We start from the raw sequence: 228,421 nt of genomic DNA on the forward strand, positions 1-228,421 counted from the left end.
CTGCCGCAGACGGAGCAGTGGTCCGCAGCCTGGTCGCCGCGCGCCTGAGCAAGGTCAGCGACGGGGGTGGTGCAACGCGGGCAACACGTCGGGGCGAGAGCCCCGAAGTGGCGCTTGGCTGCCATGTTCTCCTTCATGTCGCGTAGCCGCTTCCGGTCTTCCACGAGTGTCTGGTGCAGCTCGGTGTAGTTCTGCTGGACGGTTAGCTGCACCTGTACAGCAGTGGCATGGCGTCCCGCGCAGGATGCAACGTGGGCCGCGGCTTGCTCGATGGCCAAGGCTTGGTCTTCCAGGGCGGGAGCGGCGCCAGTGTTGGCGAGGGCCGCCTCGGCAACAGTGATCTCATCCTTGAGCTGTTGCAGGGAGCTCGCACGGGCCTGGGTGTCTTCGGTGGCCCGACGCTTCTCGCCCCGCTGCTGCTGCCGGACAGTTTTCAGGGCGGTCTCAGCGTCCCGGCGTGTGCTGGTCCAGGGAAGGCCGATGAACATCTGCAGCAGGCTGACGACGGATCCGTTCTCGCTGGTCTCTCCGAGTAGGACTTCAGCGTTGCGGTTGCGGCAGATCAGTGCGTGGCTGAACAGCGCCCAGTCGGTGACGGTGGCCTTGCCATCTTCTTCGCCTTTGACGTCGGAGTGCCACCCTCGGAGGATCTCCAGGTTGAGACGGTCCATCATGAACTGGCTCATCACGGAGGCGAACTCGGCTTCGCCGGCGAAGCCGATACTGGGGGTGGTCTTTCCGGTCTCCAGGCGTCCGGTCGGTACGCCGTCCTTGTGCTGGAACTCCACGCTGAAGGGCTCACCGTCGATGTGGCCTTCGAGCCGAACGTGGGAGATCCATCTGCGTGCGGTGTCCTGCAGCCGTTTGTTCTTGCCTCGCAGGCACCACCAGATCACTTCCAGGACTGTGCTTTTGCCTTTGAGGTTGTCGCCGGCCAGGCACCACAACCCGTCGCTAAGCCGCCAACTGAAGCGGAAGTCGTCAGTGAACTTGCCTGCCTTGGTTCCTGAGAACTCGATCGAGGTCAATGCAAGGCGGTGCGGTCGCGGCAGCACGCCGCTCTCCCGTACCCGGTGATGCTGGAGCACTGCTACGGCCTCCGCGACGTCCACACCGGCACGGCGGGCAACGGCCTCGGTGAAGTTACTCATGCGATCCCCTCGCTCACCTTGCTCTGCAGCGCTGCCAAACGGGCCCGGACGTGCGGGAGGATGCCAGCGATGTCAGCGCCCATGTGGGTTCGTTCGTACTCACCCTGCGCGTACTGGAGCTCCTTCAAGGCACTGCCGCTGCGGTCCCCGGCCAGTACCAGCACCAGTGCGGCGCGTTCGTCGTACCAAGACAGATCCGGCTCCTGCGAGCGCATCTCCTGTGCGTCCCGTCGGCCCGCCGGCAGCAAGCAGTAATCCCAGCGGTCGATGTCGGGCGCTGTCCCGATGGCGTCGATACCGATCAGTCCATGCGCGACCAGCAAGGCCAGAGCGTCATCGAGGGACTCGTAGGCGCCATAGCGCCAGCGGATCATGGGATAGGACTCGAGATCCGGCTCATCGCCTTCCAGCAATGCAGCCGCCCTGTCGACCGGGCTGACTCCCGGAACGCTCCGGCCGACCTCCGCGGCGTTCAACAGTTCATCGGCAAGGTAATCGGGGTTGCGGAGCCAGAAGTCGAGCGCCTGGAGCTTCTTCTGCCCGCGTAGCACCGCCACTGCGTCCGGATGGGCCGGGCACCCGCTATCCGGGTGCGGACAGTGATCCAACAGGAAGAGGATGCGCACAGCATCCTGAACGCGGCTCGCCCTCCGTGTGCGTACCTCCACGCCGTCCGATGTCATACGCCCCCGCCGATCTCGCTTCCATCGCCCCGTAGACGAGTAGCACGAATCATCACTCCTGCGTAAGTGATCCAGCACAATCCGCAGTCGTAGCCGCGTTGACGGCGGCGAGGCGCGGCGGCCTCGGCCGACGCGCAACCGGCTGAGCGCGCAACCGATCCCCGACCGCGGCCGCGCCGCCCATCCCGCCCGCCCCTTCCTCCTTCACTCCAGCCAAGGGACATGGGCAGAGCAGCCACAACGGGGATGTCAGCCATCCGACCACGGCAAAACGACGTGGTGACCTGCGCGGACACGGAGATGGTCCTGGGGGCCGCGCAACACCTAGCGCAACCCTTGGCGCAACCTTCAGCGCAACGAATAGGCGCAATCTCCAGCGCAACCTCGTGCTCCTGGTCGACCGGGGCGGCCGGTCATGCGGCCCGGGCGGCTCCGTGGGCGCGGGCGAGGTGGCGCAGCTCGGACCGGGCCGCCGGCACTGAGGGCGGTCTCCCAGTAGGGGTGCCACCACCGCCGTACGGACAGGAGCAGCAGGCGGCGGCGCAGGGCGGTGGTGTCGCGGGGGCGGGGTGCGGCCAGTGCTTGGTAGGTGGCGTTCCAAGCGGCTTGCGTCTGCGCCAGGTCGTCGGGGCTCTGGCGCAAACGAAGTCGCAGCCGGGGTACGTCGGTGAATCCGGTTGACCGCCCTGCGGCTCGACGCAGATCCTCACAGAAGTAGCCAGGACGACGGAGGCCCCCCAGTGCGCGACGACGGCAAGGACTTTCACTTCCCGCCCCTTACCAACGGGCTCGACTTCCTCGTCAGTGCTGTCACCTTCCTCGCGGCTGAAGGCAGCCCCGTCCCCCGCGAGCTGAAGTACGCCACCCTTCATCTCCAGTGCGCAGCCGAGACCCTGTTCAAGGCGCGCCTCGAGATGTACAAGCCTGACCTCGTGTGGACCAAGCCCACGGAGTACGACGAGGGCAAGCACCAGAGCGGCGATTTCAACAGCTGCGGCATCAAAGAGGCGATCAAGCGTCTCAACGCTCTCGCCCAGGACGGAACCATCACGCTCAGCACCACCCTCGACCCCGCCAGCCGCGACTTGAAGGAGCTCGGCGATCTCCGGAACCGGCTCATGCACTTCGGCTGGCGCGACACCACCGTAGCCGTGAAGACCCGTACCCTCCCCGTCCTGACCCTGCTCTTCGACTTCGTGAACCACGACGTCCTGCCGTACACCGCAGACTGGGAGGCAGCACGGCAGATGGACGAAGTCCGCGGCCAGTTGAAACACCTCACCGACTTCGTCACCCAGCGACAGAAGTCCATATCCGGCCAGCTCGCCGGCCATGAACACTCCACCACCGCCTGCCGCTCCTGCGGGCAGTACGCCGTGGTCCTCGACGGCGGCGCCCGCGACCTGAAGTGCTTCTTCTGCGACAAGGCGTACGGCACCGGAGATGAAGCAGCCTGGGAGTTCACCGGCGAGAACCGGCACATCACCATCAAGCAGGGTGGCAACGACCTGGCCACCTGCCCGGCCTGCGCCGCCTCGGCCATTGTTCCGGTGCGCACCCTGGGCTATCCCGCCGCAGACTCGTACATCTGCTTCGGGTGCGGCAGCGACTGGGAAGGGATCTGCGAGTGGTGTGGGAACGACCGGTTGAGTCCAGCCATAGTCCCGGAATCGGACATGTGCGATGAATGCTACGACATACGCCTCGCCAACTTTTGAGGTCCAGGCCCGGCCTGCTCGACGGGTACCAGGCATCGCCCGCGATGCGGTCTCTTGGTGCTCAGGCCGTCAGTGGTCTGGATACGGCCGGTCATCGCCCATTCATGCGGCAGGCACGGGCGCTGTCTTGGGCGGGGGTGAGCTCCTCACGGATGGCTTCGTCCCCATCGTGGGGCCGGTCTGTTTCAGGGCGCCGAGCCTTCGTCGGCGCGCGGACGATCCGCTACGCCTCGCGTACGGCGGTCTGCGGCGGCCGCGGCTTCGGCGGCGAGCTCGGCCTGGGCAACGCTGTCGGTGGTCGTGATAGCTGTGGTGCAAGCATTTTCCGGACGTTGTCTGCAGGCCCCGGCGGATCACCGCCCTGTTGGGCAGACTGGTGAGCCGGTGCACGCCAGCTGGAACTGGGGGGAACACGTGATCGTCAGGCACTTCCTGGGCAAGGACGACGAACTGGCCCAGCACCTTGTTCAGGAACTCAACACCCCACTGGACTGGCCGGAAGAGGGACTGAGTACTGGGCACGTTGCGAGGATCGCGTCTGCCGCGGCCTGCGACGTCTCTTACGATCAAGCGGCCAACGGACATCTGGCCGACCTCTTTGCCGCGCTTCCCTTGCCAGGCACGCCCGATGGTGCTGAGTTCTGGCGTTCCTTGGGGCAGGCGGGAGGTGACGCCGCTCTCTACATCGATCCCGGCAACGCGGGTGGTCCGTTCTTCGAGCGCATTCTTGAAAGCAACGAGGGAGGCATCGCAGACCGCGTACTCAGCTTTCTGGGAGAACTCTCCGACCAACAGCGCGACGCTGTAGCCGACGTGCTCGGTGACGCATTGGCGCGTGACACGTTCACCGGCGGAAGTCGGTACCTGGGGCGGCTGTGGCTGCGCGACGCTGAGACCAGTGCCTGGCACGTTCTACTCGCCAGCCGGCGGACGGACGACCGCACACGCTTCCTCGAAGCCTGGGGCAACGCCTGAGCAGACTGGGCGATGAGTGGGCGCGGGCCGCGCCGAACACGTCGTCGAGTCGTAGACGGTGCCCGGGACGGCGTCGGCGAGCAGCTGGTGGACACAACTCCCAGTCCGCGAGCTCCGCCGGGCCCCGGACGTCGTCGGCCGGGTCCTCGTGCCGGGACGCCTGCCGGGCATCGAGCCGCGCTTCCTCGAGGGCCGCCGCAACAGCGCCGGCGTCCATGACCCGGTGACGGCGGGGCAGGGTGAGCGGTCTGCGGGTACCGCCGTCGGGCAGCCATATCCTGGTCGTCTTCGACCTCGCATTCGTGGTGAGAAATCAGAGCGGACCGCCGCCAGAACGCTTCTGAGGCTACCCGCCGGATTTCTTTATAGCAGGCTGGGATTCGACTGCGTCAGAACAGGAAATCCACAGCTTGAACGTGCGTAAAAATCCGCACGCAGACCATGGGCGCGAGTGCCCCACTCAGTGAAATACGACTCGGTGATGGCCTCCACGACGAGGGGATGCAGGTCTTCCTCCGTCGCTCCGGCCTCCTGGAGGTCCAGGATCTGCTGCACGGAGGTGGGCGAGATCGGTGGTCGAGCCCTGCGCCCGCGTGAGGAGGAATTTCATCTGGGCTGTTGCGGATTTCGGCGCGGGACGGGTAAAAGCTCTCATGTTCTCAGATCCCGTGTCATTTTCTCAGTCGCGGTGTCATGTGACTGGCCGAACTGGCACGGGATTGAGAATCGCTGGCCACTGCCGTCACTCGTTTGAGGACTCCGTTGCCAGCGGGATACCGCACCGCGGGCAGCCGTTTGCGTGGTCGTCCGGGCAGACGTAGCCGATGGCACCGTCCACGCACCATTCGGCGGCCTCCTCGGACAGCAGGTCGGGCCCGGCATGGAGCAGCCGACGAAATTCCGTGGTGTCCGCAATGTCGGCCGGGCGGTTGGTGAACCAATCGTCGAACCAAGGCTTGTCCCGGTGCATGCGCCAGTGCGCATTCTTCCGGTCGTCGACAGCCGTAAGGAACCGATCGACGATGCGCCCCCAACTCGGAGCTCCGAACCAGCCGTTGTCGGACGCGCAGAAGGATTCGATCAGGGTTCGCAGGCCGAACTCCTTCTCGTAAAGGCAGTACCTTCGCCCCCATGAGATCGCGACCTGTGCCATCTCCGCGAGTTCTTCTCGCGGATCAACCTCGTGCGCCGGGTCGTCAGGGTTGTGGCAGGACAGCCCAAGCTCGAGCACAGACTGCGCGGTCGGTAGAACCCGAGACGGGTTGACGATCGCGAGACCGACAGCGATCCAGTCGACATGGTCGAACGACAGCATCGAGCGCACGAGTCGGGTGGTTGCCGTGTTGATCCGCATCATTGTGCCGTCGTGCAGCGGACTCTTCCCGGCATGCCAGTTCTCGACGGGTGTGTTGCGCCACACCGCGAGCGTGATGCGGGTGGCGGCCAGCCACAGCAGGGCGTCGTCGTCGAGGTGCCCGAACCGCTTGGCACACTCCTGGGCGCCGTAGGTGATCAACTCTTCCGGTTTCGGCCACCTGTGGCTGTCAGGCCCTTCAGGCCCTTCAGGCGCGTACTCGTAGTCGTCGGCGTACTCGTCGAGGATCGCGCTCAACTCGGCTGCGCTGTAAGCCTCGCTGTACTCGGAGCTCTCCGGCTCCTCGACGGTGTACATGTCGTGGTCCCAGGAGACATATACGTCGCCCCAGAGCACGACGTCTTCGCACTCGCTGGCGTTGTCCGTCACAACCGGCCTGATGGTGATCGGCGCAGTACGTCCGTCGGTTCGCTCGCCGTCCTTCTCGGCGGCCCATGCAGTGATGACCCCGAGCGGCTTCGGAAGGAGAGGACCGACCTCGGTGATGCTGAACGGCTCGTCGTCATCGGTGTCGAACCGGCTGTTGACGAACACGACCGCCTCGGAGGGCGTGCTGACGATGGACTGGCTACCACTCTCGTTGTCAACCACTCGCCACAACGCGCTGTTCTTCACGATGCTCTCCGATCGCGGTGAGCGCACCCGGGGCGGGTGCGATGTGCCGGGTCGCTCGGCACTGAATCCGATTATGGGCTGATCAACTGTCCGTAGTCCCGCAGGCACTTGTCGGCGACGACGCTCGGGACGTTCGTGTGCAACCTGCATCCCCGATCTCTACACGCGCCCCTGGAAGGCATTTGTCATGCATAGATCAGGATTAGGTACTCACCTCGGGCGGTGGCTGGTGGAGGCCGCGGTCGTTGGACACGGCACGTGTGCATGAACATCCGAGCCCCCACGGATACGCAAGCGAGCCCGGACCAACTGGGCCGGGCTCGCGGCCTGTTCGGGGCGGGCTGCTACAGGTCGAACTCGAGGTGTTCGACGTCGGTGAACCGGACCTCTTCCAGGCTGCCGGCGCGGCGGCCGCCGTCCTGGAAGTAGACCTCCTTGAGGGCTTCGGCCGCGATCTCCTGGAGTTCGGTGTCGCTTGCGCCAGCCGCTTGGGCGTCGAAGAGGCGGGCAGCGTAGCGGGGCGGCAGGGCGACGGTCAGGTGCCGGATGCGGTCCTGGTCGGTCGAGCCGATCGGCGCGGTGTAGCCCATGCGGGCGCGGGCGTCGATGATGATGCCGCCGGTCGTCGTGGCCTTCTTGCGGGCCTTAGCCCGGATCTGCGGCTGCCAGCGCTTGATTACCTCGCGCTCCAGGCGGGCGGCGAGGTCGGGGCGCGGCTTCTTGGCTGTGCCCGCTACGTACCGCTCCACCTGCCGCTGGGACACGCCGAGCAGTTCGGCGACCGCTTTCGTGCCGCCGAGCTGCTTGACCATGTACCGCATCTGCGGGCCCGCGGACTTGGGTGCGGGGCGGGTGAACGCCTTTTGCACCGCGGCGTCCAGGCCGTCCCCGAACATGCTCATCGCCTGCCCACTCCCCTATTCGCCATTGTCGGCGTCGGTGACGGTGCCGTCCTTGATGTACCGGGCGAGATTAAGTTCCGGTGCGTTGAACCGCTCGCGGACCTCCTCACCCCACAGCACGCTCTGGGTGCCCTCGTGCTTGACCAGGCCCGGGTTGATGCCGAGCTTGAAGCCGCCCGGGAGCGGCTTTCCATCCCGGTAGGGCAGGAAGTCCAGCGGGGAGGGCCCGCCTGCCGCGTAGACGACGCAGTCGGACAGGACCGCCACCGGGTACTGGCCGGTGAACGCCGCGTGCTTGACGATCTTGCGGTGCAGGTTGATCCGGGTGCGGGAGATGACCGCCGCGCGGATGTCCGGCCTCCACGTCGGACGGGACAGGGCCCGCCACGGCTCGCCCGGCCGCCAGCCCTCCCCACGCGGACGCTCGCGCAGCTTGCCCAGGCCGCCCTTCACCGTCGCCTTGATGGCCGAGACGACGATCGCCAACTCCGGGTCACGCTGCTTGTAGCCGTCCATCGCCGCCAGGAAATCCTCCGGCGACAGGTCGGCGTAGACGCCGAGGTCGGCCATCGTGGCGAGGTACGCGTCACGCAGCCGGTTGTACCAGCCGTCCAGATAACGGCCATTCTCATGCCGCACCCAGGCCTCGACCGGCGTGACGTCGTAGCCGAGCTCCTGCGCGTAGGCGATGGTGGGTGTTGCGTACCAGGCCGGCCCTTCGGGCCGGTCGCCCTTCGGCGTGAACGGGCTGGGCAGCAGACTCGCGTCCAGGTCTGCCCACTTGTCCTTGCCGACCTTCACCCTCGACAGGTCCACGTGGGAGAGGTCGACCAGCCAGGAGCCGGGCAGCTTCGCGTCGAACACGGGCGCCTGTACGTGCGTGGGCACGCCGAGGCCGACGGTCAGGCCGTTGGCGCCGGCGGCGAAGGCCATGTTGACGTCGATGCCGACCAGATGTCGCAGGGTGCACTCGGCATCCGTCATCGGCCGCGCCCAGTCGTAGGCCTCCTCGAACAGCTTCTCCCCGGGGCCGCGGACGTGGAAGCGCGGCAGGTCCTTGAGGAGGGGGTGGCCGTCGGGGGCCTCGCACGGCGCCGGGTCGACCGGGTCCCGGCCCAGACTGCCGGGATTGTGCTCGGAGTGCCGCTTGCCGTCGACATCCGGATCGGAGGCCCGAGTCGGCGGGTGCAGCGCGGTCATCAGCTCCAGGCCGGTCACCGCCGTCGATCCGCGGGGCGTCATCACCTGAGAGGCGAACACGCCCAGGACGCGGGCAAGTTCCGCCGGCGCCAGCTGCCCCACCTCGCCCCAATGCCGGGTGCCCAGCGCATGCCACGACGGAATACACAGCTGCACGCACTGACGGTCCGAACCCTGCGCAGGGCGGTAGATCCTCGCCCACGGCCCCAACCCGCGCTTGGTCAGCTTCCACTCCGCACGTACGAGCTGCCTGACGACCTTGTGACTCTCCGGGATCCGCCCGGCGAGACGCTCCTCGTCGCCGAGGGCGACGGGCAGACCGTAGCGCTCCAGGGCGGCCTCAGTGAGGACGAGCAGCGGATCGCCGTCCTTGCCGGGGCCGGACAGCCTCGGCTGGCCGAGCTTCGCCTCCTTCAGCGTCCAGTCCACCAGGGACGGCAGAGACTTGGCGGGCACGTCCAGGACCAGGCCGCCGGTGCAGTACGCCACCACCTGACCGTCCTCGACGTCGACGACCGCCAGCGGCCCGTTCACAAACCGAGGGTCGGTGTCCGCGGCCGGGGTGCCGGCCGGGGCTGCCTTCCGTGCGGGCGGACGACGCGGCGTCGACGACGGACTGGCAGTGGGCGACGGACGCGGCACGGCCTCCGGAGCAGCGGGGGCAGCAGTGACGGGGGCAACAGGGGCCTGGGGGTCTTTAGTTGCGGTCCTGGCCGCAGCTTCGGGTGCCGGACTGGTGGACACAGGACGCGCCTGCGCCGAAGTCGCCGGGGCGCGCGCAGCAGTGACGGGGGTGGGTGCCGGGGCGGCCGGCTCTTCCGGGGTGGGGTAGAGCTCCGCGAGCTGCCGCAGCATCCGCGCATACGCCTCACGCTCCGGACCACGCGGCTCGGTAGGCTTCGTCAGCGACTCCCAGCCGGACACCGTGGCCCGACGCACCTGCAAGGCCGCAGCAACCTCATCCAACGTCAGGCCATGCGCGGTACGCAGCCGCTTACGCTCCACCGCAGGCGGCAACGACGAGCGGGACGCCACCAGCGCATCCACCGCATCGAACAACTCAGACATGCAGCACCTCCAGACCACCACCCTACCCTCGACAACCGTACAAAGTGCGTACATACGTCGTACGAGTTGCGTACGAAGAGCGTCCGAAGGGCAACCCGTGAAGCTAAGGACGGGTGTCCTGTCTCGCCGAAGCTTGACCAGTCGACGTCTGTCTCACCGAAGTCTGTCCGCAGTTCAATGCGGGTGGTCCTGGGCAGTGAGGTTTTGGAAGCGTCCGGAGCAGATTCACGGCCTGACCAGCGGCCGCTCCGGCACAATCCCAGGATGATCGGCAACCGGATCACCTATCGCACGGCGGACGGCGTCCGCATACCCGGCACCTGGCGGCACGTCTTCATCCGCAACGGCGGCCACTATTTCCTCACCGACCTCTTCATCTACGCTGACGGGCTCATCGACTGCTGGGGCTTGGTCACCGTCGTGGAGTTCGAGGAGAAGCTGCGCACCGGCTGGGTGGCGACCAGCTTCCCGGAAGGCGGCGAGGCCTCCGCACACGAGCTGGCGGACTGGAAGTTCTGCGAACCGAAGAGCTGGCTCACGCCCGAGCTGTTGGTCGCTCGTCGAAGGTGATGATCTCGACGTCCTGGATCGATGTCCGGTACAGCTCGAAGGAGTTGATCTTCTCCGGGTTCACGGCGCCGTTATGGGTGAACTCGCGCAGGCTCCCGATCACCACGACCTGCCGGGGCCGGGTGGTGGACAGTTCGATGCCGGTCGGGGTGCCGTCGTCGTCGTGGATGCGGGTGAGGAACTCGTGGGAGATGAGCTGCTGGGCCTTGCTGACGGTCTTCTGCACCTGCGCCACGCCGCCGCCCAGTTCTTTCGATGCCTGGTAGACGCCCGCGCGGTATGGGGTCTTGGCGAGCAGCTCCGTGTCGTGGGTCTTGATTTCGCAGAAGAGCATGCTGCTGATCAGGCCTTTGGAACGCATGATGGCGTCGATGCGTTTCCCGGCTCCGCTGAAGATGTTGGCGCCGGTGGTGATGCGTTCCAGTTTGCCGTCGTCGATGGATTCGCAGGCGATGAGGTTGAGCCCGTAGCCGAAGATCCACTGGTTCGTCTCGAAGAAGGCCTGCCAGACGGCCTCTACCCCGCGTGTCGTTGCCAGGCTCTCTTCCTTCCGGAAGTAGTCGTGGTCGGTCAGCAGCCGTTCGAACCTGCGGAGCTGTTCCTTGCGGTTGCTGATCAGCCGGATGTCCTCCTCGGTGAGTCCGCCGCCGATGGCTGTCCTGACCGCGCCGAGCACCGTCGTCCGGTCCTGGCCGGTCAGCAGCTGAGCCAGGTGGGCCTCGTCGCCGACCATGAGCTGGAGGGAGTCGCCGGGTGTGCTCAGGCCGGTGCAGCCCTGGAGGAAGTTGATGACTTTCCAGAAGTTCTCGTGGACGTCCCCGGTGTCGACGAGCGCCTTGACGGCCCGGGTGGTCCCGCTATCGGGCACTGTCTGCGTCGCGGAGACTTCCTCGGCTTTCCTCTTGTCCTTCTTCCAGAGCTTGATCCTCGGCGTGAAGGTGTCGCCCTTCTTGATGACGGTGACGCTGCACAAGGTCGCTACCTGCGGCCGGTCGTCGAGGACGAAGTCGGTGATCATCCGGCGTGCGCGGGTGTCGTAGAGGTAGTGGAACCCGCTGCCGTCCTGTGAACCACGGATCTCCAGGTCGGTGAAGTCCCTGGCGGTGACGTCGAACTCGGTGCCGGAGAAGGGCAGTCGCAAGCCTCGGACTATGGGGGTCGCGGGCGTGGCGGCTTGGGTGCGCCAGTCCGGTGGGATGCTGGGCAGCGGACGGGAGTCGCCTTCGACCACGAGGTCCTGGACGTCGATGCGCCCGAGCTGGGTGAGCACGGACTGCAAGGTTCGCCAGAGCGCCTCCTTCGCCCCCGGGGTGCAGGTGGGCAGGAGTTCGCGTTCCACCGTCAGGACCGCCTCGTAGGTGGCCTCCGTCCAACGGTCACCCGGGGTGGGGTGGTAGATGCCGCCGTCGTGGCGCAGGGTCAGGACCGCTGTGCGCAGCAGGTCGCGTGCGGTCTCCTCGCCGGCGCAGTCCAGGAGGCTGTAGGCTTGCCCGAGGACCAGCTCGAGCTTGCCCGTGTCGTCGTCGTTCAGCGGCAGCGCGATCAATGGACCCGTGGGCGGAACCCGGACCGGCGTGTAGATGGGGCGGCCGGAGAGGAAGTCGTAGGAACGCAGGCCCCATCCGTCCGGTGCCAGCAGCCGGTTCAGCTCCTCGACCTGCTTCATCGCCTCCTCGACGCCGGCCGCGACTGCAGATCCAGCGGCACCTGCAATAGCTCCACAACCAGCTGCCAGCCCGAAGCCAACTCCCCCGCTTACAGTGCCGAGTCCAGCAGCCATGAGCGAGATCGCGGTACGCCCAAAGGGCGTGGACGTGCGTCGTGCCGAACTGCCGATACCCGTTGTGCGCCCTGGCAGCGGCAGGGCGCACACCCAGCGCCCCCACAAGCCCCGACGCCACCCCTACAGAAGCCGTTTGTAAGCCCGTCATCCCTGGCCAGAGCCATCCCGAAACGGGACCTTCGGGCCATGACCCCCTTCCCCCTCCGCTTCAGCGCCACCCCGCGCGGCGCCCGCCGCCTCGCCTCCCACCAGATGGACCTCTGGGGCTGGGGCTATGGCAGTTCGGTGCACGACACCGTGGAGCTGATCGTCGCCGAGCTGGCCGCGAACGCCGTCACCCACGGCCGATGCCCGGCCGGGACGCCGAGCTGCGGCTGAGCCTGGAGGCCGGGCAGGTGCGGGTGGAGGTGAGTGACACGCGCGGCGACCGGCTTCCCGTGGCGCGCGAAGCGGGTGACTGCGAGGACGGCGGCCGTGGAATCGTCCTCGTCGCCTCGCTGGCCGAGAAGTGGGGCACGACCCCGCGCCCCGGCGCCCCCGGCAAGACCGTCTGAGCGATCGTGACCAGCGGCGCGGCGATGTCGAGTTCCTGCCCATTCATCTCTGATGATTCGTCACCAATCCTCAGGAAAAGCTCAGTTGACGGTCAAGGCCAAGCCAGACAAAGCCCACGGGAAAGCAAAGTCCCCTACCCGGAAACGTGATCGAAAGTGGACAGAGTTGAATTGATCATGCCATTCACTCCCCTTCATGGCTGCTAGGTTCACGACGGCTCCGGACCTGACCATCCGGAGTCATGCATGAACAACGGGAGGAAAACATGCGCAAGTTGGCAGTCGGCGCAATAGCCGCAGGCCTGTTCGCCGTCAGCGCGGGGACGGCGGCCGCCGTCTCGTGGCACACCATTCCGACGCTGTCCACCGGTGGCGGTTCGTTCACCAGCGGCCAGTACACCTTCTGGCCCTCGAACCAGAACCACGGCGCCTTCGAGTGGGCGGGCAACCTGAACGACACCGACAACGGTGACGGTCACAACGTCTACATTCAGGTCCGTGTCGAGGGCTACGACTGGAGCCGCTACAACGGCACGCAGAAGCACAGCGTCCCGCTCGACAAGCTGAACTGGGACGGCGCCGCTCTGCACACCGACGACGCCTACATCCGCGTCTGCCGTGACAAGGGCTCGCTCAACCCTGACAACTGCTCGTCGACGAAGCACTACCAGAGGTAGTCGGCACTTCGGCACGGCCGCGGGCCCAGGGGCACATCCCCCTGGGCCCGCACGCTTCTTTGGGGAAGCCATCAGCACGTCAGACATCATCTCGGCCGTCGGAGTCGACCTCTCCTACGGCAGCCAACAGGCCGTCCGCGACGCCCACCTCTCGGTCACCCCGGGTGAGGTCGTGGCCATCACGGGGCAGAGCGGCTCCGGCAAGTCCTCACTTCTCTACTGCCTGGCCGGGGTGCTGCCCACCACCCGCGGCCAGGTGCGCTTCGAGGGGCGCTCGCTCGGTGACCTCTCCGACGAAGAGATCAGCGCCCTGCGCCGGGAACGTTTCGGGTTCGTCTTCCAGTACGGCGAACTGCTGCCGGAACTGACCATCGAGGAGAACACCGCGCTGCCACTGCGCCTGACCGGACAGCGCAAGCAGCCCGCCCTCGCCAGAGCGGGTGAAGTGCTGGGGCGGCTCGGCCTCGGCGAGCTGCGTCACCGTCGGCCCTCACAGGTCTCGGGCGGACAGAGCCAGCGCGTCGCGGTGGCGCGCGCCCTGGTCCACCGGCCCGCGGTCGTGTTCGCGGACGAGCCGACGGGCTCCCTGGACAGCGCCAACGCCTCCGCCGTGCTGAAGGAGTTCCTCGGGCTGGCCCGCTCCCAGGGAACCGCCGTCATTCTGGTGACGCACGACCACGGGGTGGCCGCACAGGCCGACACCCGTTACACGATGGCGGACGGAATACTCACGCCGCGAGGTGCGGCGTGACCGAATTCCTGCTCGGCCTGCGGCTGCTCCTCGGCGCAGGCCGCGGCAACCGCACACGTTTCTTCCTGATGGCGGCCGGCGGCTCCATCGGTGTCTGCTGCCTCGCCCTCGTCCTCACCGTTCCGGCGATCCTGCACGCCCACGACGGCCGGGCCGCGGCACGGCAGCCCGTCACCTCCTCCAAAGGGCCTGCGGACGGCACGCTCGTCGTCGAGCGCTCCGACGCGTACGGATCCAGGCCGTTCACCCGCGTGTTCATCGCCCGGGGCACCGAGGGAACGCGGTCGGCCCCACCCGGTCTGCCCCGGCTCCCCGGCCCCGGTGAGGTGTTCGTCTCGCCGCGGGTCCACGACCTCCTGCGCGAGGCACCCGCCGTCAAGGGGCTGCTGCCGGGACGGGAGCAGGGAACCATCGCCGGGGCGGGGCTCGCGCACCCGGACGAGCTGTACGCGTACATCGGCACCACGCGCGGCCGTATCGCCCACGAGGGCCGGACCCTGAAGGGGTTCGGGTACGACTACGCCCCGTCCCCCGCCGTGGAACCGTCCACGTTGACGGACGTGCGCTTCGCTCTGGCCACCTTGGTTCTGCTGCCCCTGGGAATCTTCCTCACCGTCTGCGCGCGTCTCTCCGCCGCCAGCCGTATGCGGCGCCTGGCGGCGCTGCGCCTGCTGGGCCTCAGCGTCAAGGGCACCCAGCGGGTGAACGCGGCGGAGACCGTGATGGCCGCACTGCTCGGCGCGGTGCTCGGCCTCGGGGAGTACTGGGTCCTCAACCAGGTGATGTCCAGGACGGGACTGCCCGCGCTGCGGTGGTATCCGGACGACGGTGCCCTGTCCGCGACCACGGTCGCCGTGTGTCTGATCGGCTGCCCGGCGCTGGCCTGGTTCGTCGGCCGCAAGAGTGCGCGGGAAGCCGCCGCCAACCCACTGGCGGTACGCCGCACCGCGCTCCCGCGACCGCCGTCCAAGTGGGGCGCTCTCCTCCTTGTCGCCGGTATGGGCATCGTGTCCGGCTTCTGCGTCAGCGGTGTGCTCGGACACCCGGCGTCGAGTGTGGGCGTGAACGCGCTGCTCGTGGTCGGCGGCGTCGTACTGACCGGAGTCGGGCTCGTGCTCACGCTCCCGTTGATCTCGTACGTTCTCGCCCGACGGGTGGCGGCCTCCACCCAGTCCCTCACGCTCAACCTGGCGATGCGACGCAATGAGGCCGAGCCCGGAAGCACGATGAGGGTCGTCACCGGTCTCGTGCTCCTCGTCTACGCCGCCTCGCTCGCCCAGGGTGTTCTCATCCAGCTGGAACAGGTCAGTCGGCCGTCCGGACCCGTGCAGGACTACTCCCTCTCCCTTTCCGCTCTGACCCCGGACCGGCAGAGGGAACTCGGCGGCCTCGCCGGTGTGCGCGCCCACGCCGTCACGATGAACTCCTGGGTCGATCTCGAGAGGAAGAGCCCCGAGGACGCGTTCGCGTCGTCGGCCACCGCCCTGATCGCCACCTGCGCGCAGCTGGACCGCATGGTCCAGCGTTCCCAGGGCTGCGTGGACGGCAAGGTGATGAGGCTCGTCGACCCCAACTCCAGCGTCGGATCCGACGTGAAGCCGGGCACGCCCTTCCGGTTCCGCCTCTCGGGGAGCGGGACCGGGCACCTGGACATCGGCTTTCCCGCCGACGGGATCGTCTACAGCGGGTACTCCGCGTCCGCCGTGGGCAACGCCGTGCTCCTCGTCCCGCCGACGGCACTGCCCCCACACGCCCGGCCCCGTGACGCCGAGCTCGTACTGACCAGCAGCTCGGAGCCCGGCCAGGTCCGCAAGGTCCTCGACGGCATCGGTGCGATCGCCCCGGTCGCCGAGGTGGAGCTGGTCGGACTGAACGTCCAGGGACTCGAACAGATATCGGTCGTCGAAACCCTGCTGGCCCTAGGCATGATCATGGGGTTGGTCATCGGTGTGGCTGCGTTCCTGGTGTCCGTGACCGACCGCGCGGTCGAGCGCCGTGCGCAGGTCACCGCCGTCACCCTGATCGGTGCCCGGGCACGGACCATGCGGGCCGTGCAGTGCCTCCAGGTGGTGCTGCCGCTCAGTCTCGGTCTCGCCCTGGCGGTCGTCACCGGGAAGCTCGCCGAGTCCAGCTACCTGATCACCGGTGGCGGAGCGATCCGCTGGGATGTCGCCGGCATCCCCCTGCTGTCCTTGGCGGTGGCGGGAGTGGTGGCGGCCGCGGCAGCGGGCTCACTGCCGCTGGCCGGCCGCCGGATCGATCCGGAGCTGATCCGCCGCGACTGACGAACCGGTTCGACACGGCCGAGGGGCTGTCCGAAGCCGGGTCCTGGCTTCGGACAGCCCCTCGGTGTCGAGCGAGGAGTCCGGCCGACGCGGACCCGGCGAGCCGCTCGCCGCCCGTCCGGATCCGCCGTCCTCTCCGCCCCCCGTGCGCGACCTGGCAGGATGAGGAGGAGTTGCGAGGGACACCAAGGGGAGCGGAAGCAGTCGATGGTCAGGGGTGACGACACGGTCGTACTGAGGGACGTTCTCGACATCAAGAAGGACACGTTCGGTCAGCCGATCCATCTGGAGCTGTGCAAAATCTGCGATGCGAACCAGCCTGCGGCCGCGGCACTCATCCGCTTTTTCACCGAGGGCGGGGGTGTGTCAATTTAACGGCCCTGTCTCGCTTTCGGTGGTGACGGAGAGTCGTGAGGGTCGTTGGCATTCACGTGAAGGATGTCAACGAGCTTGTGCAGACGGTGTTTTCGGGTCTTTCCCCGCTGGTCATCGAGGATGTGGTCGACGAAGGTCAGCGGATCGTGGTGCGGGCACGGACTCCGCGGGACACTGCGGTCTGCCCGGTGTGCGAGGCCCCGTCGGAACGCGTGCACGGCTATCACTGGCGGACAGTCGCGGACGTGCCGGTCGATGAACGACGGGTGATGGTCCGTGTGCGGGTGCGGCGTCTGGTGTGTCCCACGCGCGGCTGCCGCCACACCTTCCGCGAACAGGTGCCCGGCGTCCTGGACCGGTACCAGCGGCGTACGACCCGCCTGACCAGGCAAGTAAAGGCCGTGGTCAAGGAGTTAGCGGGCCGGGCCGGGGCACGTCTGCTGGCGATATTGGCGGTGAGCCTGTCGCGTCACACGGCCCTGCGCGCCCTGCTGCGGATCCCGTTGCCCACCGGGCGGGTGCCCCGCGTGATCGGCGTCGACGACTTCGCACTGGGTCGGAGGCACCGCTACGCCACCGTGATCATCGATGCCGAGACTCACGAGCGGATCGACGTGCTGCCCGGCCGCACGGCCGACACCCTGGAGGCGTGGCTGCGCGAGCATCCAGGCATCGAGATCGTGTGCCGTGACGGCTCGGCGACCTACGCTGAGGCGATCCGGCGCGCCCTGCCTGACGCAGTGCAGGTCGCGGACCGGTGGCATGTGTGGCACAACCTGTGCGAAGCCGCTCTGAGCGAGGTCAAGGCGCACAGCGCCTGCTGGGCCACCGTGCTGGACGCGCCGATCTACGACGGGCCCCGCGCCCAGACCACCCTGGAACGCTGGCACCAGGTCCACGGGCTGCTCGCCCAAGGCGTCGGCTTGCTCGAATGCGCCCGCCGTCTCCAACTGGCCCTGAACACCGTCAAACGCTACGCCCGCACTGATCGGCCCGAGCGCCTGCTCCGCGTCCCCAAGTACCGCGCCAGCCTCGTCGATCCCTACCGCGAGCACCTGCGCAAACGCCGAGCCGATGACCCCGGTGCCCCCGTCAAGCACCTCTTCGAAGAGATCAAAGCCCTCGGCTTCACGGGCTGCCTGAACCTCCTGCACAAGTACATCAACCAGGGCCGCGCGGACGCCGACCGCAGCCATATCTCCCCGCGCAGGCTCGCCCGGATGCTGCTGACCAGGCCCGACAATCTCAAGGCCGAGCAGCACGAGCTCCTGGCCAAGCTCACCACCGCCTGCCCCGAGATGACTCAACTGGCTACGGATATCAGGGACTTCGCCCCACTCCTTACGCCGCGCGCCGGCAACGCCGACGCGCTCACGCGCTGGATCGCCCAAGTCCGAGCAGCCGACCTGCCCCATCTACATTCCTTCACCCGGGGCCTGGACCGGGATGTCGACGCCGTGATCGCCGGGCTCACGCTTCCGTACAGCAACGGCCCCACCGAGGGCGTCAACACCAAGACCAAACGGATCGCACGCCAGATGCACGGACGAGCAGGCTTCACCCTGCTTCGGCACCGCATCCTCCTCGGATAGCAGCACGCCCCGTCACCACCGAAAGCGAGACAGGGCCGTTAGATTTACACTCCCGTGTCCGGGGGGCGCGGGCCCGGACACCGTCCGGCGGGGCGCACCCTGCGCCTCCGCCCCTGCTCCTCACGGCAGCCAACCTAAGCACTTCCGACACACGCCCCAGTTGGCGTCGTTCGCCAGACGGAGCGCTCAGCCTCGAGGCAACCCGACCAGCCACGAAAAGGGCTTCACGGGCTACATCTGGTCTGGGCATGATTCCCACCGTGCATGTGGACGGGGAACATCGCGGGCAGGGACGGTACACGCTGACGGACACGGAAAGCGGCCGGGTCTGGGGCGTCTGCGCCGAGGTGGAGGGACTGTTCAGGGAACCCCGGCGCGGGACGTACGAACTGTTCGGCTGGGTGCCGGACGAGGCCGAGGTGCGCGGCTGGGTCGGCAGCCGGGTGTGGCCGGTGCCGGAGGACAGGACGCTCGATGCCTGGCTGCTGGAGGATGCGGAGAGCCTTGGACGGTCCCCGGGGACGGACGGTCTCGTGCTCACGGGTGTGGACGACTGCCTGGGGCCGCCCGAGGGGCACCGGGCTCCTGTCCGGCTGCACGACGGGTACCGGTGGCTGGGCTCCTGCCGGGAGTTCGCCCGCCTCCTGGCGCCCGAGGACGCATCGCCCCCGCTCGTCCTGCGGGGGCTCGCCCCGGGGGATCGGCTACGGCGGGCACTGGCGACGGGCACCCGTCGCGCGCTGGATCTGGAGGAGGCGTGGCTGGAGATACGGGACGACAGCGGCGAGCCGCTCACCGACCGGTTGCTGCGGCCCAAGGTCCGCACGTGGCGCCCGTCCTCCTGCGGGACGGACCTCATCGATCTGGAACTCGGCACAGAGCTCGCACCCGTACCGGGACACGCCCGGCCCGTCTGGGAACGCTGGTTCGCCGGCCCGCCGGAGGCCCCTGGCGCCTGGGCCGAGCTCGAGACCCGGCAGCGCGGGGCCTGGCTCGATCTCGTCCGGGAGCGGGGCTGCCGGATCAAGCACCAGGACCGGCCCGCCAGATACACGTACGAGCTGGACGGCCGCCACATCACCGACGAACCGAGCCTCTACCTGGCACTCGGCGAGGCCGTCAACGGGCCGGGCGGCTACTTCGGCGGCTGCCTGGACGCCCTCGTGGACTGCCTGCGCGGCAACTTCGCCTACACCGCCCCCGCAACCCTGCTCTGGCGGGACGCCGCGACCGCCCGCGAGCACCTGTCCCGCCTCCTGACGCCGGAGGGCGAGCAGTACGACCTGGTCGCCCTGGTACTCGAAGTCCTGACCGAGGGCGGGATGCACGTGACCTGCACGTGAGTTGTGGTTGAGCCTGTGCTGGTATGCCAGAAACGTCGAGCCGGTACACGACGCTGAGAGGCGGGCTGCACCGCCGCCTTCTTCTAGGGCGTGTTTCGAAAGTAGCGTCGTCCGCCCGGAGGGCGGGGCTCGCGGCGTCTGGTGCGGTGCATCGCAAGGCGGAGGGTCGTCCGCGTACTGGGCGTACTCGGGCGATCCCGACAACGCGGCGTGGGGGTCCCCCCTGCTCGAAGAGCTTGGGGGAGTGCCGTGCCAGGCGTCGCGAGCCAGACGGGACTTTCGAAACACGCCCTAGCAGCCGCTCTCCCCAGGCGATCTTCACCGCGTAGAGCGCCGTGTCCGGGCAGCTCGCAGATCGTTGGACCAGAGGTCGCGTACGTGGGAGTGGACCTGATGCGCGAACGTTAAAGGCTCTGGATGCCGCTGCCCGGTCTAGGGTTCTCAGCCGTGGCCCGGCCCGTGTCCGCGCTCTGGCAGGGCCGGGCTGCACCCCCTTCTCGTCGGCCTGCCTCGCTCACGGCCTACTGCCCGATGTGCGTGTCATGCCCGCCCGCGGTCGCCGACCGCTGCCCCGCCTTGGAGAGCTGGCATGAGCGATGGATCCCTGCGCGATGCCTCTGTCGTCGTAGCGCGCGACGAGAACGATCTCGTCGCGCTGTTGAGCACCGACTTCCCCGCCCACGGAGGCGCGTACTTGGCTCGCCTGTCAACGGCCATGGAAGCAGCTATTCGCGCGTTCCGGTCATGTGCCTTCCCCTGACCCTCCCTTACGCTCACGGCGACCAGCACAGCTGTTGCCGAACCGTGCGGGCGGCGGTGCTGGCCGGGACCGGACCTGCTCCTCCGTCAGCAACTCGGGCGCGCGGCCGGGGGCACAGGTCTCGGCCTGACCCGTCCCGAGTCCGGGCGCCGACGCGTGCCTTTCGTCGTGCCGCCGGTTCCGGGCGGCTACGCCGTCGTCTGGCGTCCGGCAGCGTTCGGCGCCGGGATCGCCGTCCTCTCGCTCGGGTCCGCGTGCTGCCGTGCCTTCCCGGTCCGCGGGAGACGGTCGAAACCGTACTGCCCGACGGGCCGCGCGCGGCAAAGTCTGATCGTTTCGTGGACGCCGAGGCCCTCCGGAACAGCTCAGCGCACGGGCGAAGGGGCGTCACAGGCCGGGCCCGAGAGACAGGCACCCCGAGTGGAGGACTCGTAAATGCGTTCACCAGCGACCTTCGCGCTGGCCAGGGCCGCGCAAATGACGAGAACCATCACGAGCTGGGTAATGGCAACCACACGTACCCGACGGACTCCGGCCACAACGGCTGCAATCAGGGCGGCTGCCGCCACGAACATAGCCTTCTGCACGTAGGGACCCGGCGGCGCCCCGGGGGTCTGCGGATTGATCGCCAACCAGTAGGTCAAGATCCAGGACAGCCAGATCAGGGCAAGGGCTAACAGCTCGAAGGCAGCCAAGGCCGCAGACACGGCCACGGCTCGACCAGTACGTTCGGGATCTGTACTCACTCGACCATAGTCACCCCGGCAGGTGCGCAGTGTCATGAGTACCTGTACTCACATCCAGCTCATGACGTCGACGCGCCAGAGCCAGCGTCCGTGAAAAAATCTTCTCTCCGGTCGTGACGGTCGGGGCCTGAGCACGCGTACTCAGGCCCCGACCTGGAGACGGGCCTGTAACTCGGCTTCTTTACGGCAGATACTGCTGCAGCAAGTCGGCGTACAGGCGGACTCCGGCGATCTTCGGGTGGAACGACGCCATGGCGGGCTTGGGTGATGAGGTGTCCACCTGGGAGCGTCCGTTTTCTACGATGCCGTTCACATACTCCGGATCACCGCATACCGCTTTGGTGTCGAACTTGTCGCGCGGGTCGGCGAACACGACGTTGATCCCGTCCTGGGACTTGGCGTCCGAAGCGGCGCCGTTCATCTCCTGGTCCAGCATGTCCGCGACCGAGTTCAGCCAGGGAGCCTCCTCCTCCTTGCCGATTCCCGCCACGCAGTCCTTGGCCCCCGACAGCAGCCTCGGGTAGCCCATGAGAACGATCTTCGCGTTCGGTGCCACATCATGAATCCGCATCAGCACCGCCTCGATGCGTGGCCGGACCTTGTCGTGCAGCCACGTGGGAGCCCAGGTCTTCAGAGGTCCGGTGTCTCCGGCAACATCCTCGCCGGTGATCGGGTCCTTGTTTCCTATCGCTGTGTCCGGGCACTGGTCCGTACCGGCGCCAAGCGCGCATTGGGCGAACACGTCCGAGAACCTGGCGTCGTTGCCGCCGACCGACAGGGTGACCAGGGTGGTGTTCTGGTCGAGATAGCCAGCGTAGAGCTGGGGCACTTCGTGGGACTGCCCGCTGGTGAGGATGTTGTAGGTGCGGGCACCTGAGCAGGCGATGAAGTGGTAGTCCGTCTGGGTGTCGAGGCTGTCGGCCATGGCTCCGATGGACATGCTGGCGCCGGGTAGCGTCGCCTGCCGTGACCAGGCGAGCTTGGATCGGTGGCACTTGTCGATCAGCTCACTGTCCGCATTGTCCATGTGGTCGGTCTCCGGGAAGAAGTCCGTGCCGCCGGACCCGCTTGCGCCCTCGCCCGAAGAGTAGGAGTCGCCCATGGCCACGATAGAGTTCGCGGGCTTGCTGGTGAGGGGCTGGAAGGCCACCGCGTCCCACGCGATGTCCTCGTCCCCCGTTCCGTCCACGGTCGAATTCGACAGGGACACGGTCGGCGTCCCGGTGAAGTGGAACGCCCCGATGCTCACCCAGCCGCCGGCGCGCTGCAGTACGACCCGATCCGGGCTGGTGCTGTCCGAGCCTCCGACGCTGTAGGTGGCTTGGCGGGTCTTGGCACCGGTGTCGGGCAGGTACACCAGGACGCGGGCCCAGTTGAGGTTCTGGTTGAGCGTCCAGGTGCCCTTGATGGTCATGGCACCGCTATCGCCGCCGAGATGGTCCGTGTTGCGGGTGTGCGTGTACCAGTAGTGGCCTTGGTAGCCGCCGCCGACCTGGTGGAGGTCGGCCTTGGCCTCGAACGGGCCGAGGCCCGGACCGGTCGCGACCGGGTCCGCGTTGAAGGCGAACCTGAAGGTTCCGCTTGAGTAGGACTTCCCGCAGCTGCTCCAGGTGTCAGTGGCGTCGGGTACGGAGTCGACCATCCAGGAGCCGTTGGGCCGGTTGTCGTTGGTCGCACCCGAGCAGAGCGGGGTTCCGTACTGCAGGCGGGTGCCGCGGCCGGGCTCACTGACCAGGGTCGCGTACTTGATGTTCTCGAAGCCGCAGGTGGTGGAGCAGTCGGACTTCCAGGTTGTATTGGACTGATGCCACCAGTACTGCTTGTAGCAGTTCACGTCGGGGCAGTTGGGCGGGCTGAACACGCTGCAGTTGTTCTTGGTGTTGCAGAACGTGTCGAGCGGCGGGTTGGCGTGTGCCCGGTTGTATTTCGCGCTGCCCTGATCGACGACCGTCTGGTTGGTGCCGTTCCAGTAGGCGGGGCGGAAGCCGGCGGAGGCGAAGCCGGACTCGCCCGGCCAGTCCTGGCGGCCGGAGGTGGCGTAGGAGTGGCCGGTGTCGATGGACCAGGAGGCCCAGCCCAGCACCTTCTCCTCGTACGGCCAGTCCTGGGGATGCGCGGCGTCCTTGACGGCCGCGGCGTCGAGGTCGGTGTTCATGAAGACTTTGCGGGTGGGCGGGTAGTTGGGGTTGGCGGGGTTGTTGAACCAGCCCAGGCCCCAGTTGGTGTCCGCTCCGGGTTTGTTGAAGCCGAGGTTGTAGTTCCACACGGCGGTGAACCAGTTCTCCGGCTTGGAGGGGTCGTCGTTGTTGGCGGTGACCAGCTGGCCGCTGGTGTGGACCTCGTTCCATTTGTCGGCGAGGATCTTCAGTGAGGCGGCGATGTTGGTGGCGTAGTCGAGCGCCACGGCCTTCTGCAGGGTTGGAGACAGAGCGGTTTCTTTGTGCCCGTTGTCGTCGACCTTCTCGTAGCCCGCCAGGCGCATGCCGTCGGTGACCTGGCCGACTCCGTAGCCGCAGTCGGACTTGTTCCAGTTGATTCTCCAGTGGCCGGCCGACGTGGTTGCTTTGCCGTCATGGCCGTAGAAGCCGTCCACCGCGGCGAGCGGGTTGCCCATCTGCCCGGGGATGGAGCCTTGTTCCGCCTGCCACAGGTTGGACTCCTGAGCCAGGATGCCGAGTTCGACCTGGGCGGGGATGCGGCCGCTGCCGTTGCCGCCGGTCAGGGTCGGGATGGGGAACAGGCCCTGCGGGTCGATCGTGCCGATGCCGGTCTGGGAGCGCCATCCGCCCTGAGTGAGGTAGTTGGAGCGCAGATTGCCCTTGACCGCCATGTCCACAGCCCATTCCACCTGGTTGGGGGTGGGCTGCAGGGCCAGCTGACTGACGTCGTTGCGCGGGACCGAGCACCAGCGGTCGGTGTCCACCGGGTTGTTCTCGATGCCGAGAGATGCCCTCGGCGTCTTGGCGCTGGGGGTGCCAGCCAGTGCCGGGGACAGTTTGGCGCCTCCTGTCGCCGTGCCGGGCTCTGCGGCGATCTGCATGGTGGGTTTCCCGGTCGCCGTCGCGACACCCGTGACGGTGAGGGCATGGCCGATCTCGCCGGGAGCGGGCTCACCCCCCTTGGTGAAGCCCTTGCCCGCGTTTTTGATGTTGTCCAGACCCCTCTGGACGGCATCGGAGAGAACAGGGTTGACGGCGAGTCTGCCCAGGCTGGACACGTCGGCCTCCGCCGGTGCGTCCAGCCGGCTCACCCCACTGCCGGAAAGGTGTGTCCTGCCGGACGGCTCGCCGGTGAGGAACACCCGATCGGCGCCGGCCTGCTTCAGGGCGAGCTGATCCAGCTTGCCGGTGGCCACCGTGGCGACCTTGCCGGCCGTGTACGTCTTGGCGTGCGCCGTGATGTCGCCCGAGCGGTCGAGGAAAGCGATCTTCCCGCCCGGAAGCGAGTGGATGTCGTACGGGACCCGGCTGGTCCTGGCGAGAGTCTTCGCCTTGCCCTTGCGGTCGATGTGCACGAGCCGGTTGCCGAGCGCCGCGATCACACCGTCGCTCACGGGGACCGGAGTGGTGACCTGCCCCTGCGCGACGGTGTCGGCCACGGTACGGCCGTGCGTGTCCACGGTCACCAGTCGTGACTCGTTGTCCCGCTGCGCGGTGAACGCTGCCGTGTGGGTGTCCGGGTTGCAGGTGGGGTCGAAGTAGGCGAGGGATGCGGTGAACGGAAGCTTTTTCACCACTCCCTTGTCGAGATCGACGATCGCTGTGAAGGCTCCGCCGAGCATCATGTCGGGGTGGTTGGTGAACGTGCGTGGGGCGTAGACGACGGCCGCGTAGTCGTGATCGATGACGCACGCGTTGCCGATCCAGGTGTCACCGGGCATACCCGGTTCGCTGAGGACGGCTGCGGTCTTCCAGGCGTACGCAGCCGAGCTGTCGGCGACCAGCAGATGGAGGCCGTCGCTGTCCGCAGCCGCGGTGACGGCCCGGTCGGAAGACGTCTTCCAGTCCGAACCGAGCGTTTCGGCCGGTTTGGTGATTCTGGCGGGGGGTTTGATGCCAGAATCACGCGCCGGGTGTGAGCTTGCCCCAGGGGCGTCTGCGGATTGCCGCTCGAGGCCCGACGCGCTGGACTGGAGAAGTCCGACCAGGAGTCCCCCGGCCGTTAATGCAGTCAGAGATATTCGGGCCTTTTTGCTGTATTTCATAAAATATATCGATTCCCTGTCGAGAGTGGGGCTGATTAGGCGCGGCACCGCCCCGCAGCGCCGGTGACAGCTCGGTCCTTGGAGGTGTTCCAGTTCTTGCCGAGCTTGCTGCCGGGATTGGTGACCTGGGCAGGCGGTCCGGGTGCCGGCTTGGTAGGTGGTGCGGTTGCCGGTTTCGGTTTCGCCTCGGCGGCGAGGCCGGTGTGGCCGTCTGTACGAGTCCGGCGAGGATCGCCATGGCTGCCAAGCCGGCAAAAGCGACATGTGCCTGATGAGCCGATCTGAGTGCCTTCAAGGCTTTGCCCCTTCTTATGCATGCTTTTCGTGCATGACAGGGCAAGCCGCCGCACCACGGGGGCGTCTTCATACGTTGAGACGAACTGCGGGGTGCGGCGGCCGGCTGGAGAAAAGGGCAAGCGATCTACTTTCGGGCGCTCAGAACAGCCCGTGTCCGCTCGATCAACCTTCTGTTGCGGGCCCTCTCCGCCTCCAGTTCACCCCTGTGGGAGGCGATCTGCTTGTGTTGGTAGGCGGTTTCCGCCCTGTACCAGGTGCCGACGAGGTTGCTGGTCTGCTTGCAATCGACATCGTCGGTTGCCATCGACACCTCCGCTTTGCCCGGCTTCAGGCCGGGCAGCTTCGGTGTGGCGAACCGGCCCTCGGCGTCGTCCAGGGTCTTCACCCGGTGACCGTTGCCGGCCATGCACGAGGACCACGTGGCGATGGCGTTCCTGACGGGTGTCTGTTTGATGGTGGCGCCGTAGGACTGTGAGGCGAGGTCTCCCGCCAGGTCGGTCTCGAACAGGACGCCGACCTTCGCGTTCGCCTCGGGGATGCACGTGTCGTTCATCGCCTTGTCCCAGCCCGGAACCGAGGACTCGCTGTCCTCCCTGGCGAGTTCGGCATCCTCCGCAGAGGTGCTGTCGTCATCGGTGCCCGCCTGGGCCGGGGCGAAGCCGTAGATGGTGGCCTCGGTGCGGTCGGTGATGCCGTAGCGGCGCTTCATGTTCATCGCGTCGTACGCGGGACCCGGGTGCAGGCCTGACGGTTCGGGCGCGAACTGGAAACTGAGGCGCCGCATGCATTCCTGCTTCACCAGGTCCCTGGCGTTCTCCCCATCCACAACGTCGGCATAGCCGAGCATGTAGTCCTGGAGCGGGAGCCTCATTCCTTTGGCCAGGCCCCGTTCCACCTGCCGCTTCGGCCAGGTTGCGCGAACTTCAGCATCCGGCAGCGGCATGGCCTGCGCAACCACGTGCCGGCCCTTCCCGCTGCCTGAAACGTGATGCGGAGCGCCGCATGAAGAGACGGACACAGTGGCGGCCGTGACAGCGGCGAAGACGAACGCAGCGGCCCGGACTCTGGGTGTCGACATCGCCGATCAACTCCTCTTGTGCGAGCCGTTGTGGTTCTTCAAGCCACTGCCCAGATTGCGGGCATAGCCGTCAGCCTTCGGGTAGTACTTGCTCGTGCCGCTGTAGCCGGTATTGGCATAGATGGTGTACCCGGCGTATGAGTCCTGGTTCCACGCGGAAGCGGCGTTGTGGTACACGGCTCCTCCGGATCCCGTGGGGTCACAGGGCGTCTGCATGCCGCCGTAAACCTCGGAGGGAAAGCCGCCGAACACGAAGTTGATGAACGTCGCGCCGTTGGGCGAATAGCCGTCTTCGTTGGACCGGGAATGGCGGGTGGCAAGGCAGGCGCTCTGGGACATCTCCGTAGTCTCGGAACGCGAGTTGAAGTGGATACGGAAACAGTGGGTCGGGTGGCTGGTGTCGCTCGCCGTGCAGTCGTTGTGAACGTAGGAAGCAGCCGATGCCGGTGGCGCCACCGTAACGGTGGCCGCCACAGCGACTGCTGCCATGGCGGTAGTGACGGCGGCTCGTGTGAGACGCAAGGTTTTCCTCCCCGTAATAGCTGTGCGGGCAGGCCAGGGGAGAGCACGTGGTCGGATGTGTCCCCGTTTGCCTGCTCCACCTGCGTGCGGGCGGACTGGTCTGGTCCATTCGCCGCAGGCAGGGCACTGTATGCACACGTACACCAGGAGTCGCAAGAACGATTCATTCGCATGACGAGAATCCGGCGACCCAAGTGGAACCCGCCCCCGCGTGCCTCTGCCTGTGTGTTTCCCAGAAATACGGAATGTATGGAACTTCTGGCGAGCGGGTCAGGAATGGCGAAAATCTGCATCTCGCTCCCGACCTGCAGTCGGCAGCTCACTACAGAGAAGTGTCATCATCCGGGCAAGTTGATGAAAATCCTTGCCCGCCAGTAATAACGCCTCTAGCCTTCCGGCGTCATGCGCACACGAACCGCTGCCTCCGTTGCAGCCCTCCTCGCCACCCTCGCCGCCTGCACCGGCCACTCCCCCACTCCCACTCCCGCCAAGCCGGTCGAAGTGACCCAGTACGGAACCGAAATGAGCCACGGTCACCTCGTCTTCGCCGCTCAGTACACGATCCGCAACCTCGACCGTTCACCGGTCGAATACAAGATTGCGTTCAAATTCGACGGCGACGGTTCGGGCGCAGCGAACCCGAAATGGGTCACCCGGACCGTAGGTGCTCAAAGGACTTACACCGGAACTGTGTCTGTCCCCTGGGAAAAGGACGCGGCGTCGATAGGAGTGGAAATTAGCCAAATACAACAGACTCCGCTCTGACGTCTTCCGCCTACCGTGTCACGACCCTGCGATCGGGGGCGGACAGGCCCCCGAGGGAGCCGCCTGACGGTGCATGATCGCGTCTCCGAGTCTGAATGGAGACTTCACGCTCACCAAATTCCGGGGCGCTGTAGCTACCGTCGTCATGGCCGGCGCTCTGCTGGCGCCGGTGGCCACGGCCACCGATGCTGCGGCCGCGTCGTGCGCCCGGCACACGACGGGCGTCTGCAAGGCGAACTCGCCCCACCCGCGCGGGGCAATGGCGAAGTGCAAGGACGGCACCTACTCCTACAGCGCCCACTTCCGGGGCACCTGCTCCCACCACCGTGGCGTGAAGTACTGGTACCGGTAGAAAGCCGGGCGACGTCCCCGCACCGTCGGGGCGTCGCCTGGATTCATGCTCCGAGAGGCGCTGTCGGCTGACAGGGATCAGCTGACGGGTCTGCCCTCTGGGTGGCCCTCGATCCAGGACAGGCCGCCCATGTCCAGCCGCTGGCGCACACGAAGGCGTTGAGGTTGTCTGATCCAGCCGCTGGCGGATGGCTGCCTCGCTACGGTGGTCGGCAGTCTGTGCTTCGTGGAGCGTGCGGGGCAGTTCGTCGTCCAGACCGTTGGCACGCGAGGGGATCCCGTCATGCCGCCGTCCTCTTCCGGTTCCGGCTTTTACGCCCCTGACCCCGACGGCGGCATCAACCGGCCTGGTGATTCGTGTCGCCGCAGGGAGTTCAGATCAGCGCGGATTAACAGCCCGCCGGGCCCGGTTGATGACGTTGTGGGCGTCGACCCCATAGACCGCGGACTCCCGCAGCGTGTCCCAGACCCGCAGGTAGGTCGCGACGCTGTCCGCATCGTCAAGCCACAGCTCCGCGTGCCAGTCCTCGACGACGACGCGGCGCTCGTCGTAGATCCAGAACCCGTTGCCCGGGTAGATCTTCAGTGAAGCGGCAAACGGGACGATTCCAAATTCCACGGTGTCCAGCCCGATGACGCTCGCGAGACGATCCAGCTGCGCGGCCAGTACGGAGGGCGGGCACACCAGGGCATAGAGCGCCCCCTCCCACACCATGATCCGGTACTTCCTGCCCTGCGAGTACAGCCCCTCTTGACGGCGGATCCGGGCGCGCACAGCGTCCTCGGTGTCCCGCGGCGACTGCATAAGGTTGGCGTGCCTGGTGAGGACATGGCGGGCGTAGTCGGCCGTCTGCAGCATGCCGGGCACGAGGTTGTTTTCCCAGATGCTCAGCACCCGGGTGCGGTCGTGCTCGGCGGTGATGGCGTCCTGCACGGGACGATGGCCCGAGGCCAGCTGCCGGCGCCACGAGCGGATGTGGGACTCGAAGCCGCGCAGTTGGGCGAGCAGACCGTCGTACGCCTCCGGGTGTCCGGTGGCCTTGGCCCACGCCCTGAGTTCCTCGGCGTCGGCGGTCTGCCTGCCGTTCTCCAGTTTGCTCACCTTGGACTTTGTCCACCCGGCGCCAAGGCGTTCGGCGAGCTGCTCGCCGGTGAGCCGACCATCAGGGCACGTGATCCTCAGTTCCCGAAGTCGTAGCCCCAGGGCCTCGCGTGCCTGCTGATAGTCGGTGCTCACCGGACCTCGTCATTTCTGGTCGACCTCGAACTCTGCGTACGCAACGGCATAGTGCCAGGCTGCGTCTCGCACCCGGCAGTAGCGGTTGACCGCGGCCGGCTCGGTGATGAGCTCGGCGCCCGTCAGGTTGTCGTCCTCGTCGAAGATGAGCCGTGCTACTAGGCGTGAGTCGAAGAGCCAGAAGTCTTCGTCGGGCAGGCGCAGCCGCTCGGCCTCCGTGCGGGACAGGTTGCGAATGTCCTCGCCCACGGCGCAGTTCCGTGCTGCGTTGCTGCGCAGGTACAACTGCCCTGGCGTGGCGGGGGTATCAACCAGCCGCACGCGCTCGAACCGCTTGCCCTGCGCTGCCTGCACTCGGACGTTGCGGCACCAGTCGTCGTCGTAATCCCAGTCGATGCGCTGGCCTGCGGCGAACTGGGCCCACTCGTCGGTCTGTTCGTCGCTTGCGTACCGGCGTCGGGTCTCCAGCCGCCATGCGGTGTGGGCGAAGGTCTCGAAGAGGCGCTCGAACTCGTCGTCGGCGTTGATGAGCCGCGGGGTCTCGTCGCGCGGACCGAAGTCGACGAGAGTGTTGCGCGGTACGACGATGGCCACCTCGCCTTCGTCGCGGTGCTGAAGCTGCGCCAGGTCGGCGGGGTCGGTGAGCGGCGGTCCGTGCACGATGACGTCCCCGCTGTCGAGGTCCTCGTGGACGCCGGGGCAGCCTCCTCCCCCTGAGCCTGTGCCGTTGAAACGAAGCCGTCGCATGGCCGTCTCCTCCGCTCGGAGCCTTGGTGTGGACCCAGCCTCCCCGAGGACAACGCCCCGGACACGCGGCTCAGTCGGCCTCCGTGGGAAACATCGCGCAACTTCGTAGGGCTGTCAAGAAACTTCGAGAAACCAGCGACGCGGCGAGCAACTTCGCGCGCCTACCGTCTTGTTCATGCTCTCAGCACTTGAGTCGCAAGACGTTGACCCGTTCACGGCCGTGGAGTCGCTGAGGGCAGCACTGGATCAGGCCGGCATCGTGCTGCCGTCGCTCGCAGTCGACCCGGGCTCGCCGACTCCCAGCCTCGTGGACCTTGGGCGTGCGCGGGCGGACGTGATCATGCAGCTTGCGCAAGCACTTCAGCGAGCGGAGCCAGGGGCATGAGCAAGGCCACGGAGTCCGCGCAATCACTGCGTCAGGCAGCGCAGGCCTGGCTCCTGTCCTGCGTGATCTGCCCCGCCGACATACAGCGCGCGTGGGACGCGGAGGAACTCGCGCCCATCGAGACCGGCCCACACTGGATGGCAGCCGAGGCGCCCCTCAGGCAGTCGATGGACGCGATCAAGCGCATCGGGCCCGACCGCCTCGGCCCGGTCCTCGCGGACGTCACCTCGGAGCGCGCGTGGTGGCTGCTCCCGCCCTGTCTCGACGACGAGCTGGACGACATTCGCCTCCTCACCGTCCACCCCCACGGCTGGCCCCTGAGGTGCCCGCCCGTGCTGTACCCGGTGCGCGGCCGCGTGTGGGTAGAGCGACCGGACGGCAGCGGGCGACTCACCGATCCCACCTTCCTCGGCGCCGCGCTCGGCCCGGGCGGCGGCCCTCGACTCCCAGCGGAGGCTTTCGGATGACACAGCAGACCACCATGGACGACGCGCCCGTTGACCTGCCCCTGCCGATGGACCGGCCCAAGCCCGCCCCGCACTGCGGGGTGTGCGCGGCGCTCGTGCGGCAGAGCGCGGAGGCTGCGGCCTCTGGGGACTACTCGAAGGCGTCCGACTGCAACGGCGAGATCCGCCACCACCCCCACCGCGGACGGCGGCGGTCGTGAGTAGCCGCTTCCAGTTCGTGGACACGGGCACCGGCTACGGCCACCTGCAGCGCGTCGCGAGTGCAGGCGTCTTCAACCGGGTGCAGCGGGCGTACCGCGCATACATAGACCACGGCCGCGACTGCGCCACGTGCGCGGTGGACGCCACGCGGTGCACGACCGCCGAGGCGTTGTGGGAGGCGTACCGCGCCGCGAACTCCTGAGCTCTCGCTGTCGGCTCCCCCGTCCGGCAGCGAGAACGGCGGCCCGCCCTCACGACGGCGTACAGGGCGGGTCGCCGGATGAACGCCCGCCCTCTGCACCCCAGGAGGGCGGGCGGGTTCAACCGCCTCTCACCAGAGGCAAACAAGCGCAACAGGAGCAAGACGTGACCGTCGCGTTAGAGCGTTCCGCCACGACCCGCACCCGCGACCCGCAAGAGCTGCTCAACGCGGTCGCTCCGCATATCACGGAGCTGACCGTCAACATCTTCGACTCCGATCTGCCGATCCATTCGGGTCGACTGGGGCCCTCACACAAGCTCGTCAGGCACGCTCGGGTCGGCCGCCAGGCACGCCTTGTCCTATGCGAGCGGTAAGGACCTGCAAGAAGGACGGGCAGGAGTTCCTGCAGAGGCCGCGATGAGAGGGCACGGCCACTCGCTGCCGGGGCCGGTGCCACACTGTGTCCCCAAGTGAGAGGGGTGGGCCGTGGGATTCGGGTTTCGTGTTGGTGTTCCGGGCATGAGCGTGCGTGTCTCAACGCGTGGGGTGAGGACTTCCGTCGGGCCGAGGGCGGCGAGGATCAGTGTGGGCAGCGGAGGTGCCCGGATGTCGACGGGACTCGGCCCCTTCTACGCCTCGAGTTCCCTCCGAGGCAGCCGGCGGACCACGACCAGCACCCGCCGGACCACGCAGTCCAGGTCGGTCGCCCCTTCCGCCGCGCAGATGGAGCGCGCTCGCCGGCAAGCAGAGAGGGCTCAGCAGGAGGCTGATCGGGATGCGGCCATCGCGCAGTTGCGGGAATTGAGGCGGCAGATGACCAGCGTCCATCTGCAGTCCTTTCCCAGCGCGCATCCTCCGGTGATCGGGGATGCTCCGCAGCTGGGTCTGCCCTGGGCACTGGCTGAGGCCCAGACGTTTCACTTGCAGGGTGTGGGGTGGCTGGCCCGTGCGGAGCGGGCCGGCGCCAAACAGCGAGCGGAGCTCGATGCTCCCGCGTATCTGGCGGCCGAGTCAGCACGCCTGAGTGCGGTGCGTGAACAGCTGACAGACGAAGCCGGGCACTGGTGGCAGGCGCTGCTCGCCCACGACGAGGACACCGTTTGCGAAGCGGTGAATGCCGCATTCTCGGACAACCCTGCGGCCGGTTGCGCGCTCGGAGTGGATGGTTCGGTCCTGTCCGTTCTGATGCGTCATCAGGACTTCGACTCGATGCCGACTCAGACACCCGGGCTTACCTCGAGTGGCCGCCCGGCCCTGAAGAATTTGACGAAACGCGACCGGCTCCTGTGGTGGCTGACCGCCATGGGCTCCAACGTGGTCGCCACCCTCAAGGAGGGCTTCGCCACCGCACCCGGTATCACCGCCATCGACCTGGCCGTGCTGACCCGCCTGCCCGACACCCAGCGGCTCGGATTCGTCGCCTACGGCCGCTGGACCCGCCAGGCGATCGAGACCACCCCATGGCGCGAACCCGAGGACGCGCTGCGCTTCCTGGACATCGGGGAGGACGTCGCCTGCTCGGTCACCACCACCGCCTCCGGCAACCTCTCCAGCACGCTCAAGCCGCTGGATACCGCCCGTATCCCGGGCCTGCGAGAACTCCTGGATCACGCGCAAGACGAACCGGAATCCGGTGAGCCCTCTCTCGCCGGCCTTGACAGTACTCTGAGCGGCAACACCCCACCCGACGACCGGGCCGTAACCGCCGACCCGTACCGGATCAGGCCGTTTGCCGAATGGAAGCACAGCCACCTGGCCGAGCCGCCGCCCGCTCCCCCGCTGCCGCCCGCCACGGTGTCTCCCCTCGTGGCCGGGCAGACCCTCGCTCTGCCTGAAGATGCCTGGCAGGGGCTGAGCATCGCCTTCACCTTCGCCGGCGCGGACGCGGACCTCACCCTCTTCCTCACCGGCAACGATGGCACGGTGGCCGGTGACGAGGACTTCGTCTTCTACAACCAGCCCTCCACCGCCAACGGTGCCGCACGGCTCCTGGGCAAGCACGCGCAAGGCCCGCACACCACCGAACGCGCCGTCATCCATCTGTCCGCCCTGCCCGACCGGGTGCAGCGTGTCGCCGTCGCCATCAACATGGACGTCGACACCGGCCTGACCTGCGGATCACTCACCCACGCGGCCCTGTCCATGGAATGCGTGACCGGCACCGGCTGGACCTTCAGCCCACCCGCAGACCCGGACATCCGCGCCATGGTCATCGCCGAGCTGTACCGGCACAACGTCAACGGCGAGCCCGTGTGGAAACTCCGCGCCATCGGCCAGGGCTGGGCGGACGGACTCGACGGACTCGCCCGAGCCCACGGCGTAAACGTCGAATAGCGGGCGTCTGAAGAGCCTGTCAGCGGGCACGTTGGCCCGTCTCTCCACGCGGAGGGGCAAGCACATTGGTATGTCTGGGTCAGCGCAGAGCTTTGATGGCCTTCACAACCAGGGCGCGCGCCTCGGCCCCGTACACGGCCATGCGGCGCAGTTCTTCGAAGACCGCATGGACGTCGCCGGCAAGTCGGTCTGGCGCGCTTGTGGTCGGCCGGCTCTCGCAGCATGACCGGCAGCAGGCGCGCCATGCGCGGTCGGCGGCGCGTACGCGCGGTGATCGTCGGGACCGCCGTACGACTCTCAAACCTCGTCCGGGTTCTCCTCGGCGTACAGGCGGGCATCAAGCTCGGCCGCCCAGGCGAGGGCCCAGGCGCGCAGGTCGGCCAGTTGGCCGGGATTGAGACCATAGTCGGTGAAGTCCTTGTCGTCCCACCATTCGGCACCGTTAAGGCGGTCGCGCAGGTCCTGGAGGCTGAATTCGAAGCGTGCGTGGCGGCGGCCGAGCGTTTCGAGGTCGGCAGTGGTGCGGTGCTGGGAGGCGGCGTGGACGTCGATGAGGTCGCGGACTGCGCCGCGGTCTGCGAGCGTGTCTGACTTATCGGGTCTTGGCCTGTTGACCTGGGTGTATCCGCCAGGCTTGGTGGATCGGGTGGTGGCGGCATTCGGTCGTGCCGAGCAACGTCAGCGGCTGCTTCCCGCGCGGTTGGTGGTGTATTTCGTGCTGGCGTTGGCCCTCTTCTCGCCTGCCCCGTATCTGGAAGTGATGCGCCACCTCGTCGAGGGCTTGCGGGGGTTGGGGCTGCTGGGCAACTGGCGTGTTCCGGCGAAGTCCTCCCTGTTCAGGGCCCGGCAACGGCTGGGCTCCGAACCCTTGCGGGTGCTGTTCGCCACGACCGCGAAGCCGATGGCGACCGAGGCCACGCCCGGCGCGTTCTGTCGTGGCCTGCGGCTGCTGGCCGTCGACGGCACCTGCTGGGACGTCGCGGACAGCGAAGCCAACGCGACCGCGTTCGGGCGGCCGGGCAGTGGCCGCGGGTCGGGCAGGAGCGCATTTCCGCAGGTGCGGATGGCGGCGTTGGTGGAGATCGGCAGTCATGCGGTGCTGGACGCGGAACTGGCCGGCTGCCGCACCGGGGAAGTCACCCTGGTGGCTCGTCTGCCGCGTTCGACTGGCCCGGGCCAACTCGTCCTGGCCGAACGCGAGTTCCTCGGCGTCCCGTTGTGGCGGGCGTTCACCGCCACCGGCGCCGATCTGCTGTGGCGGGTGCCCGCCAACCGCGTCCTGTCCGTGATCAAAAAGTTCCACGACGGGTCCTGGCTCTCACACATCAGAGCAAGCAGCGGTCCGGCCCGCAAGGAGCCGGTCGTGGTCCGTGTCCTGGCCTACCGGCTCAAGGACCGGTCCGGTCAGGGTGAGAGCGACGGCTATCGCCTGGTCACCACCCTGCTGGACGCCCGCCGGTATCCGGCCCGGCAACTGGCCACGCTCTACCGCGAACGCTGGGAGATCGAGTCCGTCTTCGCCGAGATCAAAACCCATCAGCGCGGTCCACGCGTCGTGCTCAGCAGCAAAACACCCGACGGCGTCCGCCAGCAGATCTGGGCACACCTGCTGGTCCACCGCGCGCTGCGGGAACTCATGCTGAGAACGGCCGCCACCCGCGGCCTGGACCCCCGACCGGGTCTCCTTCACCGAAACCCTGCGCTCCGCCCGGCGCAGCGTGACCGTCACGCCGGGCAGTTTTTCCCCCTGACCTCCTGGTCAGGGCACTGGTGATGCTGGAGCAGGACCTCCTGGAACGGCTCCTGCCCGTCAGACGCCTGCGCAGCCAGCCCGCGTCGTGAAACGCAACATGTCCAACTACCACCTCAAACGACCTGAACACCGTGCCTGGCCACAGCCGACCCGCACCGAACCTCAAGCCGTCCTCATCACAAGACCCCAACCCGCAAGCCCGTAACGCAACGGCATTGGGCCTAGTACTCCAGCAGGATTTCGCTGTCTGACCTGGTCTTTCGCCGGGTGGCGGGAGTGTAGCGGGACTTCGGTCGTGCGGGGGCGGTCTCACGGAGACCGCCCCTCGATCATGTGACAACGCTGCAGGTAGTGACAGCGGCGGGGCAGCCTCCGAGGGTGATCACCGAGTATGCCGCCGCGCAGTGGGACCTCGAACTGGACGATCTCTTCCTGACTATCGGGCACCGCTTCGGCCGAGTCGAGCTTCGTCGCCGCATGCGCGACTACGTACGTGGGCTGCTCGCCCCGGTGGCCCGCAAGAACAGCTGGCAGTTGGCCGAGCAGGCTGGCCACCGCACGCCCGACGGCCTGCAGCACCTCCTCGCCGGAGCGAAGTGGGAGCCCGATGACATTCGCGACGACCTGCAGGAATACGTCGCCGACAAGCTCGGCGAGAACGACGGCGTGCTGATCATCGACGACACCGGGTTCATCAAGAAGGGCAGTACCTCCGCCGGGGTCCAGCGCCAGTACTCCGGAACCGCCGGCCGCACCGAGAACTGTCAGATCGGCGTCTTCGGCGCCTACGCCTCGGCCCGTGGCCGGGCTCTGGTCGACCGTGAGCTCTACCTCCCGAAGTCGTGGACCGAGGACCGGGAACGCTGCCGCACCGCAAGGGTCCCCGACGAGCGGGAGTTCGCCACCAAGGGCGAACTGGCCCGGCATATGGTGCTGCGGGCCCTCGCCTCACCGCTGCCCATCGCGTGGGTCACCGCGGATTCCGCCTACGGTCAGGACAACCGATTCCGTCGGCTGCTGGAACAGTCGGGTGTCGGCTACGTGCTGGCTGTGCCCAAGTCGCAGTTCAGCGTGGGCTGTTCACGGATCGAGGGTCTGTTCGCGCAGGCCCCGGACGAGGCGTGGGAGAAGATCTCATGCGGCAACGGCGCGAAGGGGCCCCGCGTCTACCACTGGGCAGCAGTACGGCTGCCGGCCGTCGCCGAGTTCGACTATCAGGGCGAGGTCCCCCATCGAATGCGATGGGCACTGGCCCGGCGCAGCATCAGCAAGCCCGACGAGATCGCCTACTACCTCGCCTACGCACCGCTTCAGGTCACCGTCCAGGAGCTGGTGCGGGTCGCCGGCACACGCTGGGCGATCGAGGAGTGCTTCCAGGCCGCGAAGAACGAATGTGGCCTGGACCAGTACGAAGTCCGCCGCTACGTGGGCTGGTATCGGCACATCACTTTGGCCATGCTGGCGCACGCCTTCCTGTCCGCCACGGCATACCAGCCCTGGGAAAAGGGGGCGGAACAGGTGAGACAACCGGGGCCGTCGGGCTCACAGTGGCGGAGGTTCGGCGACTCCTGGCAGCTTGTCGTGCCCGACCCCCGCACCTGAGCGGACACCGCGGACGACACCACGCGCTGAGCTGGTCGAACTGGCGCCGCCGACGCCAAGCAGTCGCCCGCCGCTGTCACTACCTGCGGCGTTGTCGCACGATCGAGGGGCGGTCTCCGTGAGACCGCCCCCGCACGACCGAAGTCCCGCTACACTCCCGCCACCCGGCGAAAGACCAGGTCAGACAGCGAAATCCTGCTGGAGTACTAGGGCCCCCGGTCCCGAGGCCGGGGAGTGACGCGCGCGGGGTCGTCGGTCGCCACTGGTACAGCCCAACTCCTCAAGGAATTCGGTGAGGAGGCTGTCGCCGGCAGAGCGTCGCTATCATCGGCACCTTCGACGGCCGCATCCTGGCCGGAGAAGTCAATCCCAGTCCCGATGACTTCAATGCAGAGCAGATCGTCCACGAAGCTCTCAGATACCATCCGATCGCGCTGTGACCTGCAAGCTCCGTCGCCAGCGGCCACCCCGCTGTTCGGCGCGGGCGCGGGTTGCTGGCGAAGCCACGCCGACCCTGCTGCCCGGGGCGGCACGCGCGACGGGTGCCTCAGCGCTGGAAGACCGCTGTCGCCACAGGCACCGCCAGCAGCAGGCTGAGCCCGATCAGGGGCAGCCGGTCCAACCACAGGACGGCGGCGAACTCACGCAGGGTCGCGGAGAGCCAGTACGCGGGAGAGGTCGGCGCCCCCACGACGTGGACAAGGACGCCGGCGCGACGGGCCAGCAGGGCCGTGCGGTAGACGTGGAAGCCGCTGGTGACCACCGTGGCACGGTGCCCGGAAGCGGTGCGGTCCATGAGAGCCGCGCTGAAGCGGAGGTTCTGCCCGGTGTTCACGGAGCGGTCCTCCCGCACGATCCGGTCGGCAGCCACCCCGCGTGCGCGCAGGTAGTCGGCCATGGCGTCCGCCTCGGAACGCACCTCGTCGTCGCCCCGGCCGCCCGAGACGACGAACACCACACCGTCTGCGTCCGGTGCGCCGGCGTCGTCGACCGCGAGGGCCCGCTCCAGCCTGCGGCGCAGCAGCGGACCGGGCCGGTCGCCCTTGAGCCCGGCGCCCAGGACGACGACATGGGTGGTCTCCGGCGGCGGGGTGCTGCGGCCCCGGACGAACACGTAGACGGTGAAGGCGAGGAAGAGCAGGCTGAGGTATCCGGCGGCCGCGTTCACCGCCACCATGAGGGCACCCGCCACCTCGCCCCCGGCAGTCCGGACGACCGCGTCGAGGCCGAGCACCGCCAGCAGGGCGCAGCCGGCGGCGCCGGCGGCCAGCAGGGACGCCTGCGGTCCGTAGCGCCGGACCAGGACGATGCTGTCGACCAGCAGGAGCAGGCCCAGCGCGAGGGTCACGAGCAGGGCGGCGACGGCGAGCACCGTCACGACGGTGGGGTGAGTCTCCGCACTGCGGGCGGCCTCACCGAGCCCGGCCGACGTCACCGCGAGGCAGAACAGGACAGCGGTGGAGAACCGGTGCGGCGCCAGCACGGCATGGACGACCCCGCCCACGGCGAACACCGCCGCGGCAACGTACTCCGGGTACTCCGGCACGTCCCCCACCACTCCGCTCTCCCGCCCGTCGCCGCCTGCACATTCCCGGACCCGCGCAGCGCTGCGGGGCCCGGTGCAGACGGCCGCCGGACATCCTCGCAGACCCGTCCGGGCGCCCCATACGCAGGCGGGCGACGACGCGATCAGCCGGGACCGGCTTTATCTATGAGAACGGGTTCTGGCTCAGCTTCTGTGACGCGGCCACTCTGAGTGACATCCGAGCCCCTTCGAGCCGTACGTGAAGTCGCCCGAAAATGCTCCCTGAGCAATGCGGTCGGGCTGACAGTTCGGGGCCGTGGAAGAGGTTGCGCTCCCGCTGAAGGAGTTGTTGTTCCCGTCGATCGCGGACGTCGCGGTGCTGTCGGTGGAAGTCAACATCGAGATAGTGCGCGTTGATGCGCAATGCGTCGCGGACGGCGCCGTGTGCCCGGTCTGTGGGGTCTGGTCGAACCGGATTCATGGTTCCTACCTACGGTTTCCCGCTGATGTGCCGAGCGGTGGCCGAAGCGTTGTTCTCCAACTGAGGGTCCGTCGGTTCGCCTGCGGGAACCCGGGCTGCGCTCGCCGTACTTTCGTCGAGCAGATACCCGGCCTGACACGCCGACACGGTCAGCGGACCGAGAGGCTGCGATCCACCCTGGCTGCGGTCGGTCTGGCCCTCGCGGGCCGGGCTGGGTCTCGCATCGCCCGCGTTCTCGGGGTGTCGGTCAGCCGCAGTACCGTGCTCCGGCTGGTCGACGCTCTTCCCGACCCCACGGTGGCCGCACCGCGTGTGGTCGGTGTCGACGAGTACGCCACCCGCAAGGGCCGACACTACGGAACCGTCCTCGTCGACATCGAAACGCGCCGCCCCATCGACCTGCTGCCGGACCGGGAGGCATCCAGCCTCGCGGCTTGGCTCGCCGAACGGCCAGGCATTGAGGTCATCTGCCGGGACCGGGCACCGTTCTTCGCCGAAGGCGCCGGTGCCGGCGCGCCGCAGGCCGTCCAGGTCGCGGACCGGTGGCACCTGTGGCACAACCTGAGCGAAGCTGCCGAACGGGCCGTTGCCCAGCACCGCAAATGCCTTCGCCCCCTTGTCCCGGCTGCCCATGGACCCGAGTCGGAGCCCGCCCCGGAAGGAGAACCGCCTGGTTCACCCTGGCCGACCGGACACCGGTTCGCTGACCGCACCCGGACCCGGCACGCTGCCGTCCACGCGCTGCTGGAGGCCGGGCACAGCCGCCGCTCGATCCAGCGTCAACTCGGCATGACCTGGCGGACCGTCAAGCAGCTCGCTGACGCTTCGGCCCCGGAGGAACTGTTCACCGGCCAGTGGCAGAACCGGCCCTCGGTCCTCGATGACTACAAGCCCTACCTGGACGGCCGGTGGAACGAGGGATTCACCAACGCCTGGAAGCTGTGGGAGGAGATCGTGCCGCTCGGCTACAAGGGCAGCTACCAGCGCGTCCGTGCTTACCTGCACAAGAAGCGGACCTCGCCGCGGCCGGTGACCGCCCGGCCACCGTCGCCCCGGACGGTCTCCAAATGGATCCTGAGCCGCCCGGAGACCCTCACCGAGACCGAACAGCGCCAGCTCAAGATTGTCTGCATGCACTGTCCCGAGCTCGATGCCCTCACCCGGCATGTCCGCTCCTTCGCGGTCATGCTCACCCAGCGCCAAGGCGAACACCTGCCAGCCTGGCTCGACGCCGTCCGGGAGGACGACCTGCCCAGCCTCCACACTCTTGCCGCCGGCATCGACCGCGATCTCGACGCCGTCACCGCCGGACTCACTCTGCCCTGGAACTCGGGCGCGGTGGAAGGGCATGTCAATCGGATCATTCTGTGGAATCAGCGATGTCAAGCCGTGTGCTTGTGCATCACGTCGAGGTAGTGCCGATCGCGGTGTGGAACATGGTGGTCCCGGCCGGGCAGGCTGAAGACAGCGCAGACCTCGGCGGGCTGGGTGGGGATGCTCGACTGCTCGCCGAAGGTGAGGACGGGGTTGACCTCGTTGTGGCAGCCTGCGGTGTCGAGGGCCGTGATCAGTTCCTCACGGAGCACAGTGGCCTCGAACGACTCGGAATCAGGCAGGACGAGCGGCGGGAGACTCGCCGTTGATCCGGGCCAGAGGTCGATCCAGATGCCGCTGACAGCCCTCTGGGTGACGACCAGTCGAAGGCCTCCCCATGCATAGGGATAGCCATCGATGTCGGGGCCCTTCATGAGGAGGGCGGGGTGGGGGCGCCCGCGACCGAGGAGATCCTCGGCCTCGGTCAGGGGCATTCCGCAGTGAAGCGGCCCGATCCTGCCAGTTCGAGCGAAGTCGACGAGCACGTTCATCAAGGTCACGGCAGTGACTGTGACACTCTTCCGCGCCTGTGCGCACTCCGATATCAGCGCGATGCGCAACCCGTCCCGCCCTGTCGGACGTCGACAAGCGGCAGGAGGCGGGTTGTCGCTGGCACGTCCAGTTCGCGTGGTGTCGGGCCGGCCGGAGTGGGTGTGTCGGCGAGGCGGTCAAGTAGCCGGTCTAGGGCCGCCTGGCCGTCCTCGATGGCTGCCTGCTCGTCGTCGGTCAGCGGGATGGACACGGCCGTCTTCTGCAAGTTTCCTTTGGCTTCCAGCAGTTGGGATCGCGTGGATTCCTTTGGGGTGTAGAAGTCGCAGCGTGCGCAGGCCATGCGGTGCTGGCACTGTTCGAAGAAGGTGTAGCTGCAGTAGCCGTGCCCGAGGTCGTAGTGCTGCCAGGGCTCACCGCCAGCGGCGGCACCGGAGGCGACCGCGTCCCGGTCGACCAGGACCTCGATCGTGCGGACGTTCCGCTCGAAGTAGCCCGCCTCGGAGTATGCCTTGGACAGGGTGTTCGGGGTGATCTTCGCGTAGTACTGGGTGGATTGCGGTGATCGGTGTCCGAGCCAGGCTTGCAGTTCGAACAGCGTCATCGGTTCCTTGGCGTTGTAGAGCTGGCTGGCGATGGTGGACCGGGCCCGGTGGCTGGTGATGTTCCCGCGGACGTCGGCGTCCGGGACTCCGGCCTTGCGGCAGAGCATCGGGATGACCGTGTTGTTGATGTAGTGCGTGGAGACGCGGCGGGCCCGGATGGCGAACAGCAGGTCGACGCGCTCGCCGGTGCGGCGGTCAGTGAACTTCGGTTGATCCGGGCGGACGGCCTGCCAGGCATCGACGGCCTGGCCGAGGATCGGGTCGACCGGCTTGCTGAAGGCGGTGCCGGTCTTGTGGGGCGGGACGTCGAGGAGACAGACGGTGTCGCGGGCTAGGACCTGCTGCGAGTCACCGGTGATGGGGGTGCCGTCGTGCTGCCAACGGATGCAGCCCACCCTCAATCGGGCTATCTCGTTGCTGCGTTGACCGGAGAACAGCCAGGTCAGTGTGACTGCGCGGACCAGTTCGAAGGGGTAGAACTGCCCGGCCTGGGACTGCGGGAGATCAGCGGCTTCCAGGTTCAAACCCGCCCACAGAAGCTTCGCCCAGACCTCATCGGCGATCACCCGCGGGTCAGGGCCGAGGAGGGCTGTGATGCTGCGAGGGATCGCCAACGAGCGCAGTGGGTCGAAGCTGCGGGGCAGCCACTCCCATTCCTGGCAGTCCCTGAAGAACGTTCGCAGCGCGGTGATCTGCCCGGCCTTGGTCGCCGCTTCGAGCGGCTTGCCGAGACGGTCCCCCAGGCCAGCCGTCCGCTGAACGTAGTCACCGACCCTCATCCGGTCCACTGCGGCGATCCAGGTCGCGCAGGTCTGCCGCGTCCAGTCCGTCGGGTCAGCAACGTCGGGCTTTTCCGCGGCTATCCACCGGCCCACCCTGAGGAGGGCGGAACGCATGGCGCCACGGACGCCCGGGGTGAGCGTAGAGGTGGCGTACCAGCGATCGACCCATTGCTCCCACGTCTTCGCGCCGCCGGTCGCCCGTACCGACTGGCGGCCAGTGATGGGCTGCGGAGGATCACAGAACCCGAGTTCGGCAACCGCTCGCTGCGTGGCGTGCAGCGTGTAGCGCTGTGAGCCGGCCAGCATCTTCTCGCGCCGGACCCGGTCGAACAGCGAGGTGTCGAGATCCTCCAGATGCGGGCTCCGGTTGAGGAGAAGCAGCTGGCAGACGACCATCGGCAGCAGCGTGTCGTCGTCCCGCCCCAGTTGATAGCCCCAGGACGCGAGGACCGCGCGGATGCGGGCGATCTCGCTGCTCACCAGGCCGCGTCCGAAGATCCGCCAGGACAGGGTGAGTCGCTGGAAGCTGCCGAGTCGGTGGAATTCGTTGAAGGAGCCCAACAGGTAGGCGTGCGCGGCAAGATAGGGGCGGACCTCGTCGTTGACCCAGCCCGGGGCGTGCTGGTGGAACTCGGTCTGGTTGCGGCCGAGCAGATGGATCCACTCCTGCGAGGTCCATCCCCAAAAGGTTCGGCCGGTCTCCGCGCAACGTGTCAGCAGCACAGCGATCACGTCGAGCATGGCGCGCCGACGGTGTGGGGTGGGTGGCGAGTCCAGAGCGGCGTTGACCGCCTCCAGCGGGACCAGCAGACGGCGGATCACTCGCCAGCTGGCAGCAGACGGGTCGTGGTCCTTGAGCCGGCGCAGATTCCGCACCCCGAGTTCGCTCACTGCCAGTACCTCGGCGGGCCGGATCTCGACAGCAGTGTCGTAGTGGTTTGGGATGATCGGCCAGGACCAGCGTTCGGGGCCGTTCTCCTCAGGCAGGGCCAGCCGGGATGTACTCACCGTGCCACCTCCGGCAACGTGCCGTTCGAGGAGGCGAGCGCCTCTATTCGCCACGCGTGGATGTGCTCCATGCCGCGGGCGAGCTTATCGGCCAGGTCCCGGCCGGACAGGTGGATGTACTGAAGCGTGGAGTCGGTGTGACGGTGGCCGGCGAAGGATGCGATCGCGTGCAATTCCCAGCCCATCCGGGCCAGATCGGTCAGACACAGGTGCCGGGTGGTGTGCGTGGAGAACTGCGGGACGTCGGCCGTCACGGCGATCCGCCGTATCACCTTCGACCACGTCCACAGGCTCAGCGGTTGGCCGTAGTTGCGCCGTGATTCGGAGAGGAACAGCGGGCCTCTCGCCCGGCTGACCGTGGCCCGGTGGGCAAGGTAGGCCGACATCAGCACGCCGGTCGACGCCGAGTACGGCACCACCCGTTCCAGTCGGTTCTTCGTCGTCTCCGCGCGTACCCGCAACGTACGGTGAGCCGGATCCAGGTCATCGGTCCGCAGCGAGCACAGCTCTTCGCGCCGCAGCGCGGCATCGTAGGCCAAAGCCAGCATCACCCGGTTGCGGACCGGCTCCCCCCGCGCGACCTCCAAGATTCCCAACCACTGCTGTTCGCTGGGGATCCACGGCAGCTTCGTCAGCCGCGGCACCAGGCCACGCTGGTGCCCACCCCAACGACGGCCCGGCGTATAACGGCCCCGACCCACCGGATTGGACTCCCGCAGTCCCTCTTCCATCAGGAAGTCGTAGAACAACCGCACCGGCACCAGCCGCTGCTGGATCGTGGCGTTCGCCAGACCCGACCCCGAATCGATCGAGACCACGTTCACGCCCCGACGGCTCGGCCGCGCAGTCAACTCCCTTACATAAAGGGCAATATGAGCCCGACTGGCAGCGAGTGGGTCGACCCCCTCTCGTTCGCACACCACCAGGTACTCGGCCAGCCCGCGGGCGTAGGCATCGATCGTCCGAGGCGCACGGCCAAGATCGCACCACACTTGCAGCCAGCCCGCTGCCCTCTCGTGGCGCCCCAGCACCGGCCACTTCTCCGTCACTCCCACAGCGGCGCTCAAGCCGTCTCCCAAGTTCGTGGCTACACCAGGGAGACATGATCACCCCGGCAGATTCCACGTAACTTTTAAAATGCTCAAGCGCCAGATGTTCGGTCGAGTCGGCTTCGCGCTCCTACGCAAGCGAGTCATGCTCGCCTGATGCTGTCCACCAATGGGTCGTCAGATTAAGGCTGCTGACCTCCGCAGATCAGATCGCTGGGCGCCGGAGCACGTCGGTGGGCTCCCAGTCGCTCTTCCAGAAGGTTTCAAGCCCATGCTCGTTGATGAACTGCCGCTCGACCTCGTGGATGGGGTAGATCCCTTGGATGTTGATCACATCGTGGCCCTCATGTCCCGGAATGCCGACGTCGATGCCCAGGTAGTCGCTTCTGTCGAGGGCCAGCGGTGCGAACACGCAGAATGCCGTCATCTCTGACTCGGGCACGATGCGCTCACCGAAGTTGATGGTGCTGCCGTAACTGAAGGGGTGGGTGCCACGGAGATGCTCGGCGAGGAAGCCCACCGCGTGGGCCCAGATCACGTTGGTCGAGTTCACGCTGAGGCAGAGTTCCGGCGAGCCGTGCTGCCAGTCCGGATGTTCTGCAAGCGACAACCCGTAGGTGAGCGCCGTGAGAAGCCCGTCCGGCAGGTTGTCGTACACGATCTCCGTTATGCCCCGCAGCCCCTGCTTGGTTGACTTGACGGGGAAGAAACGGGGCTCCCTTCCTCCGGAAAGTCGATCAAGATGGGCGAGGTACTTCTCAACGCGACTGGCCATGCGTCCAGCCTGCACGATCGCTCACCGGTGCACGCCACCGGGGCCGTCACCAGTAACGCTCCGCAACAGGTCCACAGAAGCTGAGCCAGAACCCGTTCTCATGGACAAAGCCACGCGGGCCTGTGTCGGCCGTGGGGAACCCTGTGACAAGATCCGCTGGCATGTCATCTGTCATGTCGTCCGCCATGCCTTCGTTGCCTTCGTCGCCCACGGGTCCCTCAAGAACCGGTCGCCGTCTGCTGGTCGCCCTGCTCGCGATGCTCGCGACAGCAGGCTCCACCGTGGCCGAGGCCGGCACGCCGTCCGGCCCGACGCCCGGCGCCGCGGTGAGAGCGGCCGAACCCGCGACGCCTGACCGCCCCAGCTACGACGTGAAGCTGCGCGCCGATGGCGACGGCTCCCACTGGGCGGGCCGGCAGACGGTGTCCTTCCGCAACGCCTCCAGCCGGCCCCTGCGTGAGGTGTACATACGCCTGTGGGGCAATGGCGAGGACGGCTGCGGGACATCCGGAAGACCGTCCCCCGTCCGCGTCTCCCACGTGCGCGGCGGCACTCCGGGCCGCCCCGGCGTGAAGTGCACGGCGCTGCGCATCGCTCTGCCGAAGCCGCTCGCACGCGGTGAGCGGACGGCCGTCTCCTTCGACGTGGCCCTCACCGTGCCCGCACGCAACAACCGCTTCGGCCGCGAAGGCGCGTTCCGCTTCCTGGGCAACGCGCTGCCGGTCCTCGCCGTGCACGACGCGAGGGGGTGGCACCTCGATCCGTATGTGTCGTACGGCGAGAGCTTCTACACCCTGGCGAGCGACTTCCGGGTGCGCCTCGACCACCCGTCCGCCCTCAAGGTCCCGGCGACCGGCAGCACATGGACCCGCCCCGGCGGTACCGGGCGTACGGTCACCCACAGCGTCGCCAAGCGGGTGCGGGACTTCGCATGGGCGGCGGGCCCGTTCCGCACCGCGACCCAGACCTCGCCCCACGGCGTGCGCGTGAAGTCGTATTGGTCGCCGAACACGCCCGCCGCCGGTGTCCGCCTCAACCGCAAGGACGGCGTCGCCGCCATCGACCGGTTCGGCAGGGAGTTCGGCCGCTATCCGTACGGCGAGATAGACCTCGTGATGACCCCCGGGTTCGCCGGCGGCATGGAGTACCCCGGCCTGGTCATCCTCGGCACCGAGGCGGAGGGTGGCGCCACCGTCCATGAGATCGCCCACCAGTGGTGGTACGGCGTCGTGGGCAACGACGAGTACAACTCACCCTGGCTGGACGAGAGTTTCGCTCAGTACGCCAACGCGCGCTACTACCGCTGGGACGGGTTCGAGTGCTCGCCGGACGACTCCTGGCCGAGCGCCACCGCCGCGCTCACCAACTCGATGGCCTACTGGTCTACACACCGTGGCGAGTACTTCCAGGTCGTGTACGGGATCGGCCCCTGCGTCCTGGCCGACCTGGAACACGTCCTCGGGGCCGGCACCATGGCGCACCTCATCAAGAAGTACGCCCACGACCACTGGTACGGCGTCTCCACCACCGTCGACTTCAAGAAAGCCGCACAGTCGATGACGCACAGCGACCTCGGCCCCTTCTGGCGGAAGCACCGCATCCGCTGAAGTCGCACTCCGCTCGCGGGTGACGGGCCTACCCCGGCGGCGCCACGATGACGGTGACCGACGGAGTACGCGGGCAGGGCGGCGTCGTTCCGGCGGCGCATCCGCGTTGATGGGGCTTCAGGAGCTGGGACAGGACTGCGGGATGGTCGGCGGGGGCGGACGCGGAGGCAGGCACGACTTCCGGTGATCATGAGGTGTCGAGTCCCTGATCACCACGACGGAAGACCGTGCCTGCCCGCTCATCCTCACTCATCGCACGCCCCCTGGACCAACTCCCCGACACCGCGCCGACCGTCCCCGATGACCTCCCCGGCCTGCTGACCTGCCTGGCCCAGGTGCCCGATCCCCGCCGGAACCAGGGCCGACGCCACCCGCTCGCCTTCGTCCTCTCCCTGGCCGCGTGCACGGTCCTGGCCGGAGCGAAGTCCCTGGCCGCGATCGCGGATTGGGCCGCCGACGCCCCGCCCAACGTCCTGGCCCGGCACGGTGGCCCATGCCAGGACCCGGACCACGGCCCCGTCACCCCGGCCGAGGCCCGTGCCTCGTGTCCTCCAACACATCGACGGCGACGCGCTGGATACAGCCGTCGGAAGTTGGCTCGCCGGGCGCGAACGCGCCGCTGGCCAGGAGGAGAACGACCGCGACCGGCGGCCCCTGCCCTCCCTCGCCGTGGACGGCAAGACCGTGCGCGGTGCCCGCCGCACCGACGGCACCCAGGTCCATCTGCTCGCCCCGATGACGGGGACCGGCCTGGTCACCGCCCAGCGCGAGGTGGACGCCACGACCAACGAGATCACGGTCTTCCAGCCCCTGCTTGCCCCGCTCAACCTGCACGGCACGGTGGTCACCTTCGACGCCCTCCACTCGCAGACCGCCCACGCGCGCTTCCTCGTCGAGGACAAGCACGCCCACTACATCGCCCTGATCAAGGGCAATCAGCCCACCCTGCACCAGTGGCTGAAGGCCCTGCCATGGCGGGAAGTGCCACTCCTGGACAAGACGCGGGCCACCGCGCACGGCCGCGACGAGATCCGCCGGATCAAGGCCGCCGCCGTCGCCGGGATCGCGTTCCCACACGCGGTGCAGGCCGTCCAGATCGTGCGCCGCCGACGGATCGTCACCACCGGCAAGGTCACCCTGGAACGCATCTACGGGGTGACCGACCTGACCGCGGAGCAGGCCGACGCAACCGAGATCGCCCGCCACGTCCGCGGCCACTGGGGCATCGAGAACAAGATCCACCACGTCAGGGACACCACGTACGCCGAGGACGCCTCCCGCGTACGCACCGGCACCGCTCCACGCCCGCCTCGGCATCGACGTCGAAGTCGAAGTCGTCCAACGCGAGCCGGGCGTCAAAGGCTTCAAGGTGGTGCCGCGGCGTTGGGTAGTGGAGCGGACGTTGTGCGCCACGAGGCGCTCTGTTTGTATCCCCGGTTCAGCCGGGAGGAACTCGGAAGGAGGTTCCTGGGCCTGATGACTTACCTGGATCCGAAAGGTGAAGGGGACAACAGCATGTCAGGAAACCAGTGACCGGGCTCAGTTGTCGGAGACGGGGTGCTGGGAGGCCCGCGCGACATGGCGAAGACTGGATTGTTTGAAGCCCAATCTCCAGCAGATGCAAGTTCTCATCCGCCGGAAGGACAGCTGAAACCGGCGCCGCACCCTGCATGGGGTTCGATCGTGCCCCCGTGCACCTCCGGGGTGCGGAGCGATGCCCAGCGAGGGCATTCAAGGAGATGAGTGGGACGCCTAACTCGCGCTAGAACGTACGGACAGAGACGAACGTGGGATCGCCTACGGGACGCGAGTCCTAGGGCGACGGAGGCCCCGTAGTAGTCGCCGGATTAACGACCGGCCAGGGAGGACGGGAAAGCCGTCCACAGGGCGAAGGGGGCCAGGTGGCTCGGACACACCAGACCCGGGAGGTATGCGAGTGCAGATCGCCGCAACGGCGGTGTGTGTCCTGCGCGAGCAGCCTGAACCGCTCACGCTGTAGTCACTGGAGAGCCGGATGATGGGAAACCGTCACGTCCGGTTCGGCGGGAGGCCGCGCGGAACAGGACCTGCCACGGCAGGTACCTCACCGCGCGGCCGACCCATCCGGCTGGCTCATGCATCACCGCCGCCTGGCCCGCGACTACGAAACCCACCCCCACCGCTCCGAAGCCATAATCCACGTCGCGATGATCGACCTCATAAGCCGCCGACTCACCCGCGAATCCACCCCCACCTGGCGCGACACCTGAACCTCGAACCAAACAACCTCGCCGGAACAAAACGCCCTTTCAGAGGTCGTTTTCATCAGTAGAGTCTGTTTGATCCAAACATGTCGCCGTGATGAGACTCGGCTCTTGAGGCGCCAGTGTTCCTTGCGGTCGGTGAGGCTGAGCGGGCGACCGGATTGTCTGTCTCATCCAAGAAAGCCTGTCTCATTCCAAAGAATCGCCGTATCGGCGATTGCGTCTACCGCGGCGCGCTCTGGCCCGTTGCGTGAGAGGTGCGAGTGGCCTTCTGGGGATGCTGAAGTGGAACAAATTGTGTGAAAACGACCTCTCAGCGGGTTCGGCAGCTTCGCGAGGGACAGCTTCTTCCTGTTTGACATCCTCCCCGCCCTAAAGGACGGGGATTCCCGCCTGGCTGCCGGTGGTGACCGGCTGGGCCTTCGGGTGGGTTCCCCGTTCAACGGGCCGTGCCTGGCGTGGGATTTCCACTCCAGGACTGACCGGCCCTCCAGGGGCGTTTAGCCTCTCCGCCTGCCCGGCGGCGAGGATCACTCGCGACGCGTTGAGGTCGCGATCATGTTCGGTACCACAGCCTTCGCACCGCCAGATACGCACGTGCAGCGGCTTCTTCCCGTCCACGACCCAGCAGACCGAGCATGTCCGGGAGGAGGGCAGCCAGCGGGAAACGATGCCGACGTGCCGGCCGTAGCGGGCCGCCTTCTCCTCCAGCACCCGGCGGAACATGCCCCATGCGGCGTCGTGCACAGACTTGGCGAGGCGAGTGCGGGCCAGGCCGGAGACCGCCAGGTCTTCGAGGTAGACCGCTTGGTTGTCGCGGATCAGCCTCGAAGCGCTCTGGTGACACCAGTCCCTGCGCGCATCGGCCACCCGGGCGTGCGCCCGGGCGACCTTCAGCCGGGCCTTGGCCCGGTTCTTCGACCCCTTCGCCTTGCGGCTCAACGTCTGCTGCGCCTTCCTCAGCCGACGCTCGGCACGCCGCAGGAAGCGTGGGTTGTCGATCACCCGCCCGTCGGACAGAACGGCGTAATGCATCAGCCCCAGGTCGATACCGGCCTCGGCATCCACGGGCGGCAGCGTTTCGGGCTCGACGTCCACCACGAAGCTCGCGAAGTACCGGCCCGAAGCGTCCTTGACCACAGTCACCGACGACGGAGCGGAAGGCAGCTCCCGAGACCAGCGGACCCGGACGTCCCCGATCTTCGCGAGGTTCAACCGGCCGTTGTCCCGCAGCCGGAACCCGTTCCTGGAGAAACGGACGGCCTGCCGGTTGTCCTTCTTCGACTTGAACACCGGAAGCCCCATACGGCGCCCCCGCCGCCTCCCCGACACCGACGCGAAGAAGTTCGCGTACGCCGTATCGAGATCACGAAGAGAGGACTGCAGGGCGTCCACCGACACCTCGGCGAGCCAAGCCCGCTCGGGCGTCTTCTTCGCCTCGGTGATCACCCGCTTCGCCAGAGCACCCGTCGCGATCTGTGACTTGTCCGCCCGGTACGCGGCCTTCCTCGCGGCCAGCGCATCGTTGTAGACCACCCGGGCACAGCCGAACGTACGGGCCAGCGCGATGCGCTGGCCCGGCGTCGGCTCGAGTCGGAAGGAGTACCGCAGATGCACGCGACCAACCTAACGGCCACCACTGACAACGCCGGTCCACCCAGCAGCGAACCGGCTCTCCCCGCCCTGCTCCGCAGCAGTTTCGCCTCCTCCCCCGCCTGAAGGCCGGGGTATCCACGAAGGAAACCCGATGAAGCGATTCGGGCCTGGGGCCAGTCCTGGAAGTTCAGGGGGACGGGCGGGTTTCGGCCTCCTCCGCGCCGGATGCTGCTGGGGCCACCGAGCCCAGGAACGGGAGGCACGCCACAAGGAGCAGGCCGGCCAGTGCCCAGGGGGCGTTGAGTCCGACGTGCTGAGCTAGGGCACCGCCCGCCGCAGCGCCTATGGGCATGGCCCCCCATGCGGCGAGTCGGTAGCCACTGGCCACCCGTCCCAGCATGCCCGGCGGGGCGAGACGCTGCCGAAGGGAGACCGTGCACACGTTCCACAGCACCACCCCGGCGCTGTTGAGGGCCAGCATGACGGCGACCAGCGGCCACCAGGGGAGTACCGCGACGACCAGGTAGCCGAGCGCGGAGACGGACACTGACGCTTTCACACTCCGCCCAGACCCCAGCCGCTCCACGATCCGGGGCGCCGTCCTCGCCCCGGCGAGGCTGCCGACGGCTGCGGCGACCAGCATCAGGCTGTACCCGAAGGGGCGTAGATGGAGCCGCTGTTCGACGTAGACCACGAGGACCGCGTAGACCGCCTGTTGTCCCACGCCCAGGACTGCGACCACCACCATGAGAGGGCGCAGAACCCGATCGCGTGCCAGGAACCGCAACCCGGCCCAGGTGCCGCGCAGAAGGCTCCGCATTCCCCACTCACCGTCCGCCGTGGCCGGTGCAGCCTTGTTCGGAAGCCCCGTGAGCAGCAGCGCTGACGCGAGAAACGTCGCGCCGTCCAGGAGGAAAGGGAGCGGGTGCCACGCCGTCCAGAGCGCAGCTCCCATAGGTGGGCCCACGAAGCCGGTTCCGACGATCTGCGCGGAGATGACCCGGGCGTTGACTCGCTCGAGTTGCTGGTCGGTGGCTAACGCCGGCACGACGGCCTGTGCGGCGCTGTCGAAGAACACCTCGGCTACGCCCGAAACGAACGCCAGCAGCACCAGGACCGTCACCGGTGTCCACCCGGTCACCACGAGGGCGCACATCAGGGACAGTGTTGCGCACCGCGCCAGATCGCCTCCCACCATCGACCGGCGCCAGGGCATGCGGTCCACCAGAGTGCCGATGACCGGTGCCAAGAGCCAGGCCGCACGGCTCGCGGCCGCGACTGTGGATACCCAGAACACGTCCTCGGTGCGCCACGCTGCCAGGAGGGGAAGTGCCGCGAACCGCGCACCGTCCCCCACCGAGCTGAGCACGTTGGCGGTGATCAGTCGGCGCAGGGCCCTTGCCTGCGACTGATCCAACGAGGGTGAGGGGGAATCGGCGCAACTCATCGAGGTGAATATGCCTTTCGTCGATGATAGAGCGCGGCGCGGACACCGCGCGTCCGAAAGAGCCCACCTGTGCCCATCGTCTGCAGGGAGGCACAGGTAACTCGACGCAAGTGCCCCGTGTACGGCGAACCATTCCTGTCCCGGGGGAGACTTTTACTTTCTTTCACTGAGTGGCGGAAATATTCGCCTAGGTTGTTCGTGACGCTTGACTGTGCTCCTCCCGCCGTGGCAGCTTCGATGGGTCGCCAGGTGCGAATCTGGTATCAACAACTCTTGCTACGAACACTGTTGGCGCTACCCCGCACATCACCCTCATCGTATTTCGCGGTTAGCGGGGGGTTTTCCTTCGACAGGGGCCACCGTATGCATAAACCTGCACTCGTCACACTCGCCGAGCATCCAATCTTCGCTCGATCGGACGGAATCGTCGATCGGTTATACGAGAGCTACGACTTCCTACTCGAATGCGTCGCTCCTGAAATCCGTCCAATCGATTCCGCAGGTCACAGGATTCTTCGCGACACCGCCCTGGAGCCTACCGTCCGTCACAAACTCGACCAGGCGCTGCGGAGAATTCGGAACATCCCTGCCTGTACAGCGGAAATCGTTTCGCTCATGGACGGACCTCTGCTCGGCGCAACGCTCGCGACGGAGGAGGAGAGTGCCGGCGTCCGGCAGACGGTCGAACTGCCTGGCCACCAAGTTCACCTGCTCGCGGACCCCACCCTGCCGGCCGATGTCCACGAGACGTTCGAGACGCTGTTTCGCCGCCATCTCAGCGCGGGTGAGGGTGCCGACACCCTGACGAGCCTCACTGCCGAGCAGGCCACAACGCTTCGCACGGCCGTGGATCTGATGCTGGCCACCGCCCCCGACCTGTGCAGCGGTCTGTTGCGGCACGCCCGTTACGTCGTCGCTGTCGATGGTCCCGACGCTTTCGACAGCGCGTCAACTCGCGAGATCCCCGGCGCGGCTTTCGTAGCCGTCCGCTGCATGCGGACCCCCGAGCGAGTGGCCGAAGCGATGGTCCACGAGTTCGTGCACCTACGCCTGTACGACCTGCAGGCGACACGGTCGATCTTCGCCCCGGCCTACGACACGGACACCGCGCCCACGGTGGCACCCGAGTGGCATGAAACGTCCCAGGTCTCCCGATGGCCCATCGACCGGGCCCTGGCCGCCGCGCACGTCTACGTCCATCTCTGCGCCTGGTTCGAGCAGCGCGCCCACCACAGCCAGAAGCCCGACCTCGGGCAAGCCGCGCAGACGGCCGCGTTCCGGGCTACCAGCCTTCTCGACAAGGTCTCCCGTTACTCCGAGGAGTGTCTCGGCCCGGCAGGCAGGGACTTCCTGCACTGGCTCACAGAGCTGCACCGGACCCAGTCCGACCCGCTTTCCCACACCGTCGAGCGGGTGGCGTCCTAACCGGAGCGCCACCACACCCCCGGCCCGTACGGAAGCACCGTGCACACCGCTGGCCGTCCCCCGGTGTGGAGACCGCCTGAATCTCCACCCGGTGCCTGCCGGGCCCGGCCACGGTGGCGGCCGCGAGCCGTTCACCGCCCCGGCATGCCTGCACGCTCGCGGATGATCCGTGGCCCCACCGGCCATCGGCATCCTCGCTCCGGCCACCTCAGCACCCGTGCCACACGCTACCGATCAGGACGGAGCCCCATGGATCTGGTACTCAACGAACCCCTCAAGAGCTGGTTGCAGGTCACACAGTCGTGCAACCTCAAGTGTCGGCAGTGCTACGGCGACTGCGCGGCCGAGCCCCGCAGCCAGGAGATGCGCCGGGCCGAGTACGCGGCGCTCATCCGGGAGATGGCCGAATCCGGGGTGATCGAGGTCTTCGTGGAGGGAGGCGAACCCCTCAACCGCCCGGACGCCCTGAGTCTTCTCGCCGAGCTGACTCCACACGTGATGACTCGTCTGCGCACCAACGCCACGCTGCTGACCCCCGAGGTGGCAGCCGAACTGAAGAGAATCGGGATCGGCGAGGTGTACGTGGACGTCCTCGGCGCCACCGCGGACACCCACGATTGGCACGTACAAGTTCCCGGCAGCTTCGACCGGACGGTCCAAGGAGTGAGGAACGCCCAGGCAGCCGGGCTTCCCGTCTCCCTGCTCATCATCATGACGCGGCGCAATGTGCACGAGCTCCAGGCCGTGCTCGACCTCGCCGCCGAACTCGGTGTCCCCCGGGTTGGAGTGCTTCGCCTTTACCCCCTGGGCCGGGCTCGCACTCAGTGGAAGGAACTGGCCCTCCGGCTGCCCGACCAGATGGCCGCATTGGATGCGTTGCAGGCACCCGACTCGGTACACCTGATGACTTCCTGGCACCCCAAGGACGGCAACTGCTGCTGGCAGAACGCCGGCGTGGACGCCACCGGCCGCTCCGTCGGCTGCGCCTACCTGCGGGACTACACCGACTACGGCAACGTCCGCGAGGTCAGCTGGCTGAGCACCTGGAACGACCCCGTCTACGTGCACAATCGCTCCGGCCACGTGGACGGCGGCTGCGAGTCCTGCGAAGAGACCCAGGGGTCCTCAGGCGGCTGCAGGTCGACGGCCTTCGCCTTCACCGGCCGCTGGGACACCCCCGACCCGTTCTGCACGACGACCAACGGAGGGATCGATGTCTCTCAGCTCCCCGACGACCTCGAAGACCGGCGTGTCAGCCCTGCCGTACCGGCAACGAGCCGACTGCTATGAGCAGAGCCCACACGCCAGGTTCCGCCCTGTCCCCGAGTGGAACTGCATGCTCGCCTACACACCGCGCAGGCCCGACATCCACTACCTGAACCCCGTGGCATGGGTAGTCGTGGAGCTGTGCGACGGATCGTCTGGTTCGCAGATCTTCGCCTCGTTCAAGGAGCTCAACAAGGGCCGGATAGGCGAACCAGAACTCCAGGAGGCGTTCGAGTCGGCGATGGCACAACTCCTCGAAAAGGAGTTGATCGCCACCGCGTGAGCGACCCGGCGCTTCGCGGGAGGGAGGTGAAGTGATGACGAAGAAGAAGACGGACCTCGAGCACCTCATGGCGGCGGCCGGCGCGACCGGTGAAGGACCCGCCGTCGAGGTGGTACAGCCGGAAGTGCGCACTGGTGCGCAGTACGCCCTGCTGCCGTCGATGAAGGCCAAGCGCCCGGACACGTCCGGCGCCGCCCCGGAGACGGAGACGGACGACCAGAAGTAGTGACGTGGGCCAGCCTCACGTCACCTCGACCGGCACCCGGACCACCGTCCGGGTGCCGGCCCCACCAGGAGGACGGACCGATAGGGAAGACGATGGGCACGAAGACCGTTCTGGTGAACCCGCCCCTGTGGAACGCGTACGCCCCGCACCTCGCGGTGCCCCTGCTCCTGGGAGACCTCCGAGCACGCGGCCACGAGGCCACCGCCTACGATCTGAGCATCGAGTGCATCGACTGGATGCTCTCGGCCGCAACTCTTCAGGAGCTACGGGAGAAGGCGGCCACGCGCCCTCCGGCGGACCTGGAGGACGAATGGGCACGCCAGCGAGGTCTTCTGGTCGCCCCCTCCGCGATCCGGGGCATCGAGGAGGCGAAGGCGCGGCTGAGGTCCCTGGACACCCTGCACGAGCCGACCGCGTTCCACTGGGCCCGCCGTACCGTACGCGACGCGCTCTGGCTGATCTCGGGGGCATTCTCCCACTGCGACTTCGACCTGGTGTCCAACACCTCGGCATACTCAGCCGAGTCGACGGTCCAGGTGCTGGCGGCGAGCGGCGACCCCGAGGGTAACCCTTACCGCTGGGCCTTTGACCGGATGCTCGACCTCGACCTGTTCCGCGACCCCGCAGTCGGTGTGGTCGGCGTGAGCATGTCCGCCGACACCCAGCTGATCGCCGGGGTCACGTTCCTCACCATGCTGCGGGAAATGCGCCCCGACATCCACGTGGTCCTTGGTGGCAACTACGCCACACGACTGGTCGACCGATGGCAACACCGGCACGCTCTCTTCGACTATGTCGACACCGTGGTGACGGGAGAGGGCGAGGGTGCACTCGCCGCCGTCATCGACGGCCTCGACATAGGTACTACGGCGGGAGCGGACTTCCGGGAGGCGATTCCGGGAGCTGTCTGGGACGGCGGTGGCATCCTGTTACGCACTCCCCGGCGGAGCGCCGACATCTCGGCCTCCGTGAAACCAGCCTACGACGCACTTCCGCTGGGAAAATACCTCGCCCCAGGGCCAATCCTGCCCGTCTTCGCCTCCCGCAGCTGCCCCTGGGAATGCGCCTTCTGCTCGATCCCGTTCGCGAGCAATTCCTTCCGGCAGCGGCCTGCAGCCGCCGTCGCCGAGGAGATGGACCTGCTCCGGGCGGACCACGGCTCCCACTACTTCATGTTCGTCGACGAAATCATGAGCCTGCGCACCCTTCGCAACATCGGCGAGGCGCTCGTGCCCGCCTCCGACGTGTTCTGGTACGGCGAGACCCGCTTCGCCGGCGGCCTGGACGACGAACTCGCACGGCTCCTGCACCACTCGGGCTGCCGCCGGATGAACTTCGGCCTGGAGTCGACGAGTCAGCGTGTCCTGGACCTGATGCGCAAAGGCACGCGAATCGAGGACGGCCACCGGAACATCAACGCGATGCTTAAGGCCGGAGTACCGATCCACCTCTTCGTCATCCACGGCTTCCCCGGCGAGACCCGGGAAGAAGCCGCACACACGGTGCAGTTCGCCGAGGCCGTTCGACGCCTGTCCATCGAGCGGTACGGCGTCGCACACACGACCTGGGGCGGCTCACCCTTCGTCCTGGACGTGCACTCGCCCATCGGCACCAGGCCGCAAGAGTTCGGCGTCCACATCGAGTCCCCCGACCCCGGCGACGACCTCAGCCTGAGCCGTAACTACCGTACCGACGCGGGCCTGTCCCAGCAGGACACCCTCGCGGTCGCCAAGGACGCGGCCGGGTCCGACGACGACACCACCGTCTGGTTCCGGGCTGCAGGCGATCCCATGGCACGAGAAATCGAGGAGTTCACCTTCCTTCGGGCCTGCGTCCAGGCGCCCCCGCCCGAGGCACCGTCCGTCCCGCTCTTCAACTGGCCCCCACCGGAACCGGACGCCCTACTGCGCATCGCCCCCGGCGTGACGTTCACCCGGGTGCCCTGGACGGCGACAGAAACTGACTCCGAACCGGCGATAGCTCTGTACAACTCGGCCCAGGACAGGTTTCTCCAGCTCAACTGGAAGGGCGACACTACCTGGCAGGAGCTGAACGGCCTGTCCACGCACGAGATGGTGGCGTGGCTGGCCGAGCGGGAATGCCACTACCTCGGCTCCGACCCCGCCGCCACGGCCTCACTGCTGCTCCGGCACGGATTCCTAGTGCCCTCACGACGGCAGGCAAAGGCACCGGCCGCCGTGCTCCGTGCCGAGATCGGCATCGCTCTGAACAGCCGCGACGGAGTCCACCACCTTTCCAACCCCATCACCGGAGTGACGATCCGGCTCCGGGGTAACGCCGTCGACACTTGGCGGTATCAGCGGTACGACCGCACGACCGCGTCGGAGGCTTCGCGGGACACCGTCACCGACGCACTGGTCCGTTACGGGTTCCTGCACTATCAGGCGGCTGGCACCGGACTCCCGCAGCCGAGGCATCTCACCCAAGGACAGGCGGCGTAGAGCGGTGGAACCATTCCGGATCTCTGACGAGGCGCCCCTGACGGTGCGCCCCATGCTGCCGGAGGACGAGCCCGGCGTCGCCCGCGTGCTCACGGCCTGTGACGACTACCTGCTCACGGCCACCGGCTCCGCGACCTTGCCGGCAGACGTGCAGAGTCTGTACTACTCCTTGCCCGAAGGCGCGGATTTCGCACAGAAACACCTGCTGGTCCTCTGCAAGGGGACGGACGTGGTGGGCGTGGTCGACGCCGTGGCCGCCCATCCCGACGAACACGACCTTTCGGTCGGACTGTTCCTCATCGATCCTGAGGTGCGGCGCACCGGCGGGGGCACCCTGGCGGCTCGCCACCTCCTGCGGGAGGCCGCGGCGCGTGGGCTGCGCCACGTGACCGCCACCTGCCCCCAGGACTGGGCCCCCGGCATCGCTTTCCTGGACAAGCTGGGCTTCCAGGTGCAGGCACCAACGAAGGACCCTGCCCCGACGGTGGGCAACCGGCTCCGGTACCCCGCCGAGACGGGCCTGTGCATCGCCGTTCGGCATCTGGACGATCCGCCCCCTGACACCAGCCACCAGGTCCGGGGGGTGTCATGACCGTGGTGCCCACGCTCCTCGCCGCCAGCTCCGTCAGCGTTCAGGAGGACGTCGCGGCGGCGTACGCCCTGGTCCGTGCCTTTGACAACGACGCGGCGTGGTCGGCGGCCACCGATCCGCACACCGAGTTCGCGCAGCTACGGCGGCAGAACCCCGTGCAGCGATCGACGCTGGAGCGAGTGATCACCGGCGTGGACGCACCCGAGGAGACGTCCACTCCTGTCTGGCACGTCGTCTCGTTCACCGCCGCCGAAGCCATCCTGCGAGACGAGGAGACCTTCTCGTCGTCGGCATACGACGACAGCATGGGACAGGTGATCGGCAGGTCCTTCCTTCAGATGGACCACCAAGAGCACAGGATTTGGCGAACTGTCCTCCACAGCGGCTTCAGCCGGCAGGCGGTCCTCGGCCTCCGCGACGCGATCCGCTCCGACACGGCCGCCGCACTCACCACTGTCGCCGCACGCGGCGGAGGCGATCTGGTCGCCGAAGTGGCCTTCCCTGTGGCCCTGGCCACCATCGCGCGCATGATCGGTTTCCCTCCCGGTACACGGATCGGCACGCTCTACACCTGGGCGGTCGGACTGCTCGACGACGCCAACGGTCAGATCTCCACGGCCGTAGAGGAGATGCTCAACACGCCATCGGCATGGGCCCCCGATAGCCTCGTGGCCCTGCTCCTGGGCACTAAAGACCCTGAAATCGGGACAGGGCCTCAACTGCTCCCAGCAGTACGGCTGCTGTTGTCCACGGGCACAGAGCCGCCGTTCCGTTCCCTCGCCACCCTGATGTACGCGACCCTCACTGACCACTCCGTCGCGGACCTGCTGCGTACGGACCCGCCTGCAGCCTCCTCGGTCGTCCAGGAGTGCTGGCGCTGGGAATGCCCCCTGACCTGGGTACTGCGCCGCTGCACCGCCGACACGGGGCTCTGCGGCCAGGTGATCCGGCGCGGCGACCTGGTCTGCATCAACCTCGCCTCGGCCAATCGCGATGAAACCCGGTGGCACCAACCGGAGCGCTTCGACCCCCGACGCGAGCCATTGCCGAGCCTGGCCATGGGAACCGGCCCACACACGTGCCTCGGACGCCGCCTCGCCGCTCTGGAAGCGAGCGAAGTGTTGTACGCGCTCGATGGGGCCCTGCCCACCGAGTCGTCAAGATGGGCTCTGGACTCCGACGGTCCAGTGGGACGCGGCTTTCGATCGCCCAGGCGGCTCAGGGTTCGCGTCGTCCCATCCTGAACCCCGACGGCGCCACTACCCCCGGGCACGAGGAAGCCTCGGCTACCGGTAGTGGATGACGGGGCGGTCCCACAAGGTCCTGGCGCAGACCCGGACTCGCCCACCGGCGTCTGACACCGACCACTTCGACGAGCTGCTCGTCGACGACGCGAGGCGGGCGGAGAACGCCCAGCGCGACCAAGCCGACTTCGTCAGCAAGGCCGCCCGGCGGAGTGTCGAAGTCGGTGAGCGCCACGGCTCTCGGGTAACGACCGGGGTAGTGGGCGTTGCAGGTGGCGCAGCTCTGGCTCCGTTCCGAAGTCGCGCTTGGAGGCGCTCGGAGACGAAGCCCTCGGGGTACGGCTCCCTGCGGACCCCTCGGATGCCCTGCCTCAACGACAACCCCAGCTGCCAGGTTGAGTACGGCGACCGTGCCCCGAACAGGCACCTCCATGCTCATGCGCCCGCGCGGACGAGGTGTTCAAGTTGGTACGGCCTCACGTCACCAGATGCGCACTACGACAGGCTGCGGGTGGCGGGCCCTGGAGGGCGCCTATTCACCGGTGTTCGTCCAGGGGCTCCGCTGCGAACGCGCCGCCGCACAACGGAGCATCGGTTAGCTGGAACCGCTGGACGCGGCCGTTGATGGTGACGGCAACGATGCTGCCGACAGGCCGGGTGGTGTCGCACAGCACGGCGCGGCCGAGTGAATCCGCCGTGCTGCCATCCTCATCTGGACCCGGCGATGAACAAGGCGTCCGAAGGGTTCGTCAGGCCGGCCCGTGAACGATGAGGCGGTTCTGCTCGCCGTCGAAGATGTCGGCCAGGACGTTGGCCTCCGGTCGGTGCCCGTCGAAGAGACCTTGCTGATCGACGTGCACGATCAGGATGTCGTGGCTGTCAATCACCTCAGAGATGCCCCGGGTCTCGATCGTGTCCGACCATGCGTCCAGATTCCGGCCGAACCACTCCAGCAGGCCGCACGGCTCGCTCACCGCGTCCCAGAAATCGTTGAGTGTCTCGATCAGCCGACCGCGCAGGTCAACAATCAGCTCACTGTCCGTCATCACAGCAGCCTAACCAGCCTCACCACAGTCACGCACCGGTCGAAGAGACAGGCCTAGCTGTGCCCCCAGAGCGGACGCTACCGAGGCGTGCCCGGGCTCGTTGGCCGTGCATGGGGATCAGACAGGAGTGAGGGTCGCGTGGTGTTGCGGGTGGTACCTGTCGCATCGGAGACGACCTGGTCGTTCCGCTGCCCGCTCCGCCATCCGCAACAACTGGACACCGCACGCTGGATCTCCTCGTTCACGTCTACCACCGGGGTCCGTGGTGGGAGCTGAATGTGTGGAAACCCCAGCTGGACACGCGCATCCCGCTGCGTGAGCACGAACCCAAGCGCCGCAACCTGATCTACTTCAGCCACCTGACTACGCCCTGGCTCCGCGATGCCGCCAAGTGGTGGCTGTCGCGCCAGTTGGAGCGTGGCGTCTACACCTGGAGCACCGCCTTCACCCGCCAGGTGAACCTCTCGTGGTTCCAGCGCTACCTCGACGCCGTGGGCTGCGACGGACCCCACCTCGTCGACGACCAGCGCCAGCTCGGGCGGTGGGTCCAGGGGTTCCGGCAGTGGCTGAACCGGCAGCGCTGCACGGGCGGAGCGAACAAAGGGGCGCTGCTCGGCCAGATCCAGCGCCGCGCGGCGATGACGGGGCTGGAGCAGCTCTACCGCTTCTTGTTCGAAGAACGCCAGGAAGGAGCCGAGGCCCTGAACGAACCAGGCTGGCAGCGCCTGGGTCCGCAGCACACCGTGCTGTTCCGCTACGGCGACAAGCCGACCGGTCCCAAGGCGCCGCCGCCTGATGCCGTCCTCAGCGACGCCGTGATCAGCCGGATCGCCGAGCACAGCACCCTGCTCGCTCAGCCCAAGGACAAGGACGGCTTCGACGACGAACAGCTGGTCCGCATTGTCGGTCTGCTGATCAAGACCGGCAGAGGAATCAGCGAGATCACCCTGCTCGACTTCGACCCGATCGTCGCCATCGCCTTCCCGGACCCGGACGGCCACGTCGCGCGGCTCCGCTACCAGCAGACGAAGATCATCACCGATGAGAACACCATCCTGATCGACCAGGAAACCCTCGATCTGGTTCGTGAGCAGCAGAAGTACGCGCGCGCCTTCATGGCCGACCAGAACCGGGCCGGCGTGGCCCCGAAGTACCTGTTCCTGGGCGAGCGGAACAACCGCATCGGCGACCATTGCTACCCCCTCGACCACAGCCCGTCCGCGCCTGACGGCGTTCACCGCCGCCATCGACCTGCGCGACGACCAGGGCCACCTGATCAAGATCTCCAAGACCCACACCTTCCGGCACACCAGGGCGACCAGCCTGCTCAATGCCGGCGTCCCCCTGCATGTGGCCATGCGCTACATGGGCCACAAGACCCCCACGATGTTCCTGCACTACGCCCGGACCCTGTCCGCGACAGCCGAGCGGGAGTTCCTGCGCTACCAGAAAGTCACTGCCGACGGCCGTCCCTACGACCGCGACCCGCGAGAGATGTTCGAAGCACTCGCCTTGGATCAGCGCACCGACCGGATCCTGCCCAACGGCTACTGCACCCTGCCGCCCCGCCAGTCCTGCGACAAGGGCAACGCCTGCCTGTCCTGCACGAAGTTCGTCACCGACGCCACCTTCGCCGACGTACTCCAACAGCAGCGTGAGCAGACCGCCGAGCTCATCGACCGGCGCCTGCAGGCCCCCACCCAGCGCTTCGGCCAGCCGACGACCGACGACAACATCTGGCTGCGCGGCCGCGGCGAAGAGATCGCCGCCCTGGACGGAGTACTGCTGGCGATCGAGCGCATCCGCCACAGAGACGGCACCACCACGGCCGTCCGGGGCGCCGGCGCCCCGCAACGACGGCTCCGCCAGGATCCCGCCGACGACACCCCGGAAGCCTCATGAGCCGCAGCGTCGAAGCCCTCGCCAAGGCCACCCAACAGCGCCGAAAGCACGCCGAGAGCGCCGTCGAGAAGGCGCTGAAACAGGCCCGCGCGTCGCAGCAGCCCGTGAGCGTCGCCTCCATCGCCCGGGCGGCGGGCGTGTCCACCGACTTCATCTACCGGCACCCAGCCCTCCGCCCGCAAGTCGAAGACCTCCGCCGGTCACGGCGCGCCCCTGTCAGCGGTGCCGTTCACGACCCCGACACCGAGGCCGCCGTCAGCACGCTGGTCCGCCGTCTCAGCCAGCAGCTGGCCACCGAACGCCGCAAACACCGTCAAGAGGTTGCCCAACTGCAAGGCGCTCTGGCCGCAGCGCACGGTGAACTACTCGCCCTCCGAAGGCAATTGGAGCGATGAGGCGGCCGCCCGCGGGCCATCGCAATCCTCAGTAGCCTGCCCGGCATGACGACGCTAGAAGATCTCACCGCTCGCCTCGATCGAGTCGAGGCCGAACTCGCACTGCACCGCCTGGCCCACGACTACTGCGTAGGCGCCGATCACCGCGACCGCGTCCGCTGGGAGACAATTTGGACAACGGACGCAGTATGGGAGACCGGCTCGGACCGCATATTCACCGGGATCGACGCCATACGCGCCGCGGTAGAGCAACAGTGGCAGACCTTCCCGATCATGCAGCACGCCACCGCCAACCAAACGGTCCAAATCCACGGTGACAGGGCGACAGGACGATCCGACGTCGTGGTTCTAGCCCAGCTTCCCGACCACCGCTGGAGCGTAGGAGGAGGCACCTACGTGGACGAATACCGTCGCGAGGAAGGTACTTGGCGCATAGCACGGCGCCGAGTGACACGTCCTTTCGACCTAGCGCCAATGGCGCCGAGTGACGGACCGCTTCACGTTGACGGTCCCGATGAGGCCCACGCATAAATGGCCGCCCGTCAGCGGCATGCCGCTGACGACCAGCCAGGGGAATCATTGCTTCAAAGTGCCGCGACGCCGGATAGGAGGTGGTCGTACTCGGCATCGCGCATGGAGCCCCGATAGCCGTACGAGGCCGCGTTCAGCGCCTTCTCCTTGCCGGTGACGGATGTGGAGGGCCGGATGCCGGAGGTGTAGCCGCCCTTGCGGCAGATCGTGGACTTCAGGTTCGCCTGCGTGACCGCCGGAGAGATCGCACCCGGCGTGCACGCCGGGTCCTCCAGCGGCTCCCCCTTCTCGTACCGGAAACGGCAGCTTCCGGCTGGAGGCTGTTTCTGGACGGTGTAGGTGGTCTGCGGGCCGGCTCCAACCGCGATCGCCCGGTCCGCGCCGCCGCCTGCGCCCGACGGTCTCGTGGCCGAAGTCCCGGTCGGCGACGCAGCAGATCCGCCCGTTGCGGCCGGGGTGCAGCCCGCCAGGAACACGGCGGCGAACAGCACGGATGACGCGGCGCGCTAGCTGGAGCGCATGACGACCCCTCACGAGCAGGAAATGGCTGGGCACATACTGCCCGGCCAGCGCATCAGCACACCGGCCGGGGCCCGCGCACTGCAGCACGGCACGATGCAGGGGGCGCCTCTACGTAGTCCAACGCCTGCATAGGTCCTCGAGTTCGGCGGCAATGGCGGAGGGCGTGGTCATGGCGGTCGGCACTCTCATGTCGTCGGCGAGGTGAGGGCGTTGTTGCGGATGGAGTGCAGGCGGTGGAGCAGCTTGTCGTCGCCGGTGCCGAAGGTGTCGTGGAGGCGGCGGTATTCGGCGTAGAGGGCGTCGTAGATCGCTGCGCGGTCGGGGTTGGGCAGATAGGCGGCGGTCTGTTTGCCGCCCATGGCGGCTGCGGCTGTCCGGACGTCGGGGTAGGCGCCGGCCGCGACGGCGGCGTGGATCGCCGCTCCCAGCGCGGGGGCCTGGTCGGACAGGGCGACGGAGACCGGGCGGGCGAGGACGTCCGCGTAGATCTGCATCAGGAGGCTGTTCTTCTTCAGGCCTCCGCTGACGATGAACTCGGTGACCGGTACGCCGCCTGCTTCGAAGGTTTCGGCGATGACGCGGGTACCGAAGGCGGTGGCTTCCAGCAGGCAGCGGTAGAGGTCCTCGGGCCGCGTGGCCAGGGTGAGTCCGGCGATGACGCCGGTGAGGTGGTGGTCGACGAGAACGGAGCGGTTGCCGTTCATCCAGTCGAGTGCCACAAGTCCGTGGGCGCCGACCGGATGGGCGGCGGCCTTGCGGGTCAGGAGCTGGTGGAGGTCCTCGCCGTGCTCGGCGGCTTCGGCCTCGTACTCGGGCGGGACGCCCAGGCGGGTGCACCAGGCGAAGATGTCTCCCACGGCGCTCTGGCCGGCCTCGTATCCGTAGGAGCCGGACACGATGCCGCCGTCGACGACGCCGCAGATGCCGGGCAGGTCCGGGGCGAGGGTGTCGGCGTTGAGGACGTGGCAGGTGGAGGTGCCCATGATGGCAAGCATCTGCCCCTGGTCGAGGGCCTGGGCGGCGGGTGCTGTCACGTGGGCGTCGACATTGCCGGCGGCGACGGCGATGCCGGCGGGCAGGCCGGTCCAGGCCGCGGCCTGCTCGGTCAGGGAGCCGGCCCGGGCCCCGAGCGGGATCAGGGGGTGTTCAAGGCGGGTTGCGGCGAAGTCGGCGAAGCCCGGGTGCAGCGCGGCGAGGAAGTCCTGGCTGGGGTAGGCGCCGTCCTGGTAGATGCCCTTGTAGCCGGCCGTGCAGGCGTTGCGGGTCTCCGATCCGCACAGCTGCCACACGATCCAGTCGGCGGCCTCGATCCAGCGGTCGGTGGCGGCGTAGACCTCGGATGCTTCTTCAAGGACCTGGAGCGCTTTGGCGTACTGCCATTCACTGGAGATCTTTCCGCCGTAGCGGTTGATCCACTTCTCTTCCCGGGCGTGGGCGAGGTCGTTGATGCGGTCGGCCTGTCCCTGGGCGGCGTGGTGCTTCCAGAGTTTGGGCCAGGCGTGAGGGCTGCCGCTCCAGCGGGATGTCATGGCCAGGGGGGTGCCGTCGGCCTCGACGGGCAGCACCGTGCAGGAGGTGAAGTCGGTGGCGATACCGATGACCTGCTCGGGGCGTACCCCGGCGGCGCTGAGGGCTGCGGGCACGGCGGTCTGGAGGACCTGTCGCCAGTCCCGGGGGTGCTGGAGCGCCCAGTCGGGCGGCAGCAGTTCGCCGGTGAGCGGCAGGCTGTGGTCGATAACGGCGTGCTGGTAGTCGTGGACGGCCGAGCCGAGTTCGGTGCCGTCGTCGACGGAGACGACGACGGCGCGCCCGGACAGGGTGCCGAAGTCGACGCCTACGGCGACCGGAGGGAGGTTGTCTGCGCTCACGATGTTGCCTTCGGTGCGGTGCCGGGGGGTGGGTCGGTGCGGATGGGGGGTGCCGGGCCAGGGCAGGAGGCCTTCGTCTCGGAGGTTCCAGGTTCCGTCGTCGGGGAAGCCCGGGGTGCTGACGCCGTGTCCGTCCCCGCCTGCGGCCATGAGGGAGACCGCGGTCATCAGGGCGCCGTTGGCCGGGAGGTAGAGCGGGAGCAGACTGCCGATCTGAGGGCAGTGCCCGATGGGCTGGTAGTGGTTCTTGCCGGTCTCCATCAGCCGGGCGTCCACGGCGAGGCCGGGGCGGCCCAGCCGAGTGGCGGTCATCGCCATAACGGGAAAGTCCCAGCCCCAGACACTGTTCCAGTCCTAGAAGATCAATTCCAAAGGGGTCAGTCCTGTTCGGTGATCAGGTAACGCCTGAGGTGGATGGTCTCAGCCGCTCCGATGGGGCGGTTCCCAGACTGAGCAGTCGTGTGCGAAGAGCACTCGTCGTGGGTCGAAGTCGCTGAGCCGCTCCAGCCATCGCTGATAGGTGGGAAGCGGCTGATCCAGACCTTGGAGAGCGGCGTGGCGAGCCAGGTGGTCCGATGCGAAATGGGATGCGAAGTCGTGTGCCTGACCAGCGAGAACCACGGTGCCATCGCTTTGCCGGACCACCAGCGACTGGTGCCCGTCGGTATGCCCGGGAGTTGGGATGATCCAGACGCCCGGCCAGACCTCGGCTTCGCCGGCGATCTCCTCGTAGGTCACGCCGCGGAAGTCGATGAGTTCCTCGATGGTGTGGCCGCCTTGGCGGGCGGTGGCCAACTCCACGGCCTGTACCAGGATTGGCTTGCCGCCCAGCAAGGGGTTCCCTCCGCAGTGGTCGAAGTGGAGGTGGCAGTTCACGACCAGGGAGACATCCGCGAGGGTGACTCCCGCGGCCGCGAGGGCGCCCTCCAGTGCCCTGCGCTGGGGTCGATAGTGGGCCTCGGTCTCGGGGTCGGCGGCACCGATACCGGTGTCGAAGAGGATCAGTCCTTCGTCACGCTGCACCAAATAGGCGAGTACGGGTTCAACTCGCGGCTGTGGGCCACCGGTCTCCGACGCAGGTCGGACGAAGTAGCCCAGGTCGAGCCGACGCACCGCGATGCTGCTGCCCATCCGGTCATCCTGGCAGGCCGCTGTGCCCGTTCCGGGGCTGTCCGCCAAAACTCGTGGTGGAGGCAGATAGTCAGACCCGAAGTCGAACCGGCGATCAGTTTCCCGGGTCAGTGATCGTACGAGGTAGCGATCGGAGCCGAGGAGGCGGCGGCCCGAGTGCACGCCTGGCCGCCCGGCTCCCCTCTGACCGATGTGCTCGGCGGCGAGTGGGTACAACAGGACCACGAGACCCGCGAGCAACCGCAGCAGATAATCCGGCTGACGCGCACCGAGCCAGGACTCCGCGCGTTCTGGCTGGCCGTGCACAACGAGGCGGAGTCGGGCTTCGTCCGCGCGCTGGCGGCACGGGCTGAGCTTTCGGAGGACGCACTCACCCCCCGGGTACAGGCAGCCGTACTCAACGGCGCGCTGCGGGTCGCCGCTGAGCAGTGGGCCTCGTCTGGCGGTCTCAACGGACCGACGTCACCCTCCCTCGCGGAGACAATCCGCCAAGCGCTGCGCGCAGCCCTGTCGGGGCTTCCGGAGTGACGTGACCGGCTCAGTCTGCGGCGCCCGGGGCAACGGACCGGCGGACGCGTCCCATCAACGAGAACGCAGGGTCCACGATTCGTTGGCCGAGACCGAAGGCACTGTCTCGTCGAGATCGCTTCAGTGACTGATAGCAAGCGGCCGCAGGCCCCTGCTCGTGCCCGGGCCGGGGCCTCACCGGTTCTGTCTGACGCCTGCAGGTGAACGCTCGTCGACTGCTCATCCGGGTGTCGACGTCGCGAAGGAGATCACCGCCGCATGTCGCGTTGTGGCGCTGTCTATACCCCGGTGCCGCCGAGCAGGGTTCCCCTCCGGGTGATCGTCGATCCAGGAGAGGCCGCTCATGTCCAGGCGCTGGCGGGTCCGGGTGACGGCCACGTCGGCGAGGCGGGCTCCGCCGTTTTCGATCGGGCCGGGAACGGGGCGTCCGCTGTCGTCCTGTTGGTCACTGTCCTTGAGCGGGGTGAAGTCGTCCGCGATTCTCACACGGGCCCATTCCCGTCCTTTGGCCTTGTGAGCGGTCGAGACGATCACCTCGGCCGACCGTTCGGGGACGAACTGGGCGACCGTCGGCCTCCTGACGGAAACGGTGACCCGCACGCCGCAGGCCCACTTGTATCAGGTCGAGCCGGATGGGGAAAACGGAGCCACGGAGCGAGCCCTGCCGTGCCGCTTGCTCCCTGAAGCGCAGTGATCCTCCTCAGCGCCTTCCAGCAGGCTACGGAAAGGCGAGGGGACGGGTAACCGGAGTCCGCCGAGTAGAGCCGCCGTCAGCGGGCAGTCGGTCGCCTTTTCGTCCACGCGTTGGTGCGGGGGCTTTTGCGGGGCAGGCGCCGGGTCATCATAGTGATGATCGCCCAGTTCAGATGGGCTTCGGAGTGCTGAGGCAGCCGCGTCGGGTAGCGGGGACGCATTGCTGCGTCCCCGCTACCCGACAACCCACCACGGCAGTACCAGCGAGGACGTGGACTTGCCCTCGCGGCATTGGGGTCGCCTCACCCGTCCGGGACACCGTCAGTAGGCACCGTGCCGACGCAGGGAGCGCGGGCGGCCGTCGGGATCGGCGATGACCCGGTAGAGCGGGTCGGTCAGGGCGCGCGTGATGCGGGACAGGCGCGGCGGGTGGTAGGTGCGCAGCCGTCCCGACGGTCGCGGACCGTGGCGGCCGTCGTCGTGCCACGCGTCCAGAGCGGCGGCCGAGTCGGCGTAGGCCGCAAAGGCGCGGCCCGGTTCGCAGAGTGCGGCCGCTTCCCCGTCCCCGTCGCGGTCAAGGTGTTCGAGATTCAACGACAACCGGAGCTCGCGCGCGAAGACGCGGGCGCCGTCGCCCAGGCCGCCGGGGTCCATCGGTTCACGGGAGTCACGGGTCTCGTCGAGGACAGCGCAGCTGAGTTCCGAATCGTGCGTCCAGGAGCGCCGGTTGACGTTGTCGGACCCGACCGAGGCCCAGACATCGTCGATGACACAGACCTTGGCATGGACGTACACGGGTGTCCCGGCGTGATTTTCCAGGCTGTAGACGGCCACCCGGTCGCCGCCGGCCCGTCGCAGGACTTCCAGGGCGCGGATCCGGCCCAGCAGGTTCATCGGTGTGCTGATCCGCCCCTCCTGGTCCGGCAGTGGCGGCAGGACGGCGATCATCCGCAGGCCCGGATGATCCGCGAGAGCCTGGGCGAATGGCCGGACGGCACTCTCCGACCACAAGTACTGGTCCTCTAGGTAGATCAGCCGGCGTGCCCGCCGCAGGGACTTCGTGTAGGCGCGGGCGATGCTGCGTTCACCGTCGGGAGCGAACGGATAGCCCCTGAGGCGGTTCGGGTAGGTGCGCAGGACCTGGACCGTGTGGGAACCGCGCGGGCCCGGGTCGGGTTGCTGCACCGGGAGCGGATCCGCCCGCGTGTCCTCGTCCCGGAGTGCCGCCCGCAGCCGGCTGCGCGGGCTGCGACTGAGCGGAGCCGGGTCCGTCCACCGCTCACGGAACGTGGCCTCGACATCGCCGACGGCGGGCCCGCGCACCGCCAGCTGGATGTCGTGCCAGGGCGGACGGGAACCGTAGGCGTCGGCGATGGGTTGCGCCAGCGGGTCACCCTGATGAGCAGCGTCGTCCCGACGGCTGTGGCACAGATCGATCCCGCCGACGAAGGCGACATCCCGCTCGGGCCGACCCGGGTGGCGCAGCACCACGAACTTTTGATGGTGCGAGCCGCCCGGCCGCACCCGCATGTCGAGCAGGCACTCGCCTCCCGCCTCCTCGATCTCCTCCCCCAGGTGGTAGTTCTCCTGTTCGCTGAACTGGAACCGATCCAGGTGCGAGCGCCACACCAGCCCCTTGACCACGACACCGCGGCGTGCGGCGTCGCACAACACATCGCCGATAGCGGTCTGCGGACCGTCCAGCAGCTCGTCAGGGTCACCCCGCCAGTCCGTGAACATCAACATGTCACCGGCCCGCTGCGCCCGCACGGCCGCGAGCAGCTCGGCGAAGTACACCGCCCCGTGTACCAGGGGGCGGACGTCGTTGCCCGTGGACCACGCCGCACCGTCGGCATGACGGCGGTCCACCCGCGACGCCGGATTCCCCCGCTGAGCGGAGGTGAGCAGCCAGTCGGCGCGTTCCACGTGACAGTCCTTCCAGTCGACGGCCCTTCCGGGATCTCCTGATAGATCCGTTACCCCCTGAGCGCGTCACCACGCGATTCCCTGCTGGCCGTCGCCGTCACCGCCGCCAGCGTCCACGACTCCGCCGCCGGCACCCAACTCCTCACCCATGTCGCCGCACGCCACCCCACCACCACCGAAGCCTGGGCCGACAACGGCTACAAGACCAAAGCCATCGAACACGCCGCCGAAATCGGCATCGACCTGGAAATCGTCCAGCGCGACCCCGCCGTCCGCGGTCGCAGGTGGTACGCGACCGTGCTCTTGCTGCGCAATCCCGCCGCCACACCAATCTCCGTGACGGTCGGACCCTCACCGCGGTCCTCGAGGGACCGGCGGATGATGTGCAGGATCTGCTCCTCCCGCTCGGTCAGGTGCGCAGGACGCCGGTTCACTGCGCACTCCAGGCCCGGACCCGATTGCGCAACTCCGCCCGCGCTCCCGGGCCCCTCCCTGGCTGCGACCAAAACGGGTGCCACCACAGCCGCGCCGACAACGTCTGCAGACGTCGGCGCAGCACCGTCTGCGCAACCGGACGGGGTGCGGCGAGGGCGGTGCCCCGATCACCCAGGGTGATCGGGGCACCGCCGCATTGCCGTCCGGGGAGCTACTCCGCCGCGCTACTCGAAGGAGAGGGTGCCCTGGCCGGGCTGGCTGAGGTAGTTCTGCCAGCCGGAGGAGAGCGGCTGGTTGGCGCCGAAACTGGTGCCGGAGCCGAGATGGGTGGCAATGGTTCCGTCGGTGCCCTGGATGACCAGGTCAGCCTTGCCGTCACCGTTGACGTCAGGGAAAGTCAGACGGCCCTGGCCGGGCTGACTGAGGTAGTTCTGCCAGCCGGAGGAAAGCGGCTGGTTGGCGCCAAAGCTGGTGCCGGAGCCGAGATGGGTGGCAATGGTTCCGTCGGTGCCCTGGATGACCAGGTCAGCCTTGCCGTCACCGTTGACATCGGGGAACGTCAGACGGCCCTGGCCGGGCTGACTGAGGTAGTTCTGCCAGCCGGAGGAAAGCGGCTGGTTGGCGCCGAAACTGGTGCCAGAGCCCAGGTGGGTGGCAATGGATCCGTCAGTGCCCTGGATGACCAGGTCAGCCTTGCCGTCACCGTTGACATCGGGGAACGTCAGACGGCCCTGGCCGGGCTGGCCGAGGTAGTTCTGCCAGCCGGAGGAAAGCGGCTGGTTGGCGCCGAAACTGGTGCCAGAGCCGTTGTTGAAGTGGACGCCGATGGTGCCGTCGGTGCCCTGGACCAGGAGATCCTTGTTGCCGTCGCCGTTGATGTCGGCGTAGTACAGGCGGCCCTGACCGGCGCCGCCCAGGAAGTTCTGCCAGCCCGCGCTGACCGTGGTGCTGGCACCGAAGCTCGTCCCCGAACCCGGACGGAGCCCGATCGTCCCGTCGGTGCTCAACACCATCAGATCGGCCTTGCCGTCACCCGTGACGTCCGCGTGATTGTCGGTGTCCTGGATGTTGTCGTAGCGGCGGGGGCTGAAGGTGCCGTGTCCGCTGTAGTAGGGGTAGGGGATGCTGTGGTGGACGGCGCCGCTGCTGCCGGACTCCTCCAGCGCGTCGTACGTGGAGTGATCGGAGCTGGTCCATCCGTTGAAGATGACCACATGGCCGCTGGCACCCGAGTCGGGGTTGAGGAGGACGTCACCCGGCTTGAGGGACTCCTTGGCTATGGAGGAGGTGTAGTCCAGCAGAGTGCCGGTGGTCTCGCCCCAGTTGTTCCCGCTGGAGGAGTCCAGGTGCCAGGCCATGGAGACGAAGCCGGAGCAGTCGGTGCGGTACTTGCCGTTGGCGTCGGTGCGGTAGCTGGTCATGCTGTACGGCACGCCTGCGTCGACCCACGACTGGGCCCGGGCAATGACGTCCGCCCTGCTGATGCTGCCCCCTGCCGAGGAATCCGCGGTCAAAGCGGCGAAGGCGCCGACCGGCCTGGGTGCGGCGGCCAACTGCGCCGCCGAGGCGGTCGTCGGGTTGGGCACGGTCGGGGTGAAGTGGGTCAGTAAGCCCGAGTTCGCCGTACTGGACGCGGCGGCGGACGGCGCCGGGGTGTCGGCGACGGCCTGCTCCAGCGTCACGGCGGTGACCGCGCCGACGACTGCGACGGACAGGGAGAGACGTTGGATCATGTTCATGACATTCTCCTGATGAGGTTTGTGGCGCAGAGGTTCTCCGGGTCCGGAGAACCAGGAGCTGAACGGTGAAGAGGGCGAGCGGGATCGCTGTCGCACGGGCGCGCCGATCTGGCGGCGCAGTTCGTGGGAGCCGGAGAGGGCGGCGACGCGGGCGCCTGCCTTCGTAGAGTGACGTCGGGCCGGGGTTCGGCTCGCGACTCCCGCTCTCATGGCTTCAGTTGGAGTACGTCCCATCCGACGGCGTGTCGGAGGCCGGTGGCGGGCCTTGCGCCTGAGGAGGAGGCTTGGCGGCCGGGGCCGGGGCCGGGGCCGGGGCCGGGATCAGCTTCGCCAGGAGGCGATGCCGTGCGATGCAACGTGGTGCGATGTGACGCGGGGACGTTCCAGCGCGTGCCCCGCGTCGCGAAGGTGAAGGGCAGCCAGCCGCCCTTGCCACCGGCCCGGCAGGTGGGAATGTCGACGCCGACCGGTGTGCCTGCGGGCGGTGCGCCCGTGAACCCCCGTGGTGGGCCTCGGCTCGCCGCCCCGGCCGGTCTTCCTGAGCCGGCCGGTGAGGTGTGGGCCGGGAGGGCGGGCAGGTTCAGCGAGCAGGCGACGGTAGCGGTCGAGTGAGTGGTCCTGGTCATGACGATCCCCCCGGACGGCCGCGCGGTGATTGACTCAAGAGCGGTGACTGTGGATCAGGGTCTTTCCGTCAGGCGGCCCTCCGGAGGGGCTCGTACTTACCGGAGCCCCTCCGGCAGAGCGCCATCCGGCCCGATCGCGCCGCAGACCGCACTGCAGACCGGGGCGCGCCTGCCCGGGGAGCGTCCGGCACCGAGTGTCCGGTATCGGCTAGCCCCTGGCCTTGGCCTGGGCGGCAGCGACGTAGCGCACGGTGAACAGCACCGGGACGACGAATCCGGCGGCCTGGACAAGTGTCGCCGCCGTGGAGTGGCCCTGGCCGGCGTGGGCGAGGGCCGCGAGGGCACCGGCCGTGACGGCGAAGGCGGCGGTCCATACGGTGGTGATGACCACATTGACCCGGACGAAGGGCTTGAGGCTCCAGACCTCGGGTGGGGTGGTGCGCTTGGCGATGCCCAGCGTGAACGGCTTGCCCGCGAGCAGTGAGGCCCCGGCGATGAGAGCCAGGGTCGCCGAGGAGAGCGCCGCCGAGTAGGCGTGTGCGACCGAATGGGGGTCCGCGAAGGCGACGACCGCCAGGACCGCGAAGAAGACGGCCGAGCCGGTTTCCATGATCAGCGCGTCGAACCCGACTCCCGTCCGCCGCTGCTGGGCAATCACCGCCACCGCCACCAGCAGACCGGCGAGCGCCCCCCACTGCCACTGGGCGGACGGGACGACCGCGAAGACGATCCATGGAAGGAAGGCGCGTATGTACGACATCGAAGACCCCCGGGCTACTGACGTTCCTGTTTTGACATGTCGAAACTAGAAGTTCCACCCTCGACATGTCAAGAGTGGAAGGTAAACTGAGGGCATGAGCCTTCGACACGCCCTCCTCGGACTCCTGTCAGAGCGACCCGCCAGCGGCTACGACCTGCTGAAGCGCTTCGAGACCTCTTTGGCCAACGCCTGGCCCGCCACGCAGAGCCAGATGTACACGGAGCTGTCCAAGCTCGCCGACAACGGCCTGATCAGCGTCTCGACCCAGGGCCCGCGTGGCCGTAAGGAGTACACCCTCACCGACGAGGGCCTGGCGGAACTGCGCCACTGGCTGACGGAGATCAAGCCCCAACGCCACACCCGCAGCGACATCCTGCTGCGGGTCTTCTTCCTCAACGTCATCACGCCCGACCAGGCGCGCAACTACCTCACCGAACTCATGGACCTGTCGGAGCAGGAACACGAGGACTTGCGTCGACTGGCCGACTCCATCGACTGGGGCGACGACCCGCTGTCGGTGAACGGCAAGATCGCCCTGGAGTACGGCCTCCGCTTCAACACAATGCGCCGCGAGTGGGCCGCGTGGGCGACCGACCAGATCCACTAGGGCATGTCGGTAGGTGACGGGCGTGTTCTCGGGCCGCCAGTTCCCGGTGCAGCCGGGTGACACTCATGCAGCCTTCGGCAAACCGTCGTTCCAGACAGGACTTGCAGAGGTCGAGCCGACTATGCCAGGGCCGGCCCTCGCGGCGGGTGCCCTGCTAGATCGCGTGTCGGAAGTGAATCGTGCGCATAGGGTTTCGGCATGCCACTGGGTCACATAGTCCTCTTGTCCGGTCGTACGATCCGGCTCACCGACCTACGGATGTCTTCGACCTACAGGGGGATGCTGGAGGGCTACCCGTGCAGGCGCATCAACGACCTGAAGGTCAGTTGGCTCCAGCGGCATGCCGAACGCGCGTTTTCCTCCACGCCGGTCCATCTCGTTCCACCCTCCCGCGAGTACCCGGACGAGACCGCCGGCGCCTTCGGTCCTGTTGAGGTGCTGCCTTCTGTCCGGGTCTGGACGGTGTGGTTGGGGTGGTGGGAGTTGGCGATGGTGAACTGCCTCAGCGGTCCGAAGTGCGCTTCGATCGGGTTCACCCACGAGGCGTAGGTCGAGGTGAAGCACAGCTCGACCTTGTGCTTCTTCGCCCAGCGACGGATGTCGGCGCCCTTGTGTGCGGACAGGTTGTCCATGATCACGTAGATCGGTGCGCCGTTGGGCCTGGCGGCTCGGATCGATTTCAGCGCGACCAGCGTGTTCACGGCTCCCTTCTTGCGCCGATTCACGCCCCACAGGCGGTCGTCGCCCACCGAGTAGCAGCCGTGGAAGTACCGGACTCCGTGGGTGCGGTGGTAGGTGGCCGGCAGCCGGTCGGGACGCCGCTGTTCGGCCCAGCCAGAGCCCGCGGTGGGCCGGATCCCCAGCGGGCCGAACTCATCGAAGGCGAAAACCCGGTCCGGGAAGCAGTCCAGGACATACTCGATACGGTCCAGCTTCGTCTCCCGTTCGGGGTCCGGGGACTCCTTCCAGGTCTTGGTGCGCTGGAAGGTGACGCCGCGGCGGGCGAGCAGGCACCGTAACGCCTCACGGCCGATGCGGATCACTCGGCCGTGGACCTTGCGCAGGTAGGCGACCAGCTTGCGCAGTGACCAGCGGGTGAACGGCTGGCCGAGCTTGACCGGGCGGGTGATGGCCGTCGCGATAACGAAGTCCTCGTCTTCATCGCTGAGTTGGCGGGGACGGCCTCCCGCCCACCGAGGGTCCAGGCAGGCCAGGCCCTTCTCATTGAACGCGTGGATCACGTCCCGGACGGTGTCCTCGTCGGCCTGCACTAGCTGGGCGATCAGGCGATAGCCCTCGGCTGTCGCGGGAAAGCTGCGACCGTCCAACGTGGCGCCAAGCACACTGATGACAGCTGCGGCGTGGATGTCCTTGTGAGTGTCCACGCCGAGCAGAACATCCTCGGCGTCCGCCGGGGCGTGACATGGGGCAGCGGACTGCGTGATGCTGGTCAAGGTCGCCTGTCTCCTGATCGCCTCGGGAACTGGTGGCCGTCGCCGGGCCAGGGGCGGTCAAGACTGTGACGGTGCCTGTCGCGAAGGCCCCTATCGGGGACACGTCCCCTGCCCGGCGGCAGCAAGTACCGCCCCGAGCAGTGGCCGACAGATCGACCGGGAAGGTCCGCTACGACTGTGAGGATGTTCGAGTGCCGCTTCGGGCGGTGGCCTGACTCGCGCTACGACTGGCCTGGTGCCTTGAGTTTGGCAGCATCTCGTCGATCAGCGGCTTGAACGGGTCCAGCCGCGTCGCCCACGACGGCAGCTTCTTCCGCGGCTCGGGCCGGGCCGACGACAAAGCCTTCTGCACAGTCAGGGATCCGACGGCGTACTTCCGCTGGACTGCACGGTTCGACAGGCCTTGACGCGAATCACGGCGGATCGCCGCGTACAGATCGACCTTGGACTTCGGCAGCACCCGGGCCCCTCATCGTGCAAAGCACAACCATGGTCCCGAAGCAAGCATCCAGGTGCTCTCAAAACTCGACGACATCACTCTCCCGGGGAAGACGGTGCTCTCGCCGCTGAGCAACGGGCGCTCTCGTAACTCACTAACGAATTGGTGCGTGATAGCGGGTGAGGCGTGTTTGGGCAGTTCGCGGCCGCTATCAGGTCACGGCGGTGCGGTCGGAGACGAGGCTGGCGATGGCTCGGTAGGTGTCGGGCAGGCGGTCGCGGCGATGGGTCCAGCGCATGAGTTGCTTCCAGCGTTTGTGGTCGGCCAGGGCGTGTTCAACGGTGATGCGGTCGGATGAGTGGCTGTGCCGCTCGCGTTCCCACTGTTCGACTCTGCCTGGTAGTGCTCCGGGCCGGGGCTTTCTGGGCGGGGTAAGTGCCTGGCCGGGATGGTCACGGCTCAGGCCGAGATGGCCGTCGTCGAGTAGGACTTCGACCAGGGCGTTCTTCTTTTTCTTCCGGTTCCTCCTCGTCCTCGTCCTCGTATTCGGCTTGCGGTAGTTCCTCTTCCCCCTCACCCTCGGCCAGGTCCTCTTCGTGCTCACCCTCTGGCCCTTCCTCCTCCTCGTCCTCCGGGGCGGCCACGCATGCCTCCGTTCGCATGCGCTACGGCTTTCGGGTGCTTCTACTACGCGATCACGAGACCCGGCGCGCCAGCGCCCGTTTCGGCACACTCCGAACTAATCTCCCGGGATTGTAAAAGTCGATCTTTCACAGATCGCACCCGCACACTCCATCGGAGATGAAATGCGCAAGCTTCGCAACGTTGCCGTCCTGATCGCCGCGATCGGCAGCATCGGACTCGTCGGCGGCACCGCCCACGCCGGCGACCACGGCGACGACTTCACCGTCAAGCAGCACTCCAGCTGCAAGTCGCACGACCTGAACGTGGACGTCCTCGGCCAGGTCGGCCTGCTCAACGGCCTGGGCGGCAACCTGCTGGGCGGCGAAGGCAACCCCGGCGCCCAGGCCACCACCGTCGGCTCCACCGCGGACTGCAGCAACAGCGCCTTCTGAAACCCTGGCCGACACGGAGTCACCGGCCGATAGACGGTCCCGGGTTCTGGGCCTCAAGCCCAGGACCCGGATCAGGCCCGCGATGGCCGCCGACTACGTGGCACTGCCCGGCTGACCTACCGCACAACACGCGGACCGGTCCACCGAAGAACTCCACCCCGTGCCACAGCACCCCTTCTGGCCACACTCCCCCACACACTTCCACGCCACCCCAGGGCTCGTCCTGCACACCTCGGACGAAAATGACGACAGCCACAGCACGTGGGCCGGCGCCACCCACCACACAGCTCTCACCCCCGCGACCGACACCCCGGCAGAATGAGCCCAGTCCGACGACCGACACCGCGCCCCCATGGCTTCGGCGTGTTTGCGTGACGCGCGGTTCGTGGTGGTCCGTCCAGTTGGTGACGGGGACCGGAACGTTTCAGGCACGGCCTCCAAGATCATGGACTTCTCGACGCCCCGTGAACCGAGTGGAAGACCGTGCCTGCTGACGCATCATCGCTAATTCCGCCTACCCTTGACCAACTCCGAGAACATCTCGCAGTCGTGTCCAATGAGTCCCTGGTCTGCTGGAGCGGCTGACTGAAGTACCGGACCCGCGTGATCCACGCGGGGTGCGCCACCGCCTGCCTGTTGTACTCGCACTCACTGCGTGTGCAGTGCTGGCCGGTGCGACCTCACTGCTGGCAGTCGGCGAGTGGATCGCCGACGCCCCGGCGCACGTGCCGAGACAGGTCGGCGCCCGTCGCAATCCACTTCTGCCGTGGCGGGTCCTGCCCTCGGAGACAACGGTCCGGCGACCGCTGGCCCGCATCGACGGCGACGCGCCGGACCGGACGATCGGACGCCTGGCTCGCGGACCACCGACCGAAAGAGACCGGGACCGCACAGCTCCGCGGACTGGACGTGGACGGCAAGAGTCTGCTGGGGCGGCCAGGGCGAAGGGCCGGGCGGGAAAATCCCTCTGCTCACCGCGCAGGAGCACACCACCGGACTGATTCCCGCCCAGTTGGACGTCGGCGAGAAGGCCAACGAGATCACATGCTTCCAACCGCTGCTCGACGCCGTGACCGAGCTGGCCAGAGTCGCAGTCACGAGCGACGCGATACACACCCAGCGCGAACATGCCGGCTACCTCTCGGACGCGGGGCCCACTACATCGCGATCGTCAAAGACAACCAGAAGAAGCTGCGCAGACAGCTCAAGTCCCCCCTGGAAAGGACATCCCGCTTCAAGGCCGCACCATGGACACCTGCCACGGCCGCTCGGACATCCGCAGGATCAAGGTCGCCACCGCGAACAGCCTCCTCTTCCCTGGAGCCCCCAGACAGTCCAGCTCAAGCGCCGCCGCACCGACCACAAGACTGGCGAGACCACCCTGAAGACCTTCTACGCCGGCACCAGTCTGACTGCCGAGCAGGCCACCTCCCCTCAACTGGCGAAACTCGTCCGCGACACCGGAAAGTTGATGTTCTGCACCACATCAGAGACACGACGTTCGCCGAGGACGCCTCTCAACTGAGAACCGCCAACGCGCCCCGCGCGATGGCCACCCGGCACAACCTTGCCATCGGAGCCCTACGGCTCAACGGCGCCCGCAACATCGCCGCTGGCCCACGGCGCCGCGCCCGCGACGTGACCCGTCCACTCGCTCTCCTCGGGCTGACGTGACCAGAAATCCGGCATCCCACCGAAGCTCTGCCCACAGATCTACTCACCCGGCGGAACTCGAACGAAGCCCTCGGTCCACTCGTCCTCGTCGAGCTCATAGGGGTCGAAGTAAAAGCAATCCGGTTCGTCACGGAAGCCCGGTAGCAGTCGAGCCTGCCGCACACGCTCCTCTACCCGTTCGAGGGTTGAGTAGATTCCGAGCAGCTTTACGTCGTCGCCGTCCGACTCGTCGCAGAACACGCCGCTTTCATCTACGTGCACGGTCGAGCCGTCGTCGCCGGCTTCGTTCTGGTGGCCGACATGCCACAGCGGATACACGATCACGGGCGCGAAACTATCAGCACTCGGGTTCACGGGGGCCTGCGCCGTTCGACACCCCCGCGCCTCCCAGGCCCCCAAGATCATGAACCGGACGCCACGCGGCTTCGCCTAGGCCCTGACGCCGCACCCCGGTCACCTCCGTCACCAGACAAAGGACAAAAGACCGCCACAAGGACTGCGAACGCCGCTCGATGATCCACGACATCCGGTCCCGCTGCCACACCTCCGGAAAGCGACCATCCCGGGGCATAGACGGCTTCCCAGTACCCCAGAGGCTGTTCATCGTCGTGGAAGGTCATGGTGGTGACGAGTACGGCCACTGCCGAATGTGGCGGTGCGTCAATCTCAGGGCGACTACTGACCTTTTCGGGTTGCGTTCAAGTGGTGACGGTGGGTGATCCCTGCGGTATGCCGGTGTTATGCGGTACGCGGACGGTGGGGCCTGACTGCTGAGCGGCGGCCGCTCCGGATCGACGACGCGCCCCTGGCCCTCGTCCTGCTCGCCAGCGGGCGAGACCAGGGAGTAGGGAAGAGCAAACATGGTCATATGGTCCTCGCCGCGGGACCGGATGAGTCGTTGGGCCGGGCATCGACCTGTCGAAGCGGACTGTCAGGCTGCGGGTGTTGTGGGCGACGAGGTGGAGACCGGGTCAGTGGGCGATTGCTGCTGCGCCAGTGCCTGCTGGCCTGCGGTGACAGCCTTGACGCGCAGTGCGGAGCGGCCTACGGCGTTCTCGAGCGTGCGGCCCGGCATGCGTGAGAGGCCAAAGATGACGGCGAGCGAGATCGAGGGAGCACCGACAGCGAACGCCGCTACCAGTGGCTCCCCTTTGTCGAGGCAGTACTTCGCGAAGATCAGCATTCCGCCGACGGATGCCAGAGCAAAAATCTGTCCCAGGGAACGTTGCACGATAGTTGCCCAGGACAGTCGCCTGCGGTGCCTTTCGTCTGCCCGGAATTCGTCCCAGATTTCCTGCGCGAGACCCGGTTTGACCGAATCCCACTCCCTGGCTACTTGGGCGTCCCAGCGGGGCCCCGGTCCCTTGTCCCGCGCGGCTGTCATGTTTCGCTCCCGAGCCGTGGGTTGGGGCCCCGGGCGGAGTCTTCGGCGCTGCCGTCACGGGTGAAGCGCGGCGGATGGGCCGGGGAGGGTGTTGTGCCGAGGCCGGGCTCCTCGAGACTCTGGCGGAGCCTGTTCACCCATTTCATGGCACGCTCATGACCCATGTTGTGGGCCTTGAGCAGCCACCTCTGCCCCTCCTCGAACTGGCCTCGCTCGACGAGCAGAAGCCCCAGGTTGTAGGCACCGTCTGCGTTGCCCCGCTGTGCTGCTTGCCGCCACCAGGTATCCGCTCGGTCCAGGTCGTCCCGATCGCGCCAGAACAAGCCGAGATGTACATCGGCTTCTGCGACACCCTGTTCCGAAGCGCGCTGCCAGGCTTCTTCAGCCGACTCAGGCAACCCGATACGTAGCAGGGCGAGTCCGAGGTCCTTGCCCGCAGCGTGCCGCCCGGCCTCGACCGCGCGGGTCAATTCGCCTATTGAGCCTCTGTAATTGCCCTGCCGGGCGGCGGCGATCCCGAGATAGTGCATGGCCCGCGCATCACCGCGCTCCGCTGCATCGGCCCATTCCAGCTCCCCCTCGTCCGCATAGCCGCCGCGCCTGTATCGCAGCACGCCAAGGTCGGTGAGAGCACGTAGATCACCGGAGTCCGCCAGCTCTTGGAGGATGGATTCGGCTTTCGCAACGTGTCCTTGCTTGACGTGGTTCAGCGCACGAGTGTGCAGCTCAGCAGGGCTGACGCGAGGTGGAGGCCCGAGTTGGTCGTAGGACTGTGCCCAGTGTCGTTCGAGTCGGGCGAAGAAGTCCTGCTCCTGCCCTTGCCCAGCGCAGCGGGGTCCGGGGGTTAGCACGTCGAGCGCGCCGTTGAGGAAGCCTCGCCATACCATTCGGCCCCCCGTCCTCTCGCTCAAGATTTCAACTCTAAGTGTGCACATGCACACGGCAGTTGACCGGCAGGCGATGCACTCGCCGCTGATTCGGGGACTCCGCAATCCAGCAGCGGCGTCCCGCACGCCCCGTCGGCCCTGTGGTCATCCGAGCCAGGTGATGTTAAGGACGGACAGGCGGTGCAGGTGTCTGTTGATCCAGTAGGTGAGGGAGAGCTGGCCGACGGACGCGTAGCGCACGTCCTCGCCTTCGGGGTCGTCGGCGTTCCATTGGCGAAAGCCCCACGGGTCGCCGGCAGCGGCGTCCAGGACGTCCCACATGGTGTCTTCGACGTGTTCGGGCAGGGTGCCGAGGATCTTCGCAGCCGGCGGGGAGAAGCCGATTGCGTACGACTGTCCGGTCACCGGCGCCTTCCCCGCAGCTCCTCCATGTCGATGAACTCGCTGTCGTCGTAGCCGGAAGCGACGAACGCGTCGACCGCCGGGGCGTGGGCGAGACGGCCCTGCCAGACCTGAACGACCTCGTACAAGGCGGCAAGGGAGAACGACCGACGCGACTCCTCCAACGCGGCCGCCCACTCCCCCTCGAACGCCGGCACCCACTGCCCCGCCCGCCGGTTAGCTCGCAGCTGGTCGAGGAGTTCAGCCGGAGCTCCCGGGGCGGGGGCGTACGGCGGGACGGGGGCGTGGTCGGGCTGCGCGCTCATCGGCTGGTCCTCCCGGCGGATCGTCACCTCACGATACGCGCGCAGCGTGGTCGTGGATGCGGTCATGGACAGATCCCCTCCTACCGCCGGCGCAGGGTGCGGTCCTGGCGGTCCCAGGTGGCGGCGATGTAGGTGAGGAGTTCGGCCATCGCGCATTCTGCGTCGCTCGGGTTGCCGGTCAGTGCCTGGTCGGCGGCTGCGGCGATGTCGGCGGCCGGCGCCGATGCCTCGTGGCCGCCGACGGCGGGAATGGTGGTGGTCACCGGCGGCAGGCCGGTGACGGCGACCAGCCGGCCCGCTTGCGGGGTGGTCAGGAACCGGACGGTCGCATAGTTGCGGGCCTGCGGCGTGAGGGAGGCCAGCTCTCCGAGGGCGATGTCCCACAGGGCGCGCCACGGGTTGATGCCGAGGGCGTGTTGGATGGGCACGCCGATGTGCCCGGCGCCGAGGCGGGCTCCGATCTCCAGGACGGTGCACCGGCCGTCCGGGCTGAGGACGAGTTCGATGTGGGTGGGCGCCGTTGCGGACGCCGACCGCGGTGATCGCGCGCGCTGGGTTTGTTCGAGCAGGGCGCGTTCGGTGGGCGCAAGCAGTCGGACGGGCAGAGCGTGGCCCACTTCGACGCGGTTGATGCCGCTGGTCGTGTCTTTGCGGGTGATGCACAGGTGGGTGGTGACCCCGTGCTGGGTGATGGACTCGACGCTGAACTCGTCGCCGGGGATCGCCGACCTCGGCTTCACCGGCCTGGACGACGCCCCCGACAACCCGGTGATCATCACCGGGTTCAAGGCCGCCCGCACCAAGCCCCTCGCCACGGCGAAGAAGCAGGTCAACAAGTTGATCGCCGTTGAACGCGCCGCCTGCGAGCATGCCTTCGCCCATCCGAAGAACTGGCGCATCCCGACCGGCTCCGCCTTCACGCCCAGCACGCCACCACCCTCCTGCGGGCCCTCCTCGTCCTCACGAACCCTGAGATCGCCCGCTGACAGATGATCGACAGCCCGGGCAGTCGCCCACGACCGGCATGCGGACCAGGAAGAGCCACCACGCCAGCCCCGCGACCAGCAACTTCAGGGTGAAACCGGCTCAGTGACCTTCCCGGAACGCGTATCGCGGGCGTATCGAAAAACGCATACGCCACCGCAACGGTCTTCCGTCTTCAGTGGAGGTACTGGACCACAGCGCACCACCATCAGCGTCAGGTTTGTTGACTGGGAAGGGACCGTGATTATGGAATCGGTTTCGGCACGTGGTATCGACCGGCGGCGGCTGTTCAGATGGGGCGGGCTGGCCACCGCCGGCGTGGTGGCGGCCGGGGCACCGCTGGTGAGCGCCGGGATCGGCAACGCCGACTCGGCCGAAAACGACCGGATCCCGCCGGACACCCTGCCCGGCGGAGCCTACGACCGGTACGTGGCGCGGTTGGCCGCCGAGGGCAAGTTCTCCGGCGTGGTGCTGCTGTCGCACCGCGGCCGGACGGTCCTGTTACGCAGCTACGGCATGGCCGACAAGGAGAAGGGGATCCCCAACGGCGAGGGCACCGCGTTCGCCCTCAGCTCGGCGGGCAAACCGTTCAACGCGATAGCCATCCTGCAGCTGGCGCAGCAAGGCAAGTTACAGCTGTCGGACCCGGTCCGCGAACACCTGACGGGCTTCGACCAGGACATCGCCGAAAAGGTGACCATCCACTACATGCTTTCCGGTGTCTCCGGGCTGAACACCCCCGAAGAGGACATCCAGCGGGTCTTCCAGAGCCGGGAGGAAGTCCATGAGTACCAGGAGTGGTGGGCCCGGCAGTCGAAGCTGGTGGGCACACCCGGCGTTCCCGACGAATTTCACGCCGGCGCCAACACCGCCATTCCCGCGCTGATCGTGGAGGCCGTGAGCGGCAAGACGTACTGGGACTACGTCGAGGAGAACATCTTCCGGCGCTGTGGCATGACCGCCTCGGCGTTCTACACCAGGCCGCAGTGGCTCACCGACGCACACATCGCACACCCGTACATGAAAATGGAGGACGGCAGCTACGTAGACGCCGTCCGCAACCTGGACAAGGGCAGCCCGGACGATTACATCCTCGATAGGAACCCGGGCCGTGCCTTCATCGACCCCATGGGGGACGGCGGCTTCGCCACCGCGCCAAACCTGGTCCGTTTCGTCCGCGCGCTGGGCGACGGCACGCTGCTGGACCGGCCCTGGGCCGACGTCCTCACCGCGGCCAAGATCCCCCACGGCGCGACGGGGTTCGGTACGTACGGTCCTTCGGCCTCCATCGTCGGCGGCCAGTGGGCGATCCAGCGCGCCGGCGGCGACCCCGGTGTCTGCGCCAACTGGAGCAGCTACCCGGACACCGACTGGGTCGGCGTCATCCTCGCCAACCGCGACGACGTGCCGTTGGTGGAGATGATCGAACGGGAGACACGGGCCATCACCGGAGTCTCACCCGACGACGGGGGTGGTGGCTGAGACGCAGGACCGGTGGAAGTCTGGGTGGCAGGCCGGAGTGGAATGGACGCTGCTGTGGATCGAGAACACCGCCAACCGGCTGACCTAAGGCAGGTCGTAGCAAGTCGGTGTTCGGTCGGCAGGCCAGCCGGACGCTGACCTGCCGTGGTCGGCCCGTGGTCGGGTGTGCCCACCGGGCCGACCACGCCCCGCCCGCAGCGCCCCGGCATGGAGGACAGCTCAGGCAGCGCTCCACTGGTGCGCGCGTCCGCCGCGCCACTCGATCCACCGGTCGTCGTCCAGGATGCTGTCGGGATCCTGGATGCCCGCGCCTTCGAGGAGCTCCACCAGATCGTGATCGCTGTAGGCGGTGCCGAGAATCCCGTCCCGGCCCTGGGAGTGCACGGTCACTCTCCGGCCGCCCGTGCTGGAGGGCGGGTGTACGACGATCGGCGCGCGGCTCACGCTTCCCAGCGTGCCCCTGGCCGGCCCGCCCGGCGAGCCCGCTGCCGTGGTCAGGGGCTGTCGCCGCAGTAGTAGAAGCGGCACATCACACCCGGGCCGGGCATGCGGGCTTCGGGCGAATCAGCGCGATGACCGTCTCGTTCACCGTCATCGGGTGCGAGGCACCCGAGCGGCCGCCGCTCTTGGGCATGCCGCCCATCTCCTCCATCACGCGGTCCAGGTCGATCTCGGCGGCCGCCAGCCCCGCGGCGGTGAGGAGGCGGACCTCTTCACCGCCGCGCGTACGGCCGCCGTCGACCGCCAGGCCGTGCCTGCGCAGGTCGTTCGCCGCAGCCCGGTGCGAGGCGGTACGGGCTTCCTTCTGCTTCGCCGGCGTCGGCTTGGTCGTGTGCCGGTAGGCCAGGTGCGGCAACGACAGCCGCTGGATCTGATCGGCGGTGGCACCCTTCAGCACCCCAAGGACGCGCAGCACATCCGCGCGCAGGTCGTTGCTCGATTCCGCCTCGTTCTCCTTGCGCTTGCCCGCCATCAGCCCCGCCCTCCCATCGACCGCGCTCCGGCCCACCGGCCGGGCGCCGGCGCACCCGGCCGCACAGGGCACCAGGCGCGCCCCGAACCCGATGCTCTCCTCCGCCACTGACACCCCGCCCCTGTCCCAGGGGTGTCAAGGGGTGTCAGTGGCGGAGGAGAGAAGAGGGTTGTGACGATCCAGCGCAAGCCCGAAAACCCTTGGTGACAAGGGGAAATGCCGGTTCCGCACATGGTGGGCACGGTGGCCTCGGCAGTGGAAACGCAAGCGCCAGCGGCAGGAGCTCACCAAGGCGTGCCCAGTAGCCGACCACGCAGGCGCGGCCGAGCCGTGAGCCGAAAGCGTGCTAGGCGGTTTCGTTTGGATCAGATTGGTCGTTGGTTCGGGTGTGCCGTTGAGTGATGCGCAGTGGGCGCGGATCGAGCCGATGCTCCCGGACCGGACGCCCAGACGGGGTGGTCGCTGGCGTGATCATCGGGAGGTGATCGACGCGATCGCCTTCAAGTTCCAGACCGGCACCCAGTGGGTGCATCTGCCGGAGAAGTACGGCAACTGGCGGGGCGTCTACAACCGGCTGCGGATGTGGGCCGTTGACGGCACCTGGGAGCGGGTGTTCACCGCGCTGATGGCCCAGGCCGACGCCGACGAAGACCTCAACTGGGTTGTCTCGGTGGACTCCACGATCGTGCGCGCTTACCAGCATGCGGCAGGGGCTCGCAAAAAGGGGCTCCGGCCGGCGAACCCGGCGTCCACGCCATCGGGCGATCCCGCGGCGGACTGACCATGAAGATCCACCTTGCCGCCGACGACCGATGCCGGCCGCTGGCCTTCCATCTCACCGCCGGGCAGGCCGGGGATGCACCCGCCTTCACCGAAGTCATGGCCCGCTTGCGCATTCCACGACCCCGAGGACCCGTCACCCTCACCCTTGGGCCGGGCTTGCCCCCCACGCGAGCGACGCCGTCCATGCAGGCCACAGATTCACCCCATCGCGTCACCCCCACCCCACGAGCACCGTCGGGAACGAACCTCTGCTGATGACGCAGCACATCTGCGTACGGAAGTTCACCGGGAATCTCCACGTCTCCGAGACCGGGTGCCGCGCCCACCTCGTGGTCCGCGGCGGCACCCCGCCACCCGCTACATGGCAGGCATCAGCCGATGCCGGGATCGGGCAGTCGACGGCGCGGTCGTCACTCGTACAGGCGTTGGGCGGAGCCGGTGGCCAGGGGCTGGTGGCCGGGCGTGGTGTAGGCGAAGTTCAAGACGGTTCGGCGCGTTCCGGGGCGACGCAGAGGGGTGACGCGGTGGGCGGTGCGATCGCTGCGCAGCAGGTAGGCGTCGCCCGCGCGGTGGTGCAGTCGGCGGGTTCCGGGGCGGTTCAGGGCCGCCAGGTCGGCGTGTCCGGGGTGGATTTCGAGCAGTCCGCCGTCGGCCGGCTCCGGTGGCGCTTCGATGAACAGCACCACGGCGAACGGGTGGTCGTCCGTGTGTGCCCCGTGGGTGTCACCGGGGCGGTGCAGGATGTTCAGGACGTGCCGCTCGACAGGGTCGCAGACCGGCAGCACGTCGCCGCCGTGGACGCAGGACAGGGCAGCCAGCAGCCCGCTGTCCCGGTACAGGCCGGAGATCAGTGCGGATTGCGCGGCGATCTGTTGGCCTCCCAGAGTGGTCATGTGGCGCGGGCTGTCGTCCATGCACGCCATGCGGAAGTCGCGGCGTACCGCGGCGGCCTCCAGCCTGTCGGTCTCCTCGCGCAGGACGCGCAGTCCCTTGGCGCTCACCAGGCCCGGCAACGGCAGGTAGCCGTCGGCGGCGAAGCGGTCGCGGAGCGAGTCGGGTCGGGGTGGCAGTTTCAGCACGAGCACAGCCGTACCTCGCCACCACCGACGGGAAACGCCTGGCTCCTCTCAGCGGCTGCCTCGGGCCGGCACATCGGACAGTGGCGTCGTCGCGTGTCCGTGGGGTACGGGCTGTGCGGTAAGTCGGGCGAGGTCGCGGGCCCCGCGGCGCCGGGCGCCACCCCTGGATGATCTAGAGTTCCGGCGGCGGGCAGTCGGCCAGCCGCTCAGATATTCGACTCAGGGGTGGGGATTGATCACTGCAAAATCTGCTGCGATGCAGCGGAACAGACCGACCGTGCGGCGCGTGGCCGCCGCGGCGGTGGCCGGAGGCATGGCGCTGGTGGGCGTGGGGCTCACGGCGCCGGCCGCGCACGCGGCCGAAAGCGACATCTCGTTCTCGAGCATTGTCATTAACAACGGCAAGCCCATCGTCGTCGGCATCAGTGCCGAGGTCGAGGTCCCGCTGACGTACACGGTGAAGAGCAGCGTGGCTCTGGACGACTGGTGGGTCGAGGCGTACCGCAGTAACGGGTCCACCAAGTACCTGCTCGCCATCTCCACGACCCGGTGGAGCTGCAGGACTTCCTCCGCGGGGGGCTACACCTTCCGCGACTGCGACGAGACGATGACCATCGACCCGGACGGAATGCCGGTCGGGAACGGCAACCGCCTCGTCAACAGTGACGCCGCCGCCTGGAAGACTCTCGGCACGGGCATCAAGAAGAACGGTGGTTACGACACCGACCTCCTCTCCGCGACGGCCCGTCTCCAGCGTGCATCGCGCATCCAGAACGCGAACGCGTCCCCGGAGCCCGTCGCCAAGGGCAAGTCGATCACCGTCACCGGCACTGTGCAGCATGCCAACTGGAGTCAGCACCGCTACGACAACTACGGCGGCCGGCTGGTGAAGCTGCAGTTCAAGCCCGCCGGTTCCAGCACCTACTCCACCATCAAGACGGTGACCGCCAGCAGTTCCGGCTCCCTGAAGAGCACCGTGACAGCCTCCCAGGACGGCACCTGGCGCTGGAGCTACGGCGGCAATACCGCCACCGGTGCCAGCACCTCCACCGGTGACTACGTCGACGTGACCTGAGACCCGTACTCCGGTCACCGCGTCTGACTGCGCAACGAAGGCCCCGCTCCGGCGGGGCCTTCCGCCTGCCGATGGCACGCGGCGGGGCCGGTGCGGATCGGCGCCACCGCCGACGTACCTGTACGTGAAGCGTGAGGTTGTCGAACGGCTGACGTTGGTGGCATCGCTGTTGATGGCGCTTGGTCGTGCTCGACGGCTACCTGGTCGGCGACCTGGCGGCGGTTGTTCAGCAACCCGCGGACGGTGACAGCGAAAGTGCTGGCCAATCCGAGAACGGCGGCGAGGAGAACGGGCCGGCGATCGTTCATCCGGTCACCCTGCCCCGGGAGCCGGGCGCATACAGTCCTGCGGGTGGTGAGGCCGAAGTGACAGGCACTCTGCTGAGTTCCTCGAGCACAGCGAGCACGACGGTTTCCCGGGCTGACTCGCGACCAGCGCAGCAAACCCTCAGGGGCCGTGCGTGGGCCAGGTTTGACCGGATATGTGCTCGGCCACCGGGGTCCCGCCGTCGCGAGCTGGTCCAGGGCTTGCGTATACGGACGGGCAAGTGGGTTGTACGGTTCCGCTCATGAAGATCCGAAGATGCGCCGGCGTGACCGCGGTGGCCGTGGGTGGGGCGTTGATCGGGCTGGCGGGCTGTGGGGACAGCGACAAGCCGACAGGCGCCGTGGTGAAAGAGAGCCCGACGGCGAGTGTGCAGCCACTGATACAGCCAGAGGATCTGCCGAAGTCGAGGATCATGGCGCGCGTCCTGCACCGGGCGCTTGGTCGGGACGACATGCAGGTCTGTCGGAACCACACGCAGTGCTCCACGAAGGTCTACACACTCAGGGGATTTGTGCAGAACGTGCAGGTCACGATCATGTACGAGGCGCACGAAGACAAGTCCAAGCCCCACTTCGATCCGTACTATGAGCCGATCGTTGAGTCCGCCGACGTCCTCATGAAGCAGTGCGGCGAAGCGTATCGTGACGCCTCTGCGGTGAAGTATCACGACGTGTACGCGAAGGCCCGGTCCTTCGACAGGCTGCTCAAGGAGATGGGTCTGGAGTAGCGACGGGGCGCAGAGCCCTGCCGAAGACCCGGGCATGCGGGACAGATCCGGCGGCCTTCGCGGTCGTTGTCTTCCCGAACCCCGTACGCGGATTCCGCTCGTGGCACACCAGACCTGCAGCGCCGCAATGCCCGCGAGTGTGGATCTTTGGATGCTGCAGCGCTCCCCCGGGCCTGCCCGAGCGGATCCTCGCCGTCGCCCGCGCCTACGCCACCGTCCACGGGCACCTCCTTCCGCCCACCGGAGCCGTCGTCGGCGGGAACATTCCCCACGGGGTACGGATGAAGAACCAGCGTGCAGCGCCCAAAAAGGCGGCTGCCTCATCACAGCTAAGAATCCTGAAACGATCACTGGATCCCCTGGCTGGCGCGCCACCTGGTCAGTGATCACTACCGGATTTGTCACAGGTGCTGCAGTTCAGCGTCCTTCCTAATCGGGTAGTGCCAGCGCTTCGTCCCACACAATGCCGCTGCCTGTCCAGGTCCACAGCCACTGGCGCAGCGATGGCGCCCGCATAACGCAGGCCGTCATGAGCGTCCTGTACCCAGTCCGGTTCCCATCCGTCGGCATCCCAGAGCAGCACCGGCCGGTCAACCGCTATCAGCGAGACGTACCACTCCATCGTGCAGCCGCCGTCCGTCAGGAAGAACCACGACGCCGGCGCCCCCCACCCCGCCCGATTGGCGTGGATGGTCGTCGCGCAATGCCAGTCCGGCACGTGCCAGTGCGGAACACGGCGCGGCGTCAGCGACGCGCGGCCGCCTTCCGGCCCGAACCCTCCGTCGCCGACCTCGGTATAGATGCGGCGGAGCAGTGAGGTGGTAGTCGCCTCGGCATCCGCAGTCGCAGCCGCCCACCAGGTCCTTGGCGAACATGCGGCGCATCTTTCGCGAGGAACAGCCGCACGGAAAGCGGGCCTGTGGTGGCTTCGAGCGCGGCCTGTACGTCCCAACGCGCATGCGCCAGGGCGCGGCCGCCACCCGGTTGACGAGTTCTGGGCCCTTTTCGCCGAACGGTTCGGCGGCGTGCTCGTGGCGGGGTGTCTCGCCTCAGCGGTGCTGTGCCTGTGTCATGCGGGCGACTTCCTTGCGGATGAGGGCCGGGGGGAAGTGGTCCTCGTGGTCCATGTCCAGCATCGTGAAGTGCGCGGTGACACCGCCGACTCTCACCAGGATGTGCTGTTCGTTCCGTACGGAGACGCGGCGGCCGCTGCGCAGGCCGGGCCCCTGCTTCACCGGCACGGTGATCCGGAAGGCGATCGACTCGTCGCCGAGGTGGGGGATCGTTTCCGGCGCCAGGTGCGCGGTGTACTTCCCCGTGAAGCCGACGCCGGTGTAGTCGTGGCAGGCCGACAGTGACGTGCGGACACGGGCGAAGGCCCTCTCGGCATCCGTGCCCGCGTAGGTCGCGAGGGTGCCGCCGCCCGCCCAGATACTGCCCTTCCAGTTGAAGACCTGGTCCACGACGGCCGACGCGTCGCCGGCGCCGAGTGCGTTGAGCAGCTTCTCGCAGGAGCTGTCCGAGACCGGCGGGAAGGTGCTCTTCGCGTCCGTGGGCCGCCGCTCGTCCGCCGAGACGCCTGTGTTGCCCGGAACGTCGTCACCGGTGAGGGCGATGGACTTGAGGGCCTGGGCGGAGAGTGGTGGTCCCGGAGCGGCGGAGGTGATCGAGGCGGCGCCGGGCGAGCCGCTCGACGTCTGGGGGCCGGGCGTTCCTCCGCCCGTGCCCGCGCAGCCGGTGAGCCCCCACAAGGACAGTGCCGCGCACACCAGCAGCCATCCGTTTCCCCGTGCCCTCACCCGTGCCCCCAGCCCCTCGTGATCAAGAAAGCCGATCCTAACGACCGAGGACCCTTGTCAGGGTCACGTCGAAGAAACGGGTGTTCAGGTGTCGTACGTGCCGTCCCATGGTTCGGAGAAGCCGAGGCCGTCCGGGCACAGCTCGGTCCAATCCTCGTCCATGCCCGCCAGCATGCCGAAGGCCCCCTCGCCGCCTCGGCGACGGGGCCTTCGGCATGCTCGCATACCCTCAGGAGGTCTCCATGACGCGTGCCCGGTTCACCGTGCCGGAACGGGCAGGGAACGACGGGCACCAGCATGGTTGGGCAACAAGAACAGCCCCGACCAGAATTGCTGGTCCGAGGCCGATCCCACATCGGGCGGGCAGTTCAGGAAGAGCCCGTGCCGCGGGACGGCACGGGCCGGAACTGGAAGCGCCAGGCGTCTTGAGCCTGCTGCACGTCAGCTTCCAGCGCGTCGCGCAAGTCACCATCATCGTCCGGAGGTTCCAGCCCGAGCGCCGGGGCGATCTGCCGGTAGTGCGGCAGGAGTTCGGGGTCCCCGGCCGCCACAAGCGCGGAGAGCAGAACCTGATCGGCCGGACCTGCCTCGTCGACCAGGATCAGCACCTCTACTCGGTCGGCCACAGTCATGCGCGGCAGCGCTGAGCCGAGCTGTCGCCGAAGCTCTGACCACGGCATCACCTTCTGCTCACGCGCAGCCCTTTTCAAGGCCCCCCGGACTGCACTGGCCGCCGAGTCGAGCGCGTCCGCCCGCAGATAGACCTCTTCCGGTTCGCGGGAACGTGGCTGCGGCACAGGCGCGTTCCGGGCCGGAGCGGCCGGGGCTTTCTTCTTGGCCGTTCCGCGGCTCGCCCACTCAAGGATCTCGCTCCGGGTGCGAGCTTGTTCGCACACCGGGCGGCTTCCTGCTGCGCTCGCCGCGAGAGCAGGGTGCCGCCGACGTCGACGGCCGTTCCCAGCGCCTCTACGAGTCGCTGCTGTTCGACACTCTTGGCTCTCCCCTTCTTCAGCCGTGCCAGGATGCTTCTGACTTCGGCCACGGCCGCGCGACGACTCTGCCAGTCCCCGATACCCGGAAGCCCAGCGGACTGATCATTCAGCGCCATCACCTTGGCCCTGCCCTGGCCGGGATCGCGGTCCTGCGCGCCACTCTCCCAATATCTACGAAGCCTGTCAGCGGCTTCACGCAAGAGAAGTACATCCTCATCCAGAGCCGGTGCAGGCGAGCTGCGCCACGATGGCCCGAGAAGGGTACGTCGAAGGTCGAGGCGGTTGACCGCGTTGGGAGCTACGCCGGATATCGACCATCAGTTGGTGGAGGAGCTCTGGTGCGGCTGTGGCAGGACGTTGGCGAGTGGCTTGAGGGCATGGTCCAGTAGGTCGGAGTACCGTGCTGGTGCGCCGGGCTGCAGCCGCATGACGTGCAGTATCTGGTCACCTACGGCGGCGTTGCGCAGGCTGCAGCCTGGACCGGGTCCGGGACCTGCCCGACCTTTACACGGCGCCCATCCGCGGACGCACGATCCCGGGTGCAGGTCAGCTCGGCTGCGCGCCGGCTGGGAGCGCCAGGCCGGCGGGCGCGCTGGGCCACACGTGCTCGGGCGCGGGAGGAGCGGAACCCTGCACGGGTGGCATCACCCGCTGAAGATCCCTGCCAATCCGCTCGGCCTCACCGCGCACCTGCGCAGGCACATCACCGCGCTCCGCGACGAGCTGTCTGTAGATCGGGGCTTCCTGGAACACGATCGACGCATCCTTCCTGACGGCGCCTCGCGTCGGACACGGAGGCAGCCGCCGAGTGTACGGGGCCGTGCAGCACGCCTCCAGTTCAGCACTGGCCGTCGACTGTCCCGAAGCACGGTGGAGAAGGTCGGCGGGCAGCAACGACACCCCGACAGCGCTGGACGATCGTGCCGTAGCCCCGGTCCCGTAACCATGACTCCGTGGCCGCGAGGCGAACCTGGCCCGGGCCGACGTACGGCAGTCGGCCCGGGTCAGGTCATCGGCTACTGGCACGGCTTGGCCGGCCGGCTTCCGCCCCGGCGGTCGGCTCAGTCGAGATACACGTACTGGTCGATGTCCAGCGACGCTCCGGCCCGGGCCAGCCAGGCCAGCAGGGCCGCGCGCAGGAAAATGCCCTTCTGCTGCGGGTCCTCCGGGTCGGTGATCTCTTGGACGAGCACGAGGGAGACGTCGGCGTCCTTCGAGTCGGCCAGGCGCCCCAGCGCTGCGGCGAACTCCGGTCCCCAGGCCAGGACCACCGGTTCGAGATCCTCCGGCCGCCTGGACTCGCCCGGGGCCCGGACGTGGCGAATCCAGGTCGCGTGCTTGCGGGGTGGGGACTGGGGGCGCCTGCGGCTGCCGATCGCGGTCGCTTCGTCCGCTTCACATCCCAGCCGCGCGGAGATCTCCTGCGGCTGAAGGGATTCGCTGACCACCCGCAGATACATCCGGAACGCGCTCACGGCCGGTACCTGTAATTCGTCGGAACCAAGATCTTCCCGTCCTTGCTCACGAGGACGACTCTGCCTTCGCCGTCGCGCATCGCGTCGAACCGCGACACGTTGTTCTTCCCCACCCAGTCGGCCTTGAAGCCGTGGGGGTCCTCCCCGACGGTCTTGAGCGCCTTCTCGAGCTGCTTCTCCTTGATCTTGACCAGGGAGCCCCGCTCGATGGCCGCCGCGTCGGGGATCTCTCCCTTGATGAAGCTACAGGACGCGTTGTGGACGAGTACGGGTGTGGTTCCGGCCAGCACGTAGTAGGTGTGCAGGTCGTTGACGGTCAGGTTGTAGGCGCCCTGCGGCTCCTTCCAGTGCGCGACCTTGTCGATGCGCACCGCGGTGCCGTCCGGGGTGCGCATCGCGTCACCGGAGTTGAGATCGCGGGCGTCCGCCCATCGCCCCCGGTTCTCGACCCAGAAGGGGTGGTGGTCGGTCACGGTGAGCGTGGCCGGCTCCGCTCCCCCGTCGCCGGCCAGGGTGACGCTGGTGAAGTCCTCGTCGTCGGGCGTGTAGATGGTGTCCTCGACCGGCCGCGAGCCGGTGATCCCCGCTTCCGGGTCGGTGGCCAGGACGCTGTCGCCGACGGTGATCTGCTCGATGGGCACCGTGGTGGTGCCGTCGCCCATGAGGACCCGCGTGCCGGCCGGGAAGCTGTTGCAGTTCGGCATCTTGTCGCCCTTGCGGGCGGCCCTGATCTCCTCCGGGAGCAGCTTGCCCCCGTACTTGAGCCAGCGCATGACCGCGAGCGAGCCCAGCACCCGGTCGGTGTCGCTCACCTTCTCACCGGTGGCCAGGTCGCTGCCGGTGATGGCTTCGATGACGCCCTTGGCGTCCCCGATCCCGGGCATCAGGTTGAGCAGCACCGACATCCGGCGCTCCTGGGCGGCCCGTTCCTCGGCGGTGGTGTCCTTCGACCCGATCTTCTCGGCGAGACGGGAGAAGTCGAAGTCGAAGTCCGGTATCTCGTGGAGCTTGGAGGCGGCCTTGTCTATGCCCTCGACGGCCTTCTTGGTCTCATTCAGCCCCTTGTTGGCCTCCTTGACTCCCTCATTGAGCTTGTCCATCCCCCGGTTGGCCTTCTCGATGCCCTTGTTGGCCTGGTCCAGGCCTCGGTTGACCTCGATGGTGGCCTTGTTCATGTCATCGAGGGCGCCGTTCATCTTGTCGAAGCCGGCGTTGATCTGGTCAAGGCTCTTGCCGATGTCCTTGAAGAAGCCCGCGATGTCCCAGGTGTCCTTCGCCGGCCGGTCATCGACGGGCTTCGGATCGGGGTAGTAGTCGCCGACGGCGACAGCCAGCACGGCCAAGGCCTCGACCGACTCCGTGTGGGCGTCGAGAAGGCGGGAAGCCCTGACGACGTCGGTGCGCAGCTTGTCCACGTGCGGCTTGGCGGCCTTGAACGCCTTGAGCGTCTGCTCGTAGACCTGCTTCTTCTTGACCGGGTCAGTCTCTTTGTCCGGGTCGAGCAGGAGGTAGGGCTTGAGCTTGTGCAGCTCGGTCAGCGCCGTCTCCAGGTCCTTGAACGAGCTGCCCTCGTCCTTCATCGCGTCACGGGTGACGTAGAGGAAGACGCCCACGCCCAAGCCGAGCTTGGCGGACTTGAGGTCGAACTCCTTGAGACAGGCAGGCCGTTCCAGCAGAGGCTGAGAACCGCAGTCGGAGTACCGCGCCACCTTGGCCGCGATCTCCAGCAAGGTGGGCTCCGCCTCTCGCTTCGGCGGCGTCCCGGCCGCCGAGGCGGTGCCCACGCCCGCGCCCAGGGTCAGGCACAGGGCGGTTGTGAGCGTGACGATCTTCTGTTTTACGTGCAGGTGCATGTGTTCCTCAGAGCACGGATCCCAAGTCGCCGTTCGCGGGCGGGAGTCCGTGTTCCCCCCGGGGCGGCCGGCCGGGCCGCCCTGTGTTTGCGTGCGTTTCGAACGCGTGGTCGCAATCAGGCTAAAGCGTTACTGTCGGTCATGATCAACTCAACTGTCCCCACCGCCTCGGGCAGGCCCTTGAGCCCTTCGCAGGGACCAGCATGAGCACGTCGCCGACGCCGCGGTTCTTGATCTTGGTAAGAATGTGCAGCCGGTACTTGGCGCCCTCACCGCCGACCGCTCTGACGCAGGCTGTCAGCGGACCAGCCCGCACGAGCGCCGGCTGTGCCCGTCACGGACCAGCGCACGAGAGTCCTTCTCGTGCACGGTGGAGGGTCAAGAGTGGGCCACGGCCGACTACTTGGCCTTCAGGGGCTCCCTGAAGGCCTTGCGGAACACCGGGCCGGCGTAGGGAGTATCGAGGACTTCATCTTGGAGGTGAACGAGCTGGGATGCCACTGGAGTTTGACGTCGACACGGGTGCCGTCGCCGTGGGGGGTCATCTGGAACACCCAACCGCCAGGTCCGAACGGGGTCGAGTCGCGGGTGGTGACGGTGCCCTTGTTCTGCGCGGGGTCCCAGTCGTAGCGTGCTCGCTCCCACGACTCGGCGTTCCCTTCAGTGACTTCGGCCCAGGTGTCCCCACCTTCGTGTACCTGGAAGTGTTCCGCGTCGATCGAGGGCCACTCTTCGAGCCGTGAGGGGCTGAAGTCCGTGAGCACCCGCATGACCTCGGGCGGGCTCATCGAGGAATCCACGTGACTCCTCCCCCTCGTGGACGAGGGGGCTTCTCGCTATGCCGGTTGGGCTTCGCGGGTGTCCAAGCCGGTAGCCAGATCTTCCCGAACGGGCCGAAGTCCCAGCCGTGCGGCCGACAAGGTGGCTGTCGTTCAGCGGCCCCGGCATGTTGGCTTCGAGCAGCCCCAGTTGGTGAAGGTTCTGCAGCTTCCCGACGTCCTGAAGTGGCCCGGGAATTGGCTCGCGCCGGGACCAGCCGCAGCGCGGTCAGCACGGTTCGGGCCTGAAGCCCGTAGAGGACCTCCGCGACAACACGGTCCGGAAGGCGGCCCCGCAGGCACAACTCCCGGTCGGCGCGCCCGCCGCCGCTGAGAGCCGCCGAGACACCACCGAGGCCTGGCAGCCGCGCGGCCCGCGCCGTCTGCGACGATCGTGTCCGTGGACTACCCGAACGACCAGGCTCCCGGCGCCCCCGTCCGCTCCGGCATTCCGGAACACGGCCGCATTCCGAAGTACTACGCGGTGAAGGCGCGCATCGCCCGACTCGTCGACGAGCTGGGCGAAGGGGGGCTGCTGCCCACCGAGCGGGCCCTCTCGGAACAGTACGAGGTGGCCCGCGAGACGGTGCGGCAGGCGCTGCGCGAGCTGCTGCTCGAAGGAAAGCTGCGGCGGCAGGGGCGCGGCACGGTCGTCGCCGGTCCCAAGCTGGAACAGCCGCTGTCGCTGGCGAGCTACACCGAGGGCGTCCGCAGGCAGGGGCGGGTCCCCGGCCGTTCGCTGATCTCCCTCGATCGGTTCCCGTGTCCGGAAGCACTCGCCGCCGAGGCGGGTCTGGAGCGCGGCGAACCGGTCTGGCACATGGAGCGGGTGCTGCTCGCGGACGACGAACGGGTCGGTCTGGAGAGCACGTACGTGGCGGTCGGCCGGGTCCCCGGACTGGACAGCGACTTCGACCCCGACTCCTCTTTCTACGCCTACCTCCACGACCGCCTCGGCATCGCGTTCGGCGACGCCGACGAGCGGATCGAGACCGTGCTCGCCACCCCGCGCGAGGCGCTGCTGATCGGAACCCCGCCCGCGCTGCCGATGCTGCTGATCCACCGGATCTCCCGGGACGCCGACGGACGGCCGCTGGAGCGAGTGCGGACGCTGTACCGGGGGGACCGGTTCTCCTTCACCGCGCACCTGGGAGACTGATTCCGACCGGACCGAGGCGAGCTGACGCTCGCCTCTTTTCATAACGGAAACATAACGGGTCTAGTCCAAACGTGATGGGCAGTTCACCATCTGGTTGCGGTGAGGACCCTTCCGATTTCCCCCTACCGAGGAGCGTTGCCGTCGTGAGAGTGATAGTCGTCGGAGCCGGCGTGGTGGGCACCCTGCACGCCTGGCACGCAGTGGAACGCGGCCACCAGGTCGTACAGATCGAGCGTGAGGCGGAGGCCCGTGGGGCCTCGCTGCGCAACTTCGGCCAGATATGGGTCAGTGGCCGAGCCGGAGGAGAGGAGCTCGACACCGCCCTGCGGGCGCGGGAACTGTGGGAGGAGATCGGTGCCCGGGTCCCGGGTCTCGGCTTCCGGGGCTGCGGATCGCTGACCCCGCTGCGCAACCCGCGCGAGATCGCCGTCGCGCAGGCGGCCCTGGCCCGCGACGACGCGGCGGCCCGTGGCTACAAGCTGCTCACCGCCGGTGAGACACGCGCCCTGAACCCCGCCCTGCGCGGCACCTTCGAGGCCGCCCTGTACTGCGAGCGCGACGCGGCCGTCGAGCCGCGCACCGCCCAGGTCGCCCTGCGCGCCGAACTGCTGAAGTCCCCGGACTACACCTTCCTGCCGGGCCGCGAGGTCCGCGAGGTGATCGGCGAGAACGCCGTCCGCGACGACCACGGCGACGTCCACACCGGTGACATGGTGGTGCTGTGCACCGGCGCCTGGCTCGGCGGACTCGTCCGCGAACTGGCCGGACCCGAGCTGCCCGTACGGCGCGTACGGCTGCAGATGATGCAGACCGCCCCGCTGGGCGAGCCGCTCACCACCTCGGTCGCCGACGCGGACAGTTTCCGCTACTACCCCGCGTACCGGAGCGAGGCGCTCGACGCCCTCAACGCAGGCCAGCCACAGACACCGACCGCCGCTGCGCACCTGATGCAGCTCCTCATGGTGCAGCGCGCGGACGGCGGGCTGACCATCGGCGACACCCACGAGTACGAGCACCCCTTCGCCTTCGACACCCTCGAAGACCCCTACGACCACCTCACCGAGGTCGTCGAGTCCTTCCTCGGCCGCCCGCTGCCGAAGATCCGGCGCCGCTGGGCCGGGGTGTACGCGCAGTGCACCGACACCAGCCGGGTCGTGCACCGCCAGCGCGTCCGGGACGGGATGTGGCTGGTCACCGGGCCCGGTGGGCGCGGCATGACCTGCTCACCCGCAATCGCAGAGACCACCGCCGACGAGCTGGGATGGTGAACGAGATGGCCGAGCTGAACAACATACGACTTGTGGTGCTCGACATGGCCGGTACCACCGTGGCCGACGGCGGCCTGGTGGAGCAGGCCTTCGCCGTGGCCGCCGGCGAGCTGGGCGTGGAGCCCGGGTCCGCGGACCACACGGAGAAGCTCGACTACGTCCGCGCCACGATGGGCGAGTCCAAGATCTCCGTCTTCCGGCACCTGTTCGGCGAGGAGTCCCTCACCCGGCGCGCCAACTCCGCCTTCGAGAAGGCGTACGGGGAACTCGTCGACGGCGGCCGTATCGCGCCGATCGCCGGGGCCCGCGAGGCGATCGAGGAACTCCAGGCGGGCGGCCGGACCGTCGTCCTGAGCACCGGGTTCGCCCGCGTCACCCAGGACGCCATCCTCGCCGCGCTCGGCTGGCAGGACCTGGTGCCGCTCACGCTGTGCCCGGCGGACGCCGGAGGCCGCGGACGCCCCTACCCCGACATGATCCTGGAGGCGTTCCTGCGCACCAAGGCCGCCGACGGCGTCCAGCAGACCGCCGTCCTCGGCGACACCTCATACGACATGCTCAGTGGTGTCCGCGCCGGGGCCGGACTCGTCGCCGGTGTCCTCACCGGCGCCCACGACGAGGACGCGCTGCGCGCCGCCGGGGCCGGCCACGTCCTCGGTTCGGTGGCCGAACTTCCCGCACTGCTCGGTGAGTTCACCGGACCAGGCGGAGCGGGGCGATGAGCAGCGGGATCCGCTTCGACCGGGTGTCCGTCGCCTACGGCGGCACCACGGTCCTCGACTCCCTCGACCTGACCGTCGCGCCCGGCGAGGTGATGGCCCTGCTCGGGCCGTCCGGCTCGGGCAAGACCACCGCGCTGCGGGCCGTCGCCGGATTCGTGCGGCCCGCCGCCGGGCGGGTGTTCATCGGCGACCGTGATGTCACCGACCTGCCGCCGCACCGGCGCGGGATCGGCATGGTCGTCCAGCAGTACGCCCTCTTCCCGCACATGCGGGTCGAGGACAACGTCGCCTTCGGGCTCAAGGCGCAGAAGGCCCCCAAGGGCGAGATCCACGGGCGGGTGGCCGAGGCGCTGGAGATGACCAGGATGGCGGCGTACGCGCGGCGCTATCCGCGCGAGCTGTCCGGCGGGCAGCAGCAGCGCGTGGTCGCCATCGCGCGGGCGCTCGCCATCCGGCCCGGCGTCCTCCTGCTCGACGAGCCGCTGTCCGCCCTCGACGCCCAGCTCCGCTCCGGGATGCTCACCGAACTCGCCCGGCTGCACCGCGAGTTACCCGACGTGTCGATCCTCTACGTCACCCACGACCAGGTCGAGGCACTGACCCTGGCCGACCGGATCGCCGTCATGGACAAGGCCCGGCTCCAGGACGTCGGCACCCCCCAGGAGCTGTACCGGGCGCCGCGCACCGAGTTCACCGCGTCGTTCGTCGGCAACGCGAATCTGTTGCCGGTGACGGTGGGGACGGACGGGGTCGACTTCGCCGGGACCGAACTCGAGGTCCCGACCGGGGACGCCGCCCGGGGCGCGACGGCGACGCTCTGCGTACGCCCGCACCTCGTCGGGCTCGGCGCGGGGCCCAACGCCCTGACCGGCGCGGTCGCCGAGGTGCAGTGGCGGGGGGCCACCCATCGGCTGTACGTCGACGTGGGGGGCCACCGGATCAAGGTGGACCTGCGCGAACTGCGGCAGCCACCCGCCCTCGGGGACGAGATCACCGTGCACTTCGCACCCGAGGACGCGGTGCTGCTCTCCGCCGGCGTCACCGCCGAACGGACGGCTCCGGTCACCGCCCGGGAGACCGTGGGAGCCGCCGACAGGGTGGGCCGGAATGGCTAGCGCCGCGGTCGCCGCTCCGGCCGAACCGGTCACCAGGTCCAGGACGGGAATCCCCTCGTGGGTCTGGGCTCTGCCCCCCGTCGCCGTGCTCGGCCTGGTGTTTCTCTATCCGCTCGGGCTGGTCGTCCAGCAGTCGTTCCGGCCCGACACCGGGGGGACCTCGGCTCAGGCGTACGGGGACGTGTTCGCCTCCGCCGCGTTCCGCGAGGCGCTCGGCACCACGGTGTGGCTGGCCCTCGGGTCCACGGTCGGCTGCCTGGTCCTCGGGTTCGTGCTCGCCCTGGTCATCGCCTTCGTGCCGTTCCCCGGCGGCAAGGCGGTCGCCAAGTCCATCGACGTCTTCCTGTCCTTCCCGTCCTTCCTGATCACGCTGGCGCTGCTCTTCGTCTACGGCACCGTCGGCATGGCCAACGGGCTCTGGACGGACGCCACCGGAGCGGCCGAGGGACCGTTCCAGTTCCTCACCACGCCCTGGGGTGTGCTCCTCGCGGAGATCACCTACTTCACCCCGTTCGTGATGCGGCCGCTGCTCGGCGCCTTCTCCGGCATCGACACCGGCCCGCTGGAGGTGGCGTCCTCGCTCGGCGCGCGGCCCGCGCGGATCGTCCGGCAGGTCATCCTGCCCGAGGCGCTGCCCGCCCTTGCCGCCGGCGGCAGCCTGGTCCTGGTGCTGTGCCTGAACGAGTTCGGCATCGTCCTGTTCACCGGGGCCAAGGGGGTCACCACGCTGCCGATGCTCGTCTACAGCAAGGCGATCCTGGAGTCCGACTATCCGGGAGCGTGTGTCGTCGCCGTCGTCAACGTCCTGATCTCCGTGGGCCTTTACGGCCTCTACCGGGTGGTGAGCCGCCGTGTTGGTGCATAGCCGCAAGGGGAAGTGGGCCACCTGGGCCGTCTTCTTCGTCCTCTTCCTGCCCCTGTTCGCCCTGCCCCTGCTCGTCGTCCTCGCCGCGTCGTTCGCCACGAACTGGTCGAGCGCGCTCCCGTCCGGATTCACCACCGGGCACTACACCGCCGCCACCCGCGGCGAATCCTTCCAGGCCCTCACCACCAGCCTGGTCACCGCCCTCACCGCGAGTGTCCTCGCGCTGGTCGTGGGCACCTGGGCGGCGCTCGCCGGACACGCCCTGAAGAAGCGCGGCAAGCGCCTGCTGGACGCGCTGTTCATGCTGCCGGTCGCGGTGCCCTCCGTCGTCGTCGGGCTCGCGATCCTGGTCGCCTTCTCCAAGCCGCCGGTGCTGCTCAACGGCACCCGGTGGATCGTCATCCTCGCGCACACCGTTCTTGTCACGGCGTTCGCCCACCAGTCGGTGTCGGCCGCCATCGTGCGTCTCGACCCGGCCTACGAACAGGCCGCCGCCTCCCTCGGCGCCCGGCCCTCCTCCGTGTTGTGGCGGGTGCGGCTGCCGCTGCTGCTGCCCTCGCTCACAGCCGCCGCGGGGCTCTGCTTCGCCCTGTCCATGGGTGAGTTGAGCGCCACGATGATGCTCTACCCGCCGGACTGGACCCCGCTTCCCGTCCAGATCTACGCGTCCACCGACCGCGGCGCCCTGTTCACCGGCTCCGCCCTCGCCGTGGTCCTCATGACGGCGACCGTGCTCGTGCTGTTCGCCGTCTCCCGGATCCGCACCAAGGCCTCCTACCGCTGACGGGCTGATCCAGCTCCACCGTCGGACACCTTCAAACACCCCACCCACGCAAGGAGTTCACCCCGCCATGCCCAGAAACGCCCGCTCGCTCCGCCTCGCCCCGATCGCCGCCGTGACCGGCAGCCTCGTCCTCACCGGCTCCCTCACCGCGTGCGGCGGCGACTCGGCCGCCTCCGACGCCAAGGTCGTCACCGTGTACAGCGCGGACGGCCTCAAGGGCGAGAACGGCGACGGCTGGTACGACCAGGTCTTCAAGGACTTCGAGAAGAAGACCGGCATCAAGGTCGAGTACGTCGAGGGGGGTTCGGGCGAGATGGTCCAGCGGGCCGTCCGTGAGAAGACCAACCCGCAGGCCGACGTCCTCGTCACCCTCCCGCCGTTCATCCAGCAGGCCGACAGCAAGGGCCTGCTCCAGAAGTACGCGCCCGCGGGCTCCGACCAGGTCGACGGCGCCGACAAGGCCGCCGATGCCACCTGGACCTCCGTCGTCAACAACTACTTCGGCTTCGTCTACAACAAGAAGGAGCTGAAGCACGCGCCCACCACCTGGGACGAACTGCTCGGCGGCACGTACACGAACAAGATCCAGTACTCCACGCCGGGTGTCGCCGGCGACGGAACCGCCGTGCTCATGAAGGCGATCCACGACTTCGGGGGCAAGGACGCGGCACTCGCCTACCTGAAGAAGCTCCAGTCCAACAACGTCGGCCCGTCCGCGTCCACCGGCAAGCTCGCCCCCAAGGTCGACAAGGGCGAACTGCTGGTCGCCAACGGCGACGTCCAGATGAACTACGCGCAGTCCAAGGACATGCCGAACCTCGGCATCTGGTTCCCGCAGGCCACCGACAAGGCCACCGGCGCCGTCGGCAAGCCCACCACCTTCGCGCTCCCGTACGCCGCCGGCCTCGTCACCAAGGCCCCGCACTCCGCGAACGGCAAGAAGCTCCTCGACTTCATGCTGTCCGCCAAGGCCCAGCAGCAGGTCAGTGAGATCGGCGGCGGCTTCTCCGCCCGCTCCGACGTCAAGGCGACCGACGCCAACGCCATCTCGCTGACCAAGCTCATGGACGGCGTCGAGGTCTTCGAGCCCGACTGGGCGGACATCGACAAGAACCTCACCACGTACGTCGAGGACTGGAAGTCCGCCACCGGCAGCTGAGCCCCCGGCAGCCGAACGGCCTTCCCCCCAAAAAAAGGCCGGTGGCTGCCATCCGCACCACCCGTGCCACCTGCTCCACCCGCGACGCCCCTGGAACCGGACCGCCGGGGGCATCGCCCTGCCCGACCGCGTCACCCCCCGCTGTTCCATCCGTGCTCCACACCCTCGTCCCCCTTCCGGAGGATCACGTGTCGTCACGCATGTCCCGTCGCACCCTGCTCGCCGCCGCGGCAGGTCTCGCCCTCGCCGCCGGGCCGCTCGCGTCCGTCGCCCGCGCCGCCGCCAACACCCCCAAGGTCCTCGTCATCGGCCTCGACGGCACCCTGCTGAGCCGCATCACGGACGCCGACGCCCCCAACCTCGACGCCTTGATGGGCGCCGGCCTCACCGCGCCCAGCAGCATCTACGCCAATCCGTTCGCGCCGACCCTGTCCGGCCCCGGCTGGTCCACCCTCATCACCGGCGTCTGGCCCGACAAGCACAACGTCAAGGACAACGACTTCACCGGCCACAACTTCGCCCAGTACCCGGACTTCCTCACCCGGATCGAGACCGCCAAGCCGGCCCTGTCGACCTACGCCGTCTCCTCCTGGGCGCCCCTGACGGACACCGTCTTCTCCTCCAAGGTCGACACCCGGGTGTCCACTCCGAGCGCCGAGTACGACGTCGGCACCACCTCGCGCGCCGTCGCCCAGCTCCGGGACGCCAACCCCGACGCGGTGTTCGTCCAGCTCGACAACGTCGACCACGCGGGCCACAGCTACGGGGCCGCCAGCCAGCAGTACCTGGACGCCATCCACGGCGTCGACACCCAGGTCGGGCAGATGGTCGCCGCGGTGAAGGCCCGTGTCACCTACGCCTCCGAGGACTGGCTGGTCATGGTCACCGCCGACCACGGGCACACCGACGCGGGCGGCCACGGCGGCTCCAGCTGGCCCGAACGGCAGACCTTCATGATCGCGACCGGGCCGACCCTGGCCGCCGGTTCGGTGCGCCACGACGTCAAGATGCCGGACATCGCCGCCTCCGCGCTCGCCCACCTCGGCGTCGCCATCGACCCCGCCTGGGGCCTCGACGGACGGCCCGTGCAGCAGCCTGCCCCGGACGACTTCGACGCGCTGCGCCCGCAGCTCGCCACCCGCGTCGACGAGACGGGCATCGGCGCCACGGTGATCGGTTTCACCCACACTCCGCCGAGCGGCTGGTCGGTCGACAACTCCGCGATGGGCACGGGCGGTGTCACCGAGTGGCGCGGCTGGTCCTTCACCACGGACGAGTTCTGGACCAAGGCGCAGGTGGACCAGAACCGCGAGAGCAACGTCCGGGCCCGCAACGTGTTCGCGGTCGCCGACGGAGACGAGTGGGAGGACAAGACCGTCTCGGGCACCTTCGACTCCACCCTCGTCAGCCCCGCCTACCCGGTCACCGGAGGCGCCGCGGCCACCCTCACGTACACCACCTACTACCGCCAGGAATCCCCGCAGAAGGGTGAGGTCCTCGTCTCCTACGACGACGCCGCGTGGGTCGGCGTGAAGACGTACACGGCCGACACGTCCTCCCGCGTGGAGAAGCTGACTCTCCAGGTCCCGGCCGGGGCGAAGACCGCCCGGGTCCGGTTCCGCTACACCGGCGGCAACAATTGGTACTGGGTGATCGACGGCGTCTCGCTCAAGGCCGGCTGATCAGCCGGGCGTGATCCCGGGCCGGGATCACGCCGGGCTGACCAGGCTGGGGGCGTCGGCACACCGTCGTTCCGGCGCCCCCCGGATCGAGTACGTACGCCACAGGACGGCGGGAGACCCAGCACATGTCAGAGCGCAAGGCCGAGGACATCGTCCGACTCCAGGTAGCGCTCGTGGAGCTCGGCGCAGACCGAGCCGCCGTCCCACACCGCAAGGTCGTAGCTCACCGGCGCATCGTCGAAGGCAGCAGTTCCTTCGGAGTCAGCAGGCCCTGAGATCGAACCGTCAAGGCGGCCCGCCTCAGGCCGCCGACGGCTGCGCCTCCCACGGCCGCGGTCCCGCATTCTCCTGCCAGCGGCGCAGTTGCGGACCGTCGACGCACACGATGCCGCACTGCTCTGCGTAGTCGAGCGCGGGGGCGGTGAAGTCGCTGGTGGTGACCACTACGGCGACATCGGCGCCGTGAACGGTGAAGCAGGTGCCGCCGAAGCGCTGCAGGTCCTGTGAGCCGACCCGGTTGCCGTCGCAGTACCGCTTGCACTGGATGACGACCGAGCGCCCGTCGGGCGTCCTCGCCACGACGTCGGCGCCCAGGTCCCCGGCCCCGCCCACGACGTCCACGTCGAGACAGCCGTCGCGCCGGCACAGTTCGGCCACCGCCTGTTCGAACTCGTCCGGGTACAGGGCCTCGTAGGCGATCTCCACCGTGTCCGCGGGCGCCTCGGGCACGGTCTCGGGAAACACGACGGCGGGATCCGTGCCGAGGCGGCCGCCGCAGGCGCCGGCCCCGGCGGGGACCAGGCCGACGGCGGGAGCCGGTGATGCCGCGTCGAGCGCTTCGACCGCCGTCCGCGTGGCTGCGTCCAGGGCTATGGCCGCGCGGCGCGCGATCCTCGCCGCCGATATGCGGCGCTTCCCGCGACAGCCGGCCATGACGACGCCGACGCCCACAAGGGCGAGCGCCACAGCCCAGGCGGGGCGGTGCACCGCGGCCGCAGCCGCGGTGCGGGCGGCCGCGCCCACCAGAGCGAGGGTGACAGCGAGGAGGGCGAAGTAGACGGCCGTCGCCCGGAGTTCGAACCGGTGGAAGCGGCGCGCGGTACGCCGGGCGCGTGCGGGAACGGCCATGGTGATGTTTCCTCCCCTGGGGCGTCAATGAAGATCAATTCGCGTCTTCCCAGGCAGCGGCCGTTCTACCGGGTTCCGTCGTGGGTGGCGCACCAGGCTGGTGGCGCGTGGATCACAGGCGGATGACGATCAGGGCGACGTCGTCGCGGGTACTGCTGCTGACGCCGAGGTTCGCGAGCAGGGCGTCGGCGAGGCGTTCGGGTTCGCGGCGGGCATGGCGGCCGAGCGCGTCGGTGAGGCGTCGCAGGCTGTCGTCGATGTCCTCGCCGGGGCGTTCGATGAGGCCGTCGGTGTAGAGCACGAAGGTGTCACCGCGGGTGTAGGGCAGGGCGGCCTGGGGGTGGGGGACGGGTTCGGGGCGGGCTCCCAGCGGTGGGTCGGTGGCCTGGTCGAGAAGGTCGAAGGTGCCGTCGGGGTGGACCAGGATGGCGGGCGGGTGGCCGGCGCTGCTGTACACGATGCGGCGAGCACAGGTGTCGACGACGGCTTGGACGACGGTGGTGGACAGCGCGCCCTCCACGTCGCGTGCGTACAGGCCCAGAACATCCAGGGCCTCCGCGGGCCACTCCACGGCCCGGACGACGGCGGACAACGCGCTGCGGAGCATGCCCATGACGGCGGCGGCCTCAAGTCCGTGGCCGACGACGTCGCCGACCGCGACGGCGAATCTGTCCTCGGGCAGGTCGACCACGTCATACCAGTCGCCGCACACGTTCAGTGACCCGGCGGCGGGCAAGTAGCGCACCGCGGTCTCCCGGTGCCGGGCCAGATGAGGCGAGTGGAGCATGGCCTCCTGCAAGGTGAGGGCGACCTGGCGTTCCCGGGCGTGGGCTTGGCGCAGTTCCTCGTTCAGCCGCTTGAGCTCACGGGCCCGCGCGTACAGTTCGACCTCCATCGCCTCCACGTCGCTGAGCGTGCCGCTTTCTCGCAGGCGAGGGTGGGAGCGGATGAACGAGGTCACGTCCTCCCCCCGGTGCAGGATCCACTCCACCTGCCCCTCCGGTCCGAGCACCGGAGTGTTGATCGCGGACCACCACCGCTCCTGGAACACACCCGGCCGGCCGGCCACGGGAATGTCGTACTTCATCGGCGCCACCGTGTCCGGCTCCTTCGAGCGCAGAACCCGGTGCAGGGAGGCGTGCAGATTCCGCACCCCGTCGGCATCCGGGTCCGCCGGATTCTCTGGAAAGGCATCGAAGAGATACCTCCCGAGCAGATCCTGCCGGGTGCGCCCGGTCACCCGGCAGGCCGCCTCATTGATGTCGGCGAGCACCAGATCCGGGCCCAGCACCATGCAGGGGCTGGGGGTGACCGTGAACAGCGCCTGGTAGTCGATCGCCGGCCTCGCCACACGGTGCGGCCGCGCATCCTCGTCAGGGCTGCCCTCGTCCTTCACCCTTACGTTCTACCGGTCGTCGGCGCCCTCAGCACCTGCGCACATCGCTGTCCCCGGGACCGGTACCCGCGCCGGCACTGTCTTCGAAGCCCCCGGAGACCGTCACCTGCCCGCCCGGTGTCCATCCCGCCACGGCACGATGGCCCGATCAATCCCAGGACATCTCATCCGGGACCCCGGGATGGGGAGAAGAAGGGACGAACGCGCTGACCGAGGCGTGTGCACTCAGGGCGAGGAGACGGCATGACCGAATCCATCGATCGCACCATCGAGTCCGTATGGGACTATCCACGGCCCCCCGCTGTACTCCGGGACGACCGCCTCGTCCGGGTCGAATGCGGTGGCCATGTGATCGCCGAGACTCGACGGGCGTTGCGGGTACTGGAGACCAGCCATCCCCCGACGTTCTACGTCCCCCCGGAAGATGTCAGGTCCGATCTGCTGTTCCCGAACAACGGCCACTCCTGGTGTGAATGGAAGGGCACCGCCCGCTACTGGGACCTGATCATCGGCCACGAAGTGCGCGGTCGTGCCGCCTGGAGCTATTCCAACCCCGAACCCGCCTACACGGCCCTCAGGGACTGTTTCGCCTTCTATGTCGGCCGCGTCGGCCGCTGTCTCGTCGGCGGCGAAGAGGCGCGGGCTCAGGACGGAGACTTCTATGGCGGCTGGATCACCTCGGACGTGCAGGGCCCCTTCAAGGGCGCGCTCAAAACACGTGGGTGGTAGGGAGAGTCAACGCCGGCCGCGCCTCATCGGCCCGCTTGAACCATCCCCCTGCCGTGGAGTCCGCCAAAGGCCAACCGACCAGTCGACGGCGGTCTCTCCCACCTGAGACCTCGCCACCGACGGGGGGCCAAACGGCTGGGGAATTGGCGTGATCGTTCACAGGAGAAGGTGACGCCGGTACAGCAGCGGTGCTCGACAGTGTCCTCAGCCTGGAACCCGCAGCCGGGGAACGAGGTGCCGGCGCGGCGGACCCGAAGGACCGGTGGGCGCTGAATCTCGCCGCGGTCCGCCCAGTTCCACGCCCGTGGATGCCTCTGCCGCTGGGGCGTTTCCCGGATAGCGGCCGGTGGAGGGCCGGGAGGCCGAGTGAGCAGCAGAAGGCGGCACTGAGGCGATCGGCATGCGGTGGTCTCGGTGGAGTCGGCAGAAGCGGGCCGTTGTGCGTGCGGTCGCTTCGGCGGAGAGCTGGGCGACCGCCCGAGGTCGGCCGCGTGAGCACAGCCCAACACGGCCTCGTACTGTCCCGGACCGCCTCGGGCCCGGCCCGACCCGCGACGTCCTGTCCCCGGTCCGCTCCTGCGTCATCACGCCCCTCGCCTTCCGGTCAGGGACAGACGGAAACCGTCCCGCCGGACCACATGCCGCACAGCTGACCATGTTTGCGATCGGCCACCCGGCCGTGATCCCCTGTGGCACGGGTGCCACAGGGGTCAACCGTCTTTGCGGTCCAGGACACGACGGGCCGCCTCTGCTTCCGCCGCAGCCGGCGACAACTCGTCGAGCGTGTCGAGTTCGGCGTCTGCCTCCAGCTCGATTTCCCAGGCCGCGGCGAGGCGCTCCTGCTCATCGCGTGGTTCGGCGTCGACCGTCTGCCGGTCCTGGGGGTTCAGAGCCGCCAGAAATCTGGCCACCGAGTCCATCGGCATGCCGTACTCCTCGTCGCTGGACAGCGTGTTGATGTCCGCCCAGCATGGTCGATCGCCTTTCGGTCGGTCGCCTGGCACGGCTTCAGCACACCCGGATGGCCGTAGCCCGGACGGACAGCTCCGGGGAAGGTCCGTCGGACCGCCACGGACCGAACCACGGACGGCGTGTCCGGCAGACCGCCAGGGTCCGGTGATATCGGCGCGGGCGCCGATCGGCACGGGTTCGGCATGCCCGCGACAGTGCGGATCGCCGTTGCTGCGTTCAAGGGCGCAACAAGGTGACCGTGCCCCTGGCGGCAATCTGTTCCCCGGCCTTTACGAGGAAGCGCGAGGCGCCGCCCTCGGCCGCCACCTCTACGACCGCCCCTCGGCTTGGCACCGGCGCGTCAAGCCGCACAGCGATGCCGGCCACAGCGGACGGCAGGGCCCCTCGGTAGAGCAGCGTCGCCTGCCTTCCGGCTTCCATGACGGCGAGCGCCGGCAGCAGGGCGGGCCGGCCCGGCAGGAGCACCGGGTGCCCAGGGTCGCAGGGGGCGATCACGAGTCGCCCTTGCGCTCCGCGCGCGAGAAGCACGTCCGGTTCGGCCGACGCTCCCACGGCGGCCGGGGCGGGACGCAGCAGGCCCTGATGCGGCGTGGAGGTCACCTCCGGTCGAGGGCGTGAAGGGCGGGCCAGCGTCATGCCGCAGGCGCCGAAGCGCGTGCCGGCGTGAAAGAACTCGGCCGTCAGGCGGTACGCGGCGACAGTACCCACTCGTACGACGAGATCGCTGACCGTGACGTGAACCAGCACGTCCGACGCGGCGCCGCGCTCGACCGGTTGTGCTCTCGGATCCACTCCCAGGCTCACCGAGACGGGCTGGAGTCGGTTGTCGTCCGCTCCCTTGAGATACCGCAACTCCAGGGCGGCGGCGAGCTGACGGGCGGACTCGGCCATGAGCAGGGGATGATGCGTCACCGCGAGCGCACGCTCGTTCAGTGCATGCCATCGAGGCCACTGGCACAGTGCTTCGAAGAAGCGGCTTCCCCGTCGGCTCAGCGATTCGACCAGCGTCGCCGACATCGACTGCAACCCCAGCTCACGCCATGTCGGCAGCCCGCCCGACCCAACGCGTCGCCTGGCCGAAACGTCCTCGATCCCGCCGTCGAGCAGTTCCGTCACCGGGCTCGTCTCCATTGTCACCATGTCTGGCATCAGCGTCTTCTCGGTCGGGGAGGCGCGCTTCCGCAGGTCGCAGATGCGGGCCGAACGGGGTCGTGGCCGAGGCCGCCTGCCGATCAGTGGTCGGCCCCCGCGGAATCGCTCTGCTCGTAGTTGGCCAGCGCCAGCCCGAGGGCGAAGAAGGTGGGCGCCCACTCCCCCACGAAGATGCCCCAACGGTCGGCCCGCTCCAGGTTCTCCTGCTTGTTGGACGCCAGCCAGGAGACGAGCGAAAGGCCGATGGAGCCGAAGGCCGCGGCGTAGGCGTGTTCACTCTGGACGCCCGCATCGTGCAGCTTCTTCACGATCATTGCTTTCCCTCTCATCACGGACCGGTGAAGCATTTTGGGATGCTTTCACCACTTTTCTGGTGTCATGGCGCCCTCGGATGCACGGGCTGACCGCGCGCACTCTTCTTCGCGACGAAGCGCGGCCCCATCGCGAAGAAGCAGGCGCGCCGCTGTCTGCCGCCGCCGCGCGATCCTGCGCGCTGTGCGTGAACTGGGCTCCACGAGGCGGGATGGGCCAGGATGACGGGGCCGGACTGCGCCGTCCGAGGGGGCGAGTGTCGGCCGGGCGCCACAGCCGGCGGGCGCAGCTCACGGGTCACACGCTCGTGGCCCGGAACGGAGAGCGGGCGTGAGTTGCCTGCGGCCGGTCCGCCGCCGCATCCAGGGATCGGTCACCTGCCGAAGAAGAGAGGCGAGTCGTCCGATGCCCCGGGCCCACCCGGGGTACGGGAGGTGTGTCATGGTCATCAGCCGTGCGGGGATCCTGGTTCCCGGCGCAACGGGAGTCCTCGGCACCGCCCTGGCTCTGCGGCTGCACGAGCAGGGAGCCGCCGTGGCCGTTGCGGGCCGGGACCGCGAAGGCCTCGCCCGCGTGTCCCGGGCCTGCGGCGACGCCCCCGCCCGCGCTTTCGACGCGTACGACCTCGCGCAGTGCGCACGCACGGTGACCTGGGCCGCAGGGGAACTCGGCGGGCTGGACGCGGTCGTCGTCTGCGTCGGCGTTACCGCCTTCGGACCGGCCGAGTCGGTGAGCGACGCCGTGGCCGAGCATCTGTTCACCGTCAATACGCTGGCTCCCCTGGCGTTTCTGCGAGCCGCGCTTCCCGTCGTCGAGCCGGGCGGCGTGGTCGCGGCGATCACGGGCGTCGTCGCCGACTCGCCCTCGGCGGGCATGGCCGACTACTCCGCGTCCAAGGCGGGCCTGGCCGCTTGGCTCCGGGGGGTCCGGCGCGAGCAGCGGGCGTCCGGGGTCGCGGTGCTGGAGATCCGTCTGCCCCATGTGGAGACGGGATTCGCCGGCCGAGCCGTTCTCGGAACGCCTCCCGTGCTGCCGCCGGGGCTGCCCGTCGCCGAGGCGGTGGACGCGATCGTCGCCGCGCTCTCGGCCGGCGCCCGAGTGGTGAAGCCGGGCCGTGACGCCCCGCTCGACGTCGAGCGGTAGGGCGGGCGGCCGAGGAGCAACCGTGCCCGACAGTGGATCGCCCCGCCGGTATCACCGGACCATGCACCCCGTGGAGCCGGTGACCCCTCGCGCGCCGCGGGAATTGCGGCGGACCCTCTTCCGGCAGAACTGGCGCGACCTGGTGTTCCTGCACTGGCCTGTAGACCCGTTCCAGGTGGCCCGGCTTCTGCCGCCCGGAACCGTCCCCGACCTCCACAACGGCCGCACGTACGTCGGCCTGGTCTTCTTCCGCATGCGCGATCTCGCCTTCGGTGACACCCCGGCGATCCCGTATCTCGGATCCTTCGACGAGGTCAATGTCCGCCTCTACGGCCGGGACGCGCTGGGGCGCCGCGGAGTGGTGTTCCGCTCGCTGGAATGCGACCGGCTGGTGCCCGTCCTGGCCGCCGACGCGTCCTTCCGGCTCCCCTATCGGTGGTCCCGCATCCACAGCCGCTGGTTCGACAACCGCCTGCTGTACCGGACCAGCCGCCGCGGAGCACCGAGCGCCGGGGCCCGCGTGTGGCTCGAGGTAGCCGGCACCCCCATGGCGCCGGACCCCGTCGAGGAGTTCCTCACGAACCGCTGGGGATTGCACGGACGTGCGTTCGGACGCTCCTACTACCTCCCCAACACCCACCCCGAGTGATCCTTCCGCCGCTGCTCCCTGCTCGGCTGGGACGACTCGCTCATCGCAGCCGCAGGCCTGTCCCGGCCCGAGGAGGCACCGGTCAGCGTGTTGTACGCGCCTGGTGTGCCGGTGCGGTTCGGAACACCGGTGTCGTTGCCCGGCACCTGACGCGTCTGTGCCTGAGGCCGTTGTGCCTGCCGTGCTGGTGGTAGCCGCGAGCACGATCCCGCTTCGCGCTCCTTCCAGCGCTGCCCGGCGGCCCTGGTACGTATGCCCCAGCGCCAAAGAGGAGTTCGGGGATCGCCGTCCTGGAGGCACTGGAGGCGGGACTGCCTGCCGGCAGGGCCACGCCGGGGCGGGTCACGCACTACCTGCGGGACGGCGTGAACGGCATCCGGCTCGAAACGTCGAGTGCGGCATGTTGACCGAACTAAATATGGCAAAGACGCAGGTCACCGGCAGGAGTGAATCTGGTGCGGATGACGGTCGTCCTGCTGTCAGTATCCCGGCATGCTTCTCGAACCGGGCCGCGATGTGGCCAACCGCGTCGTGCCTCCGGTTGGGCGGCTGGCGGAGGTCCACGACCCCGTACAGCCGTACCGGGTCACCGACCGAGACGGCCAGGAGATCGCGGCCGTCTCGGACTTCCTCCAGGACCTCCGCGCCCGCGACCTGAGAATGGAGACGCTGAAGTCATGCGGGCGGCCCTGCTGTGCTGGCAGCGCTTCCTGTGGGCCATTGAGCGCCCGTGGGAGCGAGCCGGCCGGACGGAGGTCCGGGACTTCGTGCGTGGCTCCAGCAGGCCCACGCGGCGACGGCGGCCGGATGCGCCGCGGCCCGGCTCGGTGAACATCACCACCGGCAAGCGGTACACCGGCACCGGATTCGCGCCCAGGACCATCGATGGGTGCCGGAATCGTTCAGAGCGCTGATGACGTCGATCGCGGGGGATCGGCTTCACAGCACCGAAAAGCCAGAACACCGGCACCGATCGGTGGGCACACCGCCTCGGTCGACAGGACCTCGGCGACCACGCCGGTCCGACCGATGCGCTCCACAGCCAGCAGCAATACGTCGACCTCTCCCGCGGGGAACTTGTCCAGGCGACGGTTGGCGTTATCGCGGAACGGTACGCATTCCAGGTGCGGATGAGAGGCCGCGAGTTGTACGCCCCTGCGCACCGAGGAAGCCCCGATCCGGGTTCCCGTGGGGAGCTCACAGAGGAGCAGACCGCCGGGGGCCAGGGCATCTCGGATGTCGAACTGGAGCGCCGAATGGTCGAAGCGGACCCGCTTCGACCAGCGGATGAGCGGGTCAACCCGCGCGTGTCCGTGCCCGTCGCCGACGGCCGGCGTGCGGACCGCCTCGAAGCGGGCAGCCAATACGACGCACAGTCGATGCAAGTTGCCCGCTGCATCGATATTTCGGATGGTGGCAGAGCCGGAATCGCCCCGCGCGAACCGGTGCGCCAGACCCCGCAGACGGTACGACCCGGTCGCCCCCTTCGGAGACATGGCGCAGCCCGCCCTGTTCGAGGAGCCGTCGCCATGACCTCACAGCAGCTGACCGAGCAGCCCCTCAAGGGTGCTCCGATCGCGGCTCCCGTTCAGGAGTCTCTTGGCGAGGAGGAACTCGCCACCGCGTTCGCCGAAGGCGACGAGCAGGCCCTTTCCGGGGCCTATCACCGATGGGGCCGGCTGGTGTACACCCTGGCCCGACGCTCTCTGGGGGACGCGGCTGAGGCAGAGGACGTCACACAGGTGGTATTCCTCGCCGCCTGGCGGGGACGGGCCGGCTTCGCACCCGAACGTGGCGCCCTGGCAGCGTGGATCGTCGGAATCACCCGGCGCAAGATCGCCGACGCGTTGCACGCCCGGACACGCCGGGCCGACCTGGTGGCGGCAGCGGGGGCCGTCGTATGCACGCAGGATCGTGCCGGTGAGCCCGATGCGGTGCTGGACCGCGTCCTCATCAGCCACGAGTTGTCAAAGCTCCCCGCGACTCAGCGGCGCGTGCTCAGCCTCGCCTACTACAACGACCTCACACAGACCCAGATCGCCCAGGTCACCGGCTTGCCGTTGGGAACGGTCAAGAGCCATACCCGTCGCGGGCTGCACGGGCTGAACCGTTGCCTCCAAGACGTGGGGGAGAACAGCCGTGGCTGAGCCCCCTCCGCTGGTTCTCGCGGTGGCAGAGGAGGCGGGGACCCGCCCTTCCGGACCATCCTCACCCCATCGCGCTCAAGCGTCCGCCGCTTCCACGGCGTTGCTCGCGGGGAACGTCTCCTCGCACATGCCGACAGCGACTTCGGCTCCGGCAGGGGCTCGGCCGACTGATCCCGCCCCCGCACGAAGGCGGTGCAACCACTGGGCGACTTTCCAGGGAATGAAGGGACGAAACGCACGAAAAGGTGCCGCTTTCGCGGGCCTGACTTCCAGTAAGAGAAGGGACGGGCGATGAAGCTCCAGGACGAACTCCCCCTCGACCACCACCTGGCCGCCGTCTACCGCTGGGGCTCCGCGTTCTGCGGGGTGGTCCTGCTCGTCTTCGGCATCCTCGGATTCGCCGACGAACTCAGTCCGTTCAACACGAACGGGGACAGCATCGCGGGCATGTCGACCAACGGCGCCCTGAGCCTGATCTCCGTGGCCGTCGGCCTGATCCTGATCGCGGGTGCCGCCATCGGCGGCAACGTCGCCTCCACACTCAACATGGCGGTGGGCACGCTGTTCCTGCTCAGCGGCTTCGTCCACATCTTCATCCTCGACCGGCCCGCCAACGTCCTCGACTTCGGCATGACCAACGTCGTCTTCAGCTTCGTGATGGGGCTGGTGATCCTGACGTTCGGCATGTACGGGCGCGTGTCGAGCAAGCTGCCCCACGACAACCCGTACTGGCAGAGCCGTCACCCGCGCGAGGCCGCCCGGGAATCCCTCGCCCGGCGCCGGCAACCGGCCCCCGCAGCGGCGCTGCCGACCGGCACGGACCGGACGGCCCTGCAGGGAGCGACCAGGTCTCCTGGCTCACGGCGCAGCCACTGAGGCGTCCGGGCAGGGCCCCGTAGGTGTGGACGGAGCCCTGGAACGCAGGGGCAGCTCACGGACCCGTGACTCCTTTCAACTCCTTTTTGCCTTTCGCCTTTTTCCTCGCCTTCTCTGCGTGGCCGGGCGGGCGGTGTGATGCTTCCGCCTTTGCGCGGCCGTGAGCCGCTGCGCCGGGCAGACCTACGCTGCTTGGCGCTGCGTGCACCGAGGCCGCAGACGAGTGTGGGGTCGCGTCGACGCCTGATGCGTCGTCCGAGCCGTCAGAAGTACTGCCGTTGCGTTCGGAAGGGATCTTCCCGGCAGGCGTTGTGGTCCCCTGCTTCCGCCCGGCGTCGGGGACGCCGGTGATCCTGGTCCCGCTTTGATCATCGTCGTGTGATGTGGGGGTGCCGGAGACGGCAAGAGCGGTGACCAGGGCCGCGGCCAGAGCAACGCCGGCACCGACGGCCAACGGGCGCTTCCGCACGGCCCTGGTGTGCGCAGCCACCTGTTCTCCGCCTCCGGGCAGCGGGGTGCCGTGCGTGCGGTCCCCCGTCCGAGATCGCGTGTGGCTGGTCACGGAACTCACCGGGTGCGGCGAGGGGTTGACGGCAAGTCGCCCTGTTTCGGTCGACTCTGCCAGTGCTCGGGCGCAGTCGTCGGCTGTCGGACGGTCATTTTCGTCCAGGGCTGTCATGGCCCGCACGAGGTCGGCGAGTTGTGGTGGCAGATGGTGGGGCAGCGCGGGTGGCCGGTGCAGTCGTGCGATCGCCGCTTCCAGTGGGCCGCCGTCGTACTCGAGCCGGCCGGTGAGGCATTCGAGAAGTACCAGTCCGAGGGCGTAGATGTCGGCGGGCCGGCCGACGGGCTGTCCGAGGACTTGCTCGGGTGAGAGGTAGGCGGCCGTGCCGATGAGTGTCCCGGTGGCGGTGTGTTTGGTGGCGTCCAGCAGTCGGGAGATGCCGAAGTCGGTCAGGTGGGGCCGGTGCGAAGCGTCGAGGAGGATGTTGGACGGTTTGACGTCTCGATGGACGATGCTCGCCTCGTGGGCGTGAGCCAGCGCGTGGGCGAGACCGGAGCCCAGTGCGGCGGTTTCCTCGAAGGACAGCGGGCCTGCGGTGATGCGGCGCTTCAGCGTGGTGCCTTCGACGAGTTGCATGACCAGGAAGACACGTCCGTCGTGCTGTCCGGCGTCGAAGGCCGTGACGAGTCCTGGGTGGTGGAGGCGGGCCAGGATCGCGGCTTCGCCCTGTGAGGTCTCCTCCGTGTCGAAGCCGGTTTCGGGCCGGAAGACCTTGACCGCTACTGGCCGCCTCAGCCGCAGATCAAAGCCCCGGTGGACATCCGCGGCGCCACCCGAGCCAAGAAGACCGTCCAGACGGTACCGGCCGTTGAGTATGTCGGCAGAGCACCGGGACGCCACGGCCCGAGCCGAGTCACGAAGCCTCATTTCCCTCTCCCACTACGTCGAGGGGCAGATACCCCTGGCGAGCCGTGGCCGACGCGCCGCCGCTAGCAGGTACCCACAGGGAGCTGGGTTACCCGTCACGCTCGCGCGGGTCGGTGCATAGGCCATCGTTCGCGGCATCGGGTGGCATGCGCTCGCTCCAGGACGGACGGTTGGGCGACCGACCGGACGCCCCGGCGAGCAGCGCTTCCAGAGCGCTGGTGGAGGTCTGGCGAAGACTGCCACGGCCCGCTGGAGCGCTGACGCTGCTCGCGCTCGCGTCTCTCGCGGGTGTGGCGACCGATGCCGGTCGCGGTCCGCGAGGTCGGGACGAGAAGGCCGCAGGTGAGGGCCTGTGCCGGAGAGAGGGCCGAGGAGCTGGGCCGGGTCGGCCCACCCGGCGCCGGCTTCACAGGCCGCCCCGCTCGGCTTGAGGACGGTCTCCCGCTTCCTTCTGCTGCTGGGGCGGCGGGGTTGCGCCACCTGCCCGCCTCGTCGGGCGCGTTCGATGTCCGCGGGCGGCAAAGACGTCACATGGCGGCCGCGGTTTCGGCGAGCTTCTGGAATTCGCCGAGGTCGTAGTTGGCCAGGGTCGAGTCGAGGTTGGTCAGTGCGCCGAGGTGCTCGACGAATCCCTTCGGGTTGTACTCGATCTGCAGGGCGACCCGGCTCGAGGTGTCGCTCAGAGGGTGGAACGTCACGACACCCGCGTGGTGGACGCCCTGGGTGGTGTGCCAGGCGATCCGCTCCCCGGGGATCACTTCGGTCAGTTCGGCGACGAAGTTCTTGTCCGCGCCCGGCAAGGACAACTGCCAGGCGAAGCGGCGTTCACCGAGGGGCTCCACCAGACGGACGTGGCTCAGGAAGGACGGCCACCGGGTCACATCGCTCCACAGATCCCAGGCGACGGACACGGGGGCCTGGATGTCGACGGTCTCCACCAGGGAAGCGGTCACGTTGATCCCTCTTTCTCCTCGGGTCGGCGCCGGGGGCGGCGACGAGTCGGTGGAACCCAGCTACCCCAGCCTGTGCGCCCCATACGACGCTCCCCCAGTCCGCCGGTTCCGCCGGCGCGGCGGCGGGCCCAGCCGGCCGCCCGCGGATCCTGGGCGGCGCCCGGCCCGTGACCGGAGGTGCTCGGACGGGGAAGAAGGCGGTGCCGACCGGCGTCCGACCGGGGATTCCCGGCCCGCCGTCAGAGATTCTCCGGGTTGGCAGCCCAGGCTCCTCAGGAGTGCAAGGCCTCGCTCCGCGCCGCCGCGCGGGTCTTGGCCCAGGCCTGCGGAAGCTGTCGCTCCCGGGCGCCGGACGCGGCCTCCTCGTGGCCGTGCAGGACGCCCCAGGTGAAGCCGGGCTCCCCCGCCGCGTGGGCGCGGACCGCGGTCCGGCGCAGGGCGTCACGCGTCACCACACTGTCGTGCTGGGCTCCACTCACCTGCTGCACGGCCACGCGTCTGCGGAGCAGATTGTCGATGCGGCTCTCGCGACAGCGCCGGCCGCTGGCGCCACCCCGTCCGTTGGCACCGCCCCCGCACCGACCTCTCCCTCATCGACACCCCGCGCACCGACACACCCAGGTGAGACGCGAAACAGCCCCGCCTGTGAAACCTGCGCCTGGACGGCCTGAGGTGTATTTAGGTTGACGGCGTTCAGTCAGCGATGAAACGGTCACGGGGCGTCATCAATACGACGCTTCGCACCACCTCCCCGCTGACCACGGGGAGAACAGAGGGGAACGCACATGCTTTTCAACACTTCCGTCAAGGCAACGCTGGCTGCTGCTGCCGCCATGTCGGCCCTGCTGGTCCCGGCGGCCGGGTCCGCGTCCGCCGCGTCCTCCGCCTCCGGCGAGACTGCCACAGCAGCGGCCGGCAGTTTTGACGCCGCGTGCAGAAGCCACAGCCGTACCTACGTCCTGAAGAAGTACTACAGAGGGCCCCAGCTCTTTACGCTGCGCTGCGGCACAAGCACGTGGGGCTGGAAGCACATCAAGGCGGGGCACGGCTGGAACAGCACGATGGACCGGAAGATACACGCGGCCATCTGGTCCGGAGACCCCAATGGCCGCGGCGGTTACTCCACCTACCTCAATCAGTGCCCGCGAGTGGAAAAGTTCCGCACTATCATCGGTACCCCAGCCGGGACCAACGACCTTTTGACGGCCTACAAGGTCGATCAGCCAGCCGTGGCCAGTACTCCTGCCTGCTAGACGCCGCGTGGGGGCGTGGGACGAGATGAAAGGGTGGTCGGTCTCGGTGGAGGAACAGACATCAGCCGAGCAGGCTCTGAGTCGCTCGTACGTCACCGCTGACGGACTCCGTTTCGATGTCATCAGGTTGTCGGTTGAGCACCATCCGGACCGCAGCGCGACGTTGACGTACCGGCTCACTGTGGGCCGCCGAGGCAACCAGGATGAGCACTGGGTAGTCACTCTGCCCTGGGGCGACAAGTCCTGGGTCGATGTGCTCACCTCTCCCACGCCCCCTCCCGACCGACTGCAGCAACTCGTGCACCTCGTCCATGCACACCTGGAAGAATGGTGGGACACGAAGGGGCACAACCGGCATTCGGCAAAGATGGGGAGGCGGCTTAGCTGATCCTCTCGCGCCGACTCTGGCGTGGGTGCGTGGGCGAAGCGGCGCACGGTGGAGTGGTCGAGCCGCAGTCCACGGCGGCCAGGTATTGCCCCCGGCCAGTCGCTGCTGCACTGCCTCGTAGCGTTCGGTGGTGCGGGCCACCAGGCGCCGGGGGCGGCCCGCGAAGTCGAGTGTCCCGTCCGGCGGTACGAACGGGATGCCCTCCGCGATGGACAGCTCTCCGGTGACCAGGTCCCCGGCGGTGTCCACCTTGGCGGCCAGGGGTGTCGCGAACACGGCCCGGATGCAGGTGTGGTGGGCGCCGACCGTCTTCTCCAGGGCCTCGGCGAGGTTCCGCCACAGATGCCAGCCGTCCGCGATCTGCTTCGCCTGCGGGGCGCCGACGCGGGCCCCCTCCGCAGAGGCGATACCCGGTCCCGGCAGATGATCTCCACCTCGGGGTGCCCTTGCAGCCAGTCGGCCAGCGGTGCGGCGTCCCGGCCGGGCAGCACATCGAGCGGCCGGCGGGCCTCCAGGTCGATGAGGATGGTGGCGTACGAATCGCCCTCGTGTAGGGCGAAATCGTCCACGCCTAGCACTCTGACCTGGGCTGGAGGCGGTTCGGGGACAGTGCGAAGGAGATGCAGGAGCGTGTCCTTCGCGACACGGATGCTCAGCGCGCCGGCAAGCCGCGCCCCGGGACGCCCCGCCAGTGTCAGGGCGATCGAGGTGAGCACCGCTCGAAGCAGTGGGGTGTAGCGGGCGTGCAGGCTGGCCAGTCCTTGAATCTGCTCGGCGAACGTCACCGCCGGGCAAAGGGAGTTGAGGCACTTGAAACGTCGCACCAGGAACTCGATCACGACGGGTGCTGCACCGAGGGATGCGTCAGCGAGAAAGCGCAGGAACCGGCCGTGCACCCGCCAGGACGGCATCGCGCAAGACGTATATCTCGCCAGGAGCGTCCGGCACGACGTACGAAACGTGACCACCCCGGCGGCCCGCTCGACGGACTCCACGACCACACTTGCCAAATGAGGCAGTAACCGCCTCAAATCCCCTGAACCTCACACCGATATATGCCCAGTTCAGGCGGGCGGCGTCACAAGATCGTCGACGGAGCCGAATAGGATCCCACCATCCGCAAGACCTGGGTCGACGGCGGTTACCGCCAGCACCTCGTCGAACACGCCGCCACTCTCGGCATCGACATGCACATCGTCCGCCGCTACCCCACCACCAGAGGCTTCACCGTCCTACCCCGCCGCCGGACGGTCGAACGCACCCTGGGCTGGCTGATGAACCAGCGCCGACCGGCACGCAACTACGAGGCCAAGCCGCATCGCTCCGAAGCCATGGTCCACCTCGCGATGATCAACCTCATGACACGACGCCTGACCGCGGAATCCACCCCGAGTTGGCGCGGCACCTGAACCCACCCCAACCAGGCAATCCGGGATGAAGCAACAGGAGAAAACGCCCCTAACAGAATGGGCCCTGCGGGCTGATCTACACAGATCCCGGCTCGCCGTCGGCGACGAACCGCGTCAGGGATTGCTCCAGCAGTTCCAGAAACTGCCGCAGGTCGTCGGCTACCTTGTCGAGCTCTGGTTCGTCCAGTGATGCCGTGGTCACCGACCATCGCCGTCTCCCGCTGGAACGCCGTTTCCAGCTCCAGGACCTCCAACGGCCCATCGACCTGCGCGACGGTAGTGGGGTGGCCGGTGAGCTGTACCGGTGCAAGAACGGTCCTCTCGCACTGCGTCGCGCTATGCACAGGCCAAAGAGCTGTTCAATGACCTGACGGGGCGGGCATTGGGTGTGCAGGTATCCCCTGACTCCCAGGAGCCCGGCACGGTACTCATCGATGTCACCGTCGTCGACGGAGACCACGAAGTACCCATCGCCTTCGCCGGGGCCGGCATCCAGGAAGCGCTCCTGTTGAGCACTCTACTCACCGGTGAGTCTGGCCGTGCCATCGTCCTTGATGAGCCGGCCGTCAACCTGGAACCGACCCTTCAGCGCCGCGTCATCCCGGCACTCGATGCCCGCGCCCAGTGCATCGTGATCACCCACAGCGCCGATCTGGTGCCCGCCAGCACCCCTGCGAACCTCTCCCGCATCGTGCGGTTGGCCCCTCACCTGTCAGGCACCCAGGTCTTCCGCACACCCCATGACCTGCCAGCGCGGGCGCGGGCCAGATGGCTGCAGCGTCTGGGTACATCGGAGGCCCGCGCCCTACTGTTCGCCGCCGGAGTCATCCTGTGTGAAGGCGCCACCGAAACCGGCGCCCTGAGCCGGTTGGTGGGACAGCCCCCACTGTCACGAATGGGCCCACTCAGCGCCCGCCAACATCTGCCTGATGAAAGTCGACGGGGACAAGGCTTTCGACGCCTAGATCGATTACCTCGAAGCCTTCGGCATCCCCTGGGCAATCGTCGCCGACGACCCCGCCCTCAGCCACGGCAGCCGCCTGCACGACCACCTCGCGACCAAGAATCTCCTCCCAGACGGCCAGCCGGAACCCGGTGACATCTTCACCCGCTGGAAGGACTACTGGGAAGGAGCAGGCGTGTTCACCTTCGCCCGCGAATTCGGCACTGACGGCAACAAGGGAGGCGAATTCGAGGCCCTGCTCAGCGAGCTCGATCCCGAGCTGTACGAGCAGGCCAAGAAGGAACACGGCCGGAGCAAGCCCCGCGTACTCCCACTTCGCAGCAGCGCGCCCCACGCCACCGGCCACAGTCACCGACGCCTACCGCCGCGTCCGGAGATGCTTGGATACCGCACTGGGGTCGCAGGGATAGGGCACGGCACCTCAGCACCCGGAGAACTGCGTGCACAGCCCATCGCGCGGAAATGCGTTAGCGGCTGGGCACCGCCACAGCAGTCCGACATCCACGGCGCCCGGCTGCAGATGATGCTGCCCTTCGATGACACCGCCGGCACGCTCAGGTACTCCTTCACTCCAGGCAGGGAAATCGCCTGGTATCGGCGCTGGGACTGCTCAAGCACACCAACCGGCCGTTATCAAAACTCCACGTACTGGCGCATCCACGTCGAAAAATCAATACCGACAAACTGATACAGCTCACCAGGTATACGCGGGCGGTGTCTTGAACGGAGGGCGGGTCGGGGAGCCCACGGTGTCCGGACGCGATGCTGCCACCTTCGCCTTTCCCCATGAAGATTTGCCGCCCGGGTCCCGTGTCTGGGATCTTGTCCGGGGCGGCGATCTCAAGCAACGCGCTCAGCCGTCGGCATCACTCGTCTCGACCCCAACCCAGGCCTATGGGTGGAGCCGTGGTCAAGCCGCGAGCAGCGGATCTTCGGACTGTCCATGGCCATGCGAAGAAGGAGAAATAGCGTGAAAACCGAAAAGGTTACGGCTCGACGCCTTACAGGCGAGGAAGTTTCAGAATTGGGCCTGCAGGAGGAGATCTTCGTCTCGGCAGAGCTGGACGATCTTTCTCTCGACTGCTACACTCCGGCCTTCCTCACGAAGCCGGGAAAGTATTTCGATGGAGGATCCTTCATCGCAAGGACAATTTTCGGTAAGGAAATCCATGTGCTTCCGAACAATGTTGAAGAGCGCGGGATCTGGGTTGCCGACGAGGCTGGGGAAGAAATCGAAGTTCTCCAGAGTGCTGGCGTCCTTCTGAACCTCGCTCTCTTCGTGCCCGACGGGAACAAGGAATCTCTGGAGTCGCTCTACACCGCAGCAAGAGAAGCGTTCGGCGCGGGAATCGTTCAGCGCTGGAGCGAGGAAGTCGTGGCGGTGCCGGACGTCAAGGTCGACCTGTTCGAAGAGCCGGCCCGCGGGCGAAAGAGCACGAGCGGCCAGAATCGCGACCGCCGCGCTTTGGACATCTACCCCACCCGAGTGCGGTTCATAGAGCCCAGCGCCGGCTGGAAGTTCATCGTCGAACCGCATCAGGAGACCATCGACGACACCCCGACGATCTGAGCTGACAGCAGCCCGGAGAAGGTACGCCGGCGGCTGCGATCTCTCACAGTCCGATTTCTGCACGCAGCATGAGCCAACCGGCTCGGGGCGGGACGGGGCATTGGTGCCGGCGCCCCGCCCCCGCGTGACCCGCATAGGTTGCGCAGCGTTCGGCAACCCGCCGCGCGGGAACCTGCGGCTGAAACCGAGCCGGCGCATCAGCCTCGTCGCCCCCGAGACGCTGTAGGAATGTGGAACTTCCTGCCGATCAACCTGGCCACCCTCGCGGCGGTCCATGCCTGGTCCTTCACCCAGCCGTGCGCAGCCGCCTGGCCGGTACACGGCTGCAACGCCCGTACTGACGGCCTCCCCCGGCACCTGCAGACCTGTCAGTGCAGGCTGTGCGTGGCACCCACGGCACCGGGGATGCGCCGGACCGGTGCTGCTTGCCCTTCGCCAGGATCGTCCAACCCGCCATGGCTGGCGCCGGCGGCGCTCTCGTGCTGCTCAACCCGCGCGTCACCGCGTCCGCCGTCGAGGCCGACGAAGCCGCCGAGCGGTATGAAGAACGCCTCAGCTTCTTCGACGTCCGCGGCCTAGTCCCCCGCCCCCTACGGATCACCTCGAAATCGCCGCGCTGGACGGCACCACGGTGACCACGGACTACGAGCGCGGACTTGCCTGACCCATCGCTCACGAGGTCGACGTTTTCAGCCGAGCGCCGTCAAGCGACACAAGGTGCCACCGATGCTTCTCTGTCCCCTCCTCCGCGCACCATCAGATCAGCCCCCACCACCACCCGTCCGAGGGAACCCACGACGATCAACGAAGTCGTCGAACGTCGAGAGGTCAAGGGGTGCGAAGTGCGCCGAGCGCGTGAAGTTCGGTGGCTGCTTCGTACTGGCGGGGGCTGTTGAGGGCGCGGAGAGCGTGGTGAGCGGTGGTGAGGGCCTGCTGGGCTTCGTTGTGGTGGCCGAGGCGGGCGAGGACGCGTCCCAGGTCGAGGCGTGCGGGTTCGGTCCAAGCAGCCGCTGACTGTGCCTCGAAGTTGTCCAGGGCATCGCGCAGGGGTTGCTCGGCTTCGCTCCAGCAGCCCAGGGCGGCGTAGTCGTTGCCGATGTTCTGCTGGGCGACGGCCCGGTACATTTCGGCGATGCCGACAGGTCCGGGGGGCCCGGCGCTGCAGATCGCCTCGGCACGAAGGTGGACGGTCAGCGCCTCGGCGGGGTGGCCCTGCTCGCGCAGGGTGGTGCCGAGGGTGCTGAGGACGCTGAGCCGGCCGAGGACGGCCTGGGTGGTGCTGAGCGCGCCCAGGCAGGCGTCCGCGTCGCGGAGCCAGGTGATCGCCTCGTCCGGGCGGCCGGTGCGGATCAGCGCTCCCGCCCCGTAGCCCAGCGCCCAGCCGACCTGCAGCCGGTCCCCTGCCTCGCGGGCCGCCTCGAGTGCCGCCTCGGCGGCCGCCAGCGCGGCGTGGTGGTCGTAGACGCAGATGTTGTACGCCCACGCCAAGTAGTTGAGGTGTACGGCTTCCTCCTGCCGACTGCCGAGTTCGCGGGCGGCGCGTGAGGACAACGAGAACACCTCGGCCCACAGCTCCCAGTGCTGGTTGAGGTCCGAAAACCAGTGCATGGCCTCGGCCACGCCGAGGACGCGCCGGTGGCTGCCTGCCGCCGCGGCGCGGCGCAGGGCGGCGAGCCAGCTGTCCCGTTCGGCTTCGAGCCAGGCCCGGGCCGCATCCCGGCCGGCGGGGGCGGAGCACGGTTCGGGGTCACCGTATGGGGTGTCCTGGTGACGGTCGGCGTCGAACCGCAGTGCGGTAGCGGTGGCGCGCTGCAGGATCCACCGGTCCGCCCGCCCCAGTACCTCGCTGGTGCGCTCAGGACCGTCCTCAGATGCCAGTTGCTCGGCGGCGAAGACCTTGAGGAGGTCGTGGTACCGGTACCGTTCGGCGGCCGGGTGGGTGTGCAGGAGGCCGGCGTCGGCTAGGTCCTCGGCGTACTCGATGGCCTGGCCCATCGGCAGGTCGGCCAGCAGGGCCGCGACTTCCGGGCTGAAGTCGGGGCCGGCCGCCAGGGACGCCCGCCGGAACAGCAGGCGCGCCGCAGGGGCCAGCTGCTGGTAGGAAAGCATGAACGCCGCCCGTACCTGGAGGCTGCCGGCCTGCAGCGCGTCGAGGCGCCGTTCCTCGCCGGCTAACCGGGCTGCCAGCTTGCCGAGATGCTCGTCCGGCCGGGCCGCCAGGCGCTGGCCGGCGATCCGCACCGCGAGCGGCAGGCCCCCGCACAGGTCCACGATGTCACGGGCTGCCTGCGCTTCACGCTCCACCCGCTGCCTGCCGGCGATCCTCGTCAGCAGTTCGACGGCCTCCTCCCGCCGCAGCACCGCCAGCTCACACCGGTGGACCGACTCCAGCCCCGCCAGCGCGCGCCGGCTGGTGACGATCACCAGTGAGCGCCCACCGCCAGGGAGCAGCGGGTGCACCTGTTCCTCACCGGCCGCGTCGTCCAGCAGGACCAGTAGCCGCTTCTCCTTCGCGACACTGCGCCACAGTCCCGCACGGTCCCCGGTTGCCGCCGGCACAGCGCTTTGGGCCACGCCCGTCGCGCGCAAGAGCGCCGCGAGCACGTCCCGGGCCGGCACAGGCCCGGGCTGCGTGCCGTTCAGGACGACCGCGAACTGGCCGTCCGGGAAGAGCGGCGCCAGCTGATGAGCTGCGTGCACGGCGAACGACGTCTTACCCAGCCCCGGCTCCCCCGAGATGACCGCCACCGGAGCATGCTCCGGCTCCGCCTGCTCCACCCACGCCCGCAGATGGCCGAGCGCCGGCCCCCGCGCGGTGAAGTCCGCGACGCCGCGCGGCAGTTCCAGCGCCCCCCGGACCGCAGGCCCCGCGGCAACCCGCGGGCGCGGCCGGCCGGACGCAGCTGCTGCCTCCAGCTCCCGTGCATCCACGGCGTCCAGCCTCAGCGCATCGGCCAGTGCCCGCACCGTCCGGCGCTGCGCACCGCGCGCCCGCCCGCGTTCCAGATCCGCCACCGCGCGCACACTGATCCCCGCCGCGTGCGCCAGCTGTTCTTGGCTGATCCCGGCACCCGCCCGCAGTCCAGTCAGTAATTGCGCGAGCTCGCCCCTGCCCGCTGTGTCGGTCCCCATGTGAATGTCCCCTGATCAGCGCCGTCCGGTGACCGACGCGGTCCCGGCACCGATTGTCGCGTACGCCGTAGTCGGGCCGGCCCGCGGCCCGCCGTCCGCACCGGCCCGGCGCAAGGAGGGGTGTGCTCCGTGCCCGGTCCGGCGGGCCGGACCCGCAGGACGGGCCAGGGCGCGCCGTTGTCCGGCACAAGTATGGCGGGCCGCATTTCTGCCGGGCGGAACTGCATGGTGCCTACCGGGAAGCGCTGGTGGAGTCGGTGCGCAGCCAGCGGCCCGGAGGCGGCCCGCGTGCAGTGCACGCGTGCGGCAACTGCGGTTTCACGGGGGCCCGCCCCTGCGTCCGGCCGCAATGCCCTTCCGGGGCACCCACGTCGCCTCCAGCCGCAGCTCGGAGCGACTTCCTTACCCGACGAGAGGCCCCACACCCATGACTAAGCTCCTGCGTGCCGCATGCACGCGCGCTTTGGCCACCCTCCTCGTTCTGCTGGCAGCGGTGGGCCTCACCGCCCCCGCCGCCCACGCCGACACAGGCAATACGCAGCGCGTCCAGATCATTTGGAACGTCCACAGCCTCATGACGGGCGACGCGGTCACAGCTCAGCAGGACTACGCCACCATGATCGACAGCCTGCGTTCCGCAGCTGGCCACAACGTGCTGTGGGACCGGCTCGGCGACACCGAAACGCGCACCGACAATGACCACCACGTGGTGGAGATCCGCGTCATGGACAACAACGACTCGGTCGCTGGGCTCTACCTCCGCTCCGACAACCTGTACCTGATGGGCTTCTGGACCGGCAGCCCCAACTCCGGTTCGGTGACCGGGCTCCTGGGCTTCTCCGACCAGTTCCAGGAGTTGCAGTTCATCCTGCAGCGCAACGGCACTCCCGCCGCTGTCCAGAACATCGGGTACAGCTCGTCCTACAACGCGTTGGGCAGCGATCGGCGTACCAGGGTCTCCATGGATATGACACGGATTGCGCTCGCCCTCAACATGGTCCGGCGGGCGAACACCACGAACGTCCCCTACAGCACCACGGCTTTCCGCGACCAGCTGCTCATCCTGATCCAGGCCACCGCCGAGGCCGCCCGCTTCCAGGACATCCGGGACCGCGTGTGGGCCAACATCGGACTGGGCCGGGACAGCACGGTGCCGAACCCGCACCTGGACAACGACATGATCGGGCTGGAGAACAACTGGGGCCGCATCTCCACCTGGGTCCACCAACAGGTCAACGGCACCGACACCACCACCCCCCTCACCCTCAACGGCCAGAGGTTCACGAACTGGAACGTGCTGCTCCAGCCCTCCATCCGCGGGGGCATCGGCTACCTCATGGCGCAGGGGTCGTCCCGCTGACCCTGGTCGTGCGGTCCGGCGGCACACGCCGAGCCGCACGACCGGCAGGGACCTCACCGCATCAACCCACGCTGCCCCCTGCTGACGGCAGCAGCGAAGGGCGGTCGTCCGCGAGCATGAGCCCGTGCCCCTCCGGCAGTAGCGGTCTGGATCGGCCCCACTTTTCGGGCCCGAGTTGGCCCCCAACGATGCACGTAGGAGCGTTCGGGGGTTGTTCCGGCTTGAGTCGGCCCCACCCGGCGGATGCGGCTGGGACGCTCGGTGCGGGTCTCCGTGAGGGGGCGATGCCTGGTGGTGTCCTCGGAGGAAGAGCTCTTCCTCCTGATCCGCCGGGACTCGTGGCGGGGGGGTTGTCAGTCCGCGCCCTCGCGCGGCAGTACGGCGTCCACCCGCGGCTGGTACGCGAAGCCCTGTGCTCGGCTGTGGCGGCCGCCTCGGGAATACCGCGAAGGCAGTCGCCGAGGCTGGAGCCGTTCAACGAAGGGGCCGAGCAAGGCGGAGCAGTCGTCCCAACGGAGCCTGGCGGCCCTCGCGCCGGCGTCGATGCAGGCCGGGCCGGTGGTGGCGTATGCCCAGTCCACGAAGGTCACGCCGCGGTGGTGGTCGCAGACCATGTTGTCGGCCCGCAGGTCGCCTTGGACGATGCGGTTGCCGTGGGCGAGGGCGGGCCAGGCGGCTTCGAGTTCGGCGAGCTGCGGCAGACGGGCGGGGCGCGGGCGGTCGGCAGATCGGCGGCGAGTTCGTCCCATCCGCGCAGCGCCGCCGCCGTGGAAGGGGCTGCTCACCGCCGCGGCGTACGGCGCAGGGGTGGGGCTGGAGGTGAGCTTGTCCAGCAGCGCCCCGGTGTGCCCGGCATCGCCAGAGGCCAGAGGCAAGTCGGGTTGCGGACCGTCCAGTTCAGCGATGACGACGGCGGTGCAGCCGGACGCGCGGTGGATGCCCAGCAGCTCCGGGGCCGGGGCGTCCGGGCGGCAGCGCGTCCAGGACGGCCGCCTCGTGGACGTTGGCGGCGGTCAGCGGGTCGTCGTCGGGGGCCGCTTTGACGAAGGCCCGTCGGCCGCCGTCCAGACGGAGCGCCGCGGCGAGCTGGTGGCCGAAGCCGCGGCAGGAGTGACCGCGTCGATGACGAGCGCGCCCAGGGCATCTCGAGGCGGGCGCGCAGCAGCACGGGGACGTCGGTCCATTCCAGACGGCCGCTGGTGGGCGGTACAGGCATCGGGGCAGCTTTCAGAGGTCGGTATGAGAGCTGATGCCCGATTCTTGGTTTCGTGTGGGGTGAGCGGAAAGGTCGCGGCGACGTCGGTCGACTACGGCCCGGGCTGGGTGAACACGCCCTGCTCGGTCTCGGTCAGGATTCCGCGATCGGCCAGCCGTTTGAGCTTCGGGCGGGCGTTGTTGATGTTGTTGGGCGCGACTGTCGGGTTCATCGCCTCGCACACCTGTCGGGCCCGCAGCGGGTGGTCGGCCGCGGTGAACACCGCCATGATCTGCTGATAGTCCGGATGGTCCGGCAGGCACAGGTGTCGGCGATCCGCTGTGCTCTCCGCGCGAGCGGAGGCGAACCGCTTTCGGCCAGGTCTGGCCGGGGCGACCAGGAGTGCTCTCCGCGCGAGCGAAGGTGAACCGGCGGATGGCAGTGGCGGCGACGCCCTGACGTTGTGCATCCGGAAAGTGAGCCAGAACCCGAGTTTCGGCGTCACTCAGGTGCTTGCTCGGGCAGCATCGGGGGTGCTCCTGCTGAAGCGCACTGCCCAATGCTGAGGTACACGTGATGGTGTGCGCTGTCGGCGGGCTACGACACCGAATCCGGCGGCCCCGGCGGCACGTGTCAGGCGGTCGAGGTGATTGCTCGGGTGACGGCCGTGATCGCCGGGGTTGGGCGGCCGGGGAGTCGCGCCACGAGAACCCGGCGGATCTCGGGAGGTGCGCCTTCGACGTGCAGCAGGCTCACCCCGGGCGGCAGCACTGGCGAGAGCCGGGAGGGCACCGTTGTCACCCCAAAGCCACCGGCGACCAGCTGAAGCTTCGTCAGCCAGTCGCGCGCGCAGTGGACGATGTGCGGCCGACCGGGCAGGCCGGGCCAGACGCCGAGCAGTGGCTCGGCGTTCGACGCCGGGGTGGCGATCCACGGGAGGTCGACCAGTTCGTCGACATGCGCCGAGGTGCGGCCTGCGAGGTCTCCGGTCGAAGGCGCCGCCACGACCAGTTCGGTGTCCGCGACGGTCTCGACGTGCAGGCGCGGCGACTCGCCGTCCGAGGGGCGGTGGGGTGGGCGGGACGTCAGTACGGCGAGGTCGATCGAGCCCGCGCGCAGTGCCCGGACAAGGGCGGGCGTGGTGCCCTCGGTAGTCGTGACCGTGATCTGCGGGTCGGTCGCCGCGAGGCGGGCGAGCGCGGGAGGCAGGATGGCCGCGCCCGCGCTCAGGAAGAGTCCGAGCCGCACCCGTTCGGTCCGCGGGACTATGCCGGTGAGGTCGCGCTCGGCCGCTGTCAGGCAGTCCAGGATCGTGCGGGCGTGACGCAGCAGAGTCAGACCCGCGGGGGTGAGCCGCACTCCGTCGGGGCGGCGTTCGAACAGGGCGGTGCCCGCGCTTCGTTCGAGGGAGGCGGCCTGGCGTGAGACCGCCGACTGGGTGTAGCCGAGCCGGGCGGCTGCTGCGGTGAAGCTGCCGGACTCGGCGATCTGCTGCAGGACCCGCAGGCCTGTGCTGGAAATGTCCATGCGGCATACGCATACCACGGATGCTTGATCGTCGCTTCCCGCATGTCTGCCTGACTCCTAGTGTCGATCGCGACGAACACGGAGGTCATCACGTGCGAGCAGCAGTTCTGACGCAGTTCGGTGCCCCGCTCACGGTGCGGGAGGTGCCCGACCCCGAGGCCGGCGGCGGCGAGGTGGTGGTCGAGGTGCTCGCCACCTGTGTGGCCCCGTACGCGGCCGAGGTCTTCGGCGGCGAGCGGAACTACCCCCTGGTCCCTCCCGTCGTGCCCGGGATCGGCGGCGTGGGCCGGGTCGTTCACGCGGGCCCGGACGCCACCCGGCTGCGCCCCGGCGACCTGGTGTGGTGCGACTGCACGGTGCGCTCGCGGGACGACGCCCTGACACCCGACATCACGCTCCAGGGCTGGAGCTCCCGCGGCGAGGGCGGCGCGCGGCTCGCCCGGTACCTGCACGACGGATCGTTCGCCGAGCTCATGCGGGTCCCGACGGAGAACGCCTTCCCGCTGCCCGCGGCCGCGGGGGGCGACCCGTCCCGCTGGGCCGCGCTCGGCGTGCACGTCATCCCGTACGGCGGGCTGCTGGCCGGCGGGCTCGCAGCCGGTGAGACGCTGCTCGTCAGCGGGGCCACCGGCAACCTCGGCAGCAGTGCGGTCGCGGTCGCGCTCGCCATGGGGGCGGGCCGCGTGGTCGCTCCAGGCCGCAACCGGGCCGCGCTCGACCTCCTCGCCGACCGGTTCGGCCCGCGTGTGCGCCCGGTCCCGCTGACCGGGGACGAGGCCGGCGACCGCTCGGCGATGTCCGCGGCGGGCGACGGCCCGATCGACATGATGATCGACCTGCTACCGCCGAGCGCACCCAGCTCGGCGGCGCGCACGGCGGCCATGACCGTGCGCGAGTACGGCCGAGTCGTTCTCATGGGCGGCGTCGGCATGCTCGGTGGCGACGACCTCGCACTCCCGTACCCGTGGATCATGCGCAACTCGATCACCGTGCACGGCCAGTGGATGTACCCGCGTACAGCGAACGTCGGCATCATCCGGCTCCTCGCCTCGGGCACCCTGGACCTCGCCTCCGAACGGGTCCGGTCGTTCGGCCTCAGCGCCGTCAACGACGCTGTCACACACGCCGCCGCGCATGGCGGCCCGTTCGACCGCACCGCCCTCACCCCACCGGCTCGCTGACAAGACCGACTGATCTCCACGTGTCAGCGCCACAACCCACCGCCTCACAAGCACAGGCCGGTCCCACCGCTGGAGGTGTAGGGCTTCCCTGCTCCGCAAGGGGTCTGCGGTGGAGGTGCTTTCGTGCGGCGCTTCAGCCGGAAGCCCGCCCGGCTGGAGCGCCGGGGCAGACCCCCGGCGGGGCTTCTCCGGGTCCGATCCGGGTCCGGAAGGACGGTGAAACCCCGTGAACCAAGACCGCACCGCGGCCCCGGACCGAGGCACGGATCAGATCCGGACGCCGAACTGGAAGGGCATGTCGGCCATCGACTCGTTGCGGACGAACGCGCCGGTGTGCGGGGCGTGCAGCACTTGGCCGTTGCCGGCGTAGAGGCCGACGTGGTGCTGGTCGCCGTAGAAGATGACCAGGTCGCCGACCTGTAGGTCGCTCTGCGAGTAGATGCGGGTGCCCGCGTTGGCCTGGGCCTGCGAGGTGCGCGGAATGGTCACGTCGGCCTGGGCGTAGGCCCAGGAGGTGAGGCCTGAGCAGTCGAAGGTGCTGGGGCCGGAGTGGGCGTACGCGTACGGTGATCCGATCACGCTCTGGGCGGCGGCGAACGCGGCGGCGGCGCGTCCCGAGGCGGCCTTGGTGGTGCCGAGGTCGACCCGCTCGTCGGCGCGGGTGGCCCGCTGCTGGTCCTGGGTGGCCAGCGCCGCCTTCTCCTGCGCCGTCAGCGTGTTCAGGAGCCTCTGCGCCGTGCCCAGCTTGCTCTGGACTTCCTTCTTCTTGCTCGCGAGCTCGGTCCGGGTGTCGGCGAGGTCCTTGAGCTTCGCGGAAGCCTCGGAGCGCTGCTGGGCGAGCGAACGCTGCTTCTCCTGGACCTTCTTGAGCGACTCGGCCTGCTGAGCGGTCAGCTGGTCCATGGCCGAGGCCTTGTCCAGGAAGTCGTCCGGGTTCGAGGAGAGGAAGAGCGCCACGGAGGGGTCGATGCCGCCGGTGCGGTACTGGGCGCTGGCCATCGAACCGAGGCCGTCACGCAGCTCGTTGAGCTCTTCCTGGCCGCGGGCGACGTTGTCCTGCAGGGAGTTGATCTCCTTCTGCAGTTCCTTCTGCTTCTCCTGGGCGCCGTCGAGCTTCTCCGTGGCCTGCTCGGCCTCCTGGTAGAGCTTGTCGACCTTGGTCTTGACCTCGTCCTTGTCGGGCTTCTCGGACGGCGCGGCATTGGCGACGTTGACACTGAGGGCAACGGCGGCAGCAGCGGCTGTGGTGAGCACGGTCACACGGGTGCGGCTCGGCTGCTTGGGTCGACGGTGGGACGCCACGAAAGCGAGCTCCTTCTTCTTTCGGCCGCCTGCCGAATACGCCGACGAGCGGTGATCCTTTACCGTCACCCCAGCGAGTGAACAACCGAGCAAAGGTTCGGGTGGCGACTGTAGTGACTCAGTCTTCATTAGAGCAAGTGGCCTTTTAATGCCGGATGTTGAGTGACGGAGACGAGTGACGGCTCCCTTCAGGGTGTTGCCGGTGAGATGGCAGGTGTTGATTTGGATTCGACCGGTCAAGGCGACACTCTCGGCTGATGTGCGAAATCCCGGGCACTCGCGCGGCCGGTTGTTGAGCTTCGTCGCGATGGCGTCAAGCTCGTCCAGGCCGAACGTCGACAGGTTTGTTCCTTTGGGCAGATGCTGCCGGAGCAGCCTCTCGATCGGTCGGGCGTCGGTGATCTGTGAACGCCACTGGCCTTTCACCGTGTGGCGCTTGTTCTTCCGGATCGGGCGCCCGGTTCGAACGCGCCTGCACAGTTCGCGGGGGACCACCTGTCAGCGGGTGGTGTGGATCGTCCGGTGGATCGTCTCGTGGGTGATCTGCGTCCGCGGGTCGTCCCCGTGATGCAGACGCAGGTGCCCGACGATCAGTTCGGGCGACCACTCCTCCGGCAGCAGGGGCAGCGCCGTCCGCCTCCAACCGGCACCGTCGCTCTGGCCGGTTGGATCCGAGTCCGTCAAAGCGGATCTGGTTCAGCGGGAACCTTTGGCCGGTTGCCGGACACGTATAGGGCATGGAACTGAATGACGCTGGTCCCGCCGTACAGGTCGGAGGGATATCTGATCGAGAACTGTGGGCGAGGGCCGTCGACGGCGACCGGGAGGCGTTCGGTCGGATCTTCGACCGTCACGGGAAGACCGTCTACAACCACCTGTTCCGGCGGACGGCCGACTGGTCCGAGGCCGAAGACCTCACGTCGACCGTGTTCTTGCATGCCTGGCGTCGGCGATCGGAGACGGCGCTGGACCGCGACTCGGCCCTGCCGTGGTTGCTGGGCATCGCCGACCGCCTGCTGTCGAACACCAGGCGGCGGCTGAGGCGGGCCGAGGCGTTGCTGCGCCGGCTCGTCTCGCACGACGAGTCGGTGGGCGACCACGCGGACCGCGTCGCCGTCCTGGTCGACGACGCGCGTCGTATGTCGGAGATCCACCGGGCGCTGGCTCGGCTGCCGCGCCACGAACGCGAGGTCATCGAGCTCTGCGTCTGGTCGGGCCTGGATCAGCAGGCGGCTGCGGCAGCGCTGGAGGTGGCGGTCGGGACCGTGAAGTCCAGACTGCACCGGGCGCGGCGGAGGCTGGGGGCCGACCTCGTCGGCAGATCCACGGTTCCGGCGTCATTCAGTTCGAGGAGTCCCGTCAACGCGGAAGAGGTCGCACGATGAATGACATGCCGGGCATTCCCGCGGCTCCTTCCGATCGTGATCTGCCGAACCACCGGCGGACCCGAGAGGAGCTACTGATGAAGATCGATCCAGAGGACAACCGTGCCCCGCTGCGACGCAGGTGGGCAGTGCCGCTGGGTGTTGCCACCGGCGTCGCGGCGGTGAGCGTCACGGCCGTGGCCGTCTTCAGCGGGGTAGGGGATGCCAAGCCGCTTCTCGCCGGTCCTGCCGGAAACCCGACGAGCGTCGCCGCACCACCGAGTCCGATCACAACACGTGGCTCCACGTCGGCCGGAGCCGGGTCGACACCGTCATCGACTCGCACGGCTTCCACCCCGGACGCGTTCGCCGTCACCAGCGGGACGACGAGCCCGATCGACGCGGGGACCGTCGCCAAGATCCTGGCCTCCTGCCTGGGCTCGGATGCCTCGAACTACCACGCGGTGGTCGCGGCCCGCGCTCCCATCGCCTCGCGGGACGGGGACGGTGTGGTCGTCGCCGTCAACTCCGCCGATCAGTACGTGCAATGCCAATCGAAGGGCGACAAGGGCAACAGCCAGGATTCCCCGCCCACGTTCATCAACAATCGCCTGTGGGGCACCGGTCGTACGATCGAGTATTTCGACTCCATTAGCGAGGCCACCGGCAAGGGGCGATATCTCATGTTGGGCGCCGGGCATTACACATCCAACATTGCCAAGGTCGCCATCAGCTACGGCGATAATCCGAAGCAGTACCCGGCTGTCATGGCAGGCGGCGCGTTCGTCTACGCGGCGGCTCTCTCCGTCGACAACCCCGGCTCGCACTATGCGGGCCCGAGCCCCTACGTCCATGCCTACAACGCATCCGGTGAGGAAATCTACAACCAGGAGAAGGACCCGCAGTTCACCAACAACCGGTGAATCGGCCATTCGGTCGACCTTATTGCTGCCCGGCGAAGCCGAAGGACTACGCGCCTGTCTCGCCGGCGCTGAGGATGAGCTCGCCCAGATCGACAGGCGTTCCCGCAAGTAGACGGTCGTCGGTCTCGGTATGCCTACGGCCTGGAGCGAAGATCGTCGAGTGCCGTGCAGATCGGGCGGGCGCCGGCGCTCTCGGCAGCAACTGGCGCGAGCTGCCTATCGAGCGGATCCACGGACTACGGCGTAACAAGAACCTGACAGCCCATCTGGAGAGGCTTCTCAGCCACCTGCAGTCCGGCTACGACGGCTGCTCACCGCTGTCGAAGACGGCGGCGACAGGCCTGCCGACCGATGCCGCGTACCACCACCGCCCCGGCCGAAAGCACCGGAGCGGGTCACCGGACCGGTTCCCGGACCACTGCCGACCTCGCCTTCCTCGCCTACGCGATGAAGGCCCCGGCCCACCCGCCCGGCGGTCAGCCGGTGGGCAGGCGGGGAAGCGGCAGACGAGGGGGCGCCGACGGCCTCGGCAGGGTTGCAGGTGGGGGCAACTGATCATGGGAAAGCCGAGATCGCCGTGTGACACGGCGCCTGCCTTGCCGGTGAAGGGTGCACGTGCACGGACGGTCGATGGCGGACAAGGGAGGGCGGACGCCGGTAGAAGCGTGGCGATGCAGCACGCGCTCTCACCATCGCGCACCAGGCACTCCGGCCAGGAGCCCTGAGAGGACAGTTCGTGACTCTTTGAGCAGTTATGTCGCCGTGTCCGCCCGCATCGAGGACGGAGTACTGTTCGAGACCGTCCTGGTCGAGAACTCCCCGGATTGGCAGACGACATGGTGAGGGTCGAAGAGCTGGAGGCCGCGCTTCCTTCGATGACACGGTGGCGTGTGCCAGGCGGACGCGGCATGGACTGGGCCGCCCTCGAGGCGGGCCTCGGCACGGCGGTGCCCTCGGACTTCCGCTCTCTGGCGGAGGCGTACCCGGTGCTTGTCATCGATGATTTCCTCATGGTGTCCCTTCCGGCTCCCGGCGCCGAGGCGCCATGGGCGTCCGCGTCCAGGGACGACGAGATCCTTCAGGATCTGTACGAGATGGGCGACACCGAGGACTACGTCCCTTACCCGCAGCCGGGGGGCCTGATCTCCTGGGCGTCGTCCAATTCGGGGGACACTGTCTACTGGAGGACGAGCCCTGCGGATCCGGAGGCATGGCCGGTGGTCGTCCGCACGGACAACGCCGACTGGATCGAGTTCCCAGTCGGTGCCGTCGAGTTCCTGGCCGGCGTGTACGGGCGCACCATCGACGTACCGGGCATGCCCGGGAACTTCCCCAGCGACGACCCGAAGGTGCTGGGCCTGAGCGACCGCATCGACTGATCGGCAACTCAGAGGGCGCTATGTGAAGTTGGCGCCTGTGTTGCCCTTTCGTTTGAGGCGATCAGCCAGGCCGCAGGTTCGCTGGGCGGCTATGGCCGCGGCTGGGTGAACGAGCCCTGCTCGGTCTCGACCAGGATTCCCCGTTCGACCAACCACTTGAGCTTCAGACGGACGCTGTTGATGTTGTTGGGCTCGATCTCCACGTCCATCGCCTCGCACACCGCTCGCGCCCGCAGCGGGGCGTCGGGTGTGGCGAACACTGCCATGATCTGGTGGTAAGCGGGATGGTCCGGGAGCTTCGCGGGTCGGCGGCGCGGGCGGCCGCGGATCGGGCAGCTCGAGCAGCGTCTTGCGGGTGATCCGGATCTCCTCGGTGACCCTGCCGAGCCCGTCCAGCAGCGCGGTCAGCTCGGCGATCTTCTCCCGGGCCGTCTCGGCCTGCGCGGCGATCTCCCGCTCCCGCTCCGCCAGGCGCGCCAGCACCGCCCCCAAGGTCAGATCTCCGCCGGTCATGCGCCGCGCCAGGTGGGGGCGGAGGTCCCGGTCAGCATCCTCGACATGCGGTCGCTTATGGCCCAGTACACCCTCGACTCGGCCGAGGTGGGCCGATACTCGTAGTCACGTACCAGCCTGCGGTGCAGCATCAAGATCCCGTTCGCCTGCTCCACCACCCATCTCTTGGGCTGCGGGACGAACCCGGTGTCGCCGGGATTGCGCTTCACGACTTCGACCTCGATGCCAGCTTCGCCCCGTGGTCGGCGACGGCGTTCTTGAACCCCTGGTCCACCAGGGCCTTCTTCACGGTGCCCGGCTCGGTTCTGGCCGCCACCCTGTCGAGCAGAGCGATGCCGGCGGCGTTGTCGTGGACGGAGGCGGCCAGTACCACCACCGCGATCAACAGGCCCAGCACGTCGACGGCCAGTCCGCGCTTGCGGCCGGGCACCTTCTTGTTCGCGTCCCGTCCGGTGGTTTTGGCCGGGACTCCGGCGGCGGCGTGCAGGCTCTGGGTGTCGAGCACCACCAGGCTGGGGTCGGCTAATCGGCCCTTCTTCTCCCGGACCTGCCAGCGTAGAAGGTCGTGGATGGTCTGGTCGGTGCCGTCGTCGCGCCGCTTGTAGAAGTAGTACTTCACGGCGCCGGCGGGAGGCAGGTCGTGGGGGAGGTAGTCCCACTGGCATCCGGTGCGGGACTGGTACAGCAGGGCGTTGACGATCTCCCGCATGTCGTAGTTGCCCCGGTGGCCGCTGACGGAGCGGTGTCGGGCCTTCCGGGCGCTGATTACGGGCTCGATCAGGGCCCAGCGCTCGTCGGATAAGTCGCTCTTGCAGGACTGGCGGTCGCTCACGGGAGACACTCCAGCACGGCCGAGTTCGCTGGTCAGCGTGGACGCTGCGGCCCCACACGTTCCAGCTACGACAGATGCGACATCAAGTCGCATACCGCCCTCTCAGAGGTCCGGGAAGCGGGTGGCGGGGTGCGCGCCGAGGCGGTCCGCGAGTCGAGCTGAGGAACGAGGTCCTCAGTGCTGAGTACTGCGGTTTGAAGTCGAGGGGCGCCGGGTGGAGAGCGGCGGCGCCCTGGTAGGGGCGGATGTAGCGGGCGGTGGTCGTGAAGGAGACCTGCCGGGTCGCGGGCCTGACGGTCCAGATCGCGTTCGTGGGCGTCGGATCCAGGCCGTCGGGCCGCGACCTTCGAGGGGCATTGGTGTGCCCCGGTTCGTTCAGCTCAGGCGCCACTGCTGGTTGGCGCCGCCATTGCAGTTCCACAGCTCCAGCTGCGTGCCGTTGACGTTGCCGGCCGGCTGGTCGCCGCCGGTGACGTCGAGGCACAGGCCGGACTGGACGCCGGTGATCGTGCCGTCGGCGTTCAGGCGCCACTGCTGGTTCGTGCCGCCGTTGCAGGTCCACAGCTCGGCCTTGGTGCCCGCGGTGGTCGCGGCGCCTGTGGCATCCAGGCACTGCGTGCCCCCATAGAGCCGCAGTTCACCGGCCGCGGTCAGGGTGGCCTTCTGGTTGGCGCCGCCGTTGCAGTCCCAGATCTCGATCTTCGTGCCGGGCGCGGTCTGGTTGTCGAACGCCTCGAGGCAGCGGCCGGAGGAAGCACCGACGAGGGCGTGCGTGCTGCCGGTGCTGGTGGCCGAGCCGGTGGACACCCGGAACAGGACCGTGCCGTGGCCGGGCACCGTGGCCGAGATCGCCCCGCTGGTGGTGGTCTTCACATGCGACCACAGGTTGTCCAGGCTGTAGCCGTTGGACGAGGCGGGCAGACCGACCGCCGACGCGGTCGTGGAGATGGTGGCCGCGGCGGAGTTCTCGTTGAACAACGCCACCGACACGTCCCCGCCGGCCAGCGGCTTGGCCAGTACGTCCAGGCCTCCAGCGGAGGATACCTGCACCCCCTGCTTGCCGAGCGCGTCCTGGTCGACCGCGACGACGTCCCGGTCCCCGAGGATGGACGCTGTGGCGGCAGTGGAGTTGGGCAGGTCGTTGCCCGTGATCAGCGGGGCCGCCATCTCGGCCCAGAGACTGAACTCGCTGCGGTCCTCGGTGAACGACATGCCGCCGTTGCCGACCTCCAGCATGTCGGGATCATTCCAGCCACCGGGGCCGGCGTACTGCGCCAGCTTGACGTTGGCGTGAAAGATCGACAGCAGGGAGCCGTAGCTGTCGTTGATGTCGCCGGTGGTGCGCCACATGTTGCCCACGCCCGCGCCCCACGTCCACACGTTGTCCACGCCCCACTCGCACAGGCTGAACACAATGGCGCGGCCGCTGCCGGCCAGGGCGTCGCGCATGGTGGTGTCGCGCCGCTGGGCCGAGGTCCCGTCGTCGTTGCAGTTGTCGTACTTGAGCAGGTCCACGCCCCAGGAGGCGAAGCTGTTCGCGTCGGTCTGCTCGTGGCCGAGGCTGCCGGGGTAGCCGGCGCAGGTCTTCGTGCCCGCGCTCTCGTAGATGCCCAGCTTCAGGCCCTTGCCGTGCACGTACGCAGCGGTGCCGCTGATGCCGTCCGGGAACTTGACGGGGTCCGGCACGAGGCGGCCGGCGGAGTCGCGGCTGCCGGCCATCCAGCAGTCGTCGATGTCGACGTAGGTGTAGCCGGCCGCGGCCAGCCCGGAGGAGACCAGGTAGTCGGCGACGGATTCGACCTTCTGCTCGGTGACGTTGCATCCGAACTTGTTCCAGCTGTTCCAGCCCATCGGCGGGGTCAGGGCCAGCCCATTGGGTAACGCGCCGGCCTCTGGTGCGGCGCCCATGACCCAGGCGGCTGACACCGCGAACAGGGCCAGGACGGTGCCGACCGCGGTACCGGTGCGTCTACGGGCGGGGTTACGGCGGCTGCCGGTGCGGGCCGGGACGTACTCAGGGTGGAGTACGCGGCGTGTCCGGAGTGTGCGGGCCATGTGGAGCGTGCGGGGCATGCGGAGGCGCACGTTGTCCTTCTTTCGGATGGGGGGCTACCCGATGGGCACTCAGCCTCGCGGACAGACTTGAGTGACTCCGTGTCAGGTGGAGGAACAGCCGAAGGGGATGACAAAGACGCATGATGGGTAAGGGTGGAAAGTTTTGGATTCTGTGCGAATGCCGGGGCATACCGTCGCAGTCCACACAGGCCCCGTCAAGGGTGTACACAGCAACCGGAGCGAAACTCTGGTGCCGGTGTTCATCGGCGTCGTCGTCGACCAGGCCGTGAGCAGCGGGGACAGCAGTCGGCTCCTGCTGTGGCCGGTCGTCCTCACCGTCCTCCATATCTGCCTGTCATGGAGTTCCCGGCTGGGCGCCCGGACCGGCGAACACCGCGCGCCGCAAGGCGAACACTGCGCGCCGCGCAGACCGCTCACGACCGCACCCCGGCCGTCGGCAGGGAACTCGATTCTCCGGCCGGAGCGGAGCAGGGACGGCTGCGCGGCGCGCTCGCGTACGTCCTCCCCCACCGGCTCATCCGGGCACCGATCGCGCCGGTCAGGGACCGCCTGAACACCCACGTCTCCCACGCCGTACGCGAGGTGATTACCGAGCCTGCATGGCTCACGGTATTCCTGCCGCCTGCCCACTCGCCCGACCTCAACCCCGCCGAGCGGGTCTGAGCTCACGTCAAGCGCAGCCTGACCAACCTCGCCGTCGTCGCCCTCGACCGACTCAAGGCCCTCGTCCGCAACCGGCTCAAGCGCCTGCAAGACCGGCCTGACACCCTCGACGCCCCCCATAGACGACACCGCCCTGAAGGCGTGGGCGGGTCGGCGGCCAGCTTCCGGTCCCAGCATGGCGCGGCGCCCGGTGCCCGGGGTGGCGGGTGCCCAGCGGACGGTACAACCTCAACCTCGCCGGACAGACCGGCAGCCGGGTCGGCGCCGATCACCTCCACACCCAGTCAGAGATCATTTACGGCCAAGCTTTAGTTGGAGGGCGTCTCACGTGGCAAGTTTCGCGAGCTTCTTGTAGCAGGTCAGAGCAGCGGCCAGGCCGAGGAGGGCGAGGAAGTGCGAGCCCTTTCGTTCGTATCGGATGGTCAGGCGGCGGTGGCCGAAGAGCCAAGCGATCGACCGCTCGATCTTCCAGCGGTGCCGACCAAGGCGTTCGCCGGACTCGATGCCTGGCCGCGCGATGCGCGCGACGAGTCCACGTTCGCGCAGCCATCTGAGGGGGTCGGCGGAGAAGTACGCCTTAACCGCACGGAGTTTGACGGGTCGGCGCCGCCTTGGTCCCCGGCGGGACCGGACGGCGGGGCTGCCGAGGATGTGCGGCTTGAGGGCGAGACTGCCGTGCATGTTCGCACCTGACACGGCGAGGGCGAGCGGGATGCCCTGGGCCTCGGACAGCACGTGCAGCTTGCTGCCCTTCTTGCCGCGATCGACCGGATTCGGCCCCGTCAGCGATCCCCCTTTTTGGCGCGAACGGAAGCCGCGTCGACGATCCCCGGGATCCAGTCCACCTCGCCCCGGACCCCGAGTTCGTCCAGCACCGCCCGATGCAGCCGACGCCACAGGCCGACCTCGGTCCATGCCGTGAGGCGGCGATGCGCGGTGGCGGAGGACGTGCCGAACGTCGGCGGCAGATGCCTCCAGGCACAGCCGCTGGTCAGCACGTACACCACTGCGGTGAACACGGCCCGCTCGGCACGCGGAGCAGTCCCGGCGCCTTGCGGTCGAGCCGCGAACGACGGCAAGAGCGGGACGCCCAGCTCCCAGGGCTCATCAGGAACCAGACGCTTCGACAGATCAGAACTCACGGCCGGCAGCATGCCGCTCGAACATCAAGTCACGCGGGACAGCCCCCTACGCCCTGACTGATGAGGCCGATCTGGCGGCCTGCTCGATCTTCGCGCAGTAGGCGGTGCGGGCGTCCTCATCGATCTGCATCTCGTGTTCGGGACGCATCCCGGTTCGGCCGTCCACCCCTTCGCGCAGAATGTCGGCGTGCCCCGCATGCCGGTTTGTCTCGCCGAGGACGTGGACCAGGATGGCGAACAGGTTCGTGTTGGTATAAGGCTCCGGCCACCACGGCACGTGGCCGGGGGCATCGAGGGCAAGCTCGTCGATCGTTGCGTCTGAGTGTTCCCACGTGCGCCGGTAGGACTCGATGATCTGATCGCGCGCCTCGTCCTCAGCCGCCCACAGATCGCTGCCGTCGTGGTCCTGCCACCGGGGCAGCGGTTCCGGGGACGGCCGGTCGAAGACCTCGCCGAAGTACCTGGCCTCGACGCCGGCCACGTGTTTGACCAGGCCCAGGAGGTTGGTCCCGGTCACGGTCAAAGGTCGGCGGGCGTCGTATTCGGACAGGCCGTCGAGTTTCCAGAGCAGCGCCTTGCGGTCCCGCCGCAGTCTCCCGTGCAGGTTGCCCTTCGCGAATTCATCGATCATGCGGCATGAGCCTGCCATGGGATACTCGTGGCCTCAAGATCCCGTACGTGGACCGCGAGGACCGGCAGAGCCGAAGCCTGGCCATGGCCACCGCCCTGAGCTGCTCAAGAAGCTCGCGGAACCTGCCACGTGAGACAGCCTCCTAGCTCAATCTTCAACGTCCGTCGTCGAACAGCGGGTCGAACTTGATCACTCGGCCGGGCGGTCCCGGGGTTGCCGTGGTCCGGCTGGCGCTTCTTCATTCCATCCCTTGTTCTTCGCAGGGGATCCCGGCCTTCAGGCCGGGCGGGAATGCGATCCTTGGCCTGGAGGCGCGAAGTGCCGGAGATCACTACGCTTGTGGGGTGACGGTCATCCCGGGCGCTTCTGGTTCTCGATGTAGTCCTTGACGATGCTCAGCGGTGCGCCGCCGCAGGACCCCACGAAGTAGGACGGGGACCAGAACACCGAGCCGGTCCCGATCCGGTTGATCCGGCCGGTGTACTCCGCGCGCAGGTAGCGGGAGCTGACGCCTTTGAGGCTGTTGACGAGCTTGGACAGGGCGATCTTCGGCGGGTAGTGCACGAGCAGGTGGACGTGATCGCCTTCGCCGTTGAACTCCCGCAGTTGCGCGCCGAAGCTCTCGCACACATCGCGCATGATCTCCTCGCAGCGCGTCAGCATCTCGCCGTCGAAGATCTCCCGCCGGTACTTCGTGACGAACACCAAATGTGCGTGGAGGTTGAAAACGACATGATTTCCTCGTCGGACATCGGGATCCGGTTCCCACCGCGGTGACATACGCCAAGTGTAGAATCAACGGTAGTCGACCGGAGGGGGGTGGGCTGGATGATCCGTGCGTACAAATTCCTGCTGCGGCCCACCGTCCGCCAAGGTCAGGCGCTCGCCGAGATGCTGCGCGACCACTGCTCCCTCTACAACGCGGCGTTGCAGGAACGCCGTGACGCCTGGCGGCACGTCTCGAGGAGCACCGTCAGGTACGGGATGCAGTCCGCGCAACTGAAGGAGATCCGGGCGTTCGACCCGGAGCGTCAGGGCCGCTGGTCGTTCTCCTCGCAGCAGGCCACCTTGCGCCGCCTGGACAAGGCGATGCAGGCGTTCTTCCGCCGCGTCAAGGCTGGACAGACGCCCGGTTACCCGCGCTTTCGCGGGGTGAGCTGGTTCGACACGGTGGACTTCCCCAGGGACGGGGACGGCTGCCGCTGGGACCCCACTCCGCATGACCCGGTCACCCGGGTCCGCCTCCAGGGCGTCGGGCAGGTGAAGGTCCACCAGCACCGCCCGGTGTCCGGCAGGGTCAAAACCGTCTCCGTCAAGCGTGAGGGCCGTAAGTGGTTCGTCGTCCTGACTGTCGAGCAGGAACAGCCAAGGCCACTGCCCGCGACCGGCAGCGTGGTCGGGATCGACCTGGGCATCGCGAACTTCCTCGCCGACTCGGGCGGCGCCTTCGTACCCAACCCGCGCCACGGCCGCCGCGCGGCCGCCAAGCTCCAAGCCGCACAGCAGGCCCTGTCCCGGTTCCCCCGCCGCAAGGCCAAAGACCGCACCGCCAACCACCGGCGCGCCGTGGAGAAAGTTGCCCAGCTCCACGGCAAGGTCCGCCGCCAACGGCTGGACCACGCGCACAAGACCGCCCTCCACCTGGTCCGCACACACGACGTCATCGCGCACGAAGACCTCAAGATCCGCAACATGAGCAGGGCCCCCGCATCGAAACCCGACCCCGACCAGACAGGCGCGTTCCTGCCCAACGGGGCAGCCGCCAAGGCCGGACTCAACAAGTCGATCAACGATGCCGGTTGGGGGGTGTTCCTGACGATCCTGCACGCCAAGGCTGAAAGCGCCGGACGAGAAGTGATCGCCGTCGACCCCCGCAACACCTCCCGCACCTGCCCCCACTGCGGGCACACCGCCAAGGAGAACCGGCCCACACAGGAAACGTTCCACTGCATCGCCTGCGGACACATTGCGCACGCCGACACAGTGGCAGCACTCAACGTTCTACGGGCCGGGCTGGTCCGTCGCAACGCCAACCTGGCATAGCGAGAAGCCCCCGACTTCAGCCGGGAGAGGAGTCACGTGACCCGCTATTGCACAGCTGTGACAGCTGACGCACGGCTTCGACATGCTCTGCCGGAAGACTTCTCTCATCGCGAAGGGGCGGCATGCCGAACGGACCGGTTCAGATCCCGCATAAACGGTGGTCCGCTCCCGCGAGACTTCAGTCGCAGCGTCATCCATAGTCCTGGGGGAACCTCGATGTCCGCTCGTACCCGTCGGAGCACCGCAACCGGCCTCACCGTCGGCGCCGCGGCGCTGCTCACGCTGAGCGGCGCGGCCGCCACCGCGATGGCCGCTCCGTCCTCCAGCGGCGATGCCAGGGGCAGCGCCGCGATGGTCGCCGCCGCCGCGTCCGCCCACACGCTCACCGTGCCCAGGGGCCTGACCGTCAGCGACGGCACCCGCCAGGTCCTGGTCAACGGCAGGTCGATCGACTTCGGCACCATCGTCCGTGACCTGGCCTGGAATCCCAGCGGTACCAAGGCCGCCTTCATCGACGGTCACGGCAACCTGGACGTCGCCAACGCCGACGGCACCCACCGGGTGACCGTCGCAGCCAACCCCGGTGGGCAGACCTGGTCGCACCCCACCTGGCAGGTCACCGCGGTCGACAGGTCGAATCAGATCCCGGCGAAGAACAACCTCCTGTTCACCGCCAAGATCCACGGCAGCACCGTGCTGGAGGGTGTCAAGGCCACCAGCGACCATGGCAGGCCAGCCCGGATCAGCCTGAACGGTGAAGCGGGCAGCGGCAACCTTCCGCAGACGGGCAACGCCTGGCCCAACGTCGGCGGGAAGTACGGGACTTCCGTCTACGAGAACACCCACACTGGCGAGGTCTACATCCGCGACGACTACATCCGTCAGCAGGGCAGCGCGCTGACCAAGGGTTCCGAGCCCGCGCTCTCCCCCGACAACGAGGAGGTCGTATTCGTCCGCTCCGTCCACGGGCACGACCACCTCTTCGTCGAGGACTTCGGCGGCTCCACCAACGTCGTCAAGGACGTCACCCCCAACGCCACCACCGACTACACCGAGCCCACCTGGTCGCCCGACGGCAAGACCATCGCCTTCCGTGCCCCCACCGGTACGTACACCATCACGAAGACCGCCCACGGCTTCGGCAAGCCCGTCAAGGCATCCAGCCACACCGGCTTGCCCGCCTACCGCGGCTGACTGCCGCCCAACCGGCCGCCGGAGCGGGCGAGTTCGGCCTGAAGCTCCGGCAGGTGCTGGTCGGCCGTGTCATGCGGCAGGTGCTCGACCACATCGAGAAAACGGAACAGGACCTGGGCCTTGGTGACGGCGAACTCGTAGTCGCCGTACCCGACCACGGCACCCATGTCCCCACGAACAGTGCCCCGGACGACATGCGCGGTCATGTCGTCCGGGCTCTGTGCCGTCAACCCCCGCCGCGCGTTGGGGCGCGCCAGATACGGGCAGACCATCGAGGCGTAGAGCATGCACGCGCGGTGCCCCGGAGCCTCCAGGGTCGCCGCCATGTTGCGGTACGGCCGCCCGGCAGCGAGCGCCTCGCGGATCGCGGCACTCTCCGCGGCGCCGACCACCCGCCACACCGGTCCTCTGGGCATCAGGGTGTTGCAGACCGAGCACAGCCGCTGCCGCGCACACTCGACGCTGCGCCCGTAGTCCGTGAGCGCGAACTGGGGCTCGTCGCCCTCCCAGGGGGTGATGGCGGGCACGGGATAGCCGCGGCCGTCACGAGGTCTGGCCTCGACGGTCGCCGGCATGGGAACGGAATCAAATCGCACACCCCATGTTGAACCACACCACCGCCCCACCGCGACCATCCGCCGGAACTGACCTCGCCGGAGGAAACACGACGAGGCCGGCATGACCGTCTCGGTCGAGGCCGGCGCTGCAGTGCCGCTTCGATGGCGAGATGAGGACGGCCCATGGGCCGAGACCGAAGGCTCCGACGCCTGCTCGCGCCCGGGCACGAGCAGGCCTCCTGGGTCGCACTGCCGTACGGATGTCCGTGCGGGTCGAACGTACCGTGACGGACCGGCCACGACGGTCACGACCCGGCGATCAGAGGGCGGGATCACACCGAGTGGGCCGCCCGGCGGTACATGATCACGACTCCGAACCACTGAGGGGGAACATCATGCTGACCAGATTCCGGGGCGCAGTCGCTGCGGCCGTCATGGCAGGTGCACTGCTGACACCCGTGGCCGTGGCCACCGATGCCGCCGCTGTGTCGTGTGCCCGGCACACCACGGGCGTCTGCAAGGCGAACTCGCCCCATCCGCGCGGGGCGACAGCGAAATGCAAGGACGGCACCTACTCCTACAGCGCCCACTTCCAGGGCACCTGCTCCCATCACCGAGGCGTCAAGTACTGGTACCGGTAAGCAGACAGGCGAACGCCTCTGCCCCGCTCTGCCGCAGGCGGACGCGTCGCCAGCTCTCGCGTTCACTCCTTTTTGTGCCCGCCCCGGTGGGCGCCTGAGATACGACGCAGGTCGGTGGCACACCGGCGTGATCGCCGGTGTCATGCCTAAGCCTTGTCGCGTAACTGCTGGTCACGGAGAGATGATTGTGTTGTGGCTGGTGTGATCACGGCGTCGGAGTCATCCTGGATCGCCCCGTTCGCCGGGCTGGGTCCGCGTCAGTTCGGCAAGCTGATCACCGCGTTGCGTCGCGAGGGTGCGGATCCCGTGCGCAAGGGCCGGCCGTGGGGCCTGCTGCTGGAGGGCCGGGTGCTGCTGGTCGCCGCGTACTGGCGGACCAACCTCACCTTGCGCCAACTGGCGCTGCTGTTGGGGGTGTCGAAGTCGGCGGGCCGACCGGATCGTCGACCACCTCGGCCAGGCGTTGGCTCTGCAGCCCGGCAAACGGTTCCGCAAGGACACCGTGCTGATCGTGGACGGCACCTTGGTCCCCACCCGTGACCATCAGGTTGCCGAGCAGTCGAAGAGCTACCGGTACTCGACCAACCACCAGGTCGTCATCGACGCCGACACCCGGGCTGGTCGTTGGGGTCGGCCGGCCGCTGCCGGGCAAACGCAACGACTGCAAGGCATGGGAGCTGTCCGGAGCGAAAGCTGCCGTCGTCCGCACGACGGTGATCGCCGATGGTGGTTCCTGCGGTACCGGCCTGCTCATTCCGCCGCGAACGCGGCCAGGCGGAACTGCCGATCTGGAAGGAGGAACACAATCGCTCGCACCGCAAGGTCCGCGCCCGCGTCGAGCACTCCTTCGCCCGCATGAAGACCTGGAAGATCCTCCGCGACTGCCGCCTCAAAGGCGACGGCGTCCACCACCCCGGCATGCTCGGCATCGCCCGCCTGCACAACCTCACCCTCGCCGGATGACAAAGCAGACGGCCAGGTCAGCAGGCATACCCGAAGTCATTTACGGCGCAACGCTTAGGCCACACGCGCGACGAAGAATTCGAACCGGTACTCCTGCTCGCTGACCGCGGCCACTGTGCCGAGGTCATGCGCGAGGAACACCCATGGGGTGTTCCTCGCCTGCCGGATCGAAGAGAACCAGGCCTGCGGCAGGCTGAATTCGATCCAAGGGGCGAGTTCCAGTTCCGTATACAGGAAGGCCGACGTGTGGAAGCCGTGCGAAAGAAGGAACTCCTCCACCCAGGCGTCCAGAGTTTCCTGGGAAACCTCGTCGCTCAGTGTCGCATCCGGTTCAGTGGACATGTCCCAGAAACCGCGCACGGCTTCCATGACGCGCTCGGACACACTCGCGGAGGACAGCGTGTGCATGGTGACGACCTCTGAGGCATCACCCAGTATGCGATCCAGTTCCTGGCGCTCTCGACGCTCCCTCAGCACACGCTGCAACTCGCTAACCACCGCATTTGCCCTGTTCGTAGTAGAGATGGCGCTTCGGTTGCAATTCTTTGTAGATCTTTCCGGTCATGTTCACATCTGCAGGCTCGCCCGCCTGCGGAGTTCCGGCATGGAAATGTGAAAGCGGCGCATTGGGATCAGCGGTGTGCTCGGCGATGACACGCATGCCGTGCGGTGTCTCGTACTGATAGTAGCGACCCCACGAGCCTCTGGGGTTGTAGTCAGACTTCGTGATTGAAGGGTCCCAACGTTTGTACACGTAGTTCGGGGAGTTGCCTCGAGTGCTGTCCCCGCCGACCGTCCATTGGCGAACCAGGATGGGCCAGTTCCCCCGATGCGGATCTGGCTCCCTTGTTCGTCTTTCGCCGTGGGATACCAGATGAAGCCATAGATGCCCGTGACGGCCGGGGTCGCCCACAGGCCGAGTTGAAGGCCCACTCGTCCCAGCGGTCGGTCAGAGTTCGGCCGAACTCTTCTGCACGTCTCCGTGCTTCGTTCTCTTCCAAGAGATCCCCTTCACCGCTCTCCAACTCTTGAGAGAAAAGACGCTACGGGACTGAGCCAGGCCACGGAACGAGAGCCACCTCGGTACACATAACTCTGTACTTGGCGGTGCACAGAGAGAAGTACGCGGACACCCCGAAGGGATCGAGCAAGGCTCAACTGCTGGAGCCGAAGGAGCACCTACAGCGCATGCTGAGCTCCAGCACCCCACCGACGACGAGCAGGCCGCCGTCGAGGACGGTCAAAGCCGCCCTCGACCACCTGCTCGAACGGCTCACCAACGTGCCGACTCCGGCCGGGCCAACGCCCCGCGAGCTTGGTCTCCCCGCCGCCACCACACTGCTGCCGATCGTGGGAACGAGTACCGGAGCCAGCTCGTCGACAGCGGACCGCGCGTGAGGCGGGGCCTGCACATCATGTCGGTGAGTCAGGCTCTGCGCGCCCACCAGGGGAGATCCTCCGACGTCAGGGGGTTCGGCAGGCTGCGAGCCCGAAAGCCTTCGTCCAGCGGTTCGATCAGACGTTCCAGAGCGCGGGCGGCCGGGGCCAGGAGCATGCCGAGGACTTCCTCCAGGAGCCCGCGGCTGCTGCGGCCACAGCAAGCACAGGGACGGAAGTGTCGTTGGACAGGGTCACTGGCGGAGCGGGTCCAACCAGACATGGCTTCCGCCACGGCTCCAGACCACAGACCAACGCTCGCCCAATGCGCGGTCGTCCGTATCTCGATCTGAGCGATCTCTTGCTGCACAGCAGCCGGGAGGCCAGGAACGTGAGGCACGGACCGCCAGTGAGGTCGATGGTTGACGAGCAGCCACAGGTCACGGGCCGGTCGCGCGGCATGTCCTTTTTTCGCTGTTCAAGCAGGGTGACGGCGAGTCAGGTTAGCAACCGGGCCGACGTCGGGCCAGCCGTCCTTCCACTCCGCAGACAGGCGGTCTGGTGCCCGGACGCGCTCAAGACCAGGCACCAGACCAATACGGGTCGTCAGCCACCGGTGATCGAGAAGCCGATCACCACTCCCGCCGTGACGCTGATCTTGCCGGGGGCGAGATCACCCTCACCGCCGGCTCCGCTGGCCTGGCGGTGCCCGCGGTAGGTGTTCTGCAACTGATCGGAGTCCACGTCCTTGATGTGGATGACGGGGCCGAGCCGGACATCGGCGGCCTCTGCATACAGGGCTGCCTTCTCACCTGCGGCAGCCACGGCGGCCGTGCGCGCCTGGGCGCGAAGTTCCTTCTTGGTACTCACATCGAACTCGACACCGTCGACCTGGTTCGCCCCGGCCTCGACAACGTCGACGAGTACCGTTTCCAGGATGTCCAGATCACGCAGCTCGATCACGAATGAGGCTGTGCACTCATAGCCGAGGAACGTGCGCTCATTGCCGTAGCTCCACGAGGACTTCAGACCCAGGCGCGATGTGGACACTGCTGTGTCCGGAATGCCGTGGCCGCGCAGCACCTCCCGGATCTGGTTGACGCTACCTCGAGTGACCTCGAACGACTCGCCCGGCTTCTGCCTCGTCTGGTTGATCGCCACGCGAAGTCGGGCAACATCCGGCGTGGCATCCACGCTTGCCGCACCGAACACGGATATACCCCAGGGGGCGTCTATGGACTGAGTACCGTTCATGCCGCCCATCCAACCAGGTCAGCGATCTGCGACGTGCGGATTTCAGGTTCGCCGAACATCGCGTCACTGATCGAGCGAACCACCGCCCACCAGCCTGCACTGTGAGCTCGCTTGCCCACGTCGGGTTGACAGAACAGATTCCCCATAATGCTCGCGGTGGTCGACCCCGTCGACGACACCTACCGCCGCCAGATGAACCGGCAGGTGACCGTGCAGGAGTCCCGGCACAAGCTCGCCCGCGACATTTGTCATCCAAGCCTCGTGTTCGCTGGACCGATCTGTCGTAAGAGAAGCGGTTCACTTCGGACGAGGATGAGTTTCGTCGACGAGGTCAGCGAGACAGCCCAGCCGGCACGGACGTCGCGTCGCTTCTTCGATCCGCCCGACAGGGATCAGGCCGTCGAGGACGTCGACGACGAACTGGGACGCGGGGCATGGCCTCGAACTCGTCTCGTGAGTCGTCCTTCAGCACCGTGTGCGTATCAGGTGACGGATGCTCAGCGATGGCTGGGCCCGCCGGTCAGTCGATGCCTTCGATGATGCGGAAGTCGCGCTCGACGCCGTCGGGGAGGGCCACCAGCGCCTTCTGGTACGCCTCGCTCTCGTATGCCGCGACGGCCTGTTCAAAGCTGTCGAACTCGATCAGAACGACGCGTTGCGTGATCCCGGCCTCGTAGGCGACGACTTGACCGCCACGGGACAGCAGGCGCCCGCCCCCAGCCTGGACAGCCGGACGGGCCAGCTTGTCGTAGGCAGTCAGCCTCTCAGGGTCGGAAATGGCGGGGTAGACACTGACCCAGTAGCCCTTAGCCATGGAGACCTCCTGTATTCGGCCGGCCACGTCCGACTTCGAATTGGCACTCAGATCGATCGATCCCAGCGACGGGTACTGCGGTCGTTGAATCGTCATATGCGCAGGTTAGGGCTTGATATGCGGTCGAGGGAAAGACCGGTACTGGATAGACTCAGAGCGGATCGTTATCAATCGGCAGGGAGGGCACGTGGCGCCGGATACGGTGAGCCTGCGGTACTTCCTGGTGCTGGCGCAGGAGTTGAACTTCACCCGCGCGGCCGCACGGATCGGTATCGCACAGCCTGCACTCAGCGCCCGGATGCGCCGATTGGAGGCGGAACTCGGTACGGCCCTGCTGGTCCGCAACACGCGTAGCGTCGTATTGACCACGGCCGGTGCGGCTTTGGCGGAGTCCGCGCCGCCCGCGCTGGCGGCGCTGGACCGGGCATGGGACACCGCCCGGAGCGCGGCGGCTGGTGAACTGGGCAGGCTGCGCATCGGATACAGCCTCAGCGCCGGGGCCGAGACGGCACCGGCCCTGGTGGACAGGCTGATTCGCGACAACAGCGGACTCGAGGTCGGCGCGGTCCCGATGGCGACACCGGAGATCTCCCCCGCGGTCGCCGACGGCCGTATCGATGCCGGGATCACGCGCGGTGAACAGCCGGGCCGTGGCGTGCGCCGGTTCCTGCTGCGGCGTCAGCGCGTCGGGGTCCAGCTGGCGCAGCACCATCCGCTGGCCGAACACCCGGAGATCGAGATTGCCGACGCGGCCGCGTATCCGCTGCGACTCCCGGACCGTGAGGCCAACCCCGTGATCCACGATCAGCTGTCCGCACTGTTCCGAGACACCCGACCACACCCCCGATTCCACACACCCGCAGTCTCTTTCGACATGTCTCAGCGCGACCTGCGCGACGGGGTCACCCTCGCCCCGGCCGGGGAAGCCGCGGTCACGGCACAACCGGCCGGTCTCACCTGGCGACCGCTGCGGGGCGCGCCCAGCCTGACGATCCACCTGGTCCTCCCACACGAGCAGTCGCCGCTACACCGCCGCCTCCGTGCCGTCGCCAAAACCCTGGCGCACGAGCTGCACTGGCTGCCGGACTGACGCGCAAGAGGCCAAGCGAGACGGACCCCTGCGGTGGCGAGACCGAAGACCTTACGCCCGGCGGACTTCGCGGTGATGACGACGGCGGTCTTGCTGAGTGTCCGACACGACCTCGCTACGCCGTGCGGGGCGGGAAGTTCGGCTGCCGAGCCTGGCGGCGGTGGCAGCGGTCCAGGACACATTCGCCGCCGCAGGCCCGATCGACGCGGAACCGTTGTGCGTAGCCGACCTCGACCCAGGCCGCCTGACCGACGAACTGCGGCGCCCCGTAGCGGACCGGGCGGAACGCGCCCCCGGCCTGTACAAGGAACTGCTCCCGCTGTACTGCGCCCACCCTGTTGAACAGCTCACGGCACATCCGACGTATGTGGCGGGGGCGGCAGTGGAGCACACGCGGCGGACCGGGACGCTACCTCGGGAACGGCCCGCTACGGGACCGCCCGACCCCACCGGAGGACCCACAGCCGCCCACAGGTCTCGTCGCGGCGGACTAGAGCCTGCCTCTTTGGCCGGTGCGTGACTGTGGTGAGGCTGGTTAGGCTGCTGAGATGACGGACAGCGAGCTGATTGTTGACCTGCGCGGTCGGCTGATCGAGACACTCAACGACTTCTGGGACGCGGTGAGCGAGCCGTGCGGCCTGCCGGAGTGGTTCGGCCGGAACCTGGACGCATGGTCGGACACGATCGAGACCCGGGGCATCTCTGAGGTGATCGACAGCCATGACATCCTGATCGTGCACGTCGACCAGCAAGGTCTCTTCGACGGTCACCGACCGGAGGCCAACGTCCTGGCCAACATCTTCGACGGCGAGCAGAACCGCCTCATCGTCCACGGGCCGGCCTGAAAGGAGTCCTGGCCCGCTGCCCTGAACTGGACAAGGCCGCCGGGCACGTACGCGACTTCGGCGAGATACTCGCCGACCGACTCGGTTCCACACTCCCGACCTGGATCGACGCAGTCGACGCCAGCCTGCTGCCTGGCCTCACCGGCTTCGCACTCCACCTGCACCGAGATCTCGACGCCGTAACAGCCGGGCTCACTCTCGACTGGAGCTCCGGCAGCATCGAGGGCGTCGTCAACCGCATCAAGAAGATCAAGCGCCAGCTCTACGACCGAGCTGGATTCGAACTACTCCGAAAGATGATTCTGCTCCAGTAACGCCGCAACGTACTGATACGGGCCGGGCGGCCCTACTCAGCCACCGTCGAAGTCTGCCGCGCACAGGCGTTCCGGCCGCGCGGCTGCGGGCAACTGCAGGCTCCAACTGCCACGAGCTCCGCCCGCAGGGCCTCCGAGGCGTTGGGGTGATGAACGATGCGTTCGCGAAGAATGAACCATCTCGTGCCAGCCTTCTTCGCCTCCAGATCGGCGAGCCAGCGCAGTACAGTGTCCGGCAGGTTTGGGTTGATCAACGCATTCCACTGAACCGACGAATCTTCATCCCGCGCAAGCCGATCCAACGCATCAGGCGGTGCCAAGGGACTGCGCGCCGTCCACAGCCGCACCGGTCGGATCTCATCGACCGCGAGCGAACGCAGACGTTCAGCGGTCACGTCCGGACTCCTTGCTTCAAGGACGCGGTGGTATCCACTAAGACGTTCAGCCTGGGTTCGCACAATGCGTCCGCTCACCAGTCTGGTGATGCCACGGGCCATCGACCGCAAACGCACGAGATCACCGACCCGGAGATCGAACGCCGATATGACGCTCCGCGACCGCTCCCCAAGATCTGTGCCAGAACCGAGAAATGAGAGCACCGGGTGTCGGTGTACAAGTGAACGTGGGAGCCGGGAGGGTGGTGGCTGAGGAGACCGGAGAGGCTCCCGATCACGAACCGCCCTGGCGATGCCCTGTGCCTCGTCTGCCATCGAGCAGGATCATCACCTGCTCCGAAGGCCAGGTCAGGCATCGCACCACCGGGTTGTGAACCACGTACCACCCGGGGTTCACCCACCCACGTTCCTTGTCCACAAGCCCTCGACTTCTCTCGCTGTAGACATACCGCAAGTAGCAGCGGAGGAGAGGGCCGCCTGCCACGAGAAGGACTGGAGCCAGCGCTAGGCCACCCACCGTGGCACAAAGGCGGGCCGTCAGGGAGGTAGCAACGCCAATCCGCATGACCGCAGCCTGCCATACAGCCCTTCCCCCGGCGGACTGCAGACCCGTCGGCCGGTACTGGACTCGGCGCAGTCCCCCTTACCGCTCCCAAAAGAGCGAAAGGGACATCAACTTACGCACCGCCTCTCAGCTCCTGAACTGCGTCGATCACGCTGTCCACCACCTCGGTCACCGGCTTGGATGCATCGATGATCGTCGCGCCACGGCTTTCGTAGATGGCTCGCATCCGAGGATTCCACTTCAAGGCCGCGGCGAGCTCTTCGGGATGCTGACCGAATGCGTTCGTAGTGCGGGTCGCGAGCCGGTGGCGGAGGGTGTCCTCGTCGATCACCAGGCACACGATGACGTCGAAAAGATCGCGGACGTCTGCCTCGTTCTCCGCCGACCCACACAAGAAGGCGGTTCGGAAACGAGACTCCTCGACGAGGGTCTCAACGCGCTCGCGGACGATCACCCACCCGTATCGATCGAGCCAGCTCCCGGGAACCGGATACGGGGGATCCATCACGACCTCGCCCTGAGCCCGGTCGATCCAGCGACTGAAGCCGTCCTCGTCGGCGTCGAGCGCAACGTAGCCACGCTCTCGCAACGCCCCGCAAACCGTGGACTTACCAGTCCCTGAATTGCCCGTCACCCACACCAATGTCACGCCGCCAGCGTAGACATGACCACTCCGACTAGCGACGCCGTTGCCGCGATCAGGCAAGGTGTAGCTTCGACCGACTGGCTGCTTCCGGCACAGCCAGGGGACGGCCAAACCTCCAGCTCAGCTACCGTGCCACGTACATCAAGCACGCCATCGCGACCGGTCACTCAGCCCGAGCTGCACCCAATCCGAAACGGACATCGACTCACGTACCGCCCTCTCAGGAAGAAGCGCCATAGAAATTCACATGAAAATCAAACCGCCCCAGATGGTGAAAACCGCCATCGGTGCCGGCTCAGCGGGCGGGCTTCTCCCAGGTCAGCGAGTACCGGCGCAGCACATGCCGGCGGTAGCGCACGCCGGGCAGTAGCAGCCGGGCAGCAGCCCGCACCTGCCCATAGCTCATCTGCGGGTCGACGACCGGCATGCCCTGCGGGCCACGCGCGCGACGCAGCACCTTCGTGATCCGCACGATCGGGGCAGTCGCGATCAACGTCGCCCACTCCGTCACGCTCGCCTCGCGGGCCAGACCGACCACCACCAGCGTGCCGCCAGGCCGCAGCAGCTCACGCATGCGCACGAGGGCCGTCTCGAAGTCCATGTGATGGATCGTGGTCACCGAGCAGACGAAGTCGTACTCCGCACGGGGAAGTTCCACGGCGAGGAAGTCTCCCTCGACGAAGGTGAGTTGCGGGTGGCCGGCAGCGGACTTGCGTGCGCAGGCGATCATGTCCGGCGACTTGTCGATCCCGGTGGCGTGTTTCGCCCGCCCTGCAAGCTTCCGGGCCAGCAGCCCGTCTCCGCAGCCGACGTCCAGGGCATCGCCGCACCCCTCGGGAACAGCCCGGAGGATGCCCGGGTGCCGGGCAACGTTGGTGTTCCAGTACGGCTCTGTGGCGGGCTGGCGCATCGGATCATCGTAGATGCGAGTCATGGCCTGCCGAGTGCACACCGACGGATTCGCCGTCCCCTTGGGGAGTCGTGATCGCAGAGATATCGACACCGAGCGCACCAAAGAGCTCGGGCAGCGGATCAACTAGGAGGTCTTCCTGCCGGGCCGAACGCGCCGTAGCCGAACTGGACTGCACGATCGCTTACTCGGAGAGGGTGGACGGCCGTTGTTAGACAAGCCGACCGCGCACTGGGGCTTCACGCGGACGCCGTTCGCCAAGGACCTGGCTTCCTCGATGCTGCACCGGCACTCCTCCCACGCTCAGACCGTCGCCCGCATCACCTGGTGCATCGGCGAACGCGCGCTGGGGGGATCACCGGCGAGGCCGGCGCGGGCAAGGCCGTCGCAGTCAGAGCCTCGCTGTCCCAACTGGACCACCCCCGTCACAAGGTCATCTACGTGGCCAACCCCGCTGTCGGCGTCGCCTGGATCCACCACGCGATCGTCACCGCGCCGGGCGGCGTCCCGCGCCCGCACAAGTCCACGCTGATCCCGCAGGCCACCGACCTGCGGAGCGCGGCCGGGTCCCCATCCTGATCAACGAGGAGGCCCACCTGCTCGACCACGAGCAACTGGAGGCGATCCGGATACTGACCAACGACGACATGGACTCCAGCAGCCCCTCAACTGCATGCTGATCGGCCAACCCACCTTGCGACACGAGATCAAGCTCGGCGTCCTGGCCGCGCTGGACCAACGCAGCCAGGTCCGCTACAACATGCCGTCCATGACCAGCGAGGAGACCGCCTCCTACCTGGTCCACCGCCTCGCACTCGCCGGCCGCAGCGACACCCTGTTCACCGACGACGCCATCGCGCTGATCCACGACACCGCCCGCGGCTATCCCGAGCCATCAACAACCGCGCCGTCCAGGCGGAGTTGGGTCGAGCAGCATTGGACTGCGGTCGTCTCCGAGACACCGCCCGCAGATGTCGGCTCCTGCTGGAACACTACGGACGTGAATCACGAGGCCTCCACGCGAGCTTGGGATGTTTCCGCCGACACCCTGGCGCCCAGAGCGCGCGCAGGACTCACCGGTACCAACGGGGAGGAGCTACCGCACGTCTGCTCGGGTCGGCACAGCGTGCCCGACACGTCGGCCGTTCTCGCCGCGATGCTCGCTGCCGACCCGGTCGATCGGGTGAGGGCAGTGGGAAACCTGTACCGGCTGCTTCTCCATCGAGGGCGCATGTTCCCCGCGACTGCCTCAGCCGCCCTGATCATCGCCACTCTGGTCGACGATCCACGCACCCTCGCCGTGGCCCGGTGGGAGCGCAGGGCGGGCGAGCGACCCTTGCGCGCCGAACTGCTGAACTGGGTGGCCGCGTTCGCGGACATCGCCCGTCTGGACGCCGCCGAGCAACTCGGGGCACCGCAGGACCTGGCCGCGGCACGGGCAGCGCGACCGGCGCTCCACTCCCAAGCCGCGCCCTTCTGCGAGGACGACGATCCACGGGTGAGGGAGGCCGCCGTCGCCGCCACCGCCCTGCTGCTCGCCGATCCGCTACTCGCCTCGTCCATACCGCGCCACGCGCCACTCGTCCGCAAACTCCTGGCCACGAGCGTGGACTCCTACTACCGATGGATCGCCCGGGAGCGCCTGGCAGTATGGGGCGAGGACGTCGAGGGCCTCATCGCGGCAGAGGACGAACGTCGCGCAACCCTGGCCAAGGCAGGCAGGGTGGCCGAGGACCCGTGGGACGAAGGTAATGAGGCGGCGTTCCACTGGCTGGCCGAGCAGCCAGTCGACACCGCGGCCCTGGAACTGCCCGGACGCTGGCACCCGGATTGGATCGCGACTGAGCCTGCGGCCCCGCCCGGGCCTGCGCCCGAGGAACCCCTCGCGGTCCCGGGAAGCCAACCGGGATATCAGGGGCCGTGGCGGATCGCGCGGGGTGAGGAGCGCGCAGAGTGGACGTTCACGCCCTTCGTCGGAGTCGGCCCGCTGCACTTCGGCATGACGTTGAAGGAGATCACCGACGCCCTGGACGAGCAGCCGACCGTAACGTCCCACTCCCCCGGCGGTGGGCGGCAACAGCTTGTCTACGCCGACTTCGCCGCCACCGCAATCAGAGCCCTTTTCCGAGACGACCGCCTGGGATGCGTGGCGGTGAACGCGCTCCACGGCCCCCAAGTGAGACTCGACGACGTCCCGTTGACCGGCTGCGTGCCGTCCCAGCTGGAGGGCTGGCTTCTCCACCGCACTGCGCGACCGTCCTACAGCGTCGCAGGCGACCCGGTCTGCACCGACCTCGGCCTGGCGATCCGTTCCCAACGGGCCGGCGACGTCATGCTGACCCGACCACTCTTCCTGCTACGCGAATGGCACGACCTCTGGCACTCACTGCCCCAAGAGGAATGGAACTTCGTGTAGTGCCCGCGCACAGCCACAGCCAACGGCTCCCTGCGCCGAAACCCACACGTCATAGCGCGCTCGAAACATGACCATCGTTGACGGCACGCCACTGTCCACACCCGCGAAACTCCGATTGGCCACGGCCAGGATCTGACCATCGCGGGGACCGGACAGCTCCTCCGAGCCACCGTACAGAGAGTAGGCGGTGACTCGCTGCACGACAGCTCGGAGGAGAGGGCCCGCGGTGGAGGTCGCAGCCGGTACCCGGCAGGCGGCTGGTCACGGACTACGCTGACGTCCACTTCTGACAGTCCAGGGAGCAGCGTGCCGCCGTCCTTCGCCCACCGGATAACCAAGTACAACCCCGCCGACCGCGACGAGTGCGGGCACTACAACGGCGCTGAGGCCACGGTGAGCGACCACGGGCCGGTCGAAGCGGCCTACTTGGAGGCGATCGCCGCCTTCGCGCAGGAGTCGGGCATTGACCGGCTGGAGATCCGTGATCCGGGGGTCACTGGCTTCGTCAACTTCGGCCTGGAGGCGCCGGCTGACGGGCACGGCCTCGCTGGGCTGTTCCCGCCCGACCTCACCGGCTATCACGACGGTGCCGAGATCTCCGTGCCGGTCGCGCTGGAGCTGGTCCGGGCCATGCTCCGCGACCAGGGCGCCTGGTGCCGACTGGAGCAGCAGGACAGATTCACCGTGCACGTCGGGTGGGATCAGTACGTGTACGTCGGCAGCGACCAGCCCTGCGAAGCGGCCGTCGCCCGGACCCGCGATCTCGGCCTGTTCGCGGAACCGATCACGGCCTCGCCCTACGCCGCAGACCTTGAGGAACCAGAGGTGACACAGGCTGCGGACGAGGAGTTCTGGCAACGGGTACGCGCGGAACTGGCCGCACCGCAGGACCTTCTCCTGGAGGAGGTCTACCTCAGCAACGCCACCCGCTGGCACCGGCTCACCGAGAGCAACCTCGATACCGTCCGCGCCGGTCTCGGCCCACGCGCGCTCCTGACCGTCTGGCCCGACCTCACCCCTGATGTCGGTGCGGTTCTGGCCGCGCTGCCCGAGGACGAATCCGTGGACTTCGTCTGGGAGGCGCCGAACGGAACGATCCGCCACGTGACCGTCGACGAGACCCACCACGAGCAACTCACCACCTTGGTGGCGGAAGCGAGGGCGGCCTGCTTCCTCCCCCTGGCCCTCGACGAACGCCACCCGCTGTTCCACGCCGCCCTGCCTGACGGTGACGGCGTGCTGCGCGCCAGGTGGTGACCTGGTTCTCCAGGTGAGGCAACGGTGACCGACACTTGGGTTCAGAATCGTAAGCATGTTCGATGACCTGCCGCTTGACCTGGCGCGGCTGCTCACCCTGGAAGTTGCGTGGAATCCGCCTGGGTGAACATGCAACTCGAAGCTGTCACCGGCGTCACCTGCATCGGAGCCCACCACCGCCGGCCACCGACCCGGTAGTTCACGCTGTCGCTGACTCCAAGCAGACCGTCCTTCGCACCCAGATGCTCACGGCTTGTCCGACGCCTGCTCGGCGTCAGAGCGTCCACCGCCGACCCCTGGTCGGCCGGGTAGTCAAAGCCGCGTACACATTTGGGGAGCCAAGTCTGTGCGCCGACACGAGGTGGTCCGTCGAGGCGGGGCCCTCGGGGTATTGAGAAGAAGTCTTTGCATAGATACCTTCTCATCATGGCTAACCAGCGACCGCGCGTACTGTCCGACATTGACGCGCTCAAGGCCCTCGCTCATCCACTGCGTCAGGAGTTGTTGACCAGACTCCAGCGGCAGGGCCCGGCTACGTCTGCCGACCTGGCCGCGGAGTTCGATGAGGACCGCGGCGCGACCAGTTATCACCTGCGGCAACTGGCCCGGTTCGGCTTCATCGAGGAGGACACGGCTCGTTCGTCCGGGCGTCGCAAGTACTGGCGGGCCGTTCCACAGGACGTACGGCTGCCGCACGGACCAACGGATCCCGGGACCGCGGCCGCCGCTGACGAGGTCGGTCGGCAGTGGTTGGAGGGCGCTGATCGGAATCTGGCTGCCTATCTGTCCGACCGGGAGGCCTTCGGCGCCTTCGCCGCCGCGGCCATGCATTCCTTCGGCGGCACCACGCTCACCGCTGAGGAGTTGACCCAGTTCGGCGAGGAGTACATCGCCTTCCTCTCCCGCTGGTACCGCGAGCCGACTCAGGCGTCTCCCGGCAGTCGGCATGTCTCCGTGGTGTTCCACGCGTTCCCCACCCCCGAGCGCGGGGACGCCTCGTGACCGCCCCGGCTGCACAGGGCGCCGCCCAGCGACCTTCCTTATGGCGCAACCGCGACTTCTTAGCCCTGTGGAGCGGTCAGGTCCTCTCGACCCTGGGCGCCCAGACGAGCGGAACGGCGATGCCGCTGCTCGTGCTCGCGACCACCGGATCGCCCTCCGACGCCGGGATCGTGGGAGCCGCCGGCACGCTTCCCTACCTCGTCGCCCACCTGCCCGCCGGACCGCTGGTGGACCGATGGAACCGCCTGCGGATCCTGCTGATCAGCGAGATATGCGGAGCCCTGGCACTCTCCACCGTCCCGATCGCCATGTGGCTGGGCGACGTCACTGTCGCGCACCTCGCCGTAGTCGCCTTCGTTCAGGGACTGTGCTTCGTCTTCTTCGGGCTGGCCGAGCGCGCCGCCCTTCCCAAGATCGTCCCTGCATCGCTGCTGCCCACCGCGATAGCCCATAACGAAGCCAGAAGCCGCGGTGCGGCTCTGGCCGGCCCTCCCCTGGGCGGCATGCTCTTCGGCATCGGTCGCGCCGTGCCGTTCTTGGCCGACGCGCTCTCCTATGTCATCGCCTGCATCGGACTGCTGTTCATCCGAGGCGACCTGCAGAACCGGACGACGACACCGTCGGAATCGCTGTGGCGGGCGACGACGGCGGGTCTGCGCTGGGTCTGGCGTCACCCCCTCATCCGCGCCGCCATGCTGCTGATCGCCGCCAGCAACCTGGTCTTCCAGGCGCTCATACTGATCCTCGTCGTCCTCGCTCAAGACCACGGCGCCACGTCCACCACCATCGGCACGATGCTCGGCATCTACAGCGGCGGTGGCCTGGCCGGAGCACTCGCGGCGAGCAGACTCCATCGCCACTTCACGCCCAAGACCGTCATCGTCGGAGTGAATTGGATCTGGGCCGCGCTTCTTCCCCTGTTCGCGTTCACCTCCAGCCCCCTGTTGATCGGAGTCGTCGGCGCCGCCTGCGCGTTCGTCGGACCGCTGTGGAACGTCGTGATCATCAGCTACGCGACGGTCCTGGTCCCCAACGAGCTACTGGGGCGCGTTACCAGCGCGGCCATGACCCTGTCCTGGGGAGTCATGCCCGTCGCCGCCCTTGGCGCCGGCTACCTGCTCACCGGTCTCGGACCAGTCGGCTCCGTATTCGTGCTGGCCACGGTGATGCTCGTTACCGCCGCTATCGCCACCGTCAGCCCGGCCGTCCGTCACGCCCCACCACTCCCGCACTAGACGGACGACGGACGAACAGCCCATCGAAAGGAAGGCCACGGCTGCAGACGATCGAGCAGTGAGTGACTGGTGCCTCGAGCACCTGGGCTGCCCAGTTGCCGAGCGCACTTTCGCGGCCGGGAACTTGTCCGTGGTCTACGGCCTACGGCCGGCAGACGGCCGCGAGGTGGTGCTGAAGGTCCGTGACGACGATGCGCGACTGGTGGCCTGCACCTGGGTGCATCGCCCGATGTGGCAGGCGGGCTTCCCATGACCGCAACCATTGACCGGTCCGTTGCCGCTGGGCAGGAAAGTCGCCAGCTCCGAGACTCTTCTACCATGACGTGAGGCGCCCGAACTCGCGGATTGTCCCCGACTGTTTGCCGACCCACTGACCGCCTTCGTGTCCCGCGCAGAGGGTTTCGATCCGCAGCCGCTGCTACGGCCCGCCCCCGCTTGGGCCCACTGGTACCACACGGAAAACAGCGTCTGGCCGGTCCCGGATGACCGGGACGTCGATCTCAACGCTGAGCGGTGCTCTGCCACGGCATGGGTCGATGAGCTCGGCGTGGCCGTACGCGAGCGGCTTGAGGTTGCCTCGCCCTCAGCGGTGGGACCGAACACCGCGCCGACCGGGGCCCGCGTGCCGGTCTCGACCAGCGTCATCAACTCCAGCGTCGGACAGCCATGATGCGAAGTCCTCCCCAGCCAGGCCCGGTTCCGTTCGGAATCTGGGCCCTCAGCGAACTGCAGCCGTCGAACGACACCGTCCGGTACGAACCGAAACGCACGTCTAGCGTCGCCGGACGGGCCAGCAACCCGGCCAGTACCTCGAACCACGCCCGCACGGGCGCGCTGCCGATCCCGCCGGTGCAGGCGACGCAACGCCTCCGCCGACGGACGGACCACCGGCATCCCGGACAGACCCGCGGTCAGCCTGTCCCAGACGAGGCGATAGCCGAATCAGGCGGGCTTCGCCGATCGCGCGGAGGAAGCCCTGGAGGGTGCCTCAGGCGGCTGGTGAGAGGTCGTTGGCCTGCTGCCGGCACCGCTCGATCCGCTCGGCAGGAGGAACAGATCGCCCAGCCGATGGATCACCTCGCTCCACTCTCCGGGTAACGTCCAGGCATGAGTCATCCGCACCCCGAGCTAAAAGCCGCTCCGCCCCTTCCCGAAGGAGGGCTGCGGGTCATCGCCCTGGGCGGCCTGGGCGAGATTGGCCGCAACATGACCGTCTTCGAGCACGCCGGCAAACTGCTCATCGTCGACTGCGGCGTACTGTTCCCCGAAGAGACCCAGCCCGGCGTAGACGTAATCCTTCCGGACTTCACCTCCATCCGGGACCGGCTGGACGACATCGTGGCCGTGGTCCTCACCCACGGCCACGAGGACCACATCGGTGGCGTGCCCTACCTGCTGCGCGAGCGGTCCGACATTCCCATCGTCGCCTCCAAGCTGACGCTGGCGTTCCTGGAGGCCAAGCTCAAGGAACACGGCATCCGGCCGCGCACGGTGCGCGTCCGGGAGGGCGACCGGCGCAGCTTCGGGCCCTTCGACTGCGAGTTCGTGGCGGTCAACCACTCCATCCCGGACGGCCTCGCGGTCGCGATCCGCACGGGCGCCGGGATGGTGCTGCACACCGGCGACTTCAAGATGGACCAGTTCCCTCTCGACGACCGCATCACCGATCTGCGTGCCTTCGCCCGCCTCGGCGAGGAGGGCGTGGACCTGTTCCTCACCGACTCCACCAACGCCGAAGTACCCGGCTTCACCACCTCCGAGCGTGAGCTGAACCCGGCGATCGAGCAGGTGCTGCGCACCGCGCCGCGCCGGGTCATCGTCTCCAGCTTCGCCAGCCATGTGCACCGCATCCAACAGGTCCTGGACGCCGCCCACCAGCACGGCCGCAAGGTCGCCTTCGTCGGCCGGTCGATGGTCCGCAACATGGGAATCGCCCGTGACCTGGGCTATCTGAAGGTCCCCTCCGGTCTGGTCGTGAGCACGAAGGAGCTGGAGAAGCTCCCGGACCACAAGATCACTCTGGTGTGCACCGGCTCCCAGGGCGAACCGATGGCCGCGCTGTCACGGATGGCCAACCGCGACCACCAGATCCGTATCGGCAAGGGCGACACCGTCCTGCTCGCCAGTTCCCTCATCCCCGGCAACGAGAGCGCCATCTACCGCGTCATCAACGGGCTTACCCGGTGGGGCGCCCACGTGGTCCACAAGGGCAACGCCAAGGTCCACGTCTCCGGGCACGCCAGCGCCGGCGAACTCGTCTACTGCTACAACATCGTCAAACCCCGCAATGTCATGCCTGTGCACGGCGAATGGCGCCACCTACAGGCCAACGGCGACCTCGCCATCCGTACCGGTGTCGCCCCGGACCGGGTCGTCATCGCGGAGGACGGCGTCGTCGTCGACCTCGTCGACGGCCGCGCGTCCATCACCGGGAAGGTCCCCGCAGGCTACGTCTACGTGGACGGGATGGAGGTCGGCGGCGTCACCGAAGCCTCCCTCAAGGACCGCCGGACACTTGGGGAAGAGGGTGTGGTCACGGTGGTGGCGATCGTCGACGCCGACACCGGCGCCCTCGCCGAAGCCCCCGACTTCCTGGCCCGCGGCTTCGCCCATGACGACACCACCTTCGAGCCGGTCATCCCCGTCATCGAGAAGACCCTGGCCACCGCCGCCGACGAAGGCATCGGGGACGCGGTCCAACTCGAACAGCTCATCGCCCGCGCCGTGGCGAACTGGGCGTTTCGCACCTACCGCCGCAGGCCCCTCATCATCCCCGTCATCATCGACGCCTGAGCCCCGGCAGCAGGGCCCCCTGCCTGCCGTGCCCGGCTCGCGAGTATCGAAGCCGGGCACGGGAGTCAGCAGTCGCCCGAGGAGTCGCCACGCCATCGGTCGCAGCCGATGGCGCTCGGGCAGCGAACGGTGACATTGCCAACCGCTCCATCCTGGCGGCGCGGCACGGCGGCGGAACTCGTTCGTACGGATCTCACTCGCGTGTGTGCCGGGTCCCGTTGGGCCCGGCACATCTCTGCGGTCGGTGGGAGTCGGTAACGGGGTGGCACGGGCCGCACTCGGCAGCATCCGCCCACAGTCCGACTTCTGGGCGGGGGCGGGAAGCGGACGAAGGGGGTTTCGAGCCGGGTTCACAGCAGATCGCCCGTGTCGTACAGGCGTGCGTACCACCATGCGCCCCTGCGCCAGCCGGCCAGTTCCACGTCCAGCACCGCATGACTGCCCACCTCCACCAGAGCAACCATCCGGACCTGCACAAACGCGCTCCGGCCCGACCCGCGGCCACTGCCCGGACGTCCGAACGCGGCGTCGTCGGCTTCGCTGGCCTCGACGTCCCAGTAGGTCCCGTCCACCGCCAGCAGCCGCAGACCCCGCCAGAACGCGCCGGACGTCGCCTCGGTGGCCATCGGCCGAGCCGTCCGGCGTCGCGTCCTGATGCATCGCCGCCTCGCCCGCGACTACGAGACCCTGCCCGCCAGCTCCGAAGCCATGATCCACATCGCCTCGATCGGCAACCTCGCCAAGCACACTACGGACGAGACCACACCCCCTGGCAAGGAACCTATGAGGACCCAGAAGAGCACTGCGGCTACGCGAGACGCCCTCTCAGTGGTCGTGTAGCGAGCCGAAGTCGAGGATATTGGCGGGCCGGTCGAGGATGAAGATGTGGACGAATCCGCTGAGCAGGAACAGCGTTCCCACCGCCATGTTGAGTGTGGAGGCGACGTTGCCGCCGATGATCAGGGTCGAGCCGACCAGCACGGAGATCAGGCTGAGGACACCGTTGGTCGACATGCCCGCGATGCTCTGCCCTTCGGTGTTGAACGGACTGAGCTCGTCGGCGAAGCCGAGGATGCCGAAACGAGCAGGACCACCCCGCAAAAGGCGGCCCCCCAGCGGTACACGGCGGCCAGGTGGTGGTCGACGGGCAGTTCGTCCTGAAGCTTCATCGCTCGCTCCTTCTTTTACCGGGAGTCAGGCCCGCGAGAGCGGCGCCTCTTCTTGCGCTTCGCTCCTCTATTCCGTCGACAGCGGCCGAGTGGTTGCATCGCGTTCCCGTGGTGGCGGGATCAGCCGGTCGAGTCCTTGCCGGAGCCGAAGTGGCTGTCCACGGCTTGCGGCATCCTTTGGACCACCCCGTCCCCCAGGCGTTCGAATTCTCCGCGCAGGAACGGAGAGGCCAGTCGGGCCAGGCCGTGGAAGTCGATACGGGCCCGGTAGGTGAGAAGGGTGGCGCCGTTCTCCTCGTGGAAGGTCAGATCGTCCGTGGAGGTGGCGGTGCGGTTGCGTCCGACGAAGGTCAGTCGCCGGTCCTCGAGCCGGACCAGCCGGTAGCGGAGTTCGGTGCGCCGTCCGCGGAACGTCGAGACGTTGAGCCATTCGGCACCCTTGGCTACGGGAGCGCCGGCTCTGGCCGGACGGCAGCTCACCGTGCCCGGGTCCCATTCCTGGGCGTGCGAGAAGTCGGCCAGGTAGGCCACCACTTCCGGCAGAGAGTGGTGCAGGGTGAGCGTGCGTTCGACTTCGACCATGGAACGGCCCTTTCACGGAGACCGCAGCGACTGACTTCAGGAGTGCGGAGTGGACCTGCCTCTTTCTCTTCCCGATGGGAACAGTGACCGGATGCAGCGGCTTCGTCGCGTGAGGCAGTGTCTGGCGGTCTTCTGGGGCCTTCGCACCCCCGAACTCCTGGGCGATCTCAACCGTCTCGCACCGCGGCCTCGGTGCCGTCGACCTCCGCTGGGACGGTCAAGACATCTCAGCGGGCAGGATGGTTCTGCTCGACCTCTACGGCCAAAATCATGACCAGCAGCTTTGGTTCGACGCGACACGTTCGGCCCTTCCCGCTTCCTCGGCCATGAGCCCAGCCGCGACAGGATCGAGTCCTGGCAGGTCCTTCCCAGTACCCGACGGCGGCCGTCGCCGACCATCCACGCTCCCGGGACCAGAGCAGGTGCGATGGTCGGTGCCGGGGCGCCGCTCGATCGCAGCCCCTACGGCTGGGCGGGTCCGACTGACGGGGCGCGTTGTCGGCGCAGGAGCAGGCCTGCGGGCTGCCACAGGGCGAAGGTCAGGCCGACGCCGAGTGGGATCTGCAGGGACTGTTGGATCACCGGAGGCCCGGGCTTGTCCCCCCGCCTGAGCTGGGCACTGCCCTGCGGATCGACGGTCACCGTGTAAGTGCCGCCTACCACCCACTTCCAGCCCATGAGCCCGTTCTCCTCGAACGGAGCCAGCGGCGGGCCGTCGACGACGGTGACCGTGTAGCGGTGAACGCTTGCGTCCATGCCGTCACCGGCGGACCACTGAATCCGTCGGACCCTGACGTGTTCGGTACGCCCGCGCTGGTGCAGTGCCTGCTGATCCAGCTCCAGGTTCTGCAGGATCAGCACTCCCAAGAGGCACACCGCACACAGCAGCCACCGGATGTTCAGGTACCAGCATGTGCACAGGAACCCGCAGCCGAGGAGGATCGCCAGCGCGCACAGCGCGTCGATCCACTGGGCGTGCGCGACGAAGGCCGTGTGCCCGATCAGACGCACGATCGCCCACAGCGCCAATGCTGCACCGGTGCTTGCGGCGCCCACCAGCGCCCGCCGACCCGCGCCTGTCCGCCCCTTGCCTGCTTCCTCCGCGCTCACCCTCACCCCTGCTCTCGACGAAACCGCCGGCTCGGTGGTGCACGCGTCCCAATGTATGGATTGTTCAACGATCCTTCAATAGGCTGATTGAACATCGAGTCGTCTGCTTCGCGGACGCGGAACCGTAACCAACCGGAGGGCTCAGGGAGATGAGCTGGCATCAGTTCGAACAGGTCGACGACAACGGGCAGATCCTGTTCAGCGACGACCCCGCGCTGCGGCTTGAGCACGTGCTGATGGGTCTGGAGACCGCGGAAGGCGCAGTCACCCTCGATCACGCACAGACGCGCCGCATGCCCACGGCCCTCTTCGAGTTCAAACAGGCTCGGAGCGTGGGCGACTTCGGGATGCAGTTCGCCGTGTCGGAAGCAGGCTCACTCGAGGTACCCGAGGAACCGCAGGTCGAAGGCGCCATCCTGTTCGGCATGAGGCGCCTACCGCCTGAGTTCTCCGACCTGCGCTCGATCCCTGGATGGGAGTTGCACGAGACACCCGATGAACAGCCAGGACCATGGCAGCACTTCGGATACAGCCACTCCCGGCTGGAACTGCGGACGCCCGACGGTGAGATCTACTCCCGGACCTGGGTCCAGCACGACCCCGAGTGGGAGGCCGCCGCCCTGCGTCACGGATACGTTGTGTGCCTGTGCGGCGTGGAACTGGGGATCCGCGCACCGTATGCGATGACCGACGCGCAGTACACCCCGCGCATGCGCTACGCGTCCTTCCGCCGCGGATGCGCAGTGGGTCTGACCGTCGGTGGGCTCGTCGCTTACATCGACCACCGCTGACGCGCAGCACCGAGGCGGCGTGCATCGAGCACGAGCTGGGCCGCGCTGCGGCTTCGAGCGGGCCGTGTGGACGATGCGGGCCCTGATACCTGTGCCCCGTGCGGACCGGCCAGGCGTTTGGCCAGGAACGCGCGCTCGGCGTCGTTCCCAGTCAACTCCAACGCCTGGCCGGTCCGCGCTGCGGCTTCGAGCGGGCCGTGTGGACGATGCGGGCCCTGATACCTGTGCCCCGTGCGGACCGGCCAGGCGTTTGGCCAGGAACGCGCGCTCGGCGTCGTTCCCAGTCAACTCCAACGCCCGGCCGCAGGCGGTCGCAGCACCTGACGGGGGCGGTTGGAGGGTTCGCGGAGGTAGCTGGCAGCCTGGGGCGGTGCTGATCGACGGATATGAGGACGCCCCGCTCGTTGCCGGGGAAGAGCTGCTTTCCCTGCCGGGGTTCTGGGCTGCCTACCTGATGTGGCTATGCGAAACGGAAGAGGACGAGCCAGACCCGGCGTGGTTCGGCGTGGACGGGGCTGACGCCGATGCCGCGTATGAGGCACTGGCCGAGGCGGAGCGATGGCCGGTCTTCCGGATTCCGTTCGGCGAAGGACACACCGCCGTCGTGCTGGCACGAAATCTCGCCGACGACGCGGGTACCGAGTACCTGGTGACGCATCCCTCCTGGGGCCGCCTCGGACATCTGGCCACGCTTGACGGACACCAGGCCGGCCCCGGCCTGTCATGGCGCGAGCTGATCCATATTGCCCGTACCCCCGATCGAACTGCTGCAGGAGTCCACGACCCGAACGCCCGTCTGCTCCTCCTCCTGCCCGCCCTGGGCGACAGCGATCTCCCCAGCGACGCAGCCGATGTCCTCCGCGGCGCCCTGATATGGGCTGGAACACCGGAGACAGAAACTCACCGGGTGGCCGAAGCCCTGCTCATGGACCATCCATACTGGGAGCCGGCTGGATGGTCACTGGCGTCCGCGTCGCCGCTCTCCGGTAGCAGCAAGGAATCCTTCACCGGCATCCTCTACTGCGACGAGCCCGGAAGCCCTCGGTGCGGAACGCGCATAGCTCAGGGCATCACTCGGGAGCAGAACGACCGGCTGGCCCATGCGCTCGGCACGTGGCCCACCACCTGAACCCATCCCGCTGCTGGATCTCAACAACAAAGAAACCTCGGCCAGGTCACCCGCTCAGTGAGGCGCAAGCTCAAGATGCCGCAGTACCGGCAGGTGGTGATCGAAGGGGGCGTGGCGGACACCGGCCTGACCCTGTCGGCGTGATCGTCAGAAGATGCCGAAAAAGCGATCCCACCAGGTGGGGTGCTGAAGGCATCGGGGTAGTTGGGGTAGTTGGCTCGGCCCGTCGTAGTCGGTCTCCAACAGTTCCTCGGCAATCACTACATAGCCGAGCTCGACCAACGCCCGGTTGGCCTTGGCGAGGTCAGCGCCATCGAGCTCGCCCTCAGCCTGGGCATCCTCCGTTCCGAGGAACGCGCCTGGGTTGTCCGCGCAGACCAGAGCCAGTGAGCCGAACTTGCTCACGCAGACGACGATCCGAGTTCCGCATACCGTCGCGTCCGCGGGCACGACGACGCGTCCGTACTCGCTGGAGTCCTGGGTGTCCCGCTCAGCCGTGCAGCAAGCCGTGAAGTCGCCTTCGAGGCGAGTCACCAGACCGCCGAACTGGGCTGCGATCTCGCCACGATCGTAGCGCTGCGGCCACTCCAGCCACTCCGGATCATCAAGCTCGCGCAGCAACGCCAGAAGATCCGCTTCGGTCCGGGTCATGAGGTCATCTTGACGCAACAGCCATACGTGGAGCGGCTCGGGTACCACCACGCTCGCCGTTCGCCGACATCACCCATTCGAGTTCAGCAACCGATGTCCGGCCCCCAGGTCCGCCTGCAGGCGCAGACGCAATCACGCCTCGCCGGTCTGCTCGCTCAGTGAGAACGGCACGTCAGACAGAGCCGGAATGCCGGGCGCTGCAGGCCCTGCCCAGGCGCGCCTGAAGGTACGCGGCCGGCGGCGCCTCCCGCTGGGTGGTCAGCGGGAAGGCGTCAATGGCGGCCTTCACTGCGGCGAGCCGTGGATGACCGGGGCCGGCGAACAGGTCCACGTGGCCGGACCGATCGCCGACCACTTCGTGGCCCGGTTCCAGCCTCTCACCGAGTACGGCGATCCTGCGGCCGGCTGCGCTTCGACCTCGACGTCTTCAGCCGGCTGTCGCGACCCTGGGCGTGCCCGCCGGAGAGCCGTTGCCACGGCTTGAGGGAAGCGAACAGCTGGTCTCGAAACTCCTCACAATTGAGGGCTTCGCACGGCCCAAGCAGGGGAGCCGGCCCAGGTCGAAGACCGGTACGCGGTGTTCACGGGCATCGGCGCGCATGGCGCGGGAGTCCGGCGGGAGTTCGTCGTGGCCAAGGGTAGGAATCACGCAGCGAGGCGAGGGCTCCACGCTCCTGAACAACGCCTCCCCCACCCGCAAACGCGATCCGAGCCAGGCGTCCTCTGGCCGTGACGGTGCTGGCCAACTGACGGCATCTCAGATGCCGTCGGCTGAGTTCCCGAGTTCTCCCACCGCGGCCCAAGACACCGCACACATCACCGAGGACCCCGTCCCTCACTCCTCCTGATACGCCTGCTGACGGGCGGATCACATCTCACGCTCTTCCCTGAACCGGTCGCCCGGTCGTCGCGCCCGGGCCGGGGAAGGTTCCCGCCGAGGTTTCGCAACCGCGTCCCGTCCCCCCACGTGTCGGCGCCTCGGGCCGCGTACGCAGCCGCCCGTGCGCCTCACGTGACGCGGCATGGTGGACGTGGCTTCCATCACTCGACGGTGACACGGCACGGCCACCCGCCGCGTCCCGGGCCCACAAACGCAGGCTCAGGATTGGCGTGGGCGTGACCCTAGACAGTCACGAGGCAGGGTTTCTCGTCGCCGACCGGTACGTGTGCGATGCCTTCGGCGCAGGGGTTGTCTGCCTGCACGTACTGCCGACCTCGCGCTCCCAGCATCAGGAGAGGACGTCCTGTGTGAGGTAGAGCGGCATGGAGTCCTCCCACTGGCTGTCGGTCAGCATTTTGTTGTCGGAGCCGTCCGCCTTCATGCTGAAGATCTGGCCGTAGGGCTGGAAGGTGTCGTCGTAGAGTGCGGCTTCCTCGCGGAAGCCGTACATGCCGCTGTTGTACAGAATGCGGCCGTCGTAGTTCCAGACCGCGTGACCGTCGTTGGCGCCGCTGCTCGTGAGGATCTTCAGGCCGCTTCCGTCGGGTTTGATGGTGCACACGTCGAAGTTGGTGGGGCTCGTCTTGCGGGTGAAGAGGATGAGCTTGCCGTCCCAGGACCAGTCGGGCAGGTTGTCGGACTCGGTGGTGAGGACGGTCGTCGCACCGGTCTTGAGGTCGAGGATGCGCAGTCCGTTCTCCGCGCCCCACACGCGGTAGACGATCCGGTTGCCGTCCTCCGAGTAGCTCGGGAAGCCGGCGTTGGTCGAGCCGTCCGTGAGCACCTGGTGAGAGGAGCCGTCGCTGGGCACCCTCACCAGCACGGCAGTGCTGGTCGCGCGTGCCTGGAACCAGCCGCCCAGGCCGAAGGCGATCCATTTGCCGTCGTGCGACCAGGTGGGCCGGAACGCGCCGGCCAGCCCGTGGGCGACCATTACCTGATCGAGGCCCGAGGTGGCGGTGTCGAAGACGACCTTCTGGTCCGACCCGTCCGGGCGCATGGTGACGATCGAGGAGTTGCCGAGCTGCTTGTTGGTGATCGCGAGGCGCCCGTCCTTGGACAGAGCGGGGAACACGTCGCAGAAGCGGTAGTCCCAGTCCGGGTCCCAGCTGTAGAGCGGCTCGTCCAACGTGCGTGTCGTGTAGTCGAGCTTCTCGTAGATCACCGATGTTCCGTCGGGCGACCAGACCGGTGAGCGCAGTGCCCTTTTGACCGACGGCTGCGTACCCCCGGAATAGGCCAGACCCTCGTCCGCTCCGCCCTTGACGAGATAGCCGATCTCGGTGGCGCTCACGTACTGGGGTGCGACCTTCAGGTTGGGTCCGGAAGTGTGCTCGACGCGTGCGCCGGTGGCGACATCGACCGAGACGATCTGGGATTCGACGGTCCCGATGGCCTCCGGGCGGTGTGCGCCCCAGGTTCCCTCGACGGTGATCTCGTAGAAGACGATCCGGGACCCGTCGGGCGACCACTTCGGCGAGCCGAGGCAGTATCCGTCCCGGGTGGCGACCTGGCGGAATCCGGTGCCGTCCGGTCGGATGACGTAGACGCTCAGCGCCTGTGTGTGCTCCCAGCCGGCGCCATTATCGTGGCCACGCCATGTCGTGTTGCGGTCGCTGGAGAAGGCGATCCACTGGCTGTCGGGCGACCAGGAGGGGCGGAAGTGGCCGTCAGGGCTCGCAGGATCGCCGGCGAGGGCCGCGGTCCCGGTCAGGTTGGTCTGCTTGTTCGTGCTCAGGTCGAGCAGCCAGATGTGCGTCTTGTGGTCCCCGCTCGTGGACACGTACGCCACCTTCGTGCCGTCCGGAGACGGAACGGCCCAGTCGTTCATGGCCGAGTTGACCACCAGTCGCTGGACACCCGTTCCGTCGGCCTTGGCCCGGTAGAGACATGAGTTTCCGTCGCCGGTGCGCTCGGACGTGAAGAGCACCGAGGCCCCGTCGGCGGAGAAGGCGGCGTGGTGGTCGAATGCGGCGCTCCGCAACAGCTCGCGTTCGTTCGAGCCGTCGGCGTTCGCGATGCACAAGGTCGACGACGACGGACCGATTCGGTTCATCAGCATCACGCCCTTCTTGCCGGAGGCGGCCGCCGCCACGGCGAAGGGTTTGGGCAGGAGTGCGACGCCGGCAACGGCCGCGCTGGCCGTGAGGAACGCTCGACGCTTCATGTCGGGTGACATCGCTGTCCGGTCCTTTCGTTGTCGGGGGACGCGCGACCGCACGGGAGATTCACCGCGCACGACGTATTCGCCGGCTCCGCGGGATGGCCGTGTCTGCTGCGACTCAGCTCGGATCCCGGGGCCGCGCGGTTCGTGGGTCGCATGCGCCCGCCGCATGGATTGTCGAACAAGTTGGGCGTGAACGTAACACCGAGGAAATCTGATCACAAGAGATCCTGCAAAAACACGGCACATGAAGTGCCTGAAGCATCGAAGCTGACTCTAGATTGTCCGACAACACTGGGAGGCAGGCATCGCGCCTCGCGTGCACGGCCGGACCTCCGACGCCCCAACCTCCGGGATGGTGTGGGCTCGGCCAACTCGTGATGTCACGGAGCCGTCGACCGCGGCCGGTGGCCGCGGCGGCGCTCTATCGCAGGTACTCGTTGCTCCAGTCCTCCGGGGTGATATCGGCTCCCTCGGGGAGGGCGCCGAGGTCGCGCACGAAGTCAACGGTCTTCCTCCACACCTCCGATTCCATGTCTGCGAACCACGGCCACTCGACTTCCTCGACGCTGGCCCGCACCACGGGGCCGGGAACACCGGGCAACGCCTTCTTCGCCACCGGCACGACGGACGGCTCATTGATGTGCTCGTACAGATAGGACGTCCCCTCCCGCACAGCCGCCATGAACTTCCTTACGACGGCGGCGTGTTGACGGGCGTAACTCCTGCGGGTCACCACGATCTGTCCGTAGCCGGCATAGCTGCCGCCCCACTCGACCACCGTGTGGGAGTTGGCCACCACGACACCGTCTCCGGACTCCTGGATCTGCAGGGGAAGCGGTTCCGAGGTGACGAACCAGTCGATCCGTCCGGCGCGCAGCGCGGCTCTGTCGGCGCTGGGGTTCGGGAGCGGCACCCATGTGACCTTGTCGGGTTCGACTTTGCTGTCCTTCAGGAAGATCTCCGACTCGGCCCTTGTGTTGGCCGAGCTGAATCCGCCGACCGAACCGGCCAACGCCCTGGCTACTTCGTCCGAGGGGGAGTTGGCCGTCAGCCCGTGCCGGCGGGCGAAGTCCTTGCTCACGACGAGACCGAGCGGGTTGCCCAGCCCGTCCACTCCGACCGCGGTCTCCCGGACACCCCTCGCCAGAGCGTCCAGGAAACCGGTGGGGCTGGAGTTGAGGAACTGCAGGGAACCGGATTCGAGGGACGGCGTGCCCGTGGTGGCCGTCACGGTCACGAAGTCGACCTTCAGTCCGTGCTTGCGGAAGTAGCCCCGGGTGTCCGCCACTCTGAGAGGGACGTCGAATACGTTGCCCGCGACACCGACGCTGACCGTGTCCGTCGCGTCCGAGCCCGTGGCGTCGGAGTCCGCGCATGCGGTGAGCAGAGCGGAGGCGAGCGCCATCGTCGTCGCGAGGGCCACCGCTCGCCCGCCGGCGAAGGCCGGTGGCAGTCCGCCCGCGGGGACCGGGAGTTGCTGGTGCCGGAGCCTCATGGTTTTCTCCTGTCGCCATGTCCTGAAAGCAGTCCGAGTACGGGAGCCGCGCGGTGCAGCGCGAAGCAAGGGAGGAGTGGCGGAGAGGGGGCCTCGGCCACGCAGCAGGTGTGCGTGTGGGGGCGCCGCGGTCAAAGCTGCGGGACGGAGGGCGTAGCTGCGCTCATCCGTCGGCGCGTGCGCATGGGCCCGCGTCTCGCGGACCGGGGAGAGCCTGGCCGGCCCCAGGTGCAGCGCGGTGGCACCGGATTGCACCTGGCAGCGGCTTCTGCCGTCAAGAACGTCCGGTACGGGGTGTGCCGGCCGACGTACGGAAGGTGATGGAGTCCGGGTAGGGCACGGCCACGGAGGTGCCTGTGTCCGTGAGTTGCCCGGAAGAGCGGTCGACGTGGAAGAGGTTCACCGTGCCGCTCGCCTCGTTGGCGACGAACAGCCAACGGCCGCTGGGGTGGAGGGAGAAGCTCCACGGTGTGATGCCGCCGCAGGCGATGCGCTGGACTTCTGTGAGCAGCCCGGTCCTGGGGTTCACGGAGAAGGCGACCAGGGTGTTGTCGCCGCGGTTGGAGGTGTAGACGTGGCGGCCGGTGCGGCTGATCGCCAGTTCGGCGGCGCTGGTGGTTCCGGTGTGGCCCGGTGCGTTCGTCGAGAGGGTCTGGCGTGGTGTCAGTACGCCGTGTCGCTCGTCCCACCGCAGGACCTGGATGTCGGCGGTCAGTTCGTTGAGCAGGTAGAGCATGTGTCGGTTCGGGTGGAAGGCAAGGCGTCGCGGGCCCGATCCCGGCGGCGTCGCATAGGAGCGGGGCCCGTCGGAGGGACCGGCGGACATCTGGTGCGTGGCGCGGTCGTAGTCGTGGACGAACACCCGGTCGGCGCCGAAGTCGGCGACCAGGGCGTACCTGCGGCTCGGGTCGACGAGCACGTGATGGGGGTGCGGGCCCAACTGCCGGGGGCTGGGGCCCGAACCGGTGTCCTGCACGCGGGACGCCACGGTGCCGAGGCTGCCGTCCGCGCCGATGGTTATGGTCGCCGCGGAGCCGGCCGCGAAGTCGGCGACCAGGAGGGTGTCCGCGTCGGCGGTCAATCCGATGTACGACAGTCCGCCGCTGCCGGCCGGCACGGTCTCGGTCTCGATCTCGCCGAGCTGCTGGAGGGCTCCTGAGGCGTCGTCGATCCGGAAGGAGCGGATGTAGCCGCCCTGTTCGGCGCCGGCGACGTAGAGGACTGGACGGGTGGGGTGCGCCGTGACCCAGTTCGAGCTGACCTGGGCCATGGAGCCCAGGGGGGTCATGGTCCCGCGACGGGGGTCGAACCGCACCGCGTAAACCTGGTTCTGTCCCCAGGTGCCGATGTAGATCAGGTCAGCGGGCCGGTGCGGAGCGGCTGCGGCCGGGACAGCGGAGAGCAGTGGTGCGACTGTGGCGGCCGACGCCGTGAAGGCTGCCAGCAGGGTTCTTCGGGAAGGCCGCCGGGGTGCCCCCGCGTTCCGGGGATCGACCGGTCGCGGGTGCGGGATGTCGCTCATGGAGGGGACGCCTCTCTGTTGCGTCGGTGGTCGGCTTCAGCCCTTGGGCTGCGGGCGCCGGCGGGGCGCGAGACCCAGGCGCTTGAGGGCGTACGTGTCGAGTGCGCTCAGTACGCCGTTGAGAGCGAGTGTCAGAGCGACAAGGACGATGAGGCCGGCGAATTCGGCCGCGGCGTCGAGGTTCTGGGCCGCGGTGAACAGTTCGTGTCCCACGCCTTCGGAGGAGGCGATGAACTCGCCGCCGATGACGCCGAGGATGGCGAGCGGGCCGCCGGTCTTGAGCGCGGCGAAGAACGGGGCGGCGAGGGTCGGGATCGTCACGTAGCCCAGAACGTGGTGCTTGCGTCCGCCCATCACCTGGACGACTTCCACGAGTTCGCGTTCCCTCAGCCGCAGGCCGAGGTAGACGTTGTAGAAGACGACGAAGGCGACGCCGGTCATGGCGATGGTGATCTTCGACCAGGGGCCGATGCCGAAGAACAGGAGGAACAGCGGGGCGAGTGCGATCTTGGGAATGCCGTTGAGCGCGGCGACCAGTGGTTCGAGCACCCTTCCCAGAAGAGGGAAGGAGCCCAGCACCAGGCCCATCACCGTTCCCGCGAGGACGCCGAGGCCGAAGCCGGCCAGCACCTCGACGGTGGTCACCTGGATGTCGGTCCATCCTGAGGACGAGCCCAGCATCGTGGTGAGTGCGTCGTACACGTCGGTGGGCTTGCTGACCGCGTATTCGGGTACGACGGAGCCGCTCATCGCCTGCCACAGGATGAGCGCGACGATGATGACCAGTATGCGCAGAGCGATGACGGTGACGGTGTTGTTCCAGCCGGCGTGTGCCTTCCTGGCGGGCCGGTCGTCGGTCTCGGGATCGGGCTTGGTCACGGCCTTGTCGGTGACGGTTGCCATGGTCTGCTCCCTTCCGGTTGGGCTCGGCCTGGTCACGGCAGGTAGGTGTTGGTCCAGTCGGCGGAGGACACGCTCGCGTCCGGGACGGCGGCGATACCGTCCTTCACGAACGTGAGGGTCTTCTTCCAACCGGCCTCGTCCTGGTGGGCACTCGTCGGCCACTCGACCTGCTTGACGGCGGCGCTCAGGACGTCGTCGGGCACACCCGGCAGGGTCTTGCGTGACGCGGCCAGGACGTTCTTGTCGTCGGCGGGGTGCGAGCCGAGGTAGGCGGTGGCCTGCTGGACGGCGGTGGCGAAGCCCTTCACCGTGGCGCTGCTGGTCTTGGCGTAGTCCTTCTTCACCACCACGACCTGGCCGTATCCGGCTTCCTCGTTGGACCATTCCGGAACCTTGGCCGGGTCGGCCACCACGACGCCGTCACCGTCGTGCTGGACCTGCAACGGGATGGGCTCGGACGTGATGAACCAGTCCACCTCGCCCTTGGTGAGCGCGGCCTTGTCGGCGGCCGGGCTCGGCAGCGAGACCCACTTCACCCCGCTCGGGTCGACACCGTGGGCGTTGAGGAAGATGCCGGCCTCGGCCTTGGTGTTGGCGGAGCTGACGCCCGCTGTCGAGCCGGCGAGCGCCTTGGCCACCTGACCGGCCGGGCTGGCGGCGGTCAGGTTGTGCTTCTTGGCGAACGCGGTGCTGACGACCACACCCAGCGGGTTGCCCCCGCCGTTCGTGGCGACCGACAGCTCCGGGAGGCCCTTGCTCAGGCCGGCCAGGAAGCCGGTGGGGCTGGAGTTGAGGAACTGCACCGAACCCGACTGCAGGGCCGAGGTGCCCGTGGCGGCGGTCAGCGTCACATACTTGATCTTGATGTTCTGCTGGTCGAAGTATCCGCTCTCGTCCGCCAGGCGGATGGACAGGTCGAAGACGTTGCCGCTCACACCGACCGAGACGGTCGTCTTGCCGTCGGAGCCGACCGACGACGAGCCGTCGTTGCCACAGGCGGTCAGGAGCGCGGCGCTGGATATCACGGAGACGGCCAGTGCCAGGGACGTGCGGTTCGTGTGGTTCGTGCGGTGGTTCATGGGAACTCCTTTGTTCACCAGGCTTGTTGAGCGGAGAAGAATCTGATCCAGAAATCGGTGCGGGCTGGATCGGACACGGGGATGCTCCGGAAATGCGCGCCGAGCTCCATGACGGTGGCGGCGTCCGGTGAGAAGGCGGGCCAGCGGGGAAGGCCGCGGCCGTTCGGGTTGCCGGTGGAGGCGAAGTTGGTCCAGTAGCCCATCAGGGTGCGGGCGATCTCGTGGTCCTCTTCGGTCCACGCCCCGGTGCCTCCCGTGGGGTTGTGGAAGATGTAGTCGATCTCCGAACCGTGCCCGGCCCGCCTCGGGCCGTGGTCCGGGGCCGGGGTGCGGTGGGTCCAGAAGTAGGAGTGCACCTGGCCCGTGGCGTGCCGGGTCCAGTCGGAACCCCACAAAGAGGTTGAGATGCGGGAGTTGTCCCGTGCCGCCCGGCTGCTCGCGCGGGCCGCATCGTCGTCCGTGCCGGCTGGGTACAGTCGCAGGAACTCCTCGGCGAACGGCCCGAACTTCCGCCGGGCCGCGGTGACATGTTGCTCAAGGGTCACGTTGACCGGCGGTGCGCCCGGCTTGAGGGTTCGACGGCCGCCGCGCAAGGTGGCGACCAGGCCCTGTGGGACCGCGCCGCTCTCGTCGAGGTTGTTCCCGGTGAGGTAGTCGACGTCGTTCTGCCGGCCTTTTGCGTACGTTTCGTCGTAGCCGGCGGGCAGTGCCCAGCCGTCCACGACGGGTCGGAACACGGGGGGTCCCGCCGGGCTACCGGTGTCGACGGCCGTGTCGACGGGGTGGTGGCCGTCGATCAGCTTGCGCCAGTGCAGGGTCCGCAGGGTGCGGGCCGTGCTCGCGCCGTGTGTTCGTGCGTAGCGGTCACCGGCGCTCTCGGCGTCGGCCGGCAGCCGGTAGGAGGTGGACAGGTAGCGGAGTTCGGGATCGCGTGCGTAGCGGGCGTGACTCTGGGCGACCGCACGGTGGAACAGGCCTTTGGCGAGCGGGGACATGGCCAGGAAATTGACCATGCCGGCCCCTGCGGACTGGCCGGCGACGGTGACCCGGTCGGGGTCGCCGCCGAAGTGCGCGATGTTGTCTCTCACCCAGCGCAGGGCGGCGACACAGTCGAGGAGCCCGTAGTTGCCGGAAGTGCCGTGTTCGGACTCCTCGCTCAGTTCTGGTGTGGCGAGGAAGCCGAGGGCGCCGAGGCGGTAGTTGAAGGTGAGCACGACGAGGCCGTTGCGCGCAAGCTTTTCGCCGTCGTAGCGGGGATGGGCTCCGGTGCCCTCACGGAATCCACCCCCGTAGATCCACACAAGGACGGGGCGGAGTTCTTGAGTGGAGGGCGCGCCCGTCCAGATGTTGAGGTTGAGGCAGTCCTCGCTCATGGGCAGGTCGAGGCCGGTCGCGGCAGCGTCGGTGGGCGCCTGCGGGCACATGGGTCCGAATTGGCCGGCACGCCGGACGCCTTCCCGGCGCGGGGGCGGCTGAGGGGGCCGCCACCGCAGGTCGCCGACCGGTGGGGCGGCGTAGGGGATGCCTCGAAAGACGGTGACGGAGCGGTCCCGGCAGGGTATGCCCTCCACGGGCCCCGCTTCGGTGTCCACCGTGTGGCGCATGCGGTACTTTCCGCCCCGGTGAGCCCTCAGGTGACCGGGGGCGGCGGGGACTTGTCCAAGAGCAACGCCCTGCGGGCGGAGCCGACGTGATGGCGCATCGCCGCGACGGCCGCGTCGGGATTGCGTGTGACGATGGCGAGGAAGATGGCCTGGTGCTCTTCGATCGACCCGGTTCTCGGGTGCTGTACGGAGAGATTGCGGTACTGACGCATCACCAGGGGGTAGAGCAGGGTGTCGTAGGCGCGGGCCAGGGTCGTCTGATGCGCGGCCAGCTTGATCTGCTGATGGAAGCTGCGGTTCCCGCGCGAGTAGGCGTCCTGGTCTCCGCGGGACCGCGCCTCCTCCATGTCCCGGAGGGTGCGGCGCATGTCCTCGATCTCCTCGGCCGTGGCACGCTCCGCCGCCTTGCCGGCGAGTGCTGACTCCAGCGTCTCGCGGGCCTCCAGGATGTCCGCCGCTTCTTCCGGGGAGAAGCTTCGGGTGCGCACCCCGCGATTGACCTCGCTGCTGACGTAGCCCTCCTGCGTGAGCCGCACCAGCGCGGAGCGCATGGTGCTCCGCGAGACGTTGAACATCCGGGTCAGGTCCGCCTCGGTCAGCCGCGTGCCGGGTTCGATGCTCCCGGACAGCAGCAGGGAGCGAAGGCCTTCGTACGCCTGGCTGTAGCGGGTGCCCGCCGCCTTCGTCCCGGACTCGGCATCGATGCTGTCGCTGTCCACCATGGCCGCCTTTGCGCTCTGTGAGGATGAGGTCCGAGGCGGGAACCCTAACCGACGACATCTGCCATCAGCTCCCGTGTCCGCCCAGGGACGGGTACAGGCGCCGGGCCGTTCCGGCGAAGATCTCCTGCCGGTCCCGCTCCGGCAGACCTTGGAGGACGTCCTGGGCGAGGGTGAGCAGTTCCGGCAGCGACTGCTCGGCCGCCGGGCAGTTCGACCCCCAGGCGATCCGCTCGGCGCCGAAGGCGTCGACGACCGGTCCGAGGAAGTCTCCGGCTCGCTCGCCGGCGTCCTGCAGCCGCTCCAGGTTCCGGTGGGTGAGTTTGAGGTGGAGGCCGGGGTGGACGGCCAGTGCCGCGACCTCGGCGCCGGCGTGGGCGGGCGAGGCGGCGATGTCGGGGTAGCCGATGTGGTCGAGGAGCACCTTCACACCGGGGAACCGCTCCAGGAGCTCCACCAGTTGTCCGGTGGCCGGTCCCAGGCGCATCTGGAGGCAGACCGGCAGATCCAGTTCCGCGGCCTGCTCCCAGAAGGGGAACGTCTCCGGCGCGACGAACCACTCCCCCTGTGTGGGTACGGTGCTGCCGCTGGTGAACAGGCGGACGCCCGCCAGACCGCCGTCGCCGACCGCTGCCTTGAGGTTCGCGGCCGCGTCCGGCCGCAGCGGGTCGACCGTACCGACGGCGATGAAGCGACCCGGCCGGAGCCGGCTGCTGTCGATGACGTACGAGTTGTCGTAGCCGTAGTTCGTGGTGGCCTGGACCAGGACGGCCTGGTCGATGCCCGTCTCGACCATGCGACTGATCATGCCCTCGGCGGTCACCGGGCGGGTCGCGGCCCACGCGGACTGCTTCCCGCCGATCGGGGCCTTGGGATAGCCGGTCACGTCTTCGGAGATGATGTGGCAGTGCGCGTCGACGACGTCCACGTGGGGTGCTCCCTTGTCCTTGGTGGGTTCTGTGCGGGACGGCTCAGGCGTCCGGGTAGTCGCCCGCGGCGAACAGCGAGCGCGGGTCGGTGGGGAACTCCGCGTCGAGCAGGCCCTGGTCCTTCGCGAACCGCACCATGGCGTTCAGGCTGGGCTCGTTGGCCGTGATGCCGTAGGGGACGGGGTCGGCGCCGATCGCGCGCCCCTGACGGGCCAGCCGCGGTACGGCCGTCCACTCGGGCCGGGCGGTGAGGTGCTGGTGCTTGCTCACCGCGAACGCCGCGTACAGCTTCGACGGCAGGCCGGGGTCACGTTCCACGAGTTCGGAGCGCACCGAGATCAGCGAGTGCAGGGGGTAGACGCCGGTCCGCAGGTAGTGGTCCACGGCGAGCGTGCCGGCCTCGGGGAAGAGCGGGTAGGGGCTGTCGTCGCCGGGCTGCGGTTCGGCCGCCGCCGTCCAGCCGGCCTTGGGCGCGCCGGCCCGTCCCGTTCCGGCGTTGCCGGTCAGCGCGGCGTCGATCTCTCCGGCGCGCAGCAGCTCTCCCAGCGAGCGGCCGTCCGTGACCCGCTCGACGTTGGAGGGGACGCGGCCCTCGATGTGGTCGTCGTCGTCCACCACCCAGGTGATCTTGTCGATGTCCACGCCGTACTCGTCGCGCAGCACGCCGCGCACCCATACTCCGGTGCTCACCGAGTAGGCGCGCACGCCGACCCTGCGTCCCTCCAGGTCCCGCGGCACACGGATGCCGGATTGCGTGGCGCACTGCACGTCGCCGTGGTGGAAGCGCCGGTTGAGGAACACCGGGACGGCGGTGAGTTCGATGCCCTGTTGGCGTGCCATCAGGTACGACACCGGTGCCAGTTCGCACACGTCGAACTCCAGGTCCCGGATCATCCGCCGGTAGGCGCCGATGACCGGTCTGACCTCCACCGGCTCGATCCGGTACCCGTCGATTTCGGCGTCGCCGTCCAACAGCGGCTGCGCGTGCGGGAAGTCCCCGAGAACTACCGTGAGCTTGTCCATACCTTGTCCTCCGCCTTCTCTGATTCTGGTCCGGCTGCCCGTGCCGCGGCTTTCAGCCGCCGAGGCGGGCCGGCGGTACGCCGAGCGCCGTGCAGGTCCGCTCGACGAGTTCGTCGTAGTCCACCGCGCGCGGGATCACGTCCTGCTCCAGCGCATAGGCGGCGGCCTTGGTGAACGCGCCGCGCAGGCCTTCGAAGCCCACCGGATGCAGGGCGACGTCTCCGCCCTCTTCCTTGGCGGTGAGCACCGACCGCATGGCGTCGAACGCGGCGAGGACGGCTGCGGGGTGCTCTGCGGCGGCTGCCTCCGACACGCCGACGACGTGGTTGACGGGGATGAACCCCTGGTCCTTCGACCACTGTTCGGCGGCCTCGTGGGCCCGGTCGACGGCGGTGCGGATGCGGTCGTCGGAAGGCAGTTCGTTGCCCATGATCCCGAAGTCGACCCGGCCCTCGATGAAGTCCGCCGACAGCTTGCTGCCCCGCGGTGCCCGCTTCACCCAGGACGGGTCCTCGGCGCCCTCCACGTGGTGGCCCTCGTACGTCGTCCAGTCCGCCTTGCGCAGGTCGATGCCGTACTGCTCGGTGAGGAATCCGCGCATCCACACGCCGGTGGTCTGGCTCCAGGCGCGGACTCCGACGCTGTGCCCCTCCACGTCGGCGACCGACAGACGGCCGAGGGTCACCAGGGTCTGGTGCTGGTGGCGTCCCAGGGTCGTGACGGGCAGGAGCAGCACCGGCTTGCCGTAGGCGAGGGCCTGCAGAACGGTCACGATCGCCAGTTCGCACAGTTCCGTGTCCGACTGGTTCACAAAGCCGCGGGAAGCTTTGTGCACGGGCTTGATGTCGACGCGTTCCGGTTCCGAACCCGCTGCGCGGGCCGCCGACAGCGCGGCTGCCGCGAGGTCGTCACGGCCGAGCACCAACTTCATTCTTCTCTCCTCATTGCCTGACGGAACGGGGCCTCGGGTCTGTGGGTCAGTGCGCGCTGTGCGGCGACGTGTGGTGCCGCTCGTGGTGGCGGCGCAGGAGGTCGACGCCGAAGTCGTTGCCGTTGGGGGTGCGGACGATGGTGTGGATGTGCCGGCGTGAGGGGTGGTCGTTGTCGAAGAACACGCCGGCCATGTGCTCGAACTCGACGAGGATCACCGGGCTGTGGAAGCGGTAGTAGAAGGTGCCGTCGGGGTCTCCGGCCCAGCCGAAGCGGGTGTCCCCTTCGTGGGCCAGGACCTCCTCCATGCGGACGCGGGCGTGGGCGTCGCCGGCCCGGTTCACGTACAGGCCCAGGAGCTGGAGTGCGGTGTCGCGTTGGCCGGGTGACATCTCGGCGAGCCGCAGTCCCTCGTAGTCGAGCTCCCAGTTGTCCCGGAAGGCTCCGACGAGAAGTTCCTGCGGCATGGTGTCCGCGATCACGGCCTGCCGGCGCTGTCGGCCGTCGAGCTGGGTGAACAGTTCGTGGCCGAGTGCCTCTTCGCCCCGGAAGGCAACGGTCCCGGCGTACTTCCCGCCTCCGGCGATCACCGGTTCGGCGCCGAGGAAGGTGGGGGTGAGGACCATCTGGTCCCCGACGAACACGCAGTTGATGTTGACGTGGTGCCCGTCGAGCTGCCAGCCCCAGGGGCCGCCGTTCTCCGGCTCGCCGTAGAGGGAGAACCAGTACAGCCACTCGTTGAGTCCGTGCGTGTTCTCGCTCAGCTCGCCGATGGTGAGGTTGAGGCGCATCAGGTCGACCATCTGGCGGTAGCCGTGCGCGCTGAGGCTTTCCCGGATGACGGCCAGGGCCCGCTCACGCCCCGCGTCGTCGAACTCCTCCAGCAGCAGGCCGTGGCGCAGGAAGTACCGGGCGCCGTTGTTCCAGTGGCGCCAGCTCACGTCGTCCATCGGGAACCGGCCCTCGGCGAGCTGCTTCTGCGTCAGTCCCGCCAGGTAGTCCTCCGCCGCCCGGTACACCTTGCTGACGTCCGCGCCCGTGTCGCGCAGCGGGAACAGTCCCTGCTGGATGCCGTCCGACGTGGCGCCCCCCCGGAAGGGTTCGTTGGCCGCTTCGACCCGCCAGGCGACCTTTTCGAGCAGGTCGGGTGTCCAGGTCTCCGGCTCGCGGGTGGGCGGGTTGCCCCGCTTGCGCAGCCCCACCGGCTCTCCCATGCGCTGCTCCTCCTCTCGGTGTTCGTTCGTGGGTGTGCCGCCGGGCGGTGCGCCCTTGTCGACCGCCTGCTCACTTGTCGAGGAAGGCCGTCTGCTGCTCGATCGCCGCGACATCGACCGGCTTGGTGACGAGGCTCTGCTCGACGGCGTACCGTCCGGCGATCTCCAGGCAGGCGGTCAGTGACGTGCTCCACCCGGCGGCGACGGCACGCCCGGCGGGTGAGTCGTCCCGCTCGCCTGCGGTGTCGGCGATCGTCTGCTTCAGGGCGCGGTAGAAGGCGAGTACGGCGTCCGGACGGGTCCGCAGGACGTCGTCGCGTACCACCAGCAGGTGGTTCGCCGGGATCGTCGCGTGCCGTTTCGTCCATGCCAGCCCAGCGCTCTCGGCGTCCGCCACGAGCGGGACCAGTCCGGCGCCCTGTCCGCCGATCGCCTTGGGGCCGAGCACCGCGGCGCTGACGTCGTGGGAGTGCAGCAGATCCGCGACCCGCTCGGCCTGTGACCGCTCGACGCAGGGGGGATTGACGTACTGGGCGACGTGGACGTCTTCCGTGGTCACCCAGGTGACGTCGCCGGACTTGACCCCGTACTCCTCCTGCAGCCAGCCGCGTACCCACAGGCCGGTGGTCTGGCCGTAGGAGCGGACGCCCACGCGCCGGCCGGCGAGGTCCCCGGGGGCGATCTGGGGGCCCTCGGGCAGCCGGGTCAGTGAACGGTGGTGCGTGCTTCCTACCATCACCGCGGGCAACAGGGTCACCGGGATGCCGGCGTCCTTGGCCTGGAGGTAGGTGGCCATCGGCATCTCGCAGATGTCGTAGGCCAGGTAGCGGACCATCCGGGCGAAGGCCGGGGGCAGCGGGGTGGACTCCGGGTAGCGGCAGTCCGCCCCGTCCACGGGGACGCTCCCGTCCTTCAGCGGCCGGGTGTGCGGGTAGTCGCCCAGCAGTACGGTCAGCGGTGCCGTGTGGTGCCTCTGGTGCATGCCGCTCACACGTCCTCGCCGTACTGGATACGGCGGTAGGGGGTGCTCAGCACCTCGCGGGTGATGCGGACGTCGATCACGGTGGGCCGGGGGTCGCGCAGGTACTCCGCCAGTGCTTCGCGCAGTTCCTGCGCGGTGCGGACGGTGGCTCCGCCGCCGCCCAGTGCCTGGGCGACCGCGCCCAGTTCGGGCGTGGAGATGGTCGCCAGCTCCGGGTCGAGCCCCTTCGCCTTCGCTTTGTGGTACTCGGCTCCGAGTCCCTGGTCGTTCATGACGACGACGAGCAGCGGGATGTCGTACCGGCATGCCGTCTCGAACTCGGACAGGTGCATGATGAAGCTCGCGTCGCCCTCCACCACGAAGCCGGGCTTGTTGCCCCGCGCGACCATCTGGCCCATGGCGATCAGTGGAGCCTGGCCGATGGCGCCGAACATGCCGTAGTTGGAGAGCACGTCACGGGAGCGCTGGAAGAGCATGGTGCCGAAGTCGGTCTGGTGTCCGCTGCCCAGCACCAGCCCTATCTCGCCCGGGAGTTCGTGGTCGAGGATCCAGATCGCCTCACGCGGGTCGAGCCGGCCGGGCTCGCGGACGTACTCGTCCGGCTGCTGGGCCCGGGCGGTCAGATGCTGCAGGACCTGGTCGGTGTGGAAGCCCTCCAGCCGGACGGACCTCTCCTGGAGCACCCGGGTCAGTTCGGTCAGGGCGGTGACCGCGTCGGCCTGCAGGTAGCAGTCCGCCGTCCTGCCGTTGCCCATCACCAGGTGGGGGGCGGTGTCGATCTGAACGTACTTGGCCTCGGGATAGAGGTAGCCGCTCTCGATGGTGTAGTGGTTCAGGCTGGCGCCCACCGCGATCACGCAGTCGGCTTCCTGGAGCAGTTCCATCGACACCTTGTCGCCGAACAGACCCGACAGGCCGACGTGGAAGTCGGTGCGGTCGCACAGCCAGTTCTTGGCCTGCAGGGTGGTGGCCAGCAGGGCGCCGGTCCGCTTCTGCAGGGCGAGGATATCCTCGCCGCAGTCCGCCTTGCGCGCGCCCCGACCCGCGATGATCACCACGCGCTTGGCGTCCTGGATCAGGTCGCAGGCGGCCTGGACCCGGTCCGGGTCCGGCAGCGGCCGGGACCGGTCGATCAGGGCCGTGGACGGTACGTAGTTCTCGTCGTAGTCGTCCATGTCGGCGACCTGGACGTCGAAGGGCGCGCTGATCATGACGGGCCTGGATTTGGTCCGTGCCAGGTAGAAGGCGTTTCGCACGGCCTCCTGCGCGTTTTCCGGCCGGGTGACCTGGATGAACTCGCACTCGATCGCGGCGGCGAAGCGCCGCTGGTCGAGGTACTGGGTGGCGCCCTCGTCGCCCAGCGGGGTCTCCCCGCAGAAGGCGACCAGGGGGGTGCCCGCCCGGCTCGCGCAGAGCATCGAGGTGGCCAGCTGCGAGACGCCGGGGCCGCTGGTCGTCGTGACGACGCCCGGCTGTCCCGAGCCGCGGGCCCAGCCGTCCGCCATGCCGAGGCCGGAGCCCTCGTGCCGCACCTCGTACAACCGCACCCCGCGGTCGGCGAGCGCGGCCATCCAGTGCATGTTGGCGTCGCCCATCATGCCGAAGACGTCGCTGGTGCCTTCCTTGACGAACGCCTCGGCGAGTGCTTCGTAGACCTTCACTTGTGGGACTCCTTCACGTTCGCCGCGGCCGTCGCCCGCGCCTTCAGGACGCCGTCGAGCCGTGAGAAGACCCGCAGCGCGTTGCCTCCGTAGACCGCCTGCCGGTCGGTGTCGCTCAGGCTGTCGATGGAGTCGAGGGTGTATTTGGTGTCGTCGAACCGCCGCCCGGTCTCCGGGTCCACGCTGCGGACCGCGCCGATCATCTCCGAGGCGAACAGGACGTTCTCGGCGGGGATGATGTCCAGCAGCAGTTCCATGCCCCGCTTGTGGTAGACGCAGGTGTCGAAGGAGACGTTGGGCAGGATCGACTCCTCCAGCGGCGGCCGGCCGCGGTCCAGCATCATTCCGCGGTAGCGGCCCCAGTGGTACGGGACGGCGCCGCCGCCGTGCGGCAGGATCAGCCTCAGCGTCGGGAAGTCCTTGAACAGGTCCGACTCGCACAGCTGCATGAACGCCGCGGTGTCGCCGGCGAGGTAGTGGGCGCATGTGCCCTGCATCGCAGGGTTCCTCGACATCGCGACGTGGATCATCGCGGGGACGTCGAGTTCGGCCATCTTCTCGTAGAGGGGGTAGTAGACCCGGTCCGTCAGCGGCGGCGCCTGGTAGTAGCCGTCCGAGGGGTCCGGGTTGAGCAGACAGCCGACGAAGTCCAACTCATCTACGCAGCGCTCCAGTTCAGTCACGGAGTTGCCTACGGAGGCGGCCAGTGCGTCGCCCGGGGACTGCGGGAGCTGGCATACGCCCACGAACCGCTCGGGGAAGAGGCCGCACACCCGGGCGATCAGGTCGTTGCTGACCCGGGACCAGTCGAGGCTGGTCCGCTCGTCGCCGTAGTGGTGGGCCATCTTGCCCGCGCCCGGCGAGAAGAGCGTCAGGTCGGTGCCGCGCTCGATCTGCAGCTTCAGCTGCCCGTTCTCGATGGCGGTGCGGATCTCGTCGTCGCTGATGTGCAGTTCGTCGGGCGAGACCCGGCTGCCGGATTCCTCGAACGCCTTGATCTGCTTCTCTCGCCACTTCCCCAGCGCGGGGGGCGCCGTGGTGAAGTGGCCATGACTGTCGATGATCATGAATTACTCCGAGACTTGCGATGCGGGGTGACGTGGTGCGCGGCCCGGACGGATGCGCCCCGTCAGCCGCGGCCGGTCAACTGCGGCCGGTCAGCTCACGGGCCTTGTGCAGGCCGGGGTAGGTGCGCACCGGCGCCGACATCAGGAACCGGTAGCCGTCGTCGAGCACCTGCTTGACGTTGTCGGCGGTGACGTGCGGGTGGCCCACGGCGACCCCGCGTTCACCGCAGATGTCGAGGATCTGCCGCTTGCACTCCAGAACGCGCGGGTGTTCGTACTGGCGGGGCAAGCCCAGTTCCTGGCTCATGTCGCCCTCGCCGATCAGGATCAGTCCGATGCCCGGGACCTGGTCGAGGATGTCCGGCAGGTTCCTGATCCCGAGCTGGTCCTCGATCATGAGGCCGACCAGGATCTCCCCGTCCGGGGCGAGCGGCCACACGTCGGCCCTGGCGTAGTACTCGATGTTCGAGATGCCCCAGTAGCGTGTCGCCGCGTGCGGGCCGTCCCCGCGCAGTCCGGCCGGCTCGTAGCCGGGTGCGTCGGGAAGCCGCGGGTAGCGGCAGGCGGCGACGGCGTTACGGGCCTCCTCCACCGTGGAGATGTGCGGCCAGATGATGCCGAACGCGCCGAGGTCCAGTGCCTGCTTGGCATGCCACTGGGCCTTCTCCGCACCGTTGACGGGGATGCGCACCATCGGGGTGACGTCCGGCGCGAGGCTGTTCGCCTCGTAGACCCTTCGCCTGCTCAGCAGGTACTGGAAGCTGTCCTTCAGCGCGTTGATGTCCCAGGGCTTGTGTTCCATCTCGAACACCACGGCGTCGTAGTCCGAGTTGCTCAGCTCGATCGCGGACGTCGGGTCGGCCGCGGAGAAGGTCGCAAGGACGTGCTCCCCCGCGTCGAGGGCGCCGATCACCTTGTTGAGCCTGGGCGTTGTCATCGCCGACCTCCCTGGTCGAGTGCTTCACCGGACCGGTTCTGCGAACGCCGCGTCACCTGGGGCGCCTGCTCCGCACGCCTGGACCGTCGGCCTTCCCACCACGCGCGCAGGCGGGCGAACAGGCCGGTCGGCCGGGGCACATCTGTGTGCGCACTGTCGGATGCTGTTGCGAGCGGCTCGACAGAGGCCGGGGCGCACTTCTGGATCAGTTGGTCGGTGAACTCCTTCGTCATTCTGGAGACCACCATCCCGGCGCCCGACTCGATCAACTTGGCGAGTTTGCCGCTGAGTTTGATCTCCCCGTCGCAGAAGACGCGTGCCGTACCGGGGGTGTCCCCCTCCACGACCCGGAAGGTGGCGCCGGCGCTGAAGCGGGTGGCGCCCTGTCCGTCCGCACCGCGCGCCGTGAGCCGGCCCTCCCGCGCGGTCTCGTCCAGGTCCAGGGAGACCCGGGCGGCGAACTTGACCCGCAGACCGCCGAACCTGATGGCCAGGGTCCCGTCGAAGGACCCGTCCTCGTGCGACGGCCCGAGTTCGGCACCGCCGATGCAGGACACGACGGCCGAGGGATCGGAAACGATCTCCCAGACACGTTCGGGCGGACTCGGTACAGCGATCTCTTCGGTGATCGATATCAAAGCTGTGAACCTCACTTGGCGGCAGGCGCGACGTCGGACGGGAATGAGGGCGTGACGGTGCAACCCGCATGGTGGTTTTGGGTGCGGAGCTCCGGGCGTCGGGTCGGGGACCCGTGGACTGCCGACTCCTGCTGGGGCCGTGGCCGCGTTACGCGGCGGTCTTCCGCTCCGCGGCGAACAGACCCCAGAGGTCGTTGTAGAGATCCGCGAATTCGGGCGACTCGACAAGCGAGCCGATCTGCCGCGGGCGTTCGAAGGGGACTTGGAGGACACGGCGGATCGTGCCGGGGCCCTTCGACATCACGACGACCTCGTCGGCCAGGTAGATGGCCTCGTTGAGGTCGTGCGTGACGAAGATCAGAGTCCCGTTCTGCTCCCGCCAGATGTTGAGCAGTTCCTGCTGGAGCTCAAGCCGGGTGATGGCGTCGAGCGGCCCGAACGGCTCGTCCATCAGCACGATGGACGGGTCGTAGATCAGCGCCCGCGCTATCGCGCAGCGCTTCTGCATACCGCCCGACAGCTCCCGGGGGAAGTGATGTTCGAAGCCGGTCAGGCCAACGAGCTTGACCCAGTGGGCGATGCGCTCATCGCGTTCCTCCTTGGGAACCCTGCGGAACTTCAACGCCAGGCCGATGTTGGCCTGGACACTCAGCCAGGGCAACAGGTGGGACTGCTGAGTCACGTACGCCGCATCGGAGTTGACGCCGGTGACCGGTTGGCCGGCGTAATGGACCTTCCCCCGCGTGGGAGTGAGCAGTCCGGCGGCCAGGTTGAGGATGGTGCTCTTCCCGCACCCGCTGGGCCCGATCACGGCAACGACCCTGCCACGATCGACTTTGAACGACACGTCCTCGATCGCCGGCCGGTGAGCGCCCGGGAACTCCAGCGTGACGTGCTCGAGACGGAGAGCCTCCGGGTGGGAGCTGCGCTGCGTGGTCGACATATCTGCCTCCTCGGCCCCCCTCTCGTGAGAGAGGAAGCGGGGCCGTGCGCTCGTGCCTGTGGCGGCGATTCATGGGTGGCGGTGGTGCTGTGACATCGGTGCGCCTGATGCCCGCGGACGGGCATCGCGGTCGGTTTGGTTCTTCTGCTGCTCAGTTCCGACGACGCCCGCGCCGCAGATTGTCTGACAACCGATGAGGGGAAGCTAACACCGCCACCCGGGTGACACAAGAAGCGTGCAGGAAGAAGCTGCTACCGACGGGAATCCCGCGCGTTACCCGGCCAAGAACTGTCCGACAAAAATGACTTGGCCGGTACTCCGGCGAGTTCCCTGACCTGCTCGTCAGGGGCGGGGGCGCGGGGTTGCCCTCATCGACGTCGTCCGCGCCGGCCGTCCCGAGGATGACGTCGTCCGCGTCGATGGCACGGCGGAGCGCCGAGAGTTCCGCACTGCTCGCCGAGTTCGCCAGGATGATCTCCCAGCCCCGGCTGGCGAGGGCGCGCAGCAGACCGTCAGCCGCGTCCAGCGGCGGCAATCGGTCGAACTGCGTTGCGTAGAGCGCATCGCCACATGAACGGCCGTGTACGGCTGTCGAGGATCGGGGCAGTTGCTGCTCGTACGTGGATGTCGTTGCCGTGGCTGGTGGTGGGTGGCGCGGGGCGTGAGTTCGAGCCGGTCAGCAGCCATCTGCGGGACTGCCTGCTGGGGGACGTGAGTCCGCTGACGTGCCGGAGCTACGTGTACGACCTGCTGCGCTGGTTCCGACCTGTTAACTGCACCATGTCCCGATCGTGAACCAGGCGGATCGCCTGGTCTTTCCAGAAGCGTGGTGTAGTGGAGGACGTAAGGCGTGCCCTGATGGAGGGGAAGTGCTCGCTTCCCGAAGTCGGAGCCGTGGCCGCGGGGACGGCGAGAGACCTTCCGTTCGTCCTGGTGGACGCTGACGGCTGCCAGGTCGGGCCGATCAGTGCCTACCTGAGGGATCTGATGCTGGGGGACGTCAGCCCGCTGACCTGCCGGAGCTACGGATTCGGGCTGTTGCGGTGGCACCGACTGCTCTGGTTTCTGCAGATCTCCTGGGACAAGGCGACGGAGGCTGAGGTCGCGGCGCTGGTTGGCTGGCTACGGGAAGCGCGCAACCCGCAGCGGCTCCGCAAGCGGAACGGCGCGTCTCCCCCTGCAGGGTCGGTGAATCTCAAGACCGGCAAGCCATCGCTCCAGGAGGGGTACGCGCCGAGCACGATCAACCACAACCTCAGCGTGGTCAGCGGGTTCTATGCGTTTCATGCGCGGTTCGGTGCCGGTCCGGTGGTCAATCCGGTGCCAGCCTCGGCCGGGCGTCGGCAGGCTCTCGCGCACCGTTCCCCGTTGGAGCCAGCACCGGTGTTCCGGCGGGGCCGACTGCGGCAGAAGGTGCCAGTGCAGGCCCCGCGATCAATCCCCGACCACCTGTGGGACGAACTGTTCGCCGGAATGGGCTGCGACCGAGACCGGGCACTGCTGGAGTTCTACGTCTCCTCTGGGGAATCGCACAGGCGGTGCGCACGACGTGGCCGACGAAGTCCGCCGACAACCGATGGAACCGAAGCCGCGGCGCCCGGGACCTCCTCCACCACCTGAACCAGTTTCCGGGCGAGACCTGGCAGGAGCGATGGGAGGCCAGCGGGTTCAACCAGGGCGGCAACCCCGTGTCCGTCCTGCGATCGACGCCCCGGGACAGGAGCCAGATCGGCACCGGCGCTGCCTGCCTGCCTGCCTGCCTGCCTGCCTGCCTGCCTGCCTGCCTGCCTGCTGAATCTGCGGATCATCCAGCCCTCGCTCAAGGCATTCCGGTCAAACACCTTCCTCTACTACGGGCAGCGCTTCCTCGCCGCCCAAAACGACCCGCTGCTGGAGAAGTTCTGGGCCGAGGCCCAGGCCACGTCGGTGAACCCGATTCACCACGGGACCGCACTGTTCGACATCGCAGTTCCCCTCACCACGCAGGGCATCGCCCTGGCCGACCTGACCCCCGCGGCCTTCCTGCACTACGCGTGGGAGTGCCGCCGTCAAGGACTGGTCCTGGGGGCACGCGGAGCCGGCAGCCGGTTCCCCGGACACCTGGCCTGGCAAGTGCTCCACACGATGGGCCACTTCCCCTCCCACGGGCCGGCGACGCTGAAGGCCGCCCTGCTCAACGGGCGGTTGACGGTCGAAGAGCTGGTCGACCGCTACAAGATCCGCAATGCCGGGGTCAGGCTCCTGCTCATCGCCTATCTGGAACGACGTAAACCCGAGCTGGATTACTCGACGCTCGACAACCTGTCCCGCCACCTGGCCAGCAACTTCTGGGCGACCATCGAGCAACTCGCCCCCAGTCAGCCCGACCTGCACATCGACGGCGAGCTCTACCAACGGCGGCGGGACCGGGTCGCGATCCGCGTGGACTGCAAAGGACGGCGCGACTTCGACCTCATCCTGCGGGCCGTCCGCGCCTTCTACGCCGATCTGCAGGCGTGGGCCGCGGCAGAACCCGAGCAATGGGCGATCTGGGTGGCGCCCTGTCCGGTCTCCGATGCCGAGGTCCGCGGCTACGGGATCCGCAAACGACGCGTCAAGGAACGGATGACGACCTCACCCGGCAACGGCAGCCGCTGTTGAACCCCCCTCCTGGAACACCTGGAGAACCGGTACGGCCACCTCCGCGACCTCCTCGCTCAGGCCACGGACGCAGCCGGCGGACAGACCGTCACTCTGGAGGGCCGCACCTACCAGCGCGTGTGGAGCCGGGTGGATGAACGGCTCGGAGGACCGGCGAACGTCCGCGTCCTCGACCTGGAGAGCGACAAGTACATCAACGTCACCCATGCCGAAGACGCCGCTTTCTGGGAGTGGGCGATCGTTGAGGTCCTGCGGCACTCAGGCGTGCGCATTGAGGAAGCCCTGGAACTCACCCATCGCAGCATCCGGCAGCATCAACGGCCCAACAGCGAGGTCATCGCCTTGCTCGTGGTCGCTCCCTCGAAGAGCGACCGGGAACGCGTCATCCCCATGTCCGCGGAGCTGTTCGCCGTCGTCGCGGCCATCGTCCGCCGCCACACCGCCGGCGTCCAGACCATCCCGCTGCTGTCCCGCTACGACCCGAAGGAACGCCAGAGCAGTGCTCCCATGCCGTTCCTGTTCCAACGCAAGATCGGCACTAAGCACGAAGTCATGTCAGACACCACCGTGGTGAACATGCTGAAGCGCCACTGCGTCGAGCTCGCCGAACAGCACCCCGGCTTCCTTGCCACCAGCTTCACGCCTCACGATTTCCGCAGGCTCCTGGCCACGGAATTGGTCAACAGCGGGCTCCCGATCCACATCGGAGCAGCCCTACTCGGACATTTGAATCTTCAGACGACTCGCGGCTATGTCGCCGTATTCAACGAGGACGTCGTCCGGCACTACCAGGGATTTCTCGACCGGCGCCGCCAAGCCAGGCCAACGGATGAGTACCGGCCGGTCACCGAACCCGAATGGCTCGGTTTCGAGGAGCACTTCGACCAGCGCAAAGTCGAGCTGGGAGGATGCGCGCGCCCCTACGGGACCCCTTGCCAGCATGAGCATTCGTGTTTGCGTTGCCCCATGCTCACCATCAATCCGAAGATGCTGCCCCTAATCCGAAGATGCTGCCCCGCCTCGACGAGATCGAGGACGACCTCCTGAGCCGCCGCGACCGAGCCGCAGACGAACGCTGGCTCGGAGAAGTCGAAGGACTCGACCTCACCCTCACCTTCCTCCAGCAGAAGCGCGAACAGACCCAGCGGCTGACCCGTATCGCGCCCGTCAATCTCGGCATGCCGGGCCTCCGATCTGGAGGAGCATCATGAGCCGCTCGGCATACCCGGTCTCAGTGGAGCAGCTGCACATGCTCTTGGCGATTGTCTCCCGGTCAGTGGGGCGCGGTCCCGGGGGTGGATCGGGTTTCGTGTGGTGCGCTGGCGGGCCAGGCGTTGAGGGCGGTCTCGGCTACGCGTTCGAGGTCTTCGCGGTCGGCCCCGTCGCATGCCTGGGTGGACATGCCCTGGATGACGGCCGCGTAGAACATGGCCAGCGCGCCAGCGTCGGCGCCTTCAGGCAGGCGGCCTGCGTCGATGTCGGCGTTGATCTTTTCTTTGAGAGCGTGCTTGGTCCCCTCGCGGAAGGCGCGTAGTTCGGCCTTGACGTCCTCGGCTGCCGGTGTGCAGTTGGTCGCGCCGTTGATGACCAGGCAGCCCGGAGGGTGGGTGGGGTCGGTGTATTCGGCCGCGGCCAGCCGGAGCAGCGTTTCGACGGCGCCGCGTGCGGTGGGTTCCGCCAGGGCGCGGGTCCCGTAGCTGCCGTGGGTGTGGGCATAGCGCTGGACGACTTCGCTGAACAGCTGCCGCTTGTCGCCGAAGGCGGCGTACAGGCTTGGCGGATTGATACCCATCGCCCGGGTGAGCGAGGCGATAGAGGTTGTCTCGTAGCCGTACTGCCAAAACTCCCTCAGTGCGACCTCCAGTGCCTCGTCCCGGTCGAAGGCGCGTCGTTGCGCGCGTGTGGTCCTCATGAAACGAGTCTATAGCGATCGCTATAGCTGTGCTACCTTCCGTGCTGTAACGATCGCTAAAGCCGATTCGCCGAAGCCAAGGGAAAGATCTGTCATGCCCGTGCTCGTCCCGGACGCACCCGCCCTGCCCAAGCCCGTCTTCGCCCGTATCGTCCGCGGCTCCGGCCCTGGACTGCTCCTCGCCCATGGCGCCGGCGGCAGCGTCGAGGGGAACTACGGACCGATCCTCGACGGGCTCGCCGCGCGCCACAGGGTCGTCGGCGCCAACTACCCAGGCACCGGGGAAACCCCCAGGTCCGAGAACCCCCTCGATGTGGACGAGCTGGCCGACCAACTGGTGGCTGCCGCGGACGCCGAGGGACTGGATACCTTCGCGATCTCCGGCTTCTCACTCGGCGGCCCCATCGCGATCCGCGCCGCCGCACGCCACCCGAAGCGCGTCAACGCCCTGGTGCTGACTGCGACCTTCGCCCACCGGGACAGCAAGCTGGATCTAGGCGCTGTTTCTCGGATCTCCTGACGGGGCTGGGGTGTTGAGGTCACGCTGGTGGTATGGGTCGTGGGGATCTGACGAATGCGGAGTGGGATCGACTGGAGTCGTTCTTGCCTCGTGGTGGTGCGCGTGGGGGTCGGTGGAGTGATCACCGGCGGGTCATCAACGGGGTGCTGTATCGGGTGCGGACAGGTGTGCAATGGCGGGACCTGCCGGAGCGGTTCGGACCGTGGGAGACGGTCTACAAACGGCATCGACGCTGGTCAGCCGACGGAACGTGGAAGATGCTCCTGTCGCGTGTCCAAGCGGCCGAGGACGCCGCCGGCCAGATCGACTGGGATGTCTCGGTCGACTCGACAGTGGTCAGAGCCCATCAACATGCCGCCGGCGCGAGGAAGACGTCCCCGGCCACGGTCGCTCAAAAGGGGGCCGGTCCAGGGACGAACCAGGTCGATCCCATCCTGCGGAAGTTGGCCATCCGATTGGAGGAGGTGGTCAGCTCGGCGAGTGCCTGGGACGTTCCCGCGGCGGGTTCACCACCAAGGTCCACCTCGTCGCCGACGGACGATGCAGGCCCCTCGCCTTCGTCCTGACCCCCGGGCACTACGGTGACGGTCCCCAGTTCGAACGCGTCCTGGAGCAGATCGCCGTGCCCCGCAGCGGAGTCGGACGGCCCCGCAAACGGCCCGACCATGTCCTGGCGGACAAGGCCTACACGTCCCGCAGCAACCGCCGTTACCTGCGACGACGCGGAATCCAGCACACCATCCCGGAACGACTCGACCAGCAAAGACACCGACACAATCGAGGCTCCCGAGGCGGCCGGCCCACCGGCTTCGACAGTGAGCGGTACAAGAAGCGCAACACAGTCGAACGAGCCATCAACCGCCTGAAAGGCTTCCGCTCAGTCGCCACACGCTACGAGAAACGCGCCTACATCTACCTAGGCACCGTCACCCTCGCAGCCCTCCTCATCTGGCTCCGCACATGATCCGAGAAACAGTGCCTAGCCGCATCGGTCTGGCAGAAACTGCATGAATCCGGTGACCGCTCGCTGCTGGCCGAATACCTGACCCTGGTGGCACTCAGCACCCCCGCGCTGAACGCGCTCACGCGCGACCAGCTGCGGGCCGGCGCCGACCTCCTCGCCGAGGCAATTCCGCCAGGTACGCCGGAGCACACCGACTTGGTCCGCCGGATCGACGTCCGGGACGACCTTGCCCGTATCACCGCCCCCACCCTGGTGATCTCCACGACCGGTGATCCGCTGGTCTCACCCGCTTTGCACCGGCAGCTCGCCGACCAGATACCCGGAGCACGGCTGGCCGAAATCGCCACCGGTCACCTGCCGTTCGCCGAGCGGCCCAAGGAGTGGCTGGAACTCATCACCACCTTCCTCGGCGAGCACACCCCCAACGCCTGATCCCCCTCAACTGCCGATATCCAACTGCCAGGAGTACAGACATGCACGCGATCACCCAGCGTTCCTTCGGCGGCCCCGAAGTCCTCGAACTCACCGAGATGGACCGGCCACAGCCGTTGCCCTCCGAAGTGCTGGTCCGGGTCCACGCGGCCGCCATCAATCCGGTCGACGCGATGGTCCGCTCCGGGGCCTTCCCCCTGCTCGGCGAGCCTCCATTCGTCCTCGGCTGGGACATCTCCGGCGTCGTCGAAGAGGTCGTCCCCGGCGTCACCCGCTTCCAGGTCGGTGACGAGGTCTACGGCATGCCTTTCTTCCCACGGGCTGGCAACGCCTACGCCGAGTATGTCGCCGTGCCCTCCCGCCAACTGGCCCGCAAGCCCGCAGCTGTCGACCACACCCACGCCGCGGCCCTGCCACTTGCTGGACTCACCGCCTGGCAAAGCATCGTCGACACCGCACAGGTCCAAGCCGGGCAACGAGTCCTCATCCATGGTGGAGGCGGTGGCGTCGGCCACCTGGCCATCCAGATCGCCAAAGCCCGCGGCGCCCACGTGATCGCCACCGTCAGCGCGGCCAAGCACGACTTCGTCCGCGGCCTCGGCGCGGACGAAGTCATCGACTACCGCACCGTCGACTTCACCGACGTCGTCACCGACGCCGACCTCGTCCTGGACACCGTGGGCGGCGACTACGGCCCGCGATCGCTCCACGCCCTACGCCCCGGCGGCCTTCTGGTCACCGTGGTGGACCGTGCCGATACCGCACTTCAGCAGGCCACCGCAGCGGCCGGGAGACGATTCGCCGGCGTCACTGTGGAGCCGGATCACATAGGACTCCAGGAAATCACCAGGCTGGTCGATACCGGGCAGCTGCGCCCGTACGTCGAGGGCACCCTGCCGCTGGCCGACGCCGCCAAGGCCCACCAGCTCATCGAGTCCGGCCGCACCCAGGGGAAAATCGTGCTGACGCTCTGACCCAACCGAAAGCCCGATCACTGAGACGAGCCGACCGGGCCTCGCCGCGACCACGGCGGAGCGCGAGTCGTCGGTGCGACTGGATGCCTATCGCCGGTGTGCCCAACTGGGCAACAGGCCACCTCGGCTGCTGGTTCCGCTTGACATGGTGCAGAGAAGGGTGCTGTGGGCCGTGGGCGTCGGCTGGGAGCAGGCCGCTGGGACGGAGGCGGCCGCCCTGGTCGGCTGGTCGCGGTCGGCCCGCAATCCAGAGCGGCAGCAACGACGGGAGGGCGGAATCCGCCCGGGACTGTGAACCCCACGACCGGCAGGCGGGTCCTGGCAGCGGGCTACGCCTCAGCCACGATCGCGCACAACCTGACGGCGTCCACGGCTTCTACGCCTTCCAACTGCGCTTCGGACGCAAGCCGGTGCTCAAGTCGGTGCCGGAGAATCGGGCCCCTCGCGCGACGCTTGGGCACCGGTGGCCGTTGGAGGTTCCTGGCCGGCATCGCCGGGGCCGTCCGTGTCCGAAGGTCCCAGTCCGTCAGCCGCGGGCGACTCCCTATGCCCAGTGGGAGGAGTTGTTCTCGAGGATGCGGTGCGCCCGGGGCCGGGCACTGTTGGCCTGCTATGTGGACTCCGGAGCTCGGGCCACGGAGCTGCTGGGCGTCGGGCCAGCCGATGTCGACTGGCAGAAGGGCCGGTCGAGAACAGACGCCAGCGCGGCGCGCAGCCGTTCGTCCTCGCGGATCATCGCATGGTCGGACCCGGAGACGACCAGGCGACGGTCCCCGGTGGCGAGCGCGGCCAGCCGGTCGTGCTGCTCCAGTGTCAGGGCGGCGGCGCCGAGCGCCCGCAGGGCGTCGCAGGCGCCCTTGAGGTCGGCGCGGGTCTCGGCCGAGTGCAGCGCCGCCTCGGCGAGCCGGGTGCGGTCGAGGCCGGCCGGATCGGCGACGGCGAGCAGCCCGAGAACGGCCGAGGGTGCTTGGGCCGGGTCGTCTAGGAGAGCTTGGAGCCGGGCGGTCAGCGGGCGCCCGGCCAGGCCGAGCACGGCGATCTCGCGGGCGGCGCGGGCGGCCGTCCAGTGGAACCACTGCCGGCCCTCGCTTCTGTCGAACACCGAGGCCAGCACCGGGACGACCTCGGCCGCCTCACCGGCGATCCGCCACAGGGCGAGCGCCAGGGCGAGGTCGGCGTCCACCTCCGGCGTGGTGTCGCGGTCGATGGTGCGGCCGAGCGCCGTCCGCAGGGCCGGGATGAGGCGGGCGGCCGCCGGGCCGAGGTCGGCCACGGCGCGGGCACCATCGATGGCGCCGCGCACACCCGTGGCGAGCGCTGCCTCGGCGGCGGCGAACAGCGGCCCGGTCTCGCCGGTCAGCTCGTGCAGTGCTTGCGCCACGAACAGCTTCCGGGCGCAGGCCCGCAGGGCGGTGGCGGCCTGTTCGCGCTGTTCCGGCCCGCTGTCGGCGGCGACGGCGGTGATTGCGGTGGCGGCGTACGGGAACCGGGGCAGGACGGCGCACATTTCGGGCAGCGCCGCGACGGCCTGTGGGCCCCATCGCCGCAGCAGGTGGACCAGCCCGGCGGTGTCGTTGTGGTCCTCGGTCGTCGAGCAACCGCGGTCCTTGCACCCCTCGGGGCCCTCCAGCGCCTTGGCGGCCAGACGAGCGCGGACCGCGGCGAACAGTTCCGGGTCGAACGGGAAGGGCGCATCGGCCGGGGCGTGGGACCCGGCGGCGCACTGCATGGCGCGCGGGCGCCGGCCGAGAGCCCGGGCCAGCAGTGGGGCAGCGGCCTGTGGCGCCACCAGGACGAGCGCGGCGAGGGCCTGGTCGGCCGCCTCGTCGTCCGGCTGCGCGGCGAGTTCGGCGAGGACGGGAGCGGCCTCGGCGGCGGCCGGGCCGATCTTGCCCAGCAGTTGGGCGGCCGCCCATTCGGTGGCGAGCGGGGCGATCGCGGGGATCAGCCGCTGCGGGGCGCTGCGGGACAGGGTGCAGGCGCGGTCGGCCGCCCACAGAGCCTCGGCCCGCACCTCGGAGCGCTCGTCACGCAGCGCGGCGTCGAGCAGTGCGAGGGCACTCTCGCGGTCCGCGTCGGTGTCCCGCCCCAGCAGGATTCCGACGATAGTGCGCAGCGGCTCCCGGTGCTCGTCCGCGTAGCCGGACCTGGCCGTCTCGCGCGCGGGCAATAGGCCAAGGACGGCGTCGCGGTGCGCGGCGAGCCACGGCTCCTCGGCGTCCAACGCAGCGAACACAGCGGCCAGGCGCAGCGGCGCGGGCGTGTCCGGGCCGAGCAGGGCGCGGGCCTCGGCAACGGCGCCCGCGCGGTCCAACCGGCCGTACGCGGTGAGGAGTTCGGCCCGGACGGCGGGCTCGCTCTCGGCGGCCAGGCGGGCCCGCACGGCGGGCAGGGCGGTCCAGGTGTCCCGGGTGTGCCCGACCGTCCAGCCGGCCGCCTGCCGGACGGCGGGGTCCTCATCGGCCAGCAACGTTATGAGCAGCGGCAGTTGGGCGGTCACGGCGGTCCGAACGGCGCCCGGCTCGACGTCGTACTCGTCCTCGCTCTCGGCGAGGCAGCCGAGCAGCCGGAGCGCGTCGACGGTCTGCCGACCGGAGGCTGCGATTCGGGCGAGGTACGGGGCGGCGTCGACGCTGGCCGCGTACACGGTGCCCTGGTGCACGATCGAGCCGTACAGCTCGTCCAGTGCCTCCGCGGCATCCTCACCGCCCTCGGCGAAGGTGCGCAACAACCCGGGCAGGTCCTCGGCGGGGCCGTAGGCGTGGTTGACGGTGGACCAGGGGTGGGCGTCGAGCCCGGCGAGGGCGGTGGGGAGCTCCATGGCCGTGATCTTCGCAGGGACCTCCGACATCCGCTCGGACCAGGTGCCGCAGGTAGGCCTCGGGCCGTTCGAGGAAGCGGCGCCAGTGGTCGACGAGTTCGAGGTCCTGCCAGGTGATACTGGGCCACGTGTCCCAGACACGCGCCCCAGCCCCCCAGCGGGCTGATGCCGTCGGCGACCTCGGCCGCCGACGGCGCCGCCTTGCCCGCGGCCTGCTGGTCGGTTTGTTCGACCACATGGTCCGCGAGGCTTTGCCCGACAGAGAGCACCGCCCACACCGAGCCGAACCTCGCCAAGGTCGCGACCTGATCGATGGCAGTCACCGGGTATCCCCGCCAACCGAGTTGGTGCACAAAAGGTCCACTGAACACCCCCGCGTCAGCAGGAAGGACGCAGCGACCCGCGTGTCAGCGTTCGCGGTGACCGGAACACCCCCGCGGACGCGGAGGTGTTCCGGTGAGCCCCCTGTTCATGGCTCCCCAGTTGTCGTCCTCCCTGCAGAGAGGAACCGACGGAATTCGCTGACCTGCTGAAACGTGGCTCACGACATGCGTCGGTCCCGCGTTGGGACGTGGAGATTCCCGGCGAATGTGCCTCGTGCCGATAGTTGTCACCAACGACGGCGCGTCTGCAGCCGGACCGATACGGCGTTGCCGAGGGGAGCAAGACGGTGACCAGGAAGGCTGTACGGAACGCCTTCAGCGCCGGCTTCAAACGTTCGGGATCCACTTCGCCCGGGTGACCGCCGGCACGTCGTCATTGTGGAAGTTGGCCGGGGTGACCGCCGGCACGTCGTCGCTGTGGAAGTTGGCCGCGGTAACCGCCAGCACGCCATCGGCGTGGAAGTTGGCCGCGGTGACCGCCGGCACCCCATCGCTGTGGAAGTTCGCCGGGGTAACCGCCGGCACGCCGTCGCTGTGGAAGTTAGCCGGAGTGACCGCTGCGATGCGGTCCTGGTGCTGGTAGACGGCGGCGACTGCCGGCACAGCAGCGATGGCGGCAACGACACCGGCTGCAAGGGTTGTTGTGGCCAGCCGAGAGATCTTCATCCTGACTCCTGTGTGAGTGCGAATCTTCGTCCATGCCGAATCAAGCCCCGACCCGCTCAGGCTGCCGTCGAACTCGAGGTGCTCCGAGAACCGCGGCAGGCCCCCTCCAAGCCAAGCGGTGGCGGCCCTGGAGGTACCGACGGTCGGTCGATCAGGCCGGGAAAGCAGATGCGCGGGTCGAGGATCAACGGGTGCTCCTTCCGTGGCGCGGGTCCGCCGACGCTGACGCGCGTCAGGGAAGAGGCGAAGTGGATGCCATCCATGTTGGGGGCACGGTCGGCGAGATGGGCTCCGCACGGCGATGGAATGGGCGGAACTTGCTTTCATGGCTTGCGTATTGGCGGATTGCGTACTGAGCCTCATGGATCAACGGCTGGTGGCCGCGCTCCAGTGGGACGGCTGCCTCGCCTCAGAGCGGGGCGGCCCACGTGGTGGGGCTCAGCCCCGTCCCCGTGGGAACCCGTTGCCTACGAGCGCCACCAGCCCGGTGGCAGCCGCCCGCCAGGACCGTGAACAGGACCCCGGCCGTCACGGCGAATGCCGGTCCCCGCGCGCCGCCATGACCGATCTGACCGGCAGACAGCCCTGATCACAGGCTCCGCGCGAGGCCTCGGTAAAGCGATCGCGCTGCGTTACGCGACCCGCGGCGCCAACATCGTCGTCAACTACGCGGCCAACCGGGAGGCGGCGGACACCACGGCCGCGGAGATCGAGCGACTGGGCGTCAAAGCGTTCTCCCCGCAGGGCGACATGTCCAAGGTGGCCGACATCGAGCAGCTCTTCACCCCGGCCCTCGATCAATTCGGGCAGATCGACATCGCCGTCGCGAACGCCGGCATCGAACTCATCAGCGTTCCCTTCGTCGAGATCACCGAGGACCAGTTCGACCGGCAGCTCGCCATCAACACCAAGGGCACCTCCTTCACCCTTCAGGCAGCGGCCCGCCACGTCGTCGACAACGGCCTGATCATCTACATCAGTTCGAGCACCGCGGCCCTACCGTTCGCCGGTGAAGTGCTGTGCGGCGCCTGCAGACGTAGGGCTGGTCTCTCGCCGCGACAACGTCCGAAAAGCCGCTGAAGAGTGAGCGCGCCAATGGCCCGGCCATCGCAGCACCGCCCTGTGGCCGACACCCAAGGGGCACGGCACCGGTGTACTCGTGGACAGCACACGCCATGGAGAGCCCGCCCGGACGACGCCCGGCAACTGTCCTACGACAACAGGCCGCTGCACCACGCCGTACGCCAGGGTCGGGCCCATTTCGACATCGTCGTCATCGGGGGCAGCCCTAACTGGCTCCGCATCCCACACGTCGACGACTTCGTGGACCTCGCACCAAACGACGGCGTACCCCTGGTCGAGAGCCACAGGTGTCTCTCGGGTACGGAGACCCCCGCTGTCGAATACCCCCTCACTCCAGAACAGAGCGCGGCCCTCCTTCGGGACCGGCATCTGCGGTTCCTGCCCACCCCGCCTCCCTCCTTCGCCGGTCTCGCCACCGCCAGCGCAACACCGGCGACCCAGCCCGAGCCCGCCTTCCTGCGAGCGGTAGAGGCCAGCTTGGAAGCCGTCGGAATCCCACTTCTGGGGCACGTGCACCTCTCCCCACGCGTTCAGACCTCGTGCGAAGCACCCCTTGACGAACAACGGGGACACCTGAACTCTGCCGCTGGCGGCGGGGTCACTACGACCGCCAGAGCGGTCCGCGAGCTGTGGGGACCAACACCGTAGGGGGCACCTTTCGTTCACCCCGCGAGGACGGGGCAGTCTCGCCGCCCACCCGTCGGTTGTCTGCCGGTGATCGCTCCGGTACTCGGAGCGGCGCACCTTCTGGACGGCGGGAACGGGTGGAAAGTTTGCTGTATGAACTTTCGAGCGGGGCTGGACCTGCGGCGTTCCTGGCGGCCGGGGCACGCACCGGCGCTGGCCGTGATCCCCGTGGGGTTGATCGTTGCCGTGTGCGTGGTGGATACGCTGCTTCCCGAGCACATCCATCTCGGTCCGCTGCTGGTGGCAGCGCCCGCGATCACGGTCGCGTTCGCCGGAGCCCGTATGACGGCGCTCATGGGAGGTCTCGCCGTGGCCGCCCAGGTGCTGATCGGCACGGTCAGAGGAGGCCTGACCAGTGCCAACATCCAGGCTCAGATCGCCGCTCTGATCGTCGTCTCCGCCATATGCGTCTTCATCTGCGTGGTGCGCGACCGAAGCGAGCGCCAGCTGGACCGCGTGCGGTCGGTCGCCGCGGTCGCGCAGGGGGTGCTGCTGCAGCCGCTGCCCACACACGCCGGGCCCCTGCGGATCGCCGGCATGTACATCCCGGCTGAGGAAGAGGCCGACCTGGGCGGGGATTTGTACGCCGCCGCCCGAACCGCCCACGGCAGCACGCGGCTCCTCATCGGCGACGTCCGCGGCCACGGCCTGGCCGCGATCAACAACTCCGCCCTGCTGCTCGGCGCCTTCCGCGCAGCCGCCCATCGGCAAGCCACACTCCCCCAGCTCGCTGTCCACCTGGACGCCGCGTTCCGCTGGGACGCCAACCAGTGGCGATCACACGAAGACCATGACGCCAACGAGGACTTCGCCACCGCCACGCTGCTCGACATTCCCGACCACGAACCCGTCGTCCACGTCATCACCTGCGGCCACCCGCCCCCGCTCCGCCTCCACGGAACACACCTCACCCCCCTCACCACCGACGCGAGCCACCTCCCGATCGGATTCGGCGGAGCCTTCGGCGTCACCTCCTACCAGGTCCAGACCTTCCCCTTCGAGGCCGGGGATCTCCTGCTGCTCTACACAGACGGCGTCATCGAAGCCCGCAACACCGCCGGACACTTCTACCCCTTCACCGAAAGAGCCCCGCGGTGGACCAGAGACGAACCGGACCAGCTGCTGCGTCATCTCCGAGACGATCTGCGGGCACACCTTCACGAGCACCTCAACGACGATGCCGCCGTCGTCGCGATCCGTCGCGCGACAAGCTGATCAACGGTCCACGCGAGCGTCCGCAAGGCCGTGTTGTGTAACCAGCGGATCCTGCACGGTAGGGAGAGCGACGCGGGACGGGCGCACCGTGGGGTGCAGGCGGCCCGGCGCAGCATCTTTGTGGCCGCCCTGGCCAGAACGACGTGTCTGCCGTACGCGGCCAGGTACACCGGGCTCCGCGCACCGGTCGAGGCGCGAACGGTGAGGACCCGGGACCGTGACGGCACCGGGTCCTCATCCTGTTGTGCAGCTGCCGACTGCGAGTAGGAGTCGTCGGCGATGTGGCAGTCCGGTACTGCCGACTCGCGGTGCCGCCCGACCTCCGTGCCGGTCGGCTCAGGGTTTGAGTGCCTCGCTGAGGGTGGGGTAGCAAGGAATGATCGTGTCGAGGCCGACCAGCGCGACTACCCGCCGTCGAGTTCGCGGAACTCTTCCAACCGAGCCCCGTTACCTGCCTTGTTCTCGGTTCCACGAGGTGCCCTGCTGAGGCGAGTTGGGCAGCTGATCCGGCGCAGCCACCGCCCCGCCACCGCGGTGCTGTGCCGGACGGGCTCGTCTCCCCCGCGTATGCCGCGTCCGCCGCCCTCGGTGCCTACTCCGCGGGTGGGGCCACCTTCCAGCGCACCCGGCGTCCACGCAAGGTGATCGCGCTCGGCGCGGGCGCGGGTCTGGCGCTCAGCACCTTCGTGGGCTACCTGGCGGCGGGGCGACTCGTGACGTTCCTCCCACTGCTGGCCGTATGGGCCTTCGCCGCGGGGATGGCATGGGCCGTCGGATCGACCGCTGGGATCGTCGCAGCGACGACGGTCGGCAGCATGCTGGTGACAGTCACCCTGCCCACGAGCGTCGGACGAGCCCTGGAACACGCCGGGGTCATCGCGCTCGGGGGCGTGGTGCAGGCCGTGCTGATCTTGCTGTTCCCGATCCGCCGCTGGGGGGCGCATCGTGACGCGCTCGCCGACGCCCTGGCCGCCGTGGCGGACTACGCCCGCCGGTTGCGGCACGACCCGACCGCCCCGTTCGACCCGGAGCCGTTGATGACGGCCCGGGACGCGGCCGCCGTGACGCCGTCACAGGCCCGCACCCGTCCCCCCGTCCTCCACGGCCCCCGAGGACTCGCCGAGCGCATTCGGCCGGTCGTCGCCGCGCTCGCCGACCCGGACGTCGGCGCCCCGGCGGAGGGACCCGGGAGGGACCGCGCGCGGGAGTTGCTCGACGCGGCCGCCGACGTCCTGGATGCGGCCGCTCGTTCGATCCGCCGCGGCAGTCCCGCCGAGTTGCCACCCGGGAGCACGGACGTCCTGCGTGTCGACGGGGAGCACGAGGTGCTGGAGGGCCCCGCGCGACAGGCCGCCGAGCGGCTCGTGGAACTGCTCGGCGAGGCGTTGGAGATCGCCGGGAGCGGCGACGCGCGCGGCAGGACGCCCACGCCGCCCGGCCCTGCCGGCGCCCAGTTCCTGGTGCGCCCGACAATGCTCCGGCTGGTCCCGGTCGTCGTCCGGGCGGTCCGCCGTGAGCTCCGGCGGGACTCGCCCGTGTTCCGGCACGCCGTCCGCCTGGCGGCGGTGGCCACGCTCGGCTACCTGATCGCCACCCGGCTGCCCCTCGGCCACAGCTACTGGGCGCCCCTCGCCTCGGTGATGGTGATGCGGCCGGACTTCCACCGGACGTACGCGCGCGCGGTGGCCCGTTTCGCCGGGACCCTGGCGGGGGTCGCGCTCGCCACCGGGATGGTGCGGGCCCTGGGCCCGGACGCCCATGTGTTCGGCGCGCTGGCGGTGATCTCGGCAGGCCTGTCGTACACGCTGATCCGTACCGGCTACGCCTACTCCCAGTGCTTCACTGCCGCGTACGTCGTCTTCCTGCTCGGCATGGGCGGCCAGACGTGGGAGCAGACGGTCCCTGAGCGGGTGGTGCTCACCCTGCTCGGCGGGGCCCTGGCAATGCTGGCCTACGTGGTGTTCCCCGCGTGGGAGACGCCCCGGCTGCCGGGCCGGCTCGCGGACTGGCTCGCCGCCAACGGCCGCTACGCGGCCGCGGTGCTCCGCAGCTACGCCGAACCGACCCAGGAGCATCACGCCGACATGCGCAGGGCACTGCTGGCGAGCAGGGATGCACGTGCCGCCTGGCAGGAGACATACGACCGGGCAAGGCAGGAACCGGTCCGCCCCAGGGGTCTGACGTCGCGCGAGGCGGAGGAGGCGCAAGAGGCGCTGAAGGGGTTCGGCCGGGCGGTGATGCTCATGGAGAGCCACGTCCCGCGGGCCGACAGCCGTTTCCCCGAGGCGGAGCGGTTCGCCGAGGCCCTGGAGACGGACACCGCGAAGGCAGCGGTCGACGTGCGCGAGCACAGGAATCCGGACTGGGGGCGTGTGGAGGAGGCGCTCCACACGTGGGAGGACGCTGCCGCCGGCAACCGGAGCCCGGTCGTACGGCGCGAGGCGGAACTGCAAAAACGGGCCTTGGAAAACCTCGCGACGGCCGTGAGTCGCACACCCCTGGAACGGGACGTCGGCTCTGCTCGCGAGGAACAGCGGGTGCGGGCTGCCGTGGCAGCGGAAGGTGACGGATCAGGCACCGCGCACCGGGGTGGGTGACGAAGTCGGCCACGGGGAGCGCCGCGCCTCCTGGAGCGGCAAGTAGTCTCCCGGCCGCGTCGGGCGACGCCACACGTACACCGCTGTCGCCATCACGAGGATCAGCCCCGCCAGGATGAGCAGTTCCCCGGGTACTCGGTGCGACGGGCCCGCATGCGGGGCGGCGGGGGCGCCGTCCGATGTTGCCGGTGGACGGCCGCGTGTGCCGTCCTGGCGCTTCTGACCGTCGGCCACGCCAGTCGCCGCCTGCGCACGGCGCGAACGCACACGCTCACGACCGCGACGGCGGCCGCCGGCACGTCCAGCGCTGTGGTGCGGCCGAGTCGCAGGATCGTGATGTGCCCGCTCGCCTCCGGTACCGGCGGCAGGCTCCGGCGCCGGCAGGCGGGCGGAGTGGGCGGCCGCAGCACCGTCGACGACCTGGCGTTCGAAACGGTTGGTCTGCGCGTCGCCGTCGCGCGCGAAGACTGGCCCATCGGCGACATCGTGTCGGTCCCGCTGGACGAGTGGCTCACGGTGACATCGTCGCTCTCGCTCTTGATGCCTGGCTCCGCGCCAAGGGCTATCCACCGGACCTCACACGACCGGGGACCGAAGTCCTTTAACCAGCCGTCTCACTGCGGAAGACGGGCCTGACCCAAGGCCGGGACCGCTCTGACCCCCAGGTGCCCCTGGACGTCAGCGACGCGCAGTCCGTCGGTCTCGTCCTGGGTCCACGAAGCCGTGGACGCCGGCGATTGCGCGCCGGATCCCGCTCGTGTGATCCGGGTGCCAACCGTTCACGCCGCCTCTGCTGTTGATGTCACTGGTTCATGGCCTGCTGGGCGGCTTCCGTCTCCGTGGTGGCATCGGCTGTGGTGAGCGTGCCGCCTGCAGTCTCCAGATGTGCCCGGACGAACCACTGGAACTGCTCCAGGTCGCGCAGTTGCTCGATCAGCAGGTCCTCGGTGGCCGGGTCGATCTCCCCCACTGTCTTGACCGCGGCGCGCAGGTCCTCGATCAGTCCGGTGTACACGAGGTCGAGCGCGCCGAGGTGAGCGATGGCGTCGGCGCGGCCGACGCTGTAGTCCTTCCAGGTTCGCTCTTCGACCAGGACGCCCGGGGTGCCGTGGGCAATGCCTCCCAGGGCGGCGAGGCGCTCGGCGACGTCATCTGCCATGGCGCGAACGCGGTCGACCTGCGGGTCGAGCATCTCGTGCACGGCGATGAAGTGCGGGCCCACCACGTTCCAGTGGACGTGCTTGAGGGTGAGGTGGAGATCGTTGAGGGTATGCAGGCGCTGCTGGAGCACCTCGATGAGCGAGCCGGCGTCCTGCACGGTGAGGCCCGGGACGGTGTAACGGGGGGTGACCTCGGAAGGCATTGCCATGTCTCCTGTTCTCGTGCGGTTTGCCCCCTCCCGGTACCCGTGATCGAAGGACACAACCACCGCAGCATCCTCCGGACCGGACAGCCCTCCCGCCTCGCCGGACTGCGCGTCCCTGGGTACCTGGTGTCAGACCGGCTTCACCGGGCCCAGTGGTTCAGGACCGCGGTGACGAACGGAATCGGGGCCATGCGGTGCGGGATGCAGGGAGGCGAGGAGATCCGCCAGGCCGCCGGGAGCCCGTCCGCGCAGGCGGGCCGCAGTGTGCACGGCATGCTGGTCGGTACGGGCGATCCGGTAGCCGGCCGCGAACAGCCGGGCCGCGAGGTCGCGGTCTTCGCCGGTAGGCAGGGGTGCGAAGCCGCCCACCCGCAGGTAGGCGACGGCGGACACGCCCAGGTTGGCTCCGTGGACGTGCGGATGCTCCCATATCGGCTCCGTCTCCTCGAGCGGACGGGTGCCGAAGTAGTCGGCGTCGTGACGGGCCACACGAAAGGCACCGGCCGTGATGGGGGCGAGGCGGATGGTGCCCAGAACGGCGTCGTAGCCCCGCCACGCCCAGGCGACCTGGTGGGTGAGCCACGTGGCCGGCACAGTGGTGTCGGCGTCCGTCATGGCCAGCCATACCTCCGGGCCGGCATCTGCCAGCAGCTTCAGGGCGTGGTCGATGCCGACCGCCCGTGCGGCTCCGACATTGCGGCTCGGGGTATTGACGACGTGGGCTCCGGCGCGGGCGGCCAGAGTCGCTGTGGCGTCCGTGCAGGCATCCGCCGCCACCACGATCACGACGGGCATCGGCGCCACGTGCTCTACGGCCGCGTGCACGCTGCGCATACAGGCATGTATGCGGTGTTCCTCGTTGTGTGCCGGGATGACGACAGCGAGGGCTGCGGGGGTCACGCCAGACCCTCCGCGCAGGCCGGGGACAGCACCGGGCCCGGGCCTGGGCGGTGTTCGTGGACGGTGAGGGTGAAGTCCGGATCGTCGTAGCGGGCGAGGCGGCTCAGGCCTGTCAGGGTGTCCAGGCGGTCGGCGATGTCGCGGCCTGTGCAGGTGTGCTCGGCCACCGGGTGATTCCAGTGCACCGTGACCAGGTGACCGCCCTCCCCCAGGCTCTCCGCACTTCGCTCGAGCAGCCGTGAACGTGTGCTGGGATCGAAGTAGTAGAGGAGTTCCGACAGCACGATCAGATCGAAGGAATCCTGGGGCCACTGCTCTGGCACGATCATCCGTTTCACGGTGACGTTCTCCAAAGCGGAGGTGCGTCGAGTCGCGGCTTCGACGGCCGCGGCGACGCGGTCGGTGGAGAGCAGCTGATCGCATCGGGCAGCCAGGAGTTCGCTCAGTACGCCCACCGAGCAGCCCGGCTCGAAGGCCCGCAAGTAGCGGAGGCGGGGCAGGGCCGCCACGGTGAGGTTGTACTTGCGGCGGTCGTACCACCGTTCCGCGAGATGCCAGGGGTCGACGGCGCGGGCGTACTGCTCGTCGAAGTAGCCGGCGGGGGTGTTCAACGCAGCACCGTCTCGAAGGTGCGGGTGTGGTGGGCGATCTCCTGCGCCGGCAACACCGGCCCGACGCCGCAGCTGCGGGGCTCCAGTTGGGTGGTGAACCGTGACAGCGCTGCCTTCTTACGGTCGACCGCCCTCTGGGCCAGAGGAAGAACACAGGCCCGGTTCCACGGCACACGGGGGTCGCAGGGACGAGCCCAGTGCCACATCCACACGGGGTAGAACCACACCGGCGTGGAGCGGTCGCGGCCGGCACGTTCGGCGGCTCGGCCGGCGGCCTCGTGGTCACTGTGCAGGTCACCCACCCACGGCGCCACACACACCGCAGCCCCGACGGCGGCCAGCACCTCGCCGATCACGGCTTGCGCCCGGGTCTCGTACTCATCGAGGCCCGTATCGGGCAGAGCGGCATGCACCGGGGCAGGCAGGTCCCCGAGCTCGCCCAGCGCTGCGGCCAGTTCGCCACGGCGGCGGGCGGCCAACTGTTCCCGGGCCGACGGCGACGCGGGGCCGTGGGACGCTTCCCCGTCGCTCAGGCACACCGTGTGGACCGCCACAGCGGCGTCGAGAAGGGTGGCCATGGCACCGCCGAATCCCAGAACCTCGTCGTCAGGGTGAGCCGCCACGACGACAACCGGACCTGTCGGAAGCACCAGGTGGGGCAGATGGTCCGGCAGTCGCGCCGCCTGCCACTCCGCCTCGTCGGTGCCCGGCGAGTCGATCGCCGCGGCGGCGGCCAGTCTCGCGGCGTCAGCGGTCTCCAACGAGCTCACCGTGTTGCCTCCGCCGGGTCCGCCGTCACCAGGCGGCCGAGTTCGGCCAGGTCCGCCTCCGCATGGTGCTGGCGCAGGTAGACCGTCAGGTCCGCAACCGCGCGAGCGTGCCGTTCGTCGTAGCACAAAGGCCCGGCACCCGTGGCACGCCCCACGTGGTCCAGTACCTCGGTGCACCCCTTTTCGGCGAGGGCCCGCACGCGCAGACTGCGCACCCGCGCTTCGTCACGTGCGTCGAGAGGATCGGCGTCGATGTCCTCACCCGCTTGCCGCAGGATTGCGTCCGCCGTGTTCAGCAGCACATCAACCACTCCGAGATGGGCGGCCGCGTGCGCGGTCAAACGTCCAGCCGCGCCTCGCTCGTACAACGGCGCGGCGACGGCGTGGGCACCGCCCAGCCAGCAGGCCGCGACACCGATTCCACCGTGCTGGAAACCGGGCCGCTCCAGATAGCACTCCACCCCGCCGACGGCCTTCGCGGGTACATCCGTGAAGGACATCTCCAGGCTGTCGCTCCCGGCCATACCGATCGCCGGCCACGTCCCTTCCACGGGCTGCGCGCCCGGGTGGTCCAGCGCGACGGCGAACAGCCGGTAGCCGTCCTCGGCGTCCGCGCTCACCAGAGCGTGAGTGCAGGCGTGGGCACCGGAGCAGTAGGGCTTCACGCCACTGAGCGTCCACCCCCGATCGCTGCGCGTCGCGTGCGTGCCGGGACCCGGTGGGCGCGCGGCCCACACTCCCCACCGCTCCCCTTCGGCGGGCAGGCGATGGTGGTCCAGTTCGTGCAGGATCGCCGCAGCGTCCAGGTGCCCCTCGGCGAGCCGTGCAAGCGACAGGTCCCGCCGCCCCAGGGCCATGAGGACGGCGAAGCGGCGCGCCGTCGAGCGGCCTGGCAGCGGCACGCTCGGGGCCTCGCGCTCGACGAAGTCGGCGAACAGATCCGCCGTGCGCAGTTGCGGGGTGCGGAGGTGATCAGGCGACTCTGGGGGCGTGCCAATCACGCGGACCTCCTGCATACATCGTCGAAGAGCGTCAGCAGGCGTCTGGGTCTTCCGTCAGCACGGTCCGTGCCTGGTCGGCGGGCAGGCGTCCGAGTGCCATCACAATGCCCACAGCCTGCTCTCTCACCGTGTTCGCGCCGGGGTTTTGCGGCATGCCCGGTCGCTCTGGCAGCGCCCCCACCTCATGTGCGGTGGCCGCGGTGCGCGGGATGGTCGTGGTGGTCGACTGCTCGGAGTCCGGGTCACCCTTTCGGTCGTGGTCGGAGGCCAACAGCTCCCGCATCCGACTCGCCTCCTCGTTGATCTGGGCCGATGCCGGGCCCCCGCCGTACGCTGAGCGGATCACCCGAGCATGGCAAGAACGGCTGGGGTTCGCCGTGTGGGGATCTGCATGGCCAGAGGAAATCGCAGCTGGCGGGGTGATCCCCTGCTCGGCGTGCGCCTCCGGTCCGAAGCACTGATTCGCGTATGCCCCGCCGTCACGTCAGCAAACATCGGCCACCAAAGGGCCCACGGCGTCTCTGGGCCTCCCTGGCGGGCTAGGGATCCAAGGCCAAGCCCGCTCAACACGCCTGGCTGACAGAGAAGTTGCTCATGCTTCGCCAGGGGCGGCAATCGGCAGGTTCGGGGCCCTGCGACTCTCAGTGGCAAGCCGGGGCCGCCCTCACCGGATAATCGCTGCTCCGCAGCGTCAGCGGCGGCCAGGACGCCCAGGGTCGCCAGGACAACCACGACGACCAGGAGCACAAGGGCCACGGAGGCGGGCGTGGGGTAGTGCCACAGGACGAGCGCCAGGGCACCGACCGCGATGACGACGACCGTGGTCAGGGGCCTGTGCATGCGCAGCCACTCTCCGGCCGCACCTGGCTTCCGTCCCGTCCGGGCGAGGGCTTGCCCGGCGGTCTGGGTCCCTCGGGCGGCAGCTGCGCGCACGGCACCGGCACCGCGACCATGTCCGTAAAGATACCCGGAGATCACGGTGAGCAGTGCGGTGAGGAGCACGGTGAGAATGGTTTGCCGGAGGAACCTCACCAGGGTGTCGTAGAGGGCTGCTGCCGCGTCCTGCGACTGGGCTGCCGGAGGCACCGCGTCCAGACAGATCTGACGGATCACGGCGAGTGCGATGAGCAGCACGCACATCATGGCGCCGATACCGCTGCCTGCGGCCATCAGCGCAAGCCGGTGTGAGGGCGCCGCCCAGATGCCCAGCCCGGCGAGCACGACCACCGTCCAGGGCAACCACGGGGCGACGACGCTGAGCCAGCGGGCAGCATCACGGGCCTCACTCAGATGGTCGTTGTGCACCAGCACGATCGACTTGTCTGCCCCGGGAATGTCCTCCGCCCCGACAAGGGTCACGCCGATCAGCTGCTTCTGAAGTTCCTCGATGACAGCGCCGACGTTCAGCGTGATGGTGTCGCCCTTGACCTCGACCGCTCCGCCTGCCTCCCCTGTGAGGACGTTCGTCGCGGCGGTGTGCGCGCCGCGGTGGATGCTGTCCCACGCCTTGGCGAAAGCATCGCTCGTCACGACTTGGGCGACTGTGTAGCGCACGCCGGCCCTCAGCCCGCCCTTGAGCTCTTCATCCAGCGATCTGGCCGCGTCGACCAGGAAACGGGGCGCATTCTGGTCGGCCAGAGTGTCGGCGAGTGTTTCGGTGATCTTGCGAACGTCAATCTTGTGGACCAGACCATCGGTGGCACGCTCGATGATCAGGTCCTGGACAGCGGGGTCTCGGGCGAGGGGTGAGACCGTCTGCTCATACCGATCTATGTCGGTGACCTCGGAATTTACCCAGGTGGCGACGACGCTGATGGGCGCCATCAGAACAGCCAGGAGGAGGAGCAGGGACGCTCCGCAAAGGCGCAGGCGACCGCTTCGCACCCCGAGAGGGCGCTGCAGCCGCTCGTCCTCCGCTCGTTCGGCATGGCCCGAAGGGCCGTGCAGCTTGTGCCTGCCATGCTCTGGCGGGCCGGGGGGCGGCAGACGAGTCCACGGCGAACTCCCTCCGCGCGCAGTCCTCGGCGCACCACGGCGGTATGCGCCCTGAGGGGCGGATACCGTAGGACCGGCCAGCCCCTGTAACCTCCATCGTCGTTCATCGACCACAAGCACGCAGCCTGTCCAGGAGCTCCCCGTACCTTCGCCTCCCCTGGTCATGGCCCGCTGCCGAACACTGCCGCATCTGCTCCCGAAGATCGGAGCGGGCACGGTCCGGCTGGAGTCGGCCCGCGCAATCACCTGCCGATGATCCCGTCACCTGCCGCAGCGTCTGCTGCCGACAGGCAGGAACGGTCACAACCGTTCACGCCCCGCTCCCTCAGATCACCCGTCCCAGGACGGGCAGAACGCCCCGGACAGAGGTAGGTCGCGAGGTCACAGGAACCTCCGAAGACGGCCGCCTGTCGTCGCGGATCTCCCAGCGGGCTCACAGGCGCCGGAACCAGCGCAGGCGGGCGAAGGCGCGCTCCACGACCCAGCTTCCACACGGCACGGAGCGACAAAGGCGCTACAGGAGGGCTACGACGCCGAGGACCGCGCCCACGCCGAGAAGGCGATCGAGACCTTCGCCCGCAGCTACGGGACGCGGTGGCAGACCTCACGAAGATCATCGACGACCGGGACACGGCCGGCGTTCTACGCCTTCCCTGGCGCGATGCAGCTCGTCGCCATGGGGATCTGAGCCCTCAAGTTCCAGCCCTCGCCGTCCGCACTGGCGCACGGCGCCCGACCCTTCGAGCCGCAGGCACCGGGCAGAACAGCGACGGCCGGACACAGCCCGGAGGCACTGACTTGGTCACTCCCGACTGAAAAGCCCAGGCCGGGGCACTCGGTCTCGGCGGCACCAATGGGCGCCGCTCCCCGAGAGAAGGAGAATCCCGTGTACATAGGCCTGGGTACCGTCGTTCTCATCATCGTCATCGTCGCTGTCGTCATGCTGCTGCGCCGCGGCTGACCCACGCTCGGCACCTGTACGCGATCTCAAACGACATCCGCCGGACCTCTGCCACGCTGGTGGAGTTGAGCGTGGTCGCAGGTGTCGCGGTCACTCAAGTCGCGGCCCGGTATGCGATGTCGAGGCATTCGGTGCACTCCTGGGTGCGCAAGTACGAGCAGGCGGGTCTTGCGGGGGCTGGGGGCGTCGCCGGCGTCGGTTGCGCAACCACCCTCCTGCTCGAGGGACCGGCTCGCCGAGTACGTCAAGACCGCATGGCAGCAAGAGCAGTCCGCGCGGTGCATCCCTCTGCCGACAACCTGACAGGACCAGGAAACCTCAGCGGCGGCCGACACCCTCCCAGCTACAGCTCCCTGCCGCGAACGGTGACCACCGCGACGGAGGAAAGAGGCCGCGCCCCCAGCACTGCGCGAGGCCATCTCTCGAGGTGATCGATGAGGCGGCCACGACACTCGGGATCGTTCCCGAGCGCGGCATTTTGACCAATTTCGCAATGCTTTGAGTATCCGCGGGCCGTGAAGGCCGGAGAACGGGGTACACGGCCACCATGATCGCCTCTCAAGTCCTCGCGGCCGACGGCTCGTCGTCGCTCTTCCTGATCGTCGCCGGTGTAGTGGTGGCTGCCCTTCTGATCGGCGCGTTCTGGTACGGCAGCCGACGCGCAGCACACCGAAAGAGTTCCGGCGCCAGGCCGGTAGCGCCACATCCACAGACGGCACCCCGTCAGGATTCCTGGCAGACACCTGACGACGACACCGACGGGCAGCCCCGGCATTGACCCGACCCCCACCGCCACGCCTGGCACTCAGTCACCCCTGCGCTGATTGAGGCCGTTTCCCGCGGCATCACACTGAAGATCGCACGCAGGGCACGGCCCACGGCTCCGGTCTGGGCAAACTGTCAACTGGCGTAACCGTCGGTCTCAACCGTCGGCCACGGGCCTGGAGCCGATGGCTGCGCAGGCTGCCTCCTTTGTGGGGTAGCCGTCCGCCGGGTAGATCACCGGCCCGCCGAGTTTCCCCTGGCCGTCGGTGGCGGAGGACTCGCCGCTGTCGGGCTGGGCGTTGGGGAAATAGCAGGCCGCGAACCGGGTCGGCTTGGGAGTCTGCGGCACTGTGCCCTGCATGGGCTGGTTCCACATCCGCTCCCAGGTTGCCGCGCAGGAACGCTCCGCGTCCCGCGGATCGAAATCCTTCATGGCTTTGAGCGGCAGCTGGCTCAGGTCCGCCTCGGGCGACAGCGTGCGAGCACACATGACATTGCGCCCGTCCTCGCCCCATGGACCGAATGTGGCTACGGCAGCCGTGGTGGCGCCCCCGAGGAGGACGGCCGTGGCCGCACCCACCATGAACAGGTGTCGGCGCCTCCCGGAACCGGCCGTGCCACGCGGCTGCTCGGTACGTCGCAGGATCTCCCGCAGGACGGCCTGGCCGTCTTCGGAGGCCGCCCAGCCGTCGGTGGCGTCGCCGGTGGGGCGCAGGGCGCGGACGGCGTTGAGGTCGGACGCCTGGCCGCGCTTGGTGGCGGTCTGTTTCATGCTGACTCCCGTTGGGTGAAGTGGGCTTGGGCAAGGGCGCCATGGACCGGCTGTGCATGGCCTGCACGGGGCAGCGCCGCCCTGAACCTTTTGCGTGCCCGGTGCAGGCGCACAGCGAAGGCAGTGGCCGTGCAGCCCATGGCCACAGCCGCCTGCTTGGCCGTCAGTCCGTACCAGGCACTCAGCACGAGTACCTCCCTGTCCTGTTCGGAAAGCGCTGACAATGCAGCGGCCACCTCGACCCGTGTCCCTATCGCGTCACCGATCTCCGCGGCGCCCGTCCGGTCGGCCATCACCGCCAAGCGCTCGGTCAGCGCACGGTGCCGCTGGTCGGACCGCACGCGGTTGGCGAGCAGCCGCCGGGCCGAGGCGAGGAGCCACGGCAGGGCATCGTCGGGCACGGACCCGGACTTGCGCCAGGCCAGCACGAAGGTCTCCGACAGGATGTCCTGTGCTGTCTCCCGGTCCGTACGGTGCAGCAGATACGCCAGGACCCGATCAGCATGAGCCCTATAGAGAGCCTCCAGGGCCCGGTGTCCGGCCGGGTCACCGTACTCCCCGGTGGTTGTTCGTCGTCGTCTCACAGCACCTCCATCTTCCGCCCGTCAACGGCTGTCAACCGGTAGATGTACGGCCGGACCGGATCTCTTACAGCCTCCGGCGGATTCAGACTCGGGCCATACCGGCACAGGTGACGATCGCGCAGGGGCTACTCGCGCGGTTCTTCAGCCAGTCCTCGGCAAGCAGGCGGGAAAGGATCATGGCGGCTCCTCCCGTCCGCACTCGCCGGTCTGCCCGTCAGCGCGCCGCTCGCATCGGCGACGCTCCCGGCCCCCGCACGGCCCTTGCCCGGGTCGATACCAGAGCCGCCCGTGCTACCGCTGCGCGTACCGCGGTCACGTCATCCGGTTCGGCTCGGCCCTGTATCCGGATCCGGTTCGAATGGGCCTTGAGGCGTCACCTCCGGTGGCGCGCCTGTGCACAGGAAGCGTCACTTCTTTGAGATCGTCTGCGGTGTCTCTCATGCACGCTTGACTTCGAACACGTCGACCTTGTCGTTCCAGTTGCCGCCACCGGGGTAGTCCATGTTCTTGAAGTTCGACCAGCCGTGCGGAGGCTCAAGCTCGCGCTGCCGGTCGTGCAGCAGGCCTGAACGTGAGTCCCAGATCGTCGCGAATCCGTAGTTGAGCGGCCAACGGGCCACCCAGTAGAAGACCGAGCTGAGCTTGTCCCGGAATCCGTAGTCACCGAGATTCTTCTTGCCGCTGCTGGAGAACTGCAGACGCCTGCCCTTGTAGTTCGCGTCCTGATACAGGCACCAGTAGTCGGACGCGCAGTTGTCGCGCGGGTCCGAAGCAGCCTGGAGTTTCGAGGCCTTGATGGTGTCCTCTCGGACTTTCGCAGGCAGATCGGGATCTGCCAGGGATTCTTCGTCCGTGTCGTAGCAATGGACTTCGCCGTCGGGAAGTTCGGTGCAGATGTTGGCGCCTTCCCATGACGAAGAGAGGTCGATCTTCTGTCCCCGGTAGTCGGCGATCACCGGCTTCACCGGCTCCGTCGGCCCTTCTTTGACCGGGGGCGGGGTTGTGGTGACCGACGGGTCCGGGACGGGTCCGTCGGCGTGCGCCAACGGCCCGGTGCCGAGGAGGAGGGCACCGGCAGAGACGGTGCAGAGGAGGGCAGAAGCAAGGGATTTGGATATCAAGGGTTGTTCTCCATTGTGGTGTCGTAGTGGTGCAATATGACCCCGCCGTGGCCATAAACAGTGAGGACGTAACCCTGCTGGAGGTTGACGCCTGTTCCGGTCAGGAAAGACGTCAACGTCTTGTCGAATTCGTCGAATCCGCTTCCGTAGCCGGACTTCTTACGGGTCCACACGGTGAGGGTCGGCACACCGGCCCGGTTCTTCACGTACTTGAGGCCGTACACGTCCCGGTAACCGCCGACGCTTCGGTAGCGTGCCGCCAGGTCGCTGTCGCTCCTGGCCAGCGACGCGCTGGCCGTCGGCTGACCGCCCGCAGCGGCCGAATCGTTCTTCGGTGAGGTCTCTGTGCTGCATCCCGAGAGCAGGACGGCGGCAATCAGCAGGAACGCGGGCAGGGTTCTCTTCCCGGTCCCCGCATGCGACGGGTCAGCCATGGACAAGAGGTGAGCTTTGCGGGTCCTTGGCAATGGCCGCCTTGCCGTCGCCCTCGATGTCGTGGACGACCGTCGAATCCGCCGACCACCCCACCTCACCGTCGTAAACCGTGGACGGGGCCGGGCAGTTGTTGACCGGCTCGTCGAGGAACCAGGTGTGGTTGTCGTTGACGAGTCGGGCAGATCGCACGTCTTGGTCGTGACGACGTGGTCCTCGCTGGTCTTGGTGAGACGCTCTTCCAGCCTTGTCGTGATCTCGAAGCTGGTGAACCGCTTGGACAGGTCGATGGCTTGACCGTCACGGATCTGCCGGCTCGCCGTCAACTTGCCCGAAATCAGCCCGTCCTTCAGCCTGACGGTGTTCTGCACGTAGGAGGTCGTCACCAGCTTCTGACCGGAAGAGACAACATCGAACTGGGAGCGGGAGAACTGGTCCGTGGCGGATGCCGGGGCCTCCAGCAGCATGCAAGAAGCCACGGCCGCGCCGATCGATCCGACAGGCGTGAGCAGGTGACGCATCAGCACTTCCTTTGTTGGTGAACAGGCGGGATCAAAAAGCCCCCGCCTCCGAGACCCGGACCGTCCAAACAGCGGTGCTTGCCCAAGACGCCGGCCGGGATGGATGTCTTGAGGTGAGGTGACGCGAAGGACGCCGCATTCGTCGGCGGAGCACCCGGAGCCGGGCTCTATGCGCCTCCGGCATCTGACCGGGCACACCAGCTCTTGCGCGCAGACCGAACGGTGGGCGCATCCTGGTCCGGTTCCGTCATGCGGCCGCGGCCTGCGGGCTCCGAAAACGGGCCCCGGCAGGATCGAAGTCAGGGTCGACGTCGTGGCAGGAGCGGGCGCAGCCGGCCCCAGGATTCCGGGGAAGCCCGGCGAGGCCGGGGGCTCAGAGCGCGAGTCTTCACTTGTCGGTCGGGTACGGAGATCAGGCTTGGCGGCGGGCCAGCCGTTGTGCGGCCCGGCGTCTGTCCCGCTGGAAGGGATCGGCGGACGCCCCGGCGCCCTTGCCCGGGGTGACAGCCCACGTCCGGAGCTTGTCCGCGACCCTGGTGAGGTGGCCGTCTTCGGGCGGGGCGTCGATGTAGAACAGGGCTTCGTCAGGCCATTTGTCGTCACCGCCCCAGCGGACGACACCTTCCAGGTCGGCGAGGATGTCACGGACGATCACGAGTTGGTTGGAGAAGAAGCCGCCCCGCTGTCCGGAAGGGTAGAAGCCTGGGCGGATCTGGACTGCCGTCCCCGAGGCGAGGTTGGACTCGGCCAGCTCGTTCCGGATCGCTCCGGGGTGGCGCCAGCCACGTCGTCGCGGCGCAGTGGGTCGACCTCATAGTGGAACCGCTGGACGACATGAACGAGAACGGTTTCGATGTCCCCCATACGGACCTGGACGCCGTCGAGAGGCGTACCGGGCACAGGGCGGGTCCAAATGTTGCCGCCGTCGTCGGCGGACTTCTCCGTCTCCCAGCCGTTCAGCGACGGTCGGCCCGTGACCGTCCTGCCCGGGACCTGAGCCTCGCCAGGCCGCGCCTCCGCATGGGCCGGCAGCACGTTCCCCGTGAAGGAGGCCAGGACAGTGGCGCCGGCGACAGCGGCGGTACGGGAGAGCAGGGTGCGGCGTGATAAGTCAGCGCTCACGTGCGTAACTCCAGAAGTGGCTAGAGAGCCGAAGAGACTGCTTGGAAGATGAGGAAGGGAACGAGAACTGCCGGCATGGCCTTGAGCCACGGCCCCACGGGCCGGTCCCGACGCAACGGGACCAAGCCGTCCGCCAACACCAGCAGCAGCAGGACAAGCAGTCCGGATGCGGCCACGGTCCATGTGGCCACGCCGGCCCGGTCGCAGTCGGCCCCGCACACTTCGATGATCGTGCTGGAGCGGTCGATGACCGATCCGCCCCATCGGCGTTCGGAAAGCCACCACAGGCTGTACAGGGGCACCATGGCCGGGATCCCGACGAGGAGGTTGACCAGCAGCGCCAGCCACGCTGTCCGCAGATTCTTCATCAGGCGTGTTCACGCATCGGCGCGTAGTACTTCTCGAAGATCCGGTACAGGCCCATGCGCTTCCTCCCCTCCGTCTGGGCGTCCTCCGTGGTCCCCTGATAGCGGATCAGGATCCTTTCGGTGTCCGCCTCCGAGGAGTTGACATTCGGTCCGGCAACATCGATCAGGGAGGCGTGGTACATGTGGACGAACGGCACGGTCGCGATGGTGAACGAGTTGTTCGTCCTCAACTTCGTCCAGATCTCGAACAGATCGGCGTCGTCGTCCGGGTTCCGCCGCGACCCCGCGGACAGCAGCCCGCGGTCGACCGCCAGGTTCCTCGCCTTGATCGCGGTGACACCGAAGATCTGTGCCAGACCGGTGGAGGAGTCCCGCATCGAGTCCGTGATCGCATCCGGCCACGAGTCGGGCAGTTTGCCGGAGTGATACTGGTACACGGCGGCGTCGGAGTAGCGGTCGTCGACTTTGAGGATCTTGCTCACGTTGTAGTGGCGCATTTCCCAGAGCACGGGGATCTGGATCAGCGCCTTGCGCATTCCGTACCGTCGGGCCAGGTCGGTGAACACGTTGTCCCAGCTGAGCACGAAGTCAACGGCTTCGGTCGTGGTCCACTTGGTATACCAGTTCGACTCGGGTACGCAGACCGACTCCATGTAGGCCCGGATGTCCGCGCGCAGGGCGTCCCAGAAGGTGTTGTTGAACTCAGCATCGAGGCCGGAACCGCTGGACGGTGACGGGTCGAAGGAGTTCTGCCCGATGTCCCTGCCCTGGGCAATATCGATGTCGACGTTGATGCTGCTGTCCCCGGAGCCGACCGTCTTGGTGACGATCTGATCGAAGGCCCAGTTGTTGGGCAGGGGATAGCCGAAGTTGCCGGAGAACGCGTACGACATGTCGGAGACGAAACTCGCGTCCGCCAGCTTGAGTTCCGACACCCGCGAGCAGATGTTCCTGGGCCCGTAGACGCCGACCAGGTACTTGCCTCCGGTCGACTCGATGCCGTCGTTGATGCCCTGAAAATGCGGGATGATGTTCCTGGTGACCTCATCGTCGACGGCCCGTGACCGGCAGTTTCACGTACGCCTGGAACTCGCGAACCGCGTCGGCCAGGCCGGCGGTGAAACTTCCCTCGAATGCCACACCGTAACGCCTGTTGAAGATCATGGCCGCAGTGAACAAGAGGACCCAGGTGCCCCTCGCACCGATGGTGATCGTGTGCCCCTTCAGGCCTTCCTGAGTGCCGGAGCCGAAGTTCCCGTTGGCCGTACCGTCGGCCATGCCTATCTCGTACTGCACGGCGTAGATCATGGCCTTGGCCACATCACGCGAGTAGATCCCGTCACACGGGACGATGAAGAAGTCCTGCCGGTCGACGTAGCGTCCGTTGAGCCACTGCTGAATGCTGCGGACGGAGTCGGAGCCGTTTCCGACTCCGACATAGGCGTCCATGTTCAGCAGACCCTTGAACACCTTCGGCACGAGATCGCTCCCCCGGTAGACCTGGTCCACACCCATGCGCTGCTTCAGCGAAGAAATCGAAGAAGCGACCCGGTCACTGAACTTGCCGTCGATGCCGCCGCCGTCGTAGCCCTTGCAGTACAGGGCAGACTGAACGATGCGTATGAAGTCTGCCGACGGCGCCGTGGAAGCGTTGACAACCGGATGCTTAGTCCGCAGAGCGGACAATGTTCCGGGTCCGAAGCTGTTGGACAGGGAAGCGATCCCTAACTCCCACTGCAGAGCGCGAGTGAGGGCATACATCGTATTCCAGCCGGTCTGCCCGTCCTCCTTGACGGTCATGCCGGCGCGGCTGCCATAAGTCGCGTTGACGAATTTCTGCGCCTGTAACACCATCTCGTCGGCCATCGGCACCCCTCCGTTTCGGGCAGGGGAAATCACACGAAGAGGCAAGCGGCTCCCCCATGGTCCGCGCCAATACCCCCTCTTTTCGAACGGTTGGTCAGACGCGTTCGAGGCGAGCGGGACCACTGTAGGCAGGCGATAACCCTGAGACGCAAGAGAAAACCGACAGACCACCCCTCTCCTGTGGCGCAAAAGCGACACATCGACCGGTCGGCCGATGTCGTGATCCTGCGTAGCCATGGAGAATTCCCCGTGAAGAGCAAAGGCCACCCAGGGCGTCGCCTCGCGTCAAATCGGCTGAAAGTAGGCCTCCTTGGATCTCAGCACCGCTCCCGGGAGTCTGGTCATGCCCTCACTCCGCAAAGCTCGCTCCGCAATCGGTGGCTTCCGTGCCGGCCCCGCGCGGTCATCGAGCTGATGCTTCGCTGAACCGGAGCCTGCCCTGGCGATCTTCGATGTCAGTACGCTCTCCGGAAGACCAGGACCTGACACCCCAGGGCTTCGCCAAAGTGCACCCTTGGTCGACTTGTCCGGTTCTATGGTGTGGTGACGCTGCAGACACTGCCCTGGACCGAGAACGCCGTGCGACGCCACCACGCCCTGTGCACTCAGCTCAGACGTGCTGCATCCAGATATTGGGCTCCGTATATGTGCCATGGTCAGCGGACTGGTCGACCCGCAGCAGGCTCAGCCCTCCCGGGATGACGTAGTCACCCGTCTCTGGGAACACCATGCCGGTCCACTGCTCCCACTCGGCGACGGTGCCGGTCATGGTCTGCGACTGGGGAGCCGCCGCGAGAATTCGGGCGCCCAGACGCTGGTGGGTGCGGATCCATGGATCGAGGGCCATGCCGTCCTCGCGGGTCCACCCCATGAACGCCTCGACCGACGCCAGCGGATAGCGCGCCTTCAACGTTGGGCGCACCGGCGCGATGACCCGTGGCCATCCGGCGCCCTCGGCGAGCCGACGCAGCGCGTTGAGCATCTCCCCGGCGAGGCCGCGTCCCTTGAGTGACGGCGTAACGATCGCCCCACAGATCACCAGAGTGTCGGGTTCGACGCCCTGCTCTCGGCCCTCGACGGCGCGGATGGTGGTCTGGGTGTAGCCGGAAGGGAGCGTTTCGGTCCGCCCGTCCCACCGGATCGGTATACCCCAGCCTGACGCGACCGGCAGCCCGCGCTCATCCACCAGCGTGAGATCGAGGTCGGCGAACCATTCCCGGATCCTGCCGATGTACTGCTTGGCCAGCCGATCGGCTGTGATGAACTCCGGGAAACCCTCACTGAAGAGCTCGCGCAACTGCTCATCAGGCCACGTACGTGCGTCTGTTCGCTCAACGATCAATGTCACGGGCCTGTTTATAGCGCACCCTCCACAGGCCGAGCGAGGAAGTTCAGCCCCAGGGTTTCGGCAGCTTCGCCTGACGATTCGTGATCATGTGAGTCCGAGGAGCGCGAGGGGCCGGGGTTCGCCGGCGTTGTGGCGGAGAGCTGCAGCTATGTTCGTGGCTCCGGTCAGCCGCAGTGCCCCGACGGCGAGGCTGCGCCATGTCGCCATCGCACGGGGTGCGTTGCCTGTTTCACAGTGAAGCGGTGTACGTCGAGGATCTCGCGGTGAAGGGTCTGGCCCGCACGCGCCTGGCCAAGTCGGTGCACGACGCCGGATGGTCGGCGTTCGTGAGCATGCTGGAGTACAAGACGGCACGGTACGGGCGGGTCTTCGCCCGCGTGGACCGGTTCTTCCCGTCCTCCCGGCTCTGCTCCGCCTGCGGCTTCAATGACGGCCCCAAAGACGTGTCAGGGCTGCGGGACCATCCACGACCGCGACGTAAACGCCGCGGTCAACATCAGGACCGAAGGACGCAAGGTCGCCGCCGGACAGGCGGAGACCGTAAACGGCAGTGGAGCGCAGGTATGCCCGGGATCCGTCCCGGCACCGCGCGATGAAGCAGCAACCCGCCGAGACGGTCAGCCGACCGTAGTAGGAATCCTGGCCCGTTAGGGCCGGGAGGATGTCAATGACGCCATTCGTTGCCCGTAGGCGCTGAGCACCGATGCGATCCGCCCATTGATCCCGTTGGTCATTGCGCGCCTGTCCGGCTCGGAGCTGTCGACATACGCGGCAACTACCGCTTCAACCTGGCTGTCCAGTTCGTGTGGAAGCCTGATCCGTAGATAGCCGTTGAAGCGTCTGTCGCCAAGACGCGCAAGGTCTGTCATCACGTCGCCCGCTTCCCCGTCACCCCTGCGGCGGGACAAGACAGTCCCCCCTTCCGCCAGTACTCGGCCTTGGAGACATTCCTCGGCCTCGCCGCCGCCCCTCTGCCGCTCCAAGAGGTCCGTCCGCCTCACCACGAAGGACACGGTCTTACTCCGCGGGTTCGCGAAGGGTGCAGCCGGTCAGTCCAGCCGCGGTCTGCGTGAGGTGCTGGATCAGTACCTCGGCCGCGGTGTCGGCGTCGCGGGCCAGCGCCGCCTCCTCCAGTTGGCGGTGCTCGCCGACGTGGTCCCGGCCGGGGACGCGGTGCGCCGACCAGCGGCGAGCCAGTTCGCTCGCGGTCCACGTCCGGTCGAAGGTCTCCAGCAGAACGGGGTTGCCGCAGCCCTCCAGCAGGGTGCGGTGGAAGACCCGGTGGGCTTCGGACCACGCGCCGCTGTAGTACTCGCCCTCCTCCGGCGCGTACGCCGGGGTGCGGGCCAGGCGGTGGTGAGCGGCCCGCACGCGGGACTCCCAGTCGACGTCGCCGCGCTCGATGGACATGCGCAGCACGACCGGTTCGATGGTCCGGCGGGCCTCCGCGATCTCCTGCCAGCGGCGGTCGGAGCAGGCCGGGACGGCGAAGCCGCGGTTGGGCAGCCGGTCGGCGAGGCCCTCGCCGACCAGTCGCACGAGCGCCTCGCGCACGACGGCCAGGCTCACGCCCTGTTCCTTGGCGAGGTCCTGCGGTTTGAGCGCGTGACGGGGGGCGTGGTTCCCGCTCATGATCGCGTCCCGCAGGTGTGCGTAGACCTGCTCGGAGAGCATCTGCTTCCCCGGTGAGGTCGAGGTGTGGGCCGTCTGAGTCATGTCCTCAGCATAGACGATCCAGTAAATAATCGATTATTAGTGTTATGGTCGATCAGCGGCCGATGACCGGCGGTGGCGGTGCCTCTACACGACGCTGTGGGCACCGACGGCCGCATCACCGCCACCCCACGGCACAGCCTGAAAGGAACGACGCGATGAGCGCGATGACCGTCAACGACCCCTTCGCCCGCCTCCCCGACGTAGCCTCCTTCACCGTTACCAGCACCACCGTCACCGACGGAGCCGCCTGGTCGCCCGAGCAGTACTCCTCCGGCGTCCCCGGCGGGAAGGACCTCTCCCCGCAGCTGTCCTGGAGCGGCGCCCCGGAAGGCACCAAGAGCTACGCCGTCACCGTCTACGACCCCGACGCCCCCACCGGGTCCGGGTTCTGGCACTGGGCAGTCGCCGACATCCCCGCCACCCTCACGGAGCTGCCCGAGGGCGCCGGCGACGACACCGGCTCGGGCCTGCCCGAGGGCGCCTACCAGCTACCCAACGACGCTCGTGCGGCCCGCTTCATCGGTGCCGCGCCGCCCGCCGGGCACGGCCCACACCGCTACTTCGTCGTGGTGCACGCCCTCGACGTCGTCTCCATCGGCGTCCCGGCCGACGCCACCCCTGCCGTCCTCGGCTTCACCATGACCGGCCACATCCTCGGCCGCGCGGTACTGACGGCCACCGCCGAAACCCCCGCCTGACGAACCGCATGTCCCCACTCATCGACACCACTCAGATGTATCTCCGCACGATCCTGGAGCTCGAGGAAGACGGCGTGCTCCCCCTGCGCGCCCGCATCGCCGAGCGCCTGGACCAGAGCGGCCCCACCGTCAGCCAGACCGTCGCCCGCATGGAACGCAACGGTCTGCTGCACGTCGCCGGCGACCGGCACCTGGAGCTGACCGGGCAGGGCCGGCGGATCGCCACGCGCGTGATGCGCAAGCACAGGCTCGCGGAGTGCCTGCTCGTCGACGTGATCGGGCTGGAGTGGGAACGGGCCCACACCGAAGCCTGTCGCTGGGAGCACGTGATGAGCGAAGCCGTCGAAAGCCGCATCCTTGAGCTGCTGGGGCACCCGACCAAGTCGCCCTACGGCAACCCGATCCCGGGCCCGGAGGAACTCGGCGGGAAGAGCACCGTGGATCCGTTCCCCGGCGAGGACATGGTCAGCCTCAGTGACGTCGAGCCCGGGCCGAACGGCGCGAGCGCGGTCGTACGATGCATCAGGGACTGATCCAGACCAACCCTCAACTGATGTACACCCTGCGGCACACCGGGGTGCGGCCCGGCGCGGTCGTGACCGTGACGTCCTCGCCCGGCGGAGTGATCGTCAGCAGCGACGGGCAGGCCGCAAAACTTCCCACGGAGGCCGCCGCGCATGTCCTCGTAGCCAAGCACTGAGCCCAGCCGGGCGCCGCCCCAAGCCGTAAGACCCTTGCGGGGAGGCGGACGGTCCTCGACCACGATGGTGGTCGAGGACCGTCCGCCTGAATCAGCGGAACGCGTAGTACACGACTCCGGTGCCCGGCTCGACGCCCCACGACCAGGTCAGGGCGCTCTGGGCCGGCCTCTGAAAAATTCTCTCCGCCAGCAGATAGAGCAAGCGTCCGTCAGCGGTCGGCAGCACGGGCTCCGCTTCAGTCTGGAAACACACCCGTGTGATGGGGACGTCGCCACCGATGGGGATACCGATGTCGATGAGGGCGGCCTTGTCCGGATCAGGGATACGTCAGGCAGCCAATGCTGGGCGATGAGCCCGCGTAACGCGTTCCGTACCCGCCCAGTCGACAAGATCGTCATACGCGAGGTTCTCGTAGAACAGCACAGTCCTCCCTCTCCGGAAGGGCACGCTATCGTCGGCGAAAGGCCGAGGAGCACGTCGGGGCGCAGGAACATCGCTGGGTTCAGACGACGCTCCCCGCCG

Annotated in this window: 206 protein-coding genes and 23 pseudogenes; 108 read left to right on the top strand and 121 right to left on the bottom strand. The window is 68.2% G+C overall.

The window, feature by feature from the left end:
- On the bottom strand, nucleotides 1-1,151 hold a 1,151-nt coding region (locus tag OHT01_RS00005), incomplete at its 3' end, for an ATP-binding protein (RefSeq protein WP_328551002.1).
- Nucleotides 1,148-1,777 carry a hypothetical protein gene (locus OHT01_RS00010; RefSeq protein WP_328551003.1) on the bottom strand — a complete coding sequence of 210 codons (630 nt, stop codon included), beginning with the start codon at nucleotides 1,775-1,777 and terminating at the stop codon, nucleotides 1,148-1,150. The genes OHT01_RS00005 and OHT01_RS00010, both read right to left, overlap by 4 nt.
- Before the next feature lie 797 nt (nucleotides 1,778-2,574).
- On the opposite strand from OHT01_RS00010, the gene OHT01_RS00020 reads away from it, so the two are divergent.
- A complete protein-coding gene (locus tag OHT01_RS00020; RefSeq protein WP_328551004.1) occupies nucleotides 2,575-3,552 on the top strand; it encodes a hypothetical protein in 978 nt (325 codons plus the stop codon).
- A 414-nt stretch (nucleotides 3,553-3,966) separates the two neighbouring features.
- Entirely contained in the window at nucleotides 3,967-4,527 is a 561-nt protein-coding gene (locus OHT01_RS00025; protein WP_328551005.1) for a hypothetical protein, read from the top strand.
- 742 nt (nucleotides 4,528-5,269) lie between these two features.
- On the opposite strand, the gene OHT01_RS00030 is transcribed toward OHT01_RS00025, so the two are convergent.
- The 3 genes from OHT01_RS00030 to tap form a co-directional block, all read right to left on the bottom strand.
- Nucleotides 5,270-6,517 carry a hypothetical protein gene (locus tag OHT01_RS00030; RefSeq protein WP_328551006.1) on the bottom strand — a complete coding sequence of 416 codons (1,248 nt, stop codon included), beginning with the start codon at nucleotides 6,515-6,517 and terminating at the stop codon, nucleotides 5,270-5,272.
- Between the two features lie 344 nt (nucleotides 6,518-6,861).
- The gene (tpg, locus tag OHT01_RS00035; RefSeq protein WP_328551007.1) at nucleotides 6,862-7,419 is read right to left on the bottom strand and encodes a telomere-protecting terminal protein Tpg; all 558 of its coding nucleotides are present in this window, start codon (nucleotides 7,417-7,419) and stop codon (nucleotides 6,862-6,864) included.
- A gap of 15 nt (nucleotides 7,420-7,434) precedes the next feature.
- A complete protein-coding gene (tap, locus tag OHT01_RS00040; protein WP_328551008.1) occupies nucleotides 7,435-9,687 on the bottom strand; it encodes a telomere-associated protein Tap in 2,253 nt (750 codons plus the stop codon).
- A gap of 264 nt (nucleotides 9,688-9,951) precedes the next feature.
- Here tap and OHT01_RS00045 point away from each other — a divergent pair.
- Nucleotides 9,952-10,254: pseudogene (locus OHT01_RS00045) on the top strand (DUF7638 domain-containing protein); the annotation flags it as partial.
- Here OHT01_RS00045 and OHT01_RS00050 read toward each other — a convergent pair.
- Nucleotides 10,223-12,037: a Shedu anti-phage system protein SduA domain-containing protein gene (locus OHT01_RS00050; protein WP_328551009.1), complete on the bottom strand. Its 1,815-nt coding sequence runs from the start codon at nucleotides 12,035-12,037 to the stop codon at nucleotides 10,223-10,225. The pseudogene OHT01_RS00045 and the gene OHT01_RS00050 overlap by 32 nt on opposite strands.
- Nucleotides 12,038-12,226: 189 nt before the next feature.
- On the opposite strand from OHT01_RS00050, the pseudogene OHT01_RS40060 reads away from it, so the two are divergent.
- From OHT01_RS40060 to OHT01_RS00095, 8 genes and pseudogenes are all read left to right on the top strand, one after another.
- Nucleotides 12,227-12,594 (top strand): annotated as a pseudogene (locus OHT01_RS40060) (ATP-binding protein).
- Nucleotides 12,595-12,860: 266 nt separating this feature from the next.
- A complete protein-coding gene (locus tag OHT01_RS00070; RefSeq protein WP_328551012.1) occupies nucleotides 12,861-13,271 on the top strand; it encodes a hypothetical protein in 411 nt (136 codons plus the stop codon).
- Nucleotides 13,272-13,356: 85 nt separating this feature from the next.
- On the top strand, nucleotides 13,357-14,022 hold the full coding sequence (locus tag OHT01_RS00075; protein WP_328557976.1) for an ABC transporter ATP-binding protein: 666 nt from the start codon (nucleotides 13,357-13,359) through the stop codon (nucleotides 14,020-14,022).
- Nucleotides 14,019-16,307 (top strand): FtsX-like permease family protein, encoded by a 2,289-nt coding sequence (locus tag OHT01_RS00080; RefSeq protein WP_328551013.1) that lies wholly within the window; start codon nucleotides 14,019-14,021, stop codon nucleotides 16,305-16,307. The genes OHT01_RS00075 and OHT01_RS00080 overlap by 4 nt, the downstream gene beginning before the upstream one ends.
- Before the next feature lie 207 nt (nucleotides 16,308-16,514).
- Complete coding sequence (locus OHT01_RS40065) at nucleotides 16,515-16,682, top strand: DUF6300 family protein (protein ID WP_443043338.1); 168 nt, start codon at nucleotides 16,515-16,517, stop codon at nucleotides 16,680-16,682.
- A 56-nt stretch (nucleotides 16,683-16,738) separates the two neighbouring features.
- Nucleotides 16,739-18,274 carry an ISL3 family transposase gene (locus OHT01_RS00085; RefSeq protein ID WP_443043339.1) on the top strand — a complete coding sequence of 512 codons (1,536 nt, stop codon included), beginning with the start codon at nucleotides 16,739-16,741 and terminating at the stop codon, nucleotides 18,272-18,274.
- Between the two features lie 248 nt (nucleotides 18,275-18,522).
- Nucleotides 18,523-19,617, top strand: a complete 1,095-nt coding sequence (locus OHT01_RS00090) for a barstar family protein (protein ID WP_328551014.1) — start codon at nucleotides 18,523-18,525, stop codon at nucleotides 19,615-19,617.
- A 589-nt stretch (nucleotides 19,618-20,206) separates the two neighbouring features.
- The gene (locus tag OHT01_RS00095) at nucleotides 20,207-20,377 is read left to right on the top strand and encodes a hypothetical protein (RefSeq protein WP_328551015.1); all 171 of its coding nucleotides are present in this window, start codon (nucleotides 20,207-20,209) and stop codon (nucleotides 20,375-20,377) included.
- Nucleotides 20,378-20,742: 365 nt separating this feature from the next.
- Here OHT01_RS00095 and OHT01_RS00100 read toward each other — a convergent pair whose 3' ends face one another.
- The 4 genes from OHT01_RS00100 to OHT01_RS00115 form a co-directional block, all read right to left on the bottom strand.
- Nucleotides 20,743-21,123: a DUF6234 family protein gene (locus OHT01_RS00100; protein WP_328551016.1), complete on the bottom strand. Its 381-nt coding sequence runs from the start codon at nucleotides 21,121-21,123 to the stop codon at nucleotides 20,743-20,745.
- A gap of 181 nt (nucleotides 21,124-21,304) precedes the next feature.
- Nucleotides 21,305-25,003, bottom strand: coding sequence for an SGNH/GDSL hydrolase family protein (locus tag OHT01_RS00105; RefSeq protein WP_328551017.1), 3,699 nt, complete (start codon nucleotides 25,001-25,003; stop codon nucleotides 21,305-21,307).
- Nucleotides 25,004-25,748: 745 nt separating this feature from the next.
- Complete coding sequence (locus tag OHT01_RS00110; protein ID WP_328551018.1) at nucleotides 25,749-26,702, bottom strand: hypothetical protein; 954 nt, start codon at nucleotides 26,700-26,702, stop codon at nucleotides 25,749-25,751.
- A gap of 6 nt (nucleotides 26,703-26,708) precedes the next feature.
- Nucleotides 26,709-27,191 carry a hypothetical protein gene (locus tag OHT01_RS00115; protein ID WP_328551019.1) on the bottom strand — a complete coding sequence of 161 codons (483 nt, stop codon included), beginning with the start codon at nucleotides 27,189-27,191 and terminating at the stop codon, nucleotides 26,709-26,711.
- A 435-nt stretch (nucleotides 27,192-27,626) separates the two neighbouring features.
- Here OHT01_RS00115 and OHT01_RS00120 point away from each other — a divergent pair, with 435 nt between their 5' ends.
- Together OHT01_RS00120 and OHT01_RS00125 are read left to right on the top strand one after the other, a co-directional pair.
- Nucleotides 27,627-27,989 carry a hypothetical protein gene (locus tag OHT01_RS00120; RefSeq protein WP_328551020.1) on the top strand — a complete coding sequence of 121 codons (363 nt, stop codon included), beginning with the start codon at nucleotides 27,627-27,629 and terminating at the stop codon, nucleotides 27,987-27,989.
- Between the two features lie 73 nt (nucleotides 27,990-28,062).
- Nucleotides 28,063-28,341, top strand: a complete 279-nt coding sequence (locus OHT01_RS00125) for a DUF3761 domain-containing protein (RefSeq protein WP_328551021.1) — start codon at nucleotides 28,063-28,065, stop codon at nucleotides 28,339-28,341.
- 378 nt (nucleotides 28,342-28,719) lie between these two features.
- Here OHT01_RS00125 and OHT01_RS00130 read toward each other — a convergent pair whose 3' ends face one another.
- Entirely contained in the window at nucleotides 28,720-29,577 is an 858-nt protein-coding gene (locus OHT01_RS00130; protein ID WP_328551022.1) for a helix-turn-helix domain-containing protein, read from the bottom strand.
- 9 nt (nucleotides 29,578-29,586) lie between these two features.
- Nucleotides 29,587-30,324 (bottom strand): DUF6879 family protein, encoded by a 738-nt coding sequence (locus OHT01_RS00135; RefSeq protein WP_328551023.1) that lies wholly within the window; start codon nucleotides 30,322-30,324, stop codon nucleotides 29,587-29,589.
- Between the two features lie 175 nt (nucleotides 30,325-30,499).
- Here OHT01_RS00135 and OHT01_RS00140 point away from each other — a divergent pair, with 175 nt between their 5' ends.
- The 8 genes from OHT01_RS00140 (at nucleotide 30,500) to OHT01_RS00175 (ending at nucleotide 37,268) form a co-directional block, all read left to right on the top strand.
- Nucleotides 30,500-30,709 carry a hypothetical protein gene (locus OHT01_RS00140; RefSeq protein ID WP_328551024.1) on the top strand — a complete coding sequence of 70 codons (210 nt, stop codon included), beginning with the start codon at nucleotides 30,500-30,502 and terminating at the stop codon, nucleotides 30,707-30,709.
- Nucleotides 30,706-31,176: a hypothetical protein gene (locus OHT01_RS00145; RefSeq protein WP_328551025.1), complete on the top strand. Its 471-nt coding sequence runs from the start codon at nucleotides 30,706-30,708 to the stop codon at nucleotides 31,174-31,176. Before OHT01_RS00140 ends, OHT01_RS00145 begins: the two co-directional genes overlap by 4 nt.
- A complete protein-coding gene (locus tag OHT01_RS00150; RefSeq protein WP_328551026.1) occupies nucleotides 31,173-31,376 on the top strand; it encodes a hypothetical protein in 204 nt (67 codons plus the stop codon). The genes OHT01_RS00145 and OHT01_RS00150 overlap by 4 nt, the downstream gene beginning before the upstream one ends.
- Complete coding sequence (locus OHT01_RS00155; protein WP_328551027.1) at nucleotides 31,373-31,579, top strand: hypothetical protein; 207 nt, start codon at nucleotides 31,373-31,375, stop codon at nucleotides 31,577-31,579. Before OHT01_RS00150 ends, OHT01_RS00155 begins: the two co-directional genes overlap by 4 nt.
- A gap of 606 nt (nucleotides 31,580-32,185) precedes the next feature.
- The gene (locus tag OHT01_RS00160) at nucleotides 32,186-33,913 is read left to right on the top strand and encodes a TerD family protein (protein ID WP_328551028.1); all 1,728 of its coding nucleotides are present in this window, start codon (nucleotides 32,186-32,188) and stop codon (nucleotides 33,911-33,913) included.
- Between the two features lie 222 nt (nucleotides 33,914-34,135).
- Nucleotides 34,136-34,504, top strand: a complete 369-nt coding sequence (locus OHT01_RS40070) for a hypothetical protein (protein ID WP_443043571.1) — start codon at nucleotides 34,136-34,138, stop codon at nucleotides 34,502-34,504.
- 58 nt (nucleotides 34,505-34,562) lie between these two features.
- The gene (locus OHT01_RS00170) at nucleotides 34,563-35,687 is read left to right on the top strand and encodes an IS4 family transposase (RefSeq protein WP_328551029.1); all 1,125 of its coding nucleotides are present in this window, start codon (nucleotides 34,563-34,565) and stop codon (nucleotides 35,685-35,687) included.
- A 357-nt stretch (nucleotides 35,688-36,044) separates the two neighbouring features.
- Nucleotides 36,045-37,268 (top strand): IS701 family transposase, encoded by a 1,224-nt coding sequence (locus tag OHT01_RS00175; protein ID WP_443043340.1) that lies wholly within the window; start codon nucleotides 36,045-36,047, stop codon nucleotides 37,266-37,268.
- A 547-nt stretch (nucleotides 37,269-37,815) separates the two neighbouring features.
- Here the strand turns inward: OHT01_RS00175 and OHT01_RS00180 are convergent.
- A complete protein-coding gene (locus OHT01_RS00180; protein WP_328551030.1) occupies nucleotides 37,816-38,823 on the bottom strand; it encodes a YdcF family protein in 1,008 nt (335 codons plus the stop codon).
- Between the two features lie 286 nt (nucleotides 38,824-39,109).
- Between OHT01_RS00180 and OHT01_RS00185 the strand changes: the two genes are divergently transcribed.
- Nucleotides 39,110-40,690, top strand: a complete 1,581-nt coding sequence (locus tag OHT01_RS00185; RefSeq protein ID WP_328551031.1) for an ISL3 family transposase — start codon at nucleotides 39,110-39,112, stop codon at nucleotides 40,688-40,690.
- Here OHT01_RS00185 and OHT01_RS00190 read toward each other — a convergent pair.
- The 4 genes from OHT01_RS00190 to OHT01_RS00205 form a co-directional block, all read right to left on the bottom strand.
- Entirely contained in the window at nucleotides 40,657-41,148 is a 492-nt protein-coding gene (locus tag OHT01_RS00190; RefSeq protein WP_328551032.1) for a hypothetical protein, read from the bottom strand. The genes OHT01_RS00185 and OHT01_RS00190 overlap by 34 nt on opposite strands.
- 44 nt (nucleotides 41,149-41,192) lie before the next feature.
- Nucleotides 41,193-43,532, bottom strand: a complete 2,340-nt coding sequence (locus OHT01_RS00195; RefSeq protein ID WP_328551033.1) for a tyrosine-type recombinase/integrase — start codon at nucleotides 43,530-43,532, stop codon at nucleotides 41,193-41,195.
- The gene (locus OHT01_RS00200; protein WP_328551034.1) at nucleotides 43,529-44,599 is read right to left on the bottom strand and encodes a tyrosine-type recombinase/integrase; all 1,071 of its coding nucleotides are present in this window, start codon (nucleotides 44,597-44,599) and stop codon (nucleotides 43,529-43,531) included. The genes OHT01_RS00195 and OHT01_RS00200 overlap by 4 nt, the downstream gene beginning before the upstream one ends.
- Nucleotides 44,600-44,786: 187 nt before the next feature.
- Complete coding sequence (locus tag OHT01_RS00205; protein ID WP_328551035.1) at nucleotides 44,787-45,356, bottom strand: suppressor of fused domain protein; 570 nt, start codon at nucleotides 45,354-45,356, stop codon at nucleotides 44,787-44,789.
- A gap of 161 nt (nucleotides 45,357-45,517) precedes the next feature.
- Here OHT01_RS00205 and OHT01_RS00210 point away from each other — a divergent pair, with 161 nt between their 5' ends.
- The 5 genes and pseudogenes from OHT01_RS00210 to OHT01_RS00225 form a co-directional block, all read left to right on the top strand.
- The gene (locus OHT01_RS00210) at nucleotides 45,518-46,963 is read left to right on the top strand and encodes a M1 family metallopeptidase (protein ID WP_328551036.1); all 1,446 of its coding nucleotides are present in this window, start codon (nucleotides 45,518-45,520) and stop codon (nucleotides 46,961-46,963) included.
- Nucleotides 46,964-47,298: 335 nt separating this feature from the next.
- A pseudogene (locus tag OHT01_RS40075) lies at nucleotides 47,299-47,388 on the top strand (transposase family protein); the annotation flags it as partial.
- Between the two features lie 112 nt (nucleotides 47,389-47,500).
- Nucleotides 47,501-48,205 (top strand): annotated as a pseudogene (locus tag OHT01_RS00215) (ISAs1 family transposase); the annotation flags it as partial.
- A gap of 61 nt (nucleotides 48,206-48,266) precedes the next feature.
- Nucleotides 48,267-48,365, top strand: a pseudogene (locus OHT01_RS00220) (IS5 family transposase); the annotation flags it as partial.
- 703 nt (nucleotides 48,366-49,068) lie between these two features.
- Nucleotides 49,069-49,212: pseudogene (locus OHT01_RS00225) on the top strand (IS5 family transposase); the annotation flags it as partial.
- A 366-nt stretch (nucleotides 49,213-49,578) separates the two neighbouring features.
- Here OHT01_RS00225 and OHT01_RS00230 read toward each other — a convergent pair.
- Both OHT01_RS00230 and OHT01_RS00235 read right to left on the bottom strand, forming a co-directional pair.
- Complete coding sequence (locus OHT01_RS00230) at nucleotides 49,579-50,823, bottom strand: RNA-guided endonuclease InsQ/TnpB family protein (RefSeq protein ID WP_328551037.1); 1,245 nt, start codon at nucleotides 50,821-50,823, stop codon at nucleotides 49,579-49,581.
- Nucleotides 50,824-50,989: 166 nt separating this feature from the next.
- A complete protein-coding gene (locus OHT01_RS00235) occupies nucleotides 50,990-52,249 on the bottom strand; it encodes an MFS transporter (protein ID WP_328551038.1) in 1,260 nt (419 codons plus the stop codon).
- A 615-nt stretch (nucleotides 52,250-52,864) separates the two neighbouring features.
- Between OHT01_RS00235 and OHT01_RS00240 the strand changes: the two genes are divergently transcribed.
- From OHT01_RS00240 to OHT01_RS00270, 7 genes are all read left to right on the top strand, one after another.
- On the top strand, nucleotides 52,865-53,674 hold the full coding sequence (locus OHT01_RS00240) for an aKG-HExxH-type peptide beta-hydroxylase (protein WP_328551039.1): 810 nt from the start codon (nucleotides 52,865-52,867) through the stop codon (nucleotides 53,672-53,674).
- 249 nt (nucleotides 53,675-53,923) lie between these two features.
- Nucleotides 53,924-54,964, top strand: a complete 1,041-nt coding sequence (locus OHT01_RS00245; RefSeq protein ID WP_328551040.1) for a radical SAM protein — start codon at nucleotides 53,924-53,926, stop codon at nucleotides 54,962-54,964.
- A gap of 46 nt (nucleotides 54,965-55,010) precedes the next feature.
- Nucleotides 55,011-55,223, top strand: a complete 213-nt coding sequence (locus OHT01_RS00250; protein WP_328551041.1) for a hypothetical protein — start codon at nucleotides 55,011-55,013, stop codon at nucleotides 55,221-55,223.
- Between the two features lie 34 nt (nucleotides 55,224-55,257).
- Nucleotides 55,258-55,449 (top strand): hypothetical protein, encoded by a 192-nt coding sequence (locus OHT01_RS00255; RefSeq protein ID WP_328551042.1) that lies wholly within the window; start codon nucleotides 55,258-55,260, stop codon nucleotides 55,447-55,449.
- A gap of 92 nt (nucleotides 55,450-55,541) precedes the next feature.
- Nucleotides 55,542-57,911 carry a B12-binding domain-containing radical SAM protein gene (locus tag OHT01_RS00260; protein ID WP_328551043.1) on the top strand — a complete coding sequence of 790 codons (2,370 nt, stop codon included), beginning with the start codon at nucleotides 55,542-55,544 and terminating at the stop codon, nucleotides 57,909-57,911.
- A 4-nt stretch (nucleotides 57,912-57,915) separates the two neighbouring features.
- Complete coding sequence (locus tag OHT01_RS00265; protein ID WP_328551044.1) at nucleotides 57,916-58,503, top strand: GNAT family N-acetyltransferase; 588 nt, start codon at nucleotides 57,916-57,918, stop codon at nucleotides 58,501-58,503.
- The gene (locus OHT01_RS00270) at nucleotides 58,500-59,747 is read left to right on the top strand and encodes a cytochrome P450 (protein WP_328551045.1); all 1,248 of its coding nucleotides are present in this window, start codon (nucleotides 58,500-58,502) and stop codon (nucleotides 59,745-59,747) included. Before OHT01_RS00265 ends, OHT01_RS00270 begins: the two co-directional genes overlap by 4 nt.
- A gap of 749 nt (nucleotides 59,748-60,496) precedes the next feature.
- On the opposite strand, the gene OHT01_RS00280 is transcribed toward OHT01_RS00270, so the two are convergent.
- Both OHT01_RS00280 and OHT01_RS00285 read right to left on the bottom strand, forming a co-directional pair.
- Nucleotides 60,497-60,793, bottom strand: coding sequence for a barstar family protein (locus OHT01_RS00280; protein WP_328551046.1), 297 nt, complete (start codon nucleotides 60,791-60,793; stop codon nucleotides 60,497-60,499).
- 77 nt (nucleotides 60,794-60,870) lie between these two features.
- Nucleotides 60,871-61,986: a hypothetical protein gene (locus OHT01_RS00285; RefSeq protein WP_328551047.1), complete on the bottom strand. Its 1,116-nt coding sequence runs from the start codon at nucleotides 61,984-61,986 to the stop codon at nucleotides 60,871-60,873.
- On the opposite strand from OHT01_RS00285, the gene OHT01_RS00290 reads away from it, so the two are divergent.
- The 3 genes from OHT01_RS00290 (at nucleotide 61,880) to OHT01_RS40080 (ending at nucleotide 63,621) form a co-directional block, all read left to right on the top strand.
- Entirely contained in the window at nucleotides 61,880-62,695 is an 816-nt protein-coding gene (locus OHT01_RS00290) for a tyrosine-type recombinase/integrase (RefSeq protein WP_328551048.1), read from the top strand. The two genes, OHT01_RS00285 and OHT01_RS00290, sit on opposite strands and share 107 nt — an antisense overlap.
- Nucleotides 62,692-63,090: a DUF6262 family protein gene (locus OHT01_RS00295; protein ID WP_328551049.1), complete on the top strand. Its 399-nt coding sequence runs from the start codon at nucleotides 62,692-62,694 to the stop codon at nucleotides 63,088-63,090. Before OHT01_RS00290 ends, OHT01_RS00295 begins: the two co-directional genes overlap by 4 nt.
- Before the next feature lie 111 nt (nucleotides 63,091-63,201).
- Nucleotides 63,202-63,621, top strand: a complete 420-nt coding sequence (locus OHT01_RS40080; RefSeq protein ID WP_443043503.1) for a nuclear transport factor 2 family protein — start codon at nucleotides 63,202-63,204, stop codon at nucleotides 63,619-63,621.
- Between the two features lie 53 nt (nucleotides 63,622-63,674).
- Here the strand turns inward: OHT01_RS40080 and OHT01_RS00300 are convergent, their stop codons facing one another.
- The 3 genes from OHT01_RS00300 to OHT01_RS00310 form a co-directional block, all read right to left on the bottom strand.
- The gene (locus OHT01_RS00300) at nucleotides 63,675-64,112 is read right to left on the bottom strand and encodes a hypothetical protein (RefSeq protein ID WP_328551050.1); all 438 of its coding nucleotides are present in this window, start codon (nucleotides 64,110-64,112) and stop codon (nucleotides 63,675-63,677) included.
- Between the two features lie 216 nt (nucleotides 64,113-64,328).
- The gene (locus OHT01_RS00305) at nucleotides 64,329-66,323 is read right to left on the bottom strand and encodes a ribulokinase (RefSeq protein WP_328551051.1); all 1,995 of its coding nucleotides are present in this window, start codon (nucleotides 66,321-66,323) and stop codon (nucleotides 64,329-64,331) included.
- 108 nt (nucleotides 66,324-66,431) lie between these two features.
- A complete protein-coding gene (locus OHT01_RS00310; protein WP_328551052.1) occupies nucleotides 66,432-67,142 on the bottom strand; it encodes an MBL fold metallo-hydrolase in 711 nt (236 codons plus the stop codon).
- A gap of 156 nt (nucleotides 67,143-67,298) precedes the next feature.
- On the opposite strand from OHT01_RS00310, the gene OHT01_RS00315 reads away from it, so the two are divergent.
- The gene (locus tag OHT01_RS00315) at nucleotides 67,299-67,670 is read left to right on the top strand and encodes an acyl-CoA-like ligand-binding transcription factor (RefSeq protein ID WP_328551053.1); all 372 of its coding nucleotides are present in this window, start codon (nucleotides 67,299-67,301) and stop codon (nucleotides 67,668-67,670) included.
- Between the two features lie 219 nt (nucleotides 67,671-67,889).
- On the opposite strand, the gene OHT01_RS00320 is transcribed toward OHT01_RS00315, so the two are convergent.
- The 5 genes from OHT01_RS00320 to OHT01_RS00345 form a co-directional block, all read right to left on the bottom strand.
- Nucleotides 67,890-68,204, bottom strand: coding sequence for a hypothetical protein (locus OHT01_RS00320; protein ID WP_443043341.1), 315 nt, complete (start codon nucleotides 68,202-68,204; stop codon nucleotides 67,890-67,892).
- Between the two features lie 480 nt (nucleotides 68,205-68,684).
- Nucleotides 68,685-70,289: a phospholipase D family protein gene (locus OHT01_RS00325; RefSeq protein WP_328551054.1), complete on the bottom strand. Its 1,605-nt coding sequence runs from the start codon at nucleotides 70,287-70,289 to the stop codon at nucleotides 68,685-68,687.
- Between the two features lie 197 nt (nucleotides 70,290-70,486).
- Nucleotides 70,487-70,810 (bottom strand): hypothetical protein, encoded by a 324-nt coding sequence (locus tag OHT01_RS00335; RefSeq protein ID WP_328551055.1) that lies wholly within the window; start codon nucleotides 70,808-70,810, stop codon nucleotides 70,487-70,489.
- A gap of 138 nt (nucleotides 70,811-70,948) precedes the next feature.
- Nucleotides 70,949-72,463 (bottom strand): FG-GAP-like repeat-containing protein, encoded by a 1,515-nt coding sequence (locus tag OHT01_RS00340; protein WP_328551056.1) that lies wholly within the window; start codon nucleotides 72,461-72,463, stop codon nucleotides 70,949-70,951.
- 834 nt (nucleotides 72,464-73,297) lie between these two features.
- Complete coding sequence (locus OHT01_RS00345; RefSeq protein WP_328551057.1) at nucleotides 73,298-73,849, bottom strand: hypothetical protein; 552 nt, start codon at nucleotides 73,847-73,849, stop codon at nucleotides 73,298-73,300.
- 94 nt (nucleotides 73,850-73,943) lie between these two features.
- On the opposite strand from OHT01_RS00345, the gene OHT01_RS00350 reads away from it, so the two are divergent.
- Nucleotides 73,944-74,456: a PadR family transcriptional regulator gene (locus tag OHT01_RS00350; protein ID WP_328551058.1), complete on the top strand. Its 513-nt coding sequence runs from the start codon at nucleotides 73,944-73,946 to the stop codon at nucleotides 74,454-74,456.
- 290 nt (nucleotides 74,457-74,746) lie between these two features.
- On the opposite strand, the gene OHT01_RS00355 is transcribed toward OHT01_RS00350, so the two are convergent.
- The 3 genes and pseudogenes from OHT01_RS00355 to OHT01_RS00365 all read right to left on the bottom strand — a co-directional run.
- Nucleotides 74,747-75,910: an IS630 family transposase gene (locus tag OHT01_RS00355; protein ID WP_443043342.1), complete on the bottom strand. Its 1,164-nt coding sequence runs from the start codon at nucleotides 75,908-75,910 to the stop codon at nucleotides 74,747-74,749.
- A gap of 169 nt (nucleotides 75,911-76,079) precedes the next feature.
- Entirely contained in the window at nucleotides 76,080-76,370 is a 291-nt protein-coding gene (locus OHT01_RS00360) for a hypothetical protein (RefSeq protein WP_328551059.1), read from the bottom strand.
- A 190-nt stretch (nucleotides 76,371-76,560) separates the two neighbouring features.
- Nucleotides 76,561-76,845 (bottom strand): annotated as a pseudogene (locus OHT01_RS00365) (transposase); the annotation flags it as partial.
- Nucleotides 76,846-77,155: 310 nt separating this feature from the next.
- Here OHT01_RS00365 and OHT01_RS00370 point away from each other — a divergent pair.
- Nucleotides 77,156-77,425 (top strand): hypothetical protein, encoded by a 270-nt coding sequence (locus tag OHT01_RS00370; RefSeq protein ID WP_328551060.1) that lies wholly within the window; start codon nucleotides 77,156-77,158, stop codon nucleotides 77,423-77,425.
- Nucleotides 77,426-78,042: 617 nt separating this feature from the next.
- Complete coding sequence (locus tag OHT01_RS00375; RefSeq protein ID WP_328551061.1) at nucleotides 78,043-78,426, top strand: transposase family protein; 384 nt, start codon at nucleotides 78,043-78,045, stop codon at nucleotides 78,424-78,426.
- A gap of 712 nt (nucleotides 78,427-79,138) precedes the next feature.
- Here OHT01_RS00375 and OHT01_RS00380 read toward each other — a convergent pair.
- The 6 genes from OHT01_RS00380 to OHT01_RS00405 all read right to left on the bottom strand — a co-directional run bounded on the left by OHT01_RS00380 (nucleotide 79,139) and on the right by OHT01_RS00405 (nucleotide 82,817).
- The gene (locus OHT01_RS00380; RefSeq protein WP_328551062.1) at nucleotides 79,139-79,423 is read right to left on the bottom strand and encodes a DUF7336 domain-containing protein; all 285 of its coding nucleotides are present in this window, start codon (nucleotides 79,421-79,423) and stop codon (nucleotides 79,139-79,141) included.
- 607 nt (nucleotides 79,424-80,030) lie between these two features.
- Nucleotides 80,031-80,483: a hypothetical protein gene (locus OHT01_RS00385; RefSeq protein WP_328551063.1), complete on the bottom strand. Its 453-nt coding sequence runs from the start codon at nucleotides 80,481-80,483 to the stop codon at nucleotides 80,031-80,033.
- Nucleotides 80,480-81,394: a tetratricopeptide repeat protein gene (locus OHT01_RS00390; protein WP_328551064.1), complete on the bottom strand. Its 915-nt coding sequence runs from the start codon at nucleotides 81,392-81,394 to the stop codon at nucleotides 80,480-80,482. The genes OHT01_RS00385 and OHT01_RS00390 overlap by 4 nt, the downstream gene beginning before the upstream one ends.
- Nucleotides 81,395-81,514: 120 nt before the next feature.
- Nucleotides 81,515-81,775 (bottom strand): hypothetical protein, encoded by a 261-nt coding sequence (locus OHT01_RS00395; RefSeq protein WP_328551065.1) that lies wholly within the window; start codon nucleotides 81,773-81,775, stop codon nucleotides 81,515-81,517.
- Nucleotides 81,772-82,077, bottom strand: coding sequence for a DUF6247 family protein (locus tag OHT01_RS00400; protein WP_328557980.1), 306 nt, complete (start codon nucleotides 82,075-82,077; stop codon nucleotides 81,772-81,774). The genes OHT01_RS00395 and OHT01_RS00400 overlap by 4 nt, the downstream gene beginning before the upstream one ends.
- Before the next feature lie 80 nt (nucleotides 82,078-82,157).
- The gene (locus OHT01_RS00405; RefSeq protein WP_328551066.1) at nucleotides 82,158-82,817 is read right to left on the bottom strand and encodes an ATP-grasp domain-containing protein; all 660 of its coding nucleotides are present in this window, start codon (nucleotides 82,815-82,817) and stop codon (nucleotides 82,158-82,160) included.
- Between OHT01_RS00405 and OHT01_RS00410 the strand changes: the two genes are divergently transcribed.
- Both OHT01_RS00410 and OHT01_RS00415 read left to right on the top strand, forming a co-directional pair.
- Nucleotides 82,768-83,070 carry a hypothetical protein gene (locus OHT01_RS00410; protein WP_328551067.1) on the top strand — a complete coding sequence of 101 codons (303 nt, stop codon included), beginning with the start codon at nucleotides 82,768-82,770 and terminating at the stop codon, nucleotides 83,068-83,070. The two genes, OHT01_RS00405 and OHT01_RS00410, sit on opposite strands and share 50 nt — an antisense overlap.
- 237 nt (nucleotides 83,071-83,307) lie before the next feature.
- Nucleotides 83,308-84,543, top strand: a complete 1,236-nt coding sequence (locus OHT01_RS00415) for a serine hydrolase domain-containing protein (protein ID WP_328551068.1) — start codon at nucleotides 83,308-83,310, stop codon at nucleotides 84,541-84,543.
- 219 nt (nucleotides 84,544-84,762) lie between these two features.
- Here OHT01_RS00415 and OHT01_RS00420 read toward each other — a convergent pair whose 3' ends face one another.
- Both OHT01_RS00420 and OHT01_RS00425 read right to left on the bottom strand, forming a co-directional pair.
- Nucleotides 84,763-84,987 carry a hypothetical protein gene (locus OHT01_RS00420; protein WP_328551069.1) on the bottom strand — a complete coding sequence of 75 codons (225 nt, stop codon included), beginning with the start codon at nucleotides 84,985-84,987 and terminating at the stop codon, nucleotides 84,763-84,765.
- Nucleotides 84,988-85,072: 85 nt separating this feature from the next.
- A complete protein-coding gene (locus OHT01_RS00425) occupies nucleotides 85,073-85,516 on the bottom strand; it encodes a hypothetical protein (RefSeq protein ID WP_328551070.1) in 444 nt (147 codons plus the stop codon).
- A gap of 388 nt (nucleotides 85,517-85,904) precedes the next feature.
- On the opposite strand from OHT01_RS00425, the gene OHT01_RS00430 reads away from it, so the two are divergent.
- Nucleotides 85,905-86,297: an IS5 family transposase gene (locus OHT01_RS00430; protein ID WP_328557981.1), complete on the top strand. Its 393-nt coding sequence runs from the start codon at nucleotides 85,905-85,907 to the stop codon at nucleotides 86,295-86,297.
- Between the two features lie 412 nt (nucleotides 86,298-86,709).
- Here OHT01_RS00430 and OHT01_RS00435 read toward each other — a convergent pair whose 3' ends face one another.
- Nucleotides 86,710-87,384, bottom strand: coding sequence for a HalD/BesD family halogenase (locus tag OHT01_RS00435; protein WP_328551071.1), 675 nt, complete (start codon nucleotides 87,382-87,384; stop codon nucleotides 86,710-86,712).
- A gap of 250 nt (nucleotides 87,385-87,634) precedes the next feature.
- On the opposite strand from OHT01_RS00435, the gene OHT01_RS00440 reads away from it, so the two are divergent.
- Nucleotides 87,635-88,453, top strand: coding sequence for a hypothetical protein (locus OHT01_RS00440; protein ID WP_328551072.1), 819 nt, complete (start codon nucleotides 87,635-87,637; stop codon nucleotides 88,451-88,453).
- Between the two features lie 568 nt (nucleotides 88,454-89,021).
- Nucleotides 89,022-89,507, top strand: a complete 486-nt coding sequence (locus tag OHT01_RS00445; RefSeq protein WP_328551073.1) for a hypothetical protein — start codon at nucleotides 89,022-89,024, stop codon at nucleotides 89,505-89,507.
- 1,049 nt (nucleotides 89,508-90,556) lie between these two features.
- Here the strand turns inward: OHT01_RS00445 and OHT01_RS00450 are convergent.
- The 6 genes and pseudogenes from OHT01_RS00450 to OHT01_RS00480 form a co-directional block, all read right to left on the bottom strand.
- A complete protein-coding gene (locus OHT01_RS00450; RefSeq protein ID WP_328551074.1) occupies nucleotides 90,557-91,306 on the bottom strand; it encodes a hypothetical protein in 750 nt (249 codons plus the stop codon).
- A gap of 368 nt (nucleotides 91,307-91,674) precedes the next feature.
- A complete protein-coding gene (locus OHT01_RS00455; RefSeq protein WP_328551075.1) occupies nucleotides 91,675-92,202 on the bottom strand; it encodes a hypothetical protein in 528 nt (175 codons plus the stop codon).
- A 1,157-nt stretch (nucleotides 92,203-93,359) separates the two neighbouring features.
- Entirely contained in the window at nucleotides 93,360-93,773 is a 414-nt protein-coding gene (locus OHT01_RS00465) for a DUF4279 domain-containing protein (RefSeq protein WP_328551077.1), read from the bottom strand.
- Entirely contained in the window at nucleotides 93,770-95,626 is a 1,857-nt protein-coding gene (locus OHT01_RS00470; protein WP_328551078.1) for a polymorphic toxin-type HINT domain-containing protein, read from the bottom strand. Before OHT01_RS00470 ends, OHT01_RS00465 begins: the two co-directional genes overlap by 4 nt.
- Before the next feature lie 152 nt (nucleotides 95,627-95,778).
- Nucleotides 95,779-95,903: pseudogene (locus OHT01_RS00475) on the bottom strand (transposase); the annotation flags it as partial.
- Nucleotides 95,904-96,036: 133 nt separating this feature from the next.
- Nucleotides 96,037-96,414: a hypothetical protein gene (locus OHT01_RS00480; RefSeq protein WP_328551079.1), complete on the bottom strand. Its 378-nt coding sequence runs from the start codon at nucleotides 96,412-96,414 to the stop codon at nucleotides 96,037-96,039.
- A 430-nt stretch (nucleotides 96,415-96,844) separates the two neighbouring features.
- On the opposite strand from OHT01_RS00480, the gene OHT01_RS00485 reads away from it, so the two are divergent.
- The 8 genes from OHT01_RS00485 (at nucleotide 96,845) to OHT01_RS00520 (ending at nucleotide 105,198) form a co-directional block, all read left to right on the top strand.
- The gene (locus OHT01_RS00485) at nucleotides 96,845-97,603 is read left to right on the top strand and encodes a GntR family transcriptional regulator (RefSeq protein WP_328551080.1); all 759 of its coding nucleotides are present in this window, start codon (nucleotides 96,845-96,847) and stop codon (nucleotides 97,601-97,603) included.
- 143 nt (nucleotides 97,604-97,746) lie between these two features.
- Complete coding sequence (locus tag OHT01_RS00490; RefSeq protein ID WP_328551081.1) at nucleotides 97,747-98,871, top strand: TIGR03364 family FAD-dependent oxidoreductase; 1,125 nt, start codon at nucleotides 97,747-97,749, stop codon at nucleotides 98,869-98,871.
- A gap of 5 nt (nucleotides 98,872-98,876) precedes the next feature.
- Nucleotides 98,877-99,593 carry an HAD family hydrolase gene (locus OHT01_RS00495; RefSeq protein WP_328551082.1) on the top strand — a complete coding sequence of 239 codons (717 nt, stop codon included), beginning with the start codon at nucleotides 98,877-98,879 and terminating at the stop codon, nucleotides 99,591-99,593.
- Nucleotides 99,590-100,708 (top strand): ABC transporter ATP-binding protein, encoded by a 1,119-nt coding sequence (locus tag OHT01_RS00500; protein ID WP_328551083.1) that lies wholly within the window; start codon nucleotides 99,590-99,592, stop codon nucleotides 100,706-100,708. Before OHT01_RS00495 ends, OHT01_RS00500 begins: the two co-directional genes overlap by 4 nt.
- The gene (locus tag OHT01_RS00505; RefSeq protein WP_328551084.1) at nucleotides 100,701-101,573 is read left to right on the top strand and encodes a 2-aminoethylphosphonate ABC transporter permease subunit; all 873 of its coding nucleotides are present in this window, start codon (nucleotides 100,701-100,703) and stop codon (nucleotides 101,571-101,573) included. The genes OHT01_RS00500 and OHT01_RS00505 overlap by 8 nt, the downstream gene beginning before the upstream one ends.
- On the top strand, nucleotides 101,560-102,357 hold the full coding sequence (locus OHT01_RS00510) for an ABC transporter permease (protein WP_328551085.1): 798 nt from the start codon (nucleotides 101,560-101,562) through the stop codon (nucleotides 102,355-102,357). The genes OHT01_RS00505 and OHT01_RS00510 overlap by 14 nt, the downstream gene beginning before the upstream one ends.
- A 67-nt stretch (nucleotides 102,358-102,424) precedes the next feature.
- On the top strand, nucleotides 102,425-103,516 hold the full coding sequence (locus OHT01_RS00515) for a 2-aminoethylphosphonate ABC transporter substrate-binding protein (protein WP_328551086.1): 1,092 nt from the start codon (nucleotides 102,425-102,427) through the stop codon (nucleotides 103,514-103,516).
- 200 nt (nucleotides 103,517-103,716) lie between these two features.
- Nucleotides 103,717-105,198, top strand: a complete 1,482-nt coding sequence (locus OHT01_RS00520) for an alkaline phosphatase family protein (protein ID WP_328551087.1) — start codon at nucleotides 103,717-103,719, stop codon at nucleotides 105,196-105,198.
- Between the two features lie 300 nt (nucleotides 105,199-105,498).
- Here the strand turns inward: OHT01_RS00520 and OHT01_RS00525 are convergent, their stop codons facing one another.
- Entirely contained in the window at nucleotides 105,499-106,326 is an 828-nt protein-coding gene (locus tag OHT01_RS00525; RefSeq protein WP_328551088.1) for a restriction endonuclease, read from the bottom strand.
- Between the two features lie 112 nt (nucleotides 106,327-106,438).
- The gene (locus OHT01_RS00530) at nucleotides 106,439-107,620 is read right to left on the bottom strand and encodes a PP2C family protein-serine/threonine phosphatase (RefSeq protein ID WP_443043504.1); all 1,182 of its coding nucleotides are present in this window, start codon (nucleotides 107,618-107,620) and stop codon (nucleotides 106,439-106,441) included.
- Between the two features lie 345 nt (nucleotides 107,621-107,965).
- On the opposite strand from OHT01_RS00530, the gene OHT01_RS00535 reads away from it, so the two are divergent.
- A complete protein-coding gene (locus OHT01_RS00535; protein WP_328551089.1) occupies nucleotides 107,966-108,451 on the top strand; it encodes a DUF427 domain-containing protein in 486 nt (161 codons plus the stop codon).
- Nucleotides 108,452-109,161: 710 nt separating this feature from the next.
- On the opposite strand, the gene OHT01_RS00540 is transcribed toward OHT01_RS00535, so the two are convergent.
- The 3 genes from OHT01_RS00540 to OHT01_RS00550 form a co-directional block, all read right to left on the bottom strand.
- A complete protein-coding gene (locus OHT01_RS00540; protein WP_328551090.1) occupies nucleotides 109,162-109,455 on the bottom strand; it encodes a hypothetical protein in 294 nt (97 codons plus the stop codon).
- Nucleotides 109,456-109,639: 184 nt separating this feature from the next.
- On the bottom strand, nucleotides 109,640-110,572 hold the full coding sequence (locus OHT01_RS00545; protein ID WP_328551091.1) for a hypothetical protein: 933 nt from the start codon (nucleotides 110,570-110,572) through the stop codon (nucleotides 109,640-109,642).
- A gap of 83 nt (nucleotides 110,573-110,655) precedes the next feature.
- Nucleotides 110,656-110,889 (bottom strand): hypothetical protein, encoded by a 234-nt coding sequence (locus tag OHT01_RS00550; RefSeq protein WP_328557983.1) that lies wholly within the window; start codon nucleotides 110,887-110,889, stop codon nucleotides 110,656-110,658.
- Nucleotides 110,890-111,328: 439 nt separating this feature from the next.
- On the opposite strand from OHT01_RS00550, the gene OHT01_RS00555 reads away from it, so the two are divergent.
- Nucleotides 111,329-112,030: an SDR family NAD(P)-dependent oxidoreductase gene (locus OHT01_RS00555; protein ID WP_328551092.1), complete on the top strand. Its 702-nt coding sequence runs from the start codon at nucleotides 111,329-111,331 to the stop codon at nucleotides 112,028-112,030.
- A gap of 22 nt (nucleotides 112,031-112,052) precedes the next feature.
- Entirely contained in the window at nucleotides 112,053-112,679 is a 627-nt protein-coding gene (locus OHT01_RS00560) for a DUF2071 domain-containing protein (protein WP_328551093.1), read from the top strand.
- An 882-nt stretch (nucleotides 112,680-113,561) separates the two neighbouring features.
- Here OHT01_RS00560 and OHT01_RS00565 read toward each other — a convergent pair.
- Nucleotides 113,562-113,920: pseudogene (locus OHT01_RS00565) on the bottom strand (hydroxymethylbilane synthase); the annotation flags it as partial.
- Between the two features lie 288 nt (nucleotides 113,921-114,208).
- Between OHT01_RS00565 and OHT01_RS00570 the strand changes: the two are divergent.
- Both OHT01_RS00570 and OHT01_RS00575 read left to right on the top strand, forming a co-directional pair.
- A complete protein-coding gene (locus tag OHT01_RS00570; RefSeq protein ID WP_328551094.1) occupies nucleotides 114,209-114,826 on the top strand; it encodes a sigma-70 family RNA polymerase sigma factor in 618 nt (205 codons plus the stop codon).
- Between the two features lie 291 nt (nucleotides 114,827-115,117).
- Nucleotides 115,118-115,702: a DUF4383 domain-containing protein gene (locus OHT01_RS00575; protein ID WP_328551095.1), complete on the top strand. Its 585-nt coding sequence runs from the start codon at nucleotides 115,118-115,120 to the stop codon at nucleotides 115,700-115,702.
- A gap of 55 nt (nucleotides 115,703-115,757) precedes the next feature.
- On the opposite strand, the gene OHT01_RS00580 is transcribed toward OHT01_RS00575, so the two are convergent.
- The 3 genes from OHT01_RS00580 to OHT01_RS00590 form a co-directional block, all read right to left on the bottom strand.
- Entirely contained in the window at nucleotides 115,758-117,134 is a 1,377-nt protein-coding gene (locus OHT01_RS00580) for a serine/threonine-protein kinase (protein WP_328551096.1), read from the bottom strand.
- A gap of 527 nt (nucleotides 117,135-117,661) precedes the next feature.
- Nucleotides 117,662-118,087: an SRPBCC family protein gene (locus OHT01_RS00585; protein WP_328551097.1), complete on the bottom strand. Its 426-nt coding sequence runs from the start codon at nucleotides 118,085-118,087 to the stop codon at nucleotides 117,662-117,664.
- A gap of 272 nt (nucleotides 118,088-118,359) precedes the next feature.
- A complete protein-coding gene (locus OHT01_RS00590) occupies nucleotides 118,360-118,575 on the bottom strand; it encodes a hypothetical protein (RefSeq protein ID WP_328551098.1) in 216 nt (71 codons plus the stop codon).
- A gap of 297 nt (nucleotides 118,576-118,872) precedes the next feature.
- Between OHT01_RS00590 and OHT01_RS00595 the strand changes: the two genes are divergently transcribed.
- The gene (locus OHT01_RS00595) at nucleotides 118,873-119,340 is read left to right on the top strand and encodes a hypothetical protein (RefSeq protein WP_328551099.1); all 468 of its coding nucleotides are present in this window, start codon (nucleotides 118,873-118,875) and stop codon (nucleotides 119,338-119,340) included.
- An 810-nt stretch (nucleotides 119,341-120,150) separates the two neighbouring features.
- Here the strand turns inward: OHT01_RS00595 and OHT01_RS40085 are convergent.
- Nucleotides 120,151-120,639: pseudogene (locus OHT01_RS40085) on the bottom strand (transposase); the annotation flags it as partial.
- Nucleotides 120,640-120,837: 198 nt separating this feature from the next.
- On the opposite strand from OHT01_RS40085, the pseudogene OHT01_RS00600 reads away from it, so the two are divergent.
- The 3 genes and pseudogenes from OHT01_RS00600 to OHT01_RS40090 form a co-directional block, all read left to right on the top strand.
- Nucleotides 120,838-121,137 (top strand): annotated as a pseudogene (locus OHT01_RS00600) (IS5 family transposase); the annotation flags it as partial.
- A 25-nt stretch (nucleotides 121,138-121,162) separates the two neighbouring features.
- Entirely contained in the window at nucleotides 121,163-121,327 is a 165-nt protein-coding gene (locus OHT01_RS00605; protein ID WP_328551100.1) for a hypothetical protein, read from the top strand.
- A gap of 198 nt (nucleotides 121,328-121,525) precedes the next feature.
- A pseudogene (locus tag OHT01_RS40090) lies at nucleotides 121,526-121,774 on the top strand (hypothetical protein); the annotation flags it as partial.
- Nucleotides 121,775-122,042: 268 nt separating this feature from the next.
- Here the strand turns inward: OHT01_RS40090 and OHT01_RS00610 are convergent.
- A complete protein-coding gene (locus OHT01_RS00610) occupies nucleotides 122,043-122,387 on the bottom strand; it encodes a hypothetical protein (protein ID WP_328551101.1) in 345 nt (114 codons plus the stop codon).
- Here OHT01_RS00610 and OHT01_RS40095 point away from each other — a divergent pair.
- Together OHT01_RS40095 and OHT01_RS00615 are read left to right on the top strand one after the other, a co-directional pair.
- Nucleotides 122,277-122,789 (top strand): hypothetical protein, encoded by a 513-nt coding sequence (locus OHT01_RS40095; RefSeq protein WP_443043343.1) that lies wholly within the window; start codon nucleotides 122,277-122,279, stop codon nucleotides 122,787-122,789. The genes OHT01_RS00610 and OHT01_RS40095 overlap by 111 nt on opposite strands.
- Nucleotides 122,790-123,071: 282 nt before the next feature.
- Nucleotides 123,072-123,671, top strand: coding sequence for a hypothetical protein (locus tag OHT01_RS00615; RefSeq protein ID WP_328551102.1), 600 nt, complete (start codon nucleotides 123,072-123,074; stop codon nucleotides 123,669-123,671).
- A 145-nt stretch (nucleotides 123,672-123,816) separates the two neighbouring features.
- Here OHT01_RS00615 and OHT01_RS40100 read toward each other — a convergent pair.
- Both OHT01_RS40100 and OHT01_RS00620 read right to left on the bottom strand, forming a co-directional pair.
- A pseudogene (locus OHT01_RS40100) lies at nucleotides 123,817-123,976 on the bottom strand (helix-turn-helix domain-containing protein); the annotation flags it as partial.
- 523 nt (nucleotides 123,977-124,499) lie between these two features.
- Nucleotides 124,500-126,803, bottom strand: a complete 2,304-nt coding sequence (locus tag OHT01_RS00620) for an ATP-binding protein (protein WP_328551103.1) — start codon at nucleotides 126,801-126,803, stop codon at nucleotides 124,500-124,502.
- Between the two features lie 427 nt (nucleotides 126,804-127,230).
- Between OHT01_RS00620 and OHT01_RS00625 the strand changes: the two genes are divergently transcribed.
- A complete protein-coding gene (locus OHT01_RS00625) occupies nucleotides 127,231-128,163 on the top strand; it encodes a ribosome-inactivating family protein (protein WP_328551104.1) in 933 nt (310 codons plus the stop codon).
- A 353-nt stretch (nucleotides 128,164-128,516) separates the two neighbouring features.
- On the opposite strand, the gene OHT01_RS00630 is transcribed toward OHT01_RS00625, so the two are convergent.
- The 3 genes from OHT01_RS00630 to OHT01_RS00640 all read right to left on the bottom strand — a co-directional run bounded on the left by OHT01_RS00630 (nucleotide 128,517) and on the right by OHT01_RS00640 (nucleotide 130,885).
- Entirely contained in the window at nucleotides 128,517-129,110 is a 594-nt protein-coding gene (locus OHT01_RS00630; protein ID WP_328557984.1) for a phosphotransferase, read from the bottom strand.
- 360 nt (nucleotides 129,111-129,470) lie between these two features.
- The gene (locus OHT01_RS00635; protein WP_328551105.1) at nucleotides 129,471-129,647 is read right to left on the bottom strand and encodes a hypothetical protein; all 177 of its coding nucleotides are present in this window, start codon (nucleotides 129,645-129,647) and stop codon (nucleotides 129,471-129,473) included.
- A 344-nt stretch (nucleotides 129,648-129,991) separates the two neighbouring features.
- Nucleotides 129,992-130,885: a LysR family transcriptional regulator gene (locus OHT01_RS00640; RefSeq protein WP_328551106.1), complete on the bottom strand. Its 894-nt coding sequence runs from the start codon at nucleotides 130,883-130,885 to the stop codon at nucleotides 129,992-129,994.
- Nucleotides 130,886-130,977: 92 nt separating this feature from the next.
- On the opposite strand from OHT01_RS00640, the gene OHT01_RS00645 reads away from it, so the two are divergent.
- Nucleotides 130,978-132,066: a zinc-binding alcohol dehydrogenase family protein gene (locus OHT01_RS00645; protein ID WP_328551107.1), complete on the top strand. Its 1,089-nt coding sequence runs from the start codon at nucleotides 130,978-130,980 to the stop codon at nucleotides 132,064-132,066.
- A gap of 267 nt (nucleotides 132,067-132,333) precedes the next feature.
- On the opposite strand, the gene OHT01_RS00650 is transcribed toward OHT01_RS00645, so the two are convergent.
- Nucleotides 132,334-133,368, bottom strand: coding sequence for a C40 family peptidase (locus tag OHT01_RS00650; RefSeq protein ID WP_328557985.1), 1,035 nt, complete (start codon nucleotides 133,366-133,368; stop codon nucleotides 132,334-132,336).
- A gap of 498 nt (nucleotides 133,369-133,866) precedes the next feature.
- Complete coding sequence (locus OHT01_RS00655; protein ID WP_328551108.1) at nucleotides 133,867-134,052, bottom strand: hypothetical protein; 186 nt, start codon at nucleotides 134,050-134,052, stop codon at nucleotides 133,867-133,869.
- 53 nt (nucleotides 134,053-134,105) lie between these two features.
- On the opposite strand from OHT01_RS00655, the gene OHT01_RS00660 reads away from it, so the two are divergent.
- The 3 genes from OHT01_RS00660 to OHT01_RS00670 all read left to right on the top strand — a co-directional run bounded on the left by OHT01_RS00660 (nucleotide 134,106) and on the right by OHT01_RS00670 (nucleotide 137,034).
- Nucleotides 134,106-134,753, top strand: a complete 648-nt coding sequence (locus OHT01_RS00660) for an RNA polymerase sigma factor (protein WP_328551109.1) — start codon at nucleotides 134,106-134,108, stop codon at nucleotides 134,751-134,753.
- A 77-nt stretch (nucleotides 134,754-134,830) separates the two neighbouring features.
- Nucleotides 134,831-135,655: a hypothetical protein gene (locus tag OHT01_RS00665; RefSeq protein ID WP_328551110.1), complete on the top strand. Its 825-nt coding sequence runs from the start codon at nucleotides 134,831-134,833 to the stop codon at nucleotides 135,653-135,655.
- A 908-nt stretch (nucleotides 135,656-136,563) separates the two neighbouring features.
- A complete protein-coding gene (locus OHT01_RS00670; protein WP_328551111.1) occupies nucleotides 136,564-137,034 on the top strand; it encodes a hypothetical protein in 471 nt (156 codons plus the stop codon).
- A gap of 89 nt (nucleotides 137,035-137,123) precedes the next feature.
- On the opposite strand, the gene OHT01_RS00675 is transcribed toward OHT01_RS00670, so the two are convergent.
- From OHT01_RS00675 to OHT01_RS00685, 3 genes and pseudogenes are all read right to left on the bottom strand, one after another.
- Nucleotides 137,124-137,300, bottom strand: a complete 177-nt coding sequence (locus tag OHT01_RS00675; protein WP_328551112.1) for a hypothetical protein — start codon at nucleotides 137,298-137,300, stop codon at nucleotides 137,124-137,126.
- Between the two features lie 243 nt (nucleotides 137,301-137,543).
- Nucleotides 137,544-138,379, bottom strand: a pseudogene (locus OHT01_RS00680) (IS5 family transposase).
- Nucleotides 138,380-138,754: 375 nt separating this feature from the next.
- Entirely contained in the window at nucleotides 138,755-140,452 is a 1,698-nt protein-coding gene (locus OHT01_RS00685; protein ID WP_328551113.1) for a glycoside hydrolase family 27 protein, read from the bottom strand.
- 339 nt (nucleotides 140,453-140,791) lie between these two features.
- On the opposite strand from OHT01_RS00685, the gene OHT01_RS00690 reads away from it, so the two are divergent.
- Nucleotides 140,792-141,118 carry a hypothetical protein gene (locus tag OHT01_RS00690; RefSeq protein ID WP_328551114.1) on the top strand — a complete coding sequence of 109 codons (327 nt, stop codon included), beginning with the start codon at nucleotides 140,792-140,794 and terminating at the stop codon, nucleotides 141,116-141,118.
- Nucleotides 141,119-141,442: 324 nt separating this feature from the next.
- Here the strand turns inward: OHT01_RS00690 and OHT01_RS00695 are convergent.
- The 3 genes from OHT01_RS00695 to tnpA form a co-directional block, all read right to left on the bottom strand.
- A protein-coding gene (locus OHT01_RS00695; RefSeq protein ID WP_443043505.1) for an IS5 family transposase occupies nucleotides 141,443-142,260 on the bottom strand; the annotation gives its coding sequence in 2 pieces (ribosomal slippage) (nucleotides 141,443-141,903 and nucleotides 141,903-142,260; 819 coding nt in all).
- 46 nt (nucleotides 142,261-142,306) lie between these two features.
- A complete protein-coding gene (locus OHT01_RS00700; RefSeq protein WP_328551115.1) occupies nucleotides 142,307-142,891 on the bottom strand; it encodes a DinB family protein in 585 nt (194 codons plus the stop codon).
- 351 nt (nucleotides 142,892-143,242) lie between these two features.
- Complete coding sequence (gene tnpA / locus OHT01_RS00705) at nucleotides 143,243-143,671, bottom strand: IS200/IS605 family transposase (protein WP_328551116.1); 429 nt, start codon at nucleotides 143,669-143,671, stop codon at nucleotides 143,243-143,245.
- A gap of 48 nt (nucleotides 143,672-143,719) precedes the next feature.
- Between tnpA and OHT01_RS00710 the strand changes: the two genes are divergently transcribed.
- Together OHT01_RS00710 and OHT01_RS00715 are read left to right on the top strand one after the other, a co-directional pair.
- Nucleotides 143,720-144,934: an RNA-guided endonuclease InsQ/TnpB family protein gene (locus OHT01_RS00710; RefSeq protein ID WP_328551117.1), complete on the top strand. Its 1,215-nt coding sequence runs from the start codon at nucleotides 143,720-143,722 to the stop codon at nucleotides 144,932-144,934.
- A gap of 216 nt (nucleotides 144,935-145,150) precedes the next feature.
- Nucleotides 145,151-146,128, top strand: coding sequence for a TolB family protein (locus OHT01_RS00715; protein ID WP_328551118.1), 978 nt, complete (start codon nucleotides 145,151-145,153; stop codon nucleotides 146,126-146,128).
- On the opposite strand, the gene OHT01_RS00720 is transcribed toward OHT01_RS00715, so the two are convergent.
- Nucleotides 146,116-146,703, bottom strand: a complete 588-nt coding sequence (locus tag OHT01_RS00720) for a hypothetical protein (RefSeq protein ID WP_328551119.1) — start codon at nucleotides 146,701-146,703, stop codon at nucleotides 146,116-146,118. The two genes, OHT01_RS00715 and OHT01_RS00720, sit on opposite strands and share 13 nt — an antisense overlap.
- Nucleotides 146,704-147,080: 377 nt before the next feature.
- Between OHT01_RS00720 and OHT01_RS00725 the strand changes: the two genes are divergently transcribed.
- Both OHT01_RS00725 and OHT01_RS00730 read left to right on the top strand, forming a co-directional pair.
- Nucleotides 147,081-147,326: a DUF3761 domain-containing protein gene (locus OHT01_RS00725; protein WP_328551120.1), complete on the top strand. Its 246-nt coding sequence runs from the start codon at nucleotides 147,081-147,083 to the stop codon at nucleotides 147,324-147,326.
- 192 nt (nucleotides 147,327-147,518) lie between these two features.
- Nucleotides 147,519-148,289, top strand: a pseudogene (locus tag OHT01_RS00730) (transposase).
- 54 nt (nucleotides 148,290-148,343) lie between these two features.
- Here OHT01_RS00730 and OHT01_RS00735 read toward each other — a convergent pair.
- Both OHT01_RS00735 and OHT01_RS00740 read right to left on the bottom strand, forming a co-directional pair.
- Entirely contained in the window at nucleotides 148,344-148,697 is a 354-nt protein-coding gene (locus tag OHT01_RS00735) for a hypothetical protein (RefSeq protein WP_328551121.1), read from the bottom strand.
- 82 nt (nucleotides 148,698-148,779) lie between these two features.
- On the bottom strand, nucleotides 148,780-149,202 hold the full coding sequence (locus OHT01_RS00740) for an HNH/endonuclease VII fold putative polymorphic toxin (RefSeq protein ID WP_328551122.1): 423 nt from the start codon (nucleotides 149,200-149,202) through the stop codon (nucleotides 148,780-148,782).
- Nucleotides 149,203-149,390: 188 nt separating this feature from the next.
- On the opposite strand from OHT01_RS00740, the gene OHT01_RS00745 reads away from it, so the two are divergent.
- Entirely contained in the window at nucleotides 149,391-149,687 is a 297-nt protein-coding gene (locus tag OHT01_RS00745; protein WP_328551123.1) for a hypothetical protein, read from the top strand.
- Between the two features lie 585 nt (nucleotides 149,688-150,272).
- Here the strand turns inward: OHT01_RS00745 and OHT01_RS00750 are convergent.
- Together OHT01_RS00750 and OHT01_RS00755 are read right to left on the bottom strand one after the other, a co-directional pair.
- A complete protein-coding gene (locus OHT01_RS00750) occupies nucleotides 150,273-150,920 on the bottom strand; it encodes an SIMPL domain-containing protein (RefSeq protein ID WP_328551124.1) in 648 nt (215 codons plus the stop codon).
- Nucleotides 150,921-151,440: 520 nt separating this feature from the next.
- On the bottom strand, nucleotides 151,441-151,734 hold the full coding sequence (locus tag OHT01_RS00755; RefSeq protein WP_328557987.1) for a DUF1330 domain-containing protein: 294 nt from the start codon (nucleotides 151,732-151,734) through the stop codon (nucleotides 151,441-151,443).
- A gap of 187 nt (nucleotides 151,735-151,921) precedes the next feature.
- On the opposite strand from OHT01_RS00755, the gene OHT01_RS00760 reads away from it, so the two are divergent.
- The 4 genes from OHT01_RS00760 to OHT01_RS00775 all read left to right on the top strand — a co-directional run bounded on the left by OHT01_RS00760 (nucleotide 151,922) and on the right by OHT01_RS00775 (nucleotide 153,983).
- Complete coding sequence (locus OHT01_RS00760; protein WP_328551125.1) at nucleotides 151,922-152,824, top strand: LysR family transcriptional regulator; 903 nt, start codon at nucleotides 151,922-151,924, stop codon at nucleotides 152,822-152,824.
- A 160-nt stretch (nucleotides 152,825-152,984) separates the two neighbouring features.
- Nucleotides 152,985-153,344 (top strand): NACHT N-terminal Helical domain 1-containing protein, encoded by a 360-nt coding sequence (locus OHT01_RS40105; protein ID WP_443043344.1) that lies wholly within the window; start codon nucleotides 152,985-152,987, stop codon nucleotides 153,342-153,344.
- A 28-nt stretch (nucleotides 153,345-153,372) separates the two neighbouring features.
- Complete coding sequence (locus OHT01_RS00770) at nucleotides 153,373-153,669, top strand: barstar family protein (RefSeq protein ID WP_328551127.1); 297 nt, start codon at nucleotides 153,373-153,375, stop codon at nucleotides 153,667-153,669.
- Nucleotides 153,670-153,734: 65 nt separating this feature from the next.
- Nucleotides 153,735-153,983 (top strand): transposase, encoded by a 249-nt coding sequence (locus OHT01_RS00775; RefSeq protein WP_443043506.1) that lies wholly within the window; start codon nucleotides 153,735-153,737, stop codon nucleotides 153,981-153,983.
- A gap of 32 nt (nucleotides 153,984-154,015) precedes the next feature.
- Here the strand turns inward: OHT01_RS00775 and OHT01_RS00780 are convergent, their stop codons facing one another.
- The 3 genes from OHT01_RS00780 to OHT01_RS00790 form a co-directional block, all read right to left on the bottom strand.
- Nucleotides 154,016-154,378: a hypothetical protein gene (locus tag OHT01_RS00780; RefSeq protein ID WP_328551128.1), complete on the bottom strand. Its 363-nt coding sequence runs from the start codon at nucleotides 154,376-154,378 to the stop codon at nucleotides 154,016-154,018.
- A gap of 677 nt (nucleotides 154,379-155,055) precedes the next feature.
- On the bottom strand, nucleotides 155,056-155,592 hold the full coding sequence (locus tag OHT01_RS00785; RefSeq protein WP_328551129.1) for an AAA family ATPase: 537 nt from the start codon (nucleotides 155,590-155,592) through the stop codon (nucleotides 155,056-155,058).
- A gap of 292 nt (nucleotides 155,593-155,884) precedes the next feature.
- Nucleotides 155,885-156,499, bottom strand: coding sequence for a class I SAM-dependent methyltransferase (locus tag OHT01_RS00790; protein ID WP_328551130.1), 615 nt, complete (start codon nucleotides 156,497-156,499; stop codon nucleotides 155,885-155,887).
- A 327-nt stretch (nucleotides 156,500-156,826) separates the two neighbouring features.
- Between OHT01_RS00790 and OHT01_RS00795 the strand changes: the two genes are divergently transcribed.
- From OHT01_RS00795 to OHT01_RS00820, 6 genes are all read left to right on the top strand, one after another.
- Nucleotides 156,827-157,078 (top strand): hypothetical protein, encoded by a 252-nt coding sequence (locus OHT01_RS00795; RefSeq protein ID WP_328551131.1) that lies wholly within the window; start codon nucleotides 156,827-156,829, stop codon nucleotides 157,076-157,078.
- A gap of 94 nt (nucleotides 157,079-157,172) precedes the next feature.
- Nucleotides 157,173-158,915 carry a hypothetical protein gene (locus OHT01_RS00800; RefSeq protein WP_328551132.1) on the top strand — a complete coding sequence of 581 codons (1,743 nt, stop codon included), beginning with the start codon at nucleotides 157,173-157,175 and terminating at the stop codon, nucleotides 158,913-158,915.
- A 306-nt stretch (nucleotides 158,916-159,221) separates the two neighbouring features.
- The gene (locus OHT01_RS00805) at nucleotides 159,222-160,172 is read left to right on the top strand and encodes an RNA-binding protein (RefSeq protein ID WP_328551133.1); all 951 of its coding nucleotides are present in this window, start codon (nucleotides 159,222-159,224) and stop codon (nucleotides 160,170-160,172) included.
- A gap of 426 nt (nucleotides 160,173-160,598) precedes the next feature.
- On the top strand, nucleotides 160,599-161,174 hold the full coding sequence (locus OHT01_RS00810; protein WP_328551134.1) for an ArsR/SmtB family transcription factor: 576 nt from the start codon (nucleotides 160,599-160,601) through the stop codon (nucleotides 161,172-161,174).
- Nucleotides 161,171-162,409: an MFS transporter gene (locus OHT01_RS00815; RefSeq protein WP_328551135.1), complete on the top strand. Its 1,239-nt coding sequence runs from the start codon at nucleotides 161,171-161,173 to the stop codon at nucleotides 162,407-162,409. The genes OHT01_RS00810 and OHT01_RS00815 overlap by 4 nt, the downstream gene beginning before the upstream one ends.
- Nucleotides 162,410-163,516: 1,107 nt before the next feature.
- Nucleotides 163,517-165,202, top strand: a complete 1,686-nt coding sequence (locus OHT01_RS00820) for a ribonuclease J (RefSeq protein WP_328551136.1) — start codon at nucleotides 163,517-163,519, stop codon at nucleotides 165,200-165,202.
- A gap of 350 nt (nucleotides 165,203-165,552) precedes the next feature.
- Here the strand turns inward: OHT01_RS00820 and OHT01_RS00825 are convergent, their stop codons facing one another.
- Nucleotides 165,553-165,828 (bottom strand): hypothetical protein, encoded by a 276-nt coding sequence (locus tag OHT01_RS00825; protein WP_328551137.1) that lies wholly within the window; start codon nucleotides 165,826-165,828, stop codon nucleotides 165,553-165,555.
- Nucleotides 165,829-165,850: 22 nt separating this feature from the next.
- On the opposite strand from OHT01_RS00825, the pseudogene OHT01_RS40110 reads away from it, so the two are divergent.
- Nucleotides 165,851-165,987: pseudogene (locus tag OHT01_RS40110) on the top strand (IS5/IS1182 family transposase); the annotation flags it as partial.
- Nucleotides 165,988-166,045: 58 nt separating this feature from the next.
- On the opposite strand, the pseudogene OHT01_RS00830 reads toward OHT01_RS40110, so the two are convergent.
- The 3 genes and pseudogenes from OHT01_RS00830 to OHT01_RS00840 all read right to left on the bottom strand — a co-directional run.
- Nucleotides 166,046-166,371, bottom strand: a pseudogene (locus tag OHT01_RS00830) (DUF4383 domain-containing protein); the annotation flags it as partial.
- A 120-nt stretch (nucleotides 166,372-166,491) separates the two neighbouring features.
- A complete protein-coding gene (locus tag OHT01_RS00835; RefSeq protein WP_328551138.1) occupies nucleotides 166,492-166,953 on the bottom strand; it encodes an SRPBCC family protein in 462 nt (153 codons plus the stop codon).
- Between the two features lie 462 nt (nucleotides 166,954-167,415).
- Nucleotides 167,416-168,063 carry a hypothetical protein gene (locus tag OHT01_RS00840; RefSeq protein ID WP_328551139.1) on the bottom strand — a complete coding sequence of 216 codons (648 nt, stop codon included), beginning with the start codon at nucleotides 168,061-168,063 and terminating at the stop codon, nucleotides 167,416-167,418.
- Nucleotides 168,064-168,212: 149 nt separating this feature from the next.
- Here OHT01_RS00840 and OHT01_RS00845 point away from each other — a divergent pair, with 149 nt between their 5' ends.
- Complete coding sequence (locus tag OHT01_RS00845; protein ID WP_328551140.1) at nucleotides 168,213-168,854, top strand: hypothetical protein; 642 nt, start codon at nucleotides 168,213-168,215, stop codon at nucleotides 168,852-168,854.
- A 370-nt stretch (nucleotides 168,855-169,224) separates the two neighbouring features.
- On the top strand, nucleotides 169,225-169,983 hold the full coding sequence (locus OHT01_RS00850; protein WP_328551141.1) for a hypothetical protein: 759 nt from the start codon (nucleotides 169,225-169,227) through the stop codon (nucleotides 169,981-169,983).
- A gap of 147 nt (nucleotides 169,984-170,130) precedes the next feature.
- On the opposite strand, the gene OHT01_RS00855 is transcribed toward OHT01_RS00850, so the two are convergent.
- The 18 genes from OHT01_RS00855 to OHT01_RS00940 all read right to left on the bottom strand — a co-directional run bounded on the left by OHT01_RS00855 (nucleotide 170,131) and on the right by OHT01_RS00940 (nucleotide 191,387).
- Entirely contained in the window at nucleotides 170,131-170,634 is a 504-nt protein-coding gene (locus OHT01_RS00855) for a hypothetical protein (RefSeq protein ID WP_328551142.1), read from the bottom strand.
- Between the two features lie 1,229 nt (nucleotides 170,635-171,863).
- A complete protein-coding gene (locus tag OHT01_RS00860; protein ID WP_328551143.1) occupies nucleotides 171,864-173,741 on the bottom strand; it encodes a hypothetical protein in 1,878 nt (625 codons plus the stop codon).
- A gap of 421 nt (nucleotides 173,742-174,162) precedes the next feature.
- Nucleotides 174,163-175,236, bottom strand: coding sequence for an ABC transporter substrate-binding protein (locus OHT01_RS00865; RefSeq protein WP_328551144.1), 1,074 nt, complete (start codon nucleotides 175,234-175,236; stop codon nucleotides 174,163-174,165).
- A 274-nt stretch (nucleotides 175,237-175,510) separates the two neighbouring features.
- Nucleotides 175,511-176,758, bottom strand: a complete 1,248-nt coding sequence (locus tag OHT01_RS00870; RefSeq protein WP_328551145.1) for a lactonase family protein — start codon at nucleotides 176,756-176,758, stop codon at nucleotides 175,511-175,513.
- A 36-nt stretch (nucleotides 176,759-176,794) separates the two neighbouring features.
- Nucleotides 176,795-177,661, bottom strand: a complete 867-nt coding sequence (locus tag OHT01_RS00875; protein ID WP_328551146.1) for an ABC transporter permease — start codon at nucleotides 177,659-177,661, stop codon at nucleotides 176,795-176,797.
- A 32-nt stretch (nucleotides 177,662-177,693) separates the two neighbouring features.
- The gene (locus OHT01_RS00880) at nucleotides 177,694-178,740 is read right to left on the bottom strand and encodes an ABC transporter substrate-binding protein (RefSeq protein WP_328551147.1); all 1,047 of its coding nucleotides are present in this window, start codon (nucleotides 178,738-178,740) and stop codon (nucleotides 177,694-177,696) included.
- A gap of 14 nt (nucleotides 178,741-178,754) precedes the next feature.
- Nucleotides 178,755-180,344: a carboxylesterase/lipase family protein gene (locus OHT01_RS00885; protein ID WP_328551148.1), complete on the bottom strand. Its 1,590-nt coding sequence runs from the start codon at nucleotides 180,342-180,344 to the stop codon at nucleotides 178,755-178,757.
- A 26-nt stretch (nucleotides 180,345-180,370) separates the two neighbouring features.
- The gene (locus OHT01_RS00890) at nucleotides 180,371-181,066 is read right to left on the bottom strand and encodes a GntR family transcriptional regulator (RefSeq protein ID WP_328551149.1); all 696 of its coding nucleotides are present in this window, start codon (nucleotides 181,064-181,066) and stop codon (nucleotides 180,371-180,373) included.
- A 64-nt stretch (nucleotides 181,067-181,130) separates the two neighbouring features.
- Nucleotides 181,131-181,991, bottom strand: coding sequence for an amidohydrolase family protein (locus tag OHT01_RS00895; protein ID WP_328551150.1), 861 nt, complete (start codon nucleotides 181,989-181,991; stop codon nucleotides 181,131-181,133).
- Between the two features lie 43 nt (nucleotides 181,992-182,034).
- Nucleotides 182,035-183,015, bottom strand: coding sequence for an ABC transporter substrate-binding protein (locus tag OHT01_RS00900; RefSeq protein ID WP_328551151.1), 981 nt, complete (start codon nucleotides 183,013-183,015; stop codon nucleotides 182,035-182,037).
- Nucleotides 183,016-183,067: 52 nt separating this feature from the next.
- Nucleotides 183,068-183,946, bottom strand: a complete 879-nt coding sequence (locus OHT01_RS00905; protein WP_328551152.1) for a hypothetical protein — start codon at nucleotides 183,944-183,946, stop codon at nucleotides 183,068-183,070.
- A gap of 46 nt (nucleotides 183,947-183,992) precedes the next feature.
- Complete coding sequence (locus OHT01_RS00910; protein ID WP_328551153.1) at nucleotides 183,993-185,159, bottom strand: DUF3500 domain-containing protein; 1,167 nt, start codon at nucleotides 185,157-185,159, stop codon at nucleotides 183,993-183,995.
- Between the two features lie 70 nt (nucleotides 185,160-185,229).
- Nucleotides 185,230-186,141, bottom strand: a complete 912-nt coding sequence (locus OHT01_RS00915; protein WP_328551154.1) for a hypothetical protein — start codon at nucleotides 186,139-186,141, stop codon at nucleotides 185,230-185,232.
- Nucleotides 186,142-186,146: 5 nt separating this feature from the next.
- On the bottom strand, nucleotides 186,147-187,802 hold the full coding sequence (locus tag OHT01_RS00920) for a thiamine pyrophosphate-binding protein (RefSeq protein WP_328551155.1): 1,656 nt from the start codon (nucleotides 187,800-187,802) through the stop codon (nucleotides 186,147-186,149).
- Nucleotides 187,799-188,869: an amidohydrolase family protein gene (locus OHT01_RS00925; RefSeq protein ID WP_328551156.1), complete on the bottom strand. Its 1,071-nt coding sequence runs from the start codon at nucleotides 188,867-188,869 to the stop codon at nucleotides 187,799-187,801. The genes OHT01_RS00920 and OHT01_RS00925 overlap by 4 nt, the downstream gene beginning before the upstream one ends.
- A gap of 76 nt (nucleotides 188,870-188,945) precedes the next feature.
- On the bottom strand, nucleotides 188,946-189,806 hold the full coding sequence (locus OHT01_RS00930) for an HpcH/HpaI aldolase family protein (protein WP_328551157.1): 861 nt from the start codon (nucleotides 189,804-189,806) through the stop codon (nucleotides 188,946-188,948).
- Complete coding sequence (locus OHT01_RS00935; RefSeq protein ID WP_328551158.1) at nucleotides 189,803-190,444, bottom strand: SRPBCC domain-containing protein; 642 nt, start codon at nucleotides 190,442-190,444, stop codon at nucleotides 189,803-189,805. The genes OHT01_RS00930 and OHT01_RS00935 overlap by 4 nt, the downstream gene beginning before the upstream one ends.
- A gap of 148 nt (nucleotides 190,445-190,592) precedes the next feature.
- A complete protein-coding gene (locus OHT01_RS00940; RefSeq protein WP_328551159.1) occupies nucleotides 190,593-191,387 on the bottom strand; it encodes an ABC transporter ATP-binding protein in 795 nt (264 codons plus the stop codon).
- A gap of 624 nt (nucleotides 191,388-192,011) precedes the next feature.
- Between OHT01_RS00940 and OHT01_RS00950 the strand changes: the two genes are divergently transcribed.
- The 5 genes from OHT01_RS00950 (at nucleotide 192,012) to OHT01_RS00970 (ending at nucleotide 195,238) form a co-directional block, all read left to right on the top strand.
- A complete protein-coding gene (locus OHT01_RS00950) occupies nucleotides 192,012-192,182 on the top strand; it encodes a hypothetical protein (protein ID WP_328551160.1) in 171 nt (56 codons plus the stop codon).
- A 138-nt stretch (nucleotides 192,183-192,320) separates the two neighbouring features.
- Nucleotides 192,321-193,007 (top strand): hypothetical protein, encoded by a 687-nt coding sequence (locus tag OHT01_RS00955; protein WP_328551161.1) that lies wholly within the window; start codon nucleotides 192,321-192,323, stop codon nucleotides 193,005-193,007.
- A gap of 306 nt (nucleotides 193,008-193,313) precedes the next feature.
- A complete protein-coding gene (locus OHT01_RS00960; protein WP_328551162.1) occupies nucleotides 193,314-194,027 on the top strand; it encodes a hypothetical protein in 714 nt (237 codons plus the stop codon).
- A 129-nt stretch (nucleotides 194,028-194,156) separates the two neighbouring features.
- Nucleotides 194,157-195,074, top strand: a complete 918-nt coding sequence (locus OHT01_RS00965; RefSeq protein ID WP_328551163.1) for a tyrosine-type recombinase/integrase — start codon at nucleotides 194,157-194,159, stop codon at nucleotides 195,072-195,074.
- Entirely contained in the window at nucleotides 195,035-195,238 is a 204-nt protein-coding gene (locus tag OHT01_RS00970; RefSeq protein WP_328551164.1) for a recombinase, read from the top strand. The genes OHT01_RS00965 and OHT01_RS00970 overlap by 40 nt, the downstream gene beginning before the upstream one ends.
- Nucleotides 195,239-195,300: 62 nt before the next feature.
- On the opposite strand, the gene OHT01_RS00975 is transcribed toward OHT01_RS00970, so the two are convergent.
- Nucleotides 195,301-195,939 carry a TetR/AcrR family transcriptional regulator gene (locus OHT01_RS00975; protein ID WP_328551165.1) on the bottom strand — a complete coding sequence of 213 codons (639 nt, stop codon included), beginning with the start codon at nucleotides 195,937-195,939 and terminating at the stop codon, nucleotides 195,301-195,303.
- Nucleotides 195,940-196,033: 94 nt separating this feature from the next.
- Here OHT01_RS00975 and OHT01_RS00980 point away from each other — a divergent pair.
- The 5 genes and pseudogenes from OHT01_RS00980 to OHT01_RS01000 form a co-directional block, all read left to right on the top strand.
- Nucleotides 196,034-196,441, top strand: a pseudogene (locus OHT01_RS00980) (alpha/beta fold hydrolase); the annotation flags it as partial.
- Between the two features lie 50 nt (nucleotides 196,442-196,491).
- A protein-coding gene (locus OHT01_RS00985) for an IS5 family transposase (RefSeq protein WP_443043345.1) occupies nucleotides 196,492-197,423 on the top strand; the annotation gives its coding sequence in 2 pieces (ribosomal slippage) (nucleotides 196,492-196,867 and nucleotides 196,867-197,423; 933 coding nt in all).
- 87 nt (nucleotides 197,424-197,510) lie between these two features.
- A complete protein-coding gene (locus OHT01_RS00990; RefSeq protein ID WP_328551166.1) occupies nucleotides 197,511-197,855 on the top strand; it encodes an alpha/beta fold hydrolase in 345 nt (114 codons plus the stop codon).
- 41 nt (nucleotides 197,856-197,896) lie between these two features.
- Complete coding sequence (locus OHT01_RS00995) at nucleotides 197,897-198,829, top strand: NADP-dependent oxidoreductase (protein WP_328551167.1); 933 nt, start codon at nucleotides 197,897-197,899, stop codon at nucleotides 198,827-198,829.
- Between the two features lie 145 nt (nucleotides 198,830-198,974).
- On the top strand, nucleotides 198,975-199,124 hold the full coding sequence (locus tag OHT01_RS01000; protein ID WP_328551168.1) for a hypothetical protein: 150 nt from the start codon (nucleotides 198,975-198,977) through the stop codon (nucleotides 199,122-199,124).
- A gap of 315 nt (nucleotides 199,125-199,439) precedes the next feature.
- Here OHT01_RS01000 and OHT01_RS01005 read toward each other — a convergent pair whose 3' ends face one another.
- Both OHT01_RS01005 and OHT01_RS01010 read right to left on the bottom strand, forming a co-directional pair.
- A complete protein-coding gene (locus OHT01_RS01005) occupies nucleotides 199,440-201,650 on the bottom strand; it encodes a HEAT repeat domain-containing protein (protein ID WP_328551169.1) in 2,211 nt (736 codons plus the stop codon).
- Between the two features lie 710 nt (nucleotides 201,651-202,360).
- Nucleotides 202,361-202,699: a hypothetical protein gene (locus OHT01_RS01010; protein ID WP_328551170.1), complete on the bottom strand. Its 339-nt coding sequence runs from the start codon at nucleotides 202,697-202,699 to the stop codon at nucleotides 202,361-202,363.
- 537 nt (nucleotides 202,700-203,236) lie between these two features.
- Between OHT01_RS01010 and OHT01_RS01015 the strand changes: the two genes are divergently transcribed.
- The 3 genes from OHT01_RS01015 to OHT01_RS01025 all read left to right on the top strand — a co-directional run bounded on the left by OHT01_RS01015 (nucleotide 203,237) and on the right by OHT01_RS01025 (nucleotide 208,281).
- The gene (locus OHT01_RS01015) at nucleotides 203,237-203,779 is read left to right on the top strand and encodes an SDR family NAD(P)-dependent oxidoreductase (RefSeq protein ID WP_328551171.1); all 543 of its coding nucleotides are present in this window, start codon (nucleotides 203,237-203,239) and stop codon (nucleotides 203,777-203,779) included.
- A gap of 783 nt (nucleotides 203,780-204,562) precedes the next feature.
- The gene (locus tag OHT01_RS01020) at nucleotides 204,563-205,684 is read left to right on the top strand and encodes a PP2C family protein-serine/threonine phosphatase (protein ID WP_328551172.1); all 1,122 of its coding nucleotides are present in this window, start codon (nucleotides 204,563-204,565) and stop codon (nucleotides 205,682-205,684) included.
- Nucleotides 205,685-206,223: 539 nt separating this feature from the next.
- Nucleotides 206,224-208,281 (top strand): FUSC family protein, encoded by a 2,058-nt coding sequence (locus OHT01_RS01025; protein WP_328551173.1) that lies wholly within the window; start codon nucleotides 206,224-206,226, stop codon nucleotides 208,279-208,281.
- A gap of 802 nt (nucleotides 208,282-209,083) precedes the next feature.
- Here OHT01_RS01025 and OHT01_RS01030 read toward each other — a convergent pair.
- The 7 genes from OHT01_RS01030 to OHT01_RS01060 form a co-directional block, all read right to left on the bottom strand.
- Nucleotides 209,084-209,644: a Dps family protein gene (locus OHT01_RS01030; RefSeq protein ID WP_328557988.1), complete on the bottom strand. Its 561-nt coding sequence runs from the start codon at nucleotides 209,642-209,644 to the stop codon at nucleotides 209,084-209,086.
- Nucleotides 209,645-209,776: 132 nt separating this feature from the next.
- Nucleotides 209,777-210,547 carry a glycosyltransferase gene (locus OHT01_RS01035; RefSeq protein ID WP_328551174.1) on the bottom strand — a complete coding sequence of 257 codons (771 nt, stop codon included), beginning with the start codon at nucleotides 210,545-210,547 and terminating at the stop codon, nucleotides 209,777-209,779.
- The gene (locus tag OHT01_RS01040; RefSeq protein ID WP_328551175.1) at nucleotides 210,544-211,158 is read right to left on the bottom strand and encodes a class I SAM-dependent methyltransferase; all 615 of its coding nucleotides are present in this window, start codon (nucleotides 211,156-211,158) and stop codon (nucleotides 210,544-210,546) included. Before OHT01_RS01040 ends, OHT01_RS01035 begins: the two co-directional genes overlap by 4 nt.
- Complete coding sequence (locus OHT01_RS01045; RefSeq protein ID WP_443043346.1) at nucleotides 211,155-211,919, bottom strand: PIG-L deacetylase family protein; 765 nt, start codon at nucleotides 211,917-211,919, stop codon at nucleotides 211,155-211,157. The genes OHT01_RS01040 and OHT01_RS01045 overlap by 4 nt, the downstream gene beginning before the upstream one ends.
- 5 nt (nucleotides 211,920-211,924) lie before the next feature.
- Complete coding sequence (locus tag OHT01_RS01050) at nucleotides 211,925-212,929, bottom strand: acyl-CoA dehydrogenase family protein (RefSeq protein WP_328551177.1); 1,005 nt, start codon at nucleotides 212,927-212,929, stop codon at nucleotides 211,925-211,927.
- Between the two features lie 31 nt (nucleotides 212,930-212,960).
- Nucleotides 212,961-213,212 carry a hypothetical protein gene (locus OHT01_RS01055; RefSeq protein ID WP_328551178.1) on the bottom strand — a complete coding sequence of 84 codons (252 nt, stop codon included), beginning with the start codon at nucleotides 213,210-213,212 and terminating at the stop codon, nucleotides 212,961-212,963.
- 59 nt (nucleotides 213,213-213,271) lie between these two features.
- Complete coding sequence (locus tag OHT01_RS01060) at nucleotides 213,272-214,753, bottom strand: hypothetical protein (RefSeq protein ID WP_328551179.1); 1,482 nt, start codon at nucleotides 214,751-214,753, stop codon at nucleotides 213,272-213,274.
- 1,167 nt (nucleotides 214,754-215,920) lie between these two features.
- Between OHT01_RS01060 and OHT01_RS01065 the strand changes: the two are divergent.
- Nucleotides 215,921-216,061 (top strand): annotated as a pseudogene (locus tag OHT01_RS01065) (helix-turn-helix domain-containing protein); the annotation flags it as partial.
- A gap of 371 nt (nucleotides 216,062-216,432) precedes the next feature.
- Nucleotides 216,433-216,663: a DUF6479 family protein gene (locus OHT01_RS01070; RefSeq protein ID WP_328551180.1), complete on the top strand. Its 231-nt coding sequence runs from the start codon at nucleotides 216,433-216,435 to the stop codon at nucleotides 216,661-216,663.
- A 144-nt stretch (nucleotides 216,664-216,807) separates the two neighbouring features.
- On the opposite strand, the gene OHT01_RS01075 is transcribed toward OHT01_RS01070, so the two are convergent.
- The 8 genes and pseudogenes from OHT01_RS01075 to OHT01_RS01110 all read right to left on the bottom strand — a co-directional run bounded on the left by OHT01_RS01075 (nucleotide 216,808) and on the right by OHT01_RS01110 (nucleotide 224,784).
- Nucleotides 216,808-217,422: a hypothetical protein gene (locus OHT01_RS01075; RefSeq protein ID WP_328551181.1), complete on the bottom strand. Its 615-nt coding sequence runs from the start codon at nucleotides 217,420-217,422 to the stop codon at nucleotides 216,808-216,810.
- A complete protein-coding gene (locus OHT01_RS01080; protein WP_328551182.1) occupies nucleotides 217,419-218,006 on the bottom strand; it encodes an RNA polymerase sigma factor in 588 nt (195 codons plus the stop codon). Before OHT01_RS01080 ends, OHT01_RS01075 begins: the two co-directional genes overlap by 4 nt.
- A gap of 437 nt (nucleotides 218,007-218,443) precedes the next feature.
- A complete protein-coding gene (locus tag OHT01_RS01085; RefSeq protein ID WP_328551183.1) occupies nucleotides 218,444-219,127 on the bottom strand; it encodes a peptidase inhibitor family I36 protein in 684 nt (227 codons plus the stop codon).
- On the bottom strand, nucleotides 219,124-220,080 hold the full coding sequence (locus OHT01_RS01090; RefSeq protein ID WP_328551184.1) for a hypothetical protein: 957 nt from the start codon (nucleotides 220,078-220,080) through the stop codon (nucleotides 219,124-219,126). Before OHT01_RS01090 ends, OHT01_RS01085 begins: the two co-directional genes overlap by 4 nt.
- Nucleotides 220,081-220,492: 412 nt before the next feature.
- Nucleotides 220,493-221,202, bottom strand: a pseudogene (locus OHT01_RS40115) (hypothetical protein).
- A gap of 20 nt (nucleotides 221,203-221,222) precedes the next feature.
- Nucleotides 221,223-221,570 carry a hypothetical protein gene (locus OHT01_RS01100; protein ID WP_328551186.1) on the bottom strand — a complete coding sequence of 116 codons (348 nt, stop codon included), beginning with the start codon at nucleotides 221,568-221,570 and terminating at the stop codon, nucleotides 221,223-221,225.
- Nucleotides 221,571-222,376: 806 nt separating this feature from the next.
- A pseudogene (locus tag OHT01_RS40120) lies at nucleotides 222,377-223,436 on the bottom strand (peptidoglycan-binding protein); the annotation flags it as partial.
- Nucleotides 223,437-224,046: 610 nt separating this feature from the next.
- Nucleotides 224,047-224,784 (bottom strand): hypothetical protein, encoded by a 738-nt coding sequence (locus OHT01_RS01110; RefSeq protein ID WP_328551187.1) that lies wholly within the window; start codon nucleotides 224,782-224,784, stop codon nucleotides 224,047-224,049.
- A 332-nt stretch (nucleotides 224,785-225,116) separates the two neighbouring features.
- Between OHT01_RS01110 and OHT01_RS40125 the strand changes: the two are divergent.
- Nucleotides 225,117-225,173: pseudogene (locus OHT01_RS40125) on the top strand (hypothetical protein); the annotation flags it as partial.
- Between the two features lie 37 nt (nucleotides 225,174-225,210).
- Nucleotides 225,211-225,435: a zinc ribbon domain-containing protein gene (locus OHT01_RS40130; protein ID WP_443043347.1), complete on the top strand. Its 225-nt coding sequence runs from the start codon at nucleotides 225,211-225,213 to the stop codon at nucleotides 225,433-225,435.
- Nucleotides 225,436-225,801: 366 nt separating this feature from the next.
- On the opposite strand, the gene OHT01_RS01120 is transcribed toward OHT01_RS40130, so the two are convergent.
- Entirely contained in the window at nucleotides 225,802-226,500 is a 699-nt protein-coding gene (locus OHT01_RS01120; RefSeq protein WP_328551188.1) for a GntR family transcriptional regulator, read from the bottom strand.
- Between the two features lie 164 nt (nucleotides 226,501-226,664).
- Between OHT01_RS01120 and OHT01_RS01125 the strand changes: the two genes are divergently transcribed.
- Both OHT01_RS01125 and OHT01_RS01130 read left to right on the top strand, forming a co-directional pair.
- Nucleotides 226,665-227,198 carry a YbhB/YbcL family Raf kinase inhibitor-like protein gene (locus tag OHT01_RS01125; RefSeq protein ID WP_328557989.1) on the top strand — a complete coding sequence of 178 codons (534 nt, stop codon included), beginning with the start codon at nucleotides 226,665-226,667 and terminating at the stop codon, nucleotides 227,196-227,198.
- An 8-nt stretch (nucleotides 227,199-227,206) separates the two neighbouring features.
- Nucleotides 227,207-227,898: pseudogene (locus OHT01_RS01130) on the top strand (metal-dependent transcriptional regulator).
- 91 nt (nucleotides 227,899-227,989) lie between these two features.
- On the opposite strand, the gene OHT01_RS01135 reads toward OHT01_RS01130, so the two are convergent.
- Nucleotides 227,990-228,124: a hypothetical protein gene (locus OHT01_RS01135; protein WP_328551189.1), complete on the bottom strand. Its 135-nt coding sequence runs from the start codon at nucleotides 228,122-228,124 to the stop codon at nucleotides 227,990-227,992.
- Nucleotides 228,125-228,421 lie beyond the last annotated feature (297 nt).

It is taken from the genome of Streptomyces sp. NBC_00358 (assembly GCF_036099295.1).
Taxonomy (GTDB): Bacteria; Actinomycetota; Actinomycetes; order Streptomycetales; family Streptomycetaceae; genus Streptomyces.

Coding starts and splice junctions, on each gene's coding strand:
- OHT01_RS00575 (WP_328551095.1), top strand. CDS start 115,118: ATGAAGCTCCAGGACGAACTCCCCCTCGACCACCACCTGGCCGCCGTC.
- OHT01_RS01125 (WP_328557989.1), top strand. CDS start 226,665: ATGACCGTCAACGACCCCTTCGCCCGCCTCCCCGACGTAGCCTCCTTC.
- OHT01_RS00555 (WP_328551092.1), top strand. CDS start 111,329: ATGGTCATCAGCCGTGCGGGGATCCTGGTTCCCGGCGCAACGGGAGTC.
- OHT01_RS00370 (WP_328551060.1), top strand. CDS start 77,156: ATGCGCAAGCTTCGCAACGTTGCCGTCCTGATCGCCGCGATCGGCAGC.
- OHT01_RS00525 (WP_328551088.1), bottom strand. CDS start 106,326: ATGGCCGTTCCCGCACGCGCCCGGCGTACCGCGCGCCGCTTCCACCGG.
- OHT01_RS00950 (WP_328551160.1), top strand. CDS start 192,012: ATGTCGTTGCCGTGGCTGGTGGTGGGTGGCGCGGGGCGTGAGTTCGAG.
- OHT01_RS00640 (WP_328551106.1), bottom strand. CDS start 130,885: ATGGACATTTCCAGCACAGGCCTGCGGGTCCTGCAGCAGATCGCCGAG.
- OHT01_RS00940 (WP_328551159.1), bottom strand. CDS start 191,387: ATGTCGACCACGCAGCGCAGCTCCCACCCGGAGGCTCTCCGTCTCGAG.
- OHT01_RS00505 (WP_328551084.1), top strand. CDS start 100,701: ATGGCTAGCGCCGCGGTCGCCGCTCCGGCCGAACCGGTCACCAGGTCC.
- tpg (WP_328551007.1), bottom strand. CDS start 7,419: ATGAGCATGTTCGGGGACGGCCTGGACGCCGCGGTGCAAAAGGCGTTC.
- OHT01_RS00970 (WP_328551164.1), top strand. CDS start 195,035: ATGCTGCCCCGCCTCGACGAGATCGAGGACGACCTCCTGAGCCGCCGC.
- OHT01_RS01060 (WP_328551179.1), bottom strand. CDS start 214,753: ATGGCGCCCATCAGCGTCGTCGCCACCTGGGTAAATTCCGAGGTCACC.
- OHT01_RS00670 (WP_328551111.1), top strand. CDS start 136,564: ATGGACTGGGCCGCCCTCGAGGCGGGCCTCGGCACGGCGGTGCCCTCG.
- OHT01_RS00495 (WP_328551082.1), top strand. CDS start 98,877: ATGGCCGAGCTGAACAACATACGACTTGTGGTGCTCGACATGGCCGGT.
- OHT01_RS00245 (WP_328551040.1), top strand. CDS start 53,924: ATGGATCTGGTACTCAACGAACCCCTCAAGAGCTGGTTGCAGGTCACA.
- OHT01_RS00860 (WP_328551143.1), bottom strand. CDS start 173,741: ATGAAGCGTCGAGCGTTCCTCACGGCCAGCGCGGCCGTTGCCGGCGTC.
- OHT01_RS00140 (WP_328551024.1), top strand. CDS start 30,500: ATGCTCTCAGCACTTGAGTCGCAAGACGTTGACCCGTTCACGGCCGTG.
- OHT01_RS00090 (WP_328551014.1), top strand. CDS start 18,523: ATGATTCCCACCGTGCATGTGGACGGGGAACATCGCGGGCAGGGACGG.
- OHT01_RS00295 (WP_328551049.1), top strand. CDS start 62,692: ATGAGCCGCAGCGTCGAAGCCCTCGCCAAGGCCACCCAACAGCGCCGA.
- OHT01_RS00385 (WP_328551063.1), bottom strand. CDS start 80,483: ATGACAGCCGCGCGGGACAAGGGACCGGGGCCCCGCTGGGACGCCCAA.
- OHT01_RS00340 (WP_328551056.1), bottom strand. CDS start 72,463: ATGAACATGATCCAACGTCTCTCCCTGTCCGTCGCAGTCGTCGGCGCG.
- OHT01_RS00750 (WP_328551124.1), bottom strand. CDS start 150,920: ATGAACGGTACTCAGTCCATAGACGCCCCCTGGGGTATATCCGTGTTC.
- OHT01_RS00050 (WP_328551009.1), bottom strand. CDS start 12,037: ATGGCTGCTGGACTCGGCACTGTAAGCGGGGGAGTTGGCTTCGGGCTG.
- OHT01_RS00570 (WP_328551094.1), top strand. CDS start 114,209: ATGACCTCACAGCAGCTGACCGAGCAGCCCCTCAAGGGTGCTCCGATC.
- OHT01_RS00240 (WP_328551039.1), top strand. CDS start 52,865: ATGGACGGACCTCTGCTCGGCGCAACGCTCGCGACGGAGGAGGAGAGT.
- OHT01_RS00720 (WP_328551119.1), bottom strand. CDS start 146,703: ATGCCGGCGACCGTCGAGGCCAGACCTCGTGACGGCCGCGGCTATCCC.
- OHT01_RS00515 (WP_328551086.1), top strand. CDS start 102,425: ATGCCCAGAAACGCCCGCTCGCTCCGCCTCGCCCCGATCGCCGCCGTG.
- OHT01_RS00665 (WP_328551110.1), top strand. CDS start 134,831: ATGAAGATCGATCCAGAGGACAACCGTGCCCCGCTGCGACGCAGGTGG.
- OHT01_RS00440 (WP_328551072.1), top strand. CDS start 87,635: ATGCAGCGGAACAGACCGACCGTGCGGCGCGTGGCCGCCGCGGCGGTG.
- OHT01_RS00660 (WP_328551109.1), top strand. CDS start 134,106: ATGGAACTGAATGACGCTGGTCCCGCCGTACAGGTCGGAGGGATATCT.
- OHT01_RS01015 (WP_328551171.1), top strand. CDS start 203,237: ATGCCGGTCCCCGCGCGCCGCCATGACCGATCTGACCGGCAGACAGCC.
- OHT01_RS00605 (WP_328551100.1), top strand. CDS start 121,163: ATGAAGCAACAGGAGAAAACGCCCCTAACAGAATGGGCCCTGCGGGCT.
- OHT01_RS00260 (WP_328551043.1), top strand. CDS start 55,542: ATGGGCACGAAGACCGTTCTGGTGAACCCGCCCCTGTGGAACGCGTAC.
- OHT01_RS00835 (WP_328551138.1), bottom strand. CDS start 166,953: ATGGTCGAAGTCGAACGCACGCTCACCCTGCACCACTCTCTGCCGGAA.
- OHT01_RS00285 (WP_328551047.1), bottom strand. CDS start 61,986: ATGGTCGCCGATGCGGTTGTTCCGCTCGCCCAGGAACAGGTACTTCGG.
- OHT01_RS00885 (WP_328551148.1), bottom strand. CDS start 180,344: ATGCGCCACACGGTGGACACCGAAGCGGGGCCCGTGGAGGGCATACCC.
- OHT01_RS00625 (WP_328551104.1), top strand. CDS start 127,231: ATGACTAAGCTCCTGCGTGCCGCATGCACGCGCGCTTTGGCCACCCTC.
- OHT01_RS01030 (WP_328557988.1), bottom strand. CDS start 209,644: ATGCCTTCCGAGGTCACCCCCCGTTACACCGTCCCGGGCCTCACCGTG.
- OHT01_RS00410 (WP_328551067.1), top strand. CDS start 82,768: ATGGACTCGACGCTGAACTCGTCGCCGGGGATCGCCGACCTCGGCTTC.
- OHT01_RS00145 (WP_328551025.1), top strand. CDS start 30,706: ATGAGCAAGGCCACGGAGTCCGCGCAATCACTGCGTCAGGCAGCGCAG.
- OHT01_RS00700 (WP_328551115.1), bottom strand. CDS start 142,891: ATGATCGATGAATTCGCGAAGGGCAACCTGCACGGGAGACTGCGGCGG.
- OHT01_RS00905 (WP_328551152.1), bottom strand. CDS start 183,946: ATGAAGTTGGTGCTCGGCCGTGACGACCTCGCGGCAGCCGCGCTGTCG.
- OHT01_RS40130 (WP_443043347.1), top strand. CDS start 225,211: ATGACGGCCCCAAAGACGTGTCAGGGCTGCGGGACCATCCACGACCGC.
- OHT01_RS00070 (WP_328551012.1), top strand. CDS start 12,861: ATGCGCAAGTTGGCAGTCGGCGCAATAGCCGCAGGCCTGTTCGCCGTC.
- OHT01_RS00900 (WP_328551151.1), bottom strand. CDS start 183,015: ATGGACAAGCTCACGGTAGTTCTCGGGGACTTCCCGCACGCGCAGCCG.
- OHT01_RS00480 (WP_328551079.1), bottom strand. CDS start 96,414: ATGAGCCCGCCCGAGGTCATGCGGGTGCTCACGGACTTCAGCCCCTCA.
- OHT01_RS00875 (WP_328551146.1), bottom strand. CDS start 177,661: ATGGCAACCGTCACCGACAAGGCCGTGACCAAGCCCGATCCCGAGACC.
- OHT01_RS01055 (WP_328551178.1), bottom strand. CDS start 213,212: ATGCGGGAGCTGTTGGCCTCCGACCACGACCGAAAGGGTGACCCGGAC.
- OHT01_RS00800 (WP_328551132.1), top strand. CDS start 157,173: ATGCTGATCGGCCAACCCACCTTGCGACACGAGATCAAGCTCGGCGTC.
- OHT01_RS00755 (WP_328557987.1), bottom strand. CDS start 151,734: ATGGCTAAGGGCTACTGGGTCAGTGTCTACCCCGCCATTTCCGACCCT.
- OHT01_RS00620 (WP_328551103.1), bottom strand. CDS start 126,803: ATGGGGACCGACACAGCGGGCAGGGGCGAGCTCGCGCAATTACTGACT.
- OHT01_RS00125 (WP_328551021.1), top strand. CDS start 28,063: ATGATCGCGTCTCCGAGTCTGAATGGAGACTTCACGCTCACCAAATTC.
- OHT01_RS01020 (WP_328551172.1), top strand. CDS start 204,563: ATGAACTTTCGAGCGGGGCTGGACCTGCGGCGTTCCTGGCGGCCGGGG.
- OHT01_RS00845 (WP_328551140.1), top strand. CDS start 168,213: ATGAGCTGGCATCAGTTCGAACAGGTCGACGACAACGGGCAGATCCTG.
- OHT01_RS00595 (WP_328551099.1), top strand. CDS start 118,873: ATGCTTTTCAACACTTCCGTCAAGGCAACGCTGGCTGCTGCTGCCGCC.
- OHT01_RS00770 (WP_328551127.1), top strand. CDS start 153,373: ATGACGGACAGCGAGCTGATTGTTGACCTGCGCGGTCGGCTGATCGAG.
- OHT01_RS00425 (WP_328551070.1), bottom strand. CDS start 85,516: ATGGCGGGCAAGCGCAAGGAGAACGAGGCGGAATCGAGCAACGACCTG.
- OHT01_RS00550 (WP_328557983.1), bottom strand. CDS start 110,889: ATGATCGTGAAGAAGCTGCACGATGCGGGCGTCCAGAGTGAACACGCC.
- OHT01_RS00470 (WP_328551078.1), bottom strand. CDS start 95,626: ATGCACCTGCACGTAAAACAGAAGATCGTCACGCTCACAACCGCCCTG.
- OHT01_RS00685 (WP_328551113.1), bottom strand. CDS start 140,452: ATGCCCCGCACGCTCCACATGGCCCGCACACTCCGGACACGCCGCGTA.
- OHT01_RS00580 (WP_328551096.1), bottom strand. CDS start 117,134: ATGAGGCTTCGTGACTCGGCTCGGGCCGTGGCGTCCCGGTGCTCTGCC.
- OHT01_RS00535 (WP_328551089.1), top strand. CDS start 107,966: ATGACCGAATCCATCGATCGCACCATCGAGTCCGTATGGGACTATCCA.
- OHT01_RS01010 (WP_328551170.1), bottom strand. CDS start 202,699: ATGAAGATCTCTCGGCTGGCCACAACAACCCTTGCAGCCGGTGTCGTT.
- OHT01_RS00870 (WP_328551145.1), bottom strand. CDS start 176,758: ATGAGCGACATCCCGCACCCGCGACCGGTCGATCCCCGGAACGCGGGG.
- OHT01_RS40070 (WP_443043571.1), top strand. CDS start 34,136: ATGACCGGCAGCAGGCGCGCCATGCGCGGTCGGCGGCGCGTACGCGCG.
- OHT01_RS00855 (WP_328551142.1), bottom strand. CDS start 170,634: ATGACCCGGACCGAAGCGGATCTTCTGGCGTTGCTGCGCGAGCTTGAT.
- OHT01_RS00545 (WP_328551091.1), bottom strand. CDS start 110,572: ATGCCAGACATGGTGACAATGGAGACGAGCCCGGTGACGGAACTGCTC.
- OHT01_RS00255 (WP_328551042.1), top strand. CDS start 55,258: ATGACGAAGAAGAAGACGGACCTCGAGCACCTCATGGCGGCGGCCGGC.
- OHT01_RS00205 (WP_328551035.1), bottom strand. CDS start 45,356: ATGGCCAGTCGCGTTGAGAAGTACCTCGCCCATCTTGATCGACTTTCC.
- OHT01_RS00445 (WP_328551073.1), top strand. CDS start 89,022: ATGAAGATCCGAAGATGCGCCGGCGTGACCGCGGTGGCCGTGGGTGGG.
- OHT01_RS00350 (WP_328551058.1), top strand. CDS start 73,944: ATGAGCCTTCGACACGCCCTCCTCGGACTCCTGTCAGAGCGACCCGCC.
- OHT01_RS01100 (WP_328551186.1), bottom strand. CDS start 221,570: ATGAAGAATCTGCGGACAGCGTGGCTGGCGCTGCTGGTCAACCTCCTC.
- OHT01_RS00520 (WP_328551087.1), top strand. CDS start 103,717: ATGTCCCGTCGCACCCTGCTCGCCGCCGCGGCAGGTCTCGCCCTCGCC.
- OHT01_RS00910 (WP_328551153.1), bottom strand. CDS start 185,159: ATGGGAGAGCCGGTGGGGCTGCGCAAGCGGGGCAACCCGCCCACCCGC.
- OHT01_RS00160 (WP_328551028.1), top strand. CDS start 32,186: ATGTCGACGGGACTCGGCCCCTTCTACGCCTCGAGTTCCCTCCGAGGC.
- OHT01_RS00150 (WP_328551026.1), top strand. CDS start 31,173: ATGACACAGCAGACCACCATGGACGACGCGCCCGTTGACCTGCCCCTG.
- OHT01_RS01120 (WP_328551188.1), bottom strand. CDS start 226,500: ATGACTCAGACGGCCCACACCTCGACCTCACCGGGGAAGCAGATGCTC.
- OHT01_RS00415 (WP_328551068.1), top strand. CDS start 83,308: ATGGAATCGGTTTCGGCACGTGGTATCGACCGGCGGCGGCTGTTCAGA.
- tnpA (WP_328551116.1), bottom strand. CDS start 143,671: ATGTCACCGCGGTGGGAACCGGATCCCGATGTCCGACGAGGAAATCAT.
- OHT01_RS00105 (WP_328551017.1), bottom strand. CDS start 25,003: ATGCCCGGTGACACCTGGATCGGCAACGCGTGCGTCATCGATCACGAC.
- OHT01_RS00825 (WP_328551137.1), bottom strand. CDS start 165,828: ATGGCCACCGAGGCGACGTCCGGCGCGTTCTGGCGGGGTCTGCGGCTG.
- OHT01_RS00975 (WP_328551165.1), bottom strand. CDS start 195,939: ATGAGGACCACACGCGCGCAACGACGCGCCTTCGACCGGGACGAGGCA.
- OHT01_RS00095 (WP_328551015.1), top strand. CDS start 20,207: ATGAGCGATGGATCCCTGCGCGATGCCTCTGTCGTCGTAGCGCGCGAC.
- OHT01_RS00210 (WP_328551036.1), top strand. CDS start 45,518: ATGTCATCTGTCATGTCGTCCGCCATGCCTTCGTTGCCTTCGTCGCCC.
- OHT01_RS00110 (WP_328551018.1), bottom strand. CDS start 26,702: ATGTCGACACCCAGAGTCCGGGCCGCTGCGTTCGTCTTCGCCGCTGTC.
- OHT01_RS01090 (WP_328551184.1), bottom strand. CDS start 220,080: ATGCGTCACCTGCTCACGCCTGTCGGATCGATCGGCGCGGCCGTGGCT.
- OHT01_RS00345 (WP_328551057.1), bottom strand. CDS start 73,849: ATGTCGTACATACGCGCCTTCCTTCCATGGATCGTCTTCGCGGTCGTC.
- OHT01_RS00810 (WP_328551134.1), top strand. CDS start 160,599: ATGGCTAACCAGCGACCGCGCGTACTGTCCGACATTGACGCGCTCAAG.
- OHT01_RS00790 (WP_328551130.1), bottom strand. CDS start 156,499: ATGCGCCAGCCCGCCACAGAGCCGTACTGGAACACCAACGTTGCCCGG.
- OHT01_RS00735 (WP_328551121.1), bottom strand. CDS start 148,697: ATGCACACGCTGTCCTCCGCGAGTGTGTCCGAGCGCGTCATGGAAGCC.
- OHT01_RS00635 (WP_328551105.1), bottom strand. CDS start 129,647: ATGGCGGTGTTCACCGCGGCCGACCACCCGCTGCGGGCCCGACAGGTG.
- OHT01_RS00890 (WP_328551149.1), bottom strand. CDS start 181,066: ATGGTGGACAGCGACAGCATCGATGCCGAGTCCGGGACGAAGGCGGCG.
- OHT01_RS00500 (WP_328551083.1), top strand. CDS start 99,590: ATGAGCAGCGGGATCCGCTTCGACCGGGTGTCCGTCGCCTACGGCGGC.
- OHT01_RS00250 (WP_328551041.1), top strand. CDS start 55,011: ATGCTCGCCTACACACCGCGCAGGCCCGACATCCACTACCTGAACCCC.
- OHT01_RS00115 (WP_328551019.1), bottom strand. CDS start 27,191: ATGGCAGCAGTCGCTGTGGCGGCCACCGTTACGGTGGCGCCACCGGCA.
- OHT01_RS00865 (WP_328551144.1), bottom strand. CDS start 175,236: ATGAGGCTCCGGCACCAGCAACTCCCGGTCCCCGCGGGCGGACTGCCA.
- OHT01_RS00995 (WP_328551167.1), top strand. CDS start 197,897: ATGCACGCGATCACCCAGCGTTCCTTCGGCGGCCCCGAAGTCCTCGAA.
- OHT01_RS00675 (WP_328551112.1), bottom strand. CDS start 137,300: ATGGCAGTGTTCGCCACACCCGACGCCCCGCTGCGGGCGCGAGCGGTG.
- OHT01_RS00235 (WP_328551038.1), bottom strand. CDS start 52,249: ATGAGTTGCGCCGATTCCCCCTCACCCTCGTTGGATCAGTCGCAGGCA.
- OHT01_RS00725 (WP_328551120.1), top strand. CDS start 147,081: ATGCTGACCAGATTCCGGGGCGCAGTCGCTGCGGCCGTCATGGCAGGT.
- OHT01_RS00530 (WP_443043504.1), bottom strand. CDS start 107,620: ATGGTGCTGGGCCCGGATCTGGTGCTCGCCGACATCAATGAGGCGGCC.
- OHT01_RS00820 (WP_328551136.1), top strand. CDS start 163,517: ATGAGTCATCCGCACCCCGAGCTAAAAGCCGCTCCGCCCCTTCCCGAA.
- OHT01_RS00915 (WP_328551154.1), bottom strand. CDS start 186,141: ATGCACCAGAGGCACCACACGGCACCGCTGACCGTACTGCTGGGCGAC.
- OHT01_RS00930 (WP_328551157.1), bottom strand. CDS start 189,806: ATGACAACGCCCAGGCTCAACAAGGTGATCGGCGCCCTCGACGCGGGG.
- OHT01_RS00270 (WP_328551045.1), top strand. CDS start 58,500: ATGACCGTGGTGCCCACGCTCCTCGCCGCCAGCTCCGTCAGCGTTCAG.
- OHT01_RS01070 (WP_328551180.1), top strand. CDS start 216,433: ATGATCGCCTCTCAAGTCCTCGCGGCCGACGGCTCGTCGTCGCTCTTC.
- OHT01_RS00925 (WP_328551156.1), bottom strand. CDS start 188,869: ATGATCATCGACAGTCATGGCCACTTCACCACGGCGCCCCCCGCGCTG.
- OHT01_RS00690 (WP_328551114.1), top strand. CDS start 140,792: ATGGAGTTCCCGGCTGGGCGCCCGGACCGGCGAACACCGCGCGCCGCA.
- OHT01_RS01075 (WP_328551181.1), bottom strand. CDS start 217,422: ATGAAACAGACCGCCACCAAGCGCGGCCAGGCGTCCGACCTCAACGCC.
- OHT01_RS01000 (WP_328551168.1), top strand. CDS start 198,975: ATGGTGCAGAGAAGGGTGCTGTGGGCCGTGGGCGTCGGCTGGGAGCAG.
- OHT01_RS00120 (WP_328551020.1), top strand. CDS start 27,627: ATGCGCACACGAACCGCTGCCTCCGTTGCAGCCCTCCTCGCCACCCTC.
- OHT01_RS00305 (WP_328551051.1), bottom strand. CDS start 66,323: ATGACCGCCACTCGGCTGGGCCGCCCCGGCCTCGCCGTGGACGCCCGG.
- OHT01_RS00310 (WP_328551052.1), bottom strand. CDS start 67,142: ATGGGCAGCAGCATCGCGGTGCGTCGGCTCGACCTGGGCTACTTCGTC.
- OHT01_RS00880 (WP_328551147.1), bottom strand. CDS start 178,740: ATGAACCACCGCACGAACCACACGAACCGCACGTCCCTGGCACTGGCC.
- OHT01_RS00400 (WP_328557980.1), bottom strand. CDS start 82,077: ATGAGCGCGCAGCCCGACCACGCCCCCGTCCCGCCGTACGCCCCCGCC.
- OHT01_RS00715 (WP_328551118.1), top strand. CDS start 145,151: ATGTCCGCTCGTACCCGTCGGAGCACCGCAACCGGCCTCACCGTCGGC.
- OHT01_RS01005 (WP_328551169.1), bottom strand. CDS start 201,650: ATGGAGCTCCCCACCGCCCTCGCCGGGCTCGACGCCCACCCCTGGTCC.
- OHT01_RS00710 (WP_328551117.1), top strand. CDS start 143,720: ATGATCCGTGCGTACAAATTCCTGCTGCGGCCCACCGTCCGCCAAGGT.
- OHT01_RS00135 (WP_328551023.1), bottom strand. CDS start 30,324: ATGCGACGGCTTCGTTTCAACGGCACAGGCTCAGGGGGAGGAGGCTGC.
- tap (WP_328551008.1), bottom strand. CDS start 9,687: ATGTCTGAGTTGTTCGATGCGGTGGATGCGCTGGTGGCGTCCCGCTCG.
- OHT01_RS00280 (WP_328551046.1), bottom strand. CDS start 60,793: ATGACGGACAGTGAGCTGATTGTTGACCTGCGCGGTCGGCTGATCGAG.
- OHT01_RS40065 (WP_443043338.1), top strand. CDS start 16,515: ATGGTCAGGGGTGACGACACGGTCGTACTGAGGGACGTTCTCGACATC.